Origin of the sequence: Hafnia sp. CBA7124 (assembly GCF_002355555.1) — a bacterium.
GTDB lineage: Bacteria > Pseudomonadota > Gammaproteobacteria > Enterobacterales > Enterobacteriaceae > Hafnia > Hafnia alvei.
Genome location: NZ_AP017469.1, coordinates 461,372 through 689,097 on the forward strand (window position 1 = coordinate 461,372; position 227,726 = coordinate 689,097).

Sequence of the window (227,726 nt, forward strand, 5' to 3'; positions counted from 1 at the left end):
GCATGACCGTGTAATCGTCAAGCGTAAAGAAGTCGAGTCCAAATCAGCTGGCGGCATCGTTCTGACCGGCTCCGCTGCAGGTAAATCTACCCGTGGCGAAATCGTCGCTGTCGGTAAAGGTCGCATTTTGGAAAATGGCGAAGTGAAGCCGCTGGACGTTAAAGTTGGCGACATCGTTATTTTCAACGATGGTTACGGCGTGAAAGCAGAGAAGATCGACAATGAAGAAGTGTTGATCATGTCCGAAAGCGACATCCTGGCTGTAGTCGAAGCGTAATAATCGCTTCTTTTGACAACGCATAATCTTCTTAACTGAATAAGTTTAAAGGAAAGAACAATGGCAGCTAAAGACGTAAAATTTGGTAGCGACGCGCGTGTGAAAATGCTTCGCGGCGTGAACGTACTGGCAGACGCAGTGAAAGTGACCCTGGGCCCTAAAGGCCGTAACGTCGTTCTGGATAAATCTTTCGGTGCGCCGACCATCACTAAAGATGGCGTGTCTGTTGCTCGTGAAATCGAACTGGAAGACAAGTTCGAAAACATGGGTGCACAGATGGTTAAAGAAGTTGCCTCTAAAGCGAACGACGCTGCAGGTGACGGTACTACCACCGCAACCGTACTGGCTCAGGCTATCGTTAACGAAGGTCTGAAAGCCGTTGCTGCTGGCATGAACCCAATGGATCTGAAACGCGGTATCGACAAAGCTGTCGTTGCTGCGGTTGAAGAACTGAAAAAACTGTCTGTGCCTTGCTCTGATTCCACTGCAATCGCTCAGGTAGGTACTATCTCTGCTAACTCCGACGAAACCGTGGGTAAACTGATCGCTGAAGCGATGGAAAAAGTTGGCAAAGAAGGCGTTATCACCGTTGAAGAAGGCACCGGTCTGCAAGACGAGCTGGACGTGGTTGAAGGTATGCAGTTCGATCGTGGCTACCTGTCTCCATACTTCATCAACAAGCCAGAAACGGGTTCTATCGAACTGGAAAGCCCGTTCATCCTGCTGGCTGACAAAAAAATCTCCAACATCCGCGAAATGCTGCCAGTGCTGGAAGCCGTTGCTAAAGCAGGTAAACCACTGCTGATCATCGCTGAAGACGTTGAAGGCGAAGCGTTGGCAACGTTGGTGGTTAACACCATGCGTGGCATCGTGAAAGTGGCTGCGGTTAAAGCTCCAGGCTTCGGCGACCGTCGTAAAGCTATGCTGCAAGACATCGCAACGCTGACTGGCGGTACCGTGATTTCTGAAGAAATCGGTATGGAGCTGGAAAAAGCAACGCTGGAAGATCTGGGTCAGGCTAAACGTATCGTTATCAACAAAGACACCACTATCATCATCGATGGTATCGGTGACGAAGCTGCGATTCAGGGCCGTGTTGGTCAGATCCGTAAGCAGATCGAAGATGCAACTTCTGACTACGACCGTGAAAAACTGCAAGAGCGCGTAGCTAAACTGGCTGGCGGCGTTGCAGTTATCAAAGTTGGTGCTGCTACCGAAGTTGAAATGAAAGAGAAGAAAGCACGCGTAGAAGACGCCCTGCACGCAACTCGCGCAGCGGTAGAAGAAGGCGTGGTTGCTGGTGGTGGTGTTGCCCTGATCCGTGTTGCTGGCAAAATCGCTGGCCTGAAAGGCGCTAACGAAGACCAGAACGTGGGTATCAAAGTTGCGCTGCGCGCAATGGAAGCACCTCTGCGTCAGATCGTTATCAACGCCGGTGAAGAAGCCTCTGTTATCGCCAACAACGTGAAAGCGGGCGAAGGCAGCTACGGTTATAACGCTTACTCTGAAGAGTACGGCGATATGATCGAAATGGGTATCTTGGATCCAACCAAAGTAACTCGTTCTGCTCTGCAGTACGCAGCGTCTATCGCTGGCCTGATGATTACTACCGAATGCATGGTTACCGATCTGCGTGATGATAAAGCAGATATGGGTGCCGCTGGTGGTATGGGCGGAATGGGCGGCATGGGCGGCATGATGTAATTTCCTTTGTCGCTGAGGCCGTTGTGTTTTTGAATCGGCAACCAGTGACACGGGTTATGGCATAGCCATCCTAACGTTCTAAATAAAACCCTCGCTTCGGCGGGGGTTTTGTTTTTTTATAAGCGTAATTTCCTGATTCTGGTAATATTCGGACGTGACTTTCTACACATCAATGGGGAAGAAGATGCGGATTAAAGGTTTATTGGGCCTGACAGCAGTGATGCTGTTGGCTGGCTGTAGCTCGACGACGCAGCTGGACACCGCAGGTCAGCAAATTAAATTCACCGATACCAAGCCAGGCACTGAATGCCAGTTGTTGGGCGAAGTAACGGGTTCTCAAAGCAACTGGATGTCTGGTCAGGGCGGAGAGTCTAGCTCTATGCGCGGCGCAGCAAATGATTTACGTAATAAAGCCGCAGCCATGGGGGGCAACGTTATCTACGGCGCAGTGAGCCCAAGCGAGAACTTCTGGTCTAGCTTTGCACCGCTAGACAGCAAGATGAGCGGCCAAGTGTATAAATGCCCTAATTGATCGATGGGTGTTGAAACACAAAAAACCGAAGATAAATACTTCGGTTTTTTTATTGGCTTGAATTTGTGTAGGTGGTTAAGCTGTCGTATTGGACATTCCTATCTTGAAACAATGATACGAGTAACGTGAGTATTGACGGTTTATTGGTAATACTCGCCTTATGATTCTACTTAGATATTGTTTGCAGAAGCTTGATATATCGCGGTAATGGGTAAGGCATTTAATCTATCCATATGGCTATTTATCACAGGTTTCTCGCTGTCTGCTGGCTAATAATTAACTTATTATGGTGAGAGAAAAATAGAGGTAACTTTACTTTCAAGGATGGGACGACATGCTTTCAGCTATTCAACTTTCACCCATGCAGGCGTTCGATTTTCTTCTCAATGTAGCTACCACCCGACCCGTATTTTTATGGGGGGCTCCGGGAATCGGTAAAAGCGCCTTAGTTCAACGATTTGCCCATGAAGTTGGCATGGAATGTGTTTCTCTACTGGGCAGCCAGTTAGCGCCGGAAGATCTGATGGGGATCCCACAAATTGACGGGCAGTGCTCTCGTTTCTTCCCCCCTGCTAATATTGTACGCAGTGAACCGTTTGTTCTATTTCTTGATGAACTCAACGCCTCTTCACATGAAATTCAGAAAGCCTTTTACTCACTGATCCTTGAGCAACGCGTAGGGGAATATTGTTTGCCGGTGGGTACCATTGTTATTGGGGCGGGCAATCGAGCTAAAGATGCTGCGATTGTAAAACCGATGCCTTCCGCTTTAATTAACCGAATGGTGCATATCCATCTGCGTGCCGATCACAGAGAGTGGTTAAATTGGGCGATTAACGAATCTGGTATTCATCCTTGGGTGGTCGAATATATTCAACTACGCCCCGATCAGTTGTGGAATGAACCGCCAAAGCATGAAGAGCCATTCTCTACGCCACGCAGTTGGCACATGCTGTCTGATGCATTGCACTCCTTTGGCGAGAATATTAGTGATGAAATGCTAGAGGCGTTGATTTATGGCCTTCTCTCTCCAACACACGCTGGAGGCTTTAAAGGTTTTATCAAACAAATTCGCCAGAAGTTTACCGTAATATCCATTATTAAAGGTGATGCTCTCTGGCCTGAAGAGCCAAGCGATCGCGATATTCTCTATTTTCTGGCCCACTCTTTCCGCACCCATTTGTATAAAGAGCTGCCAACTGATGAAAATAACCTAAAAGCGGAACACAAGCAGCTTGCGATGCAAGCCAAAGATCGGCTGAAATCTCTGGCACGTATCAGCGTTGAAATTGCTCAGTCTGTGATGGGGGAAGATGACCAAGGCCGTAAGCTTCCTGCGTGGTTTTTGCTTGAAGTGGCTCGTGACCTCCCACGACTGGCTGTTCGCTGATGAGTAAAGCTAAATCACACCACAATCCCGCGTTGGAAGCTTGTCAGGAAGGTATCAGCCAGATAAGTCGCCACCGCTTATTTAGCCCAATGTGGGAAAAAATAGACTGTAATTTTGATTATGACGGGCGATATGTTTCTTCAAAGGCATGGCTGGTGATTTCACCAAATGGCGATCTCTGGCTGAACCCGAAGCGCCATGCCACTGCAACGCAATGGGCCAGAATGATTGCTCAAGCATTGGTAATGTTGGGGTTTGGTTTAATACGTCAACGTTCACCACAAATGGTTTGGGAGCTCGCTGCGCTGAGCGTGGTGAATAAATTCTGTAATGAGTTAAAAATTGGCCCTTTACCGGAGGAATTGCAAAGTTGGCCCTTCCCTGAGCAGCTAAGCAATGATGCAGAGGTAGTATTTCGTGAATGGATAACTGAAGGCTATCCCGAATCGCTTAATCAATGGCACCGTATTTGGTGTGGTGGTCTTGATTCGTGGTTTTGCCAGTTTGACGCTAAGCCGCGTACTTGGGGCTGGAACCAGCCGGCAGACTGGAAAGGCGTTTTTGTTCAAGGGATCACTCAAAGCGTCCAGCAGGCATTGGAAATTGCAGGCGGTCATATCTCTACAGACGCGCGTCCGAAGGCTCTGAGCGTGGCGCAAAAAGCTCGCCGTCAGTTGATGGATTATTATCCGTTATTAGGTGCGTTGGCTGCGAGTTTTGATATTGAGGAAGATATCTCTTTATGCGGTCAATATGATATCCGCATAGCGGCGATAGATGTGGGTGCACACAAAATTTGGATGAACCCTGCCGCTGGGCTTAATCAATCAGAGTGCCTGTTTGTTTTCGCTCATGAAGTACTTCATGCTGGCTTGAATCACGCCTCACGTCGGCGGGGACGCGACCCGCTGCTGTGGAATGTTGCCTGTGATTTTTCCATCAACGGTTGGCTTATTGAAATGCAGGTTGGAACTCCACCTCCGGTTGGCCTGTTGCATGATGCCCAGTTTACGAACTCCTCTAGTGAAGAAATTTATGACAGCCTCGCGCAGGATATGCGGCGTACCCGCAAGCTGATTACCTTACGGGGGAACATTGGGGAAGGCGATATACTTGGGGAAGATGATGGCATGATTTTTACGAATGCTGAGGCATGGTGTCGAAGAGCCCTAAATCAGGGATTAGAGCGGTGTTTATATGGCTCATCGCGTGGAACGTTGCCCGTTGGGTTAATTGAAGAAATCCGCAGTCTTTCTCAGCCGCCAATTCCATGGGATGTTCGTCTTGCTGAATGGTTTGATGAACATTTTCCACCACCGGAGCGTCATCGCAGCTATGCGCATCCTTCTCGACGCCAATCTGCAACGCCTAAAATCCCCCGACCTTCATTGGCTAAGCCGTCGGAGGAACAGCGAGTTTCGCGGGTCTTTGGCGTAGTACTTGATACTTCAGGGTCGATGGATCCACAGCTACTAGGAAAAGCGCTAGGGGCTATTGCCAGTTATTCGCTAGCGCATGATGTTTCAATGGTACGCTTAATTTGTTGCGACGCTCAGGCCTATGATCGTGGTTGGGTTGAACCGGAGCAATTGCTTTACCGTTTTACCCTCCAAGGAAGAGGTGGCACTATCTTACAGCCCGGCATCGACATGCTTACTAGGCTCTCAAAGCACGGTGAGTTTCCTATTATCGGACCGGTATTGATCATCACCGATGGCTTTTGTGAAGATCGAATAAATATCTCGATGGAGCATGCATGGTTGTTACCCGAAGGGCGGCGTTTACCCTTTGCTCCACGAGGAGAACAGTTCAGATTGAGCAGTAAATAGTACGGTAATTCATTGTTAAACGTACTAGCAGGATAGGTCCCAAAATAGGAAATGAGTCAGCTTGAATTTCTCTTGCTTTAACTCCCCCCATTTTGGGCGAGGTAAATACTAACAACCTAAAATCACTTCCCCGCGTGCTGCATTCAAGGTTATTTTTTGTCCTTCCTGCGCTTGTTTCAAGCTATCGCCCACGCCAACAATCATTGGAATACCCATAGCATTCGCTAAAATAGCGGCATGGGACAGGGCGTTGCCTTGGGTGAGTACGATGCCCAGAACCAAGCGGCGGTCGAGCATAATGGCATCTGAAGGCATCAGTTCACGCGCTAATATAATGGACGGTACGCTCGGGTTCTGTATTTCCTGGGTTTCGCCCGCCAGATGGAGCAACGTGCGCTGTAAAATATCCCGAATGTCCAATTCACGCGCTTGCAGGTATTCGTCGTCTAATTCTCGGTATGCATCCGCCATCTCGGTTAGCTCAGTCTGCCAAGCTGTTTCGGCGCTGCATAGCTGACTCGCAATGCGATCAAAGGCGGAGTGTTGCAAGTCGGGATCGTCGATGAGCATGCTGTGCGCGCCGAAGATCCCCGCGTGCTGTTTGCCGAGCAGCTGATTAGTGCGATCCGCAAGGCGATTAAGATCCTGCAACGTTTTAGCAATGGCTTGACGTAGCCGCTGCTGCTCGATCTCCACGCGATCCGACAAAATTGGATGATTGGGTACATCGATATCCTGTGTGGGCAGGACAAATGCGGGGGCGCTAACCTGCGTATCCATCACTGATTTGCCTTGTAGTGTTAGACCGCCGCTGATATCGGATGTAATAATTTCGCCAAAGTTTGTCTGCGCCAACTGTTGAAACGCTGCTAATGCTTCTTTTGCCTGCGTACCTTTGGCGACTAGGCGGATTTCATCGCCTTTCCGCACCTGTAATAACGCCAGTTGGTTAAGGCTGCGCGGATCGGCATGGCGATTTCCTTTTACGTCATCGATCTTATACAGCACCAGTTCGGCATCAAAAGAGGCTAAGGCGTTAGCGAGCTTAGCGGCGGGACGAACATGTAATCCATTTGGATTTAACACGTTCCAATTGACGCCCTGGTCGTCGCAAGATAGCGAAGCAGCCTGATTAGGCGCTGGGGCATGAGTGGGTTCTTGCTCACCGAGCTGGGCTTTTTTGGCTTGGAGCGCCGATTGAGCTTCGCGTTCGACAGCTTCTAGTGAAGCTCCCGTCGACGCCGCAACGACTGCGGCTAACGTACCTTCGACGAGGGGGGCGGAACAAGCTTTAACGTGCGCGCTCATTTCAGGATCAAGCAGTTCCAGCGCCGTTTCAGCGCTGAGTAATGCACTGCCGAGATCCATCATAATCAACACGCCAGAGGGATCGAATACCTCTTCGATCGCCTGCATGACTTTAATCGCGTCAGTGCCTATCGGATGATCGGGATCGTCCACCCCAGCGGCAACAGCTAAGCGGCAGCCGTTCTGAATCATTTGGGCGGCGAGTTCTGCTACGCCATCAGCCAGTTTTGCGCTGTGAGATACTACAACGATGTTGACCATAATTTATTCCTAGTGCATTGAACGAAACGGCAGCTAGTGGGTGACGGCTGCTAAGGTTTGCATCATCAACCACGCAGAGGTTGCGCCCGGATCTTGATGGCCAATACTGCGCTCGCCCAAATAGCTGGCACGACCTTTACGGGCCTGCATGGTGATGGTGCTTTCCAATCCTTGGCGAGCAGCTTCAACGGCCAAATCTAGCGCCTGTGGCACCGGCAGATCTTTTTGGCTCGAGGCTTCAAGTGATGCCACGACAGGCCACCAAACGTCACACATAGTTTTGTCATTCGGTTCTGCTTTGCCGCGGCTAACCACGCCTTCCACGCCTTCTTTCAGCATTTGAGTGAGTTCGATAAGCGACAGGCTTTGTTTGGCGGCGGTGCTTTGCGATGCACGAATAAAGAAGGTGCCGAATAGCGGGCCGCTGGCTCCTCCTACGCTGGAAAGTAGCGTCATGCCTGTGTTTTTCAGGATGAAACCAATGTCTTTATCGGCGAATGAAGGCAGCTTTTCGACGACTTTATTAAAACCTCGGTTCATGTTTAGACCGTGGTCGGCGTCGCCGATTTCGGTATCGAGCTGGGTGAGAAAATCTTTCTGTTCGGCAAATACATCGCCGCAGCGCATGAGCCAGTTAACGATCTGTTGTTTAGTCAGTGACATATTACATTCCCCAACGTAAAGCCGGTGTATTGACGGGTGCATCCCAAAGAGACAGCGTTTCTTGGTCAACTTTTAGCAGCGTGATTGAAATACCCTGCATATCGAGTGAGGTGCAGTAAGAGCCGATTAATTTACGCTCGATAGTGAGGCCTAATTCTGCGCAGCAATGCTGAAGGCGATGATAAACGCCATACAGTTCGGAAAGCGGCGTTGCGCCTAGATTATTGACCAAAGCGATGACGCGATCGCCTTTTTGCAGCGGCTGTTTGGATTGCGTTTGTTCTTTCCATTCACCTGCGTTGCGATCCCAAGAACGCAGCGTGCGCTGATATTTACCATGGGCGAGCAGAGTGGCAAACATCTCATCGACGGTTTGATTGAGCGTGGTAAATTCACGGCGTTCAATGCCGGGTTCGCCGTGGATACCCACACCAAATTCCATCACGTTATCGGGCAGGGTAAAGGACGGTTTTCCTGCCGCAGGAACGGTACAGGCCTGAAGCGCGATGCCAATCGAATGGCCTTCGTTGTTGAGTTTATGCCCCAATTCAACGAGCTGATCGAGTGAATCACCGCGAGCAGCGGCTGCGCCAAGTAGCTTTTCAATCAGTACCGTGTTGGCAACACCGCGGCGACCGGCGGTATATAAACTGTCTTTTACTGCCACATCGTCATCGACCAAAATTGTGCCGACCTGAGTGCCGCTGTCATGCAGCAGTTCTGCCGCGGTTTCAAAATTTAAAACGTCGCCGGTGTAGTTTTTGATGATCATCAGCACGCCTTTGCCACCGTCGATGGCTTGGCCGCATTCATACATCTGATCCGGCGTTGGCGATGTGAAAATCTCGCCCGGACACGCGCCGTCGAGCATACCTTCGCCGATAAAACCGCAGTGCATAGGTTCATGGCCGCTACCACCGCCGGAAAGGATACCGACTTTGCCAGCCACGGGGGCGTCGGCGCGGGTGACAAATACGGGTTCTTGGTGAAGCGTTAATTCGGGGTGGGCTTCAACTAATCCGAGAATTTGTTCGTGTAATACGGTTTCGACTTGGTTGATTAGCTTTTTCATTAAAAAGGCTCCGGTGAGATCCATGTTTGATGTGCCTTATCCCAACCTCCCTCGTTTTTAAGAAACAGGAGGTTGGGGGCGACTAAAAGTATCTACGGTTTATTTCAACCACGCCTGACCCAAACGGTCGGCGGCCAAGATGGCAGCGAACACTTGTTCTGGAGTGACTTTGAACGGCATGTTGTGAATAGTTTCACCTTCGGCGCAGCTGGCTTTGGCTACCGCCATGATTTTTTCTTCTAACTTATCGTCGGCCTTAACGCCCATTTCTTTGAGCGTGACAGGCAGGCCGACCTGTAAACAGAAATCGAGCACGGTTTCGATCTGCTCACTGCTGCTGTTTTGCAGTACGAGCTGAGTCAAAGTACCGAAAGCGACTTTTTCACCGTGATATAGGTGGTGGCACTCTTCCAAAACGGTGAAGCCGTTATGGATTGCATGCGCCGCTGCTAAACCGGAGCTTTCAAAGCCGATGCCGCTCAGGTAAGTGTTGGCTTCAACGATGCGTTCTACTGCGGTGGTCGCCACTCCAGCTTCAACGGCCAGCTTCGCTTTGTAGCCTTCTTCAAGCAGGGTTTCGTAGCACAGGCGAGCCAATGTCACGGCCGCGAGCGTTGATTCACCGCCAGCCATGCTGACAGCGTGTGCGTCGTAACAGGCTTGAGCTTCGAAATAGGTAGAGAGTGCGTCGCCCATACCCGCAACCAGTAAGCGCACCGGCGCTTTGGCAATGATGGCGGTGTCCATCACAACCATATCTGGGTTGGTTGGATACATCAGATACTCTTCAAACTCGCCTTCTTCACTATAGATGACGGAAAGGGCACTGGTTGGCGCATCGGTAGAGGCGATGGTTGGCACAACCAGAACAGGAAGTTTTTGATAAAACGCGATGGCTTTGGCGGTATCTAGCGTTTTCCCACCGCCGATACCAATCACGCCTTGGCAGCCGTGTTTTTTCAGTTCTTCAATCAGGCGATTGATTTCTTTATGGCTACATTCGCCGCCAAACAGGGCGAAGTGGCCCTCAACATCGTGCTGTTTTAAGCTGCTGCCAACGGTATCGCCTGCAAGTTTCATCACAAAATCATCAGCGATAACAAAGTAGTTATTGGCTAACATTTTTGCGTACTGACCGATTGATTGCAGTGCGTTGGCACCTTGAATGTATTTGGATGGAGACTGAATGACTTTCAACATAATAAAGCTCCTCAATAAATCACTAAGCAATTGGATTAAAACCTAAGCGCATAACTTCCAAATTTCGGAAGCGGGACATTTATTGGTGCTGTTATTTCTCTGTAGATGACTATACGGCGAAAAAAAAGACAAAAAACAAAGCGGGTTTACGTTCCATTTTGAAACGATATGGCAGTCTGTTTGTTTCAAAGCGAAACGCAAAAAGAGCGTGAAGAGGTGAAAGAGAGACCTGTCGCACATTCCTCTTTCTGGCTGTGTAAATCACCGTATGAATAGGCTGTTACGCTTTAAATTTAAGCAGCTTTAACCTATGCTAACGGGTAACTGGGACACATAGGCACAATTTTTGTATACCCTTCTTATTTGAAGCTGCTTCTGCGTTGGTTGCTTTCGCTCATCCGAATGACTTACTGGTGTAAGTTCGTCGGGATTTGCCGCTTTGACGCCGCTCCAACTAATTGGGATATAACCTAAGCAAGCCTGTGAAATAAGAGGAAATTCACCAATGAAACGGACCAAGAATATTAACCGCGATGCTTTCCGCAAAAGCTGGCGTTTTGCGCCAGTGGCTATTGCCGTAAGCGCCGTGTTCATGCTGGCAGGCTGTGAGAAAACGGATGAAACCGTATCTCTGTATCAAAACGCAGACGACTGTAGCAACGCGAATCCTTCAATGAGCGCTCAGTGCAAAGAGTCATATCAAAATGCGCTGAAAGAAGCGGAAAAAACCGCGCCGAAATATGCGTCGCGTGAAGACTGTATTGCCGAGTTTGGCGAAGGCCAATGTACTCAGGCCCCAGCTCAGGCCGGTATGGCTCCGGGCACTAATGGCGAAGCGCAGGCTCAGCCTCAGCAGAGCGGCAGCTTCTGGATGCCTTTGATGGCAGGTTACATGATGGGCCGAATGATGGGCGGTGGTGCATACAACCAACAGCCACTGTTTAGCTCTAAATCAGCCGCAAGCCCTGCTAATGGTAAATTTGTGGATGCGACCGGCAAAAGCTACGGCCCTGCAACCGCCGGTGGCCGTACCATGAATGTACCGAAAACGGCAATGGCTCCAAAACCAGCAACGACCTCAACCGTAACCCGCGGTGGCTTCGGTGAGAGCGTGGCTAAACAGAGCACTATGCAGCGTAGCAATGCCGCGACCGGAAGCAAATCCGGCACCCGCAGCATGGGTGGCTAAGCATGAAACGTGTACCTATTAGTGAGCGCCCGGACTGGCGCGAAAAGGCCACCGAATACGGTTTCCAATTTCATACCATGTATGGCGAACCTTACTGGTGTGAAGATGCTTTTTATCAGTTCAGCATGGCACAGGTTGAAGAGCTAGAAGAGACCACGGCTGAACTGCATCAGATGTGTTTGAAGGTGGTTGAGAAGGTTATCGCCAGCGATGAGCTGATGACGAAATTCCAAATCCCTAAACACGTTTGGGAGTTTGTTCGTAGCTCTTGGCGCACCCAGCAGCCTTCTCTGTATTCTCGTCTGGATTTGGCCTATGACGGCGTGAATCCAGCTAAGCTGTTGGAAAATAATGCAGATACGCCGACGTCGCTGTATGAGTCTGCGTTCTTCCAATGGATTTGGCTTGAAGATCAAATCGCATCTGGAAAACTTCCGCAGGATGCAGACCAGTTTAATAGCCTGCAAGAGAAGCTTATCGAACGCTTTACCGAGCTGAGAGAAGCGCATGGTTTTGGTTTGTTGCACATGGCGTGCTGTCAGGATACCGAAGAAGATCGTGGTACCGTTCAGTATCTGCAAGATTGCGCTCATGAAGCCGGTTTAGCCACCGAGTTTGTGTTTATTGAAGACATTGGCTTGGGCGAACGTGGCCAGTTCACGGATACGCAGGATCAGGTGATTAGCAACCTGTTCAAACTGTATCCGTGGGAGTTCATGCTGCGTGAGATTTTCTCTACCAAGTTGGAAGATGCCGGTGTGCGTTGGTTAGAACCCGCATGGAAAAGCATCATTTCTAACAAAGCGTTGCTGCCGATGCTATGGGAGATGTTCCCTAATCATCCAAACTTGCTGCCAGCCTATTTTGCCGATGGTAACCAGCCAGAGCTCGATCACTACGTGGTTAAACCGTTGTTTTCTCGCGAAGGCGCGAATATCCGCATCGTAGAAAACGGTAAAGAAGTGGCAAGCGTGGATGGCCCTTACGGTGAAGAAGGGATGATCATTCAGCAGTTCCACCCGCTACCAAAGTTTGGCGACAGCTATGTGCTGATCGGCAGTTGGCTGGTGAACGATCAGCCTGCGGGGATGGGCATTCGTGAAGATCGTAGCCTGATCACGCAAGATCTGTCGCGTTACTATCCGCATGTGATTGTGGACTGAGTTTGACTACCTGCCGTGGGATATCTGCGAAGCGTTTTGCAGTTATTCGCGTAACTCTGATGTAACGGCAATATACGCGCGATAGCTAAGCATTGTTTGGATAGAATCACGGCGGGTGCTTGAGGCTTTTTGCCTGAAGCATGAAATGTGTGGTGAGGTAGAAAGTAAAAGCCCCAGGTCAATTTTCATTAACCTGAGGCAATCCTAACCACATCCAAGCAATGTGAGGATAGCCTCTTCAATGCAGCAATGCAATTGGAGGCTTTGATGTCGCGTAAGCTGTTGCTTTACGGATTAATAGTGATGTGTTTTACGCTATTGATCTTTACCTGGATGGTACGTGGTTCGCTGTGTGAGCTACGAATTAAGCAGGGAAAAACAGAGGTTGCCGCGTTCTTAAACTACGAAGATAAGCACGCGTTGTAACGGTAATATGTAACGGCAAAATCAGACTGGGATGGCGCCTAACCTTCCCAGTCTTCTCAAATTGTTTTCATGCATGGTTGGCTCTCAGGCACCCGCTTTATCCCCATCATGACAAGAACCCATCATTCAGGAGATAAGCGTTACCTGTAACTTCTCGCCGTTATGACTTCTTCGCCGCTGATGGTTTTTTACCCGGCGCTTTCTTCACCGTATCACTCGGTTTATCACCCGGTTCATCTGCGCCTTGTTTCAGCACCACGACCATGTATTTACCCGTTGCACCATCACGATGAACGCCGTGAATATCCGTTTCAAAGCCCGGATAGTGTGCGCCAATTTCACAAAGCATCTGCAAGAAGCTCAGAACTGGGCGGCTCTCCTTGGTGAGCATTTCTCCCGGCATAACCACCGGAACACCCGGAGGATACGGTAGGATCATGTTGGCGCTGACTTTCCCTAACATATCATCCAAGGCACATGGCTCAATATTGCCACGCACTTCTTCTTGGAACGCATCATGCGGCGTCATTACCAGCTTTGGTAATACCTCGAATGCACGATACATCAGGTCTGGTAGATTGTGGTGTTTCACCAGAGCATGAATACCCTGAGCTAACTCCTGAATTCGCATCTCTTTATAGAAATCAGGCGCTTCGTTGTAGAGCGATGGCAACACGTTTTTCACGCGTAGGTTGAGGTCATACACGCGTTTGAAATCGGTTAATGCCCGCAACAAGCTCAACGCCTTGGTTTTATCGATCCCGATACTAAACAGGAAGAGCAGGTTATATGGCCCGGTTTTTTCCACGATGATGCCGTGCTCATCCAGATATTTCGACACGATCGACGCCGGTATCCCTTCCTCTTCCAGAGTACCATTTGGACTTAAACCTGGGGTCAGCAGAGTGACTTTGATCGGATCCAGATACATATGATCGTTGTCGATGTTCGGGAATCCATGCCATTCATTACGTGGATTGAGTGGCCAGCAAGCAACCTCGTCAATGTTATCCGGCTGCCATACGTCAAAGAACCAGCCATCAGATTCTGTGCGTAAGCGGCGGATCTCTTTACGGAAACGGATCGCTCGTTCAATTGAACCGTTAATTAAACGCTTTCCGGCGTTGCCCTTCATCATGGCCGCTGCGGTTTCCGTCGACGCAACGATCCCGTAATGCGGTGATGTTGAGGTATGCATCATATAGGCTTCATTGAAGGTTTCTTCGTTGATCTCACCTTTCACGTGGATCATCGATGCCTGCGAGAATGCCGCCAGCAGTTTGTGGGTGGACTGAGTCTCGTAGATGATTTTCCCCGGCACACGTTCACCGCTCATCCCTGCTTTGCCTTGGTAAATCGGATGGAAATTGGTGTAAGGCACCCACGCCGAATCGAAGTGAATCGACTTAACATCGAGCGTGTTTTTGATGTATTCGGTGTTGTAGAACAGACCGTCATAGGTGGAGTTAGTGACTACCGCATGCACGGGCCATGTGGCATTGGGCGTATTTTTCACTTTCTCTTCGATGCTAGCGCGGGTGAATTCGCTTTGCGGTATCCCGCCTAAAATACCGTAGGCGTTACGGGTTGGACGCAGATAGACGGGGACAACGTTGCTCATCATCATCAAATGGGTCAATGATTTATGGCAGTTTCGGTCGATCAGAATAGTGGCACCGGCAGGAGATGAATACATGCCGACAATTTTATTCGCCGTAGATGTTCCGTTGGTTACGATATAGCTGCGATCGGCGTTAAACGTGCGCGCAATATACTCTTCAGCGTCACGGTGTGGGCCGCTATGATCGAGCAGCGATCCGAGTTCAGATACGGAAATCGAGATATCCGAACGCATGGTGTTTTCACCGAAGAAATCATAGAACAGGCTACCGACAGGGCTTTTATCGAACGCCGTTCCGCCCATATGCCCCGGCGTACAGAACGTGTATTTCTCTTCTTTGACGTATTTGAACAGCGCCTTGGTCAGCGGTGGCAGAATGGTATCAATATACTGATCGGTGCTTTGGCGGATCTTGGTGGCAATGTCTTGCGCGCTGCCTAGTGCATATTCAAAGAAGCGAACGTTAAGACGCAGATCGCTCATGTTAACGTCAAGCGTCGAATAGGTGTTGGCGAAGGCATAAATGGGCAGCAGTTTGTTGAGCTCGCTGATTTCAGCGCTGAGTTCGAGGTTATATTTATCCCAGTCGAAAATGACGCCACACAGACGGGAGTTGTTTTCAATCAGCTTCAGCAGATCGTTGCGGTCTTTGGGATAAGCAATGCGGAAGCCTTCCTTCTCTAACTCTTGATGCAGCTCGCGCAGGGGTTCTTCCTTAAAATAAGCGCTTAAATCGTTCATGATGGCAATGATATTCATGCAAAACTCTCCAGACTTCTGTGGGCTGGGTTATTAGCACAGAGGCGAAAATTTATCCTCTGTGCTGTGTGCTGTTACCAACTTGCGTGTTAATAGTTGAGTGGATTAAGACTGACTATCCGTCGGTGTGGTTAATTTCTCTTGGTTTCTACCCATCTTACGAGAGTAGAACATCAGGATGATCAGGCTGATAATGAAGGTTCCCGCCAATTCGAAGGAGTTGGCCCCCATCAGGGCGATAAAGCAGAATACACAGCCCAGTACGGAAGCGATCAAGCTGAGAATGTTTTTCAGGTTTGCACCGTCAAAACGGATCAGGTCGATACAAGAGTAGAAGTACGGCAGCATAGTTAACAACACGGCAATCCCCGTTAACTCACCGAACAGATCCGATGCTTTACCGCCGCTGGCGTTCATCACCGTAATCAGCACCATCAATACCGTCATCTTAATCGCGGCTAAGAACAGGCCTTTTCTTGGAATGCCGTCTTTATCCATTTCACCGTAGACTTTCGGGAAGTTGCCGTCATGCGCGGCGCGAGCACCTGCCTGACCGACCAACATCATCCATGAGCCTAAAGACGTTAAACAGGCGAACGCGGTAAATGCAGAGACTACCGGCCCTGCCCAGCTACCCACCATGGTGGAAGCACTGATCGCAAACGGAGCGCCTGATGCCGCCATCTGCGAGGCTGGGTACATACCGGCAATAACCTGAGTCGCGGCGATATAAACGATACCGGCAAGGAACGTCCCTAGCATAGTCGCGATAGGCACGTTACGTTTTGGATTTTCCACCATACCGGTACTTACCGCGGCAGATTCAACGCCGATAAAGGCCCACAGACATAACAGAATACTTTTAATGACGGCATGATAATCGGTGCCTCCCGAAGTATTCCAGTTCGCCTGATAGGTTCCCATATCAAACCAATACCAACCTGCAACACCGGTACCGATAACGGGAATAAGCACTAACACTAAGCCAATAGTGGTTAAGCGGCTGACCCAAGCGCCGCCGAGCATATTGACGAAGGTAAAGATCCAAACAATAGCGATACAGGCGATCCCCGCCGGAATCGGGTTGTTAAACATTGGGAAAAAGGTAGAAAGGTAAGAAACGGCGGTAATGCCGATAGCGAGGTTACCAATCCAGTTAGCATGGTAATAGAGCACCCCGGTTTGGAAACCGAAGGCAGGCCCGATTTCACCCGCGTAGGCGATAGGACCACCTTCTTGCGGGTTTTTGGTTGCGAGTCGGGCATAAACGTAAGCCAATGAAATTGCACCGATCAGCGCAACAACCCAACCTATAATTGCGATAGAACCTAAGCTTGCAAGGTTAGCGGGAAGCAATGCGATCCCGCTTCCCATCATATTACCGGCAACAACACCGGTGCAGGCAATGAGGCCAATTTTCTTTGCAGATGCCATAAACTGCCACTCCCATAATAATTATTAAGCTCGACCAATAGACGTAATCTTATTGCGTCAATTGCTTAGCAATACTCACCACGAAAATAAGTATAGGTAATAATTCATATTTTGCAGTAATGGCTACTTTTTTTGATGTTAATTTTTTATTTATAAAAATCATTATGATATATGCCACTAACATATGTGTGGAATAATGGCAGAATAAATATGGGGTTTGTGGAATTATTTTTTATCATTATGATAAATATAGCAATTATTAAATGTGCGGAACTTGTTTATGAGCGTTAAAATAACATTTTAGTTAATTATTAAATTCAATCGGAATGATAAAGTATTTTTATTAATTAAAATTGACTAATGTATATAACTTCAAATAGCGTAGCAGTAGGTGTTTGTAGAGCGTGCTCCTAGCTTTCTCTGTCTCTCCTTTGGGATGAATAAAGGATACTTCAATTTAGTGAATGGAATGGTATTGACTTATATAAAATTATTTTCCTTCACCAGAGAGCATAATAGTGCTGTCAATTTTTTTTATTTAAGGTGTAGAATTATAATGCGATTGTTAGGTTTAAATATAGCTTAATTGAATTTTAGTTGAGGTTTAATTTTAATAGTCAGAATGACATGGATGTATAGGTGATTGTATGTCAAAAGTATTAAGGAATTTTCTGGTAGGTATTCTTTCATTATCATTTGTTGGATGTGCAAATTTTACCAGTGAGGATTTTAAAACCTTAGGGGCTCTGGTTCTTATTGTGGGGGTTGTGGCCGCGATAGCAGTGAGTGATTCTGATGATAGCAGTAACGGCTATAGTGATGATTATTATCACGACGACCATCATGACGACCATCACGACAATAGACATTATAGGCATGGACATAACTAATATGATGCCATGCCTACTATACGTTGATCTGCATGCGCTTTAACATTAAAAAAAATTGGCTGATGTTACTGATATGATCTTAATTTTATTAAGATATCTAGGAGGGAAAATGAAGAAGGATTTTGTCATGTTTTTGCTGTTGGCTAGCATTTCTTTGAATGCTAGCGCTGTTCTTCCTGTAGATTTTTATCAGACCGAAGCGGGGAAAATATTCTCTGCATTATTGAGCCGTGATAAAAAACAATTTGATAATGGAGGAAAAGCTATCTTTAAGTGGTCTAAAGGCATGGACGAGAACATGTTAATGAGCAAAGCTCTATCGGGAAAGAGATCTGTAGAAATATATTCCATCTATAGCGTAATAAATAATCATCCAGAAACTTTTTCATTTGATAACTTTAGTCAGCATAAGAACAATAGTTCGGAGGTGCTAAAAAAGTTTTCAAATGATTTAGCTGGCGATGTCTCTACTATTTGCGAGCGATATGCTAAAGATAGTCAATCATTTTCAATGCCAAGTATTTCAACGGATGAATGTAATTTACGCGTTTCTCATTTTTACCAAAAAAATGCACAGGCATCGAAAATAAATAATGCTCAATAGCTATAACATGGGCATAAGAAAGTTAATACAATTTCATTGTGATGAATTCTCTAAGGTTATATTAATAGCTAATTTGGAGATTTATATTGAACGTGGATTCATAGGAAATGAGTGCTGAACTACTCTCTAGTGTTTAACTCCGTTGATGAGTTAGCGCTATAAGCGGCTAGCGTTGCTTTTTTCTTAAGCCATTCCACTTAATGAATCAAAGTTGCGAGTGTGTCTCTCTCTGATTATCCTATCGGCATGACACAACGTTCTCCTATCTCTCGACGAATCCCGATTGCTCAGCAACAGGCCGTTATGCAGTGTTTGCGCAATGCTTTAGCGCAGGCTAACGCACAGCTTAAAACTCAATATCCTGAGCCCAAAATCAGCTATCAACAGCGCGGCACCACGGCGGGAACTGCGTGGTTGCAAGATTGGGAAATCCGCCTAAATCCTGTGTTGCTCCTTGAGAACGGGCAGGAATTCATTGATGAAGTTGTGCCCCATGAACTGGCACATCTCTTGGTCTATAAGCAGTTTGGTAAGGTTGCCCCTCATGGCCGTGAATGGCAGTGGATGATGGGGCATGTTCTCGGTATTGAACCGCGTCGGACACATAAGTTTGGCGTAGAGACGGTGAGTGGGAAAACGTATCCCTATCGCTGTGGTTGCCAACTCCACCAACTGACCGTGCGCCGCCATAATAAAGTGATGCGTAAAGAATCTGAATACCGCTGTCGCCAGTGTGGACAGTTACTAAGTTTCAGCCCCGGCGCAATTTCGGAACATTAAAAATTTCTCAAAGTGTTTAATAAGCACTCAAATCCTCATTTATTAACAATTTAATTCCATCAATGTTTGCGTGGCCAAGGCGGATTGTCTACCCTGCGGCCTTTTCCGTATCTATGTTGTTTTTGGAATATGCTTCGCAAAATTTCATACGCGCTGACGTTTTCAGTACTTCTGGCTTGTCCATTTTTAGGACAGGCGCAAAAAATCAATAATTTCACTCAGGCCAAAGCGGCTGCGGTTAAAGTAAATCAGGATGCTCCGGGCTCCTTCTACTGCGGCTGCCAAATTGAGTGGCAAGGAAAGAAGGGTATCCCCAATCTGGAAAGTTGCGGATATCAGGCGCGTAAAAATCAGAATCGCGCCTCACGTATTGAGTGGGAGCACGTGATGCCCGCGTGGCAGTTTGGCCACCAAATGCAGTGCTGGCAGGACGGCGGGCGTAAAAACTGCGCCAAAATACCGCAATATGTGAAGATTGAAACCGATCTGCATAACTTGCAGCCCGCAGTGGGGGAAGTGAACGGCGATCGTAATAACTTCATGTATAGCCAATGGCGCGGTGGCGAAGGACAGTACGGGCAATGCCCGATGAAAGTTGATTTCAAAAACAAACAGGCAGAGCCACCTGCTCGTGCCCGTGGGGCCATTGCTAGAACCTATTTCTATATGCGCGATCGATACAGCATTCGTTTGTCTAAACAGCAAACCCAGCTGTTTGACGTCTGGAACCGCCAATATCCTGTCACCGAGTGGGAGTGCACGCGCGATCGGCGGATTGCCAACATGCAGGGCAACCATAATCCTTATGTTCAGCAGGCCTGCGAGGCTTTCAAAGGCTGAGTGTTTGCCGCTTGTCGTGAAGATTGGCATTGTTCCCACTCCAACCTTTATAATCCCACCTATATTTTTTACAGCGCCGCGCTGCGGCGCTTATCTCATCATTCATAAGGATGATCTACTTCATGCGTATTCCTCGTATTTATCACCCTGAACGCCTTGATGCGCCTTGCGAAATTGATCTTAGCGAAGATGCTGCGAATCACGTTGGGCGAGTTCTGCGCATGAGCGAAGGGCATGAGATCCAGCTATTTGATGGTAGTAACCAGATTTTTACCGCGCATATTATTTCGGCCAGCAAGAAAAACGTTCGGGTGAGCGTACAGGCTGGTGTAATCGACGATCGTGAGTCGCCGCTGTATTTGCATTTGGGGCAGGTGATTTCACGTGGTGAAAAGATGGAATTTACTATTCAAAAATCCATTGAGCTCGGTGCGAGTATTATTACTCCGCTGATTTCTGAACGCTGTGGCGTTAAGTTAGATGCTGAACGCATGGCTAAGAAATTGGGGCAGTGGCAAAAAATTGCGATTGCTGCCTGCGAGCAGTGTGGGCGGAATGTGATCCCTGAAGTTCGCCCAACGATGCTGTTAGAACAGTGGTGCGCCGAACAGGATGATTCTCTGAAGCTGAATTTGCATCCGCGTGCCAATGCGAGTATCAACACATTACCGCTGCCCGTTGAACGCGTACGTTTGCTGATTGGCCCAGAAGGGGGATTATCCGCCGATGAAATTGCCATGACCGCAGGCTACCAATTTACTGATATTCTGTTAGGACCTCGTGTATTACGCACAGAGACCACCGCGCTGACAGCCATAACCGCACTTCAGGTTCGCTTTGGCGATTTAGGCTAGGAGAAAAGAATGATTAAGCTTGGCATTGTGATGGACCCGATTTCTTCCATCAATATCAAAAAAGACACCAGCTTTGCGATGCTGCTCGAAGCGCAGCGCCGTGGCTACGAACTGCACTACATGGAAATGAACGATCTTTACATGTATGTGGGTGAAGGGCGTGCGCGCACTCAATTACTGAGCGTGAAAGAAGATAAAGCAGGCTGGTATGAGTTCCACGGCGAACAGGATATTGCGCTGTCCGATCTCGACGTCATTTTGATGCGTAAAGATCCTCCGTTTGATACCGAGTTTATTTATGCCACTTACATCCTTGAGCGCGCAGAAGATAAAGGCACCCTGATCGTCAACAAGCCACAGAGCCTGCGTGACTGTAACGAAAAGCTATTCACCGCATGGTTTGCCGATTTAACGCCGGATACCTTGGTCACGCGCAAAGCGGAGCACATTCGTGAATTTTACGCTAAGCACGGTGACATTATTCTGAAACCGCTCGATGGCATGGGCGGCGCATCGATTTTCCGCGTAAAAGCAGAAGATCCGAATCTGTCTGTGATTATTGAAACGCTGACCGAACACAGCAGCCGTTTCTGCATGGCACAGAATTTCCTTCCCGCGATCAAAGACGGTGACAAGCGTGTGCTGGTGGTGGACGGCGAGCCGGTTCCTTACTGCTTGGCGCGTATTCCAAAAAGCGGTGAAACCCGTGGCAACTTGGCCGCCGGAGGACGCGGTGAAGCGCGTCCATTGACCGAAAGCGATTGGGCGATTGCGCGTAAAGTGGCGCCAGTGCTGAAAGAGAAAGGCCTCATCTTTGTTGGTTTAGACATTATCGGCGATCGCCTGACTGAAATTAACGTCACGAGTCCGACCTGTGCGCGTGAGATTGAAGCCGCATTCCCTGATGTGTCCGTGACCGGCATGTTGATGGATGCGATTGAAAAGCGTATTGGTAAGAAGTAATTTTTTACCCCCGACCTGCTTGAGCGATATATGTTTGATCGTGCTTGCAGGTAGGGGTTATCTCCCGTGACATCCAGCCCAAAAATTCGCATACTGAAATTTCAGGATGAAATCACTATACCCCTGCACCTCAAAGGGCGGCGGGTATATTCACTGAATACACTTTAGTGAACACATAAACAAATACAGCGAGTTGAAGCCACGACGATGAATTTAGCGCATCATTTTCTTATAGCTATGCCTTCTATGCAGGACAGCCGATTCAAACGTTCCGTTATTTATGTGTGTGAGCACAATAAAGACGGCGCGATGGGTTTAGTCATCAATAAACCACTGGAACAGCTCACTCTGGGATCCCTATTGGAAAAGCTAAAAATCACACCCGAGCCAAGAGACGAGAAAATTCGGTTGGATAAACCGGTTATGTACGGTGGCCCATTGGCAGAAGATCGTGGTTTTGTGCTGCATACCCCACAGACAAATTTCGGCTCCAGCGTCGCGATTTCCGCTGAATGCATGATGACAACGTCTCGCGACGTGCTTGAAACGTTGGGAACTCAAGCACAGCCAAAAGATATTTTGGTTTCCTTGGGATATTGCAGCTGGGAAGCAGGGCAGTTGGAACAAGAGCTGCTGGATAATGCGTGGCTCACCGTTGAAGCCGATGCTCACATCCTATTCCATACGCCAATTTCAGAACGCTGGGTTAGCGCGGCTAAAAAACTGGGCGTTGATATTCGCAATATGGCCACTTCAGCAGGACACGCGTAATGGGTAACAGAACAATTATCGCTTTCGATTTTGGCACTAAAAGTATCGGTGCTGCGATTGGACAAGAGATTACAGGTACGGCGCGGCCACTGGCTTCATTTAAGGCGAATGAAGGCTCACCTGACTGGACAAAAATTGAAAAAATTTTAAAGGAGTGGCAGCCCGATCTCGTGGTGGTTGGGCTACCTCTCAATATGGACGGCACGGAACAACCGGTTACCGCTCAGGCGCGAAAATTTGCTAATCGCATTCACGGTCGTTTCGGTGTGCAAATTGCTTTGCACGATGAACGCTTGAGTACCGTCGAAGCGCGCTCGCATCTTTTTGCCGGTGGCGGCTATCGTGCATTGGATAAAGGTAGCGTCGACGCTGCCTCTGCGGTGATTATCTTGGAAAGTTGGTTTGATCAGCAGGCAGGGTGAGCTGACTAATAATGATAGCGGCAAGACAGGATGATCATCCTGTCTTGTTCTACCCGATAAATGAGCCGGTGTTCTTCATTAATTCTGCGTGACCAATAACCCGATAGATGATGTTTTAAAGGCTCTGGTTTGCCAATTCCTGTGAATGGGGCCCTTTCAATTTCTTTAATCAATTCATTGATACGTTTAATAAAACGTTTGTCATTTTCCTGCCAGAAAACATAATCGGCCCAAGACTCATCCGTGAAGAATTTATTCATCCAGCACCTTCTTTTCTAGAGCCTTGGCGCTAGCTTGTGCCAATGATTTAAGCAGGTGTTCAGCATTCGAGGGCGAGCGCATTAAATAAGCGGTTTCCATGAGGCTGGAATACTCTTTGCTAGACATTAAAACGCAGTCTTCACCATTTTGACGGGTGATAAGTATGGGCGTGCAGTCCTGAATCGTTTGATCCATGACTGAGGCTAAAGTGGCTCGAGCCGCTGAGTAGGTGATATTGCGCATAAAAATCTCCTGACCGGAAAGTGACAATGTACAGCTATATTGTACATTGACCTTAGTGAGCAGGTTAGTGGTTATGGTCATTTTTTATCCTCCCAAGTATTCCTTGTGCGTTTAGTCGAGCAATATCCTGCTCAAAACTTAGCATTCCTTGCCGTTGTCCCGTTTGTAGGACGGTGGCGATCTGGTGCGCTTTTTCTTCACGGATTAAGTTACTGACGGCCGGAGTATTGAGCAGAAACTCAAACGCGGCAACTCTTCCTCCGCCCTGTTTGGGCAAAAGCTGCTGTGCCAGCACCGCTTGCAGGCTGCCTGCGATTTGCGTGCGTACAAAATTTTTCTCTTCGGCAGGAAAGACATCAATCAGCCGTTCTACCGCTTGCGCGGCACCTCGCGTGTGTAGCGTCGCTAATACGAGATGGCCCGTTTCTGCTGCCGTGAGGGCTAAACGAATGGATTCCGCATCGCGTAATTCACCCAGTAAAATGACATCGGGATCCTCTCGCAACGCGGCGCGTAGCGCTTGGTTAAAGCTGGGAACATGAGCGCCAATTTCACGCTGCTGGATAAGCGATTGCTGCGGGATATGAATAAACTCCAAAGGATCTTCAAGCGTAATAACGTGCCATGGCTGATGGTGGTTTATATGGTTCAGCATGGCGGCAAGCGTTGTGGATTTGCCGCTGCCGGTTGCACCACAAACCAAGATGAGTCCTGAGCCAACCTCAAGGAGATGGGGGAGTGCCGCTGGCGCAGATAAATCATGCAGCGTCGGGATCGTGTTTGGAATAATGCGCAGGGCCAGAGAGGGGCCATGTAATTGCTGGAAAGCATTGACTCTGAGCCGGATGCCCCCATGTAGGTTTAAGGCGAAATCGACCTGATGATGCTGTCGCCATAGGGTATCGGCCTCGGTGGGCAGATGCATCGCAAGCCAAGAGTCAATCTGGCGCGATGTTATCGGCTCAGCTTCTATTGTTTGCAGTGAGCCGTCGATACGAAGAATGGGCGGATATCCAGTGCAAAGATGCAGATCTGATGCGTTTTGCTTTACACTACGAGCCAATAAATCACAAAAATCCATTTAACCTCCTGAGCCAAAAATTATGAATAGCACTATCCAACAAAATTTAGAGGCCGTCAGGAGCCGTATTAGCGCTGCGGCTCAGGATTGCGGCAGGTCTCCAGAAGAAGTTACGTTACTTGCAGTCAGTAAAACTAAGCCTGTGAGCGCCATCGAAGAAGCGATTGCCGCAGGGCAACGGGCCTTCGGTGAAAACTACGTGCAGGAAGGGGTGAGCAAGATCCAGCATTTTGCACAGACGCCTCACGGAGCAGAGCTGGAGTGGCACTTTATTGGCCCACTGCAATCTAATAAAAGCCGCTTAGTTGCAGAGCATTTTGATTGGATCCATACCATCGATCGTGTGAAAATTGCTCAGCGCCTGAATGAACAGCGCCCAGCCGAATGCGCGCCGTTAAACGTGCTGATCCAAATAAATATTAGTGACGAAAGCAGCAAATCAGGTATTGAGCTGAGCGAACTTGATGCGTTAGCGGCGCAGGTCGCTGAAATGCCAAATCTTCGCCTGCGTGGTTTGATGGCCATTCCAGCGCCAGAAGAAGACCCTGCGAAGCAAAAAACGGTGTTTGACCAAATGGAACAGGCGTTTTTGGCTCTTAAAACGCAGTATCCGCATATTGATACGCTATCGATGGGGATGACCCATGATATGGCGGCTGCGATTACCGCAGGCAGTACGCTGGTTCGCATCGGTACCGCGATTTTTGGTGCCCGTGATTACGGTACAACTTCATAATAATTATCAGTTTATAGACTGATTATTTTAATTTTCTTACTTACCTTACCATTTAACGGATAAAGGGTTTTTCATGCTAACACTGACTTTCTTGGTCAAAACTGTCATTGACCTTTACGTCATGATTTTATTGCTGCGGATCTGGATGCAATGGGCACGCACTGATTTTTATAATCCACTGTCGCAGTTTATTGTGAAAGTGACTCAGCCAATTGTAGGGCCGCTGCGTCGCGTAATCCCTTCACTGGGGCCGATTGATTCGTCTTCGCTGCTGGTGGCATTTTTGCTGATGACGATTAAATATCCGTTGTTGCTGTTGATCCAAAGCGGAGAGATCTCGCTTAGCCCGTACAACCTGCTATTTGGTCTGATTTCCGTTATTAAATCTGCGGGTTATTTGGTGTTCTGGGTAATTATCATCCGTTCTATCATGAGCTGGATCAGCCAAGGCCGCAGCCCAATGGATTATGTTTTGATGCAGCTGACTGAGCCGTTGATGTCGCCGATACGTCGTTTTCTTCCTGCGATGGGCGGCTTAGATTTTTCAGCCATGGTCGTGATCTTGGTGCTGTACATGCTGAATTATCTCGGCATGGATCTTCTGGGGCAGCTCTGGTTCTTGCTGTGAGTGGAATGAGTACAGATGCAATAAAGTTTGAGAATGATGCGCTGGTTTTACGCCTTTATATTCAGCCTAAAGCCAGCCGTGACCAGATTGTTGGGCTACATGGTGAAGAGCTAAAAGTCGCCATTACCGCACCGCCGGTAGATGGTCAGGCTAATGCTCATCTGCAAAAATTTATCGCCAAACAGTTTCGGGTCGCTAAAAGTCAGGTGATGATTGAGAAAGGGGAGTTGGGCCGGCATAAGCAGGTTCGCATTAACCAGCCTCAACAAATCCCTGATGTGATCTCTGCATTGTGCTCCCCTGAATAATTATTTTTCTACCGGCAGGCGTTAGCCTGCCGGTGCTATATATAGGATTTATCATGCAAAAAGTGGTATTGGCGACGGGAAATGCAGGCAAAGTTCGTGAGTTGGCAAGCTTGCTGGCCGACTTTGGCTTAGACGTTGTGGCGCAAACTGAATTGGGCGTGGACTCTGCGGAAGAAACGGGTCTGACATTTATTGAGAACGCGATTCTAAAAGCTCGCCACGCTGCGCAGATCACGGGGTTACCTGCGATAGCCGACGATTCCGGTTTAGCCGTGGATGTTTTGGGCGGAGCTCCAGGGATCTATTCCGCGCGTTATGCGGGCGAAGATGCCAGCGACCGTCAGAATCTCGAGAAACTGCTGGTGGCGCTGAAAGATGTTCCCGAAGGCCAACGTCAGGCGCAATTCCACTGCGTATTAGTTTATTTGCGCCATGCCGAAGATCCTACGCCGCTGGTATGTCACGGCAGCTGGGCGGGTGAAATCAGTTTTGCTCCATCAGGCGACGGTGGTTTCGGCTACGACCCTATTTTCAACGTTCCTGAGTTAGGCTGTTCCGCGGCGCAGCTCAGTAAAGAGCAGAAAATTGCGGTTTCGCATCGTGGTAAAGCTTTGAAGCTGCTGTTGGAAGCGATGCGTAATGCTTAAGTTGCCCCCGCTTAGCCTCTACATCCATATCCCGTGGTGTGTGCAGAAATGCCCATACTGCGATTTTAATTCTCACGCTCAAAAAGGCGATATTCCTTCAACGGAATATGTCGACCATTTGCTGGCTGATTTAGATGCTGATGTGGCGCTTACCTCAGGGCGTGAAATTGGCACCATTTTTATCGGTGGTGGAACGCCAAGCCTGCTAAGCGCCGAAGGTATGCAGCGTCTAATGGATGGCGTGCGCGCGCGTTTACCGGTTGCGGCAGATGCGGAAGTGACCATGGAGGCGAATCCCGGCACCGTTGAAGCCGATCGCTTTAGCGCCTATCAGCGAGCCGGTATCAATCGTATTTCGATTGGTGTGCAAAGCTTTAGCGCGGAGAAGTTAACGCGATTAGGACGGATCCACGGGCCAGAAGAGGCCAAGCGCGCGGCACATCTGGCGCAAGGTCTAGGGTTACGCAGTTTTAATCTCGATTTGATGCATGGTTTGCCAGATCAGTCATTGGAAGAGGCGCTTGATGATTTGCGTCAGGCGATTGAACTGAACCCGCCGCATTTGTCGTGGTATCAACTCACCATTGAGCCGAATACGCTGTTTGGTTCGCGTCCGCCAAAATTACCGGATGACGACGCACTATGGGACATTTTCCAGCGCGGTGATGAACTGCTACGCGCAGCGGGGTATCAGCAATATGAAACCTCGGCCTATGCCAAGCCTGGTTATCAGTGCCAGCATAATTTGAACTACTGGCGCTTTGGTGACTATCTTGGGATTGGCTGCGGAGCACACGGTAAGGTAACGTTTGAAGATGGACGTATTTTGCGCACGGCCAAAACACGTCATCCGCGCGGTTATATGCAAGGGCGCTACCTCGATAAACAGCATGAAGTGGAGAATGACGATCGTCCGTTCGAGTTCTTTATGAACCGCTTTAGATTGCTTGAGCCTACGCCGCGTGCAGAATTCCAATTGTACACAGGGCTTGGCGAAGAGGTTATTCGTGCTCAGCTTGATGAAGCACTGGCACAGAATTATATCGTAGAAACCGATGAGTATTGGCAGATTACCGAGCACGGAAAACTGTTTTTGAATTCGTTGCTAGAGCTGTTTTTGTAACGGTTTTATCTCATTGTCTTCTGCTAGCCCTCCTCTTTACAGGGGAGGGCAGACTTCAGATCAGCGCTGGCGCAAGCCTAAATCAATGGTTGTTTTGCTTGGCTCACCGCCGATTTCACGGGTGAGTTTCGGCACCATATAGCCTGACACTTTCGTCATCAGTTCACGCATGATCAACCGTGCTTCATCATCTGGCACCATAAAATGCGCCGCACCCTGCACTCGATCGAGGACATGCAGGTAATAAGGCATAATTCCCGCATCAAACAGCGCATTGCTGAGATTAGCCAACGTATCGGCATTATCATTTACGCCGCGCAGCAAAACGCCTTGATTGAGAAGTGTGACGTTGGCGCGTTTGAGGCGCGTCATGGCATCACAAAACTCTGAGTCAATTTCATTGGCATGATTAACGTGAGTCACCAGCAGAATCTGTAAGCGTGACTGAGAGAAACGTTGGGTCAGCGCTTCGGTGATGCGAGCTGGGATCACCACCGGCAAGCGGCTATGGATGCGCAGCCGTTTAATATGTGGGATGGTTTCGATCTCGTCGAGTAACCAAGCCAGCTCGTGATCTTTCGCCATCAACGGATCGCCGCCGGAGAAAATGATTTCATCCAGTTCTGGCTGTTGGCGAATATAATCTAGGGCGTGACGCCAGTTGGCTTTATTTCCCTGATTATCCTGATAGGGAAAGTGACGGCGGAAGCAATAACGACAGTTAACCGCACAGCCGCCTTTGACCAACAGCAGCGCTCGGTTAATATATTTATGCAGCAGCCCTGGCACGGCGATGGCGTCGTCTTGTTCTTCCAACGGATCGGTTGAGTAGCCCGGTGTGGCGATAAATTCGTTGGCGGACGTCATGACCTGAAGGAGGAGCGGATCGTTCGGGTCGCCTTTTTTCATGCGCCGAGCGAAGGCATAAGGAACCCGCAGGGCGAAAAGACGCCGCGCATCGTGGCCTTTTTGCCATTCAGGGCTGTCAGAAAGTGCTAAATATTCAAGCAATTCTGCCGGTTCAGTAATAACATCGGCAAGTTGTTGCAGCCAATCTTCTCTAGACTGCGTATTTTGAGTTACAATATGTGCCATTTTTTTGGCTAAGCTACCAGTTATAAATAATTCAGAGGGCCTTTATGGCGACTTATTCTAGCAACGATTTCCGTCCCGGTCTTAAAATCATGTTCGAGGGCGAGCCTTATGCAGTAGAAAGCAGCGAGTTCGTTAAACCAGGTAAAGGCCAAGCCTTTGCTCGCGTTAAAATGCGTCGCCTGCTGACCGGCACCCGTGTTGAAAAAACCTTTAAATCTACTGACTCCGCAGAAGGCGCGGACGTTGTCGACTTGAACCTGACTTACCTGTACAACGACGGTGAGTTCTATCATTTCATGAACAACGAAACCTTCGAGCAGCTGGCTGCTGATGAGAAAGCTATCGGCGATAACGCTAAATGGATGCTGGATCAGGCAGAGTGTATCGTAACTCTGTGGAACGGCCGTCCAATTCAGGTGACTCCTCCAAACTTCGTAGAGCTGGAAATCGTTGATACCGATCCAGGTCTGAAAGGTGATACCGCAGGTACCGGCGGTAAACCTGCAACCCTGAGCACTGGCGCAGTGGTTAAAGTTCCATTGTTCGTACAGATCGGCGAAGTGATCAAAGTTGACACCCGTTCTGGCGAATATGTTTCTCGCGTTAAGTAATTGCGAAGAAAGCTAATTTGTTTTAAAAAAGCCGCGTATAACGCGGTTTTTTTTTACCCAAAAGGCTCGCATGAGGAACCCAGATAAATATGATAAAGAAAATCGTTGTGTTGGCATTGATGGTGAGTGCGTTAGCGACTTTGAGCGGTTGTAACACCGCCCGCGGATTCGGCGAGGATGTTCAGCATCTCGGTGGCGCGATTTCACGGGTTGCGAGCTAATTAATTAAGAGCGGTGATGTTTTTTCGCTTACTGCTGATTTCTTGTCTACGCTTAAAAGGCATTACTTTTAAAACTGCAGATAAGGAAGATAGCAATGATTAAGAAAAGCATCGCATTAGTATGTTCTCTGTTAGTTCTTGCCGCTTTGGCTGGCTGTAATACGACTCGCGGTGCGGGTGAAGACGTAGAAGCCGGTGGTCAGGCGATTCAGCGCGCCGCACAGTAGCTTTTATTTGCCATACGCTAGGGCGTTGTCTTGTTGCCTACGCCCTGATATTTCCTCTTCTTAACTTTTTCTCAAAACCATCGTATCCTAACGTCGCTTTATCATTCAAAAAACTGCGCAGGACGACCTGTGTACGTATCCTAATTCGGGGACGACCCCATCGTTGTGGATAAATCGCATGTCTTGGATCATTCTGATGGTCGCTGGTCTCTTGGAAGTTGTTTGGGCAATTGGCCTAAAATACACCCATGGTTTTTCTCGTTTAACGCCGAGCATTATTACTATCGCAGCCATGGTGGTGAGTATGGTGCTGCTGGCGCATGCGATGAAAACCTTACCGGCAGGCACCGCTTATGCCGTGTGGACGGGAATTGGTGCCGTAGGGGCGGCCATTATGGGGATTGTACTGCTAGGGGAATCTGCGAGCCTGCCAAGAATTATCAGCCTGTGTCTGATCGTTATCGGAATACTGGGTTTGAAATTCAGTAGCCAATAATCTTAGCCTCGCTCGCGTTATAGCTCGCCTCTAATGAGGCGGGCTCATATCGATACGCGATTGGTTCACCCAAATTAAATCCTGAGTTTTAAATCCATAGCGTTGGGCGGTTGCCAGCAACTTTTGCTTCACGTTGTCATCCAATGTCGGTGTACGCGCCAGTATCCATAGGTAGTCCTTATTGGGTCCGCAAATCAGCGCGTAGCGATACTCGCTATCCAACTCAATCACGTTGTAACCACCATAGAATGGGCCGAAGAAAGACACTTTGAGCGAAGCAATATTCGGCGACTGAACGAAATAAGCTTTGCCGATGCTCTCCTTCCATTGGTGTTTTTCAGTGTTGAATCCACGATTAACGACCTTTACACCACCGTCTTCCCGCATGCTGTAGTGGGCTGTGACGTGATCTAACCCCTGTTCAAAGGGATGATTGAGGCGGGCAATTTCATACCAGTTGCCAAGATAGCGGGGCAGTTGAAAGTCGCTGACGACGGTGACGTCAGGTGGCGGCTTAGTGCTACAGCCAACGGAGAGCAGCGCTGTAATCACAGCGGCAATGCGAGACCAAACAGGCATAACGGCTCCTTTTCAAACGGATACCGTTAAAGTGTAGACCTGATAGCGGGAATCTAACTAATAAAAAAGCCTCCCGGAGGAGGCTTTTATACAGCGAAGTGACTCATTACAGCGTGAATACGCCGATCAGCGCAACTACGCTCAGAATCGCTGCTAAACCGTAGAACACCCACTTACCGGCAGGTACGTGGATTTTCAGGTCATGCATCATGTGATGCAAACGGTGCAAACCACACCACAGCGGCAGAATGATCATCAGTAGCCAGAAAATACGGCCAATGAAGCTCTGGCTGAAGCTCAGCGCACGTTCGAAAGTCAGGGCATCTGGGAACCAGCCCAGAGGCAGCATGATGCCAACGATCAGAATTACGACGGGCGCAATGATTGCACCCCACATGCCGCCTGCACCAAATAGCCCCCAGAAAACCGGCTCGTCAGAACGTTTGTATACTTTATTATCCACAATGTTCTCCTTTACGGTTATAGCAGGGTAACGGCCAAAATGACCACAGTCGCAATGATGGTCACCACCCAAAGGGCTTTGATCACCGGACCAGGGCCCATTTTCGTGTCACCAACCACGATATTGGCCGCTTTTGGAGCAAGTTCAAACCAGGTTTTGGTATGAAGTGCAGCCAGAAGCAATGAGATGATGTTCAGGATCAGCACCAGTGGGTTCTGCAAGAAAGCGACAAAGCTTTCCCAGCCAGCAGCGCCATCTTTCATGGAGAAAATTCCATAAATCAGCACGATGCTGAACCATACGTTGCCCAGAGCAGAGCTCTCACGCAGCATATAGAACTTGTAGAAACCGAGCTTCTGCCACCAGTTAGCCTGCATACCGCGCACATAAGGTTTGCGTTTAGTTGAAGTCGTCATTGATTCATCCTCCCTTATTGCGGTTTCAGCATCGCGATCATGAAGTCTTTCGCACTTTCAACTTTGCCTTGCTGGATAGCAGCGGCTGGGTCGACGTGTTTTGGACAAACTTCTGAGCAATAACCGACGAAGGTACAAGTCCAAACGCCGTTATCGGAGTTCAGAACAGGCATACGCTCTTTCTTCCCGTGGTCACGGGTATCCAGATTGTAACGGTGTGCCAGAGTGATAGCGGCTGGGCCGATGAACTCAGGGTTCAGACCAAACTGTGGGCAGGCTGCGTAGCACAGACCACAGTTAATGCAGCCGGAGAACTGATGGTATTTTTCCATCTGAGCTGGGGTCTGCAGGTTGGTGCCGTCTTCTGGTTTACGGTTGTTACCGATGATGTATGGCTTAATGGCTTCCAGACTTTCGATAAAGTGAGTCATATCGACCACCAGATCGCGTTCTACTGGGAAGTTGCCTAACGCTTCAACGCGCATACCGGTTGGGTAGTCACGCAGGAAGGTTTTACACGCCAGCTTAGGCACGCGGTCAACCATCATGCCGCAAGAACCACAGATTGCCATACGGCAAGACCAGCGGTAAGACAGGTCGGCAGCCAGATTATCTTTGATGTAGCCTAACGCATCCAGCAGGGAAGTCGTTTCGTCATACGGGACGTCATACGTCACGAAATGCGGCTCGGCATCCTGTTCTGGGTTATAGCGCATGACTTCCATTTTCAAGATTTTCATCTCAGCCATTCGCTTGCTCCTTATTCTTTGCATCCTGAGCTTCTGCTTCAGCACCGTATACACGTTTTGCTGGTTGCAGTTTGGTAATTTTCACGTCGCTGTATTCAATGCGTGGCGCGAGGCCGTCGGCATTTTTGAATGTCAGAGTGTGCTTCAGGAAGTTAACGTCATCACGCTCGGTGCAACCTTCATCCAGACGCTGATGTGCGCCACGGGATTCTTTACGATTGATTGCCGCATGAGCCATACATTCAGCCACGTTCAGGCCGTGACCCAATTCGATGGTGTACAGCAGGTCGGTATTGAAGACGCTAGAGTTATCAGTGATTTTGACGCGTTTGAAACGTTCTTTCAGCTCGGCCAATTTATCAACGGTTTTCTGCATCAGGTCAGTCGTACGGTAGATACCACAGCCTTCTTCCATTGACATGCCCATCTCGTCACGGATTTTCGCCCAGCTTTCAGTACCTTCCTGATTAGCCAGTGCGTGCAGACGTGCTTCAACGTCTTTTGCCTGTGCATCTAGCGCGCTGCCGTTAGCCGGGGTGGCTTCCTGTGAGCGCTGAACCGCGTGTTCGCCCGCAACGCGGCCAAATACCACCAGCTCTGCCAGAGAGTTAGAACCCAGACGGTTTGCACCGTGCAGACCAACAGAAGAACATTCACCCACGGCGAAGAGACCCTGAATACGGGTTTCGCAGTTCTGGTTGGTTTCAATACCACCCATGGTGTAGTGTGCGGTTGGACGAACGGGGATCGGCTCTTTAACTGGATCGACGCCCACGTAAGCTTTAGATAGCTCACAGATGAACGGCAGACGCTCCAGCAGTTTTTTCTCGCCCAGATGACGCAGGTCCAGATAGACCACATCGCCGCGCGGAGTAGAGATGGTGCGGCCAGCGCGCCATTCGTGCCAGAATGCCTGAGAAACTTTGTCGCGTGGACCCAGTTCCATGTATTTGTTTTTTGGTTCGCCGAGCGGGGTTTCAGGGCCCATTCCGTAGTCTTGCAGATAGCGATAGCCATCTTTGTTGACCAGAATACCACCTTCACCACGACAGCCTTCAGTCATCAGGATCCCTGAGCCCGGCAGGCCGGTTGGGTGATACTGAACAAATTCCATATCACGTAAAGGAATACCGTGATCTAACGCCATGCCCATACCGTCGCCGGTAACGATGCCGCCATTGGTGTTGTAGCGATACACACGGCCTGCGCCGCCTGTTGCCATAACCACGGCGTTTGCACGGATCTGAACCAGAGTACCTTCCATCATATTCATGGCAACAAGGCCGCGTGCTTTGCCTTCGTCGACCAAAATGTCGAGAACGAAGTGCTCATCAAAGCGCTGAATCTGTGGATATTTTAAAGAAGTTTGGAAAAGAGTGTGCAGCATATGGAAGCCGGTTTTATCCGCGGCGAACCATGTACGCTCAATCTTCATCCCGCCAAAACGGCGAACGTTAACGGAACCGTCAGGTTTACGGCTCCAAGGGCAACCCCATTGCTCAAGCTGAGCCATTTCGCGAGGACAGTTATGGACGAAATGATCGACCACATCCTGTTCACAAAGCCAGTCACCACCAGCAACGGTATCGTTGAAATGGTAGTCGTATGAGTCGTGAGCCTGAGTAACGGCTGCTGATCCGCCTTCTGCGGCCACAGTGTGGCTACGCATTGGATATACTTTAGAGATAAGCGCGATCTTCAGTTGAGGGTTGGCTTCCGCTGCTGCAATTGCTGCACGTAAACCAGCACCCCCTGCCCCGACGATGGCAAGGTCTGCGTTAAAGGTTTGCACTGCATTCCTCCGGGTGATCAATTGTCAATATCAATTAAAATGAATAACCATTCCAAATGTCGCACTAAGAGAAGTAGTAGCAGATATTCAAACAGTTGCTCTCTTTAGTGCGCATCGGGAATGGCTAAGATTTATAAGTTCAAGTGATAAAATTATACCTAAAACGAAGTAGTAGAAACTTGATGTGATCGATTGTTTTGCTGTTTTCCCTACTAACCGTAGTACAAAAATGTGATATCAGCGCTATTTCTGTCTGTTCTCGTGGTTTTTATGTATTTTATGTTCTTTTTAAAGAATATAGAGCAGCCAATAGTTTTGCTGTGTGGTTATTAGCTCACTCAGTGAGCGCCAATGGTTTGTCTGCCTGCGATGATGCGGGTAGACTGCACATCCTGTTTTATAGCGGAGTAATTATCATGAGCGAAACGGCAAGCTGGCAGCCAAGTGCCCCTATCGCCAATTTGTTGAAGCGCGCGACAATCGTGTCCACCATTCGTCGATTCTTCTCGGACCGTGGTGTTCTTGAAGTTGACACGCCGGCAATGAGCCAGGCAACGGTAACGGACATTCATCTTGTGCCATTCCAAACCCATTTTGTGGGCCCCGGTGCGGCGCAGGGCATGACGCTATACATGATGACCAGCCCGGAATATCACATGAAGCGCCTGTTAGCGGCGGGCAGTGGGCCGATTTATCAGCTCGGTAAAAGCTTCCGCAATGAAGAGTCAGGCCGACATCATAATCCTGAATTCAGCATGCTGGAGTGGTATCGCCCACACTACGACATGTACCGTTTAATGAATGAGGTCGACGATCTTCTGCAACAGGTATTGGAATGCGACAGCGCCGAAACGCTTTCCTACCAGCAGGCGTTTATTCGTCATTTAGATATGGACCCGCTTTCTGCCGACAAAGTACAGCTGCGCGAAGTGGCGGCGAAGCTCGATCTGAGCAACGTAGCCGACCAAGAAGAAGATCGCGATACGCTGCTACAGCTGCTGTTTACCTTTGGCGTTGAGCCAAATATTGGCCGTGATAAGCCAACGTTTGTGTACCACTTCCCAGCCTCTCAGGCTTCATTAGCGCAAATCAGCACCGAAGATCACCGTGTGGCAGAGCGCTTTGAGGTCTATTACAAAGGCATCGAACTGGCGAATGGTTTCCATGAGTTAACGGATGCTCGCGAGCAGCGTATGCGTTTTGAGCAAGATAACCGTAAACGCGCCGCAATGGGTCTGCCAGAGCATCCACTGGATGAGAATCTGCTGGCGGCACTAGAGCACGGTTTGCCGGATTGCTCGGGTGTCGCACTTGGCGTTGATCGATTGATCATGCTGGCGCTAAAAGCAGAACGGTTAAGTGAAGTGATTGCGTTTCCGGTGGATAGGGCGTAGGTCATTTTTGGCTGAGGCAGAATGTCATATTTTCTTTGTTAGAACGGTGAAAGGTTTCGTCCGCCCGTGAGCAGTTGTGTTTCCATGAAACCGCAGACGTAGGCGTCCGAGAAGAGGTTGCCAGCGCGCAACCTCTTCACTCTCGCGCTTTCACCGAGTCGTTTGGCCGACCGGTCTCGGAGCGCACGTCCTGTGCGCCCTCAACCTGCCACCAGCATCCCTGCTGGCGGCTCTAAATCGCATTCTTTAAACATAAAAAAGACAAAGATTTTATTATCTCTTCTTTCTTATCTTTTAATCGTTTAAGTCTTGGTAGTGAGAGCCACCGGTACAGGGATGTACCGGTGGAGTTTGGGGCGCCCGGGATGGGCGATACCAAACCGTAGCGAAGATGGCGTCTCGGATAAAAGCGCGAGGATTGAAGGGGCGCGCGCTGGCGCCCCTCATCGGTCGCCTGCTACGCAGTTTGTATGTGAATACCGTAGCGGATAGGCGAACGAAACCTTACACCGCCATGGCATAAACGACAGATGGAGTTTTTCACTGCGCGAGCCATAAAAACTATAATCCCCCAGTCGTAAACGTTCTTCTCATACTTCCCCGCGCCTGTCGCAATGTATCAGTGCTCACTTGGAACGGTGGGAACGGCAGCTTCAGATCGTGCTGCTGGAAGCCAGCCAAGATCAACTGATGGATCTCATGACGCAGTGGCATACGGTGCGCCATTTCAGCGGCATAAATACGCAGCTCGAAAATCTGGATCCCTTGCTGTATATCCACCAGATAAGCCTCTGGCGCAGGTGTATCGAGCACTAGCGAGCATTTTGATGCTGCTTCAAGCAGAACGTCTGTAACCTCTTGGCTACTGGCTGTTGCCTCGGCAGGCACAGTTAGCACTACGCGGGTGACGGCATCGCTTAGCGACCAGTTGATAAACTGCTCGGTGATGAAAGCCTTGTTGGGCACAATGATCTCTTTGCGGTCCCAATCTGAAATCGTGGTGGCGCGCGTATTGATTTTGGTCACGGATCCTGTGAGATCGCGGATGGTCACGGTATCACCGATGCGGATCGGTTTTTCAAACAGGATGATCAAGCCGGAGGCAAAGTTAGCAACGATCTCCTGTAAACCGAAGCCCAAACCCAAGGTCAGCGCGGCGACCAACCATTGTAATTTTGCCCACTCAATGCCCAGCATTGAGAAACCAATCAGGCCGCCAATCAACAACAACAGGTATTTGGTGATGGTGGTAATGGCGTATCCGGTACCTGGCGTTAGATCAAGATGTTGCAGCAACCCAAGCTCCAGCAGCGCGGGCAGATTCTTGACGAGCTGCACCGTGACGATCATGACTAATATCGCGATCAGCACTGCCCCGAGCGTAATAGGCTGCAGGCTTTCAACCCCCTGCGATGAGCTGGTTACATCCCACAGACGAATGTTTTCCAAAAACGCGAAGGCTGAATGCAGTTCAGACCACAGCCAGATCAGCGAGACCAGCGCAATCATGGTAAGAATCGAACGAACCAAACGAAGCGATTGAGCGCTGATAGCGTCGAGATCGACCACTGGCTCTTCAATGTCCTGACTTCCTTCAACACTGTGCGGAGTCGAGTCCTCTTCACCCTTGGTACGCTTTTCTAAACGCTCTGCGCGGCGCTGTTTGGCTCGCTCAAAGGCAATACGGCGGCGCTGAATCAACATCCAACGGCGAATGATGTAATACACCACCAGCAAGATGAACCAGATGGCCACTGAGCTCTCTAAACGCGCTAATAAAATTTGCGCCGTGTTGAAGTAGCCCAGCAGGGAAGCGAAAGCGGCTACCAGCGGTGCACACAGCAAAATCCACCATAGCGCGTGGTTGATCAGGTTTTCGCCGTCGCCCTGTTTGTTGAGGTAAAGCGGAATTCCTGCCCGCTTCAGGCTGGTGGTTAGTAGGCTGAGCGCCACACACAGCATGATGAAACAGGCGCGCCCCAGCGAGCCTGCAAAGGCGCGATCGTCGAGATTATCGAAGGTGACAAGCGCCATCAGCAGCGGCACGATTAACCAAATTGACATGAGGTAGTAGCGCATTGCGCGCTTAACCTGTTGTTCTTCCCAACGGAAATGCGCAATGAACAACCCGTTTGGATGAGCAAATGCGGCGCTGATCATAAATGCCCACAGCACTGGCAGCGCGGCCGTTACGCCATCACCAATAGCAACGGCCATCGGGTAGGGCCATGCATTTTGTAATCCATAACCTAACGCCGCCCACAGCACCGGCAGCGGCAACGCCACGAGAATTGACCAGAACACCGTGCGCAGCGTGAGCGAAATATGGTCTTGGGTCACCTTACCGACCTTGCTGCTGGCGCGCTCCATAAAGGCCTGATAATGGCGGCGAGAATAAAAACTGAAGCCAACCAGTAGCAGGGCACCAAACAGCGGCAACAGCGTTTCTTTGGTGGTGATCATCATGAGAAACGCTTGGCTAAGCTGAGAAAGCGTATCCAGCGACAGCAGGCGGTTGAGGCTCTGAATCACGTCGAGCGGTGCACTCACGCTGAGAGGATCAACGTCCGCCGCCCAGAAAAGATAGCGGTGGGTGGCGTCTTTAATTTCGGTCAGCGCATCAATAAGCTGGGTGTTGGCGACTTTAAGCTTGGTTAATTCTAGGATTTGCGAATCACAGCCGGAAAGCAGTGAGTTCAGTAACTCGCGCTGTGTTTTAAGCTGGGGCTGTAACAACCGCTGCTGCGAAGCCGTTAAAGGCTTACCATCGTTTTGCTTATAGTCGGCGGCTGGTTCAATTTTGTTGAGCAGGTTTTCAAAGGATAAACGCTGCACACGTAGTTTGGCCATATCGCCATCGAGCTGCTGCGGTTTAGGCATATCAGGCAAGCGTGCAACCTGTGCACGTAGCGTTTCCCCCAACGCGGTGGAAACTCCTAGCCATTGGGCCTGTTCACGAATGGTGCTTAGAGCCTGACGTACCTGAATGGTTTGCGCTGCGGCGGTTCGCTGTTGGTTGGCAATATCATCCATGCGCGCCGCTTGCTCATTTAATGCGCGAGACAGTTCCTGGTTGATTTTCAGCTGTTCGGAAATTGATTTGGGCAAATCCCCGCTTTGTTCAACTAATTGCTGAGTTCGTTCTAAGGCTTGTTCGGCTTCACGTTGCCGTTGAGTATTCAGCGAGTTACGTAAATCCTGTAACTGAAGATCGAGGCGCTCATGGCGCTTGCGGAGTACATCTGCCTGTAAACGTGCCAATTCCTGACGGTTATTGGCAGAAAGCTGTTCCAACTCTAATTCGTCGACCAACGCTTTACGCGCTGCGACCTCGGCCTGTAGCTGGTTTGATTGCGCTTGCGCCAAAGGGGTACTGGTGACGACCAGATTTTGCAGACGGCGTTCGGCCTCGGTTAAGTCCTTGCGGGCAGTGGCCTGCTTGAGAGGAACCTGACTTAACGAATCACTGATGGCACGCGAACGGTCAAGTTCTTGCTGTAGCTGGCGTGAAACTTCGAGTAATTGGCTGCTAATTTGCAGAATTTGTTGTTCTGCGTCGCTAGCCGGTATGGATGCCGCGGGCAGCGGAGGAGTGCTTTCATCGCTGAGCTGCTGGCGGAGTTCGCGCGTGAGTTTGGGGAAATCGCTGATGGATTTCTGATATTGCTGAGTACGTTGAGCAGACTCTTTACTCTCATTGATCCAGTTAAGTGCGCTCTGAAGCGCCTCAACCAGTTCAGCCTGATTGGGGGTATTTTTATTGGATTCGGCTTGTTTGAGTTCTTGGGCGAGCTGTTGCTCATTCAGTGCGGCGTTCGCACTAAGTGGAAGGGATAACATCAGTAACCCGGTTATCAACAATTTGGTAATCAGGCGCATAACTCTTCCTTTCTTTTTACGAACGTTTCTCGGATTAATTCTTTATACCCGTCATACTTCAAGTGGCATCTTTGTTGGCTTTCCTCGCTCACCCCAGCCATTTACTTATGTAAACTCCTAGGGATTCACTGCGTCGCCGCCTCAATGCGACTTGAATTATTTTGGGTATATAAACTAAAGAATAAAGGCGGGAAAGATGGCAAGCCCACATCAATTGTGGCTTGCCACTACGCGTTTTACTCTGCGGCAGGTGTTTCGGTCTGCTCTCTGGTGTCTTCGACGATCACGGTTTCTACTGGTGCAACGGCATTAACGCTGTGAGCAAATTCAGCCCCCATGAGCGTTTTGGCTCCGCTGGCTAGGGTGGCGGTAAATTCGATACGGTTGGCGGCAAACAGGTTGATAACCGTAGAGCCAAGTTTGAAGCGACCCATTTCTTCGCCTTTTTTCAGCACTACTGCGCCTTCATTACCCGCTGTTGGATAAGTCCAACGCTGAATAATGCCTTCGCGAGTCACGTTAACCGTACCAGACCAAACGGTCTCGATGCTGCCGACAATGGTTGCGCCAACTAAAATCTGCGCCATTGGGCCGAAATCTGTGTCAAAAATGCAAATTAGACGCTCGTTGCGTGCGAACAGATTAGGAACGTTAGCGGCGGTAAGCGGATTTACTGAGAACAGATCGCCAGGAACGTAGATCATTTCACGCAAAACGCCGTTACAAGGCATATGCACACGGTGGTAATCACGTGGCGACAGGTAGGTCGTGGCAAAATGACCATCTTTGAACTCTTCGGCTAACAAATAGTTGCCCGCTAACAGGGCTTCTAAAGAGTAGTCATGGCCTTTGGCCTGCAAGATTTTACCCTGTTCGATTTTGCCTAATTGGCTGATTGCGCCATCGGCAGGTAAAACCAGCCCGTCTGCGTGGTCGGCGACCGGACGCACACCGCTGCGCAGTGGGCGAACAAAGAATTCATTAAATGTTTTGTAGTGCTCAGGGTTCGGATAGAGCGCTTCTTTCATATTTACTTTGTAATAGGCAACGAAAGCTTTGATAACCGCTTGAGTCAGCCATCCAGCCTTTTTGTTCGCGCCCCAACCAGCAAGACGAGTCAGGCCTTGTTTAGGCAGTAAATATTGAAGTTTAATTTTAATGCTATCGAGCACGTTAGCCTCTTCCAATGGGTCAGTTTCCGAGGGACGCTGAAATAAAAATCTGCGCCGTCGGAATAAATTCTCAATAAATTGGTCTGCTTTTTAACACTTCGCATGCTGATTTTCCACCTTCCAAAGCGTGGTGGATAACATGCCACTAAAGCAAAACCGTGATGCTTTTGCGGTGACTTAGGTCACATTGAGGCCGCACCAGATAGGCACGCCCGTATATATTATCAATATTTGAGGCCGCATCGCGAGAGATGTACTAACGTGATACGACCACAATTATTTGATAAATCATTCAATAATCAGAAAATTCTAATCTTCATTAAAGAAATTTTTACGCGTTTTTACCTGCGACATACTTTCTAAAATGCGGTGATAGTTATCATAGCGCTCTTCGGCAATTTCGCCGTTTTCTGCGGCTTCACGCAGCGCACAGCCCGGATCGTTGTCGTGCTTGCAGTCGCGGAATTTGCAGCCACCGAGGTATTTACGGAATTCAATGAAGCCCAACGTAACCTGCTCTGGATCGAGATGCCATAGGCCAAACTCGCGGATCCCTGGGGAGTCGATAATATCACCACCCTGTGGGAAGTGATAAAGACGTGCCGCCGTGGTGGTGTGCTGACCTAAGCCTGAGTTATCAGAAACTGCACCGACCAAGATAGGGTTGAGTTCTGGCAGTAGGGCATTGAGCAGGCTCGATTTTCCCACGCCGGACTGGCCGGCAAAAATACTGATGCGATCGGTGAGCGCATTCTGTAGTTCAGCGATACCTTCCTGCGAGTGGCTCGATACCATCAGTACGCGATAGCCAATATGGCGATAGATATCCATCGCTTCTTCGACAAATTTACGGCCTTCTTCATCCAGCAAATCGATTTTGTTGAGCACAATCAATGGCTCAATTTCCAACGTTTCACAGGCGACCAGATAACGGTCGATAATATTCAGCGACAGCTCGGGCAAAATGGCCGACACAATAACGATTTGGTCGATGTTGGCGGCAATCGGTTTTAGGCCGTCATAGAAATCAGGACGAGTTAGCATTGAGGTGCGTTCATGCACGGCTTCCACAATGCCTTTTACGCCCGGCTGTGCGCCAGAACGCCACACCACGCGATCGCCGGTAACCAGTGAACGAATGGTTCGACGGATATTACAGCGATGCTGAGTGCCATCGGCGGCTTCAACGTCGGCATGTTTGCCGAACCGGCTGACAACAATCCCTTCTTGTGGCTCGCCAAACAGGGAGTCATCCAGTTCTGGTCTATTATCAGTTTTGGTCAGGCGACGCTGATGGTTTGCCTGAACACGGCGTTGTTGGCCTTTCGATAGTTTGTTCTTACTCACTGCGCCTCACTCATTTGTTTGAACGAACTCGACGTTAGTTTGATGCAGCGCCAGGCTCGGCGGGCATACAAACCCATATCAAAAACGAATCTGAAGTTGACGACCATCGCTCGTTGTCGCCAAAAAGACTATGATACACGCTATTGATGAAGAAGAAGAGCCGAGGCCGCAATGAGTGGAAGTGAAACAAATTTAATCTGGATCGATTTAGAAATGACGGGGCTCGATCCCGAAGTCGATCGCATCATTGAGATTGCGACGTTGGTGACCGATGCCAATTTGAATATTCTGGCGGAAGGGCCGGTGATTGCGGTACACCAATCGGATGAGCAGCTGGCGCTGATGGATGAGTGGAACGTGCGCACCCATACCGGCAGCGGCTTAGTTGATCGTGTCAAAGCCAGCACTATCGATGACGCAACCGCGGCGCAGAAAACCATTGAGTTCCTACAGCAGTGGGTGCCTGAGGGCGTTTCTCCAATCTGCGGTAATAGCGTTGGGCAGGATCGTCGCTTCCTGTTCCGATATATGCCTGAGTTGGAAAAGTATTTCCACTACCGCTATCTGGACGTGAGTACGCTAAAAGAATTGGCGCGTCGCTGGAAACCAGAGATTTTACCTGGTTTTAAAAAGCAGGGCACGCATCAAGCCTTGGATGACATCCGCGAATCCGTAGCCGAGTTGGCTTATTACCGTGAAAACTTTATCAAGCTTTAAGCGTTAGCATTTTGAAGCGTTAATACGCTGCGATGAGGATTTCTAGCGGATCTTCATCGCGGTATTTACGCTGCGAACCACCGATATTTAACGCAATAGTTGTTTTTTATCCGGATGTTGTCGATAATTCGCCCTTGTTGCCGTTTTTATCGGCAAACGAACGAAATTTAAAAAATTTTCTTGTTAGGGGCTTGCAGGGGAAAGAAATTCTCGTATAATGCGCTCCCCGTACCGACACGGAATTACGAGTTCTTCGGATATCGTTTTAATCAGTGTTTGATACGAAAATGCACGACAATGCGGGAATAGCTCAGTTGGTAGAGCACGACCTTGCCAAGGTCGGGGTCGCGAGTTCGAGTCTCGTTTCCCGCTCCAAATTTAGAAGGTCGCTTAGGCGGCTGAAAGTAAAAAAGCAGTACCTATACCAAGTTGCGGGAATAGCTCAGTTGGTAGAGCACGACCTTGCCAAGGTCGGGGTCGCGAGTTCGAGTCTCGTTTCCCGCTCCAATTTCTAACGCCGTTATTACTGACCCAGTAGTAAGGTGTCGATGCTAAAGCGTCAAATGCGGGAATAGCTCAGTTGGTAGAGCACGACCTTGCCAAGGTCGGGGTCGCGAGTTCGAGTCTCGTTTCCCGCTCCAATTTTCTTCTTAAATAATTCTAAATTCAGCGATGCCTCATGTGGGCAGTTTCTCTATTTGTCATAATCAGTATGATTTTCATGAACAGAGTTATCCACAGGCTAGCCAGCATATCTTTCTCATACCTTCCTAGAACCAGCACAAGACCATTAAATTAACTTTTTGATTTAACTGAATTAATTTAATGTTAAAAATGACATATGGATCACTTGCACTTTGTCTTGCTGTTGAATCACAAACTAAATTTATTTTTATGCACAGGCGAAGGGCAACAAAATTTAACGCTGATAAACATGATATTCCCAGTCGGTCATGCGTCTCTCGGTAGGCCTTTCTCAATGGCTCTAATAAGCCGTTTCTGTTGGCTGGTCTGAATTTCTATTACGTTTTCACTACGTTTTTCTTGCTGCTGTTTAACCGCCCATTCGATATGTTCATCTAAAACTTCAGACAATCCCCTTCTTGATTGCAGCAGAGGAATAATCTGTGCGTCGTAGGGAGCATTACCCAAAGCGACGCTAATATTACGCAGCCAGCGTAGATGCCCAATGCGACGAATGGCTGAACCCTCGGTGATTTTTAGGAAAGTCTTTTCATCCCACTGAAACAGCGCGATCAATTCAGGCGTGTGCAGATTTTGGCGCGGGCTAAAATCACCTTCTTCTGTTAGCTGAGAAAAACGATTCCACGGGCAGATCATCTGGCAGTCATCACATCCATAGATTCTGTTGCCCATCAGCGGCCGGAACTCTTCCGGTATGGCGCTTTCTAGCTCGATGGTGAGATAGGAAATACAGCGGCGGGCATCCACGACATAAGGCTCAACAATTGCGCCGGTTGGACACGTGGTGATACAGGCCACGCAGCGGCCGCATTGCTCGTCTTGGGGCTTATCAATAGGGAGTGGGAGATCGAGTAATAGTTCACCTAAAAAGAACCAGGAACCGGCCTCTTTGTTTAAAATAAGTGAGTGTTTACCAACCCAGCCAATTCCGGCTTTAGCGGCTAGTGGGCGTTCTAAAATGGGGGCGGAGTCCACAAATGGGCGAGAGTTAACGTCTATACCAACGCAATACTCTTGGATCATATCGCCTAAACGCTTAAGTCGATTACGTAGCAGTTTGTGATAATCCCGCCCAAGGGCGTAGCGGCTCACATAGCCTAGCTGTGGATTTTTGAGTGTTTTAGCAAAAGACGCGTTTGCTGGAAGATAGTTCATGCGCACGCTGATAACCCGCAGGGTGCCGGGATGTAATTCGTGCGGTCTGGCTCGCATCATGCCGTGGCGCGCCATCCACTCCATCTCACCGTGATACTGCTTATCCAGCCATGCCTGCAGGCGCGGCTCTTCAACCGAAAGGTCGGTATCACATATTCCAACCTGCTGGAATCCTAGCGATTGCCCCCATTGCTTGATATGTTGGGCTAACTGATTGAGATCGAGGGGGTGTGTCATGACGGGCCATTTTCAGAAACATTTCAACTCCAGTTTACCATATTCTGTTTATCCTGCGGATAACGTCCGTGAGCTTGAGCAGCGAGCGGTATCTGAGCTGGGATTGTCTTTGTATCAGCTAATGGAACGTGCGGGACAGGCGACTTTCCATCGTGCGCGGCAATTTTATCCCACCACTCGCCGCTGGTTAGTGTTGTGCGGTCATGGCAATAATGGTGGTGATGGCTATGTCGTAGCGCGTCTAGCGCGGCAATTAGGCATTCAGGTCACGTTGGTTGCGGTTGAGCATAATGGGCCGTTACCGCCGGAGGCGCAGCAGGCACGGGATGCATGGATACGCACCGGTGGCGAGATTCAGGGCGTTAACACGGAATTTGCTGGTGATATTGAACTGATTATTGATGGCTTGCTCGGCATTGGTTTACGTGCGGCACCGCGTGAGCCGTATGCGTCATTGATTCAAGCGGCAAATCAGCATCCTGCCCCGATACTCTCTCTTGATATTCCCTCTGGTCTGAACGCCGATACCGGCCATGCCGATGGCGCTGTTATTCAGGCGCAGCACACTCAAACGTTTATTGCCTGCAAACCTGGGCAGCTCACCGGATATGCCCGCGATGTGGTCGGCACATTACATTGTGACGAGCTGGGGCTATCTCACTGGCTCAAAAAGCAGAATGCGCCGATTGCGCGACTTGATGCCAGCCTGCTGAATACGTGGCTGCATCCTCGACGCCCTTGTTCGCATAAAGGCGATAATGGTCGTCTCGTGCTGATCGGTGGCGATTACGGTATGGCTGGCGCTATCCGAATGGCGGGTGAGGCCGCGCTGCGTAGCGGTGCTGGGTTAGTGCGAGTACTTACTCACATTGAGCATATTGCGCCATTGCTGACGTCGTGCCCTGAGATGATGGTGCAGGCGTTAACCAAAGCCTCGCTTGAGGCCGCGCTTGATTGGGCTGACGTGATTGTGATTGGCCCCGGCTTAGGTCAAACGGCGTGGGCGCGCCAAGCTGTGCAGCAAGTTCAGCGTTTCGACAAACCGATGCTGTGGGATGCTGATGCGCTGAATTTATTGGCAGAGTCACCGAGCGTGAATCCGCAGCGCATTTTGACACCGCATCCTGGCGAGGCGGCAAGGCTACTAAATTGCAGTGTGGCTGAGATTGAACTAGATAGAATAAAGGCGGTAAAAAAACTTCAGCAAAAATATGGCGGAGTGGTGGTGCTAAAAGGTGCCGGAACGCTGATTGCCAGCGAAAAAAAGGTATCCGTCGCGGACGTGGGGAATCCTGGAATGGGAACCGGCGGGATGGGAGACGTTTTGTCTGGTATTATCGGTGGTTTGCTGGCACAAAAGCTTCCGCTGTATGATGCTGCCTGTTCAGGATGTGTGGTACACGGTGCGGCGGCTGATGAAATTGCGGAAGAGTTTGGTGAGCGAGGCATGTTAGCGACAGATCTTTTTGCCGTTATTCGTCATTATGTGAACCCTAAGATGGCTTAAGAGTCTGACGTATTGCCCTAGCAAACTGTTATCGAACACGCTGATCCTAAAGAAAAACCTTAATAAAGAACCAGTAAGAAATAACTATTATGAAAAACATCGTACTTTCTTTGCCGGATGAAACGGCAACCATCGCATTGGGTACTTCACTGGCGAACGCCTGTGATAGTGCGACCGTTATTTACTTATATGGTGATTTAGGTGCGGGCAAAACCACCTTTAGCCGTGGTTTTTTACAGGCGTTGGGCCATAAGGGCAATGTTAAGAGCCCAACCTACACTTTGGTTGAACCCTATGCGTTAACGCCGATGAACGTCTATCACTTCGATTTATACCGCTTGGCCGATCCTGAAGAACTCGAGTTTATGGGGATCCGCGACTATTTTGATGAGAATGCCATCTGTTTGGTGGAATGGCCGCAGCAGGGTGAAGGCTTTTTACCAAATCCAGATCTGAGCCTGCATATGGCTTATCAGGGCGAGGGCCGAGAAGCGTCGATTGACGCTCATACGCCACATGGCCAGTCGATTTTGGCACGATTGAACGGGCAACAAGGGTAGTCGATGATGCGCATGTGGAAGCGAATCTGTACGGTAACGTGGCTAGGATTGTTAGGGTTGCTGTTCTCTGGCGTGCTCAGTGCGGCGCAGCTGACCAATATTCAGGTTTCAAACGGCAAAAACGAAGCGCGCGTAACGCTGAGCTTTAACGGAACGCCCTCCTATACTTTTTCTTCCCAGCCCAGTTCAAATCGGGTGCTGGTTAATATTTCTGAAACTAAAAAAATCACCAGCGGCCTGCCTATGACGTTCAGCGGTGAGAATATGCTGAGCCAAATTCGGGCGGGGAGTATTGCGGGTGATAATAACGTTCAACTGATTTTTGATGTGACGCGTAAAGCCAAGGTGAGTGCCTCTAATCAAGGGCAGATGGTTGTTTTTACGCTGAAATATGATGCCCCTGTCGCGGCGCCCAAACCGGTGTTTAATCAACCGCGTACGACCTCTCATAGTTCGACGAGAAGCGTAGCGCCGGCCCCTGCGCCATCAAACGGTGGAAACCCGTTTAATCCAACTAAGCCAACGGTGGTCACCACCACTGAAACGCCAGCCGTTCCTGTTTCGCGCCGTAGTTCGCGATCTGATGGTTCGCAGGTGGTGGTGGCGATCGATGCCGGACACGGTGGGCAAGATCCCGGCGCGATTGGCGGTAATGGTCTGCGCGAGAAGAACGTAACGTTAGCTATTGCTAAGCGTTTACAGAATTTAATGGATGACGACCCGATGTTTAAGCCGGTATTAACCCGCACCGGCGATTATTTTATTTCTGTCATGGGGCGTTCCGATGTGGCGCGTAAGCAACAGGCCAATCTGTTGATTTCAATTCATGCGGATGCGGCACCAAATCGCAGTGCGACAGGTTCATCTGTATGGGTGTTGTCAAACCGTCGTGCTAACAGTGAAATGGCGGGATGGCTGGAGCAACACGAGAAACAGTCAGAGTTGCTGGGTGGTGCGGGTGATGTGTTAGCTAATAGCGGCGACGATAAATACCTTAGCCAAGCGGTTCTCGATCTGCAATTCGGCCATTCCCAGCGCGTTGGTTATGACGTCGCGGTGCAGGTGATTCGTCAGATGCAGTCCATTGGTAATCTGCATAAACGTCGCCCTGAACACGCAAGTCTAGGCGTTCTACGCTCGCCGGATATTCCGTCTCTGCTGGTAGAAACGGGCTTTATTAGTAATGCTGGCGAAGAACGCTTGCTGGGCAGCGCTGCCTATCAAGAGAAAATCGCGCAGGCTATTTATAAGGGGGTGCGGAGCTATTTCCTTTCGCATCCGTTGCAAAATGGCCCAAAGGTCGAAAACCGGCCGCAGAGCTTCGTGTCGGCCGGTAGCTCTAGCAAAACACCAATAGCAAGCCGTGGCGCGAGTGAGAGCAGTTTCTCAGCGAGCAGCGTGAGTTCTGGCGCGACGCAGATCCACGTGGTGAAGCGTGGGGAAACCTTGCTGGGCATAGCTAATCGCTACGGAACGACCATGACCAAGCTGATGCAGCAAAATAGCCTGAAGAAAGAAGGCGTTTGGGTTGGGCAAAAGCTGAAAGTCCCCGCGGGGAATCGCGTAGCCGCTACAGCAGTATCCCCGTCGTCGAACAAAACAGCGGTGAGCAAAACGGCAAGCGCCAAAGCCAAGCGTGTGACTCATACGGTAAAACGTGGCGATACGTTGACAAAAATCGCCGCTAGCTATGGTGTGAGCATGAGCAAAATCCAGCAGGCTAATAAGATGAAATCAGGTGAAGTCCAGATTGGACAAACGCTGGTGATCCCACAGGCGTAAGCTTTGATTCCACTCTTTGTTATTTAAGGTTCTCTAACCAAGGAAAACGTATGCCGATTCAGGTTTTACCTCCGCAGCTTGCCAACCAAATCGCCGCGGGCGAAGTGGTGGAGCGCCCTGCATCGGTGGTTAAAGAGCTGGTGGAGAACAGTTTAGATGCGGGAGCCACGCGGATCGATATTGAGATCGAACGCGGCGGCGCCAAGCTGATCCGCATCCGAGATAACGGCTGTGGGATTAACAAAGACGAATTGGCCTTGGCGTTAGCGCGCCATGCCACGAGTAAAATTACCTCACTTGACGATCTTGAGGCCATCATGAGCCTCGGATTTCGTGGTGAAGCGCTGGCGAGCGTCAGTTCGGTCTCGCGCTTAACCATGACGTCGCGTACCGCCGAGCAAAGCGAAGCATGGCAGGCCTACGCCGAAGGGCGTGATATGGCGGTAACGGTGAAACCTGCCGCTCATCCGATAGGCACAACCGTTGAAGTCTTGGATTTGTTCTACAACACGCCAGCACGGCGCAAATTTATGCGTACCGAGAAGACGGAGTTTGGCCATATTGACGAAGTGGTGCGCCGCATTGCTTTGGCTCGATTTGACGTAACGATTCAACTGCATCACAACGGTAAAATGATGCGCCAATACCGTGCGGTCAAAGAGGATGGGCAAAAAGAGCGCCGTCTAGGATCGATCTGCGGTACTGCATTTATTCAGCATGCGCTGGAAATAAAATGGGAGCACGGTGATTTAGCCATTCATGGCTGGGTTGCCGATCCGGTGGGTTCGCGTCAGCTAACCGAGATGCAGTACAGCTATGTTAATGGCCGTATGATGCGCGATAAATTGATTACCCATGCTATCCGCCAAGCCTATCAAGATCAGCTGAAAGATGACCAGCAACCAGCCTATGTTCTCTATTTGACCGTTGACCCGCATCAGGTTGACGTCAACGTGCATCCAGCCAAGCATGAAGTGCGTTTTCATCAGGCGCGTTTAGTGCATGATTTTATCTATCAGGCGGTGATTTCGGTATTGCAACAGGCCGAACAGCCCTCTTTGCCCGAGGTGGTGGCTGAAGCGGAAGAAACGCCGCGTTGGGAGCCGGAAAACCGCGTCGCGGCAGGCGTTAACCAGTTTAGTAAAACCCCGATGCGTGAACCCTCACCGGCATACGGAAAATCAACCTCGCACGGTTCTGCTTCTGAGAAGCGAGCACCGAGTGAAAATCGTCACTTTTCTGCGGGTGACGGCTATCAAAAACAGGAAGGGCAGCTATACCAGCGTTTGATGCAGGTGCCGGAAAAACGGATGCCTCAGCCGCAGGTGGTGCAACAGCAAGACGTTCTCTCTGCGGAAAATAGCCGTAAGAAAGAGATGTTCCCGCAGCCTGCTTGCGCGACGTTGCAACACGGTGAGAATAGTTTTGGACGCGTTCTGACGATCTGTGAGCGCCATTATGCGCTGCTAGAACGCCAGCACGGCGTGGCCTTATTAAATTTAAACGTCGCTGAAATCGAGCTGCGTCAGGTGCAGCTATTACCAAGTGCAGAAGGTTTACGCCCACAGCCGCTGTTGATTCCGGTTAAGCTCACGCTCAGTACCGAAGAAATCAAAGGCGCGCAAAGCGGCGCGGAAACGTTAAAGAATCTGGGCATTGATCTTATCTTGGAGCGTCAGCGAGCCACGTTACGGGCCGTACCGCTGCCGTTACGTCACCAGAATCTACCGCAGCTTATCCCTGCATTTCTTGCCTTCTTAGCGGCCACGCCAGAGGCGGAATCAGCGGTGATAAGTAAATGGCTAGCCGGTCAATTAGTGACAGAGCGTGAACAATGGAGCGTTTCCCAAGCCATCCAATTGTTAGCCGAGGTTGAACGGCTTTGCCCTGTGCTGGTAAAGTCGCCGCCTTCTGCGCTATTGCAGCCCGTAGATTTAACGCCAGCGCTGGTTTCGTTACAGTCCCATTGATTAAGAGCTGAATAAAATATTTTATGATTAACGCCAATAATTCTCTTCCTCCCGCCATTTTTATTATGGGGCCGACGGCGTCTGGGAAAACGGCCCTTGCCATGTCGTTGCGCCAGCGCTTTCCAGTTGAACTTATTAGCGTTGATTCTGCTCTAATCTACCGTGGAATGGATATTGGTACAGCGAAACCAACGGCTGAAGAACTCGCTCAGGCTCCGCACCGGCTGATCGATATCCGTGATCCGGCGGAAAGTTACTCTGCGGCAGATTTTCGCGCCGATGCACTGCGTGAAATGGCGGCTATTACCGCTGAAGGGAAAATCCCCCTCCTAGTCGGTGGAACCATGCTTTACTTTAAAGCATTGCTGGAAGGGCTTTCGCCTTTACCTGCTGCGGATCCAGAGGTTAGAGCCCAGATAGAAAAACAGGCACAAGAGCTGGGTTGGGAGGCGTTACATCGTCAGTTACAGCAGGTTGATCCTGTTTCTGCGGCTAGGATTCATCCAAATGATCCACAGAGACTGAGTCGCGCACTGGAAGTTTTTCTTATTTCGGGTAAAACTTTAACTGAACTGACTAAAATTTCAGGCGAAACGCTACCCTACAATGTGCAACAGTTTGCGATTGCACCTGCAACGCGTGAGCAGTTACACCAGCGAATTGCCCTGCGTTTTGAGCAGATGATGGCCGCGGGTTTTGAAGCTGAAGCCAGAGCCTTGTTCGAACGTGGTGATTTGCACACAGACTTACCTTCTGTGCGCTGCGTGGGCTACCGCCAGATGTGGTCATATCTGGAGGGCGAAATAGACTACGATGAAATGGTTTACCGTGGAATTTGTGCAACACGCCAGTTGGCAAAACGTCAGATGACTTGGTTGCGCGGTTGGGAGTCTGTGCATTGGTTAGATAGTGATGAACCGTTGCAGGCTCTGGAAAGTGTGGCACATGTTGTTCGTGCATCGCTTGATTGATTGTGTACAATTGAGGTGATTGGGCCGTAATTAGGCCGATGGGTACTTGAATCAGGGAGATTCATGCACCATATACTCATTATGTTTCACGTTGCAGACGCATGGTCTGTGTTTGTTCGCCGTAATTACATAGTTACCTGTGAATAACAGGGCTATCTATGCTTCTGGGGGCTCACGAACATACGGTCTGTTGCTGGGATTATTTTGAGTAAAGTACTCAGTGCGCAAATTTTTACGCAGTTTATTTTGATTGGAGTCGTTGGACTCTTAGTAACATACAACAAACAACTAGCAAATAAGGAAAAGATAGAATGGCTAAGGGGCAATCTTTACAAGACCCGTTCCTGAACGCACTGCGTCGCGAACGAGTCCCAGTTTCGATCTATTTGGTGAATGGTATTAAGCTGCAAGGCCAGATTGAGTCTTTCGATCAGTTTGTCATTCTGTTGAAAAACACAGTTAGCCAGATGGTTTATAAGCACGCAATTTCTACCGTTGTTCCGTCTCGTCCGGTTTCTCATCATAGCAATAATCCGGGAACTGGCGGCAGCAGCAACTACCACGGTAGCAATCAGGCGTCTTCACCGTCGTCTCAGGACAGCGATGACGCTGAATAAGCCGCATCGTTCGTTATCTCAGTCGGAGGGTGTTAATGATCGTTTGTCATTGATGCTCTCCGTTCTCATCGGTCCTATCCGCTTGAGAGGTTTTACGTTTGTTTGACCGTTACGAAGCCGGCGAGCAGGCCGTATTGGTTCACGTCTATTTCTCCCAAGAAAGAGATATTGAAGATCTCAGAGAGTTTGAGTCCTTAGTCTCCTCCGCGGGCGTAGAAGCATTACGCGTTGTTACCGGCAGCCGCAAGGCCCCGCATCCAAAGTATTTTGTTGGCGAAGGCAAAGCCGAAGAAATCGCCCAGGCGGTTCAAGAAACCGGTGCCTCCGTCGTTCTTTTTGATCACGCATTATCCGCAGCCCAAGAACGCAATCTGGAAAAATTATGCCAGTGCCGCGTGATTGATCGCACGGGTCTGATCCTCGACATTTTTGCTCAGCGTGCACGTACCCATGAAGGTAAGTTGCAGGTTGAACTCGCTCAGCTACGCCATTTAGCTACGCGCTTAGTGCGTGGCTGGACTCACCTTGAACGTCAAAAAGGTGGGATCGGCTTACGTGGTCCGGGCGAAACCCAGCTTGAAACAGACCGTCGTTTGCTGCGCGATCGCATTAGCCTGATTTTGTCTCGTCTTGAACGCGTTGAAAAACAGCGCGACCAAGGTCGCCGTGCGCGTAGCCGTGCGGATGTTCCAACGGTGTCACTGGTGGGTTACACCAACGCCGGAAAATCAACGCTGTTTAACCACATAACCAAAGCAGATGTGTATGCTGCTGACCAACTGTTTGCTACGCTTGATCCGACGCTACGTCGTATTGACGTGGTTGATGTTGGCACCACCGTTCTCGCCGATACAGTTGGGTTTATTCGCCATCTGCCCCACGATTTGGTGGCTGCGTTTAAGGCAACGCTGCAAGAAACCCGTCAGGCATCACTTTTATTGCACATAATTGATGCATCTGATGCTCGTGTTGATGAGAATATTGATGCAGTGAATACTGTATTAGCAGAAATTGAAGCAGATGAAATTCCTGTACTGCTTGTGATGAACAAAATTGATATGCTGGATGAGTTCGAACCGCGTATCGATCGGAACGATGAGAATTTACCTATTCGGGTTTGGGTTTCTGCGCAAACCGGGGTGGGAATTGATTTATTGTTCCAAGCGTTAACAGAGCGCTTGAGCGGAGAAATTGCAAGCTACGAGCTGCGATTGCCGCCTGAGGCAGGACGTTTACGTAGCCGTTTTTACCAGCTTCAGGCAATAGAGAAAGAGTGGATTGAGGAAGATGGCAGTATTGGATTACATATCCGGCTCCCAATTGTGGAGTGGCATCGACTTTGTAAACGTGAACAAGAATTACTAAAGTATATTATTTAGTAACACTTGGTTAATATCACCTACTCAAATGAGTCTGAAGAACACCAATCATTGAAGAATGGAGCGAAACATGGCGTGGAATCAGCCCGGTAATAACGGACAGGACCGCGACCCGTGGGGAGGCGGCAGTAATAATGGCGGCAACTCCGGCGGAAACAACAATAATAAAGGTGGCCGCGATCAGGGGCCTCCGGATCTGGATGATATCTTCCGTAAACTGAGCAAAAAGCTGGGTGGACTGGGCGGTAAAGGCACGGGCTCTAGCAATTCAGGCAATCCACGCGCACCTATGGGTGGCAAAGTGGTTGGCCTTGCTATTGCCGCTGTGGTTGTCATCTGGGCAGCAAGTGGTTTCTATACCATTAAAGAAGCCGAACGTGGCGTCGTGACACGTTTTGGTAAATTCAGTCATCTGGTACAGCCAGGTTTGAACTGGAAACCGACTTTTGTTGATGAAGTGACTCCGGTTAACGTGGAATCTGTGCGTGAACTGGCAGCGTCCGGCGTGATGCTGACTTCGGATGAGAACGTGGTACGCGTTGAGATGAACGTGCAGTACCGTGTAACCAATCCAGAAGAGTACTTGTTCAACGTAACCAATGCGGATGACAGCCTGCGTCAGGCAACTGACAGCGCGCTGCGTGCGGTTATTGGTAAATACTCAATGGATAAAATCCTCACCGAAGGCCGTACTATTATTCGTACGGATACCCAGAAAGTGCTGGAAGAAACCATCAAGCCTTACAAAATGGGGATCACCCTGCTGGACGTAAACTTCCAGACAGCGCGTCCGCCAGAAGAAGTTAAAGCTGCATTTGATGATGCGATTGCCGCGCGTGAAAACGAACAGCAATACATTCGTGAAGCTGAAGCTTATGCCAACGAAGTTCAGCCTCGTGCGAACGGTCAGGCACAACGTATCCTTGAAGATGCGCGTGCTTACAAAGATCGTACCGTTCTGGAAGCGCAGGGTGAAGTCGGTCGTTTCGCTCGCCTGTTGCCTGAATACAAAGCGTCTCCGCAAATTACGCGTGAACGTATGTATCTGGAAACCATGGAGCGCGTATTGGGTAGCACCCGTAAAGTATTGGTTGATGATAAGAGCAATAACCTGATGGTTCTGCCTTTGGATCAGCTGATGCGCGGTGGCAAAACTGACGCAGCGGCGAAATCTGGCAGTCAGGATACTAGCCTGATTCGTTTAGACCCAACGCCTGCGGCAACCAAGTCGTCCAGTAATGCAGATTCAAGTAGCAGCAGCGTGATGGACCAGCGCCGGGCGAATGCTCAGCGTAACGATACCAATCGTCAGGGAGAGAATAACTAATGCGTAAGTCTCTATTACTCGTTCTCATTGTTATCCTGGTGGTATTGTACGCATCACTGTTTGTGGTGACTGAAGGCCAGCGCGGCATCGTACTGCGTTTTGGCAAGGTTCTGCGTGATGATGAGAACAAGCCCTTGGTGTACGCACCTGGCCTGCATCTCAAAATACCGTTCATTGAATCTGTCAAAATGCTGGATGCGCGTATCCAGACTATGGATAACCAAGCTGACCGTTTCGTGACCAAAGAGAAAAAAGACCTGATTGTTGACTCTTATATCAAGTGGCGCATCAGCGATTTCAGTCGTTACTACCTGGCAACCGGCGGTGGCGATGTTTCTCAGGCCGAAGTGCTGTTGAAGCGTAAATTCAGTGACCGTCTGCGTTCTGAAATCGGTCGTCTGGATATTAAAGATATCGTAACGGATTCCCGCGGTAAGCTGATGGAAGACGTACGTGATGCACTGAACACCGGTACGGTAGATGATGCCACCGCAAGCGATGCAGATGATGCTATTGCGAGCGCAGCAGCACGTGTTGAGCGTGAAACTAGCGGTAAACAACCAGCGGTAAACCCGAACAGCATGGCTGCTCTGGGTATCGAAGTGGTTGACGTTCGTATCAAGCAAATCAACCTGCCAGCCGAAGTTTCTGACGCGATCTACAAGCGTATGCGTGCAGAGCGTGAAGCCGTAGCACGTCGTCACCGTTCACAAGGTCAGGAAGAAGCCGAGAAGCTGCGTGCGACTGCTGACTATGAAGTAACGCGTACACTGGCTGAAGCTGAGCGTCAGGGACGTATTACTCGCGGTGAAGGTGATGCGGTAACTGCCAAGCTGTTTGCCGATGCATTTAGCCAAGATCCAGACTTCTTCGCCTTCATTCGTAGCCTAAAAGCTTACGAAAATAGCTTCAAAGATGGCCAAGATGTGATGGTTCTGCGTCCAGACAGTGATTTCTTCAAATACATGAAATCACCAAACGGTAATGCAACTGCTAAATAATCTTTGCTAGAGAAAACGTTCTGAATAAAGCGCGTTTTTGACACTCGATTAGAAAGGCCCGTTTAGTCGCGGGCCTTTTTTTTGTTTGTTTTTTGATTTTGTCGACAGCCTGAGGGAAATATGAACTCTACAATTTGGATGGCATTAGGGTTGGTTTTGATCGTCGAAGGACTCGGACCAATGCTTTTTCCACGAGTTTGGCGGCGCATGATTGCAACGATGGCTCAATTACCTGACGGAGTTTTACGTCGTTATGGCGGCGGTCTAGTGGTTGCAGGGTTAGTTATCTACTACATGTTGCGTAGCCGTATGGGGGGCTAAACATCTTCGGATTTTTTGCGCAATCGTGTGCTGAAAAGTGCTGAAAGCTCCGAAATGTGATGGTAGAATCCATTTTTAACAACGTGGTGATAGTGAAATGGGTAAGAATGTCGTCGTACTAGGCACCCAATGGGGTGACGAAGGTAAGGGCAAGGTCGTAGACCTATTAACCGAAAGGGCCAAGTATGTTGTGCGCTACCAGGGCGGTCACAATGCAGGTCATACACTAGTCATTAACGGTGAAAAAACCGTTCTTCATTTGATTCCGTCAGGAATTCTGCGCGAAAACGTAACCAGCATTATTGCAAACGGTGTGGTATTAGCACCTGACGCTCTGATGCGTGAAATGACCGAACTGGAAGCCCGTGGCATCCCTGTTCGCGAACGTCTGTTACTCTCCGAAGCTTGTCCTCTGATCCTGCCATATCACGTGGCATTGGATAACGCGCGCGAAAAAGCACGCGGTGCGAAGGCTATCGGTACAACAGGTCGTGGTATCGGTCCTGCGTATGAAGATAAAGTCGCTCGTCGCGGTCTGCGCGTTGGCGATCTGTTCAACAAAGAAACCTTTGCAGTTAAGCTGAAAGAAATTATGGAATACCATAATTTCCAACTGGTTAATTACTACAAAGTTGAAGCAGTTGACTACCAAACCGTGCTGGATGAAGTTATGGCTGTTGCCGACATCATCACTGCAATGGTGGTTGACGTTGCCGATCTGCTGAACAAAGCTCACAAGAAAGGTGAGTTTGTGATGTTCGAAGGCGCACAGGGTACGTTGCTGGATATTGACCACGGCACCTATCCGTATGTGACTTCTTCTAACACCACCGCAGGCGGTGTTGCTACCGGTTCTGGCGTGGGTCCACGCTGTGTAGACTACGTACTGGGTATTGTGAAAGCTTACTCTACTCGCGTAGGTGCAGGTCCATTCCCAACTGAGCTGTTTGATGAAGTGGGTGAGTTCCTGTGTACTAAAGGCAATGAATTCGGTGCAACTACCGGTCGTCGTCGTCGTACTGGCTGGTTGGACGCTGTTGCTGTTCGCCGTGCCGTAGAGCTGAACTCTCTGTCTGGCTTCTGCATGACCAAACTGGACGTGCTGGATGGCTTAGACGAAGTGAAGATCTGTGTAGGTTATCGTATGCCGGATGGTCGTGAAATTGACACCACTCCGCTGGCCGCAGAAGGCTGGGAAGGCATCGAGCCAATCTACGAAGTTATGCCAGGTTGGAAAGAAACCACCTTTGGCGTTAAAGATCACAGCAAATTGCCACAGGCTGCACTGAACTACATCAAGCGTGTAGAAGAAGTGACAGGTGTTCCAGTTGATATCATTTCTACTGGCCCTGACCGTGAAGAGACTATGATCCTGCGCGACCCGTTCGACGCGTAATAGTTTGCATTGTGTTGTCTCTTGATGAACCGGGCTTTGCCCGGTTTATTACTTTAGGGCGTTACCTCCACGCTTGAAATCCGCAAGTCGAAACACCAAATATCCCCGATAAACGTACTCTTCTTGCTAAATCGCTAGTGGCTTTTGCCGTGGCTGGTTTATTATCCAAATAGATAGATCTATTTTTGGGATGAATTCCCAGTATTGATATCTCGTTTTATATTCTATTTTTATACTCAGTTATCGCGAGATAACGCCAAGCTAGACTTAGAGGTAGCCGTGCAGTTAACAAGTTTTACTGATTTTGGGTTACGGGCGCTGATTTACATGGCATCCCTGCCTGCCGATCAGATGACCAATATCACGCAGGTAACTGATGTCTATGGCGTCTCTCGTAACCACATGGTTAAAATTATTAATCAGTTGAGCCGTGCTGGCTTTGTGACTGCCGTTCGAGGTAAGAACGGTGGCATTCGCTTGGGACGACCAGCGAAAGATATTCGTATTGGTGACGTGGTAAGAGAGCTTGAGCCCTTAACGCTAGTTAACTGCTCTCACGAGTTTTGCCATATCACGACAGCCTGCCGCTTGAAGCAAGTTTTGCAAAGAGCCACGCAGGCTTTTCTGGCCGAGTTGGATCAATGTACTTTGGCCGATTTAATTGAAGAAAACTCACCGCTTTATAAGTTGTTGCTGGTTGAATAATCAATCCAGCGGCAATTGCTGATGACTACGGAGGAACCGCAATGTCACAAGATCCTTTCCAGGAACGCGAAGCAGAGAAATACGCCTCACCGATCCCAAGCCGCGAGTTTATCCTGACGCATCTGTCGCAGCACACCACGCCCGTTAGCCGTGAGGAGATCGCGCGTGAACTAAATCTGACTAGTGAAGAAGATTTAGAAGCGCTGCGACGCCGTCTGAGAGCGATGGAACGCGACGGACAGCTCATCTTCACCCGACGCCAGTGCTATGCGCTGCCAGAGCGTCTCGATTTGAAGAAGGGAACCGTAATTGGCCATCGTGATGGCTACGGTTTCATTCGCATTGAAGGAAGTAAAGACCGCGACGATCTTTACCTCTCTTCAGAACAGATGAAGCTGTGTATTCACGGCGACGTCGTGCTGGCGCAAGTCGTTGGCACCGATCGTAAAGGGCGTCGTGAAGCGCGCATCGTACGTGTTCTTGAACCGAAACAGAGCCAAATCGTGGGTCGCTACTTTACCGACGCAGGCGTTGGTTTTGTGGTGCCAGACGACAGCCGTTTAAGCTTTGATATTTTGATCCCACCAGAATCTATTGCCGGTGCCCGTATGGGATACGTGGTTGTGGTTGAGCTCACTCAACGTCCAACGCGTCGCACTAAGGCCGTGGGGAAAATTGTCGAAGTATTGGGTGATAACATGGGTACCAGCATGGCGGTGGATATCGCTCTGCGTACGCATGAAATTCCGCACACTTGGCCCGAGCAGGTTGAAAAGCAGGTTGCTGATTTAAGCGAGCAAGTTCCTGAAGCGGCTAAGAAAGGCCGAGTTGATCTGCGTGATTTGCCGCTGGTTACCATTGATGGCGAAGACGCGCGTGACTTTGATGATGCCGTCTATTGTGAGAAAAAACGTGGTGGTGGCTGGCGCTTGTGGGTGGCGATTGCCGACGTAAGTTACTACGTTCGCCCAAATACCGCGCTGGATCACGAAGCGCGTAGCCGTGGTAACTCAGTGTACTTCCCATCACAGGTCGTTCCTATGCTGCCGGAAGTGCTCTCTAACGGGCTGTGTTCGCTCAACCCACAGGTCGATCGCCTGTGCATGGTGTGCGAAATGACCGTTTCTGCAACGGGTCGCCTGACATCCTTCAAATTCTACGAAGCGGTGATGAGTTCCCACGCACGTTTAACCTACACCAAAGTAGCTCATATTTTGGCCGGTGACGAAGAGCTGCGTGAGCACTATCGTCCATTGGTTAAGCCTTTGGAAGAGCTGCATAGCCTCTACAAAGTGCTGGATCACGCGCGTGAAGTGCGTGGCGGTATTGCATTTGAGACCGAAGAAGCCAAATTTATCTTCAACGCTGAGCGCCGTATCGAACGCATTGAGCCAACGGTACGTAACGATGCGCACAAGCTGATCGAAGAATGTATGATTCTGGCCAACATCGCGGCAGCGCGTTTTGTTGAGAAGAACGAAGAGCCTGCGCTGTACCGAATCCATGACCGTCCAAGCGATGACCACTTGACCTCCCTGCGCAGCGTGCTGGGTGAATTAGGTTTAACGCTGGGCGGCGGTATGAAGCCTGAGCCGAAAGATTACGCCGATCTCATGGATGAAATCGCGGATCGTCCTGACCATGAAATGCTGCAAACGATGCTGCTGCGCTCCATGAAACAGGCGGTCTACGATCCAGAAAACCGCGGTCACTTCGGTTTGGCGTTATCAGCCTATGCGCACTTTACGTCTCCGATTCGCCGTTACCCTGACCTGAGCCTGCATCGTGCGATCAAGTACCTGCTGGCGAAAGAGCACGGCGGCGACCATGCGGGTTGGACGAAAACCGGCGGTTGGCACTATAACGAAGAGCAGATGTTGCAGCTGGGCGAGCATTGCTCGATGACCGAGCGCCGCGCAGATGAAGCCACGCGTAACGTTGCAGACTGGCTGAAATGCGACTTTATGCAGGATCACGTGGGTGAAACCTTTACCGGGATTATCTCTAGCGTGACCGGTTTTGGTTTCTTCGTGCGCTTAGACGATCTGTTTATTGACGGCTTGGTGCATGTTTCTGCGTTGGACAACGATTATTATCGCTTCGATAACGTGGGTCAGCGTCTGATTGGCGAATCTTCCGGTCAAACTTATCGCTTAGGCGACAAAGTTGAAATCCGCGTAGACGCGGTACATATGGACGAGCGTAAGATTGATTTTGTTCTTCTTTCTAGCACTCGTACCCCGCGTGGCGCAGGCAAAACCGAGAAAGAACGCACGAAGCGTACCCTCAGAGAAGATAAAGCACCTTCTCGTGGACAGCGTCGCGGTGGTAAGATGCCGGCCAATTTCGAACCGGATAGTGCATTCCGTAAAGATAAAAATGGCAAGCCAGTGCGAGCAGGCAAAGCCGGTGCAGGTAAAAAAGAAAAATCAGTGAAAATTGATAAATCTGGCAAACCTGCAAAACCAGCTAAAAATGCCAAAGATCACGATCAGACAACCGTTAAGCCAAAAGCTAAAAAAGTTTCGGCGAAGACCAAGAAAATCGCTGCGGCCACCAAGGCCAAACGTGCCGGTAAAAAAGCCGCCGAGTGATGGTCAAGTGTTGATTGTTTAGATGCCCGAGATACCCGGGGCTAGTACACCGTGGGGCGCTCCGGCGGCTTGCGCCGCTACGACCCCATCGGTGTCCTTCCCCTAATATCAGGCTTAGGGGAATGGCATTACCAACCGATAGTCTGATTTAAATAACAGGCAGCGCGAGCATCAGCTGCCTTTGATTTCATTCCCGCCTGGGTCTGTGCGAAAGCGAAGACTCAGGCGGCTGACGTTATAGCGTTATAAAATTATGAGCGAAATGATTTACGGTATTCACGCGGTTCAGGCATTGCTTGAGCGCGATCCACAGCGTTTTCTTGAAGTCTTTGTGATGAAAGGTCGCGAAGACCGTCGTCTGATGCCGCTGATTGCTGAACTTGAGCAGATGGGCATTGTGATTCAAGTTGCAAACCGTCAGTGGCTGGATGAGAAGGTTGAAGGTGCGGTGCATCAGGGGATTATTGCCCGCGTGCGCGAAGGACGTCAGTATCAGGAAAATGATTTGCCCGCGCTGCTGGAAAATCTGGAACAGCCTCCTTTCCTATTGATTCTCGACGGCGTAACCGATCCGCACAACCTGGGTGCTTGCTTACGTAGCGCCGATGCAGCGGGTGTTCATGCTGTGATCGTTCCGCGCGATCGTTCTGCTCAGTTGAATGCCACAGCGAAAAAAGTGGCCTGTGGCGCAGCGGAAACTGTGCCGTTGATCCGCGTTACAAACCTTGCGCGTACCATGCGTTTCCTGCAAGAGCAAAATGTATGGATCGTCGGTACTGCGGGTGAGGCTGACCACAATCTTTATCAAAGCAAAATGACTGGCCCAATGGCGCTGGTGATGGGCGCAGAGGGCGACGGTATGCGCCGCTTGACCCGCGAACATTGCGATGAGCTGATCAGCATCCCGATGGCGGGCAGCGTTTCTTCTCTGAATGTTTCTGTCGCGACCGGTATTTGCCTGTTTGAGGCCGTGCGCCAACGTTCATAAGCCTGCGTGATATCGCCTAACTGAACATGCATGCGTTACAAAGGGTGGCTTAGGCCGCCCTTTCTCTTTTGTGAACTGCCCTCCAGCAAAATCAGCCTAAACGATCATACTTAGTGACTTAACCCGGTTAACGGGGGCCGCAAGGGACACTGGATATGACGTGGCAAACACATACGGTTTTTAATCAACCGCACCCTCTGAGTAACAGTAATCTCTATCTTTCTGATATTCCGCTCCAAGAGGCCGTTGAACGAGAGCTAGCGGGCTGGGATTCTGCGCTGCTAAGTGCGGTCGGCTTACAGCTAGGTTCGGCAGAGTCGCTTGAACTTGGCCGGATGGCAAACACCAATCCTCCTGAGCTGTTGCGCTACGATGCGGCTGGGCGGCGTATCGATGACGTACGGTTTCATCCCGCTTGGCATATGTTGATGCAGGGCTTAACTGAAAATCGGGTGCATAATTTGCCTTGGCAAACAGATGCACCGGCAGGGGCATTCGCGGCCCGCGCCGCTCGTTTTCTGCTACATAGCCAAGTTGAGGCCGGTACGCTTTGTCCAATCACTATGACCTTTGGCGCGATTCCGCTGCTGCAAAAAACGCTGCCTACCGCAATGAGTGGATGGTTAACGGGGTTGCTGTCTGACCGTTATGATCCGCACTCGTTGCCCATAGAACAGAAAAAAGGGCTGCTCATCGGCATGGGAATGACGGAAAAACAGGGCGGCTCGGATGTGCTTACTAATACGACACAGGCAACACCGTTAGAAGGTCGTGGGAATGGTCAGCCTTATCGGCTGGTGGGGCACAAATGGTTTTTCTCGGTTCCGCAAAGCGATGCGCACCTAATTTTGGCGCAGGCCAGCGGTGGGCTATCTTGTTTTTTTGTTCCTCGTATCCTGCCTGATAGCACACGCAACGCGATCCGTATCGAAAGGCTGAAAGAGAAACTGGGTAATCGTTCAAATGCGAGCGCAGAAGTTGAGTTTCAGGATGCGACGGGCTGGCTGCTAGGCGATGAAGGCGAGGGGGTGCGCCTGATATTACAGATGGGAAGCTCAACGCGCTTTGATTGCGCACTGGGCAGCCATGGATTGATGAGAAGGGCGTTTACCGTGGCGTTTTTCCATGCGTTGCAGCGTCAAGCATTTGGTAAACCGCTCGCTGAGCAGCCGCTGATGCGGCAGGTGTTAGCCAAAATGGCGCTGCGACTTGAAGGACAAATATCGCTGCTGTTTCGTCTTTGTCGAAGTTGGGAAATGCCGCATGTGCAGGGTGAGAAATTGTTTGCTCGCTTAATGACGCCAGCCGTTAAGTATTCAATCTGTAAGCAGGGCGCTCCTTTTGTCGCAGAGGCCATGGAAGCGTTAGGGGGAATTGGCTATTGCGAAGAGAGCGAGCTGCCGCGTTTATACCGTGAGGCTCCGGTAAACAGTATCTGGGAAGGCTCTGGCAATATCATGTGTTTAGACGTATTACGTGTATGGCGTAAAAACCCACATATGGAAGAGATGCTTAACTTAGAGTTGGCTGACGTGAAAGGGCAAAGTGCGTTATTTGATAAGGCGTGGCGGACTTTAGCGAAACGTTTACAGAAACCCAATGAGACTGAAGCGAGGATCCTTTGCGATGAGTTGTTTAATCTGAATGCGGCGGCTCAGCTTTTACGTTTTGCTCCGGCTGATATTGCTCAAGCGTGGTGCCAACACTATTTCGCCTATGATGGGGGTAGCATCATCAATAACAAAACCCAAGAGACACTTTTACAACGGGCAATGGGGTTAGCGAGCTAGCTCAGCTATACAACGCCGCGGTAACGTGCCATGTGTGCTGCGGCGTATTTTCATCCATCGTCAGAATTCGATAGTAGCTTGCGCCTTGTTCATCGGCCTTTAGCGCAATAATCCGCTCTACGTCGTGGGGTTCTCCCACAATATCGCGCATTGAAATAATACCGACCTGATTAAGCCCGGTAGTGAGATCGGCATTAACGTTTTCAGCGGATTGAGCGGATGCGCTAATTAAACCAATGGATAGTAATAACGTGGTGAGCACTGGGGACCTGTTCATCGGCGAACTCCTTACGCATATTTCATCGTCCAGATAAAATTGTTCAGTTGTATTAACGTATTTATAACAGCGTGATAATAAAAAAAAGTCCACGAGCTTTGCCTGATAATGAGACAGAGCGCGTAGACTTTTACTGAGGCGTATAGGATTTGTTAAATAAAGCCCACAAACTTACTTGTATAAAATGGCCTGGGCATACCACTGGCCTGGTACGCCAGTTTCATCGACCATAATAACGTAGTAATAGGTTGCACCAGCTTCATCAGCTTGTTTTTGAATAACTTCCTGAGCATTCATTGGGCTACCATAAACCTGTGCGCTGATGGTTCTCATGCGATCTAATCCGCTTGTTTGGTCACGGCGAACTTCTTGTGCATGTGCTCCCGGTGTAGGTGGTGGCACTGGCTTGCTGTTCATGACGCCGCAGGCGGTCAAAAACAGCGTCATTACGAGTACAAAAGAAAGCTTTATATTTTTCATGGGATGGCCTGTTAAAGGTAGGCAAGTTATTCAATTGTATCCTGCATGGTGCGGAATTGACCAGCAGGCGAAACGTAATTCCTGACAGCGCCATAAGATAGAACCAGAAGTGATTGTTTCTCGTTGAGCGACAGCTCATTATTTGCCATTAATGCGTTGCTTGCGGAGTGATAAGAAAATGGTTGAGATGTTTGATGAAGTGATCGAAGGGATTCCGGTGTTACATGCGGCTCCGGCTGGAAAGCAGGGGCAACCGTTACCCACCATCTTTTTCTATCATGGATTTACCTCATCGAAAGAGGTGTATTCCTACTTTGGCTATGTGTTTGCTAAAGCGGGTTTTCGTACCATCTTGCCTGAAGCTAATTTGCACGGCGCTCGTTTTAACGGCGACAGCGCGTTCCGTTTAGCCCATTTCTGGGATATTTTAAAATCCAATATCGATGAACTGCCGGCCATTTATCAGCATTATCAACGAGAAGGTCTTATTTTAGACAATCGCGTTGGCGTATGTGGTGCATCATTGGGTGGAATGACCACGCTGGGAGCGAAGGTGCGCTATCCGTGGATCCAAGCCGCCGCATCGTTTATGGGATCGGGCTATTATCTTTCGCTGGCACCCACGCTTTTCCCGCCTTTTGAGGCTCAAACCCCCGAGTCTCGTCAGCAACTGACCACAGATTTGGCGTTCTTGGCAGATTATCAAGTCGTTGATCGGTTGGAGAAACTGGCCGATAAGCCTTTGCTGGTTTGGCATGGGTTGGCTGATGACCTCGTTCCTGCCGAAGAGAGTCGGCGTTTGATTCGTGATTTGGGCGAGCAGAATTTGCTGGCGCAGGTTCGCTTCGAAACTGAGCCGGCGATTGGTCATAAAATCACGGTGTCGGCATTAGATGTGGGTGTTCAGTTCTTTTCTCGCCATCTTTAAGCGAAAAAAGCCCCGTATGATGGGTGTCATACAGGGCAACGTAGCGATATATCTCGTTGTTATTGTTTGGTCTTTGGCAGGATTGTCTCAACCTTTTATTGAACTATTTTAGGTTGTTGCGTTGCTCTCTGGTGTTGCATTGGTTTTAGCGGAACAGGGCTGCACTCACGTGCATTTGTCCGTTGCTTTCAGGTTCATGCATCACAATCACCTGATAGTATTTTGCACCTTGCGCCGTGGCTTCTTGTTGCAGCTGAGGCAAGGCTTCCTGCACGTTCTGGACATCATGGTTTACGCTAATCACTGCATATTCATTGGCGATCAGGTTATTGGCCTGACGACCGGTGATTTCAGTGGCAGCGAGTGCGTTGGTGGCGGCAAACAGGGTTAATGTCGTCACGAGGGCGATGATAGATTTCATCGGATTCTCCTCAATGTTGTTGATTTAGGTTGAATAACTTCTAGATTGGCGATTTATTGGGTAAACAGCATTATCCGTTGCCGATATGAATAGTTTAGTCTTCATTCATTCAATTGATAGCTACATTTTTTGCTGTTTAGACTCAAAAAAACTGAATATCTTTGACGATAAATGCTTACGCCTTGCTGGCGGCCTTCGAGAGGCAAATATCGGCACTATTCTTTTTCTGATCTTCCCCCCGATAATAATTTCGCCAATTACCTTGAGTTTCCTACCCTGCGCAAGTATGATTACGCGTCATTTTTCAGCCGCACACAAACACGTTCCTTGCCTCCATGGGCCGCGGCTGACCCTATCAGGAGGCTGAATAATCCGTAAGGAGCAATTCGATGCGTCATTACGAAATCGTTTTTATGGTCCATCCTGACCAGAGCGAACAGGTTCCGGGCATGATCGAGCGTTACAGTGCAACCATCACTAACGCTGCTGGTCAGATTCACCGTCTGGAAGACTGGGGCCGCCGTCAGCTGGCTTACCCGATCAACAAACTGCATAAAGCCCACTACGTTCTGCTGAACGTTGAAGCTCCGCAGGAAGCGATCGATGAGCTGGAAACTAACTTCCGCTTCAACGACGCCGTTATCCGTAGCATGGTTATGCGTACTAAAAACGCGGTAACTGAAGCTTCACCAATGGTTAAAGCGAAAGACGAACGTCGTGGCGATCGCCGCGAAGACTTCGCTAACGAAACCGCTGATGATGCTGATGCTGGGGATTCTGAAGAGTAATTGCTGCAATGACCTCAAATCGTCTGGTTCTGACTGGCACAGTGTGCAAAGTTCCCATTCGAAAGGTCAGTCCTTCTGGAATCCCGCACTGTCAGTTTGTGCTTGAGCACAGATCGATACAGCAGGAAGCCGGACTTAGCAGACAAGCATGGTGCAGAATGCCCGTGATTGTCAGCGGACAAGCATTTCAAGCAACTACCCACAGATTAACGGTCGGCAGTATGCTAACGGTTCAAGGTTTCATTAGTAGCCATCAAGGCCGCAATGGTTTGACCAAGTTAGTGTTACATGCCGAGCAGATTGAATTGATAGATTCTGGAGACTAGCCATATGGCACGTTATTTCCGTCGTCGCAAGTTCTGCCGTTTCACCGCGGAAGGCGTTCAAGAGATTGACTATAAAGACATCGCTACGCTGAAAAACTACATCACCGAAAGCGGTAAGATTGTACCTAGCCGTATCACCGGTACCCGTGCGAAGTACCAGCGTCAGCTGGCTCGTGCTATCAAGCGCGCACGTTACCTTTCTCTGCTGCCATATACTGATCGTCATCAGTAATCGGCTGCTGTCCATTAACGACTTTAAGAGGATAAGGTAATGCAAGTTATTCTGCTTGATAAAGTAGCAAACCTGGGTAGCCTGGGTGATCAGGTTAACGTTAAAGCAGGTTACGCACGTAACTTCTTGGTTCCACAGGGCAAAGCTGTTCCTGCAACTAAGAAAAACATCGAGTTCTTCGAAGCACGCCGTGCTGAACTGGAAGCCAAACTGGCTGACGTTCTGGCAGCTGCTGAAGCTCGTGCTGCTAAGATCAACGAACTGGGTGCTGTAACCCTCGCTTCTAAAGCGGGCGACGAAGGCAAACTGTTTGGTTCAATCGGTACTCGCGACATCGCTGATGCAGTTACTGCAGCCGGTGTTCAGGTAGCGAAAAGCGAAGTTCGCCTGCCGAATGGCGTTCTGCGTACTCTGGGTGATCACGAAGTTCACTTCCAGGTACACAGCGACGTATTCGCACAGCTGAATGTCGTTGTAGTTGCTGAGTAATAGCTGAAAAGCTGTTAACGATGTAACTCGTCAAAGCGCCGGCCTTGTGCCGGCGTTTTGCATTCTATTCTCGCCAGAATCTCGGGTTATCGCGAAAAACGGCGTAAACTAGCATAAGTTCTGTCGAGGAGACTCTTATGCCTGCCACCATCAACATCGCCCGCGTCTACGACGTCCATGCCCCGTATCCTGCTAATACCTTCCTCACCGACCGTTTATGGCCGCGTGGTCTCTCCAAAGTCCGCCTAGAAGGCGTGCAGTGGCTTAAGGCCGTTGCGCCCAGCAATGAGCTACGTCATGCTTTTCATGAGCAGCGCGTGTCTTGGCAAGAGTTTGGTGAGCGATATCGAGCAGAATTGAAGGATAATCAAGCCTGTGAAGAATTAGTTGAGCTGTTAAAGCGCGATGAATCACTGACGCTGCTCTATGGCAGCCGAGATGAGCAGCACAATCAGGCGATTGTACTGCGTGAATATCTGTTACAGCAGATTAGTGCTTAGCGAACTCGGCGAAAACTGCCGTCAGATTCGCGGCGGAACTCGATTTGTTCGTTAGTAATGGTTTCAATTTTGAGTGCAATGACCTGACCTTGCGCGTTGTGCTGGATTTCAACTTCTTGCCCAGCTTTCAGGTTACTGAGGGGTTTATCGTTACCCTCAACCTGCGCCATGGCAAAGACATCGTTCACATCCAGTTGGTTATCGCGGAATAGCTGCGCTAGGGTTTGACCCGCTTGAATATGATATTCCTGCCAGCCATTTGCGGCGGTTTGATTCGTTGGCGCTACGCGCGGCGGCGGTGGGGCATCGTTATTTTGCATCCCAGCCTGTAAAGGCACTTCGTTTTCCTGCGGTTGTTCAGGCGAATAGCGAGCATCTTGTGGATCAGAATAAGGCCAGAGAAGAGACAGCAAAAGTACCACTGTGGCGACAATCACCCAGCGGCGGTGGAAAGCCGGTAGCGGCTCCATCCAATCGAAACGATCGGGCATATGCCACACATTGTAGAGGTGCTGTTTAACTACCTTCAGCTTATCCAGCAGCTTGGCAGACGTACTAGCAGACATAGGATGCTCCGTTTCCTGATCCTGCGGTTCCGGTGAGATCCGCTGACGTAGGTTGAGCCATGTACGCAAAACGGGCTGATATACCCGCCTGCTTCTTCTCCTGGGCGTGATTCTGCCCATGATGACCTCTCTTGATGGTGCCTTAGTCGTAAGCGTAGAGAAAATCGACGCTAGATGACAGGTTAATACTCTGAAAAATGGTATCTATCACCTAGGAGCAATAACCTGTCTTTATCTTACCAAGTAAATGAAGTGTTATTGTTTCTTTTTCCTAGATAAAAGTCATCCTTCTGGACGCAAGATTTTACCCTAGGCTCCTGCACTGCTATGCTTCGTCTTCTACATTTTAAAGATTAAAGGAAACACCATGCCGACCCCTTCTTTTGACAGTATAGAAGCGCAAGCAAGTTATGGTATTGGTCTGCAAGTTGGCCAGCAACTGAATGAGTCTGGTTTGGAAGGTTTGCAGCCTGAAGCGCTGTTGGCAGGCCTGCGCGACGCGATGGAAGGGAATGCTCCGGCGGTTCCTGTAGAAGCCGTTCATCGTGCGCTGCGTGAAATCCACGAACGTGCTGATGCCGTGCGTCGCGAACAGCAAAAAGGCTTGGCTGAAGCGGGTCAGAAATTCTTGGAAGAAAACGCTAAGAATGATGATGTTACCGTAACTGAATCTGGCCTGCAGTTCAAAGTGTTGGAAAAAGGTGAAGGGACTATTCCAGCTCGTCAGGATCAGGTTCGCGTCCACTATACCGGTCGTCTGGTTGATGGCACCGTATTTGATAGCTCCGTTGAACGTGGCCAGCCAGCTGAATTCCCAGTGAATGGCGTGATCCCAGGTTGGATCGAAGCATTGACCATGATGCCAGTCGGTTCAAAATGGCAGCTGTATATTCCTCATAACTTAGCTTATGGCGAACGTGGCGCGGGTGCTTCTATCCCTCCGTACAGCGCTTTGGTATTTGACGTTGAACTGCTAGAAATCCTGTAATTCGGGTTAGCGTTAACGTTAATCAATGCGAAAGCCGGCGTATGCCGGCTTTTTTACGTTCTAGAGCGATAGGTTTCTTATTCGCCGCGCAGCGCGCGTGGGAAGAGTAAGTTATTTTCTAAACTGATGTGCTCCATCAAATCATTGATGAATTCGTTGATTCCAGCATACAAAGCTTGCCAAGTATTACAGGCACCTTCAGGTGGAACGACATTGTTGGTCAAGAACTTGATGACTTCAAGCTGTTCACCGGCGTCGTCATGTTCGCTTTCCATTACTGAAATCGGACCGCCAGCCTGTGCGCCCATCCCTTGTTCAATCAGCGGGAAGAGAATACGTTCTTCTTTCATCATGTGCTGGCTGAGGTCTTGATAGATTAAGTTCAGCTGTTTACCCAAACCTTTTGGGCAGGTTGGTTTGTCGGCATGTACACGTTCTACTTTTTCCGCCATGAGGATCAGCTCCGGCAGTTGTTCACGATGGCGATCGTGATAGCGCTTAACAATAAACGGTGTGATCTCAGCCAACGGCGTTGTACGCCAGTCGTGCGCGGTGGCGTTGTTTGGCTCGCTCTTAAGGGCTTCCAGTTGCGCTTCTAGTTCATCCACATTCAGATTCTTTTTGGTGGCTACGCGCAATAACGTTTGTTTGCCCCCACAGCAGAAGTCCATATCATGCTGACGGAAAAGACGCGTTGCACGTGGAATGGTGATTGCCAGCTCGCCTAATGATAGATCGCGTAGTGCCATAGTTATGTTCCTCAGGATGCCTATATTTTATAAGGTGCATTTTAAATGCAATTTATAATTTAAGCCATAACTCTTTGGGGGTTGTTGAGTCATTTGCGATAATCAAAGAAATAAAAAGTGAGGAAAGACGATGTTTTCCCATTGGTTAACTCGGTGGAATTTACAGGCTGATGGTGCGCCGATACAGACTCGTAGCAGCCAGCTATTGCCAGTTTTATGCGATGGCATTCCATTAATGCTGAAACTTGCTCTGGTTGAAGAGGAGCGCCGTGGTGCCGATTTAATGCAATGGTGGAATGGCAATGGTGCTGCGAAGGTTGTTGCTCATCATAACGAAGCCTTGCTGATGGAGCGTGCGTGCGGAGCCAAAAATCTGCTGCATATGGCTAAACATAGCCAAGATGATGAAGCGAGCCAGGTTATTTGCCGTGTCGTCACTCAACTACATACTTGCCGTGAAGAAATGACACCTTCGCTGGAGGCACTGCATCAGCGTTTTAACGCATTACGGCAGGCTGTGTCTCATGGTTCACTAATGTCATTGTGTTGTTCGGTTGCCGAAACGTTGTTGTCTAGCCCACAAGACGAAGTGGTATTGCACGGCGATATACACCATGGAAATATTTTAGATTTTGGTGAGCGTGGATGGTTGGCAATTGACCCCAAAGGCTTATTCGGTGAGCGTGGTTATGATTATGCCAACTTATTTTGTAATCCTGAGCTTTCAACGTGTACACGGCGCGAGCGTTTTTTGCGCCAGTTCGCCGTGGTGACGCAGGCAGCAAACTTAGATAGGCAAAGATTGCTGATGTGGATTATGGCCTACGCGGGCTTATCGGCGGCTTGGTTTCTAGAAGATAATGAGTTGGATTATGTTGCTAGCCGCATGAGCATCGCGAGATTTGCCGCTGATGAATTGGGTATCTGATTGGTTTATAAAGAATCCCCCCACTGCTAATCAGCGGGGGGATTAGTATTATTTCTGTAGATCAATCTGATACAGCGCAAAACCTAGATTATCTTGGCCTTTGCTGATGAGCGGATACTGGGCATGTTCAGAAATGAATTTGCTCGCTTTTTCACTCGGTGAAGTTTCAAAGCGAATATCCAGCGGCGTTTTGCTGTGAATTGGCGCGAGTCGCCAGTTGTTATCCACCTGTGGAGTGACTGCGCCATGCTTTTTGGTTTCGGTACGAATATAGTCGGCAAGTACGGCGCGGTTTTCATCAGGTGAAGCAAACGCAATATGCTTATCACCGGTTCCTGCGAACTTGCCACCGTAGGCGCGGTAGTTGTTGGTCGCAATCAAGAATTGGGCTTTAGGATCAATCGGTTTGCCGTTGAATGTGAGCCCCTTAATACGCTCAGATTTAGGATTTATCAGCGCACATTCGCCGTCATAGCGCGCAGGCTGGCTAACATCAACCTGATAATTGACGCCGTCAATGATGTCGAAATTGTAGGTACGGAAGCCGTCCCAGTTAATCAACTCCTGAGGCTTGCTGCTGTTTACATCAATCTGGTTGTACTGCCCAACAGAGCACTCCAGCCACTCTTTCACATCCGCGCCGCTGGCTTTGACGACCACCAACGTATTTGGATACAGGTAAAGATCGGCGGCATTGCGGAAGGTGAGCTGGCCTTTTTCAACTTCCACATAGCTGGCCGGATCGTTTTTACGCCCGCCAACCTTAAACGGTGCAGCGGCAGATAGCACGGGAATATCGGCCAGATCCGGATCGCCTTGGATATAGTGTTCAACGTAGGCACGCTGTGCGTTATTTACGATCTGTACCGTAGGATCGTCTTGGATCAGCGCCAGATAGCTGTACATGTTACCGTTGGATTTGCCGATAGGCTGGCTGACGAAATCGCGGGTACCTTTGTGATCGTCTTTCAGCACCTTAACTAAGGTCGCGTCTTCAGCCGCCAATGATTTTTTATTAGCGAGATCGTAAATTGGACGCGCCTGCGCGGTAGCCTCTTCGACTTTCCAACTGCCTTGATCGTTATTAATGACTAGATCGACCAGACCCAAATGATCTCCCCATTGCCCTGGCATTACGGCAGGGATACCGTTCAAGGTGCCTTTATCAATATCAACGCCTTTGATATCGGAAAAATCCTTGCTCGGGAAAACCGCGTGTGAATGACCGAACATAATGGCGTTGATATCCGGCACTTGGCTCAGATAGTAAACCGAGTTTTCAGCCATCACCTGATAAGGCAGGCTGGATAGGCCAGAGTGTGGGATGGCAACAATCAGATCGGCGCCTTCTTTCTTCATCTGCGGTACATATCGACGGGCCGTTTCAGTGATGTCATTTACCTTCACTTTGCCCGCTAGATTGGACTTATCCCACGTCATGATTTGTGGAGGCACAAAACCAATGTAACCGATGCGAAGCGTATGCATTTTTCCATCGCGATCTTTGACCTGCTTTTCGGCGATCAGGTAAGGCTTCCAAATCGGTTTACCGGTTTTGGCATCGACCACGTTGGCATTGATATAGGGAAATTTCGCGCCAGCCTGCGCTTTCTTCAGATAATCCAAGCCATAGTTAAACTCATGGTTACCGATGTTGCCTACCGTGTAATCCAGCGTGTTCATCGCTTTATAAACGGGATGTATTTCGCCGTCTTTCAATCCCTTGGCAGCCATGTAATCACCCAATGGACTGCCTTGGATCAGATCGCCGTTATCGACTAAAACGCTGTTGGTGGCTTCATGGCGAGCATCGTTGATGAGGCTTGCGGTGCGCACTAGGCCAAACTTTTCAGTGGGCTTATCTTTGTAATAGTCGAAATCCATCATATTGCTGTGCAGGTCGCTGGTTTCGAGTATGCGTAAATCAACGGTTGCAGCCTGCGCAGAACTGGCAATAAGCAGGGCCAACAGAGAATAAGAAAGGGGGCGAGCGGACATGGTGATCTCCATGAGTGTATTTATGACAAGCATCGCAATTAAACATGTAACTACGATGAAGGTATTTCCAGAAGTGTGAACTCTGCCAGATAAAGGAGAAGGCGTCCGTGGGGGAGTTCACAGATGGGGGAGTGGTGGCTCAACCAGCGGCTTACATCTAGAATATTTTATGTGAGAGTGATGAAAAATTTCGTCCGCCCGTGAGCAACTGCGTTTCTATGAAACCGCTGGCGTAGGCGTCCGAGTGAGGTTGCCAGCGCGCAACCTCTCGACTCTCGCGCTTTTTACTGAGCCGTTTGGCCGACCGGTTTCGGAGCGTACATCCTGTACGCCCTCAACCTGCCACCAGCATCCCTGCTGGCGGCTCTAAAATGCATTTCATCTAACTAAAAAAACCAAATTAAAAATACCTATCTTTAATTTTTTAAAACTTAGATTTTCGTAGAACGAGCCACCGGTACAGGGATGTACCGGTGGAGTTTGGGGCGCCCGGGATGGGCGATACCAAACCGGAGCGGAGATGGCGTCTCGGATAAAAGCGCGCGGGTGTTGGGTGCGCGCGCTGGCGCACCCGACTCGGACGCCTTCACTTAGTTTGTATGTGAATGCTGTTACTGAAAGGCGGTCGAAACCTTACATCGCGATTACATAAATATCAGATAGGTTAATCATCACTCTGTTTTTCTAGAAGTGCGAAACACTCCGCTATACCCACCAAAAGATGGCTATTCAACACAAAAAAAACTAGTCTTCTAAACGATATCATTGTTTAAAGAGGTAGGTATGTTAGAACAAATTTCCCGACTGGCGCGCGAGGCCGGAGAGGCAATAATGGTCGTCTATCAAGACGATAAACCTCTTAACGTAGAGCATAAATCTGACGACTCTCCAGTCACTGCGGCAGATCTGGCGGCGCATCAAGTGATCCGCGACGGCTTAGCGAAACTGACGCCAGAGATCCCTTTGCTGTCTGAAGAAGATCCGCCATCGTGGGCGATCCGCCAGCATTGGCAGCGCTATTGGCTGGTGGATCCGTTAGATGGTACCAAGGAGTTTATTAGCCGCAACGGTGAGTTCACGGTAAATATTGCCCTGATCGAAAACGGCGTCCCTGTGATGGGGGTGGTTTATGCGCCGGTTAACGATGTTTTGTATTGTGCGGAGCGCGGTAAAGCTTGGAAAGAAGAGCAAGGCGTGCGCGAGCAAATCCACGTCAGCAATGCTAATCCACCACTGGTAGTAGTTAGCCGTTCCCATGCCGACGAAGAGTTAAGAGACTATTTGGCTCAGTTGGGTGAGCATCAAACGGTTGCCGTAGGCTCTTCGCTGAAATTCTGCTTAGTGGCAGAGGGGAAAGCTCAACTCTATCCACGCTTCGGGCCGACTAACGTTTGGGATACGGCGGCGGGGCATGCGGTTGCGCTTGCCGCGGGTGCGCAGATCCACGATTGGCAGGGGAAAACGCTGGATTATACCCCGGCAGAATCCTTCCTGAATCCGGGGTTCCGTGTTTCTCTCTTTTAGGCTTTTAAGAACCTAACAGCTGATGCAGCAGGCCCATAACCTGCTGTACTTCCTGCGGCGTTAGCGCGCCATCTTTCGCAAATTTTACGTTGCCTTGCTTGTCCAGAACGACGATCGCCGATCCTTTTGGCTGTAAGTCCCATGCTTTTTTCGCCGCGCCTGTATCGTCAACGATAAATTGCGACCAAGGGAACTCCTTCTTGCTGCCTTCAATGCTGCTGCGTACGAATGGCCCTGTACCAATAATGGCGTCATCGGTATTCACGATGGTGGTGGTTTGATATTTATCGTGTGGTAAACCGGCTTTCTTGATGGCTTCAATTAATGGATCGTTCATGTCCTTGGCAGAAGTACGTCCAGCGATATGCTGAATGACTCGTACTTTTCCTCCCAACTGGGCACTGTTCCAGTTTTTGTAACTAAACTCATTATTCTGATAGTTCAGCTCTCCACGGTCGCTGATACCCACGGGCGCGACGCGCTGATCTTGCTGAAAATTATGTGCCGAAACTGACATCGATAGCAGCAGCAACGGAAGTAGGTAGTGTTTTTGTAGTTTCATGCAGGCTCCCTAAATAAACAGTCAGAACGATCGTGTCAAAAGCATAGATTGTGATCGGAGGTCTGTCCTGTTTTGAAGTGTGATCGAAAGTTTTATTCTGTAAGGCTAAAACCCCATTTTTTGCGCGATTATTTCATACTGGGTATGACTTTTTGCATACCATTCTGTCAGCTGAGGTAAATATAGTGAAAAATGCCGCTTTATGGGAACCCAAAGTTGTGAAAGCAGTCTATATTTATACTCCATTACGCGGATAGGGGCCGTGCAGCCGTTTTGGCTGATTGAATTTTTATACCCTGCCGCATGTCATTACCGGGAGGTAAACACAACAATGAAAATCTTCCAACGCTACAATCCGCTTCTTGTCGCCAAGTATGTAAAAACCCTGTTTCGTGGACGGTTATATATCAAGGATGTCGGCGCTTTCGAGTTCGACATGGGGAAGGTTCTTCCCCCGAAAGTGCGAGACAAACGCCACCTCAGCGCCATGTCTGAGATTAATCGTCAAGTCACACGACTGCAGGCTGAAATGGCATAGGCAGATTGGGAAGAGCTCCCTGCTGTGTTGTTAATAAGCTAGAGCAGATAGACTAGAAAGTAGGAAAATGGTAACGGCCCTTGCGGGCCGTTTGTGTTTCTATCATGCAGTTTGAAGCGCTGAGCTTAGGTATTGGCTTCTTTCGCTTTTTCTAAATCACCAGCCGCATCGGGAATGATCGGCGCTGGGCGTTCAGCCAAGCGAGTCACCAGCAGCTGATCGATTTTGTAGCTGTCGATATCAACAACTTCAAACTTATAGCCCGCGTATTTGACGTAGTCGGTGCGTTTTGGAATTTTGCGCAGCATATACATCATGAAGCCGCCAATGGTTTCATAGTTGCTGTTCTGCGGAAACTCTTCAATATCCAGCACGCGCATCACATCATCAATTGGCGTAACGCCTTCAACCAGCCACGAGTTTTCATCGCGAGCGATAATCTGTTCTTCTTGGCCTTGGCCAACCAGATCGCCCATCAGCGTGGTCATTACGTCGTTAAGCGTGATGATACCCACCACCAACGCATATTCGTTCAGAATAATAGCGAAGTCTTCACCGGCGGTTTTAAAACTCTCTAACCCTTCCGATAACGTCAGCGTATCTGGAATGATTAACACGTTGCGAATTTGCACGCCGCTGCTTAGCACGAGGCTTTGATTGCCCAATACGCGGTTCAGCAAATCTTTGGAGTCAACGTAGCCCACCACGTGATCGATTGCCCCATCACACACTAAAAACTTAGAGTGCGGATGAGTAGAGACTTTTTCTTTGATGCTTTCTTCGCTTTCGCTCAAATCGAAGTAGATGATGCTTTCACGCGGCGTCATAGAAGAAGGAACCGTACGAGATTCCAGTTCAAAGACGTTCTCGATGATTTCGTGTTCTTGTTTACGCAGTACGCCCGCTAATGCACCGGCTTCAACGACGGCGTAGATATCATCAGAAGTAATATCGTCTTTACGTACCATTGGCAGCTTAAATAAGCGGAAGATCATGTTGGCAAGGCCGTTGAAGAACCATACCAAAGGTCTGAATACCAACAGGCAGAAGCGCATCGGGTTGACGATCCGGACGGCGACCGTTTCAGGGGCGATCATACCGATGCGTTTCGGTGTGAGGTCGGCAAACAAAATAAAGCAGCTGGTGACCAACACGAATGAACAGATAAAGCTGACCTGTTCGGAGATTTCTGGTGACATAAAGCGGTCAAACAGAATCCGGAAGGTTGGGGAGAATGCGGCGTCACCGACGATACCACCGAGGATAGCGACGGCATTTAGCCCAATTTGTACCACGGTAAAGAAGTAACCAGGCTGTTCTTGGAGCGCAATGACACGAGAAGCGTTGATATCGCCTTCATCAGCCATTGTTTTCAATTTCATTTTGCGAGAGGCGGCCAGTGAAATTTCCGAGATGGAAAAAAAGGCGCTTATCGCGATCAATATCAGGATCAGTAAAATACTGTTTAACATAATTTATCCGCTTCGACCGGAGTGCTCCGGGGAATAGTGAAGGGCAGTGATTAATGGGAGTTTAACAAAAAACGGCTAGTTTTTGCGCACTATGCCGCGTACTAACTACTATTAACGAGGCCACATTTCTGTGACCCGCGTCTAGTATAGCAGCAGCCATGAGAAACCAGCTAGAGATTAAAAGGTGCTCACTTCTTCATAAGCCATTGCTATTAGCCAATTTTAATCGTGAAGCGGGCTCTCGACAATATTAAAGCTGTGGCGGCAGACATACCCCAATGCCACCCAGACCACAGTAGCCATGCGGGTTTTTATACAGATATTGTTGGTGCTCATCTTCTGCATAGTAGAACGGTTTGGCCGCGCTAATTTCGGTGGTGATTTCGCGCGAGTCGTTGGCTTCCTTCATCGCTTTCTGAAAGCGAGCTTCGCTGGTCAGCGCTTCAGCCTGCTGCTGTGGTGTAAGCACGTAGATTGCAGAACGATATTGGCTGCCAATGTCATTTCCCTGACGATCGCCCTGAGCGGGATCGTGATTTTCCCAAAACAGCTCAAGTAATTTTTCGTAGCTGATGATTTTTGGATCAAACACAATGCGCACGGCTTCCGCATGGCCCGTTTGGCCAGAACACACTTCGCGATAGGTTGGATTGGGGGTGAAGCCACCGCTATATCCTGCCGCCGTACTGTAGATGCCAGGCTGTTGCCAGAACAGACGCTCTACACCCCAGAAGCATCCCATTGCGAAAATGGCGGTTTCCATTCCTTCAGGAACCTCGGTCATAGAATTTCCGTTCACCGCGTGTGTTTTAGCAATAGGCATTGGGGTATTGCGGCCAGGGAGAGCATGCTCTGCCGTAAGTGGTTGAATATTATGATTTGCGTTAGCCACAGGAGGCTCCTGTCTTAGATTTATGTATCACTCAGCTACTATATACATAACTTTAGTGATTACTTTATTTAGATCAATTCGGTCATTAGTTGTATCTCATACTTACTTTGCGCACAATATGCCTAATTATTGCAACCATGTTACTAATGGCATTGCAAACTGGTGCACATGCACATTTTTGAATTCCGTCGGATAGCAGTTCCCCCTGACAGACGGAATGTTTTACGGGTAGGGTAAACTTCAGGAGTTCGCGTGCCACGATTTCGTCTCTTTGGCTTTATATGCCTTTTTTTGGCATCCCCCTTGGCCAATGCAGCGCAAGTTCGCTTAAAAGTTGAAGGTTTAAGCGGGTCGCTCGAACAGAACGTACGAGCCAGTCTTTCCACCATCGAAAATGATGAAGTCAGCAACGATGGCCGTTTTCGCGCCCGAGTTGATGAGTCTATTCGGCGGGGGCTGAAAGCGCTTGGCTATTATCAGCCAACCATTGAATTTGATTATCAAGATAAAAAACCACCTGAAAGACCCTTGCTGATTGCGAAAGTGAAGGCCGGTGAACCCGTATTGATTGCGGGCGTTGACGTGAAAATTTTAGGGCAGGCTAAAGATGACTCTGCTTATAAAGATCTGCTGAAAACCGGTGAGCCTAAAATTGGCACCGTGCTTAATCACGGCACTTACGATAGTTTCAAGAATTCCCTGACCTCTATTGCGGTGCGCAGAGGCTACTTCGACGCCACGATGCCGGTGCATCAGCTTGGTGTTATCGAGGATGAGCGCAAAGCATTTTGGGATATCGATTTTGATAGCGGCAAACGCTACCGCTTTGGCGATGTGACGTTTGAAGGCTCGCAGATTCGAGAAGAGTATTTGCAGCACTTGGTGCCTTTCAAACAGGGTGAATATTACACTTCTGAGCAGTTGGCTGAGTTTAGCCGTCGTTTATCCGCCACCAACTGGTTCAACTCGGTGGTGGTATCGCCTGATTTTAAACAGGCAACCGCCGATAAAGAGCTGCCGCTAGACGCGGTGGTTTCTCCTAAAGTGCGGAATACCGTTGAGCTCGGCGGTGGTTATGCTACCGACGTGGGGCCGCGCGTACAGGCGACGTGGAAACGTCCTTGGGTTAACTCGTATGGGCACAGTTTCGAAACCTCGCTTAACCTTTCTGCACCAGAACAAACCGCAGATTTCAGCTACAAAATTCCGCTGCTAAAGAACCCGATTGAGCAATATTACCTATTGCAGGGCGGTTTCAAGCGTACCGATCTCAATGATACCGAAGAAGATACCACCACGCTGAACGTGGCGAGATATTGGGATCTGTCGAGTGGCTGGCAGCGTTCGGTTAACCTGCGTTGGAGCCTTAACCACTTTACGCAGGGTGAGGTGTCGAACGACACCATGCTGTTGTATCCGGGCATTATGCTCAATCGCACCCGCTCTCGCGGTGGACTCATGCCGGTATGGGGCGATAGCCAGCGCTATTCATTTGATGTATCCGATACCACGTGGGGCTCTGACGTTGACTTCGCCGTAGTGCAGGCTCAGCAGGTGTGGATCCGCACGTTAGCAGAAAAACATCGCTTTGTGGTACGCGGTAACGTGGGATGGATTGAAACCAATAACTTCGAAAAAGTGCCGCCAAACCTGCGCTTCTTCGCCGGTGGCGACCGCAGTATTCGCGGATATAAATACAAATCTATTTCACCGGAAGATAGCTCAGGCAAGTTAACCGGTGCTTCCAAACTCGCTACGGGTTCATTGGAATATCAATATAACGTCACTGGGAAATGGTGGGGTGCCACCTTTGTTGACTCTGGTGAAGCGGTGAACGATATCAAACGCAGTAATTTTTATACCGGCGCGGGTGTTGGCGTGCGCTGGGAATCACCGGTTGGGCCAATCAAGCTCGATTTTGCGGTACCGGTTGGTGATAAAGATAACCATGATTTGCAGTTTTACATCGGATTGGGGCCTGAACTATGAGACGCGTAATCAAATTCAGCCTGATCTTTTTGTTGGTGCTCGTATTGCTGGTGGTTGGCCTGATTGGCACCGTGATCAGCACGCCGGGGCTTCATTTTGTTATCAACAGCGCGGCGCGTTGGGTGCCGGGGCTTGATATCGCGGGCGTAACCGGCGGGTGGCGTAATCTAACGTTAACCGGCGTTTCCTACCAAATGCCCGGTGTGAAAGTGAAAGCCGGTGAGCTTCATCTAGCGGTGGATATCGGCTGCTTGAAAAAAAGCGAACTGTGCCTGAATGCCCTAACGGCCAATCAGATTGACGTTGCTATTAACACGCAAGAGTTGGCGCCTTCTGAGCCTACGCCAGAAACCACCAGTGAACCGCTGACCGAACTGAAAGCGCCTTATCCCGTGGCGATCCGTTTGCTGCGTATCAATAACGTTCACGTCACGGTCGATGACACTGCTATTTCTTTGGAAGAGTTTCGCACCGGTGCTGAATGGCGAGATCGTGGCTTAACGTTGTTGCCAACCAACATCAAGTCTCTGCTGGTGGCATTGCCGAAAACGCCTGCAACGCCGGTTCAGGATCAGGTGGTTGCGGTGGCTGTTAAAGATAAGCCGGTAACTCAGGCCGCCATGGATGCCGCCGCCGATAGCGCCAAGCAGGCCGCTTCTGATGCTGCAGAGCAGGTGGTGAAGCAGGTTGCCAAGCCTGAGCAGGCAAAAGCTGAAGCTCAGAAAGATGCACAGGCTGAGGCGGAAAAAGCCGCTATTGAGAAGCCATTAGGCGAGATGCTTGCAGAGCTGTTTGCTAAACCATTGCTGCCTGATTTACCAGAACTGCGTTTGCCGTTGGATCTGACCGTGAAGCGGATTTCTGGTGAGCAATTACGTATCACCGGCGATAGCGATATTGTGGTGAATTCGTTGCTGGTGAGGGCTGTTACCAAAGATAGCGCGCTGCGTTTGCATACGCTGGAGGTTCGTTCACCGCAGGGCAATGTATCCATGCATGGTCAGGCGACGCTGAGCGATCGATGGCCGATGGATTTCCGCTTAAACGCAGATTTGAACGTTGATCCGGTTAAAGGCGAAAAACTGAAGCTCGGTATCAAAGGCGATCTGCGAGATGTATTAACGCTGGATGCTAATTTATCTGGCCCGTTAAAAGCGACGTTAGCGGCAGAAACGCAGTTAGCCACGGCGGGCTTACCGTTAGCCTTGACGCTGGAAAGCCCCGGCGTGCAGTGGCCTTTGGTGGGGACGCCAGAGTATCAGGCGAAAAATATTCGTCTGCGCTTAAACGGCAGCGGCAAAGCCTATGCGCTGTCATTACGAACCGATGTTAGTGGTAATGAAATTCCAGCGGCTAAAATTACCCTTGATGGTAAAGGGACGGATCAGCAATTTAATTTAACTCGTCTGCGTGTCGCTGCTTTGCAGGGGAACACCGATCTTTCAGCCTTAGTAGACTGGAGCAAAGCGATTAGCTGGAAGAGTAAGCTTACGCTTGATGGTATCAATACGGCGAAACAGTGGCCTGAATGGCCGGCTAAACTGAACGGCAATATTGAAACGCAGGGCAGTTTATACGGTGGAAACTGGCAGCTACGCGTTCCGGTGCTTCAGCTCGATGGTAACGTGAAGCAAAATCAGGTCGATGTTCGTGGGAATCTGACCGGAAATCAGGCAGGTCAGTGGAAAATTCCGCAGATGCACATTGGCCTAGGCCGCAACAAGATTGATATCACCGGCGAGTTGTCTGATAAGTGGGCGCTGGATGCCGTTATTGATGCGCCTCGCCTTGATGGTAATTTACCGGGGTTAGCGGGTACGGCGAAAGGCACGTTGAAACTGCGTGGCGATCTTAAAGCGCCGCAGGTATTGGCCGATCTCACGGCGTCTGGTTTGCAGTGGCAGACGCTAACCATCAAGCGAGTGAAGCTGGACGGCGATATTCGTTCTGGCGAGCAGATTGAAGGCAATCTGAATGCGCGCGTTGAGCAACTGAAACAGGATGATTTCCTGATAAGTCTGTTAACGCTGGATGCCAAAGGCAGCGAGAAACAGCACCAGCTGCAGTTGAAAATTAACGGCGATCCGCTTTCCGGTCAGTTGGCGCTGAAAGGCAGTTTCGATCGCACTACTGAGCGCTGGCAGGGGACCTTAAACGATACGCGCTTTGATACTCCGGTTGGCGAATGGCGCTTAACCCGACCTATTGCGCTCGATTATCTTAATCAGCAGCAAAAAGTCAGCGTTGGCCCGCATTGCTGGTTAAACCCGAACGCTGAGGTCTGTGTTCCTAAAACGATTGAAGCAGGCGCGAGCGGTAATGCTAGCGTGGTATTAAACCGTTTCGATTTAGCCATGATTAAACCGTTCTTAGGGCCAGATACCGCATTGAATGGGGTATTTACCGGGCGCGCGGACGTGAGCTGGAAGGAAGGTCAGGCGTTGCCAGAGGCGAAAGTTTCGCTTATTGGTAAAGGGGTTAAGGTGGAACAGGCCGTTCAGGGGAACCAACTGCCTATTGCTTTTGACACGTTGAACCTGAATGCGGCGCTTAATCATGGTCGTGCTCAGCTTGATTGGCTGATAAAAATTGCTGGCAATGGCCAGCTTGATGGAAACGTTCAGATTGCCGATCCTCAGGGGCGTAGGAATCTGTCGGGTAACGTGAATATCAAAAGCATCTCGCTGGCGATGTTGAACCCCGCGCTGATGTCTGGAGAAAAAGCACAAGGGATGCTGAACGCCGCATTACGCTTAGGCGGAAACGCCCAGCAGCCGCAGATCTTCGGACGTATGGCACTGGATAAAGTCGATATCGATGGGCAGTTTATGCCGTTTGATATCACGGAAGGTAATCTGGCGGTTAACTTTGCGGGGATGAGCTCGGCGCTGCAAGGGGTGATCAAAACCTCGCGTGGGCAGCTTAACCTGACGGGTAATGCGGATTGGCGTGTGATTGATGCATGGCGTGCGCAGATTGCAGTGAAAGGAGATCGCGTTCGCGTAACTGTTCCGCCGATGGTGCGTTTGGATGTGTCACCGGATATTGTGTTTGAAGCGACGCCGAAGATGTTTGCTTTAAACGGCTCGGTGGGTATTCCTTGGGCGCGAATCACGGTACAAGAGCTGCCTGAAAGCGCGGTGTCGGTATCGTCTGATGAGGTGATGCTGAACAACCAACGCCAGCCGATAACGCCAGCGTCGGCATCGATTCCGATTAACAGCAATTTGAATATTCACATTGGCCCTAACGTTCGCTTGGATGCTTTTGGTCTGAAAGCGAAATTGCAGGGCGATCTGAAGATGGTTCAAGACGAACATGGTCTTGGCTTAAATGGTCAGGTTAATATTCCTGAAGGTCGTTTTGCCGCGTATGGGCAAGATTTGCTTATCCGCAAAGGTGAATTGATCTTCTCTGGGCCACCAGAGCAGCCATTGCTGAATATTGAGGCAATTCGTAACCCTGATGCCACGGAAGATGACGTGACAGCAGGGGTACGTGTAACAGGACTTGCTGATCAGCCGAAACTAGAAGTATTCTCAGATCCTGCCATGTCACAGCAGATGGCGCTGTCTTATTTGCTGCGTGGGCAAGGATTAGAAAGTTCGGGAACGGACAGTAATGCCATGACATCAATGCTGATCGGCATGGGTGTGGCGCAAAGTGGTAAGCTGGTGGGTAAAATCGGCGAAACCTTTGGCGTGAGTAATTTATCTCTGGACGCTCAGGGCGTTGGAGACAGCTCACAGGTTGTTGTGAGTGGTTATGTACTACCAGGATTACAGGTAAAATATGGTGTTGGGATATTTGATTCGTTGGCGACGCTAACGTTACGCTATCGCCTAATGCCAAAATTATATCTGGAAGCGGTGTCTGGACTCGATCAGGCACTCGATTTGCTCTATCAGTTTGAGTTTGAGTGATGCGAATTATTGTATATGGAAGTCTACGTCGTAAGCAGGGCAATAGTCATTGGATGACTAACGCCATGTTGCTGGGTGAATGTGAGCTCGAAGGGTATGAGATGTACGATCTCGGCCATTTTCCGGCGGTAGTTCCGGGCGATGGAAAGGTATTTTGCGAAGTCTATCGCATTAACTCTTCCATTTTAGCCGAGCTGGATGAGCTGAAAAGCAACAGCAAGGATTACCGTAGAGAGCTGATTCAAACGCCATTTGGCAGTGCGTGGATATATATCTATCTGTACTCGGTAGACAGTTTGCCACGAATCAAATGCGGCGACTGGTTGAAACGCGATCAGGAATGTGGCGAATAACACGCTGCTTGTCTGACAGTAAAACATAAAAAAACACCGCCAATGGCGGTGTTTTTTTTCGTGCACGTGAAAACAATTATTTGTTTTTAGCGCGCTCGAAAGAGGCAACGATTTCAGCTTTAGCGGCTTCAGCGTTATCCCAACCTTCAACTTTAACCCACTTGCCTTTTTCCAGATCTTTGTAATGTTCAAAGAAGTGGGAGATTTGGGCACGCAGCAGTTCAGGCAGATCGTTCACATCTTTGACGTGATCGTATTCTTTGGTCATTTTGCTGTGTGGAACAGCAACCAGCTTCGCATCTTCACCGGCTTCGTCAGTCATTTTCAGCACGCCAACTGGGCGGCAACGAATGACTGAACCTGGCTGCAGTGGGTACGGAGTTGGGACCAGAACGTCAACCGGATCACCGTCCAGAGACAGAGTGTGGTTGATGTAACCGTAGTTGCATGGGTAGAACATCGCGGTAGACATAAAACGGTCTACGAACAGGCAGCCTGTTTCTTTGTCTACTTCATATTTGATTGGATCAGCGTTAGCTGGAATTTCGATAACTACGTAGATGTCTTCTGGCATGTCTTTGCCAGCAGGGACGTTAATCAAGCTCATGTCGGTTTCCTTTAATCAAACCAGAAATGGAGTGACGGCTATTATAGCGGTCACTCCACAAATGAACAGTCTGCCCGACATCTTTCAAGCGTTCGGCTTGTCGCCTCACGCTTGAAATTTACCGGGAGGCAGGATTAGGCGTCTGGGAAATCGCTCATGAAGCGTTCAGCGTCTTCTACCATAGAACTGGTGCCAACGAAGAAAGGTGCACGCTGATGCAGTTTTTCCGGTGCAATATCCAGAATACGACGGAAACCGTCGGTCGCTTTACCGCCCGCTTGTTCGGCTAAGAATGCCATAGGGTTGCATTCATACAGCAAACGCAGTTTGCCAGAAGGATGGCTTGCGGTGCTTGGGTAAATATAGATACCGCCCTTGAGCAGGTTACGATGGAAATCGGCAACCAAAGAACCAATATAGCGTGAGGTATAAGGGCGATGAGTCGCTTCGTCTTGTTCTTGGCAATACTTAATGTATTTCTTCACGCCGAGAGGGAATTTGATGTAGTTCCCTTCGTTGATGGAGTACATATTGCCTTTTTCAGGGAAACGCACGCGTTCATGTGACAGGCAGAATACGCCCAGCGATGGGTCATAGGTAAAGGCGTGAACTCCGTTGCCGGTGGTGTATACCAGCATCGTTGAAGAGCCATAAACCACATAACCAGCGGCAACCTGACAATTTCCCGGCTGCAGGAAATCTTCTTCGGTAACCGGCTGCCCAATTGGCGTAATGCGGCGATAGATAGAGAAAATCGTACCGACCGACACGTTAACGTCGATGTTGGAAGAACCGTCTAACGGATCCATTAAAACGACATATTTACCGTTGTTGGCGCGATCGCCCTCAAAAATAACAATATCGTCTTCTTCTTCCGATGCGATACCCGCCACCTCTCCACGCGCTTTTAAAGCGGCTTTGAGTTTTTCATTGGCATAGAGATCCAGTTTCATCTGAACCTCACCCTGCACGTTTTCCGCACCACTTGCACCGAGAATATCCACTAAACCCGCTTTGTTGATATCGCGGTGGATAATTTTGGCACCCAGTTTAATTGCGGAGAGGAGAGCGGTTAGTTCGCCAGTAGCGTGTGGAAAATCTTGCTGCTTTTCGACGATAAACTCGCCTAAAGTTTTCATGACACATTCCCTGATTCTGCGAAGGAGTAGCGATTTATTTACAAACCGCCAACGTTTTCGCAGCTATTCTAGCCAATGTATAAAGTGATTCCTAGGTAATTCCATTTCGCCTAAGCCGTTCACAGCGTTAGAATGTGAACTGACTCGATGTAATCAACTGGAAACGATATGCGCATTCATATTCTTGGAATCTGCGGCACATTTATGGGCGGCCTTGCTTTGCTGGCTCGGACGTTAGGACATGAAGTGACGGGTTCTGATGCCAATGTTTATCCTCCGATGAGCACGCTGCTTGAAAAAGAAGGGATCACATTGATGGAAGGTTATGATCCTTCCCATTTAGATCCTGCACCTGATTTGGTGATCATTGGTAACGCAATGACGCGTGGCAACCCTTGCGTGGAAGTTATTCTGGAGCAGGGGATCCCATACGTTTCTGGTCCACAGTGGCTGCATGATGAAGTTCTACGCCATCGTTGGGTGATTGCGGTTGCAGGTACCCACGGCAAAACCACAACGGCAGGGATGGTCACTTGGATCTTGGAAGAGTGCGGCTATGAGCCAGGCTTTGTGATTGGTGGCGTTCCTGGAAACTTTGACGTTTCCGCTCGTATGGGCAACAGCCCATTCTTTGTGATCGAGGCCGATGAGTACGATTGTGCCTTCTTTGATAAACGATCCAAGTTTGTGCACTACTGCCCGCGTACGTTGATCCTCAATAATCTTGAGTTTGATCATGCGGATATTTTCGACGATCTTAAAGCGATCCAGAAACAGTTCCATCATCTAGTTCGTTTGGTACCGGGCAAAGGCCGTATTATTTTGCCGAGCAACGATGCCAATCTGAAACAGGTTATGGGGATGGGTTGCTGGAGTGAGCAAGAGCTTAGTGGTGAAGAGGGAACGTGGAACGCGCGTAAACTCAATCCAGATGCTAGCCATTACGAAGTTTTGCTGGATGGTGAAGTCGTGGGAGAGGTTAGCTGGGGCTTAGTGGGTGAGCACAATATGCATAACGGCTTGATGGCGATTGCCGCTGCCCGTCATGTTGGCGTGTTGCCTGTCGATGCTTGCCGTGCCTTGGGAAGCTTTATCAATGCCCGTCGTCGTTTAGAGCTTCGTGGCGAAGCCTTTGGCGTGAAGGTTTACGATGATTTTGCACACCATCCTACGGCTATTTTGGCAACGCTGGCGGCTTTACGCAGCAAAGTCGGTGGAACCGCACGCATTCTTGCTGTGTTGGAACCGCGCTCTAATACTATGAAAATGGGCGTATCTAAGAATGACCTAGCCCCGGCGCTTGGCCGTGCGGATGAGGTCTTCTTATTCCAGCCACATCACATTCCGTGGCTGGTCACTGAAGTGGCAGAGGCTTGTGTTCAGCCGGCTCACTGGAGCGCCGACGTTGATGTTCTGGTAGATATGATCGCTAAAACAGCGCAGCCTGGCGATTATATTTTGGTGATGAGCAACGGTGGCTTTGAAGGGATCCATAGCAAATTGTTGAAAGCACTTGAGCACAAGCAAGAGATTGCTGAGCAACAGTAAGTTGCCGCTCTAATGAATCAGCCGTGGCTTAGTCCACGGCTTTTTTGTGCCTGATATTTTGATAAAAAAAAGCCTCCGCAAGCGGAGGCAATGGGGTTCGTCGGGTTAGACGAGAGTGTTAGCTGGCTGAATCGGGTTAGACACAGGAAGCGCCAGCCTTATGATGAAACATCTTAATAATTAACGGTAAATCTCAGCGGTGGCGTGGTAGTTGCCATCCAAATGAGCTTCAACGATATGGAATGCGGTAGCGCCTTTGGCGTCAGCTTTATCGGACAGCTGTGCTTTGATATCTGAAGGCGAACCATCGATACCACTGATGGTTATAGTGCCAATGGATTGCATAGAGGAAGCCTGCTGTGCGCTGATGGATTGCGCAGCAAAAGCACCAAAAGAAACCATAGAAAGAAGACTTAAAGCAGCAACGGTAGTTTTGATTTTCATGATTATTTTCCTATTTTTCATTCTGCCGCAGTACTTCGATCTTAGATTCAATGACGATATTCTTTTGGTCACTGCGGTTTAACTTTAGCGATTCATTTACGGAGTTTGTGCTCCGCAAAGCAGGTGAATCCGTATTTTATTTGTAGATTTCAGCAGTTGCGTGGAATGAGCCTTCGTTGCGGGCTTCAACTACGCGGTAAGCTGTTGCGCCTTGCGCATCAGCTTTAGCTGACAGAGCCGCTCTGATATCAGAAGGAGCTGCGCTTACGCCGCTTACGCTGATGGTGCCAACAGGCTGCATTTTTGATGCCTGTGCGTTATCAACCAACTGAGCAGCGAATGCGCCGAAAGAAAGAGAAGAAAGAACGGCTAGAGTTGCAACAGTAGTTTTAATTTTCATGATGTATCCCTCAGATATTGTTTTATTTAGTTTTGAACTGTGATTCAAATCACGAAAACAAGTGTACACCTAGTAACTCGAAAAATTAATAGCGAGCTAATGGTTTGTTAGGTTTATTTGTTTGGTATTGTTTTGATGAATAGATCTAAATGGAATAAAAACAGCGCAAAAAACACACTTTTAAGACTAAAGTCTAATTAAATCAATAAAGTAACATCATGTTGCAAAATGTGCGGTCCGTAGCGTTTGTGACCGGCAGGAATATGGATATAGGACTGATTGACCATTAATGCTATTTGAAGTAGCGAATCATGCTGTATGAGTTGTGTAATTAAGCGGAAAAGAGTACGGCAACTTTAAGGAGGGCGGACGGGGACAATCATAGGCCTGACAGATATCAGGCCTGAGAACAGGATTACAGTTCTTGATCAAACAGCGACAAAATAGCGTCGTGCAGCTGCTCAACGGAGAACCCTTTTGCAGGCGTGGTGAAAATTGTGTCGTCACCTGCGATAGTTCCCAAAATCCCTTCTGATTTGCCTAATGAATCCAATAGGCGTGCAATTAATTGCGCTGCGCCTGGGCTGGTATGGATAACGACAACGGATTCGTTGTAATCCACGTCGAGAACCAGATTCTTCAACGGGCTGCTCGTAGTCGGAACGCCAAGTTCTGCTGGCAGGCAGTACACCATCTCCATTTTGGCATTTCGTGTACGGACGGCACCAAATTTGGTCAGCATACGAGATACTTTGGATTGGTTGATATTCTCAAAGCCTTCATCTTGCAGAGCCTGCACGATCTCACCCTGAGAACTGAATTTCTCTTCTTTGAGCAGCGCCTTGAATGCCTTGATCAAGTCTTCTTGTTTTGTTGGAGTTCGCATTCTTCACCGTAGGAATAGAAATAGAGAACATTATTATGCGTAATAATGAATTTTTATGCAATTTAAGTGCGGAAAACGTTAAGTCGGTCACTATAGAGTTCAAACCGGCAAGGGGATGATTTTACCACCTTGCCCATAAAATGAATATGTTAGCGGGAACTTTGGTTATGTCATCGGCATTCGTAAATAGATTGTTATTAAAATGATGTTGTTGTGATGTAAAAGAAGGGTGTAATGTAATGGCTGGGTAATGAGCTGTGATAAGTGCGCAACGAATTCCTACTCTGTGGCCCTATATCTTTCATGCATAAGCTATTTTTTATTATAAACCTTGCAGTAGGACATGGAATTAGTGCGTCATATCCCAATCTTTGTGTTAACAGATTGTTTTTTAAGACATGATGGACTAAGGTGCGCGGTAATGCATTCACGGCACTCTTAAATTAAAGATAAATCAAGGAGTATAGAATGAAAGTTGCAGTTCTCGGCGCAGCCGGCGGTATTGGTCAGGCTTTAGCCCTTCTTCTCAAAACTCAGCTTCCTTCAGGTTCAGAACTCTCCCTTTATGATATTGCGCCAGTCACCCCAGGTGTCGCCGTCGATCTCAGCCACATCCCAACAGCCGTTAAAATCAAAGGTTTCAGCGGTGAAGATGCGCGCCCTGCTTTGGAAGGCGCGGATATCGTATTGATTTCTGCGGGTGTTGCTCGTAAACCGGGTATGGATCGCTCCGACCTGTTTAATGTGAACGCCGGTATCGTACGTAATCTGATTGAGCAGGTTGCTAGCACGTGTCCTAAAGCTTGTGTAGGCATCATCACTAACCCAGTGAACACCACGGTAGCTATCGCAGCAGAAGTGCTGAAGAAAGCCGGTGTTTATAACAAAGATAAACTGTTCGGTATTTCCACTCTGGACGTTATCCGTTCAAATACTTTTGTTGGTGAACTGAAAGGCAAAAATCCGGCAGAAGTTGAAGTGCCTGTTATTGGCGGCCACTCTGGCGTGACTATTTTGCCACTGCTGTCTCAGATCCCTGGTGTGAGCTTCACTGAGCAGGAAGTTGCCGATCTGACCAAACGTATTCAAAACGCGGGGACCGAGGTTGTTGAAGCTAAAGCCGGTGGCGGGTCAGCAACGCTGTCTATGGGCCAAGCTGCGGCACGTTTCGGTTTGTCTCTGGTCCGCGCTATGCAGGGCGAAAGCAACGTTGTGGAATGTGCTTACGTTGAAGGTGATGGCAAATATGCTCGTTTCTTCGCACAGCCATTGCTGCTGGGTAAAGAAGGCATTGTTGAACGCAAATCTATTGGTACTTTGAGCGCCTTTGAACAAAAAGCGCTGGAAGGTATGTTAGATGTTCTGCATAAAGATATCGAACTGGGCGAAACCTTCGTTAACAAATAATTGTTGATGGAATACGGGTGGTCAATACACCCGTTTACCTGTTCCATCTGAATTTAACCGCCGGCTTTGATTGCTGGCGGTTTTATTTTTTTTGGTTTGCGTTGGCGCATGAGCCGCTGTCTATCAATCAGTTGATGCGTACTGATATCAAAATAGCGACTTGGCCATATTTCAGAAGGGTGTATCCCTAAGGCGTGAGCAATAATTAACTCACCTTTTGGCCAAGGGCGAGTCAAGGCATTCGATAGCGTGGTACTTGAGAGCCCTGAGGCTCTTGATAACCCACTGAGCGTAATATTTCTTTTATGTAATGCAGCAATAATATCTGCATGATGCCAATCTTCTAGGCATTGACTCTCTGCCATAATTCATTCCTTTGCAATGACACATAAACAGGGGAGAGAAATAGGGTTTGCGTGTATTGCTACTATCTAAAAACACTCTTTAAATTTCAATTAATTTCCAATTATTTCAATAATAAGAAACTCGTTATATTTATTCTATTATTATGTTTAATAAAGATTTTACATAAAAAAAGAGCCTTTCGGCTCTTCCTTTTGTTTCTAAAAAAAGAAAATTAGAATTTTCTATCTACCGCCATATTAGCGAGCCCAATCAGTGCCTCTTTGTAGCTTGATTCTGGCAATGCTTGTAGCGCTAAAATCGCTTTATCGGCTTCTTCTTCTGCACGTTGGCGGGTATACGTGAGTGAACCCACTTCGTGCATTGTTTCCAGCACAGGCTCAAGCAAATGGCGTCCATTGCCTTCTTCGATGGCTTTACGGATCATCGCAGAACGCTCCGGTGTGCCATGCTTCATCGCATGTAGCAGAGGCAATGTCGGCTTTCCTTCATTCAGGTCATCACCGGTATTTTTACCCAGTGTTTTCCCGTCTGCATCGTAATCCAAGAGATCGTCGATCAATTGGAATGCGGTGCCAAGATAGCGCCCATAGTCTTGCAAGGCGATTTCCTGTTCGTGCGTGGCTCCAGCAAGGATCGCCGAAGATTGCGCTGCCGCCTCAAACAAACGAGCCGTTTTGCTGTAGATAACGCGCATGTAGTTTTCTTCAGTGATGTTCGGATCGTTAACGTTCATCAACTGTAAAACTTCACCTTCAGCAATAACGTTAGTTGCCTCGGACATCAGCTCCAAAACGCGCAAAGACTGTAGGCTTGTCATCATCTGGAACGAACGGGTATAGATAAAATCACCAACTAAAACGCTGGCAGCATTACCGAAAGCCGCATTTGCCGTAGCTTTGCCACGTCGCATATCGGATTCATCGACCACATCGTCGTGCAGCAGCGTTGCGGTATGAATAAATTCAATTAACGCCGCGACGGTGATGTGTTTATCCCCTTCGTAATTTAATGCTCTAGCCGACAATACTGCGATCATCGGGCGAATCCGTTTACCTCCACCGCTGATAATGTAGTAGCCTAACTGGTTGATTAGACTAACTTCAGAGTTTAGTTGCTGAAGAATTGTTGCGTTTACATCCGCCATGTCCTGCGCGGTTAACTCAGTAATTTGTTCTAGGTTCATTGTATTAATTCAACTGTGTTTCCATTTTCCGCCAGGCGAAAGCCCGCATGCAGGCTGTCACAAGCCACCAACTATAGTATGATTGTACTTGAAAAACGTATTAGATAAACGGCGCGAAGAGAACTGTGTTTTTTTTCTTCTTTTCTCCTGATTCTACCCTTGTCTTCTGAATGATTTTTGCGTAGAATTCGCGCCCTATTGTGAATATTTATAGCGCGTATTGGGCAACGAACCATGCGTGCGGAAATGCGGAGTTTATATGTACGCGGTTTTCCAAAGTGGTGGTAAACAACACCGAGTAAGCGAAGGTCAGACTATTCGCCTGGAAAAGCTGGACATCGCAACTGGTGAAACTGTTGAGTTTGACCAGATCCTGATGGTCGCCAATGGCGAAGACATCAAGATTGGCGTTCCATTTGTTTCTGGTGGCAAAGTTAAGGCTGAAATCGTTGCTCACGGTCGTGGCGAGAAAGTAACTATCGTTAAGTTCCGTCGTCGTAAGCATCATCGTAAGCAGCAGGGTCACCGTCAGTGGTTCACTGATGTTAAGATCACTGGTATCAGCGCTTAATTCTAGGAGAGCAGATTAATGGCACATAAAAAGGCTGGCGGCTCGACTCGTAACGGTCGCGATTCAGAAGCTAAACGTCTGGGCGTAAAACGCTTTGGCGGCGAAGCAGTATTGGCAGGTAGCATCATCGTTCGTCAACGTGGTACTAAATTCCACGCTGGCAACAACGTAGGTTGCGGCCGTGACCACACTCTGTTTGCTTTGGCTGACGGTAAAGTCAAGTTCGAAGTTAAAGGCCCGAAAAACCGTAAGTTCATCAGCATCGTTGCTGAATAAGTTTTTCGCGTCTAAATAGATGTAAGGCCCCGCAATAATCTTGCGGGGCTTTTTTACGTTTAGGGCCAAATCAGGCCAAGGATGCTGAGTATGGAAAGCAATCAGAACGTCAAAGTGGGTATATGTCTTGCTCTCACTACGGCGGTTTTCTGGGGCGCGTTGCCAATCGCCATGAAGCAGGTTTTACAGGTAATGGAACCTTACACCATTGTCTGGTATCGCTTCTTGATCGCTTCAGTTGGATTGTTTTTCATTCTTTACTCACGTAAGCAACTGCCGCCGATGCGTGTTTTTAAGCATCGACGTTGGCTGGTTCTGCTCATTATTGCGACCTGCGGCTTACTGGGTAACTTCGTTCTGTTCAGCAGTTCGTTGCAGTATTTAAGTCCTACTGCATCACAGGTCATAGGCCAGCTATCTCCCGTTGGGATGATGTTCGCCAGTGTTCTGATTTTGAAAGAGAAGATGCGCATCACTCAGGTGATTGGTGCATGTATGTTGATTAGCGGGCTGCTGTTGTTTTTTAACGTCAGTCTGAAAGAAATATTTACCCAACTTACGGCTTATACGCTGGGCGTTATTCTCGGCGTGGGTGCTGCGACCGTTTGGGTAAGCTATGGTGTCGCTCAGAAAGTGCTGTTACGGCGATTAGCTTCACAACAGATCCTTTGGCTGTTGTACACTTTATGTGCGATATGTTTATTTCCGTTGGCGAAGCCGGCGGTTATTTTTCAGCTGGATGGCTGGCAGTTAGCCTGCCTCATATTTTGTGGTGCCAACACGTTGATTGGTTATGGCGCGCTAGCAGAAGCTATGGCGCGCTGGCAGGCAGCTCAGGTCAGTGCGGTGGTGACGTTAACCCCGCTGTTTACCCTGATGTTCTCTGACTTGTTAGCTTTGGTATGGCCAGATATGTTCCTTCCTCCTTCGTTAAATGCGGTGGGGTACATCGGAGCACTTGTGGTGGTAGCCGGAGCAATGTTTTCCGCGGTGGGTCACCGTTGGTGGCCGCGTCGGGCCGAACAAAACTAGCTAACAGCTTACACAGCTAGGTTGCTCAGCTTAAGCAGCCCGGTAAATGATTTACGGAGACAGTAAATGAAATTTGTAGATGAAGCAGCGATTCACATCGAAGCCGGTGATGGCGGCAATGGCTGCGTCAGCTTCCGTCGTGAAAAATATATTCCGCGTGGCGGCCCAGACGGCGGCGATGGCGGTGACGGCGGCGATGTTTATCTGCTGGCCGATGAAAACCTGAATACCCTGATTGACTATCGTTTTGAAAAATCTTTCCGTGCAGAACGTGGTCAGAACGGCCAAAGCCGTGACTGTACTGGTAAGCGCGGTAATGATATTACGGTCAAAGTTCCAGTCGGGACGCGCGTTGTCGATTTAGATACCGGTGAAGTCCTTGGCGATATGACTCGTCACGGTCAGAAGCTGATGGTCGGTAAAGGCGGTTGGCATGGATTGGGTAACACCCGTTTCAAATCATCCGTAAACCGTGCTCCACGTCAAAAGACGATGGGGACCAAAGGTGACAAGCGCGATCTGAAATTAGAACTGTTGCTGCTGGCCGATGTGGGCATGCTGGGCTTACCGAATGCGGGTAAATCCACGTTCATTCGCGCCGTTTCTGCGGCAAAACCGAAAGTCGCCGACTATCCATTTACCACGCTGGTTCCAAGCCTTGGCGTTGTGCGCATGGACCACGAAAAAAGCTTTGTGGTTGCGGATATCCCCGGTCTGATTGAAGGGGCTTCTGAAGGCGCTGGTTTGGGGATTCGATTCCTCAAGCATTTGGAACGTTGCCGCGTGTTGTTGCACCTGATTGACTTAGCACCTATCGATGAAAGCGATCCTATCGAGAACGCGAAAGTGATCATCAACGAGCTGGGCCAATACAGCGAAAAACTGTCCCAAAAGCCACGCTGGTTAGTTTTCAACAAGATCGACATCCTTGATCCTGAAGAAGCTAAACAACGCGCACAGGCGATTGCAGACGCTCTGGGCTGGGAAGACAAGCACTATCTGATTTCTGCGGCTAACCGTGAAGGCGTTAACGCGCTGTGCTGGGATGTTATGCACTTCCTGGATACACAGCCACGCGATGCTGAAGTGGAAGAAGAGAAAGAAAAAGCCAAGAAAGCCGAGTTCATGTGGGATGACTATCATCGCGAACAGTTGGAACAGGCTGAAGCCGAAGCCGACGAAGACTGGGATGATGATTGGGATGAAGATGACGACGAAGGCGTCGAAATCATTTATCAGAAGTAATCCTGCTTAGTCTGCTTGTTAAGCAAAAGGCTGCCAATGGCAGCCTTTTTCATGCACGAAATCTAATACTAGCGAGCTAGAATGTCATGGGGTAACCAGCAGTTCGCGATGAGCCCTGTGCCGGTTTCAACGTTTTTGAGCGTCAGTTTTCCTTGATGCAACTGAACGATTCTAATCACAATATTTAAGCCTAGCCCACTGCCGCCGTAGCGCTGATCCATACGACGAAATGCCTGTGTTAGCTCGCCAGCCTTAGATTCATCAATTCCACACCCCTGATCGATAACTTTGAGTTCAACGCCTTTTTCATTGCTGACTGTTTTGATTCGAATGGTCGAATGTTCAGGGCTGTAACGATGGGCGTTCTCAACAAGATTACGTAGCATCAAGCGTATCAGCACGGCGTCACCAAGAACCTGTGCAGGCTCTGGCGTGTCGATCTCTAAGGTTTGATGCCGTAATGCCAACATTTCGGTGAGTTCGCTCTTGAGCGGCGGAATGACATCTTGCGCCAGATCGATGGTTTGATAATGACCGCTGGCAAAATTTTGCCCCGCGCGTGACAGCATCAGTAACTGCTCAACGGTGTGCATGAGCTGGTCGATGCGAGTCACTAAAGCGCGAGCTTCAGGCACACCGCCTTGCTCTATCAACTCTAGATGCAAACGAATACCGGCTAACGGTGTGCGTAACTCATGCGCCGCGTCAGCGGTAAATAAGCGTTCTTGCTGAATGGTATGGCTAAGGCGGGCAAATAGCTGATTCAACGTTCCGGTAACCGCCGCAATCTCTTGCATATTGCTATCAATAATGATCGGCGTGAGATTGTCTGCAGAGCGTTTATCGAGTCTCCGCTGCAGCTTATTAAGCGGGCGGATTATCCAACTAATAGCAATAGCAGATAGAATTAACGTGAAAGACATCATAACCAGCGAGGGAACCAGCAGTGAAGCAATCGCCTCACGGATCTCTTTTTCCACATGTGAGTCACGTGCTTTGGCGCTGAGCGTTTCGTTGACCAGAAAACCGATTTGCTCGCGGCTTTCATGCCAAAGCCAAAGTGCGCTTGCAAGTTGAGTGACCAGCAAAATCAGCGCCAGCATGATTAATAGACTGCGCCGCATGCTGATCATAATTGGCTTTCCAACCGATAGCCCACGCTGCGAACTGTTTTAATGCGTTCTTTACCCAGCTTGCGGCGAAGATTGTGGATATGGACTTCTAGCGTGTTTGAACTTAAATCATCCTGCCAAGAATAAAGATCCTGCTGTAAGATCTCGCGATTGACCGTTTGGCCAGCGCGCATCATGAGGCGAGATAATAGAGCAAACTCTTTAGGGGTGAGCTCAATTTGCTGACCTTCGAAAGTCACCTGCTGGGTTGAAAGGTTGAGAATAATGTTCTCAACCTGCAACAGATTATCGCTATGGCCCTGAAAACGACGAATTAATGCGCGAACACGGGCCTGTAGCTCAACCAGAGCGAATGGTTTTACCAAATAATCATCAGCGCCGGCGTCTAAACCACCAACGCGATCTTCAATAGCATCGCGCGCGGTGAGTATGAGAACCGGTACATCTACGCCGCTGCGTCGCCATTGGCGGAGCAGTGACGCACCGTCTTGATCGGGCAATCCAAGATCAAGAATGATTAAGCTATATTGTCCAACTTGTACCAAACTTTTAGCTTGCGCCGCTGTAGCGGCACAATCACAGGCGTAACTTTCGTTAGCGAGGGCTTTTGCAAGCCCCTGCTGGATAAGTTCGTCATCTTCAACAATCAGTATTTTCATAGCACTTAGCTTCAAATAGCCTGTTATTTAGATATCACTAATTGTTTTGGTATATATCCCTATAGAGTCGACTTTCAAAGCGAACCAGCGGTGCACGGCGGATTTTTTGATCCTGTGGTGGAACAGCATAACCCGAAAGATATTGGACGAATGCCATTCGCTGACCGCTTGCCGTCGTAATAAAGCCAGCTAAATTATATACCCCTTGCAGAGAGCCGGTTTTCGCTGAGACTTTCCCATCGACCCCTGCTTCATGAAGACCGCCGCGGTACTGTAAGGTTCCGTCGTGGCCTGCCAAAGGCAGCATTGAGATAATGTTTAGCTGCTGATCGTTTTGCGCAATATATTGCAGAACTTGCATCATGGTCGCGGGTGAAATCAGATTGTGGCGAGATAATCCAGAGCCATCGACCAAAATAGTATTGCCCAAATTGATCCCCGCTTTCTGACGCAGGATCTGCCGAACAGAGTCGGCGCCCGCACGCCATGTGCCCGGAACGCCTAAGCGTTCATGGCCGATAGTGCGGAAGACGGTATCGGCAATCATGTTGTCAGATTTTTTCAGCATCGTATGCAGCAAGCTGCTCAGCGGGGCTGATTGGGTCTGAGCCAAAATAGTCGCAGCAGCGTTAGGCGTAGTTTGGCGGCGCAGGTTGCCATCAATTTGGATTTCAGACTGACGAAGCTCATCTTTCACAATAGCACCGGCGTAGCTTGCGCCATCTTGAACCGCAAACGCCAGCGGTAGTGGCTCAGAACGCTGAGTCAGGCAACCCGTAACGGTAAAGCGGTTTAGCTCTCCCGGCACTACGTCCAGCTCGCAGTATTGCGCGTCAGGGGAGCCTTTGGCCAAGGTGCGCACTTCGCTAAACATATGTACGGGATAATACGACGCGACGCGGATAAACGCGGTATCACCGGCTTTCGGCGCGCTATAAAGTGAAATCGAGAAACAGTTGCGATCGACAATAGCTGCCGCAGGTGGTGCACTAAAGCACTGGGTCATGTCATTCCATGGCCATCCGGGCGCTTTGTCATGGCTGGCAAACACGGAGGTATCGATCAAAATATCCCCCGTAATTTCATTGATGCCCTGTTTTTTCAGCGCCGTCACCATATTGCGGATATGCTGGCGCCGCAGCGTTGGATCACCGCCAAAGCGAACGATTAAGTCGCCTTTTAGCTTTCCGTCGCTAATAGAACCACGGGTTTCCATGTTGGTTGAAAAGCGATAGTCAGGCCCGAGCTGAAGCAGTGCCGCTAGTGCAGTGATGACTTTTTGCGTACTAGCAGGCAACGCCATTTGCTGCCCATGAAAATCAATGGCAGGGGTCGGGGAGCCTATTTTTTGCACCAAAAGGGCTAAGTTAGCGCCATCTGGCAAATATTGGGTGTAATCTTGGACGGGCGCAGCTTGAGTACTAAAAGCTAAGGCACAAGCCAATCCACTGATAATTCGTGAAAATTGCATAATCCCGGGATAACTACAGAGTAACGTGCCTGTCATACTACGGTGCATCTAGGGTTAAAGTAAACGATGATACTTGCTGAACTCTACGTTAAAATAGCCGTCAAAATGCAAAATCGATTTTAACTTGGGTTTTTTGACCCCGAGTTAATATTTTTTTATTCAACGCCAAGGTCTGAGGGCGCATTTTCGAACCTTCAGCCGATCGCTTCCGGCCATCCATCGATGGCGTCAGGATGAGGGCGACTTAAGCAGAATAGATTTAAGGTGACTAAATTATGAACCAGATTCCTATGACGTTGCGTGGCGCAGAAAAACTGCGTGAAGAGTTAGAGTATTTGAAAGGTACTCGCCGTCCGCAAATCATTGCCGACATCGCCGATGCGCGCGAGCATGGTGACTTGAAAGAGAACGCCGAATACCACGCAGCTCGTGAACAGCAAGGTTTCTGTGAAGGCCGCATTCAGGAAATCGAAGCGAAGCTTTCAAACGCTAACGTGATTGATGTTACTAAAATTCCAAATACTGGCCGTGTGATTTTTGGTTGTACGGTAAGCGTTGAGAACCTCGACACTGAAGATAAGCTGACTTATTCGATTGTTGGCGATGATGAGGCTGATTTTAAACATAACCGCATCTCGGTAAACTCACCGATTGCACGTGGTCTTATCGGCAAAGAACAGGGGGATATTGTGGTGATCAAAACTCCTGGTGGCGAAGTTGAATTCGAAATTTTGAAGGTCGAATACATCTGATTTTTCTTGATGTTGCTGAGAGTTTGTACAATCGGCAATAAGTTTTGTAAAGATAAGAAAAAGGCCGCAATGCGGCCTTTCTATTAGGGTGAGAAAGCATCTCAGTTTGTGCTATATCTTTTCTTTATACGAAAAGGTATTAACGCGGTAAACTGATCTTGCGTTCTTGGCTTGGGCGGTAAATGACTAATACGTTACCGATCAGCTGCACTTGACACGCACCAGTTTCTCGGACGATGGCGTCAGCAATCAAGGTTTTGGTTTCGCGCTCTTCAGCGGCAATTTTCACCTTGATGAGTTCATGATGCGTTAGCGCCTGTTCAATTTCAGCGAGAACACCTTCAGTCAAACCATTGTTGCCTAATTGCACAACAGGTTTGAGCGGATGGGCCAAGCTTTTTAGGTGCTGTTTTTGCTTGTTATTCAGATTCATCGTCTTTTTTGCTTAGGTTGGGATTGAAAACGGTACATTCTACCGCCATCTCCAGTGTATCACCAAATCGGTCTTACATTGTCATGGACACTCCGAAGCAACTGAGTGGATGAAACTGTTGTTTAGAGAGTTAATATCAGATGGGTAAAAAACGTTCCGCCAGCTCAAACCGCTGGATGCACGAACACTTTAGTGACAAATATGTCATTCAGGCGCAGAAAAAGGGACTTCGTTCTCGTGCTTGGTTTAAACTTGATGAAATACAAAGCACTGACAAACTGTTTAAACCAGGGATGACCGTTGTCGACTTGGGTGCTGCGCCGGGAGGGTGGTCACAGTATGTGGTCACACAAATCGGAAACAGCGGGCGAGTGATTGCCTGCGATATTCTGCCTATGGATCCTATCGTTGGTGTCGATTTCCTTCAGGGCGATTTTCGTGATGAATTAGTTCTCAAAGCGCTGACCGAACGCGTGGGCGAGGATAAAGTACAGGTTGTGATGTCGGATATGGCTCCCAACATGAGTGGTACGCCGTCGGTAGATATTCCGCGCTCAATGTATCTGGTTGAATTAGCGCTGGAAATGGCCAAGGATGTTTTAGCTCCTGGCGGTAGTTTTTTGGTGAAAGTGTTCCAGGGAGAGGGCTTTGATGAGTACCTTACGCAGATCCGCTCCCTGTTTACGAAGGTTAAGATTCGTAAGCCTGATGCATCCCGAGCACGTTCGCGGGAAGTATACATCGTAGCGACAGGGCGGAAACTATAGTACCCTGATGCTTATTGTTAACACAGTTGTAATATGAGGTTAATCCCTTGAGTGACATGGCGAAAAACCTAATCCTCTGGCTGGTCATCGCAGTAGTGCTGATGTCTGTGTTCCAGAGCTTTGGGCCCAGCGAATCGAACAGCCGTAGGGTGGATTACTCTACGTTCCTAACTGAGGTTAATCAGGATCAGGTACGTGAGGTCCGTATTAATGGACGTGAAATTAACGTAATCAAGAAAGACAGCGGCAAATACACCACCTACATTCCAGTTAACGATCCTAAGCTGTTGGATTCTCTGTTAACGAAGAATGTAAAAGTGGTTGGTGAACCGCCGGAAGAGCCAAGCTTGCTGGCTTCAATCTTCATTTCTTGGTTCCCAATGCTATTGCTTATTGGGGTCTGGATCTTCTTTATGCGTCAGATGCAGGGCGGCGGTGGCAAAGGTGCCATGTCGTTCGGTAAGAGCAAAGCTCGCATGCTGACCGAAGATCAGATCAAAACCACTTTTGCAGACGTCGCCGGTTGTGACGAAGCAAAAGAAGAAGTTGCCGAATTAGTGGAATACCTGCGTGACCCAAGCCGTTTCCAGAAACTGGGCGGTAAGATCCCGAAAGGCATCTTGATGGTTGGTCCTCCAGGTACAGGTAAAACCTTGCTGGCTAAAGCCATCGCGGGTGAAGCTAAAGTTCCGTTCTTTACTATTTCCGGTTCTGACTTTGTTGAAATGTTCGTCGGTGTGGGTGCATCCCGTGTCCGTGACATGTTTGAACAGGCGAAGAAAGCAGCCCCATGTATCATCTTCATCGATGAAATTGACGCCGTAGGCCGTCAACGTGGTGCGGGTTTAGGCGGTGGTCACGATGAACGTGAACAAACCCTGAACCAGATGCTGGTTGAGATGGATGGTTTTGAAGGTAACGAAGGTATCATCGTTATTGCCGCAACTAACCGCCCAGACGTACTGGACCCTGCGCTGCTGCGTCCAGGCCGTTTCGACCGTCAGGTTGTGGTTGGTTTGCCAGACGTACGTGGTCGTGAGCAGATCCTGAAAGTTCATATGCGTCGCGTGCCATTGGCAACAGACATTGATGCATCTGTTATTGCACGTGGTACGCCAGGCTTCTCCGGTGCTGATTTGGCTAACTTAGTTAACGAAGCTGCCTTGTTTGCTGCCCGTACTAACAAACGCGTTGTATCGATGGTTGAGTTTGAAAAAGCCAAAGATAAGATCATGATGGGCGCAGAGCGTCGTTCTATGGTCATGACCGAAGAGCAGAAAGAATCTACCGCGTATCATGAAGCAGGCCATGCGATCATCGGTCGTCTGGTTCCTGAACATGACCCGGTACACAAAGTCACTATTATTCCGCGCGGTCGTGCGTTAGGTGTGACCTTCTTCCTGCCACAGGGCGACGCTATCAGCTACAGCCGTCAGAAGCTGGAAAGTATGATTTCCGTTGCCTACGGTGGTCGTTTGGCTGAAGAACTGATTTACGGCGTTGAAAATGTTTCTACTGGCGCATCACAGGACATCAAACAGGCGACCACAATCGCTCGTAACATGGTGACCCAATGGGGCTTCTCAGAAAAACTGGGTCCATTGCTGTATGCGGAAGAAGAAGGTGAAGTGTTCTTAGGTCGTTCGGTTTCTAAGACAAAACACATGTCTGACGAAACTGCACGCATCATTGACCAAGAAGTGAAAGCATTGATTGAGCGTAACTATGCGCGCACGCGCCAGTTGCTGGAAGACAATATGGATATCATGCATGCGATGAAAGATGCATTGATGAAATATGAAACTATCGATGCTCCACAGGTTGATGATCTAATGGCTCGCCGCGAAGTTCGCCCACCGGCTGGCTGGGAAGAAGAGCAAAATAACCGTTCAGACAACGGTGGCGCTCCTCAAGCTCCAGTGAATAAGCCAGCGGAAGAACAGCTGAATACGCCATCTTCTGATGACAACATCACAACTGGCAACACCGGCGAGAAGTAATCGCGCTGGCTGATGTAGCCAATATCGCGTGCTGACAGACAAACCCCGACTTGCTCGGGGTTTTTTTTTGCGTTCAAATACCCACCTCAAAAATAAAAATGATATATGGAGACTGCATGCAGCTGAAAGCGCAAGGGTTAACTCTGGACCTTACTTACCCTCAAGTGATGGGGATTCTGAATGTCACGCCGGATTCATTTTCCGACGGCGGCAAACATAATGGATTGGATGCCGCTTTGCGCCATGCGGAAGCGATGATCAGCGCAGGTGCAACCATTATTGACGTGGGCGGTGAATCGACTCGCCCTGGTGCCGCAGAGGTGAGCACCGAAGAAGAACTTGAACGTGTGGTGCCCATCGTTGAGCTGATTGCTCGCTATTTCGACGTTTGGATTTCGGTAGATACGTCAAAAGCCGACGTGATTACCGCCAGCGCACAGGCGGGCGCGACGTTGATCAATGATATTCGCTCTTTGAGTGAGCCCGGCGCGTTAGAAGCGGCAGCACAATCGGGTTTACCGGTATGCTTGATGCATATGCAGGGCGAGCCCAAAACCATGCAGCATAAACCTGTCTATACCGACGTGGTTGCCGAAGTAGATAGCTATCTGACATCACAAATTGAACGATGCACCTCGGCAGGCATTGATAAAAGCCGCCTATTGATTGATCCCGGTTTTGGTTTTGGCAAGAATCTGGAGCATAATTACCAACTTCTGGCTCACCTAGCGCATTTCCATCATTTTGGTTTACCGCTTCTGGTCGGTATGTCTCGTAAATCAATGATTGGCCAGCTTCTTAAAGTTGGTCCAACACAACGCGTGACGGGAAGTGTGGCATGTGCAGTGATTGCCGCAATGCAAGGAGCCCATATTATTCGGGTTCATGATGTTAAAGAGACGGTTGAGGCGATGCGTGTCGTCGAAGCTACACTTTCAGCGAAGGGATAAAGATTTATGAGCGAGCGCAAATATTTTGGTACGGACGGGATTCGCGGAAAAGTGGGTGACTGCCCGATTACTCCTGATTTTGTGTTAAAGCTCGGCTGGGCTGCGGGTAAGGTTTTAGCGCGTCACGGTTCGCGTAAAATTATCATCGGTAAAGATACCCGTATTTCTGGTTATATGCTGGAGTCTGCTTTAGAAGCGGGTCTGGCTGCGGCGGGCTTATCGGCGTCCTTCACCGGGCCAATGCCAACGCCTGCTGTCGCTTATCTCACGCGTACTTTCCGTGCTGAAGCCGGTATTGTTATCTCTGCGTCGCACAACCCTTATTACGATAATGGGATTAAATTCTTCTCAATCGACGGCACTAAGTTGCCAGATGAAGTCGAAGAAGCGATTGAAGCCGAAATGGAAAAGCCATTGACCTGCGTGGAATCGGCTGAGCTGGGTAAAGCAAACCGTATCGTCGATGCCGCTGGTCGTTATATCGAATTCTGTAAGAGTACTTTCCCAACGGAATTAAGCCTGAGCGGCCTTAAAATTGTTGTCGATTGTGCCAACGGTGCGACTTATCACATCGCGCCTAGCGTGCTGCGTGAGCTTGGTGCAACGGTGATTGCCATCGGCTGTGAGCCTGATGGTATGAACATCAACAAAGAGTGTGGCGCAACTGACGTACGCCAGCTTCAGGCGCGTGTTCTCGCCGAGAAAGCCGATGTCGGTTTGGCATTTGATGGCGATGGTGACCGTGTCATGATGGTTGACCATTTAGGCCATAAAGTTGACGGGGACCAGATCCTTTATCTTACCGCGCGTGAAAACCTGCGTCAGGGTAATCTGCGTGGCGGGGCGGTAGGCACCCTGATGAGCAATATGGGCTTAGAACTGGCACTGAAACAGCTAGGGATACCATTTGCACGCGCGAAAGTTGGTGACCGTTACGTACTGGAAATGATGGCCGCGAAAGGCTGGCGCTTAGGCGCTGAAAACTCAGGTCATGTGATTATTCTCGACAAAACAACCACCGGTGACGGCATTGTGGCCGGTCTGCAAGTGTTGGCTGCTATCGTGCGTAACCATATGACCTTGCACGATCTGTGCAGCGGCATGAAGTTATTACCACAGGTTCTGGTCAACGTGCGTTTTGCGGGGAATCACGATCCACTGCAAACGGACAGCGTAAAAGCGGTGACGGCAGAGGTCGAAGCGCAGCTTAATGGCCGTGGACGCGTGCTGTTACGTAAATCAGGTACCGAACCGTTGATTCGTGTGATGGTGGAAGGCGAAGATGATGCGCAAGTGACAGAAATGGCTAACCGCATCGCTGACGCCGTGAAAGCCGCAGGTTAACTAACTGCCGAGCAATTTTGTCAGCATGTTTGTCAGTGTAGTTATGTGATGAAAAACCAGCGAATCTTGATGTTTTGCTGGTTTTTTCTGCAATCGCGCTACACATCATAAATTGCTCTTGCACGGCTTGGCGGCATTGGGTAGTATTCACACCCGCTTCAGTAGACTTATTTTTGTCTGCTTTAATGGTTGAAGCTTTTGGCTGCGGAAATCCCGCAAGGAAACAGGTACGACTATGTATGAAGCTCTTTTAGTAATTTTCCTGCTGGTATCAATTGGCTTAGTTGCCATGGTTATGCTGCAGCAAGGTAAAGGTGCTGATATGGGCGCTTCATTCGGCGCTGGCGCATCTGCAACTTTGTTCGGTTCCAACGGCTCTGGTAACTTCATGACCCGTACAACAGCTGTCCTCGCGACGTTGTTCTTCGTACTGAGTCTGGTTCTGGGTAACCTGAGCGGTCAGCAAGGCAAGAAAGGTAGTGAGTGGGAAAATCTGGGTGCGCCAGTGAAAACTGAGCAACCTGCTGCACCAGCAGCTCCGGTAACCCCAAGTAGCGATATTCCTCACTAATCGCACTAGCTTGAAGCCAGCAGTAACCAAGAAGTACAGAATTTAGCAGTAAAGTTTTTAAAAGCTATCTTTTAGAGACTGAAGTAAAAGGTGATAAGTTTTGAATACGGCTTATCACTTTCGTAATGCCGAGGTGGTGGAATTGGTAGACACGCTACCTTGAGGTGGTAGTGCCCAATAGGGCTTACGGGTTCAAGTCCCGTCCTCGGTACCAATCCTTGATAACTTGTTTTTTCAACGTTATTAGAGTAGTATTCGCCACGATTCGGACGCGGGGTGGAGCAGCCTGGTAGCTCGTCGGGCTCATAACCCGAAGGTCGTCGGTTCAAATCCGGCCCCCGCAACCACTTTCCTAAAGTATCTTTTTTCAAATATACTGTTTACGTTCAGCCAACGACTCAAACGGGTGTTTTGAAAAAAATATTGTCAGAAAGCGGCACTGAATTCGTTCGGCAGTATATAGGGTCCAGTTGCATAAAGCCCCGATTTTTCGGGGTTTTTTGTTATCTGACAACAGAATCACTGGGCTATTTAGCCCTTTTTTTATGTCTTGGGGGTGGGCTTGTCCACATTAGAGCAAAAATTGACAGAGATGATTTCGGCGCCGGTTGAGGCATTAGGCTTCGAATTGGTTGGTATTGAGTTCATCCGCAGTCACCATTCAACGCTACGCATCTATATTGATAGTGACGAAGGGATCAATGTTGATGATTGTGCTGATGTCAGCCACCAGGTCAGTGCCGTTCTTGACGTCGAAGATCCAATTACGGTTGCATATAACCTGGAAGTTTCATCTCCTGGCCTTGATCGTCCGATGTTTACCGCTGAACACTACGTCCGTTTTATGGGCGAAGAAGTTTCTTTGGTATTGCGTATGGCGGTGCAGAATCGTCGCAAATGGCAGGGTATTATTAAAGCTGTCGAAGGCGAGATGATCACGGTTACTGTAGATGGAAAAGACGAAGTGTTCGCGCTGAGCAACATCCAGAAAGCGAACCTGGTACCCCACTTTTAAAGTTTGGATGAGGCCACTAGGATGAACAAAGAAATTCTGGCTGTTGTTGAGGCAGTTTCCAACGAAAAATCGCTTCCTCGCGAAAAAATTTTTGAAGCACTGGAAACTGCACTGGCGACTGCCACCAAGAAAAAATACGAACAAGAAATCGACGTTCGTGTTTGCATCGATCGCAAAACTGGCGATTTCGATACTTTCCGTCGCTGGGTTATCGTTGATGAAGTTACTCAACCAACCCGCGAAATTACTCTTGATGCGGCTCAGTTTGAAGATCCAGCGTTACAGCTGGGTGAGTATGTCGAAGACCAGATCGAATCTGTCACCTTCGACCGTATTACGACTCAAACCGCAAAACAGGTTATCGTACAAAAAGTACGTGAAGCTGAACGCGCGATGGTGGTTGATGCATTCCGTCAGCACCAAGGTGAGATCGTCACCGGCGTGGTTAAAAAAGTAAATCGCGACAACATCTCATTAGATCTGGGCAGCAATGCCGAAGCCGTTATTGGCCGTGAAGACATGCTTCCGCGTGAAAACTTCCGTCCGGGTGACCGTATCCGCGGTGTGCTGTATGACGTGCGTCCAGAAGCACGTGGCGCTCAGCTGTTTGTGAGCCGTTCACGTCCAGAAATGCTGATCGAGCTGTTCCGCATTGAAGTGCCGGAAATCGGCGAAGAAGTCATCGAGATTAAAGCCGCAGCCCGCGATCCGGGTTCCCGTGCGAAAATCGCGGTGAAAACCAACGATAAACGTATTGACCCGGTAGGGGCGTGTGTGGGTATGCGCGGTGCGCGTGTTCAGGCCGTTTCTAGCGAACTGGGTGGCGAACGTATCGACATCGTATTGTGGGATGATAATCCAGCACAGTTCGTTATCAATGCTATGGCGCCAGCCGACGTGGCTTCTATTGTTGTGGATGAAGATAAACACACAATGGACATCGCGGTTGAAGCAAGCAATCTGGCTCAGGCAATTGGGCGTAATGGCCAAAACGTTCGTCTGGCAGCTCAACTGAGCGGCTGGGAACTGAACGTAATGACCGTTGATGATCTTCAGGCTAAACATCAGGCCGAAGCTCACGCAGCTATCGATACATTCACCAAATATCTCGATATTGACGAAGACTTCGCAACCCTATTGGTTGAAGAAGGCTTCTCTACTCTGGAAGAACTGGCTTACGTTCCTGAACAGGAGCTGTTGGCCATTGACGGTCTGGATGAAGATACGGTAGACGCTTTGCGCGAGCGCGCAAAAAATGCGTTAACCACTCTGGCTTTGGCTCAGGAAGAAAGCCTGGGTGACCAAAAGCCAGCCGACGACCTGTTGGGTCTGGAAGGTTTAGACCGTGGTATCGCCTTTAAAATGGCCGCTCGTGGGGTTTGTACGCTGGAAGATCTTGCCGAGCAGGGCATCGACGATCTGGCAGATATTGAAGGCCTGAATAGTGAAAAGGCCGGCGAGCTGATTATGGCTGCGCGTAATATTTGCTGGTTTGGCGATAGTGAATAATGAACTGTAGCGGGAAGGAACAGCATGACAGAAGTAACCGTAAAATCACTGGCAGCAGAGATACAGACTTCCGTTGATCGCCTGGTACAGCAGTTAGCTGATGCAGGGATTAAGAAGTCAGAAAATGATTCTGTGAGCCCACAGGAAAGAGAAACATTATTAGCTCATTTAAATCGTGAGCATGGCAGCGCATCAGGTAAACTGACGCTGCAGCGTAAAACACGCAGCACATTGAATGTTCCAAGCACCGGCGGAAAAAGCAAAGCCGTGCAAATTGAGGTCCGCAAAAAGCGCACTTATGTAAAAGGCGATGCGGCAGCTGAACAGGCTGAAGCAGAAGCACAGGCACAGCGTGAAGCGGAAGAGCAGGCTCGTCGTGAGACTGAAGAGAAAGCAAAACGTGAAGCAGAAGAAAAAGCGAAGCGTATTGCTGAAGATCAGGCGAAACGTAACCTGGAAGAGCAAGCCAAACGTGAGGCCGCTGATAAAGCTAAGCGTGGCGCAGCGGAAAGTGAAAAAGTGACGAATCAAAATACCGACGAAAAAACCAAAGCTGCGCATGCTGAGAAAGCGCGCCGTGAAGCCGAAGCTGCTGCACTGAAACGCAAAGCTGAAGAAGAAGCACTGCGTAAGCTTGAAGAAGACGCTAAGCGTGTTTCTGAAGAAGCTCGCAAAATGGCTGAAGCTAACGAAGGCAAAGCGCCAGAAGCAGAGACCGCAGAAGATACTTCTGACTACCACGTAACCACTTCTCATCATGCTCGTGAAGCAGAAGATGAAAACGACCGTCAGGTTGAAGCTGGCCGCGCTCGTGCACGTACCGCAACCAAAGCGACTAAGCAGAAGAAAGGCAATAAACTGTCTGAATCTAAAGCCGATCGTGAAGAAGCGCGTGCTCAGACTCGTGGTGGTAAAGGCAAACGTAAACCAAGCACTCTGCAGCAAGGCTTCAACAAGCCTGCTCAAGCGGTTAACCGTGACGTCATCATTGGCGAAACCATTACCGTTGCAGAACTGGCTAACAAAATGGCTGTTAAAGGCTCCCAGGTCATCAAAGCAATGATGAAGATGGGCGCTATGGCTACCATCAATCAGGTCATCGATCAGGAAACTGCTCAGATGGTTGCTGAAGAAATGGGCCATAAAGTTATCCTGCGTCGTGAAAACGAGCTGGAAGAAGCCGTAATGAGCGACCGTGATACCGGTGCAGCCGCTGAGCCGCGTGCTCCAGTTGTAACCATCATGGGCCACGTTGACCACGGTAAAACTTCCCTGCTGGACTACATCCGCTCCACGAAAGTGGCATCGGGCGAAGCAGGTGGTATTACTCAGCACATCGGTGCTTACCACGTAGAAACCGACAACGGTATGATCACCTTCCTGGATACCCCAGGTCACGCCGCATTTACTTCTATGCGTGCTCGTGGTGCTCAGGCTACAGACATCGTTGTTCTGGTTGTTGCTGCCGACGATGGCGTAATGCCACAGACTATCGAAGCAATCCAGCATGCTAAAGCGGCAAAAGTGCCGGTTGTTGTTGCTGTGAACAAAATCGATAAGCCTGAAGCGGATATGGATCGCGTTAAAAACGAACTGTCCCAGTACGGCGTAATGCCAGAAGAGTGGGGCGGCGAGTCTCAGTTCATCCCAGTATCTGCTAAAGCGGGTACCGGTATTGATGATCTGCTAGACGCAATCCTGTTGCAGGCAGAAGTTCTGGAATTGAAAGCAGTTCGCAGCGGTATGGCGAGCGGCGTTGTTATCGAATCCTTCCTGGATAAAGGTCGTGGTCCGGTTGCAACTGTTCTGGTTCAAGAAGGTACGCTGAATAAAGGCGATATCGTTCTGTGCGGCTTCGAGTATGGCCGTGTGCGTGCGATGCGCGACGAAATGGGCCGCGAAGTGACCTCAGCCGGTCCTTCTATCCCTGTAGAAATTCTGGGTCTGTCCAGCGTTCCTGCTGCCGGTGACGAAGCGACCGTTGTTCGTGACGAGAAAAAAGCCCGTGAAGTTGCTCTGTATCGTCAGGGTAAATTCCGCGAAGTTAAACTGGCTCGTCAGCAGAAATCTAAACTGGAAAACATGTTTGCGAACATGAGCGAAGGTGAAGTTTCTGAACTGAACATCGTACTGAAATCTGACGTACAGGGTTCTTGCGAAGCGATTTCCGATGCATTGTTAGGCCTGTCTACCGATGAAGTGAAAGTGAAAATTGTTGGCTCCGGCGTGGGCGGCATCACTGAAACTGATGCGACGCTGGCCGCTGCATCTAACGCTATCATCCTTGGCTTCAACGTCCGTGCCGATGCTTCTGCGCGTCGCGTGATTGAAACTGAAAGCTTGGATCTGCGTTACTACTCCGTCATCTATAACCTGATTGACGAAGTTAAGCAGGCGATGAGCGGTATGTTGGCGCCTGAATATCGTCAAGAAATCATCGGCTTGGCCGAAGTTCGTGACGTGTTCAAATCACCTAAGTTCGGTGCTATCGCAGGCTGTATGGTTACTGAAGGTGTCGTTAAACGTCACAACCCAATCCGCGTTCTGCGTGACAACGTGGTTATCTATGAAGGCGAGCTGGAATCTCTGCGCCGCTTCAAAGATGACGTTAACGAAGTCCGTAACGGCATGGAATGTGGTATCGGTGTTAAGAACTACAACGACGTTCGCACTGGCGATATGATTGAAGTATTCGAAATCATCGAAGTTAAGCGTACCATTGAGTAATTAGGTAAGCGCTCAGCTTATAATATCTTTGGGGGGCTTAATGCCCCCCAATTCGTCTGGGAGGAATCCAAAATGGCAAAAGAATTCAGCCGTACTCAGCGTGTATCTCAAGAGATGCAGAAAGAGATTGCGATCATTTTGCAACGTGAAGTTAAAGATCCACGCATCGGTATGGTGACGGTATCTGGCGTTGAAGTATCCCGCGATCTGGCTTATGCCAAAGTGTTTGTCACTTTCTTGAATGATAACGATCCAAACGCGGTTCGAGTCGGTCTTAAAGCGTTGCATGAAGCTTCTGGCTTTATCCGCATGTTGATTGGTAAAGCAATGCGTTTGCGTGTTGTGCCTGAACTGACTTTTGCATACGACAACTCTTTGGTTGAAGGTATGCGTATGTCTAACTTGGTGACCAGCGTTGTGAAAAATGACGAAGAGCGTCGCTCAGCGTCAGGTGATACTTCAGGTAACTCTGAGGAGGAATAATGTCACGACCTCGCCGTCGCGGCCGTGATATTAACGGCGTTCTGTTATTAGACAAACACCAAGGTCTATCCTCAAATGACGTTTTGCAGAAAGTAAAACGCATCTATAACGCCAACAAAGCAGGCCATACCGGTGCGCTAGATCCTTTAGCAACCGGTATGCTGCCTATTTGCTTAGGTGAGTCGACCAAATTTTCTCAGTTCTTGCTGGATGCCGATAAACGCTACCGCGTGATTGCGCGTTTAGGGCAAAGAACAAATACCTCGGATGCCGATGGTGAAGTGGTTCAGGAACGTCCTGTGGAATTTACTCAGGAACAACTGGATGCGGCGCTGGAGCAGTTTCGTGGTGATAGCCAACAAATCCCATCGATGTACTCTGCGCTTAAACACCAAGGTAAGCCTCTGTATGAGTATGCGCGTCAGGGCATTGATGTCCCACGCGAAGCTCGCGACATTACGGTGTATGAACTGCAGTTTATTCGCTGGGAAGGCGATGAGTTAGAGTTAGAAATCCACTGCTCGAAAGGTACTTACATCCGAACCATCATTGATGACTTGGGTGAGGTTTTAGGCTGTGGCGCACACGTCATCTATTTGCGTCGTGTGCAGGTTTCTAATTATCCGTCGGAGCGCATGGTTTCTCTGGAGCAATTGCAGCAAATGGTTGCCGCTGCTGAAGAGGCTGGCGTTGAACCGAGAACGGTTCTCGATCCGCTGCTGCTGCCGATGGATACCGCTGCATCTCATTTGCCGGAAATCAATCTAACCGATGTGGTTGCCGCCTATGTTCTTCAAGGACAACCGGTGCAGGTGCAAGGTTTGCCTGCTGAAGGTATGGTGCGCATCAATGTGGGTGAGAAACGTCGATTTATCGGCGTTGGCGAAGTGGATGACCAAGGACGCTTGGCCCCACGTCGCCTAGTAGTAGAAGAGCGCGTTCCTGAAGAGTAAGGTGCACTGAGCTCGATAAGGTGCTTTGTTGCGATCTTATTGCGCTCAGAGTAGAATAGCGCGGCTTATGTATTGGGCAGCTGAATTAGAGATCGGCGCCCGCCTTTTTAATCGTTTTATGAATTTGGAGTTCTATAATGTCTCTAAGTGTTGAAGCTAAAGCTCAAATCGTTGCTGACTTCGGTCGTGACGCTAACGACAGCGGTTCCACCGAAGTTCAGGTTGCTCTGTTAACTGCACAGATCAACCACCTGCAAGGTCACTTCGCTGAACACAAAAAAGATCACCACAGCCGTCGTGGTCTGCTGCGTATGGTTTCTCAGCGTCGTAAGCTGCTGGATTACCTGAAGCGTAAAGATGTAGCTCGCTACACCAGCCTGATCGAACGTCTGGGTCTGCGTCGCTAGTCCAAACGATTTTCAGAAGTAAAGGGGCCTAGATTGGCCCCTTTCTTCTAGGAAGCAATCGCAAATCAGGTTAATGTATTGTAGTTAACTCAAATTCGGTTGTTAAAATCGTTGTTGTTAAAGAAGTAAGCGTTAAAACTAGAGTCGGTTAGACTGTTGCTGATAACGCATGCCGAGTGACGATCCTTTTTGCAGATGTTCGCGCGGCTAATGCAAGTCTCTGGATGACCAGTGATTTCCATTAGTCGCGAGAATGCAACGAAGTGATCGAAGGCAAAAGCGTGATGGTGTTTTGATGACGCCATTAAACTTATAAAGATAAGGAAAATACTTTGCTGAATCCTATCGTTCGCAAATTCCAATACGGTCAGAATACCGTAACGCTGGAAACTGGCATGATGGCTCGTCAAGCCACTGCTGCTGTAATGGTTACCATGGATGATACCGCGGTATTCGTTACCGTTGTTGGTGCTAAAAAAGCTAAAGAAGGCCAGAGCTTCTTCCCTCTGACCGTTAACTATCAGGAGCGTACTTACGCTGCTGGTCGTTTCCCAGGTGGTTTCTTCCGTCGTGAAGGCCGTCCTGGTGAAGGCGAAACTCTGATTGCGCGTCTGATTGACCGCCCAGTTCGCCCACTGTTCCCAGAAGGCTTCCTGAATGAAGTTCAGGTAGTTGCTACCGTTGTTTCTGTAAACCCGCAGGTTAGCCCAGACATCGTTGCGATGATCGGTGCTTCTGCTGCCCTGAGCCTGTCTGGTATTCCATTCAATGGCCCAATCGGTGCAGCCCGCGTTGGTTACATCAACGACCAGTATGTGCTGAACCCAACAACAGATGAGCTGCAAGAAAGCAAGCTGGATCTGGTTGTTGCAGGTACCGAAGGCGCAGTACTGATGGTTGAATCTGAAGCTCAACTGCTGAGCGAAGACCAGATGCTGGGTGCCGTTGTATTCGGTCACGATCAGCAGCAGGTTGTTATTGAAAACATCAAGGCGCTGGTTGCTGAAGCTGGTAAACCACGTTGGGAATGGACTGCTCCCGCTGTTAACGAAGCGCTGCACGCGCGCGTTGCTGCTCTGGCTGAAACCCGTATCGGCGATGCATACCACATCACTGAAAAACAGGCTCGTTACGCTCAGGTTGATCAAATCAAAGCTGACGTTATCGCTGCTCTGCAGGCTGAAGACGAATCTCTGAGCGCTGGCGAAATCGCTGATGTTCTGGGTTCACTGGAAAAAAATGTCGTACGTAGCCGTGTGCTGCGTGGCGAGCCACGTATCGATGGCCGTGAAAAAGACATGATCCGTGGTCTGGACGTTCGCACTGGCGTACTGCCTCGCACCCATGGTTCTGCACTGTTCACTCGTGGTGAAACTCAGGCTCTGGTTACCGCAACTCTGGGTACAGAACGTGATGCTCAGAACATTGATGGCCTGACCGGCGAGCAGACTGACCGCTTCCTGCTACACTATAACTTCCCTCCGTACTCCGTAGGGGAAACTGGCATGATGGGCTCACCTAAGCGTCGTGAAATTGGTCACGGTCGTTTGGCGAAGCGCGGCGTGCTGGCAGTAATGCCTAAGCAAGACGAATTCCCGTACACCGTTCGTGTGGTTTCAGAAATCACCGAATCTAACGGTTCTTCTTCTATGGCCTCTGTTTGCGGTGCTTCACTGGCACTGATGGACGCAGGTGTACCGATCAAAGCTGCCGTTGCTGGTATCGCTATGGGTCTGGTTAAAGAAGATGAAAACTTCGTCGTTCTGTCTGATATTCTGGGTGACGAAGATCATCTGGGCGACATGGACTTCAAAGTTGCAGGTAGCCGCGAAGGTATCACTGCACTGCAGATGGATATTAAAATCGAAGGCATCACCCGCGAAATCATGCAGGTGGCTCTGAATCAGGCTAAAGGTGCACGTCTGCACATTCTGGGTGTAATGGAACAGGCGATTAACGCGCCGCGTGGCGATATATCTGAATTCGCTCCACGTATCCATACCATCAAGATCAATCCTGAGAAGATCAAAGATGTCATCGGTAAAGGTGGTTCTGTTATTCGTGCACTGACTGACGAAACTGGCACGACTATCGAAATCGAAGACGATGGCACGATTAAAATTGCAGCAACCGACAACGAAAAAGCGAAACATGCTATTCGTCGCATCGAAGAAATTACTGCTGAAATCGAAGTTGGCCGTATCTATCAGGGTAAAGTAACCCGTATCGTTGATTTCGGTGCATTCGTTGCTATCGGTGGCGGTAAAGAAGGTCTGGTACATATTTCTCAGATCGCTGACAAGCGTGTTGAGAAAGTAACCGACTATCTGCAGATGGGTCAGGATGTTCCTGTTAAGGTACTGGAAGTTGACCGTCAGGGTCGCGTCCGCCTGAGCATCAAAGAAGCAAGCGCGCCAGAACAGGCCGCTGCTCCAGCTGCTGAATAACAAACCGTTCAGTATTACGGCTTCCTGCATAGGTGGGAAGCCGTTTGTTACGCAAATACAGGATGTATTTGCTTATATGGATGATAGGAAATCAATCCGATGTTGGTCTTCGGGAGTTGGGAAATGAAGCCTATCTTGCGCTGGTGTTACGTTGCGACAGCAATTCTGCTGGCAGGATGCAGCAACCTTGATTGGCGTAAAGACGAAGTACTAGCAATTCCGTTACAGCCTTCGCTGCAACAGGAAGTCATGCTGGCGCGCATGGAACAAATCCTTGCCAGCCGTGCATTGACAGATGATGAACGCGCACAGCTTTTATATGAGCGCGGAGTACTGTATGATAGTCTAGGACTGAGAGCTTTAGCGCGTAACGATTTTTCGCAAGCGCTGGCTATTCGTCCTGATATGCCAGAAGTTTTTAACTATCTGGGGATTTACTTAACGCAGGCTGGCAATTTTGATGCCGCCTATGAAGCGTTTGATTCTGTACTAGAGCTTGATCCAACTTACAACTACGCGCGTTTAAACCGAGGCATCGCACTGTATTATGGTGGTCGATACCCGTTAGCGCAGGATGATCTGCAGGCGTTTTATCAAGACGATCCCAATGATCCATTCCGTTCGTTATGGCTTTACCTTGTGGAACGTGAAATCGATCCAAAGAAAGCCACTGCCTCGCTGGAACAGCGATATAACAAGGCGAACAGGAATCAATGGGGATGGAATATTGTCGAATTCTACCTGGGCACCATCAATCAGAAAACATTGATGACACGCTTACAGGAAGATGCAACGGATAACACTTCGCTCGCTGAGCATCTCAGTGAAACTGACTTCTATTTAGGTAAATATTACCTGAGTCTGGGGGACAAGAGCAGTGCCTCTGCGCTGTTCAAACTGACGGTTGCCAACAACGTACATAACTTTGTTGAGCACCGCTATGCACTGTTGGAATTGGCGCTTTTGGGCCAAGAGCAAGACGACCTATCAGAATCGGACCAGCAATAGCTGACGAACAACTACGCCTATACTTTTTTAATTGCTTTATCACCTCCTTGAGGTGAGGGCTTTTTGTTCGTTATTTAATCTAATTTGAGCCGGTTCACACTTTTCAATGAAAATCATTGTCCATTTTCTAGACGAGTTATGTAGACTGGCCGCCATCAATGAGGCACGTGTACATGGCTGAGTTCGAAACTTCTTTTGCTGACCTAGGGTTAGCTGCACCAATTATCCAAGCCCTGACCGATCTGGGCTACGAAAAACCGTCTCCTATCCAGGCGGAATGTATTCCTCACCTTTTAAATGGCCGTGACGTTCTGGGTATGGCTCAGACCGGTTCCGGTAAAACAGCGGCGTTCTCTTTACCGCTGCTGCACAATATTGATCCAAGCCTGAAAGCACCACAGGTGCTGGTTCTGGCTCCAACTCGTGAGCTGGCAGTTCAGGTTTCTGAAGCGATGGCTGACTTCGCTAAACACATGAACGGCGTAAACGTTGTTGCTCTGTACGGTGGCCAACGCTACGACGTACAGCTGCGCGCTCTGCGTCAGGGGCCACAAATTGTTGTGGGTACTCCTGGTCGTCTGCTTGACCACCTGAAACGTGGCACCCTGAACCTGTCTAACCTGAGCGGTTTGGTTCTGGACGAAGCGGATGAAATGCTGCGTATGGGCTTCATCGAAGACGTTGAAACCATCATGGCGCAGATCCCAGCACAGCACCAAACGGCGCTGTTCTCTGCAACTATGCCAGAAGCTATTCGTCGTATTACCCGTCGCTTCATGAAAGAGCCACAGGAAGTACGCATTCAGTCAAGCATCACTACACGTCCAGACATCAGCCAGAGCTACTGGACTGTGTTCGGTATGCGTAAAAACGAAGCGCTGGTTCGTTTCCTTGAAGCTGAAGATTTTGATGCTGCAATCATCTTCGTACGTACCAAAAATGCCACTCTGGAAGTTGCAGAAGCGTTGGAACGTAGCGGTTACAGCAGTGCTGCATTGAACGGCGATATGAATCAGGCTCTGCGTGAGCAGACTTTGGAGCGTCTGAAAGACGGTCGTTTGGATATCCTGATTGCAACTGACGTTGCTGCACGTGGTCTGGACGTTGACCGTATCAGTCTGGTTGTTAACTATGACATCCCGATGGACTCTGAGTCTTACGTTCACCGTATCGGCCGTACCGGTCGTGCTGGCCGTGCTGGTCGCGCATTGCTGTTCGTTGAGAACCGCGAACGTCGTCTGCTGCGCAACATTGAACGCATCATGAAGCTGACTATTCCAGAAGTTGAAATCCCGAATGCAGAATTGCTGGGTCAACGTCGTCTGGCTAAGTTTGCCGCTAAAGTTCAGCAGCAACTGGAAAGCAGCGATCTGGACAAATACCGCGATCTGCTGACTAAACTGCAGCCGGAAGATGAGCTGGATATGGAAACTCTGGCCGCAGCATTGCTGAAAATGGCACAGGGCGAACGTCCTCTGATCCTGCCACCAGATCCAGTTATGGAACGTCGTCCACGTCGCGAATTCCGTGACCGTGACGATCGTAACGAACGCGGAGGTGACCGTTTCGCTCGTCGTGGCGATCGTGAGCCACGTGAAGCACGCGAAGGCGCTGCTCCACGTCGTGAACGTCGTGAAGCCGGCGATATGGAACTGTATCGTATTGAAGTTGGCCGTGATGATGGTGTTGAAGTTCGTCATATCGTTGGCGCTATCGCTAACGAAGGTGATATCAGCAGCCGTTACATTGGTAACATCAAGCTGTTTGCTTCCCACTCAACCATCGAGTTGCCTAAAGGTATGCCAGGTGATCTGCTGTCTCATTTCACCCGTACCCGTATCCTCAACAAGCCGCTGAACATGCAGCTGATGGGTGATGCTCCGGCACGCGAACCACGTCGTGAACGCCCAGCAGGCGATCGCGGTGGCCGTAACTTCGGTGGTGGCCGTGAAGGTGGTGAGCGTCGTAACTTCGGTGGACGTGATGGCGCACCTCGCCGTGATGACCGTCGTGGTAACAGCGATCGTAGCGCAGCACCACGCGGCCCACGTCGTGATGATGCAGCACAGCCGCCACGTCGTCGTACTCCGACTAGCAACGACGCATAATCGCGCTGTTCTAAACTAGAGCATATTAAGCCAACCTTCGGGTTGGCTTTTTTTTTTGCTTTTTACTTATCTGATTTTCTCTATCTGGCCGCTTTCTGTGTGGTTATTTCCATAAGTTTGTTTCTTGCCTTTGAAATACGTTTTATCGGCGTATCATGCTTGGCGATTGAGGGTGACAACCTCAAGACAGTTCCCCGGTCGGGGGCTGCAATAACAAGGGGATACTTCATGTCTTGGTTAAACTTCAAACAGCAATACCTCATAAAATTCTGGGCACCGCTCCCTGCGGTTATTGCCGCGGGTGTTTTATCGACTTACTACTTTGGCATCACCGGCACGTTCTGGGCTGTGACAGGGGAATTTACCCGCTGGGGCGGGCATGTATTACAGCTATTCGGCGCTCATCCTGAGCAATGGGGTTATTTTAAAGTGATTGGGCTTGAGGGCTCACCGCTGGATCGCATTGATGGCATGATGGTTATCGGCATGTTCGGTGGCTGTTTCGCTGCCGCGCTGTGGGCTAATAACGTCAAACTGCGTATGCCACAGCATCGTATCCGTATCTTTCAGGCTGTGTTGGGTGGCATGATCGCTGGTTTTGGCGCACGTTTAGCGATGGGCTGTAACCTTGCGGCGTTCTTTACCGGAATTCCTCAGTTCTCTCTTCATGCATGGTTCTTTGCATTAGCAACGGCGGTGGGTTCCTATTTCGGTGCTCGTTTCACGTTGCTACCAATGTTCCGCATTCCGGTTAAATTACAGAAAGTCAGCGCGGCGTCTCCGCTAACGCAGAAACCGGCTCAGGCTAAACGTCGTTTTCGTTTAGGCATGATCATTTTCTTGGCGGTGATCCTTTGGGGTGGTTTAACCGCGATGAATGCGCCTAAGCTAGGCTTAGCCATGCTATTTGGTGTAGGTTTTGGTTTGCTGATCGAACGTGCTCAAATTTGCTTTACCTCAGCATTCCGCGATTTATGGATCACTGGCCGCACTCATATGGCCAAGGCTATCATCATTGGTATGGCGGTGAGCGCTATCGGTATTTTCAGCTATGTGCAAATGGGGCTGCCACCAAAAATTATGTGGGCAGGACCAAATGCGGTACTGGGTGGTCTACTGTTTGGCTTCGGTATTGTACTGGCTGGCGGCTGTGAAACTGGCTGGATGTATCGTGCGGTTGAAGGGCAGGTACATTTCTGGTGGGTTGGTTTTGGTAATATTTTGGGCGCAACCATTTTGGCTTATTACTGGGACGATTTGGCGCCATCTTTAGCAACGTCATACGACAAAGTGAATCTGCTGCAAACCTTTGGCCCGCTGGGTGGATTGCTGGTGACTTACCTTATGCTGCTGGCGGCATTTTTGTTGGTTGTAGCATGGGAAAAACGTTTCTTTCGCACTAAAACTCAGGTGAACAACGCTGTTAAGGAGATCGCATGAAACACGCAGAGATTATTCCAGACTATCGTTTAGATATGGTTGGTGAGCCGTGTCCGTACCCTGCGGTCGCCACATTAGAAGCGATGCCCAATCTGAAGCCAGGTGAGATTTTAGAAGTGGTGAGCGATTGCCCTCAGTCTATTAATAACATCCCGCTGGATGCCAAGAATCACGGTTACACTGTGCTCGACATCCAACAAGATGGCCCAACCATCCGCTATCTCATTCAGCGATAAACCTGCGCTGGCTAAGGCGCATTAGGTGCCTTAGCCAATCAGTTCAGGAATGCTCAGATGGGGTTTGATGTCGGCAACAATCTCAAAAGATCTCAGACGCGCCTGATGGTCAAAAATCTGCCCGTTAACCATAATTTCATCCGCCTGAGTCTCTCGTAGTAACGCTTCCAATCCGCTCTTCACCTGAGTGGGATCGCCCACCACAGACATTCTAAGCGCCTGTTCAACGCCGTACTGCTCACCGCCGCTCCAATAGCCGGAGATATCTTGTACTGGAGCAGGTAAAGGCCCCGGTTTGCCACGACGAAGATTAATAAACTGCTGCTGCATTGAGGTAAACAGGAAGCGTGCGTCACGTTCGCTATCGGCGGCGACCACGTTGATGCAGACAATCGCGTATGGCTTAGCTAACGTCGCCGATGGTTGGAACTGACTACGGTAAAGCGCTAATGCCTGATGCAGCATATCGGGGGCGAAGTGTGAGGCGAAGGCAAAGGGTAATCCGAGCTTCGCGGCCAGCTGCGCGCTGTAAAGGCTTGAGCCCAACAACCAGATAGGAATGTGCAAACCTTGCCCAGGAACGGCTTGTACATGCTGACCCTCGATCACTTCATCAAAGTAGCGCTGTAGTTCGAGCACGTCTTGAGGGAAATCATCAATTTCTCCGTGAAGGCTGCGACGTAGAGCCATCATGGTTCTCTGGTCGGAACCTGGGGCACGGCCTAACCCCAAATCAATACGCCCCGGATAGAGAGACTCGAGCGTGCCAAACTGTTCGGCAATCACCAGCGGGGCATGGTTGGGGAGCATCACGCCGCCTGAACCAACGCGAATGGTTTTGGTTCCGCCAGCGATATAACCAATCAGCACTGACGTAGCGGCGCTCGCGATGCCGGTCATGTTGTGATGCTCAGCTAGCCAGTAGCGATGAAAACCCCAGTTCTCAGCATGCTGGGCCAGACTCAGCGAACGATGAAATGCATCACGAGCTGTTGCCCCTGTAGGGATTGGAGACAGGTCGAGAACTGAAAAGGGTACGGAACGAGAAGTCATAACATTATTCCTATTAATAGACCAATCGGTCTGGTTTTAGGTTGATGTTAATCATATGTGATAATTAATCAATAGCTGGTTGTGGATTAGCGTGCTATTTCAATGGGGGAGTTTGAGTCAAAATCAAAGCCTGAATCGCTTATTCAGAAAATCTAGTTTAATATTCCAACTGTTTTCATTTATTCAACAAACTACAGAGCAAACGACTGATGCGAGAGTTCTTATCGTTTATTGTGTGATAACCATCATATTAGTAGGGCTTTGTTCTTTGTTTTTCCACTCCCGCCAACTTGCTGTATATCACAAAAATTTCCTATGCCGTTAAGGCGTTACATCTTTGGTTATGACGCATAAAATGAAATTTCCATATTATTCATATAATTAGGATTTTTCATATTTGCATTCAGGTCAGTGCTTTTATAAAACCGTATTTTTAGAGTTAAATTTTTAGTTTTATTCTCTTTTGGGAGAATATTTTTCTCACAAACTGCCATTATGGGGGACGTAGTTGAAAAAATATTCTCCCTTGGCCGGCGTATCATTTCTGCATAATAAAAAGCCTGCATATTACGTCTGTACATTAAAAAGAAAATAAAACCTACACATAAAAATACCCAAAATATTGAGAACTGCGTCGAGACGGTAGTGAACTATCGCACTTAGCAATAATGCAGTTTGAAGTATGACGGGATATGGCGAGCGAGAATTATTATGGAAACAGCATCAGAGAATAGCAGTATCGTTGTGAACGATCTTTCTGCCAATAGTCGTGGAGGCATGTCCGAAAGCGAATGGCGTGAGGCCATCAAGTTTGATAGCACGGACGCCGGTTGGATCATTATGAGTATCGGCATGGCAATTGGCGCCGGTATTGTCTTTTTACCGGTTCAGGTGGGGCTAATGGGATTATGGGTTTTCTTACTCTCTTCCATTATTGGTTACCCTGCGATGTATTTATTCCAGCGTTTATTCATTAATACCTTAGCTGAATCTCCAGAGTGTAAAGACTATCCGAGTGTAATCAGCGGATACTTGGGCAAAAACTGGGGTATTTTATTAGGCGCATTATATTTCGTCATGTTGGTTATTTGGATGTTCGTTTATTCAACGGCGATTACTAATGATAGTGCATCCTATTTACATACTTTTGGTGTGACGGACGGGCTTCTTTCTGAAAACCCATTTTATGGACTGGTGCTGATTTGTATTTTGGTTGCCATTTCATCTCGTGGTGAAAAGCTATTATTTAAGCTCTCCAGTTTTATGGTTCTGACAAAGCTTTTAGTAGTGGCCGCGTTAGGTGTCTCGATGGTGGGTATGTGGCATCTGTACAATGCAGGAGCGTTACCGCCGATGGGGTTGCTGATCAAAAATGCCATCATCACGTTGCCGTTTACTCTAACGTCTATTCTGTTTATTCAAACTCTTAGCCCGATGGTGATTTCTTACCGCTCTAAAGAAAAATCACGCGAGGTTGCTCGCCATAAAGCGCTGCGAGCAATGAACATTGCCTTTGGTGTTCTATTCGTCACGGTATTCTTTTATGCAGTCTCTTTCACCTTGGCGATGGGCCACGACGAAGCGGTTAAAGCCTACGAGCAAAACATATCGGCTCTCGCCATTGCCGCGCAATTCTTTCCTGGGAGTTGGGCAACGGTAGTCAGCGTTATTCTGAATATCTTTGCCGTAATGACCGCTTTCTTTGGCGTCTACTTAGGCTTCCGTGAGGCAACGCAGGGTATTGTGATGAACATTCTGCGTCGTCGTATGCCTGCCGAAAAGATCAATGAAAAATGGGTTCAGAATGGAATTATGTTGTTCGCCATTCTATTGGCTTGGAGTGCCATCATTCTTAACGCGCCAGTATTAAGTTTTACTTCCATCTGTAGTCCGATATTTGGGATGGTGGGCTGCTTAATTCCTGCTTATTTGGTCTACAAAGTACCTGCTTTGCATAAATATAAAGGCACTTCGCTGACCATTATTATCATTACTGGGCTGCTGTTATGTGTTTCTCCATTCCTAGCCTTCTCCTAATAAATTAAAACTGAATATTTTTGTAGTCTTGTTATTAAGGTCTGAATTATGAGCAAGTATGAAAGCGAAAATCTGTTGTGTACCGAATCACGCGATGAATTATGGAATGAGTTTATTCGCGCGGTACAGCAAGAAGTTAAGCCCGCGGTAGGCTGTACAGAGCCAGTCTCTTTAGCACTGGCTGCCGCCGTTGCCGCTTCATATCTTCCTGAATCCGTTGAACGTATCGAAGCACGCGTTTCGCCTAATCTGATGAAAAATGGTATGGGCGTTACCGTGCCAGGTACGGGGATGGTTGGGCTGCCGATTGCCGCGGCTGTAGGGGCAATCGGTGGTGATGCCAACGCAGGGTTGGAAGTGCTCAAACATGCAACGCCAGAGTCTATAGCGGCAGGGAAGTCGCTTCTGGCGAGCGGTGCCGTTACCGTGGGTATCCAACAACCGTGCGAGCACATTCTATTCTCTCAGGTCACGGTGTTTGGCCCAACGGAGTCAGTCTGTGTCACGATTGCCGATGGCCATACCAATGTGATCAAAATTGCCAAAAACGGTGAGGTGCTGTTTGATGCTTGCCATAGCGCAGAGAACAGCGACGAAGCGCTTTGCCAAGAAGGTTATTGCCTGAAAAAAGCATCGCTAAAGCAGGTATTTGATTTTGCGATTAACGTGCCGTTGGAGCGCATCCATTTTATTCTGGAAGCCGCCACGCTGAATAAGGCGCTGTCGCTAGAGGGCCTCAGCAACCAATATGGCTTGCATATCGGCGCGACGCTACAGCGCCAGCGTGAACGCGGCTTATTAGCGCGTGATTTACTCACCGATATCATGATCCGTACTTCTTCGGCTTCTGATGCGCGCATGGGCGGCGCGGTAATGCCGGCCATGAGTAATTCAGGATCGGGTAATCAGGGCATTGCGGCCACTATGCCAGTGGTGGTGGTGGCTGAGTACCTCGGTGCTAGCGAAGAGCAGCTAACGCGTGCGTTAATGCTGTCACATCTCACGGCAATCTATATCCATAGCCAACTGCCAACGCTGTCAGCGCTTTGTGCCGCAACCACGGCATCAATGGGGGCGGCGGCGGGGATCGCATGGTTGATTGAAGGGCGCTATGAAACGGTAGCCATGGCAATTAGCAGCATGATTGGTGACGTGAGCGGCATGATTTGTGATGGCGCATCGAATAGTTGTGCGATGAAAGTATCAACCAGCGTGTCAGCTGCCTATAAAGCCGTGCTGATGGCGCTGGACAACAGCTGTGTAACGGGCAATGAAGGCATCGTGACCGATGATGTAGACCGCTCGATTGCGAATCTCTGCGCATTAGCCTGCCACTCGATGCAGCAAACAGATACGCAGATTATCGAGATCATGGCTAAAAAAGCTTCATAACAGTGAGTGAGCATGGCTAGTATAAAAATGGGAGCCTTGGCTCCCATTTTTGCTGATAAACAGAGGGTTACTGAACCAGTTCGAGCCCAGCAACGCGCTGCCAATAGCCGTTACAGTCGGCACGATTTTCCAACGTTAATGGTTGAGTGCCTCGTTCATTAGCGCGGAACTGGCTCAGCACGCTGAGCGTATCCATACTCTCTGGCGATAGACGCACGATGTCGACCAATCCCTGCATTTCTAGCTGGTTATTACCGAGGTTATAACAATATCCGCTTTGGGTCTGAATGCCGTTAAGCACGAAAACCTGCTGATTTTCTTGCGATAACACGCGGCGACCTTGAGGGTATTTGATGCAGCAAGTTTCACACTGATCTTTAGGCAAATCTTCCGAACGCGCGGTAAAGCAACGGGCAGAATAGGCTAGAGGTAGATGGCCATAGCTCAGCACCTCCACTTCAAACTTATTGCGGATGCCCAGATCTTCGCACTGTGCCATCACGTTTTTAAGCCAGTCGTGAGAAAGCTCAACCGGCATACACCAACGCATCATGCCCTGTTTGTGTAATAAGCGCAGCGTGACGGCGTTGTAGCAGTTCAGCGCATGTCCCGCCACAAACGGTAATTTGCGTTCGGCGGCCATGTTTACCGTGCCCAGATCGTTGGCTTCAATCAGGAAATCACCGTTTTCAACATAGCGTTTCAGCTCATTAAGCTCGGAAGGTGCCTGCAATAACGCAAGCGTTGAGATAACAACCTGTTTGCCCGACTGTGCCACCTGTTTGGCGACGTCCAGCCAATCAGCCACTTTCATTTCACGACGCTTCGAACACACGGTTTCACCGAGATAGATAATATCGGCTTCGCTTTGCGTCGCGGCTTGGTAAAAACGTTCAATTTCGGCTTTTGGCCAGTAATAGAGCACGGCTCCTAGAGAATATTTCATGCTTTCAGCTCCTTACTGCCATTTCCGGTGATAGGCACCCAATGTGGTTTGAGTTCCTTCGGCCATTGCGCCAAGGCTATCCATCCAGCTTTGCTCGGCTTTATAGCCTTCTGGGTCTTTCTGGCAGCGATCGATGGCCTGACGCCATACTTTCGCCACTTGGCTTACATAGGCAGGGCTACGCTGACGGCCTTCAATTTTCACCGAGGCAATATTTGCACCCAGTAAATCAGGCAGAAGCTCAAGGGTATTCAGACTAGTAGGCTCTTCAAGCGCATGATATTTCTCGCCATCAACCATATAACGGCCCTTACACAGCGTTGGATAACCGGCGTTCTCGCCATCTTCATAGCGATCGATAAGCACGTCATTCAGGCGTGATTCCATACCTTGAGGGGTTTGCTGCCAGCGCACATAGCGAGCTGGAGAGCAGGCTCCAACGGTGTTAGGTGACTCGCCGGTGAGATAGGACGACAGGTAACAGCGCCCTTCGGCCATAATGCACAGGCTGCCAAAAGCAAAGACTTCCAGCGGAACTTCGCTGGTGCGTGCCAGCTGTTTCACCTGATGGATCGACAGCACGCGCGGTAGTACCACACGCGACACGTCAAAGTGCTGTTTATAGAAACGGATGGCTTCATCATTGGTTGCCGAAGCCTGAACGGACACGTGACGTTCCACGTGCGGATAGCGCTCGGCGGCATATTCGAGCATAGCGAGATCGGCTAAAATCAGCGCATCGGCTCCCAGCTGTGCGGCCATATCTACGGCACGTTCCCAGCGGGCATAGCCGTTAGGGTGGGCAAAGGTGTTAATCGCGATGTGCAATTTGCGGTTGTGGCGGTGCACATAGCTAACGGCTTCCTGAAGTTTTTTCTCGGTGAAGTTCAAGCCAGCGAAATGCCGTGCATTGGTATCATCTTTTAAACCGATATAAACGGCGTCTGCGCCGTTATCGATCGCTGCCTTCAGGGCAGGTAAATTTCCGGCGGGGCAAAGCAACTCCATATATCATTCCTGAACAAGCCACGTTAGCGATGAGTGGCAATTAATGACAACAGGTGATCGGTTGAACCCTGAGTGATAATTTTAATGGCGATCATTCTAGATAACCCATTCATCAGCCGTTTTGATTTGAGGCAGTTTCTCGCGTGTTGACAGCAGCAACATGGCGGTTATTCTTTACCCAAATTATTTTCGCGCTCTATGCGTGCCAAACTAATAAGGGTTCGTTTTGTTGATATAGCGCGCTGTCTTGCGCTGTTAATGTGGCAAAATACCCGCACCCGTATCAAAAGGAGTTATTCCAGTGTTGGAAAAATTACGAGCACGTTTAGTGCGTCAAGGCCCGGCGTTTTTAAGCGTCCCGTTAAAATTCACGCCGTTTGCTTTACAACGACAGGTGCTGGAACAACTGCTGGGCTGGCAATTTCGTCAGGCGCTTGAGGATGATGAGCTTGAATTTCTGGAAGATCGTTGGCTGAAGGTCGAAGTACGCGATCTTGGCTTAAAGTGGTTTGTCACCGTTAACCAAGGCAAACTACAGGTCAGCCAGCATCAAGAGGCTGATGTCAGCTTCAGCGCAGATGCCAACGATTTGATTCTGATTGCGGCACGTAAAGAAGATCCTGATACGCTATTTTTCCAACGCCGCTTACGTATTGAAGGGGATACTGAGCTTGGCTTATATGTCAAAAACTTGATGGATGCGATAGATTTAGATGCCATGCCTAAGCCGCTGCGTTTTGGTCTGTTACAGTTGGCTGAATTTGTTGATGCAGGTATGAAAGAAGCATCACCGCCCGCTACCCAAGAGGTTTCACCATGCTAATTCGCGTTGAAATTCCTGTTGATGCTGCTGGTATCGATCAGCTGCTACGCAACGCGTTCCCAACCAGTGAAGAAGCGGAGCTTGTACATCGTCTGCGTGAGGATGGGCTGCTAACGCTAGGCGTTGTTGCTACCGATGAAGAGGGCGGCGTGGTTGGATACGCGGCTTTCAGCCCGGTTTATGTTGATGGTGAAGACCGCCAATGCGTAGGCCTTGCTCCGGTGGTGGTGGATGAAGCTCACCGTCGTCAGGGGCTGGCAGAAAAAATCATTTATGAAGGGTTAGACTCCCTGAATGAATTTGGTTATTCCGCCGTTGTCGTGCTCGGTGAACCGGCCTATTTCAGCCGTTTTGGTTTTCAGAATGCCGCAGAACATGGCTTGCGTAGCAGACTTCCGGGCACTGAAGCGTCGTTTCAGGTTTACCCATTAGCCGATGGTGAAATGGAAAACTGCAAAGGGGTGGTTGAGTATTCAGCCCCGTTTGGACGCGGCTGAGTTTGAAACCTCTGGATGCTCCCCATTTTCAGGGAGTATCCAGAGTTTATAAGGCAAAACTAGGCGGCTTCTGTCTCAACGGTTTTTTGATTGCGATTGACCGCAACTTTAAACAGCCAATATATCAAGCTGGCGGCAAGCAACGAATTGATCGTTGGAATACCCCACTCGGTAACCAACCCCACAACACTCCCGACAATACTGGCGATAATAGCCGCCCAACCAATAACCGGTGTTTGGCTGTCATCCGGCAGTTTTCCTTCAGCTCGAGTCTTATCCAAAATATGGCGATGAGAACGCAGGATAAAATAGTCCACCAGCATAATGCCGATAATCGGTGGGAAAACTACGCCCAGCACGGTCAGGAAATCAACAAAGCGATCCAGAATACCCAGCACGGAAAGCGTGGTGCCTAATACACCAATGACCAATGTGGTAGAGATGTATTTCAGCTTCTTGCCGGTCAGTCCTTCGACCGCATTCACGATGCCGAGTGAAGACGAGTAGAGGTTGAGATCGTTAACTCTTAACGTTGAGAACACGACGACCAGTAGACCCGCACCGCCCGCGGCTTGTGCCATGATCGTCACTACGTCCGCGGTGCCTAAGGTTTTGGCAATCAGAATCGCCAACCCATTGATGATAAACTCACCAGCAACGATGGTGGCGATAGTGACGCCCAACACATGCTTTTTGTTTTTAGAGTAACGCGTTAAATCGGGCGTCATCAGGCTGGCGACAATCGCGCCACCCACGACGATAGTAATACCGGCGCTGATAGATAGCGGTTCACCGTGCGGTGCCAGTTGCATGATTTCAGGCAAATTATGCCCAGATAAAACATGAAAGGATATATAGGCGACCAGCAGAATAAACATCGGCACGGCGATTCTGGCTGCAATGCGCAAAGCTTTGAAACCAAATGCGACCAATATGGTGAGGAAGCTGCCGGATAGGGCGGCGGCCCAGCCAAAGCCCAGCTTGTGGCCGAGAGCAAAGTCCAAGGATTTGGCAAAAATGGCATTTTGGATCCCAAACCAGCCGAGCAAACTGACGGCGACTACCACGCCGATCAGCACTGAGCCCAAACGACCAAAACCACACCAGCGCGCCAACAGGCTGCCGGATATCCCTTCGCGCATTCCCGCTAAACCCAAGCCATAGGTGACAACGCCAAATATGACGCTGCCGATCAAGATGGCCGTAAATGCATCCGTTAGCGACATGGAATTACCCAATACCGCGCCCAGCATGAACTGATCTAGTGCGGTCAACATACCCATATGAACGATAGCGACGCTTAAAAATGAAACCCTTTTATCCTGTGGCACTCTGCTCAATGGATAATCTTCAATTTTGATCACGATAAGGTATACCCTTGTTGTTTAGATAAACTGAATCCCTTTTGCCACTAACCGGTCGGGAATATAATTATCCAAGTGCGCAACTTTGCAAAACTCCTCAAATTGTTGCTGCGTATGGACATCAGATTTTTGGTAAATGGTGTATATTCTGTTTTCTATTGTTTTGGTGCTGATGTTATATATTTTTGCGATTTCTTTAACCGAGCGTCGTTGCAACATTAAAAATATAACGTCTAATTCTGAACGAGTGAACGTTGTATTATTAATTTCAGTGGTGAGGATGCTGGGTTTCTGTTGGTTTATATATTTGAACGGAGATAGGCTATTAAGCGGTTTGGCGTTCCACATCACACCGATTAATTCTTTTTTCTCATTAAAAATAGGCAATTTTTCACTGATATAAGGCATGAGAAATTCTTTCCCGTACCAGTAATGTGTTTCTATTACTGTGACGCGATCCTGAGATTCTTCAGTTCTTTTATCGTGCTCTATAAATTCAGGAGAGAGCTCAGCCCAATGGGCGGGGAATTCATCGTCCCTTTTACCTTCGATATCGAAATTAAGGGGGATATTGGTATAGAGATAAGCTGCCTGATTCATATAGACATGGCGAGAGTGCAGATCTTTGATGCCCCACGGTTCACTCAAGTGTTCCATCATGGCAATCAGGCCCTTGAAATAAATGTCATTATTTTTGTCGGGCAAATCCATGACAACCTCTCCGCTCAAGAATGTATTAGAGTTCTTTTGCTAGATAGTGCCGAGTAAATCTGTGGGCATACCCGCCTAAATCACCATATACACGATAGCCTAATTTTTCATAAAAACCTCTGGCTTGGAAATCGAAAGTATCGACATAAGCCATGTGGCAACCGCGCTTTAGCGCCTCTTTTTCAGCATTTTCCATCAGTTGGCGACCATATCCACTTTTACGGTATTCGTCGCTGACCCACAGATATTGAACTTCAAGTCCGCCCCACCAAGTTCTTGCCACCAAACCCGCAACGATTTTCCCTGCATCGTCGGTGATGGTTAAAAATAGCGGATGAATATCGACGGCTTCGGTTTTGCTATTGTGCGCCCAGAGACTGTCAATGACATACTCTTCATCCTGCGGGTTTGGCGCATCCGTAATATTGATGTTCATGGTGAAAGATACCTTTGCGTGTAAATAATTAGGGTTGTAATTAAAAGAATTGAGCTAAACCAATTTTAGTATCACTTTTATTAAAGTGTTTCAAGGGTGGTTTTCACCCGTTCACGGATTGATGCTCAGTGTTTATATTGAATGTGACAGAGTTAAATAAATAACGACGTGCCTCGTAACCTTCGCTGTTTGTGGCGCTCTGTCTGAAGATGCTGATTTCGCCTCACCAGGGCGCTATAAAGAAAAACCAGCCGTTTTTTACGGCTCCACCGCTAGAGCAACAGTCAATTGCCAAAGGGGAGCCGCATATTTTTTCCTGCATTAATAAACTTTCTTGTTTATTTACGCTATCCCAAACCATTCCTCGAGTAATTCTGGTCTTTCCGTCACCAATTTCTCTTTCTGTGCTTTATTCAGTTGTTTAATTCGATATTCCAACCGCAGAGCTTGCCCCCTCTCACCCACTAAGCATGAAAATGCTAACTGTAATGGCCCCTTGCCACGTAACGCCTTCGCGCCTGTACCATTCTGATGTTGCTGATAGCGGCGTTCCACGTCGGTGGTAATACCGGTATAAAGCGCGCCTGATGCGGTGCGTATGAGATAGAGATACCAGCGGGTTTCATGCGGTTCGGTAGTCATTAGGATTTAATCGGTTAGCCGTTTCATGACATTATACCCTTATCCATCACGGCCTGTGAGACCCACCCATGACGACTGATAAAGAGCATATTTGCCGCTTCCTGCATGCCCAGCATGTGTTAACGCTTGGAACCTGTTGGGAGGGGGAAATGTGGTGTGCCAACTGTTTCTACGTCTTTGATGAAGAGCGTATGGCGCTCTATTTCATGACGGAAACGCGCACCCGTCACGGTGGAATATTGCTTAAAAATCCTCGGGTCGCGGGAACCATCGCGCATCAAACCAAAACCATTGCGCTGATCCGTGGCCTGCAATTTTCTGGCGAGGCGGTGATATTAGAAGATGAAAATGAGCGTTTGGCGCGTAGCCGCTATTTTCAACACTTCCCCGCCGCTCGTTTAATGTCAGCGCCTATTTGGCAGCTTTCGCTCAACCAGATAAAAATGACGGACAACAAACTAGGCTTTGCGAAGAAAATTCGCTGGGAGCGAACCCCTGCGCAGGAATAACGGCGACATAATCATTATGACGACGGAAAAGTTAGATATATATCACTGAAACTAATTGCTTGAAGTCCTTACCTGTCGCTTTTCTCGCGTTATACTCAAGACAGGGAGGAAAACGGATGAAAATTTTATTGTTAGGCGCAACGGGTTTAGTCGGAAGTGAATTACTTAAACTTCTAGAACAGGATCCGGGCATCAGCAAGATCTATGCCCCAACGCGTAAGCCCTTACCGCCGTCAGAAAAACTGGTGAATCCGGTTGCAGACGATCTGTGCGCGACGATGGCAACATGGACGACCCCTATTGATATTGCATTTTGTTGCTTGGGTACTACGCGCAAAGATGCTGGCAGCGATGCCGCATTTCGCTATGTAGATTATACGCTGGTGGTTGAGTGTGGGTCGGTTGCGCTAAAAAATGGCTGCCAGCATTATTCAGTGGTGAGTGCGCTTGGCGCGAATCCACAGTCTTCGTTCCTCTATAGCCGCACGAAAGGGGAAATGGAGAAGGCGTTAGAGCTGCAAGCGTGGCAGCATCTCACGATAGTGCGTCCGTCAATGTTACAAGGCGACAGGCCAAAACCACGATTGTTAGAGCAAATTTCAGAACCCATCTTTAAGTTGTTGCCAGAGAAATGGAAAGCCGTGGAAGCTTCAGCCGTAGCGATGGCGATGCTGAAATCTGCACGTAACCCAGCGCCTTATCGCTTGCAGATCATCGAGTCAGAACAGATTCAAAAATATTCTCAATAGTTGCCACTCTCATCTGCGGTCAGCGCTAATCCATCTCTGGCCGCTTCAATACCTTCGGGAAGCGAATTTTCCAGCATCCACGCATCAAACTGATGGCTAATGTGGGTCAACCAAATTTTCTCGCAGCCTATCTGCTGTTTTAACGCTATTACCGTATTGAGATCGCTGTGGTTTTTCGGCGTGCTTGGGCGTGGCTCATGGCTACAGTCGATAATCATGATTTCAGGTGGTTGCTGGCATAAAAACTCTGCGCTAGCTTCGGGCAAGCCTGCGGTATCTGTCAGGTAGGCTATTCGATGATGAGGCGTTGCGAATAGATAACCAAAAGTGAGTTTTGAATGGTTGAGCGGAAGCGGGGTGATACTTAATCCTTGCAGTTGGATGGTTTCAAACGCCGTGAGCGTATGGTTGAAATCAAGTATGCCGGGATGCTTAAACAGATCGTCGCAGCCCATTTCATCCGGCGGCCCATAGACGGGAATGCTATCACCCACACCCCAGCGCAGCGGAAATAATCCCTGAACATGGTCCATATGGTAATGCGTTAGCAAAAACTGGCTAATTTGCTCAGGTGTAAACTGTTCGGTGAGATCGTGCAAACCTGCGTCAATCAGCGTTCGGCTGCCGTTATATTCCAGCATGGCGCTACAGGATTTTCGCCGATATTGCGGCTGCTCTCGGGCGCGCTGACAGACAATGCAATGACAGCCAAAAGCGGGTACCTGCTGTGCTCCGCCGGTGCCTAAAAATGTGAGAGTAAGCTTGGACATCGTTACTGATCCGACAGCGGTTTGACGAAGCGAAAGTGAGTGTGAAGATAGCCTTCACGCTGATAAAAACGATGCGCGTCATAACGCGTTGCGCGGGTAGACAGCTCGGTCTGCTCCGCCCCTAATTCACGTGCCGTATCTTCCGCCCAACGCAACAGCCGTTTACCCACGCCAGCGCCACGCGCCTGCGGCGTAATGATCAGCTCCTGAATTTCGGCAATCCAGTTGACGTGATGCAGATGATATTGCAGATGAAGGCTAATAAATCCCAGTACCTCGCCGTCCTGTGTGGCTAGCGCATAATGCATATTTGGATTGGCCAAATTGAGCGCATAGCCTTTGGCAAATGCGAGGCGGTCAAACTCACATTGCTCAAGTTCACACATCAGGTGATACACCGTGTTTTCATCCAGCGCGGTGGCGGGGCGTAAAATGATATGGGGAGAAGTCGTCTCTGGCATACAGAACCTCTACGTGATGGTGAAACAAAAAATTAAACGGAAACAGCAATAGTGCGCTCTACGAGGCGCAAAAACTCCCGCAACGTATGCTGCAAATCATCATTATTATTCAGATAGTCGCAGCGTGCGCTTTCCGGTAATTGATAATCCTGTGCACGTTGCAAACGCTGCTCTATTTGCAGCGGTGTTTCGCGCCCACGCGTTAATAATCGCTGGCGCAAGGTGGCTTGAGAAACTTGCAAACATACGGCCTGCATTCGATCACCGTAGCGTTCACGGGCGATAGGCAGATGGGCGCGAGAACCGTTGACCACCACGTTAATCCCTTGAGCCAGCCACTGATCTATTTCTATACCCAAGCCATAATAATGCTGATTAGCCTGCCAGTGCAGCGCAAAAAGTCCTTGGCTGCGCCGCTGTATAAACTCGTTCTCACTGAGCTCAATGTGGTTTTCCGAGCCTGCATGGCAGGCTCGGGTAATGTAGCGATGGGCGACGAGCAGCGGAGCAGTTTGCTGCTCGCGTAACGCCTGAAGCAAACTGTCTTTACCTGAGCCCGATGCGCCAACCAGATAAATTAATTTTGCCATTAGAACACCCGTATCCCTTCACGCCAGACGTGATTCACATGAATATGCTCGCCGTGGCGTTGAGCTAATACCAAATCCGCTCTTTTGCCTTCCGCAAGCACGCCGCGATCGGATAATCCCAGCGCTTTCGCCGGATTGCGCGTCACTAATGACATCGCCTGAGGCAGCGTAAACGTATTGTGCTCGCTGGCGGCGACGCAAAACGCGGCATCCAACAGGCTAGCGGGATAATAGTCGGAGGACAGAATGTCCAAGACGCCGAGCGAAGCCAATTCATGAGCCGCAACGTTGCCGGAATGCGAGCCGCCACGCACAATATTGGGGGCACCCATCATCACCTGCAAGCCGCGCTGATGTGATGCATGTGCCGCCTCTACCGTGGTGGGGAATTCGGCAATCACGCTGCCTAACTGATGTGATTCATCGGCATGTGCTTCGGTGGCATCATCATGGCTGGCGAGCGCAATACCGCGCGTGCGGCAGAGTTCAGCGATGGCGTGCCGATTAGGCTGTGACCAGCGCTCAGCATTTTCCAACTGTTCACGTTCATAGGCATCCATCTGCTCATCGCTGAGATGGTATTTGCCCTGAAAGTATTCGCGATATTTCTGCGGGTTGACGAATTGGCGCTGTCCGGGAGAGTGATCCATCAATGAAACCAGAGACACGCCGCGTTTCTCCACCAGTTGTTGAAACAGAGGAAGCGTGCTGTGATGGGGTAACTCGCAGCGCAAGTGTAGGCGATGTTCAGCGCGATTGACGCCGCGCTGCTGGCTGTCGATCACCGCGTTGATCATTTTTTCCAGATTATCTAAGCGATCGCCGCCGTCGCGCACGTCACCTAAGGCTACGGCATCAAGCACCGTGGTGATCCCGCTGGCAATCATCAGCGCATCGTGGCTGCTCATGGCAGAATGCGCAGGCCAGCTGACTTTGGGACGCGGAGTGAAAAACTTGTCCAAATTATCGGTATGTAGCTCAATTAAACCGGGCAGCAGCCAGCCGCCGTGGCCGTCTATGGCTTCGGGCAAACGGCTATCGCTATCGGCAAAGGCGCGGATCACGCCGTCTTGAACCTCAAGCGAACCTGCCACCACTTCATTTTCCAGCACCAGTTTTACATTGTTCACGATCATGGTTTTGCTCCGCTATTCAGTCATCACATGCAGACGATCTGCAACATGGTCGCGCACGGCTTCATCATGGAAGATCCCGACGATAGCGGCACCACGTGCTTTGGCTTGATCGATCAAACTCACCACCGCGGCGCTATTGGTGGTATCGAGCGACGCTGTAGGTTCATCGAGCAACAAAATGGGATAATCAACCACGAACCCACGGGCGATATTCACGCGCTGCTGCTCGCCGCCGGAAAAAGTGGAAGGTGCCAAATGCCAGAGGCGTTGGGGAACGTTGAGATGGGTTAACAACGCCGCCGCTTTTTGTTCGCAGGCCTGACGTTCGTAGCCCAGTTCAAGCATCGGCTGCATCACCACGTCTAATGCGCTAATGCGTGGGATCACGCGTAGAAACTGGCTGACCCAGCCGATCGTTTGGCGACGTACGGCGAGGATCTGCCTTGCTGGGGCTTGCACCATATCCAGCCATTCACCCTGATGTTGTACCCAGATGCTGCCTTCATCGGGCAGATAGTTAGCATAAAGCGATCGCAACAGCGTTGATTTGCCGCTGCCTGAATGACCGTGCAACACCACGCATTCACCGGCGTTCACTTCCAATGACGCGTCTGAAAGTACCGGCAGACGAATACTGTTTTGGTGATGCAGCACAAAGGTTTTACTCAGATTTTCTACGCGCAAGCGTGTTGTTATGGTCATGATTTTCGCTCAGTTTTGTAAAACGGAAGAAACCAACAACTGGGTATACGGATGATGAGGATCGTCTAATACGCGATCCGTCAGCCCGCTCTCAACCACTTTGCCTTGCTTCATCACCAGCAAACGATGCGCCAGCAGGCGAGCAACGCCGAGATCATGGGTCACGATCACTACGGCTAACTGAAGCTCGACCACCAAAGTGCGCAGCAGATCGAGCAGGCGTGCCTGGACTGAAACATCAAGCCCGCCGGTGGGTTCATCCATAAACACAACGCGCGGATGAGTCACCAAATTGCGCGCTATTTGCAGGCGTTGCTGCATACCGCCTGAAAACGTGGTGGGTAGATCGTCAATACGCGTGGCTGGGATCTCCACGTCTTCCAGCCAACGCATGGCTTCGGCACGAATATTGCCGTAATGACGTTGCCCTACGGCCATTAAGCGTTCGCCGATATTGCCACCGGCTGAAACGTGCGGGCGTAGCCCGTCGAGCGGATGCTGATGCACCACGCCCCATTCGGTGCGCAGCAGGCGACGGCGGTCGCTTTCGCTCATAGCGTATAAATCCTGAACGCCTTGGGCGCTCAAATAGCGAATCTCTCCCTGCTGCGGGGTGAGACGCGCAGAGATGGATTTCAGCAGCGTTGTTTTACCGGATCCCGACTCTCCGACGATCCCCAACACTTCGCCCGGATAGAGATCGAAAGAGACATCGCTAAAGCCTTTGCCCGGCGCATACAGGTGGGTCAGATTGTTCACGGAAAGCAGCGGCAGATCGTCGGCTGGCGCTGAGAAGATCGAGTCTGTGGCGTTCATTGCGCGTTGGCCTCGCTGTGCTGGCGGCAAAAATCGGTGTCGGAGCAGACGAACATTCTGGAGCCTTGATCGTCGAGCACCACTTCATCCAAATAGCTGTGCTGCGATCCGCAAATCGCGCAGGGCTGATCCCATTGCTGCACGCTGAACGGATGATCGTCGAAGTCGAGGCTTTCCACTTTGGTGAACGGGGGTACGGCGTAGATCCGTTTTTCGCGTCCGGCACCAAATAGCTGAAGCGCGGGCATCATGTTCATCTTGGGATTATCAAATTTTGGGATGGGGGAGGGAGCCATCACATAGCGATGATTCACCTTCACGGGGTAATCATAGGTAGTTGCAATGTGGCCGAAGCGTGCGATGTCCTCATACAGTTTCACCTGCATAACGCCATATTCCTCCAGCGCATGCATTTTTCGCGTTTCGGTTTCACGTGGCTCAATGAAACGCAGCGGCTCAGGCATGGGAACTTGATAGATAATAATTTGATCTTGGCGTAGCGGCGTTTCAGGTATGCGGTGGCGAGTTTGAATAAGCGTAGCGTCGGCGGTCACTTCGGTGGTGTTAACGCCGGTAACGCGCTGGAAGAAACGGCGAATTGATACCGCATTGGTGGTGTCGTCTGCGCCCTGATCGATCACTTTTAAGGTATCGGCTTCACCAATCACGCTGGCGGTGAGCTGAATTCCGCCGGTTCCCCAGCCATAGGGCATCGGCATTTCTCGTCCGCCAAAAGGCACCTGATAGCCGGGGATCGCCACGGCTTTGAGGATCGCGCGGCGGATCATGCGTTTGGTCTGCTCATCGAGATAGCCGTAGTTATAGCCCGCTAAGCAGTAACCGGTTAGCACGTTAGTCATGTGCATTCTCCTGACGGTCATTGAATTCCTGTTGTAAACGGTGGAGTAATTCCAGCTCGGCTTGAAAATCAACGTAGTGCGGTAATTTAAGGTGGGAGACAAAACCGGCGGCTTCTACGCTATCGGCATGCGCCAGCACGAACTCTTCGTCTTGAGCGGGGCCGTTGATCTGCTCTTGGTAATCGGGTGCCTGAAGGGCGCGATCGACCAGCGCCATCGCCATCGCTTTGCGCTCGCTCATGCCAAACACCAAGCCGTAGCCGCGCGTGAAATGCGGGGCATCATCGGGTTGGGCAACAAAGCCGTTGACCATTTCGCATTCGGTCAGCAACAGCTCGCCAATATCAACGGAAAAACCCAGCTCTTCAGGCGTAATACTCAGGCTGACATAGCCGCTGCGAATTTCTCCCGCAAACGGATGGTTACGCCCATAGCCGCGTTGAGTGGAGTAGCCCAGCGCCAGCAGATAGCCCTCGTCGCCACGCACCAACTGCTGTAAACGCGAAGAGCGAGAGCAGGGATAAACCGGCGGTGTGCGGGTGATGTCGTCGGGTTCAGCGCCGTTGTCGTGTTCCGCGCGTGCCAGCCCTTGCTGTGCCAACATGTTGAAGACGTGCGGGCTATGCGATTCGTTCATCGCTTCATCGCGGTTGATTTCCGGCGTTTCGCCGTTGGCTAACAGCGTGAAATCTAACAGCCGATGGGTGTAGTCATAGGTGGGGCCGAGCACTTGGCCACCGGGCAGGTCTTTATACACTGCCGAAATGCGGCGCTCTAAACGCATATCCTGCGTGTCCAAGGCATCGCTGACCGCCAGACGCGGTAGGGTAGTGCGATAGGCACGCAGTAAAAAGATGGCTTCGACCAGATCGCCGCTGGCCTGTTTGATCGCCAGCGCGGCAAGTTGTCTATCGTAGATCCCGCCTTCGGTCATCACGCGATCGACGGCTAACGTAAGTTGCTGATCGATTTGATCAACGCTGAGTTCATTGAGCTGAGACGATCCGCGGCGCTTCTGTTCTTGCAAACGGTGGGCGGCGGCGATGGCTTTTTCGCCCCCTTTAACGGCTACGTACATCGAACACCTCCACGAGCGTGGTGCGCGGAATGGCAAGCAGACGTTCGCCGCAGGTAAAGACGAAATCGCAGCCCAGCGGGAAGCTGTGCGAACGTTCGGTTAAGGCGTTGAGCACGACGTCTGAAATCTGGGGCGCAATCATGCGCTCTTCTAAAATGCCGGGGCCGGTGAGGCGCAACATGTGGCCACCGCTGAGGCTTTTTACCTGCACAATCACCGTGGCGCTGGTTTCCGGTGATACATCTTCACCTTGTGCGAAATCAGTCAGTTGTTCAGCGGTAACCTGTTCATTCACGACCGTAAAGGCGGCCAGTGAAGGTTCAATGGCCAGCGGAGCGCCGGTATGAAAGCGCAGATTTTGCTGCGCGGTTTCCGAGCTTAGCTCGGGAGGGAACCATACTGGCGTATCTTGGTCACTCAGGGTTAACAGTACGCTGGTGGTGGCGCTGTTGAGCGGTAGCCAGCCTTCTGGCGTGTTATTTAAATTCACGATCACGCCGGGTTCGCTCATGGCTTTCAGCAGGCGGCGAAAATGGTTTTGTGCATCATGCACGGGCAATGTAAAAGCGGTCATTAACGTCATTAGTTATCTCCGCGAACCAGAGTGAAGAAGTCTACTCGGCTAGCTGCAATTTCTTGGGCGCGCTGCTGGTGTCGTTCTTGTTGCAGTGCGGCGAGTGGGTTAATCAGGTTTTCCAGCAAAGTTATGTTGTGCTCGCGCTCTTGCAGCAGGGCGTCGATTAACGCGCAGCGCTCGGCGTGAGATTTGTCGCGGCCAAGCTGATAGCTGTAGCCATAGGTGCCGCTGCTGAGCTGAATGACTGCGCGAGTGAGCGTGGCGTCGCCGAGGAAAAAGCGCTGGCCGCTTCCGCCGGTACGCGCCTGTATTTGGGTGAGGCCCGTTTCTGCGGGGCGAATATTTTTCCACTCAAGTGCATTGAGATGCAGGGCATCCCACAGCGGTTTAAGGTCGTCGGGCTGGCTGTGTGCCAGCGTTGCCATCCAGCGTTGGCGCTCAGCGATTGAAAAATGAGAGTGAGACGGTGTGGCGTCCATTTAGTGCTCCATGGTCAGTTCGATCATGTCGGCACGCGTCAGGCTAACGGAATACTCCGCAGGCTGTGACTGGCCTTCACAGTGATTTAAGGTACGAACACACATCAGCGGTGCGTGGGTGGCGATTTCTAACAGTCGGCTCTCTTTGGCCTGTGCGCGGCGTGCGCTAATGCGGGTTTGAGTGCGGCTGAGTTCACGTCCAAGATGCTGTTGGATATAACCGTGCAGCGAACCGCTGGTGAAGTTTTGCAACGTGCTCCACCAACTGAGATCCGGTAGGAAATGGTCAATAACGCATACCGGCACGCCGTTTACACGGCGCAGGGTGCGCAAATGAATAACCTGTTGGCCTTCTTCCATCCCTAACGCATCGGCAATATGGCTAACCGTAGGGCGGAGCACCGAGATCAACCGCTCGCTGGTGGGATGGCTACCCTGTTCCAATAGGTTTTGACTAAAGCGAGCCTGTGAGTGCAGCGGATAATCAAACGGGCGCATCAACACTAAAACGCCTACGCCTTGACGACGTTGCACCCAGCCTCGAACGACTAATTCATCAATGGCGCGGCGCAGAGTGTGGCGATTCACCTCATAACGTTCAGCGAGCTGATGCTCTGCGGGAAGATAGTCTCCGCACTGGTAATGTTGGCGTAGGTCTTGTTCCAATAACGCCGCAATCTCTTGATAGCGGGTGGGGAAGCTGGTCGGATGTCTAGATAAGTGCATAACAAACAAAGCCTCTTTAATCAGATGAAGTGCTTGCGTAGACGCTGAGACATGAAATCCAGCAGGCTGACCGTGACGATGATGAACACCATCAGCGCGCAGGTTTGCTGGAACTGAAATCCGCGGATGGCTTCCCACAGGGTGACGCCGATACCACCGGCACCCACCATGCCCACCACGGTGGCGGAGCGAACGTTGGATTCAAAACGGTAGAGTGAATAAGAGATCCACAGCGGCATAACCTGAGGAAGAACGCCGTAGATGATCTCTTCCAGCTTGTTGGCACCGGTGGCTTTGACGCCCTCAATGGGGCCCGGCTCGATGGCCTCGACCGCTTCTGAAAACAGCTTCGCCAAAACGCCGGTGGTATGAATAAATAGCGCCAGCACGCCAGCAAATGGGCCAAGACCAACGGCCACCACAAACAGCATGGCGAATACCATTTCGTTAATGGCGCGGCAGGCGTCCATCAGTCGGCGGGTCGGTTGGTAGATCCACCACGGCACGAGGTTTTCGGCGCTCATCAGCCCTAGTGGAATAGATAGCACTATGGAAAGCGCGGTTCCCCAAACGGCGATTTGGAGCGTTACCAGCATTTCGCCAAGATATTGCTGCCATTGGCTAAAATCGGGCGGGAAGAAATCAGCGGCAAAGGTCGCCATATTGCCAGCATCACGAAACAGCGTGAGCGGAGCCATTTCCGCGCCATGCCAAGACCAAGCGAGAACCGCAAGTAGAATGGCACCGGTGAAAAGGCTAAACCAGCTACGCTTTTGCTCGGGCACTAGGGCTGCGGTGGATTGAGTGGTTTGCATCTGTATCTCCAATTTGGTATCGCTTTTCTCCTAGCTCAGCTTTGCTGCATGCAGAGCTAGGAGGCGAAGGCCAAATTACTGAGTGGCTGTTTTCAAACTGTTCATGGCGTTTAGCGCCGAACTCAGACGATCGAGATCGTCCATTTGAGCCTGTAGCGCCGCGGTTTTTGTGGCTTTGTCGGTTGGGCTTAAACCTTCGTTGGCTTTGATCGTCTGAGTTTGCTTAAACAGTGAGAGCTGGCGGATGGGAACCAGTTGAAGATCGCTGGATGGGCGGAACGGTGCCCAGCTCAAGCCTTTTAGAACCTGTTGTTCTTCCGGCGTTTTGCCGTAATTCATAAAGAAGCCGTAGATCTTTTGTTTGGCATCTTCTGGCAAGTTTTTACGCCATACGATCGGGTCGCCGGGGATCAACGGTGATTTCCAGATCACTTTCAGATCTTTGAATTTCTCCGGAGCCGTGATCTTCAGACGATCGAGGTTTTCGGTATTGTTGGTCGCTACGTCAACCTGTTTGTTCGCCACGGCGAGCGCGTTGGTTTCATGGTTAGCGTTCACGGTGCGTTTAAAGTCGCTAGCGGCGGTATTGTTCTTAGCGAAAACGTAATAGCCAGGGACTAAATAACCGGAGGTAGAGTTAGGATCGCCGTTGCCGAAGGTAAGATCCTTCTTCTTAGCCAGCATTTCTTGAACGTTGTTGATCGGGCTGTCTTTATTCACGATCAGCACGCTCCAGTAACCAGGTGAACCATCTGCAGCCACGGTTTGCGCAAAGACTTGTCCGTTGGCGCGATCCACGGCTTCCATCGCCGAGAGGTTGCCATACCACGCGATATCGACTTTATTAAAGCGCATGCCTTGGATGATGCCTGCATAGTCTGGGGCGAAGAAGGCATTGACCTTCATACCCAGCTTTTTCTCCATATCCTTGAGGAACGGGTCCCACTGCGGTTTTAGGTTTTGTTGTGATTCCGTCGAAATAATGCCGAAGTTGAGCGCCGGAGCCTGTTCTTCAGCGTGTGCAGTGCCAAGCAGGGTACAGACGCTGAACATGCTGGTGAAAGCCAGCGCGGCTACCGTTTTGTAAGTCATGTGATGACTCCCTATGAGCATGTTGAAGGTTCGAATTAAGCCGCAACGGCTTCGGTTTCAGTGGTTGATACGTTGACGCGGTTTACGCCGCGATAGAGATGTTCAATTTGCTCGCGTGCTAAATGCGCGCTCTCACCGTCGTAGAAAACATGTCCCTGACGCAGCGCTATGACGCGTTGGCAATAGCGCAGGGCGTAATCCACCTGATGCAGAGTGACCACCACGGTGATGCCGTCTTTTTGATTAATATCGAGCAGGGTTTCCATCACGATGCGGGCGGACTCAGGATCCAGTGACGCGATGGGTTCATCGGCGAGAATAACTTTGGCTTTTTGCATCAGCGCACGCGCAATGGCAACACGCTGCTGCTGGCCACCGGAAAGCGTGGATACACGCTGGTGGGCGAAGGAGGCCATGCTCACGCGAGTGAGAGCCTGCATGGCCTGCTGTTTTTGTTCTTGAGTGAACCAACCGCAACAGGTGCGCCAAAATGGCGTTGCGCCTAGCGCACCAATGAGCACATTTTCGAGAACCGTCAGGCGATTCACTAAATTGAATTGCTGAAAGATATAGCCAATATCGCTGCGGCTACGGCGAATATCTGCCGCGAGACGTCCCTGCTTTTGAATGGTGCGGCCTAATAATTCGATATGGGAGTCATCATGGCGGTCGCCGGTGATAAGTCCGCTTAGATGGCGAAGCAGCGTGGATTTTCCTGAGCCAGAAGGGCCGAGCAAGGCCACCATCTGTCCTTGTTGAACTTCCATGCCAACGCTGTGCAGCGCCTGCTGACCGGCGAATGTTTTACTGAGGTTGGTAACTCGAATAATCGACATGGCGTAACCCTCTTTAGTGAGGTGGTCAAATTAAGTTGCGCTCATGGTGCCGATTGAAAATGACAAAATGGTTATTTATATGTTGCAGAAATATGAATAGTTGAAGGCGTTAGGATGACAGCCATATAGAGAAGGGATACAAAGCAGATTGAAAAAATAGTGTCGTTGAGCCGCGCTGAGCGGTGCATTCTGTACCGCGTATTGCCTGCTCGTTGGCTTTAAGGGGAAATGGATAACATCGAAGGTATCCGTAGGATCACGGGTGCCTTCGGTGATTGTGCCGCATGCTTTTGATGAGCGGCTGAATGATGCGCTCAGCGCAGCTTGTGAATAACCTGATTCGCACTGCCGCGCCAGATGAGCATCGGATCCTTGAGATCTTGCACAAATTTTCCGTCGATGAGTACGTTGATTAAATCTACCACTTCACGCTGTGCATCGCTCAGTTCGTCAAGCTTATAGCCTGTCCAAACCCAGATATCCTTGCCTTCACATTCCGCACGCACGCGTTGTACGAGCTTCAGAATAAACGGCACATTTTGCGGATGCAGCGGATCGCCACCGGAAAGAGATAAACCCTGACGTGGGATGCGCGAGTCATTCAGATCGGCAATGATCTGATCTTCCATTTCTTGCGTAAACGGCATGCCGGAATTCAGGCGCCATGTGCTTTTGTTATAGCAACCGGGGCATTCATGCACACAACCGGCAACGAATAACGTGCAGCGCGTACCCGGCCCGTTGACGACGTCTACGGGGTAATATTGATGGAAATTCATATCTGCTTATCTATAAGAAATGCGGAGGTAAGCCCCCTCCCAGCCTCCCCCTTGGCAGGGGGAGGAGCGGATCGCGTTTTTATCCATCCGCTCCGAACGGTTCCCACCCCTGCTAAGGGGAGGGCTAGGGTGGGGTCATTCGTTGTATTTAACCAATCTGCCCGTTGTTCAAATGCTTAACGCGGCGTTTAACTTCTTCTTGCTTACCGGCGTTGAACGGACGAGCATCAGGGCTACCCAGATAGCCACAGACGCGGCGGATCACGGAGACCTTAGCCGAATCGTGATTACCACATTTCGGGCAGGTAAAGCCTTTGCTGGTACACTCAAACTCACCGGTGAAACCGCACTCGTAGCACTCATCAATTGGCGTATTTGTGCCGTAGTAAGGGACACGGCTATAGCTATAATCCCAGACGTCTTCCAGCGCTTTCAGGTTGTGCTGTAAGTTTGGATATTCGCCGTAGCAAATGAAGCCGCCGCTCGCCAATGGCGGGTATGGCGCTTCGAAATCCAGCTTGTCGTATGGGTTAACTTTTTTCTCAACGTCCAAGTGGAAGCTGTTGGTGTAATAACCTTTATCGGTCACGCCCGGTACAACGCCAAATTCAGCGGTATCCAAGCGGCAGAAGCGGTCACACAGGTTTTCGCTTGGCGTGCTGTATAAGCTGAAGCCGTAGCCGGTTTCTTCTTTCCAGCTGTCGGTTGCCTGCTGTAAACGTGCAACAATCGCTACGGCTTTCGCACGCAGGGTTTCATCGTCGAAGACGTGAGTTTGGTTGCCAAACAGCGCATTCATCGTTTCATGAATACCGATATAGCCCAGTGAAATTGACGCACGGCCATTTTTGAAAATATCAGCAATATTGTCGTCGGCTTTCAGGCGAACACCACATGCACCTTCCATATAGAGGATAGGTGCAACGCGTGCTTTGATACCTTCCAGACGAGCAATACGCGTCATTAATGCTTTCTTAGAAAGCTCTAAACGTTCGTCCAGTAATTTCCAAAATGCAGCTTCGTCACCTTTAGCTTCTAAAGCGATACGCGGCAGGTTTAGGCTAATGACGCCGAGGTTGTTACGCCCTTCGTGGATCATCTCACCATTTTCTTCATACACACCCAAGAAGCTACGGCAGCCCATTGGTGTTTTGAACGAGCCGGTAACTTTAACCACTTGATCATAGTTAAGAATATCTGGGTACATACGCTTGCTAGCACACTCTAGCGCCAACTGTTTGATATCGTAGTTAGCGTCGCCAAACTTGTGGTTCAGGCCATCGCGAATGGCGAAGACCAGTTTAGGGAATACGGCAGTTTTACGGTTTTTACCTAAGCCTGCGATACGGTTTTTCAGGATAGATTGCTGGATAAGACGAGACTCCCAGCTGGTTCCCAAGCCAAAGCCGAAGGTGACAAACGGGGTTTGACCGTTAGCGGTATGCAGCGTGTTGACTTCGTATTCCAAAGATTGGAAGGCGTCGTAGCACTCTTTTTCGGTGCGCGTTTTTGCATATCCTTCTGCGTCTGGAATATTCCATTCTTCAGCGGTCTTACGGTGTTTTTCGAAGCTTGCAGTCACAAACGGTGCCAGAACTTCGTCAATACGATTTATCGTGGTGCCGCCATAAATATGGCTGGCGACCTGAGCGATAATCTGCGCGGTCACAGCGGTTGCGGTTGAGATAGATTTAGGACGCTCAATTTCTGCGTTACCCATCTTAAAGCCGTTAGTCAGCATGCCTTTAAGGTCAATCAGCATGCAGTTAAACATTGGGAAGAACGGAGAGTAATCCAGATCGTGGTAGTGAATTTCACCGCGCTCATGCGCAAGCACCACGTCGCGCGGCAGAATGTGCTGCGTCGCGTAGTGTTTTGCCACGATACCCGCCAACAGATCGCGCTGGGTTGGGATGACTTTACTGTCTTTGTTAGCGTTTTCGTTCAGCAAAGCGGCATTGCTTTGCTCAACCAGGCCACGGATTTCCTGATTAAGACGGCCACGTTGTTCACGAGATACGTCACGGTCGTGACGATACTCAATGTATGCACGCGCAAGCTGCTTATAGTTGCCTGCCATCAGCTGGTTTTCTACTGCGTTTTGAATCACATGGATATCAACACGCTCGAGATCGGCCATCTGCATAGCGACTACGCGGGCGACGGTTGCACAATAATCAGTATCATCAACGCCTGCCGCTCGGGCAGCACGCACCACAGCTTCCTTGATTCGCTGTTCGTCAAATGGTACCTGACAACCGTCCCGTTTAATCACTATTGGTTTCACCGCGTCGCTCCTTTTTCCCTTTTTGTGTGTTATCCACAGCCACAATCCGCGTGCCATAAGGCTTGACGCAGTCTTGTGGATGTTTTGTGGATAACTACTACATATGGGTATGTTCTAAAGTGAGACACACTATATATGGTATTTGATTTGAGTTAAAGCGCAGTAGTTTGACATAGCGCAAAGATTTTTATTTTCGGTAGAAACGTTATACAAACCGAGAGCGAGGTCGTTTTTCTAAATGCAACAAGAGTTGTTTGCAGGCGGTGAGGGGATGGTTAATGGAGTGTAGTCAGGGAGAGAATACGTGAATAACCTATTCATAAATGATGCGAGTAGTGAGGAATCTGTAGCGGTTATTTGAAAATAAATTGGTAATCAACAATATAACTGCCTACGCGATTCACTCGTGCAGTAACCCACACCGCATCCATTCCTTGCTGCCGTTTATTACCGATTTTCAGCTCTTCTTTTGAAGAACAAAGCTCGATCCAGCGTGAAGTAGAAATGTCTTTCAGCCATACGCCAGCCTCGCAGCGATATCTTCCCCTGTAAGGGCCTGGAATCGAAACATCATAATCGCTGGTATAGGAAATTGTTTTATCAGGAAATAGATAAACGTAAGCATCAAACGCATTCAGCGATAAGGTTAACCCTACTAACCCGCCAGCGATAAACATACTTGAGATAAAAATACAGTCATTTCTGGTACGAGGTGCAGACGCTAGTCTCGCGGCGCTGATAGCCGCTGCTGTAGCCATAATGCCTATGATAATAAAAGATAGTTTAGTTTCAGAATTTGGTTTTATAAGGATGGTGTTGTTTGAAATTCTGGATACCCATGAGATATAAAAAATAAATAATATGAAGAAGATGATAGAAATAATAAGTTTATAGTCTTTCTTGATGCATCTGTTTTTATTATTCATATCATTATCCTTATGATGATTCTCCACTGCTAAGAATCAGATATTAGCGGTAAGTTTGGCATATTATTCAGATAACAATCGGAATAACCAGAGACTGTAATGACATGAATTATTAAGTTTATCTTAATTTCTCATTATGTTGATTTGTACTTAATACATCAGCGACGATGAAATACTCATTGATGGAACAGCAGAATTGAGATGCGTTTTTTTAGACTGCTAGAACAATTTGATGCAACCCTAGCGCGGAGTTATGAAGTTTGGGGGCATTGGTTTTGGCGTGTCCTGTGGATTTTAGTTGTCCCTCTTCCAGTCGTTTATGTGCTGTGGGTAATCTTATGGATCGGTTTTACCGAGATCACAGTCGATATTCAAAACAACACTGATGTGGATCGACCATTAGTTAAAGTGAATGTCATTGATTCATCGGGTAAGGATATGCAATCAATGGGCGCTTGTTGTTATTGGGATAAACAAAGGCTCGTCGAGGTTAATTGGGTTTTTGGTGTGTATCAAGATCAGCGGGTTCAGGGAATTAAAGAAGAAATTCGACATAAAACAGTATTATTGCCAGAACGTAAACTGGGAGCAGTGTATTTGCATGTTCTTTTGCTGCCAAACGATGAAGTGAAAATTTGGTGGGGGCCAGAAAATAATTTTTCCCAATTATCTTGGAATAGTTCTAGTCGCTCCAGTAAAAAGCACTGGTGGTCATCGCGACATTACTGGGGAGGGAGTATCTGGAAACACACGCGGTGGCGACGAAATTCCCTCTTTTAACCAAGAGGGAATTCAAAATCACACCGGCAAATCAATCACCAGCGCGCGCAGCGGTGTGACGGCGGTGAGGGTTAGGCTTTCTTCATCATTGATAAAGGCACCGTCGCCGCAGGCCAACAGCTCGGCGCTATCCTGGGTTTTGTAGCTTCCGTGGATCGACTGCACGTAGGCGCGCGATCCATGTAAATGTAACGTGTGCTGCTCACCCGGTTTAAGATCCAAATGATGGATCCACACCTGCTGGCGTAGTTGTAGGCTGCCGTCGTCGCCTTCGGGCGAAGCGAGCAAGCGATAAGGCTCTTCCACCAGCGTGAGGCGCTGGATCTCGTCGTTTTCCCTTTCTGGGCAGACGTTTAGCCATAGCTGCATGCGGGTAAGCGGTTTATCACTATTGAGATTATGTTCGCTGTAGCTGATGTTTCCCTGCGTGGCGAGTAACACCACATCACCGGTGTGGGCTTGTGTATGGCTGCCTTCGCTGTCGCGGTACTCCACGTCACCATCAAGAATAATGTTCAATACGTCGACGCGCGGGAAGGTGCGTGGCTGTAATGACGCACCGGGTGCCAGTACGTCCTGATTGAGAACGCGCAGTGACGCATATCCCATCAGCTTAGGGTCAAAATAGTGGCCGAAGGAGAATGTATAGCGGGACTTGAGCCAACCATAGTCAGCGTGTCCGCAGTTTTGGGCTTTTCGTTGTGTAATCATGGCGCTCAAGGCTCTTAATAATCGATATAACCATGGTAAGCGTCTGGACGTGAGATTGTTAGCCAGTTAATCTGGTCGCCATATTCAAATTTCCTGAATAGAAGGATGCTATGAGTAAAGATCGCGCGCTGACATTGGAAGCATTGCGGGTCATGGATGCCATCGATCGTCGTGGAAGTTTTGCAGCGGCGGCAGACGAATTAGGCCGAGTGCCTTCAGCTTTAAGCTACACCATGCAAAAGCTGGAAGAAGAGCTGGATGTGGTGTTGTTTGACCGTTCTGGTCATCGTACGAAATTTACCAATGTGGGGCGTATGTTGCTCGAACGTGGGCGCATTCTTCTTGAAGCGGCCGATAAGCTGACGACAGATGCCGAAGCGCTGTCGCGCGGTTGGGAAACGCACATTACGGTGGTATGCGAAGCCTTGGTACCTGCCACGCAGCTTTTCCCGCTGGTGGATAAGCTTTCGAAAAAAGCCAATACGCAATTGTCTCTCATGACTGAAGTTTTAGCGGGGGCATGGGAACGTCTTGAGCAAGGGCGTGCGGATATCGTGATTGCACCCGATATGCATTTTCGTTCTTCGTCTGAGATCAACGTGCGTAAGCTCTATAAGGTGATGAGCGTTTATGTTGCCGCTCCTGATCATCCTATTCATTTAGAGCCAGAGCCTTTATCCGACGCCGTTCGGGTGAAATATCGTGGCATCGCCGTGGCGGATACCGCACGTGAGCGGCCCGTGTTGACGGTTCAACTGCTTGATAAGCAACAGCGTTTGACCGTGAGTACCATTGCGGATAAACGTCAGGCGCTTATCGATGGGTTGGGCGTTGCGACTATGCCTTATCCGTTGGTCGAACAGGATGTTGCCGAAGGTCGCCTGCGGGTGGTGAGCGCCGAATACAGTCATGAAACCGATATTATTATGGCGTGGCGTCGCGACAGCATGGGCGAGGCAAAATCTTGGCTCCTGCGCGAGATCCCTAAGCTGTTTATGAACCGCTGATCCTTCAGCGATTTTTTGAGGAGTGAGCATGGATCGTCGCCGTGCGCTATGGCTGATGCACGGGGCTACCGTGCTATTTGGCATTTCAGGTATCTTTGGCAAACTCATTGCCAGCAGTGCCGCCGTCTTGGTTTTTGGCCGTGCGATTTTCGCGCTAGCGGCCATGTCGCTGTTATTGATAAAACTAAAACGCCTACCGTGGCGTGAGCTTGATGCTCGCGGCGTGGGGCGTTTGTGCGCCTGTGGTGCGCTGCTGTGCGCGCACTGGGTGACGTTTTTCATCGCGGTGAAAGTGGGCGGGGTTGCGGTCGGTACGCTAGGTTTTGCCTGTTTCCCCGCCTTTGTGGCGATTCTGGAAGGGCTGCTGTATCGAGAGAAGCTGTCGTCGGCGGAATATGTGTTAATTCTGCTGGTGACTATAGGACTGGTATTGGTGACGCCGAGCTTCAACTTCGAGAACAGCGCAACGGAAGGGCTGCTGTGGGGCATTTTATCCGGCCTAATATATGCAATTCTGGCGTTGGCGAATCGGCATTCGGCGTCCAGCGTGAACGGCACTCAGGTCTGCTGGTGGCAAAACCTTGCCGTTATCGTGCTGTTGTTTCCGTTTACCTATCATGAACTGCCGCTGGTCAGTGCGATGGACTGGATGTGGATTGCCTGCTTGGGGCTGATTTGCACGGGATTAGCATACAGTTTGTTTATCAGTAGTTTACAAGCGCTGAAAGCGCGTATGGCCGCGATGATTATTGCGCTAGAACCGGTGTACGCCATTCTGATTGCATGGGCGTTGTTCCATGAAGTACCAAGCCTGAGAATGGTTTCAGGTGGCTTGCTGATTATCTTTGCGGTGGCTTGGTCTGCAAGGCGCAGAAGTTAACGGCTCTAAGCAAAAAAATGCCCCGGAAAATCCGGGGCATTCCGTTTAACGGTTATTCACTTTGTGATTTCAAACGGTCGTTGCGGCGGTTAACAAAGACGTTAATCACCAGCGTCAGCACTAAAATTCCAGCCACTACGCTTAACGATACTGCGATTGGGATGTGGTATAGATCCATAATCAGCATCTTGAAGCCGATAAACACCAGAATCACCGACAGACCATATTTCAGCATTGAGAAACGTTCTGCCACGCCCGCCAGCAAGAAGTACATCGCACGCAGACCCAAAATCGCAAACAGGTTAGACGTTAATACCAAGAACGGATCGGTGGTGACCGCGAAGATCGCGGGGATGCTATCTACGGCAAAGATAACATCGCTAAGCTCAACCAGAATCAGCACCAACAGCAGCGGCGTGGCGAACAACACGCCGTTTCTGCGAGTAAAGAAGTGCTCATTTTCAATCTTGTCGGTCATGCGCAAATGGCTACGGATCCAGCGCACCAGCGGTTTGTCGCCAATATCGCCGTCGTCATCCTTCGCCAAGGCCATTTTCACACCGGTAAACAGCAAGAAAGCACCGAATACGTACAGGATCCACTGGAACTGGGTGACTAACCAGCTACCGGCGAAAATCATAATGGTACGTAGCACAATCGCGCCTAACACACCGTAAACCAGTACGCGGCGTTGCAGGTTCGGCGGTACTGAGAAGTAGCTGAAGAGCATCAGCCAAACGAACACGTTGTCGACGGCCAGCGCTTTCTCAATGAGATAACCGGTTAAGAACGCCAGCGCCTGTTTGTCGGCAACGACGCGCCCCATGGTTTCGCTGAGATACCACCACAGACCTGCGTTGAACAAGAGGGATAAGCTGACCCATACGAGCGACCAGATGGCGGCTTGGCGCAGCGTCATGGTGGTGGCACCGCGACGCCCCTGCAACAGCAGATCGACGGCGAGCATAATGACGACGATGACGGCAAAACTACCCCAGAGCAGGGGAGAGCCAATGGAATTGATCATGGGAGTATCCTTCGTAACACTCATTAAATACAAAAATCACGATGACGGAGGACGACAGCGACGACTCTTGTCTGAGTTTTAAGCGCACCTCGCCTTCCGGCAAGGTCTCACTTACAACTCGATACCAGCGCATCATGCAACCGCGGTATTCACCGCGCTCAATGACTCTGGTATACATCTAAGCAGGGCGCTTAGATACATTTTAGCCTAAAGCCAAAATGCGTTGCCTGGCAACCGGGTACGCAGCACGCACCGTAATGACGATTAACCAGCAATGAAGTTACTCCCCTTTGCATGTAAGAAAATAATGCAAAATATTTCAAAGGTCAATGTTTGGCGTGGATTAGCAAAGGGAAAACTTGAGCCATGATTTTACATGCTGTAAACCATGGCTCGTTTAAATTTATAAACCGTGAACAAATTCGCGCAGCAATGATTGGCTGACCGGAGTATTGCTAGTACGGCGTTGAATATCGAGGTATTTAGCCTGATGCTGGGGTTCTAGCTCAGCGATCCAACTCATGTAGCAATGCATCACCGGCCCGTTAAATTCAGGATGGAACTGCGTGCTGATCACGTTATCGCGATAGCGGATGATTTGATGCGGATCTTGCTGTGAGCGGGCTAAAGCAACCGCGCCTTCGGGCAAACGAAGCACAGATTGTGAATGTATAAGATTGGCATAGAAGCGCGGCGGATAGTTTTGCAGTGCCGGATCTTGTTGAGCTTCTGGCAACAGCTCGATTTCCAATGTACCAATTTCCAGCCCTTCAGGATGATAACCCACCTCGCCGCCGAGCGCGTGAGCTAATAGCTGATGACCATAGCAGGCTCCGAAAATAGGTAGCCCCATACCGATGGCGTCGCGTAGCCACATCGCAGCGTATTCACTCCACGGCAATAGTTCGGTCACCATCGCTGCTGAACCGGTAATCACCGCACCGCGATAATGTTCAGGGCTAAGCAGTTGTTCGCCTGCAGGAAGATTCACAATCACTACGCTGGACGGATTAATATCGCCCTGCTGCAAAAACATATCGGTAAAACCGCCGTGCTGATGGCGAATAACATCCGGTGCATCACCGGTTTGTAAAATGACTAAGGGTTTTGCCTTAAACTCCGCCATAGAATCTCCTGAATACCGCCGCCGTTGGATATTTTCAAATTAATTGAAGCTTTCAAATTAGACGCTTTTCACACATTTTTCTAATGCCGTTGTGAAATATAGATCGCGTGAAATAAACCGGTACGACTGGGCTGATATTAATTAATACTCAACTTCTATTCTTTTGTCGTCGTCCTCGGGGTCGTCGATGTAAACACGCGCTGTTTTTTTATTAATGTAAAGTCTCCCAACAACAGGTGCAGTTTCCGGATCGCCGGCCCCTATACAGCCCTCGCTTTGGTGATCTTCGCGAATAGGAAAATCAAAAGTGTCGTCTTTATCGCTATCTTCGGTGCTTTCGTAAAAATGGCACTGACCTTGAAGGTTCATAAAAAGGGATAAAATTCTAGCTGCTTTAGCCGCTGAATCTGTATCAACGTTATCGCGAAATTGATCGCCCGAGTTTTTAGCTACAAGCTGGTCGGTTTTGAGCCATCCTTGGATAATTTGGCGATTTTGAGCATAGTAAGTCGCGTATGAAAACCCACTTTTTGTTATCTGACGTTGAACTGAAACTCGGTCTCCTGGAATAACAAATATTTTCTTGTTGATACACTCAGGCGAAGGGGCAGAGTAAAACCACGCATGCCTTGCTCCAGAAACCTGATAATGATTTTTTTCATGCGAGACATGCAGGGCTTCTTGTCCTTGAAATGCGATATCAGATTGTTTTTGGCAACCGGTGGGGGCGTTGAGTGGAGAAGTAACATCTAATAATTGGCTAGCTTGTACCCAGCCTGTAACGAATAAGCCCTGTGCATCACGGAAACTGATGTAGTTGTACTGCTGGGGGACTGAGTGGCGAGTAGAATGGGGATCTCGGTATTCTGTAGCCTCACGGAATACCTGAACGGGATCGCCATTAACCAAGAACGTATTTAGACGACACTGCACATTCGGGGCTGAATAAAGATAAACGCGGTCAGAGGCGGTTACCTGTTGAATTTTATGTACATAACTCGCGTTTGCTGCCGCATCTATCACATCATTATGGCAACTTGCATAAAGTGGAGAAGTAAATAAGAAAAGGATAAAACATAGTCGTAGGGACATTGGGGCGCTCTCTGGCACACAAATAGGCAGCCGAATAAATGAACGTGTATTTTATCTTCAATGAGATTCAAATTGTGTGCATTATCATTAAACTCTCTCTTAACTTTCAAATATGAAGAGAAGTAGTATTTCCTATAAATTCATCGTATTACATAGTATTTCCTCTTATCCCACACTGATTTTTAGGGTATAGCCATCTTGTGGTATTAAAAAGGCTATTGCGTTTTTGTTTTGGAGATCCAAGTATGAAGCCAATAAATGACGTGATAATAAGCACGATTGATAATAATTAGGACATCAAAATGGCCGTAGCAGGAAAAGCCGATCCGTTGGCGTTTGGGGGATTGGTGTTGTTAACGCTGATCTGGAGTTATAGCTGGATCGCGATGAAGCAGGTCACGCTGTATATCGGCGCCTTTGATTTTACCGCGCTGCGTTGTGTGTTCGGAGCCTTATTACTGTTGGTGGTGTTAAAACTGCGTGGTCGCGGGATGAAGCCAACGCCTTTTGCTTACACGCTGGCTATCGCTGTGCTGCAAACTTGTGGCATGGTTGGACTGGCTCAGTGGGCGTTGATCAGCGGCGGGGCCGGTAAGGTCGCCATACTAACTTACACTATGCCGTTTTGGGTGGTGATCATGGCGGCACTGTTCTTGGGTGAGAGAATGCGTCGCGTACAGTATCTGGCCATTGTGGTGGCGGCGATTGGGCTTTGTTTAGTCTTACAGCCGTGGAAGCTGACGGGTGAGTCATTGAAAAGCGCAGTGCTGGCCATTCTTTCCGGCATAAGCTGGGGGGCGAGCGCTATTGTCGCTAAACGCCTGTACCAACGTCATCCTAAGGTAGATTTGCTGTCGCTGACCACATGGCAAATGGTGTACGGCGCGATCATTATGAGCGTGATTGCGTGGCTGGTTCCCGAGCGCCCAATTGTGTGGGATCCGTATGTCTATTTCGCATTGTCGTACAGTGCCATTTTGGCCACAGCGCTGGCGTGGACGCTATGGCTATTCGTGTTGAAGAACTTACCGGCGGGCATTGCAGGCCTGAGCACCTTAGCGGTACCAGTGTGTGGCGTGTTGTTCTCTTGGTGGCTGCTGGGTGAAAATCCGGGGGTGATTGAAGGGGGTGGTGTTGTGTTAATCGTGCTGGCGTTAGCGGTATTAAGTTTCGGCGGTAAACGCGTGGCGAAAGCTCAAATTCAGCAGGTTAAACCTATTCGTTAGTCAAAAGGCCTCTAATACTAGAGGCCTTTTTTCATTACCCGCGAGTATTCGGCACAACCACGGTTTCAGGTGGAATCGCGGCATCGGCCGGGAATTCAACCCCGGTCAGCGCGCGCACCTGCGTTAGGATCTTCGCCGTGCTGCGCGATACGTTGATCCCCGCATGATCAATGCTTTGATATTGCACCAGTTTGGCAAACACTTCCGCCTCGTAATACATGGTGTTTTCTTGCTGGGTTTGGCTGATAACTTCAGGCTGACCACCGCGCGGTGTAAATGTCACTTTCTGGCATTCAGATATTTTTTCGATAACTAACGTGCCATCTTCACCCTGAATCTCGCTTGGGATATCTGAATTGCTGACCTTGGAGTGGAAAAGAACCACGTCGAATCCCTCGCCAGCGCCGTGACCTGCGTAGTTCATGCTGACGTGCCCATGGGCATCCACACCGGAATCTAACAGCGTGGCGCTGGCGTTAAGGCTGTCCGGTTCGCCAAACAGAGAGACTGCGCTGGCCAAGCAATAGTAGCCAATGTCCATAATCGAACCGTTTGAAAACGCAGGATTAAAGGTATTTGGGTTTTCGCCGTCTAAATAACGCTGGTAGCGAGAGGAATATTGGCAGTAGTTCAGGAACACCTTGCGCAGTTTCCCCAAGCGCGGCAGCGCCTGTTGGATCGCTGAGAAGTTAGGCAGGTAGGCGGTTTTAAACGCTTCAAACAGCACGACCTGATTCTCATGTGCGCAGGCGATCATACTTTCGACTTCATGCACGTTGGACGCTAACGGCTTCTCACAGATGACATGCTTTTTATGCTGCAACATCGCCAACGTATGTGGATAGTGGAAAGAGTTTGGGCTGGCAATATAAACCGCGTCAACCTGAGCACAATTGCCGAGATCGTCGAGCGAATCGAAAAAATACTGGGCTTTATTTGGCTCGCCAAAAGCGTATGCCTGCGCTAAATGACGTGAATACACAGCGGTCAGCTGCATTTTCCCCGTGGCATGCGCGGCGTCGATAAAGCTCTGGGTAATCCAGTTGGTTCCAATAACGGCAAAGCGAATCATGGGCGTCTCCGATTGGGAAAATAAGATTTTTCACAGAGTAGCATTTCTTGGATTAATTCGGCGACGCTGGGCAAATTAATACAGCGCGCCAACCAGTTCTAAATGCGTGAGATACATGCGGGTATCGAACTCAAGCTGGTGGTAAGCGGGTTCCATATGGCAGCACAGGTTGTAAAATGCTTTGTTGTGTTCTTTCTCGCGCAGGTGCGCCAGCTCGTGAACGACGATCATACGCAGAAAAGCCTCGGGCGCATTTTTGAAGACGGTCGCAACACGGATTTCAGCTTTTGCTTTTAACTTGCTACCCTGCACGCGCGAAATGGCGGTATGTAGCCCTAATGCATGTTTGAGAACCTGAATTTTGCTGTCGTAGCCCACTTTATTAATTTGCGGCGCATTACGCAGATACTGATTTTTGAGATCGGTAGTGTATTGATAGAGTGCGCGATCGGTGGTGAGCTGGTGTGGCTGCGGGTAACGCTGCAATAAAACAGTCCCCAGACGTTGCTGGTCGAGCAGTTGGCGAACCTGCGTTTGCAGATGTTCAGGATAGCCGGCCAGATAAGTCAAAGACGTCATATTCAATTCCTTCAGGTACAATAGCGGACTATTGTACGTCATGCGCGTGACATAACAATTCTTGAGCACGGTGCTCGGGCGGTTAAGACCGTCACATCTGCACGATAATTTATTTTATTCTGCCGCTTAATCAAGCGGATAGATTTTGGAGGGGCGATGAGCCAACTCGAACCGATCTCCGGTTTTTTTGAAGAAAATGGCCTTGAGCTAGAACGCTACCCACAGCAGTCTGATGATCCAACGCTTCAGGCGTGGGAAGCCGCCGATGAATATCTGTTGCAGAGTTTCGATCTGTCGCAGGCAGAAGGTCGTCCGGTGATTGTGTTCAACGATGCCTTTGGCGCGTTGGCTTGTGCACTGCATGGTCAGCAGTTATACAGCGTGAGTGACTCTTATGTTAGCCAGTTGGCAACGCGTCATAATCTTGGCCTGAACGGCATGGATGACGACACGGTCACCTTGCTTGATAGCCTTGCGCCCCTGCCACAGGCACCTGCTTTGGTGCTAATCAAAGTGCCAAAAGCGTTGGCATTGTTGGAACACCAGTTGCGTGCGCTGCGTGACGTGGTTGCGCCAGATACCGTAATTGTTGCGGCGGCAAAAGCGCGTGATATTCACACCTCAACGCTGCAGCTGTTCGAAACTATTCTGGGTGATACCCATACTTCGCTGGCATGGAAAAAAGCCCGTTTGATCCACTGCCAAGTGGCCGAACGTAGCCCCGCGCCTGCGCAGCCAACAACCGTTTGGCCTCTGGATCTCTGCGGCACTGACGAACCTTACCAGATGCATAACCATGCATCGGTCTTCTCCCGTAGCAACTTAGATATCGGCGCTCGTTTCTTCCTTGAGCATTTGCCGAAAGATATCGAAGGTTCGATTGCGGATCTGGGCTGTGGTAACGGCGTTATTGGCCTGAAGGCGCTCGAGCTGAATCCAAACGCAGATATGCTGTTTTGTGATGAGTCATACATGGCCGTTGCCTCAGCGCAGATGAACGTTGAAGTTAACCGTCCGCAGGATATGGATCGCTGTGCGTTCCGCGTCGGCAACGGTTTCTCTGGCGTAGACGGCGGCAGCCTAAACGCGGTGCTGTGTAATCCTCCGTTCCATCAGCAGCATTCCATTACCGATCAGGTCGCGTGGGATATGTTCGTTGGGGCGAAACGTTGCCTGAAAATTCACGGTACGCTGTATATTGTGGGCAACCGTCATCTGGATTACTTCCACAAACTGAAGCGTTTGTTTGGCAACTGCACCACCATTGAAACCAACAAAAAATTTGTGGTTTTAAAAGCGACTAAACTCCCTCCGCGTCGTTAGTTAAATTCGCTATATTTGAATTTATAGTCATAAAAAGTGCATAACATATTGTGTTGTGCACTTTTTCTCGGTTATGCTCAGTCCTACAGCCGTTTCGCGGCTGGTCAAAATAACGCTTCTTAAAATAATTAATGTTGCTGACAGGGACTTTGCCATGGATCGTCGTACTCTTCTTAAATCTTCAGGTGCTATTCTCGGTGGGTTAACGCTCAGCGGTTTGATTAATCGCGCGCAGGCGGCCACTCCGGCAAACGCTGCCGTTATTTCGTTTCCGACTGAAAAAAATCCGCTGCTATTAAATTTCAATGAAAACTCATTGGGGATGTCTGCGCATGCCAAACAAGCGATTGTTGATTGTTTGCCGACCGCATTTCGTTACCCTGATGCGGCACGCGCCGAGCTGATTGAACAGATAGCAGCACACTTCGGCCTGAAGAGTGAAAATATTACTTTGGGCAATGGCTCATCGGAGACGATCCAAGCCGCGGTTCAGGCGATTGTCTTGCAGGCTCAACAGCAGCAGAAAAAAGTGCAGGTGATCGTTCCCGATCCGACCTTTAACTATGCGGAGCTTTACGCTAAACCGCTGGGTGCTGAAATTGTCAAAGTCCCGCTGAACGCGAAACTTGAGTTTGATCTGGCGACTATGCAGGCAAAAGCAGCCGGTTTTGCGGGTAAATCCATTGTCTACCTGTGCAACCCAAATAACCCAACCGCTACGATTACGCCAGCCGCTACCATGGATAGCTGGATAAAAAGCGCGCCAGCTGACACATTTTTTATTGTCGATGAGGCCTATGCCGAGTTTGTTAACGACTCGGCATTTAAAAGCGCCATCGGTTTGGTACAAAGCGGGCAAAAAAACCTAATCGTGACCCGCACCTTTTCCAAAATCTTCGCTTTGGCGGGGTTACGTATTGGTTACGGTATCGCGGCACCTGAAGTCATTGCTCAGGTGGAAAACTTTGTTTCATTGGATAACACCAACACCGCCGGAGCGGTAGCGGCGTTGGCTTCATTGAAAGACAAAACTTTTGTTGCCATGAGTCGCAAATCAATCGATCTGTCGCGCCAGATCGTGACATCAATGCTTGATGAGTTGAATTTGGAATATGTACCGTCGCAGGCAAACTTTATCTTCCATAAAGTGAACGGCGATGTGAAAACCTATCAGGATCGTATGAAGCAGCAAAATATCTACGTTGGCCGTGAATTTCCACCGGCGGTGGGCTGGAATCGCTTAACTTTAGGCACCCCGCAGGAAATGCAGGTGTTTGTCAGCGTGCTGAAATCGTTTAGAGCGAAAGGGTGGGTGTAAGCATCGCTTAATGGACCCCTTTGGAGCTCTGCCCCCACCCCGGCCCTCCCCCTCACAGGGGAGGGGGCTGAACGGTGTTGCCAGATAAATTGCCATCAACTTTTGCTTTGGTAGATGCAGTGTGGCGATAACGTGGAATGCCGTATGCTCCTCCCCTTATGAAGGAGGAGGCTGGGAGGGGGTCTTACATCGATCTTGTTACCATCTGACTTCCACTCTAAATCCCCCATTTTCTCCATCGCTAAAATGCGTGGTCATGCCATGCAGCGTGGCGATGCGTTGCACGATAGAAAGGCCTAAACCGCTGCCGGTTTTTTCTTGTCCCGGTGGACGGAAGAAGCGCTCGCCAATGCGTTTTAAATATTCAGGGCTAACGCCAGGGCCGTTGTCTTCCACACTAAAACTGTGGGCATCTAAGGTAATGGTGACGGTGCTGCCGCGTGGGCTGTATCGAATCGCGTTATCCAACAGATTACGCACCAACAAGGCGAGTAAAAGCGGCTGTGCTCGTCGAGGCGGTGGCGTTTGGCGAATATCCAGCATCAGCTCTACGCCGCTGGTTCTCGCTTTGTGGTAATGGTCCATCACGCCGGTTTGTAGAACGTCTTGCAGAGCAATGTCATGCACATCGTCCAAGCCAGATAGCGAATCCAGCCGCGAAAGCGTCAGCAACTGATCCACAAGGCGAGTGGCGCGGTCTATGCCTTCCGTGAGGTTGGTTAATGCGTGCTCGCGCATTTCGGCGTCGTCTTGCGCGAGCTGTGCGACTTCGGTTTGTACCTTGAGCGCCGCGAGTGGGCTGCGCAGCTCATGCGCTGCATCGGAGGTAAAACGACGTTCGCGCACCAGCATATCTCCGGTACGGGTGAAGAGGCTGTTAAGCGCTTCAACCAGCGGTTTCACTTCGCTAGGAATCGCGTCCAGCGGGAGCGGCGTTTCGTCATCGGGGCGGCGCTGATACAGGCGTTTGGCTAACCTTTTCATTGGGGCTAATTCACGAGTGACGAGCCAAATCAGCAGTAACACCATGATCGGTAATGCGATTAACCACGGCAAAAGCTGAGCCTTCACAATGTCGATGGCCATCTCTTGGCGATAATCCCACTCTTGACCAACTACCACGCGGTACTTCCCATCAGGCGTGGTTAGCCATACTAAACGCCAGAGATCTTTATCACCTTGTAATGTTCCTTCGGTAAAGCCGTCGCGTCGATAGTGATACTGTAAATCGGGGCCGTTATCGCCATCGTTCAGCACCATTTTTCCTTCTACGGTAAAAATAGCGAAGGCCAGCGCGTCGTCATCTAAGTCGCCGTGGCTGTGGCGCACCATTTTTTTACTACGCGGTAGTTGAGGGCTTTTAACCGTCAGATCGCCAATATTAAGCGCTGTTAGACGCTTGGCGAACAGCATTTGCTGGGTATCAAAGAGTTCATCAACGGTATCGCGGGTTTGATTCCACGCTAATGCGCTGGCGCAGGCCCACGTGATGACGATAAGCACAATGAAACCTAAAATGAGCCGCAGTCTCAGGCTAAGCGTTAGCGCCTTCATGACGCTTCCCCTAGCGTATAGCCGATGCCATGGACGGTGCGGATAAAGCTACTGCCGAATTTTTTTCGCAAATGATGGATATGCACCTCGATGGCATTGCTGGATACATCATCGTCCCAGTTATAGATTTTCTCTTCGATCAGCGGGCGAGGCAGCACGCGACCTTCATTGCGCAATAACAGTTCCAGCAACGCAAACTCTTTTGGTTTCAGGTATATCGGTTCGTCGTTATAGGTCACGGTAAGATTGATGGGATCGAGTGAAACCGAGCCGTGATCCAACGTTGTTTGCACCTGCCCATGACGGCGGCGGATGAGCGCCTGCAAACGTGCGGCGACTTCAATGAGCGCAAACGGCTTACACAGATAGTCATCCGCCCCTTGCTGCAAACCGGCCACGCGCTGTTCTAGCGCATCGCGAGCGGTAAGGATTAGCACTGGTTCATCATGGCCGTTTTGACGCCACGTGCGCAGAATATCGAGCCCATCCATACCGGGTAGGCTCAGGTCGAGCACGACGGCGTCGTAGGGAGCAGAGTCCAACGCGCTGAGCCCCTGTTTCCCTTCGGTGAACCAGTCAACGCTGAACCCCATTTTAATCAAACCGGCTTTAATGCCGTCGCCGATCAGTTTGTCATCTTCAATGAGTAATACCCGCATAACTGCGTCCTTTATGCTGTGCTGTATGGTTTTATCTAACTATTTGGCAAGGGCTTTGTACAGCGTAATACCGTGCGGATCCAGCGTCGTAGGCAGTTTTAAAAAATAAAGTTGGTTAAACTACGAGCTTAAGATCTTGTTAAGAACTCTTTGGTGTAATGCATTCCGAAGAGCAAAAACAGCTCACTGTTGATGCTGACATTAATCCCATTAAGAGAGAGAAAAATAATGAAAAAATTAGCCGCTCTAGTCGCCATTCTTGCCGTTTGCAGTGCTCCTGTGTTGGCCCAAAACGGTGGTTTTTCTGACCCTAATGCTCCCGCAGCTCAAACGACGCAGACGCAAGCTGCCGGTGGATTCAATGGTCCCAATGCAGGCGCGATGACGGTCGAGAAAGCCAAAACCATGAGCGATGATACTTGGGTTACCCTGCGCGGGAACATCGAGCAGCGTATTGGTGGCGAGCACTACACGTTCCGTGATGCAACCGGCACCATGAACGTAGATATCGACCATAAGCGTTGGAACGGGCAGACCATCACCCCGAAAGATACCGTGGAATTGCAGGGGAAAATTGATAAAGACTGGAACTCGGTTGAGTTGGACGTCAAACAGATCACTAAAGTGAAATAAGATTCAAATTCCAAGGTGCTTGGCATGCGTCATCCTCGCGGAAGTGAGGATGACGCATGAATGCGTTTAGATGGCCAGCGCGAGTCGGGTTCCTTGGTCTATCGCGCGTCGAGCATCCAGCTCGCGTGCGATATCAGCGCCGCCAATCAAATGTACGGTTTTGCCCATCTTCTGCAATGGCGCCAGCAATGCCTGCTGAGATTCTTGCCCTGCACAAATAACGATGTTGTCTACCGGCAGACATTCAATTTGCCCATCGCGCATCAGATGCAAGCCTTGCTCATCAATATGATGATAATGGGCTCCGTTTATCATCGTCACGCCGCGTTTTTGCAAACTCGCACGATGTATCCATCCGGTTGTTTTTCCCAGTCCTTCACCCACTTTGCTGGTTTTACGCTGCAGTAAATAGATTTTGCGTGGGCTATGCGGGAAATGCATTCCGGCTGCGGCTAGTCCTCCACGTTGTTTTAACTGTAGATCGATGCCCCATTCTTCGGCAAAGGCGACGCTGTTTAGGCTGGTGGACTGACCGTATTGGCTGAGGTATTCGGCGGTATCAAAACCAATGCCGCCAGCGCCAATAATGGCCACGCGTTTACTAACCGGAAGTTTGTCGCGCAAAACCTGCGCATAGCTCAGCACGTGAGGCATATCGCTACCGGGTAAATCTAAATAGCGCGGAATAATCCCCGTCGCCAAAATAACTTCATCGAACTCGGTGAGGTCTTGAGCCTCAACGCGCTGACCTAGCCGCTGTTGGATATTATGGATAATCAACAAGCGCTTAAAATAGCGTAGCGTTTCATGAAACTCTTCTTTGCCGGGGATCTGCTTGGCGATATTAAACTGACCACCAATCTGATTATCCGCCTCAAACAGCGTGACGTGGTGGCCTCGCTGTGCCGCGGTGGTCGCGAATGCTAAACCGGCAGGGCCAGCGCCCACCACGGCGAGGCGTTTAGGTTTTTCTGCGGCGGTCATCACGAGCTCGGTTTCATGGCAGGCGCGTGGGTTGACCAGACATGATGTGAGTTTGTGCTCGAAGATTTGATCAAGACAGGCCTGATTACAGCCGATACAAACATTGATTTCATCGACGCGGCCGCTGGCCGTTTTTTGCACAAATGCCGGATCGGCCAAAAATGGGCGCGCCATAGACACCATATCGGCGCATCCGTCCGCCAGCACGGCCTCGGCAACGTCGGGGTGATTAATTCTATTGGTGGTGATGAGAGGAATTGAAACCTTGCCCATCAAACGACGTGTAACCCAGCTAAATCCGGCGCGTGGCACCATGGTGGCGATAGTAGGAATGCGCGCTTCATGCCAGCCAATACCGGTATTGATAAGCGTGGCTCCGGCGTGTTCCACCTGAATCGCCAATTGTTCAATTTCTTTCCAATCAGAGCCTTCCTCGACGAGATCCAGCATCGATAGGCGATAAATGATAATGAATTCTTGCCCAACGGCGGCACGCACGCGGCGCACACACTCCACGGCAAAACGCATGCGGCGCATGAAATCGCCGCCCCAATCGTCGTCGCGCTGGTTAGTTCTGGCGGCAAGAAACTGGTTAATCAAATAGCCCTCAGAGCCCATGATTTCAACGCCGTCGTACCCTGCGTGCTGCGCCAAGCGAGCGCACTGAGCGAAATCAGACAGCGTTTGCTGAATCATGTCTTCGGTCATTTCTATCGGCGGATAAGGGTTGATCGGGGCCTGTATAGCCGAAGGCGCGTGAGGCTGCGGTTGATAGCTGTAGCGCCCCGTATGCAGAATTTGCAGCGCTATTTTTCCACCGGCCTGATGTACCGCGCGGGTAATGATTTTATGATGCGGGATCTGGTTTTCGTGATCCAATACGGAAGCGCCAGCATGCACCACGCCATGCTGATTTGGCGCGATGCCTCCCGTCACAATTAAGCCAACTCCGGCCCGCGCGCGTTCCGCGTAAAATTCAGCTAAACGCCTGCTGCCGTCAGGATGTTCTTCGAGTCCTGTGTGCATCGAACCCATCAGGACGCGATTTTTTAAGGTAGTAAACCCGAGATCTAGTGGTGCGAGCAGATGAGAGTATTGATTCATTCGGGCTTTCCTTGTTAGCACAGGCTGAAGCAGCAGTTTTCTGGTCGGATGAGTTTTTTAAATCTAGTCTCTCTGTGGGGCTTTGAAAGTAATATGTTAATGAACTGTGATTTACCGCAACATTGTGCTGGTGGAAAGCTGAGAAGCGTGACTTAGTTTGGATAATGAGGGGCGCTGTGTTTGCTTCTCTTTGCATTTATATGGCTTAAAAATGAGCATTAAAACGCAATAAACCTATTTTTAATATGGGTATACCAGTTTGGTAAATCTATATAATTAATAGGAAGCTAACTAATGTCGAATTTAGATCCGCTGTTTGAGTCCATTACTATCAAAAATGTCGAAATGAAAAATCGCTATGTGATGGCCCCTATGGGAAATGTGGGCCATGCTGATGCACAAGGTGCTTTTAGCCAAAGCGCGGTAGAGTATTTTGTGGAAAGGGCTAAAGGTGGGGTAGGTTTAATTATTACTGGACTGTGTGATGTTGCCCCCCACATTGAAGGGATTACGCCAGGCCACATGCCGTTACCGACGTTGAACCCCAATGCTTTTTCATACAGTGCTATTGAGATGACAGAGCGGGTGCACGCATGGGGCAGCAAGATTTTCCTCCAATTAACGGCAGGATTTGGCTATTCAGGCAAATCATCGGTGGCTACCAACCCTGTCGCACCATCTCCTATGTCGAATCGCTGGCAGCCAGAAATTCAGCACCGTGCGTTGGCAAGAAGTGAGATTTATCAGTTTATTGAAGGCTTTGTGCAAAGCGCCAAAATCGCGCAACAAAGCGGCTTTGATGGTGTAGAGATCCATGCCGTGCATGAAGGTTACCTATTAGATCAGTTTACTATCGCCTTCTATAACCAGCGACAGGATGAATTTGGCGGCAGCCTCGCCGCACGGCTAAAATTCCCAATAGAAATTGTTAAAGCAATCAAAGCTGCCTGCGGTGAAAATTTTCCCGTAGCGCTGCGTTTTAGCCTGAAAAGTTTCATTAAAGATCATCGGCAAGGTGCAGTACCTAGTGAGACATTTGAGGAAAAGGGCCGCGATATCGAAGAGGGGTTACAGGCTGCTAAATTATTAGTCGATGCTGGTTATGACGCGTTGGATGTGGATGTTGGAACCTATGACTCGTGGTATTGGAACCATCCGCCCATGTACTTCGGCAAGAAGGGTATCTATCTTGAGTTTTCGCGCTTGCTCAAACAGGCAATCAAAGTACCGGTCATCGTCGCTGGTCGAATGGATGACGATGCGCTGGCGCGTGAGGCTTTGCTCAACGGTGATTGCGATATGGTGGGGTTGGGGCGTCCGCTGCTAGCCGATCCTGAGTTACCAAATAAAGTTCGTCTTAATCGCACTGAGGATATTCGTCCGTGTCTTTCCTGCCATGAAGGGTGCATGGGACGATTTGCCCGAGGTGGTCGTCTTAGCTGTGCGGTTAATCCAGCCTGTGGTCGTGAGGCGATTTATAGCATTACTCCGGCTCTTAAACGCAAGCATATTATCGTTGCTGGCGGCGGTATTGCGGGGATGGAGGCCGCTCGTGTGGCTGCTTTACGTGGCCATCGCGTTGATCTGTATGAGCAAAATAGCGCTCTGGGGGGCGTTGTTATTCCTGGAGGAATGCCTCCTTTTAAATCTGATGATCATGATTTATTGCGTTGGTATCAGCAAACGCTGCTAAATGCTGGTGTAGAAATTCACTTTAATCATAAAGTAACACGCAGTGAACTCCTTTCTATTCAGGCTGATGCCATCATCATCGCTACTGGGGCAAATCCGATCGTTCCCTCAATCAAAGGATGTGAAAATATCCCAACCTATGCCGCTAGTGATGTATTAATGAACACTGAATTAGCCGGGGCGCGTGTGGCAATAATTGGTGCCGGATTGGTGGGGGCCGAATTGGGACTATGGCTCAAACGGTTGGGGCGACAGGTGGTATTGATTGAAGCTAGCGCTAATATTTTAGGTGGTAATGCGCTACCCGTAATGAATGCTGATATGTTGACCGATTTGCTGCGTCACGAGCAAGTTGAGATCCATTGCCAAACTCAGGTCTCCGAGATTGTGCCTACAGGCATAATTACTGAGAAGTTAGGTGTAAAGCAGCATTTTGAGGTTGATACCGTTGTTTATGCTGTGGGGTATCATAGCGAGAATCGTCTGTGGAATGAAATAAAGGATGACGGATTAGACTGTTATCTTCTAGGCGATGCTAAGCGTGTGAGCAATATTATGTATGCCATTTGGGATGCCTATGAGGTTGCGCGTAATCTGTAATGTTTAATCTATTTTTACTGCCGATAATTGTCATCGGCAGTAAGCTAATTTTTCCTTCTGGGCTTTAAGCCGCGTTATGCGGCAAACTCTCTATTCCTCTAGCCTTTGCTAACTTAGGAATCTTTATGCTGCGTGTTTTATTAGTTATTGATATGCAAAATGGTGTTTTTGTAAATCCACGCTTTGATAGATCAGGCCGAGTGGAGAGGATAAACCAACTATCACAAGCGGCAGACCGTGTGATTTTCATACGCCATCAAGAAAACGAGATGCCGGAAAACAGCCCGGAATGGACGTTATTGCCCGAGCTAAACCAGCCCGAAAATAGCCTTTATGTCGAAAAGACGGCCTGTGACGCTTTCTATCAAACCTCGCTGGCTGATGAGCTCGCCAAAATCAAAGCAGTGCAGATCACAATTTGCGGCTGTGCGACCGACTACTGCGTGGATACGACGATAAAAATTGCGGCGAGCAACGGATATAAAGTGACTGTTGCCGCCGATGCTCACACCACAGCCAATCGTGGCCCGTTAAAAGCAGAGCAGCTGATTCAGCATTATAACGAAGTATGGGAAAACCTTATTATTCCTGGAAATGATGTCAGAGTGAAAAGTACTCAGGAAATTTTGCAAGAATGGCGCGAAGGAAATAGCTGAAGAGACACTTTTGCGACACTTTATCCAGATACAAAAAAGCCACTTCGCAGGAAGTGGCCTAAATGACTGAATCTAAAGCTAAAATTTGGTGGCCCCTGCTGGACTTGAACCAGCGACCAAGCGATTATGAGTCGCCTGCTCTAACCACTGAGCTAAGGGGCCGAGTGGCGGGGATTATAGAGTAAAAGCGGGCATGAGATCCAGTAGCTTTGTGGTGGTTGCGGCTTTTTTGAGCATGGCTAGATCGTTGTAATTTCTGTAAGATCTTAGTCATTCGTTAATTGAATAGGATGTGAGACAGATGCTTCAGGACATTATAGCTCCCGACCTTCGTGTCATTTTTTGTGGGATCAACCCGGGATTAAGTTCGGCGCATCAGGGTTTTCATTTTGCTAATCCGACAAATCGCTTCTGGAAAGTTATTCATCTGGCTGGATTCACCCAGCGGCAGCTGGCTCCGCAGGATGAGCAGCATCTGTTGGATACCGGCTGTGGTATCACTGCACTGGTTTCTCGTCCAACCGTCACGGCCGCGGAAGTGACGCGCGCAGAGCTACGTGCAGGCGGTGACGCGCTTGAGGAGAAGATCCTGCGCTATCAGCCGCAATCTATCGCTATCCTCGGCAAGCAGGCGTACACGCAGGCATTTGGCGTTCGAAAGGTGGAGTGGGGGCGGCAAGAGAAGGTGATTGGGAAAACTCAAATTTGGGTGCTGCCAAACCCGAGTGGGCTGAGCCGTATCACCGTTGATGAACTGGTGGCGAGCTATCGGGTTCTCAATGATGCACTTGGTCGATAAGTGATGATGTTGATGCAATAAAAAACCCGCACGAGGCGGGTTTTTGTGTTTCACGCGATGTGGAAGAAATTAATCGTCCAAGAAGCTGCGTAATACTTCAGAACGGCTTGGGTGGCGCAGTTTGCGCAGTGCCTTCGCTTCGATCTGACGAATACGTTCACGAGTAACGTCAAACTGTTTACCCACTTCTTCCAGAGTATGGTCAGTATTCATATCGATACCGAAACGCATACGCAGGACTTTCGCTTCACGCGCGGTCAGGCCAGACAGAACGTCACGCGTTGCAGAACGTAGGCTCTCGGAGGTTGCAGAGTCCAGCGGCAATTCAAGCGTGGTATCTTCAATGAAGTCGCCCAGATGTGAATCTTCATCATCACCGATTGGGGTTTCCATTGAGATCGGCTCTTTTGCAATTTTCAGCACTTTGCGGATCTTGTCTTCTGGCATCATCATGCGTTCAGCCAGTTCTTCCGGCGTCGGCTCACGGCCCATCTCTTGCAGCATCTGACGGGAAATACGGTTGAGTTTGTTAATCGTCTCAATCATATGTACCGGGATACGGATGGTACGTGCCTGGTCCGCGATAGAACGGGTAATCGCCTGACGGATCCACCATGTTGCGTAGGTGGAGAACTTATAACCACGGCGATATTCAAACTTATCAACCGCTTTCATCAGACCGATGTTACCTTCCTGGATCAGGTCCAGGAACTGGAGGCCACGGTTGGTGTATTTCTTCGCGATAGAAATAACCAGACGTAAGTTCGCCTCAACCATCTCTTTCTTCGCACGGCGTGCTTTAGCTTCGCCGATAGACATACGACGGTTGATGTCTTTAACCTGCTCGATGGTCAGACCGGTTTCTTCTTCGATCTGATGCAGTTTTTGCAGGCTACGTTCAACGTCTTCACGTACGTCTTTTAGCTTCTCGCCCCATGGCTTAGCCATAGCCAGCGCTGCTTCAAACCAAGTGGTGTTGGTTTCGTTGCCGGTGAACAGGGTGATGAAGTTTTTCTTCGGCATTTTGCTCTGTTCAACACACAGCTTCATGATCAGACGTTCTTGCGTACGAACGCGATCCATCATCTGGCGCATGTTGTTGACCAGATAGTCAAACTGCTTCGGCACTAAACGGAACTGTTTGAAAACTTCAGAAAGATTCAGGATCTCTTCTGCTGCTTTCGCGTGGCTGCGGCCATGAGTTTTGATCGCTACACGTGTTTTTTCATACTGCTCACGCAGTTCAGAGAATTTCTGACGCGCCAGTTCAGGGTCGATGCTGTTGTCATCTTCGCTGTCGTCGTCTTCGTCTTCTTCTTCATCGTCGTCATTCAGATCTTCTGAAGAGAGTTCAGAACCGACGTTGGTCGCGGTTGGCGCCAGATCTTCTTCTGCGTTAGGGTCGACAAAACCGGTAATGATATCGGACAGACGTGCTTCTTCTGCCTCTACACGGTCATACTGTTCAAGCAGATAAGTAATTGCTTCTGGGTACTCGGCAACAGAGCACTGAACCTGATTGATACCGTCTTCGATACGTTTAGCGATGTCGATTTCGCCTTCACGGGTCAGAAGTTCAACGGTACCCATTTCACGCATATACATGCGGACGGGGTCAGTCGTGCGGCCGATCTCGGATTCTACGCTTGATAATACCTGCACAGCGGCTTCGGCAGCATCTTCGTCAGCAATGTTTTCTGCCAGCATCAAATCATCGGCGTCAGGTGCTTCTTCCATCACCTGAATACCCATGTCATTAATCATCTGGATGATGTCTTCGATCTGGTCGGAGTCGACGATATCTTCCGGCAGATGGTCATTGACCTCAGCATAGGTCAGGTAGCCTTGCTCCTTGCCCTTGGTAACAAGAAGTTTTAGCTGTGACTGCGGGTTTTGCTCCATAAGACGGTATCCACACTTCAGAGTTTAAATCGGTGTTGGGCAGCAGAACCGCCAACAATAACTGACACGGGTTTTTTTCATTGCGCGCCGCTCCCCGGTATTGCGGCATTATACGGGGGCTTGTCCCCGCTTTTCATCGGCACTCAAGCCGTAATTCAGTTTTTAATCGTTAACCTAATGTGTTGTCGGTTTGGGAAGTGTTTGCCATTCCGCGTTCATACTGGGTGGTACGATTAAAATAAATAGGTAATTTTGGTGATTAACTCTTTTTTGCCAATGCTTGGTTGAGTGCCCATAGTTCTCGTCGTTGATCGGCGTTTAAGCCTTGGGTTCGATCCAACGCGATAAGTTCTTCCTGACGTTGCTCGAGCATGGAGTCATACAGACTGCCCAATGTATCGACGAACGTTTGGTGAACCATGTCCTCAATAACCATGTGGTTCCAGGTTGCTAAAGTTTCAAGCTGTTGGGCATATTTATTATCACGATATAGCTCAATCAACTGACCCGTTGTTAACCCAGGCTGCGCTAGGCAGGTTTCAACCAATTCTATAAATAATGGCAATCCAGGCAGTTGATGTTCCCTTAAACCTTCAAGCGTAGGGACTTCAGCCGCCAATGATGGATTTTGTACCAGTAATCCTATAAGTATACGCATAGTCGTGCGTTTTAGCTGAGGCTGCTGGTAACTATTTGCTGACTCGGCCTGTCGTGGTAGCAGCTTATCAAGCTGACTATCATCGAGAATGCCTAACTTCTGACCTAAAAACTGCCGTAGGTACAACCTTAGGGTTTCACCTGGGATCTGTCCAATCAGCGGTAAGGCTAAAGCACTCAGCTTAGTACGCCCATCGGGAGTACTCAAATCGACCTGTGGCATCAGCGTATCAAATAGGAATGCTGACAGCGGCTGGGCCTGTTCAATGCGCTGCTCAAACGCTGCGGTGCCTTCTTTGCGCACCAGCGTATCCGGGTCTTCACCATCGGGCAGGAACATAAACTTCAACTGCCGACCATCGGATAAAAACGGCAGCGCGGTTTCCAGCGCTCGCCATGCGGCTTCACGTCCGGCGTTATCGCCGTCGTAGCAGCACACCACGGTATCCGTGGTGCGGAACATCAGTTGAATGTGCTCGGATGTGGTTGAGGTTCCCAGCGAAGCGACGGCATAATCAATGCCAAACTGCGCGAGTGCCACCACATCCATATAACCTTCAACGACCAGCAATTTAGCCAATTCTGGATGGCGTTGCTGTGCTTCATACAGGCCGAAAAGCTGGCGGCCTTTATGGAAAATATCTGTTTCGGGGGAGTTTAAGTATTTTGGCGTACCATCGCCCAATATACGGCCACCGAAAGCAATAACGCGTCCACGCCTATCGCGGATAGGGAACATCACGCGATCGCGGAAGCGGTCGTACGTGCGACCATTGTCATTATTAACCAGCATACCGGCATCATTAAGCGCTGTGCGGCTTGCGAGATCGCGTCCAAAGCGTTTGAGCGCGTTATCCCAGCCCGGCGGTGCATAGCCGATAGCAAAATGGTCGATGATTTCTTGGCTCAGTCCGCGCTGCATTAAATATTGCTGCGCTGATTGGCTGCTGGGTTGACGTAAAGCCTGCTGATAAAAAGTACTCAGGCTATCCATCAGCTGATACAGATTTTGACGCTGGTGACGCTCAATCTGGCTTGGACCGGTTCCTGCTTCGTAAGGAATTTCCAAACCTGCCATAGTCGCCAACTCTTCAACGCTCTCAACAAACTCAAGTCTGTCGTAGTTCATCAAGAAGTCGATGGCGTTACCATGGGCCCCACAGCCAAAGCAGTGGTAAAACTGTTTGTCCGCGTTCACGGTGAATGAAGGGGTTTTCTCGTTATGGAATGGACAGCAGGCATGATAGTTCTTGCCCTGCTTTTTTAACTTCACACGCGCATCGACCAGATCGACAATATCGGTCCGAGCTAGCAAGTCATTTATGAATACACGTGGGATTCGTCCTGCCATAAGCCCTTACATTTAGTCTGTTTGCGCGACTGCAAAAACCGCCAGCAGCGTTGACAATTTTTCAGCCTATAAACGAGAACAAGCCGCGCATTCCTTTCGGAAGGCACGGCCTTCGTATGTTACTGCACATCAAAATAGAGCTACTTAAAACACTACTCCGACAGACAACAACATGGTCTGTGGACCATTTGTTGGGGCTTTCACCCCGAACAAACTAGTACAGACGGGTGCGACGTGCGTTTTCGCGAGCCAGTTTCTTGGCGTGACGTTTTACTGCAGACGCTTTTGCGCGTTTACGTTCGGTAGTCGGTTTTTCATAGAATTCACGACGACGAACTTCAGCTAAAACGCCCGCTTTTTCGCATGAACGTTTGAAGCGACGCAGAGCTACGTCGAACGGCTCGTTTTCACGTACTTTAATTACCGGCATGTGCCTCTCACCTCGATATAAATCGGTCTTTTCGCTGACCTAGTGTCAGCTGTTCAAAAATGGTGCGGAATTTTAATCCGAACAGCACCGCTTTGTAAAGCAATGATGCGCTAATGTCCACAGGATTCTGACTATCAAGTTGTTACACCAAGGATAGCAGGTGGTTTTTAGTCGGTTAATTTGCCACAGCACGAAAGCGGAACAGTATAGCTGAATTGTGCTATTATGCGCCACCTTAGTTGTTGGAGAAAAGTTGTTGGAGCCGCCATGCGCATTCTGGGCATCGAAACATCCTGTGATGAAACCGGTATCGCCATTTATGACGATGAACAAGGTATTTTGGCTAACCAGTTGTATAGCCAGATAAAACTACATGCTGATTACGGTGGCGTTGTCCCTGAACTGGCATCTCGCGACCATGTGCGCAAAACAATTCCCCTGATTCAGGCCGCATTAAAAGAAGCTAATTTAACGGCAAAAGATCTCGATGGCGTAGCCTATACCGCAGGTCCTGGTCTCGTTGGGGCTTTATTGGTGGGTGCAACCGTTGGGCGTGCGTTGGCTTTTGCGTGGGATTTACCTGCGGTTCCTGTTCATCATATGGAAGGCCATTTGCTGGCGCCGATGCTGGAAGATAATCCGCCCGAGTTTCCTTTCGTTGCGCTGTTAGTTTCAGGTGGCCATACCCAGCTGATTAGCGTTACCGGGATGGGCCAGTATGAATTGCTGGGCGAATCCATTGACGACGCAGCTGGCGAAGCATTTGATAAAACAGCCAAACTTCTAGGGTTAGACTATCCTGGCGGCCCGATGTTGTCGAAAATGGCCCAGCAGGGCGAAGCAGGACGCTTTGTTTTCCCGCGTCCCATGACCGATCGCCCTGGACTTGATTTCAGCTTCTCTGGCCTGAAAACATTTGCGGCAAATACGACTCGTAACAACGAATCTGATGATCAAACCCGTGCCGATATTGCCCGTGCATTTGAAGACGCCGTGGTGGATACGTTGGCAATTAAGTGTAAACGCGCCTTAGAGCAAACCGGTTTCAAGCGTTTGGTTATGGCGGGGGGCGTGAGCGCTAACCGTACTTTGCGTGCTCGCTTGGCTGAGATGATGAAAAAACGCGGTGGCGAAGTCTTTTATGCGCGCCCTGAGTTTTGCACCGACAACGGGGCGATGATCGCTTACGCGGGTTTGGTACGTTTGAAAAGCGGCGTGAACGCGGATTTAAGTGTCTCGGTTCGCCCGCGCTGGCCTTTGGCTGAATTACCTGCGGTGTAATGCCAAAAAATAAACATAAAATGGCGACCTTCGGGTCGCCATTTTGCTATTTGTTGCTCGGTTTTTCTTCCTGAATTTCTTCTGCCGCTGTGTTAGCGGCTTTCTTGCGGTGCTTAAGTTTTTTCCAGATCTTAGTTTCTTGCCCGCGCCACAGGCGCTGAATATTGTCGTGGTGACGCATCAAAATTAAGCAGGAAAGCATTGCTACTGGGAACGTAAACTGCGGTTTGAACCACCATACGTAAAACGGAGCAACCAGTGCGCTGACGATGGCGCCTAATGAGGAGTATCCGCTCAGCACAACGGTCAGTAGCCATGTCACCGTCATTAGGCCGGTGAGATCCCAGCCAATTGGCGCGATGGCACCGAACGCCGTCGCCACGCCTTTTCCGCCACGAAAATGGAAGAACACCGGATAGATGTGGCCCAAGCAGGCCGCAATAGCGGTTAGCCCGAGATAGAGCGGGGCAACATCGAACTTATAGGCGAGCCAGACTGGCAACATGCCTTTAAGCACATCAAAAATCAGTACCGCGGCGGCAGCGGCTTTACCGCCAATGCGTAACACATTGGTGGCTCCCGGATTTCCAGAGCCGTTCTCACGAGGATCGGGCAAGCCTGCGATACGGCAGACCACAATGGCGCTGGAAATGGAGCCGCACAAATACGCGAGAATAATCATGCCTAACGCAGTCGCACTCATAACTCAGCTCCGTCTTCTGTTGTTTTGTCCCTATCACCCTTCAAGTTACCGTTGCGATGTCTATACTCTTCGCTTGCCGTTTTCTGAACTCGAATGATTTAGGGTATATATCAAAAGATATAAAAGGGTATAAAGGGCAAAGGTCGTTTTAACAACCATATCTGTGGATAATACGCACATTCAAACAGAAGTGGTATCCAACCAAAGGCAAAAACAGAGAATCACGTGATGGACATCGTATTTATTGAAGAATTAACCGTCATCACCACAATCGGTGTTTATGACTGGGAACAAACCATTCGTCAGAAGCTAGTATTCGACGTAGAGCTGGCGTGGGATAACCGTAAAGCGGCGTTGAGCGATGATGTGGCAGACTGTCTTAGCTATGCCGACGTGAGCGACGCGATCATCAAGCATGTTGAGCCTAACCAGTTTGCGCTGGTTGAACGCGTGGCTGAAGAAGTGGCGATGATGTTGATGGATAAATTTAACAGCCCTTGGGTTCGCATCAGAGTCAGTAAACCTGGTGCGGTGGCGCATGCGAAAAGTGTCGGCGTGCAGATTGAACGTGGAAAGCGTGTTTAATCCATTAGCTCAATGAGATTTTAATGTCATATTGGCGAAACTTTATTGAATTAGCCTAGTCACAGTCATACTTCATAAGTGACGCTCTTGCGTCACTTTTTTGCGTGCGTAACGCTTTTGAAAAGGGTAGTACTTTTATGGATCTGCATTTGCTGATCAATGCGTTTATTCTTGGGGTTGTTGAAGGTGTTACAGAGTTTCTGCCGGTATCGTCGACGGGGCATATGATTATCATCGGACACTGGCTTGGATTTGAAGGTGATAAGGCGAAGACCTTTGAAGTTATTATCCAACTAGGCTCGATTTTAGCGGTTGTCGTGATGTTCTGGCGTCGCCTGTTTGGTTTGATTGGCATTCATTTTGGTCAGCCTCCGGTGCATGAGGGAAAAACCCAAGGGCACCTGACATTAGGCCATATCCTGCTTGCGATGATCCCTGCGGTAGTCTTGGGGCTGGTGTTCCACGATGCGATAAAAAACCTGTTTGCGCCGCGAACCGTTGTGTATGCGCTGGTCGTCGGTGGTTTCCTACTGCTGGCAGCTGAATGGCTTAAACCAAAGCAGCCTCGCGCGGTTGGGTTAGATGATATTACCTATCGTCAGGCATTTATGATCGGCTGTTTTCAGTGTTTGGCTCTTTGGCCGGGATTCTCTCGCTCTGGTGCGACCATTTCAGGCGGGATGTTGATGGGCGTGAGCCGCTTTGCCGCGTCTGAGTTCTCATTCATTTTGGCGGTGCCAATGATGATGGGTGCCACCGCGTTAGAGCTGTATAAGAGCCTGCCGTTCCTGTCTATGGCTGACTTACCGATGTTTGCGGTTGGTTTTGTTACGGCGTTTATTGTGGCATTAATTGCGATTAAAACGTTCTTGAGCGTGATTAAACGGATCTCTTTTGTTCCCTTCGCGATTTACCGCTTTATTGTTGCCGCAGTGGTTTACATGGTATTCCTGTAAAAAGTGCGCTGAGCAACGAAGAAAGGCCTACGGTTTTTACCGAGGCCTTTTTTGTGGGCGTTAATCGCGGTTTTCTTCCTGTGGAGAGACGTCCTGCTTCCACTCTTTGAGCGCATTTAAGCGGCGCTGTTGCAGCTCCTCACGGATTTGAGGCCCTTTGAAACCAGCATCGACAACCTCACGAACAGATACGCTTTCTGCCACTTTACAGGCCGCTCGTAGATAATCGCCTTGAGGATAGGGATTATTTTCAAATCCAGTACGCCCACGGGCATCGGCTTCGCTCGACATAATCATTTGTTCCAAACGCTGTGGCTTGCGCCAAACGTCAATAGAATCAAATAATTTAAGCAGCGTGACGGGCCGCAATTTCTCCACGGTATGGATCAGATCGTGATATTCAGCGACGATTTTTGCCAGTTCACGAATGGCGTTGGGTACGCGTAAACGTTGGCAAAGTGCTTCAACCAATTTCACACCCGCAGGGCCATGACCATGGTGATGCGGCCAATATTCTGGCGGCGTTAACCCCTTGCCTAAATCATGCGTTAGCGTGGCAAACCGCACGTCAATCTCGTCGGTAAGTTTGGCGGCGATAGCTAATGCCATCAGCGTGTGAATCCCCGTATCAATTTCTGGGTGCCATTTTTCGGGGGCCGGTACGCCAAACAGATTGTCGATTTCAGGGAACAATACGGCTAACGCACCGCAGTCACGCAGCACTTGGAAATAAACCTGTGGGCTCTGTGTGATCAACGCTTTTTCTGTTTCGCGCCAAACTCGCTCAGGCGTCAGGTTTTGTAGCTCATTATCTGCCGTCATCTGCGCCATCAAAGCCATTGTTTCTGGTGCGACGTGAAAGCCCAAATGAGCAAAGCGAGCCGCAAAGCGTGCAACGCGCAAGACGCGCAGCGGATCTTCGTGAAATGCGTCTGATACGTGGCGTAGAACCTTGTTATTAAGATCGTTTAGGCCACCGTAAGGATCGATGAGTGTTCCATCAGCGCTTTCAGCCATTGCATTGATGGTAAGATCGCGGCGCAACAAATCTTGCTCTAGGGTTACGTCGGGTGCGAAATAGGTAACGAAACCGGTATAGCCGTGGCCTGATTTACGCTCGGTGCGTGCGAGTGCGTATTCTTCGCGGGATTTTGGGTGCAGAAAAACAGGGAAATCTTTGCCAACCTGCTGAAAACCTTGTGCCGTTAATTCTTCAGGTGTTGCACCTTCGATGACCCAATCACGGTCATAAACGGGTAAATTCAGTCGCTTATCGCGTACGGCTCCGCCGACCAAAAAAATCTTCAAACTCACTTCCTCACAGACGCCTTCCACATTCTTCGTGATCGGATAATCCGAGGAGGGAAGGCATGACACAGTTATTCGGATAAGATGATTTGTTAACTATAGGTTATGACAAACAGGTTACGACAAACGCGCCGTGCACTGAAATAAAAAAACGCCGCAAGCGGCGTTTTCTAAGATTAGTTCATCCAACGATCTTTTTTGCGTCGTGGAATTAAACGAGGCAACAGCAAGCCTAGCAGCAAGCCGCCACCGGCAACGCCGCCGCCGTATAAGAACCACTGCATAATGATGCCGCGCTTTTTATCATCTAACTGAGTGTTGATGGCGCTAACGCTTTTCTGTGCGCTGGAGAGCTGTTCTTTCAGCTTTTGATTTTCTGATTTTAGACTGTCGATGGTGCTGTCGCTGTTGGCCACTTTTTGCTGCATTTCAGCGGTGCGCTGGTTCCAGCTGTTATCGATATTAGTCAGTTTGTCAGTCAGCGTTTTTACCTGCTGCTCTAATTCTGGTACGCGGCTACGTAAGCTTGGCTCGGTGCTCAACTGCTCCATTGGCAACCACACGGTACGGCCTTTGGCATCGCGCACCTGACCATATTTGTTGTCCGCGTTAACGCTCAGTAGTTCAACTTCTTCACCCGCATTTAATGTTCCAACGATACGATACTGATTACCTGGGCCGCTATGGACGTAAGTATTCAGCTCATCGGAAATGTAACGCTTCTCTTCAGCGTGAGCATTTAGCGTGAAGCAGGTGGCGAGTAGTGTTAAACAAACTAAGCGAAATTTATGCATCTGATTTTCATTTTTAAGTGGGTGAAGAGACAAAATAGTACGGGGAACAGTGTGGCGACGCAATGAAAAATCCGAAATGGGAACTATCTGACTTCTAACGCGGGTCGTTACACCTTTTGGAATGCATGGCTAAAAATTAATAGGCCTGATAATTGCTTATCAGGCCAGAAGTTTCATCTATTTATTTGGCTTTCATCGACGGTTTGACGAAAAGCACGAATTAGCCAAACAGTGCCTGCAAAATATAAAACAGCACGATAGATAGCCCAGCCCCTGCTGGCAGGGTAACAATCCACGAAGCGACAATGTTGCGTACCACGTTAAGATTTAATGCCGCAATACCACGGGCGAACCCCACGCCTAACACTGCACCCACCAGCGTTTGCGTGGTGGAGATAGGTAATCCTGTTCCTGAGGCAATCACAACGGTAGACGCAGTCGCAAACTGAGCGGCAAAGCCTCGGCTTGGGGTAAGATCGGTGATGCCGCTGCCCACGGTTTCCATTACGCGTCGCCCCATTAATGCCAGCCCAACCACGATGCCCACTCCGCCTAGAGGTAATATCCACCAGACGATAGGTGACGTGGAGGCGAGCGCTAAGGGGTCGTGCACAATGGCTACGATGGCCGACAATGGGCCAATCGCGTTGGCGACATCGTTAGAACCATGGGCAAACGCCATCGCACAGGCGGTAATCACCATCAGTAAGCTGAAGACTTTCTCTACGCCACGGAAATGGTCTTCTTCATCGGCGTTATCGGTGAATGATTTACGCGATAGGTAAAAATAACCGCCGATCATCACTAACAGGGATAGCGCAATCGAGATAATCCATGTTTCGCCGTTGGTCAGGTATAGCCCAACGTGTTTAAGCCCTTTTTTGATAGTGACCAGTAAAATAACCAATGAGGTCAAAAACATATAAATCGGGCCATAGCGGCGTGCATTGGCGAAAGGATTATCGGTATTAAAAATTAAGCGCTGGGCGCTGAGGAAAATACCGTAAGCCACCACGCCGGAAATCAGCGGGGTAATAATCCAACTGCCCACGATACCTTTGACGCCGCTCCATTCCACGGCATCTGGCCCAACGGAGACACAGGCGAAGCCAATAATAGCGCCAATGATGGAGTGTGTGGTTGACACTGGCCAGCCCATCATCGAGGCGACAATAAGCCAAATCCCAGCCGCCAGCAGAGATGCCATCATGCCGAAAATCAGCACGTCTGGCTGCGCGCTGAACGCGCTGGTATCAATGATGCCGTTGCGGATAGTCTGCGTAACTTCTCCTCCGGCCAGATAGGCACCGGCAAACTCAAAGATCATGGCGATAATGATCGCCTGACGGACGGTGATTGCGCGAGCGCCAACGGAGGTGCCCATTGCGTTGGCAACGTCATTAGCCCCAATACCAATCGCCATCAACAGGCCGAAAAATGCCGCAATGAAGATCAGCAAAGTGCCGTGGTCAGCAATAATTGCCATTTGTGCTAGTCCAAAATATCAAAAGATTAAAATTAACAATGAGAGACCCATGACTACGTGCGAGCTAACATAAGCTCAAGGCGAGACCCCACGCGCAGTGATTCATCGGCAAGGCTGCCGATCCATTCCATGACCTGATACAGGCACATCACATCGATAGGGTTATACTGTGGCTCGAGTGCCAACAACGCCTGACGCAGCAAGATTTGTTGATGGTCGGTATCATCTTCAATGTGATCTAACTCCATCACCATTTGTTCAACCAGCGACGCTTCGCGCCCGCGGAAGCCGGTTTCTAACAGTTCGTCCAGTTCGTGGATCACTTTGTTGGCCTGCGTGGTAGCATCTAGGCAGCGTTGCAAATAAACCATGAAGTCGGTTTGCATTGATTCCGGTACCATGAGATGGCGGCCGATGACGCGTCCAGCAATATCTTTAGCGCGATTAGCCAAACGATCTTGCTGAGTCACGAGATCGAGCATATCGGTTCTATCAACCGGTAAAAACAGCCCGCGTGGTAGCTTGAGGCGAATTTCTCGTTTCAGCGCATCAGCCTGTTTTTCCAGCATGGAAATCTGTTCACGAAGATGTTGTGCGTTTTCCCACTGTTGTTGAGCCGTGGCTTGAAAGAAAGGGACGAGCAGCGAGCAACATTGGTGCACGCTGCTGGCATGTTCCTGAAGTGGTTTCAGGGGAGACTTGGCAAACAATCCTAATATAGTATTTACTGGCATCACTCATGCACCTTTTGATGGTTTTCTGCGCAAAAGTTGTCAGAAGGGTGCGCATGTTAACTGATGTGTTTTATGTTGCACACTATTTTTGTATTTCAGCCTGAACTTATTGATATAGTTCGGTAAAACCTTAATGTGAACCAATTATGACCGAAGCTATGAACGTCGAAATCGAACTAAAATTCATCGCTACTCCAGAAGTAGCGGAACAACTTTCTCAGCGTTTGGCTCCGTGGCCAAATGTTCATACTGCGGCGCAAAAACTCACCAATATTTATTATGAAACCGCCGATAACACCTTGCGTAGTTATGACATGGGCTTGCGCATTCGCGGATACGGCGATCGTTACGAAATGACGCTTAAAACCGCGGGGAAAACCGTGGGAGGGCTGCATCAACGCCCTGAATTTAACGTTGACCTCAAGGCCGCTGAATTAGACATTCATTTGCTTCCTGCGGAAGTATGGCCAGAAGGCTGTGATCTTCAGGCGCTTCAAGCCGCACTTTCACCGGTGTTTAGCACGCATTTCGCACGAGAAAAGTGGGTGGTTACTTACCGTTCAAGTGAGATTGAGGTGGCGCTGGATCAGGGCGAAGTAAAAGCCGGTGAACTCAGCGAGCCTTTATATGAAATTGAACTGGAGCTGAAATCGGGCAGCCGAGAGGATTTGCTCTCTTTTGCTCAAGAACTCACGGCTGAAGGCGGTCTTCGCTTAGGCAGCTTGAGCAAAGCCGCACGTGGTTATCACTTGGCAAAAGGCAATCCGGATCGCGAGATCGTTCCGTTGGGCATACTCAAAGTTGCGCCAAAGGCTAACGTTGAACAGGGCATGACCGATGCCTTTACCTTTGCGCTGCGTCACTGGCAGGCGAATGAAGAAGTTTGGCTGCACGGTGACCGTAAAGCCCAGAAAACCGTGCTTGAGGCCATTGAGCTGCTGCGCCAGATTTTTGTGTTATTTGGCGGTTTGGTACCGCGTAAGGCGAGCACCGCGCTGCGAGCGGGTCTCACCGAGCTAGAAGAACAGTTGGCAACGCCGCGTCTCGATGCTAAAAAAGTCTGCTTTAGCCCGCTGTATCTGAATACCCAGTTAGCGCTTACTCGCTGGATAGCCAGCGCAGAATGGCGTTCTTTCGTGACAGATAAAACGCTAACTAAGCTGAATGGATCGTTCAAGCGCTTCGCCGATATCATGCTGGGGCGTACCGGTGCGGAATTGAAAGAAGCCTTCGAACATGTGCAGCACGGCGGCGAATATCAGGATAAATATGTCCGTTTGGTTCGTCAGCTGCTGCTGTTCCATGTACTTTCAGGGGCCTATCCTGAAGAAGCTGTAGCAGAGTATTTATCTGGCTGGCACACGCTGCAGCAGGCGATTATTCAGAAGCAAGATGCCTACATTGAATCCACACGTAAGCATGCAATGGATCAGCCTACATTCTGGTTAAATGGTACTCAAAAACCTTCCGTCAACGACTAGCTGAATAGGTTAGTTGGCTCTCCTCCCTGAGGCTAGGGAGGAGATAGAAGAACTCATTACATCATCGGTTTCGTCTGCAAATAGACGTTTATTCAGGGAGTGTTTATGTCTGAGTCTGCTTCTCGCGTGCTTCCCCCTTTGCTTGACGCTCAGGCCGCGCAAATCTCGGAGCGTTTGGTGATTTCCTCTTTTGAAGATCGCAGCGCGCTGGCGCTAAGCGATTTCATGAGTGAAAACTTTATCGCGCACCCCGAATGGTGGCAGCAACTGCATGACACTCCCCCCCAGCCTGATGAGTGGAAAAATTATGCTCATTGGTTGGATGAACAATTAATCGACGCTGATGATGAAGTGAGTTTGATGCGTGTGCTGCGGCTGTTTCGGCGTCATATGCTGTCGCGAATTTCATGGATGCAATCACTCAAACGCTGTGAAACCGGTGATACGCTGCGCCAACTAAGCGAACTGGCTGAAACGCTGATTATTACCGCGCGCGATCGTTTATATCAAACCTGCTGTGCAGAATGGGGTACGCCGTGCAACGCGCAAGGTGAGCCGCAGCCCTTGTTGATTTTAGGTATGGGGAAATTGGGCGGCGGTGAACTGAACTTTTCGTCGGATATCGATCTGATTTTTGCCTATCCAGAAAGTGGAGTGACGCAAGGTGGAAGGCGTGAGTTAGACAATGCCCAGTTTTTCACCCGCTTAGGCCAGCGCTTGATCAAAGCACTCGATCAGCCCACGGTGGACGGGTTTGTTTATCGTGTTGATATGCGCCTGCGTCCGTTTGGAGACAGTGGCCCGTTAGTGCTGAGCTTTGCCGCACTTGAGGATTACTACCAAGAACAAGGACGAGATTGGGAGCGTTATGCGATGGTCAAAGCGCGTCTGATGGGCGGCAATGAAGACGCCTATAGTCAAGAGCTACGCCGTACGCTGCGCCCGTTCGTATTCCGCCGTTATATTGATTTCAGCGTTATTCAGTCGCTGCGCAATATGAAAGGCATGATTGCCCGTGAAGTTCGCCGCAGAGGTCTGAAAGATAATATTAAGCTGGGTGCTGGTGGTATCCGCGAAATTGAGTTTATCACGCAGGTTTTCCAACTGATTCGCGGTGGGCGTGAGCCGTCTTTACAGCAGCGTGCGCTCCAGCCTTCACTGTTGGCGATTGGTCAGCTTGGTTTACTCAAGACCGAGCAGGTTGTAGATCTCACTGAAAGTTATCTGTTTTTACGCCGGTTGGAAAATCTCCTTCAGGCTATCAATGACGAACAAACCCAAACGCTGCCCAACGACGAACTGAATCAGGCTCGCTTAGCTTGGGGAATGGGCGCTGCGGATTGGGCACAGCTGATGGCGCAGCTAGAGCAAAAGATGTTGGCTGTGAGGGCTATTTTTAACGAATTAATTGGCGATGATGAGAGCGAAGAAGAAAGTGCGGAAGCACCGCGCGAGCAATTTGCCGCTCTGTGGCAAGATTTGCTGGATGAGCGCGATCTAGACCCCTTCACGCCACAGTTAGAGAGCGAGTCACGTCAGCTATTGCTGCGTTGTATCAACGATTTCCGCAGCGATGTGGATAAACGCACCATCGGGCCGCGTGGCCGTGAAGTACTCGGCCAACTGATGCCAGCGCTACTTGGTGAAGTGTGTGCTAGAGAAGACGCTGTACGCGTGCTCCAACGTCTAACTCCGCTATTGCTCAACATCGTCACGCGCACCACGTATCTGGAGCTGCTGGTGGAGTATCGTGCGGCGCTGAGCCAACTGATTCGCCTATGCGCGGCTTCGCCGATGGTGGCGACGCAGCTGGCACGTTACCCGCTGCTGCTGGATGAACTACTCGATCCAAACACCTTGTATCAGCCCGTTCCTCAAGATGCCTATCGTGATGAGCTGCGCCAATATTTGATGCGGGTTCCCGCCGATGATGAAGAGCAGAATCTTGAGGCGCTGAGACAGTTTAAACATGCTCATCAGTTGCGAATTGCTGCCAGCGATATTTCAGGGGCGTTGCCGGTGATGAAAGTCAGCGATCATCTCACCTATCTTGCCGAGGCGATGATTGATGCGGTGGTGCAGCAGGCGTGGACACATATGGTTGGGCGTTATGGTCAGCCGACGCATCTGCAAGGGCGTGAAGGGCGAGGGTTTGCGGTACTCGGCTACGGAAAATTGGGCGGTTGGGAGTTAGGTTATAGCTCCGATCTCGATCTTGTTTTCTTGCTCGATTGCCCGTCTGATGTGATGACCAGCGGCGAGCGTAGCATTGATGGTCGCCAGTTCTATCTGCGCTTGGCGCAGCGCATTATGCATCTGTTTAGCACGCGTACGTCATCAGGAATTTTGTATGAGGTAGATGCTCGTCTTCGCCCTTCAGGGGCTTCAGGCATGCTGGTGAGTACCGTCGATTCCTTTGGCGAGTACCAGCGAAACGAAGCGTGGACGTGGGAACATCAGGCCTTGGTACGTGCCCGCCCTGTTTATGGTGACGTGCAGATTCATCAGCAGTTTGATGCGATTCGCCATGAGATTTTGTGTCGTTCCAGAGAAACGAACACCTTAAAGACTGAAGTCCGTGAAATGCGGGAAAAAATGCGCCAGCATCTGGGCGGCAAGCATCGCGACCAGTTTGATATTAAAGCCGATGAGGGCGGCATTACGGATATTGAATTTATCGCTCAATATCTGGTGCTTAACTATGCCTCACAGGAACCACGCCTCACGCGTTGGTCAGACAACGTACGTATATTTGAGCTGATGGCGAACTACAACATCATGCCGGAGGCAGAAGCGGCGGCGCTGACGCAGGCCTATGTGACGATGCGTGATGCGATCCACCATTTAGCTTTGCAAGAGCAGTCGGGTGCCGTCGGGCTGGATGCATTCGTTGCTGAGCGTGAACAGGTGCGCCGTAGTTGGGCGACGTGGTTGGGGTAGAGAATAAAATCTTTGCGAAGCTGTGCGCAAATTTCAACCGTTTCTCTTTTTGTTGTTCTATAATGCGCATAAATTATGCGCATGGAGTTTCATGATGAAACGTAGAACACTTTTAACGGGAAGTAAAAAGGCGGTGAATGTGAGCATCGATCAGGGACTGATTCAGCAGGCTAAAGCACTTAACATCAATTTATCTGCCGTGATGGAAGAGGCTTTGCAGCAGGTTGTTATCGCAGAGGGGCAGCGACAGTGGCTTGATAGCCATCAACAAAGCATTGCTACCTATAATCAAGATGTTGAAGAGAACGGTGTATTCAGTGATGGCCTGAGGTCTTTTTGATGAGCCAGTTTGCCGTCTACAAAAACCGAGATCGGGCTTCTGCAAAACGTTTTCCGTATCTTCTGGATGTTCAGCACGATTTCTTGTCATCGCTGGCGACCCGAATGGTTATTCCATTAGGGCTAAAAACCACATCATCGTTGGCTGAACAAGAGCGACTGATCCTGAGCTTTAAGATTGAAGAACATGAGGTGTTACTGATGACGCCACAGATGGCTGGAGTTACGTTGTCGCAGCTAGGGGAACAGGTCGACGACTTGGGGTATTGCCGAGACGATATCGTGGGAGCGATGGATTTTCTGATATTTGGCTATTAGTGGTTTCGTCCCTGAAACCCTGTCCTTGAAATCCATTTAGAGCAATAAACGTGATTGCTCTGCGCTAGTAGCGAGATGGCATGCCTTTGGGGCGCGTCTTAAAGCGGCGATGCATCCACATGTATTGTGTTGGCGCGCGTAAGATTTCTTGTTCGACGACTTTATTCATAGCGATAGCCGCGACGGTTTCGTTTTCCAATGGGAAATCTTCTAACCGTGGCTGAATCACCATGGTATAGCCGCTCCCATCTTCCGCTCGAACCGCGTTAAACGGAATAATGGCCGGTTTTCCCATGCGAGCCAGAATGTAAGTGCCCGTTGTGGTGGCCGCTTGCTCAACGGCAAACAAAGGCACAAAAACGCTGCTACGTGGGCCGTAATCGTGATCGGGCGCGTACCAGACGATCTCACCTTCCTTGAGCGCGCGGATCATGCCTTTAACGTCTTTGCGGTCGAGCATATATTTATTGGAACGCAGACGTCCCCAGGTTTGCATCCAGTCCACAACTTTGTTGTCGTTAGGACGGTAAACACCGACGCCAGGATTATGAACGCCAAAAATACGTGCGCCCAGCTCTAGCGTTAGGAAGTGCAAACCAATTAGCAATACGCCTTTGCCTTCCTGCTGAGCTTTAGCGATGTTTTCTAAGCCTTCAGCTTTGCACCAGCGATTAATGCGCCAAGTTGGCCAAAACCAAGCCATACCGGTTTCAATGAGCCCCATACCAACGGACTCAAAATTTTTGGCAACTTTTGCTCTACGCTCAGCTTCACTCATTTCGGGGAAGCAAAGCTCTAAATTGCGTAAAGAAATTTTTACCCGGCGTTTCATAAATTTCATCGCAGTTCTACCTAACCACGTTCCAAATTTATACAGCCATGGATAGGGCAGAAGCACTAAAATGTAGAGTACTCCCAGCCCCAACCAAGTTAACCAGTAACGTGGGTGCAGTAATTCGCGCTCGAATTTCGGGTAAACATGATTGTCAGCCATAACGGGGAAATCAGAACCTCGCTGAATGAATTAAGGTTCTATTGTATACATAAATTACGTGGAGTTGCAGTCAGCGAGCAGCTACAACCCGTAAGAAGGGTGTAATAGAAATAGCGCTGGGTGTGATAATATCGCGCACAATCTTAGTCTTTTTTGGAGTCCGGGGATGAAAGTAACCCTACCTGATTTCCGTCATGCCAACGTTCTGGTTGTGGGTGACGTCATGTTAGATCGCTACTGGTATGGACCTACTAGCCGTATTTCACCTGAAGCACCGGTACCGGTGGTTAAAGTGGATACCGTTGAGGAGCGTCCTGGCGGGGCGGCCAACGTGGCAATGAACATTGCGTCGCTTGGCGCGAATGCTCGTTTGGTAGGTTTAACCGGTATCGATGACGCAGCAAGAGCGCTAAGTGCCAAGTTGGGCGAAGTTAACGTTAAATGCGATTTCGTGTCCGTGCCGACGCATCCAACGATCACTAAACTGCGTGTTTTATCGCGTAATCAGCAGCTGATTCGTCTCGACTTTGAAGAGGGCTTCAGCAGCATTGATCCTCAGCCAATTTTTGAAAGAATTCAGCACGCATTGCCAAAACTGGGCGCGTTAATTTTATCCGATTATGCCAAAGGGGCATTAAATTCGGTCCAACAGATGATTCAATTAGCACGTGCGGCGAACGTTCCTGTGCTGATCGATCCTAAAGGTACCGATTTTGAACGCTACCGAGGTGCAACGCTGCTAACGCCAAATCTGTCTGAGTTCGAAGCCGTGGTAGGCCGTTGTAAAACCGATGAAGAATTGGTTGAGCGTGGTTTGCAATTGATGCGTGAATTTGATCTCACAGCGCTGCTAGTTACGCGTTCTGAGCAGGGCATGACCTTGTTGCAGCACGACCAGCCACCGTTGCATATGCCGACGCAGGCGCAAGAAGTGTATGACGTGACCGGTGCTGGCGATACGGTGATTGGTGTTCTGGCAACGGCAATCGCCGCGGGAACGTCATTGGAAGAGGCTTGCTTCTTAGCCAATGCGGGCGCGGGCGTGGTGGTGGGCAAACTGGGAACGTCTACCGTTTCACCTATCGAGCTGGAAAACGCCATTCGTGGGCGCAGCGAAACGGGCTTTGGCGTGATGAGCCAAGAAGAGTTAAAAGCCGCCGTTGCGAATGCTCGTCAGCGTGGCGAAAAAGTCGTGATGACTAACGGCGTTTTTGACATTCTGCATGCGGGACATGTTTCTTATTTGGCTAACGCACGCAAATTAGGCGATCGACTAATCGTTGCGGTAAACAGCGATGCATCAACCAAACGCTTGAAGGGTGAAGAGCGTCCGGTCAATGCGTTAGCACAGCGTATGATCGTACTGGCTGCGCTAGAAGCCGTGGATTGGGTTATCTCATTTGAAGAAGATACGCCGCAGCGCATTATTTCTGAGGTATTGCCTGATCTGTTGGTTAAAGGCGGTGACTACAAGCCTGAAGATATTGCAGGTGGGAAAGAAGTGATCGCTGCTGGTGGTGAAGTGCGTGTGCTGAATTTTGAAGATGGTTGTTCAACCACCAACATCATTAAAACAATTCGTCAGGGCCACGAATAATCCCCCGATGAACGCTAAGCGGAACATATTGTGAGCGGATTAAAGCAAGAGCTAGGGCTGGCTCAGGGAATAGGATTGTTATCTACATCGCTGTTAGGCACGGGCGTCTTTGCTGTGCCTGCATTAGCGGCGCTGGTGGCCGGCAATGATAGCCTGTGGGCATGGCCGATTCTTATTATCCTCGTGTTTCCGATCGCGATTGGTTTCGCTGCGCTAGGGCGTCACTTCCCAAGTGCGGGCGGTGCCGCTCATTTTGTCGGTATGGCATTTGGGCCGCATATGGCGCGAGTGACCGGTTGGCTGTTTCTTTCCGTTATCCCCGTTGGTTTACCTGCGGCGCTGCAAATTGCGGCGGGTTTTTGGCAGGCTATGTTTGGCTGGCATGGCTGGGAGTTGCTGCTGGTGGAAATCGGCACGCTGATGGTGGTGTGGTTTTTGGGCACCCGCGGAGCAGGTTCCAGCGCGAACTTACAGACGTTGATCGCCGGACTGGTGGTGGCTTTGGTTGCGGCCATTTGGTGGCGCGGCGGAATATCACCGGCGGAAATTCCATTCCCGACTCCAGCAGATGTCAGCCCTCAGAACCTCTTTTCTGCATTGGCCGTGATGTTTTGGTGCTTTGTCGGATTAGAAGCTTTTGCCCATCTGGCCTCTGAGTTTAAAGATCCCGAACGTGATTTTCCTCGTGCATTGATGATCGGCTTGCTGCTGGCAGGCGTGGTGTACTGGGGTTGTACGGTCGCGGTTTTGCATTTCAATGCCTTCGGTGCGGAAAAAGCCGCAGCGGCATCACTGCCGGGGATCGTCGTACAGCTATTTGGTCAAAAAGCGCTATGGATCGCCTGTATTATTGGCTATCTGGCCTGTTTTGCTAGCCTTAATATTTACACCCAAAGCTTTGCTCGGCTGGTTTGGTCACAGGCGCAGCTGAAACCACAAAGCCGTTTGGCGCAGCTTTCACTGCGTCAGGCACCGGTCAACGCGCTGAATGTTGTACTTGGCTGCTGTTTACTGTGCGCGGTGGGCATTTATGCACTAGGTGTGGCGTTGGATGAACTGATTATTTACGCCAACGGCATTTTTATCATGATCTATCTGCTGTGTATGCTGGCGGGTTGCCGTCTACTGAAAGGACGTTCACGTCTGATGGCGGCCATAGGCAGCGTATTGTGTTTGTTATTGCTCTATATGGTTGGCTGGAAAAGTATTTATGCGATCGTAATGCTAGCCGCACTATGGGCACTGTTACCTCGGCGTGCGATGGAAAACGGAGTAAACTCCCATTAGCTATCGAGCTAAGCAGCAATAAAAACGGAAGCCGATGGCTTCCGTTTTTGCGTTTATGCTCGACTCGCTTATTCAGCGTCTTTTGTCGCGGTTGCTTCGCTTGCTGCCAGTTTTTCTTCTAACGCAGCTAAGCGCTGTTCCATCATCGCCAGCTTTTCACGCGTGCGCAGCAAAACCTGCGTTTGTACGTCAAACTCTTCGCGATTCACTAAATCCATGCGATTAAATTGTGCCTGCAGGATTTGGCGGATTTTTTTCTCGACATCATCCCCGAACTCGCGCAGTCCTTTTGGCATGGATTCATGCACCTGACGGGCAATCTGTTCAATTTTCTTCGGGTCAATCATGGCGTGTTCCTTGGTCGTTATGGTCATGCGTTAGGGCTTAAGAACCACTATCAGAACGAATGACGATGATATTGAGCTGATGCACAATAGCAGAGCTATAGCTGCATAGTGTAATGCGAGTTGGCGAATGGATAAACCTCTGTGATCGCTCTTGGATAATCTGGAATGACGATTGCCCAAACTAATCATTAGCGTTATAGTTGACCTGCTTATTCTCAGGGCGGGGTGGAAGTCCCCACCGGCGGTAAATTTATGCATAACGCATGTCTTTCACGGCAAGCGCAGCATAAAAAGCCCGCGAGCGCTTATGCCGCAAGGTGTAAGGACAGCAGATCCGGTGTAATTCCGGAGCCGACGGTTAGAGTCCGGATGGGAGAGAGTAACGATACCTGTTGGGTTTGTCCCACTCGCGTTATTAGGCGCGTTAGCCGTAGGCTTACGTTTGCCACTCCTCAAAGCTGCCCTGATTCTGGTAATCCATATAATTAATGAGGTTTTTTTACCATGAATCAGACTTTACTTTCCGATTTCGGTACTCCGATGGAACGTGTTGAACGTGCGCTGGCTGCATTGCGTGAAGGCCGCGGCGTTATGGTGCTTGACGATGAAAATCGTGAAAACGAAGGCGACATGATTTTCCCTGCTGAAACCATGACTGAAGAACAGATGGCGCTGACCATCCGTCACGGTAGCGGCATTGTTTGCCTGTGCATCACCGAAGAGCGTCGTTTGCAGTTAGATCTGCCGATGATGGTCAGCAACAACACCAGCCATTACGGCACCGCATTCACCGTGACTATCGAAGCCGCTGAAGGCGTGACGACCGGCGTTTCTGCCAAAGACCGTTTGACTACCGTGCGTGCCGCAAGCGCTGAAGGCGCTAAGCCTTCTGACCTGCATCGCCCTGGTCACGTGTTCCCGCTGCGCGCTCAAAACGGCGGCGTTCTGACTCGTCGTGGTCATACTGAAGCAACTATCGATCTGGTGACTTTAGCGGGATTCCGTTCTGCGGGCGTACTGTGTGAACTGACCAATGACGACGGTACTATGGCACGTGCGCCAGAAGTGATTGTGTTTGCTAACAAACATAACATGCCAGTCGTGACCATCGATGATTTGGTGGCTTACCGCCAGTCTCAAGAAAAAATCGCGAGCTGATTTTTAGCTCTGCACGAAAAAGGACAGCCTAGGCTGTCCTTTTTGCTATTTGGAGATGGGAGAGTCTTAACCGAGCGGGCTGCTTTGTAACAGCGTCAGGCTAAATCCCATCACCGTCATACCGCACAGCACGCCATAGCTTGGGTTATTCTGCGGATCAATCTCTTTGGCCAACGGCATCAGTTCGTCTACCGATAGCGCCACCATGATACCCGCTACCATTGCCATGATTGAGGCCATTAACACCGGAGATATGGCCGGCCCCAGCAAAAAGAATGCCAGTAACCCACCTAAAATTTCGGCGAAGCCCGAAATGCTGGCCCACCATAGCGCCTTAGTTTTTGAGCCCGTGGCGGCATAGACCGGCCCAGCAACCGCTAAGCCTTCAGGAATATTGTGAATGGCAACCGCGAGCGCAATACCCATGCCTAATTCAAGGTCGGAGCTGGCGGTGACAAAGGTGGCAATGCCTTCTGGAAAGTTATGCAGGCTAATGCCGAGCGTTAGCAGCATGGCTGTACGGCGCAGGTTGCGTGTTTTCCCTGCCTTAGGCGCATCCATCAGGTCGTGTGCATGCTGGTGCGGCAACATTCTGTCCAACATGAAATAGCCCACCAGACCAATGATAAACATGCCATAGCCAAGCATCGGTGACATGCCTTGGGTATCCAGCGCGGCGGGTAACATTTCCATCAAAGAAATCAGCAGCATAATCCCTGCGGCAAAGCCAAGCGCAAACGCTAAAACCCGGTTGGAGGGTTTCTGTCCGATAATGGCTAATAACGCGCCGACAAATGTGGCACCGCCAGCTAGCAAAGTCAGAATAAGTGGAACTGACATAGCGCCTCCTTGTTGATAATGATTCCTATTATTGTTTTAACCTATCTTTAAGTAAATAGCGAATACAAAGTTATTACCGATGACTCTAATAACTCAACCCCTCTGGGTCTGATATTCAAATTTACTGACAATCATCATCATGGTTATCCGGCAGACGATCGAGATAAATCTGAGTAATGTATAACCATTCGGAGGCGATGCTCTCCGCCAGACTCAGAAAAGGATAATGTTATGACTACCTCTCGTATGCCTGCGCTATTTCTCGGTCACGGTAGCCCGATGAACGTGCTGGAAGAAAATGACTACACCACGGCTTGGCGCGAGTTAGGTAAAACGTTGCCGCGTCCGAAAGCGATTGTTGCTGTTTCTGCGCATTGGTACACCCGTGGTACGTTTGTCACGGCGATGGAACAGCCGCGGACGATCCATGATTTTGGTGGATTCCCACAGGCCCTGTTCGATACGCAATATCCAGCGCCGGGTTCGCCTGAACTCGCTCGTCGAGTACAGGAATTACTGGCGCCAGAAATGGTGCATTTGGATACCAGCGAATGGGGTTTGGATCACGGTACTTGGGGCGTTTTGATCAAAATGTATCCAGATGCCGATATTCCGGTGATCCAACTGAGTATTGATGGTACTCAACCCGCGGCTTATCACTATGAACTAGGCAAGAAACTCGCCGCCTTGCGCGATGAAGGCGTGATGATTGTCGCGAGCGGAAACGTGGTACATAACCTGCGAATGGTTAAGTGGCAGGGCGAAGCGGAACCTTATCCGTGGGCATTCAGTTTTGATAATTTTGTGCGTGAGAATCTGGCACATAAAGGCGAAAACCATCCACTGGTTAACTTTATGCAGCATGAAGGCGCTGAATTATCTAACCCATCGCCGGAGCACTTCCTGCCGCTGTTATATGTGCTTGGCGCATGGAACGGTGAAGAGCCGATTTCTGTGCCGGTGGACGGCATTGTGATGGCGTCGCTGAGTATGCTATCAGTCGTCGTGGGATAGTACCCGCAAACGAAATTCCTCCCCTGCGAAGGGGAGGATTACGATAGGGTCAGTATGCGGAAGTTAGCGACTGGCCTTCTTCTTCAAAAACACCCACATCAGAGCCAACCAAAGCAGCCCGCTGATTAATCCATACAAATTAAAGATCCCACTTCCCTGCCAGAGATAAATACGTTTTGCGATTTCGATGCCCAAGGCATAAATGCCAATGGTGGTCATACCGAGAGCGGCGGCAACGGTGCCTTTGCGCATATCGCTGGCAAACAGCGTGAGGCGATATAATCCTGCGTTAATTAGCCCTGTGCCGAAGGCGTAAAGGCTTAAACCGGCAATGGTCCAAAGGTAAGCATGCGGGGTAAACAGTGTGCCAAAGGTGGCCAGTGCCAGACCGGTAATGATCGGCGGTGCGCCGAGCCACAGCGGTTTTTCAATCGACATCTTTCCTGCGATGCGTGCCAGCACTAAATTGCCCATGATAAGGGCAACAAAAATAGGCACCTGCAACCAGCCATATGCCACTGGCGTCAGCCCTTCACCATCGATCAGTATCACCGGAGAAATCGCGACCCACGCCAACAGCGGCAGGGCCGAAAAACCGATTGATGCCGCACCACAGACAAAACGCAGATTGCCAAATACCTGTCGATAATCTGCCAGCAGGGAGGTTAAGCGTAATTTTTCGCCCTGCGACTGCGCGGTTTCCGGCATCGCTTTCCATAGACCGAGCCATGCAATAAATGCCACTAAGGCAAATACGGCAAACATGCTTTTCCACGGTGCGAATTGAATAAATGCCGCACCGGCCAGCGGGCCAATCAATGGCGCTATCAAGGCCACGTTGGCCATTAATGCCATCAGCTTGATACTGAGCGTTTGATCGAAGGCTTCTTGCACGGCGGCATATCCCACGGCGCCGATAAAACAGAGGCTGATACCTTGGATAAAGCGCATCAGAATAAATTGTTCAATGCTGTTGGTGAATAGCGTAGCGATACAGGCGGCAACAAACAGCATCACGCCGGTCAGCATCACCGGGCGGCGGCCAACGCGGTCAGAGAGTGGCCCAAGCAGCCATTGCAGCATCATGCCACCGAATAAATACGCGGTTAATGAGGTTGGAACCCAGCTCACATCGGCATTGAAATCACGCACCACATGAATCATGCCCGGTTGGATCATGTCGTGGGCGATGTAGGTTGCGAACTCGAATAACACCAGTGCGAGCGGAAACAGCACGGCACGGCGAGTTAGCTTAGAAGCAGCAATATAGGATGACATGTCGGGTGATTACTCGGTTTATGTAAAGAGTTTGCCCCTGCGTTCCCAGTGAAAAAGAAACGGCAGGGGCTATAGTCGTTCAATTCTGATTTTCGGGGGAGCGTAGGATGCGTTATATAACCGCACCCTGCGATAAACCCGTCTATCTTTTTGTGTCAGCGCCAGTCACGTCGAGCGCTATTTAAAAGTCACCAATGGGTTATCCAACTGGCCCGCAAATTTCAGATTTTGTGATGGATCGCTGAGGTTGATCATCTGGCGATTGTTAGCCAATTGGAGGCGATTCAAACAAGAGTGCGTGAAGGCAGGGCTGAACATATCGTAGCGCTCGAAACGTTCGGCCAGCTCAGGATGCGCTCGCTGATAATCCGTCACGCATTCGGTCACGCGCTGCCAGAATTTCTCCTGTGGGTAATTTCCCTGCTCATGCAGAATCGCAGCCATAAAGCGGAAGAAACCGTCGAACACATCGGTAAAGATCGACAGGATTTTAAGCTCGTCGGGTACGAATACCGCAACGCGTTTGGCTTTTTCTGGCAAATCGGCATCGGGATCCATCACCACGATCTCTTCGGCGATATCTTTCATAAAGACATGCACCGGGGTATGGTTTTCCAGCACGAGGATCAGGTTTTCACCGTGTGGCATGAAGGCCAGATCGTAGGTGTATAAGCAGTGCAGCAGCGGGCTGAGATAGCTTTGCAGATAGCGTTTCAACCATTCGCCGGTCTCTAAGCCAGAAGCCTGAATCATGGCTGGTAGCAACGCATTGCCATCGCGATCCTGATGCAATAGCGCCGCCATCGTCATAACACGCTGGTTCGACTGAATCAGCGCCAGCGGGCTTTCGCGCCACAGCGCAGCCATCATTTTTTTGTATGGCGTATCGCCGCTCACCGCGCTTTCGTAATAGTGATTACGATAGCCGATGGTCGCCACTTCGCGCAGCATACGGAAACCATAATCACGCAGGCAGCTGTCGTTTTCGATAAGCTCGGCCAGCCATTCGTTGATGCCCGGCGTTGTCGCCATATAGTACGGAGACAGGCCGCGCATAAAGCCCATATTGAGGATCGATAGCGCAGTTTTTACATAGCGTTTGCGCGGATGACTGGTATTGAAGAAGGTGCGGATGGACTGTTGAGCCTGATAGTTATCATCGCCAATGCCCAGATAAACCAGTTCACGCTTGGCAATGTCGGGGGCGAAGATCCCTGTCAGCTTATTTTGCCATTGCCACGGATGCACAGGCATAAAGATATAATTATTCGGATCAAGATCCTGAGCGATCAATTGCTGAGTGAAACCGTCAACGATGCTTGGCGTGAGCTCTTCTTCCAGTAGCTGTTGGTAACTTAGTTCATCGATGCTGGCAAAATGTGCTTTGCTTTTGTGTGCCGCAAGCCAAACAAAGTTGATTGGCGCTGCGGCTTCTGGCGCATAGGCCTGATAATCAAACGCATCAAAACCAATACGACCATTGTTTGCCACAAACGCAGGGTGGCCTTCCATCATGGCGCCTTCTAGCGTTTGGAAATCAGCCTCGAGCAGATGCTCAATCAAAACTCCTTCGCGCAGATGTTTAAAGGCGCTGCTGTATAAGGTGCTGGTGATTTCTTCCATATAGGTGGGCAGCATTTCCTGTGGAATGCCCAGCACGTCTTTGAATTCAATGATAAAGCGAAGCGAGTCCAGCTCTTGCTCAACGCCATTTTGTGTTTTTTGAATAGAGTCAGCATCAATGGCCCAGTGTTCCAAGGCTAGGCGACGTGCGCGGAAGTGATAGATCACTTCGTCCTGTGGTGCAGCCAGTTGGTAATCTGCCATTTCATCGGCTGACGTTGGCTGGCTAACGCATTCAGGCGTAAATAGACGCTCATGTGCAAATTCGGCAATCGCCTTGCGCACGTGTAGACGGTTGGCTTTACTCCACAGTTCGGGGGTCAGGTGAGCGATAACGTGACGGTTTTGTTCTGCCACAGGCAAATGAGAAAACTGAGTATGAGTGGTCATGCGTGGGTCTCCTGACGGGAAACAGAATGGAATTGTGCATCATGGCGCAGTGCAGCAGCGTGCTGCTCGCGATCGCAGAACGCTAGCCATGCGGTTTTGTTCGCGAGTTCGATTTGATGTTGATAGACGAAGCCAGCGCGTTTGTTCAGACGATGGATTTTCTCATTACGCACATCGGGTTCGACCACAATGCGAGCAACGCGCTCATCGCTAAACATGAATGCCACAATGGTTTGGAATACGGCCCAGGTAAAACCGTTGACCGGTTTGTCTGCTGGCGCGACCAAAATGTGCATACCATAGTCACTGTTTTGTGCCGGATAGCATTGGCCAACCGGATCGTGAATCGCCTGATAGCGTTCCAATAGAAACGTCGGTTTGCCTTGATACACACCGATGAATGCACCATCGGGATGATGCTTAAGCAGATCGAGATAGAAATCCCGTACCTGTTCAACGCTTTGCTCCATCATTCCCCAATAGCGTGCGTAAGGTTGGCTAACCCAGCTATGCAGCAGCTCGGCATCTTGAACCGCATCCAGCGGACGTAGGGCAAAATCACCCACGTTTTCCACCTGATGCTTAAATATATAACTCATAGCAAATCTCCGGTTTGCGGGGCGGCAAACTGTTGGAACGCAATTTGTTCTTCAATTGGGTAGTGTTCGGTTCCGGTGATCTCACGCAGGATCCATGAGTTGCGGTAGCAGGCCATACCAAGATCGGGAGTGACGAAACCGTGAGTATGCAGCTCGGCGTTTTGCACGAAGATCTCTTGGTGCTGTGTATCGATTGAGTAGTTGCGGGCAACGTCGTAACGGCCTTTTTCATCCCACGCGATCCGATCATGGATCGGTTGTAAAAATGCAGGCGGCTGGTGGCGATATCCGGTGCACAGGATCACTGCCTCGCTGTCGATGGCGAAGTGTTGATCCTGTTCATGCTGATGCAGCGCCAGATTCAAGGTTTTATGGTTAGCGGTATTTTGTACGCCGGTCAGGGCGGTATTGGTGAATAAGCGGGTATTCACATGACCGTCCAAGCGTTTGATGTATAGCAGATCAAAAATGTCGTTAATCAGGCTGCTGTTGATGCCTTTGTAAAGCTGCTGGCTTTGCATATTAAGCTGGTCACGCTTTTCTGCGGGCAACTGGTGGAAGTAGTCCACATACTCCGGCGATGTCATTTCCAGCGTTAGCTTGGTGTACTCCAGCGGGAAGAAGCGCGGCGCGCGAGTGACCCAGTTTAGCTGATAGCCATACTTATCAATCTCGGAGAGGAGGTCGTAGTAAATTTCTGCCGCGCTTTGCCCGCTGCCTACCACCGTTATAGAACGGCGGGTTTGAAGCTCTTCCTTGTGATGCAAATACTGGCCGGAATGCACCATACGTTCGGCAAAGGGCTGGCAGCACTCAGGGATAACCGGCGAAGGGCCAGTGCCAAGCACCAGATGGCGCGTTTCAAACTTTAACTTCTTACCGTTGCGGGTATCGCTGCAATGCACCTGATAACAGCGGCTATCCTGATCGAACTCCACGCGCTCAACTTTGGTATTGAATCGCAGGTTGCTCAGGCGCTCTGTCGCCCAACGGCAATACTGGTTGTACTCTTTGCGCATCAAAAAGAAGCTTTCGCGAATATAAAACGAGTACAGACGTCCCTGTTGTTTTATGTAGTTCAGGAAACTCAGTGGGTGCGTTGGATCTGCCAGCGTCACCAGATCGGCCATAAACGGCGTTTGCAGATGAGCGCTTTCCAGCATCATGCCAGGGTGCCAGTCAAAGCCTGAATTTTGGTCAAGAAACAGCGCGTTTACCTGCGACAGCGGCTGCGTGAGGCATGCTAACCCAAGATTAAATGGCCCAATACCAATGGCGATAAAATCATAAGGTTGTGTCGCAGCCTGCTGCTGAGAGGATAAGGAGAACTGGGTCATAGATCTTACCTTAGATTATTACGAGGAGTACAAATTCGATGCTCAGCATTTATCCAGATTTCTAGATGGCGGATACGGGTTGTGAATCTGGCGCTAAATCGCCAATAAATTAATTTAAAAGGTGTTTTTATTCAGGGATGCCGAAATGCCCGGCATCCCTATTTTTTAGAGGTACTTAGAAGGAATATTTCACGCCAACCACCACGGAGCGCTCTGCACCGAACCAGCAGTTATTGCTGTCGTAGCAGCTTGCGACGTAGCGCTTGTCAGTGATGTTATTCACCGCCATTTTCAGCGTGGCGTTATCCAGCGCAGGCGTTAGGTTACCTAACTCATATGACGCAGCCATGTCATACAGCGTAACGGCTGGCAACTGCTCAGTATTACTCTGGTTAGCTTCCATACGACCGATGTAACGGATACCGGCACCGACGGTGAGCCCGCGCAGGAAGGTATCGTCAATGGTGTAGTTAGCCCATGCGCTAGCGTTGTCTTTAGCCGTTTGTACCGGACGGTTGCCGATCAACGCTTTGTTAGCATCTTCGGTAATCTTCACGTCGGTATAAGCGTAGTTCGCCGTCAACAGCAGGTTTTCCAGCGGGGAAGTGCGCAGTTCAAACTCGTAGCCTTTCGACTCGATTTCGCCACTTTGATACTTCTCGTAGGGATCAACGCCGTTCGGGTTAGAGGTCAGCGCATTCTCTTTTTTGATATCAAACACAGCGGCCGTGAAGATGGTGTTCTGGCTTGGTGTGGCAAATTTCACCCCACCTTCCCACATCTTGCTGGTTTCTGGTTTGTAAGAGCCACCGCTTTTGTTACGCCCAGCTAAAGGCTCAAAGCCTTCTGAGTAAGCAACGTACGGGGAGATGCCGTTTTCAAAGTGGTACATCGCGCCATAGCGCTGGGTGTACTTGCTTTGAGAGAAAGTTTCATCTGTATTGGCACCGTATTGCAGGCCGTAGGTGCGCTTCTCGTATTGGTCATAACGACCACCGGCCAAGATGGTCAGCTTGTCGAGATCGATAGAGTCCTGCCAGTAGTAGCCGTTCTGGTGCATTGAATAGCGCACGTTGGTGGCCAGTGACGGATCCCAGGCAATATTGCCGCGGTTAATTTCGTGGTTATTGCGATCGAAGATATCGATGCTTGGCGCAGCGGCATCCTGATACTCGGTTTTGTTGTTCTGCCACTGGTAATCGAAGCCCAGCAACACATTGTGGCGCAGGAACGCGGTATCAAATTTACCGGCAATCTGGTTATCAATGTTGAAGGAATCCATGCTCTCATCGGTCATGTACATACGACGACCGAGAGTGCGGCCATCATCAGCAAGACCGGTGCTGTAGGTGTTTTCCTGATAGGCCGTGATATGCATAAAGCGAGCTTTCTGCGTGAAAGACCACTCATCGCTGAAGCGGTGATCGAACTGGTAGCCGACAGATTCTTGTTTACGCTTATAGGCTTCCCAATTGTGATCGCCCAGATAAACGTCAGTCGGCAGTTTGCCATAAGGAGAATACTTGAAGGTGCCTTCGCCTGGCAGAGAGGTATAAACGCCGGCATTAGGATCGTTCTGGAAGAAGGCTTGTAGCAACAGGCTATTGTTATCGTCGATATCCCAACGCAGAGAAGGCGCTAACAGATAGCGCTCATCTTTGGAGCCTTCGGCCTGCCCATCAACGGCACCGGCTAAGCCCACAAAGCGGTAGCTGACGTCGCTATCGCCAATTTGTCCGGTTGAATCGATTTTCCCTTCGCGACGATTATCGCTGCCGGTATCAAATTCTACGTCGGTATTTTGGTTTTTCTGTGGTTTTTTACTGATCATGTTGACGATACCGCCTGGTGAGGCGTTACCGTATAAAACTGATGCGGGGCCTTTCATGACTTCGATACGATCGAGCATGTAGGTATCAACTTGGCCTTGAATGTTCCATTCGTTGTAAGGCAGTTGTAGGCCGTCGAGATAGTTTTCGCTGTTTTTGAATCCACGAATGGTGAATTCATCAAAACGTGTGATGGCGCCACCACGGTTTTCAGTGGTTACACCCGATACGTAGCGCAGCGCTTCGTTTAGTGAGCTGATGCCGCGCTCGTCGAGTTCTTGGCCTTCAACGGTGTTGATAGTTTGCGGAGTATCTTGCGCGGTCAGATCGGATTTTGTGCCGGTATTTTCGTAGCTTCCCAGCGGTGGGAGGCTGGATTTGGCGCTGACAACGATTTTGTCTGCATCGTCTGCTGCTGCGGTATTTGTTGCTGTATCTGCGAAGACGCTCAAAGGGAATACCAAACAACCGATTGGCAACGCCGCTTTCAACGAAGAGTTAATAAACGCTTTGTATTTCATCTAATTATCCCTGCTTGAAAAAGCACGAAGATCTAATAATTAATTGTGAGCAATCTGGTCATCGCCGGATGTTAACCAGTCAATGACATCGCTATATCAAATGCGATACAGAATGATAATTATTCTCGTTAGCTTTGGTAGCTTTTATTCAAGCAGAGGAGGGGAAACTATTTTTCTTTGTGATCTACGTCACGAATTCATGAGAGTAATTTAAGAATAACCATAAATAACTCAATGAAATTAATCGAGTAATGGTTATTAACAGGTAAGGTATTAATTCTATTTATATATAAGGCAGTCTAACCCACCGATGGGTGGGTTAGCGGCGAGGAGATCTTATTGAATGATGCCAGCAGGTTGCTCAGCTTTTGGGTCTGCGCCATAACGGTTGGCGCCCGTGGTCCCTGCTTTGCAAGACCAGACTAGCAAAATGATCGGGCCGACAACGGGAATAAAGCTAATGAAATAAAACCATCCTGAGCGCTCGATGTCATGCAATCTTCTTACGACGACAGCCAAACTAGGAACAAGAGTCGCAAGTACAAATACAATGAAGATACCAGCAATCAGTGAGCTATCAGATGTGAGCATCAGAACATACAGTATGGCCCAAACGGTGCCCTGGATAAGTGCAAACATCCAATACTCTTTGCGCCGAGCCCGGCCACTGAAGGTGGCGTAATTTTTTAATACTTTGATATACCAGTTCATTGAAAACATATCCTTTGTTTTTAAGTCGCATAAGGATACGTAATGAAGGGGGAATTCTTCTGACGCCGATCAAGAAAGCTATTACTTGATTTAGTAGTAATAGATAAGAATGTTTTAAGTTGACTCCGCTTTTTAACCCAGCGTGAGCGGACAATCACCGCACTCTTTCATCTTAGGCAGCTTATAGCGTTGGCAGCAGGTTCGGCGCTGAATAGTACCGTTACGCATCAGTACGGTGCGATAGAGTGGGTTGTCTTGGCCGTCGGGGAAAGAGGCGGAGAAAAAGAGAGCCTGTTCGAGCTGCGAGAAAAGCACATCACCAATCAGGGGACGTAATTCTCCTAAATACCAATGCATCACATAGCCAATATTGCTCCACATCAGCTTAGCGTTTAAAACGCCTTGGCGCGCAATGGCGTTTACTGCTGGAATCAGATGACGCTCAACTAAGGACACCATACGCTGTAGAGGAGTGCTGTTACGGGCGTCACCGGCTATTAACTGCGGATAATAGATAAATGCCTCAGGGCGTCCACTTTCATGGAAGCGAACTTTGAACTGCCGAATATGTGGATCGAGAGGGGCTGATTGCTGAAGTAGCAACAGCATCATTGGCGGCACCAATAACCCAAAATACCACTGCGCCCACAGGGATTCTAACGGTTTGGCTTCCGGCGTTTTATCAGGGTATTCAGCGTAGTGTTCTTGCTGATAGTTTGCCATGAGCTTGGCGTAGGTTTCTGCCGTTGACCATTGCATAGCAGATAAATCGTGGCTAGCTGCTGATTCATCGATCAAGAACGTGGTGAGAAAATGAGGGTAGTGCTGGCTAAAAAGCGCAGTGAGCTCTTCCGCTTCTGGCGGAAAAGCAGGAAAGACGGCTGGAAAGTAGGCATCAAATTCAGTCAGCGCAGTTATCTTCACCACAACACCCTAGAGATCAAGTATCAAAACGCAATAGTACTGATAACTATTATCAATCGCAAGATGGTGGTTGAACGAAATGTGTCATAGCGCTCATTTAGGTGAAAATTGAAAACTGGTGGTGATGGCTAAGCTAAATGACCAGCATAAACATCGTTGACGCCACAATGTCGGCAAGTAAAGGACGGTGAGTTACGTTACGGGACTATATTTTTTTTAATAATTTATCTTTTAATCAACATATCTACGAATAGGTTGTGCTTAGCTAGATAGAAATTATTTTCCTATCTAGCAGATTATAAAAAGAAATTAGGTTTCTTTTTGCAATAAAACTCTATTACGACCTTTCTGTTTTGATATGTACAGCGCTTGATCGGCACGCGTTATGGCATTTTCTAAATTATTGCCATGCATCTCTGAAAGCCCCGCTGAAATTGTTACCACGTTGCTTCCATTTGGCTGGTATTCATTGATTAACGCCAACTGTTCTACATGCAAACGAATATGCTCACATATTTGTATCGCGAGACTTTCAGACGCATCGCGTAAAATAAGTAAAAACTCTTCACCGCCATAACGAATGGCTAAATCTCTAGTACGAACGGCTTCTTTGATAATTTGAGCAATACTTTTTAATGCTATATCACCGTATTGATGCCCGTAGTGATCGTTATAGAGTTTAAAGAAATCAATATCTAACATGACAACAAAGTGTTTATGCTCAGTGTCACAATCGCTGCCCATATGATGGAATTGAAACTCGAGGCCACGGCGGTTAAGCAGCGTGGTAAGGGGATCAATCATGCTGAGATCGCTGAATCGCGCTCTGTCTTGCTCCAACTGAGTGACTAGTCTGCGTGTAAATGCCTCACGCCGCCGCGTCATTGCGTGATGCAATGACAACGCAATGATCGGTAATGTGAGAACGAATAAAATACGCGTCATATTGTGGAAATCTTCCAACACAATAACGGTTATTGCGACGGGAACGGCATTAAGGCAAAACGCTAATAAGTTGTCAGAAAGCGCGACGGCTGCAATAAAAAATATGCTGAACAGATTGATCAATAAAAACTCATGGCTGTTGGCGTCAACATGCTGATATTTAGCTGCTATATGAAACGACCATAGCAATCCTAGCAATAGAGAAGCAACGTTGAGCTTCAGCAGATATTTGTCGCGATGCCATATCAATGATATGGACGAGAATAGGCAAAAGACAAAAACGCCAATGCCTGCAAACGTATACGGCGGATCTGTCTGTAATGGATTGAGCAGCGCATAAAACGATGTAGCACCATTTAACAGGATAAATAGCAAGAATGTCATATGGCTTTTGCTATTTAATAGGTCGTCGTAGTTTTTTGCGTTCATTAAATAAGGCTCGTGACTGTCAATATCGCTCAAAATAAAAATAGAAAATGGCAGTAATATGTTAGCTGTTAGACAAGAATTTTCTTAGGGATGTCTGATGTGGCGATAAAACTAACAGCTTTGATCTAAGATGTCATGCGCTTGTAATCAATGTGGGTTATATCGCCTTTTTTTGAGTGAATATCGTACAGTGCCTTTGCGTGTCCTGCCGATTTAATGCCTTTACACATACATAATTCATGGGTGAAACGGTTTATGACTCAGTATATGATATTGGGAATTATTATCATTTATGGTGCGGATTATGCTGATTGCTGCGATGGCGTTTCTGGTGGTGTGGGGGATAAGTTTATGGGTCTGCAAATCTCTTAGCGGGATTTGGGGGATAAGCTTGCCGACGTTAGTGCTGCCCATGCTGATTGTTTCCAATCTGAATCTATCTTTTTTAAAAGGCATGATGGTGCTGGCCATGTTGGTCACGTTGGCGATGCTGTTTAATCCACGTCTGCGCAACTATGTGCTGCTTCCATCAGGGCTGGCTCTGGCGGGAGGGTTAGCGACAATTTCATTAAATTACAATTACTTTGGGATTTAATATGCGGGTATACGAGCGAGAAATTATTTAAATTGAAAGCGAATAGTAAAATAGAGGGATTTTAAGAAGACTCGCTGAGGAAGAAGAAACAATCTGTTGGTGCGAAGAGAGGGACTTGAACCCTCACGTCCGTAAGAACACTAACACCTGAAGCTAGCGCGTCTACCAATTCCGCCACCTTCGCACATCAGATTACTTTTCTGTACTGCAGTTTGACTATGCTCACCAGCTTGGTGCGAAGAGAGGGACTTGAACCCTCACGTCCGTAAGAACACTAACACCTGAAGCTAGCGCGTCTACCAATTCCGCCACCTTCGCAAGATGCTGTGAAGCATAAATCATCGTGGTTATTTGGTGCGAAGAGAGGGACTTGAACCCTCACGTCCGTAAGGACACTAACACCTGAAGCTAGCGCGTCTACCAATTCCGCCACCTTCGCATACCGTTTACGTCGCCTTGCAGCAACATAACCACGGAGGCGAATTCTAGAGATTTTCGCGGTTACGTCAACACTTATTTCCCCATCAATGCTTGTTTGATGCGCGTTTGCTGAAAATGTGGGCATTTATTTTGTAAATCACGATAGGACAATGAATTATCGTGATCAATAGCACGGCATGCAGAAAAGTCAGTGGGGCGCTGGTAAACCGAGGTTTACCAGCTAAAAGCAGAAATTAACGTTTTTTCTTGGCCATCGCAGCACGGCCTAAGCGTGCTGAATACACTTTGAAACGACCGGTCTGCGCCAGCACTTCGTGAGCGCCAAAAACATCGTCCAACAGCTGCGGATAAGGCAGGAAGGCGTTAGCCACGATACGCAGTTCACCACCAATTTGCAGCTGTTTAGCTGCGCCGCGGATCAGCGTTTCTGCAGCGGTTAAGCTGGTTTGCATGCCGTCATGGAACGGTGGGTTCGAAATGATCATGTCAAAGCGTCCGGTAATGTCGGAATAGACATTGCTGGCAATCACTTCGCCCTGAATATCGTTGGCGGCAAGCGTTGCACGGCTAGATTCAAGCGCAGCAGCGCTGACATCGCTTAGCGTCAGCTTAATTTTCGGTGACATTTTTGCCATTGCGGCAGACAGCACGCCTGCACCACAGCCGACGTCTAGAACTTTGCCTTTCATGTGTGGTTCAAGCGAAGACAGCAGCAGATGGCTGCCGACATCCAGCCCGTCGCGGCTAAATACACCCGGTAAGGTGGCGATAGTCAGGCTGCCTGTCTGATAGTTTTCCCACCAGTCTTCGAGCTTGAAATCACTCTGCTTTTCTAAACGACCGTGATACAAACCACAGCGGCGCGCGCTGTCGATTTTATTCAGCGGGCCAAACGCTTCGATAACACCTTCGGCGCTACGCACGCCCGCGCGGTTTTCGCCGACGATAAACAATTCAGTGCCAACCGGCAGCAAAGAGAACAGGTTTTGCAACTGGAACTGTGCTTCTTGCTTGCTCTTGGGCCAGTAGTAAATCAGGGTGTCGCAATCGGCAACCAGTTCTGCATCAGCCGTCAACCCAAACTGGCAGCGCTCTGCCATCGTGCGGCTCAACTGCTGCCAATGATGATACTGATTGGTGTGAACACGAACCTCTGCCGCTTCAAACTGTGCTGGCAGGGTATCTTGTAAATCGCCTGCAAAGAGGACTCGGCGTGATTCGAATTCCTCGCTGTGGCGCAGAATGACTTCGCTGGCAGGGGTAAATAATGACATTAAACGTGTTTCCTTAGGTTAACTAGCCGCGCAGTATATACCCAAACTACGTGGAGTTGCAGCCAACACCGCGCCGCTTCGTGCAACAAGGAGATTGAGCTTTAATGACGCGGGTTCGCTAGCTTTGCTAGAATACGCGGCAATATCGTTTCTTTAACGTCTCTTTGACACTTTAGCAGGACAGTATGGCCACCCGACGCGACCTTCTTTTACAGCAGCTTGGTATTACTCAGTGGGTGCTGCGGCGTCCAACGGCGCTGCATGGCGAGATTGCGGTGAGTGTACCTAGCTCGACCCGCTTGTTAATTGTTTCTGCGGAGCCGATTTCTCCCGACGACGTTTTGTTGTGCGACGTTCTCAAGGCATTGATGCTTACGCCGGATCAGGCGGTTATTCTCACGCCAGAACAGTACGCCATGCTTAATGATGGTGCAGAATATTATGTTTGGTGGCTAGGCGATCCTCCGGCTACCGAACGCGCAAGCGCCACGCTGCATTCTCCGGCGCTCAGTGCGCTTTACCATAACTCAGGCGCCAAACGCGCGCTATGGCAGCAAATTTGTCATGATGAACAACATTTCTTCCCTAAAGGGTGAGATCTCACCTCTCACCGAGGCTGATTTTAAAGCGGCTTTTGACATCGAATGTGCCAGCCACGCGTTTCCGTGGACGGAAAAAACGTTCCTCAGCAATCATGGGGAGCGTTATTACAATCTAAAATTAGAGTGCGACGGAAAACTCGCCGCTTTTGCGATTACGCAGGTGGTGCTTGATGAAGCCACACTGTTCAACATCGCCGTTGCTCCAGAGTTCCAACGCAAGGGGCTTGGGCGTGAATTACTGGACGCGTTAATTGTAGGGCTTGAGGAAAAAGGCATCGTGACATTGTGGTTAGAGGTCCGAGACTCTAACCGCGCCGCGATAGCGCTTTATGAGTCGCTTGGCTTTAACGAAGTTTCAATACGCCGCAATTATTACCCAACCGCCGATGGCCGCGAAGACGCCCGTATTATGGCGTTACCGCTGGGCTGATCTGCAAAACAACGATTTTGTTGTTATTTGCTGTAATTACAACTGTTAAGTTGTATTCGGCGTGAAAAACAATTCATTAGTTGTTAATGGCATGATTAACAACTAATCTGTTGTTATTGTCTTACGCTGAGTTTATCGCCATGAAACACCTCTCTGAGCTACCCAGCCAGCTTAAACTGCGCCGGCAACAGCTCGATCTCAATCAAAAAGATATGCTGATGAAAATTGGCATGTCACAGCAGCAATACCAGCGTATTGAAGCGGGGGGCGATCCACGCTTGTCGACTCTACTTAGGGTGCTGGAAGGGATGGATTTGGAGCTGATGCTGGTACCGCGGGATAAAGTTATTGCGGTGGACGAGTTGCTCGCTGTCAGCTTGAAACCAACGGCTTCGGAGGCGCAAACTCAGCCTCAGAATGAGGATTTGCAAGATATTCTGCGTAAATTAGAGGACTAGCGGTGATGAGGCAAACGGAGTCCGTTCAGGCATTAGCGTTGTATCTCAACCAACAACGGGTTGGGGTTCTGACACATTATGCGAGCAGTCATAATATTCTGACCTTTGATCCTGAATATGCCGCGTTGCCACCCTCGGTTCGTCCTATTCTTACGTTACAACAAGTCATCAATCCTCACTATTTACAGTTACCGCTCAGGGCGAGCATGAGATTGCCGCCGGTGCTGTCTAACCTCCTTTCTGAAGGGGCGTTACGAGACTTAATGACGCGAACGTTAAAGTTGCACCATGACGCCGAGTTTCCGCTACTTGCTTATACCGGTGGTAATTTGCCCGGTGCGCTTATCGCTAAACCTCTCACGTTGGGTGATATTCCTGCATGGGCGTTGTCTGCTCGTGGTGAACGCTTAGAAGCGGTTCAGATTGAGCTTCGCCATCAGGCGGATAAGTTTTCTTTGGCCGGTGTGCAGATGAAATTTTCCGCTCAAAGCCGAGACAACCGCTTTAATGTCAGTGCAGACACCGATGGCGATAGCTGGATTATCAAAACGCCTTCAACGATTCATGCCCACGTACCGGAGAATGAATTTACGGCGATGACGCTGGCAAAGGCGATTGGCGTTGAGATCCCAGAAATTAAATTAGTCGAACTGTCTCAGCTAGATAATTTACCCAAGATCAATCTACCGGATGAACGCTATGCATATGCCATTCGCCGGTTTGATCGCGGTGAAACGGGCAGAATACACACCGAGGATTTTGCACAGATATTGGGTGTCTATCCACATGAAAAGTATGGTCGCTATAACTATGAAATGGTGGCTGCCTTGATGTACCGGTTTGGTGCAGGTGGTTTGGCTGATGTACAGCAAATGGCCCGTCGTCTGCTGGCGAATATTTTGCTGGCCAACGGCGATGCTCATTTAAAAAACTGGACGATGATCTACCGCGATACTTTAAATGGTCGGCTATCTCCGGCCTATGATATTGTGACGACGTTACCTTACGTTGCAGGTGAGGACAGCGTTGCCTTAAATATGGCAAAAGAAAAACGCTGGCAACACATTGAACTATCGACCTTTGAACGCTGGACTGAGCGCGTTCAAATTGCTTGGCCCGCCATTGCGGTTCATTTGCAAGATGCTATTTCAACAGCACGGCAAATTTGGCCTTCTATGCTCGAAGAATTGCCAATGAAGGAGGAACATAAAATCGTATTAAAAAACCATTGGGCGAGCCTCTCTTCCGACTTCCGCATCGCTGTGCCTTAGCGCTTAAAAAACGATTGATTGTCTAACCTGACTAAATCAGGGAAAATAGCCCGCTATACCCGTCATACTTCGAGCCGCATGTGCGTTGGCTACGTTTGTTCACCCTAGTCACATAGTTATCTATGCTCCTAGGGATTCACAAACTTGCCGCCTTCCTGCAACTCGAATTATTTAGGTTATAACCCTTTTTATTCCCGCTTTGCGTAACAATAAATCGCCTGAATTACGGGCGTTGGCGCAGGGTGGCTAACGATAGAACGTAAAAACATGTCTCCTAGTGAATACGCTCGCGAAGTGGCTAAACGCCGCACTTTCGCAATTATTTCTCACCCCGATGCCGGTAAAACCACGATCACTGAAAAAGTTCTGTTATTCGGACAGGCTATTCAGACCGCGGGTACGGTAAAAGGGCGCGGCTCTAACCAGCATGCTAAATCTGACTGGATGGAGATGGAAAAACAACGTGGTATTTCGATTACCACCTCGGTGATGCAGTTCCCTTACCACGATTGTTTGGTAAACCTGCTCGATACCCCAGGGCACGAAGACTTCTCTGAAGATACCTATCGTACCCTGACCGCCGTTGACTGCTGCTTGATGGTTATCGATGCGGCAAAAGGCGTCGAAGATCGTACCCGTAAGCTCATGGAAGTTACGCGCCTGCGTGATACGCCGATCTTGACCTTCATGAACAAAGTTGACCGCGAAATTCGCGATCCGATGGAGTTGCTGGACGAAGTCGAAAACGAGCTGCGTATTGTGTGCGCGCCAATCACGTGGCCAATCGGCTGTGGTAAATCGTTTAAGGGTGTTTATCACCTGTATAAAGACGAAACATATCTGTATCAAACAGGTAAAGGCCACACCATTCAGGAAGTCCGCATCGTTAAAGGTTTGGACAACCCAGATCTGGATGCTGCCGTTGGCGAAGATCTAGCAGATCAGCTGCGTGGTGAACTGGAGTTGGTAAAAGGCGCTGCCGCGGAGTTTGATAAGGACGATTTCCTTAATGGTGAATTGACCCCTGTCTTCTTCGGTACGGCTCTGGGTAACTTCGGTGTTGACCACATGCTTGATGGCTTGGTGGATTGGGCTCCTGCGCCAATGCCACGCAAAACCGATACCCGCGTGGTCAGTGCTGATGAAGAGAAGTTCACCGGTTTCGTGTTTAAAATTCAGGCCAATATGGACCCAAAACACCGTGACCGCGTAGCCTTTATGCGCGTGGTGTCTGGCCGTTATGAAAAAAGCATGAAACTGCGTCAGGTCCGCACGGGCAAAGACGTGGTGATCTCTGACGCACTGACCTTTATGGCTGGTGACCGCTCACACCTTGAAGAAGCCTATGCGGGCGACATCATCGGTTTGCATAACCACGGCACGATTCAGATTGGTGATACCTTCACTCAGGGTGAAGATATGAAGTTCACCGGTATTCCGAACTTTGCGCCAGAGCTGTTCCGTCGCATTCGTCTGCGCGATCCGCTGAAACAGAAACAGCTGCTGAAAGGCTTGGTTCAGCTGTCTGAAGAGGGCGCGGTGCAGGTGTTCCGTCCAATTCACAACAACGATCTGATTGTGGGTGCGGTCGGTGTGCTGCAGTTTGAAGTGGTGGTAGCACGTCTGAAAAGCGAATATAACGTTGAAGCTATCTACGAATCCGTTAACGTATCAACCGCTCGTTGGGTTGAGTGCGATGACGTGAAGAAATTCGAAGAGTTTAAACGTAAGAACGAGCTGAACTTAGCGTTAGATGGCGGTGATAATTTAGCCTATATTGCGCCAACGATGGTCAACCTTAATCTGGCTAGCGAACGCTACCCTGAAGTGAAATTCCGCAAAACTCGCGAGCATTAATCGTTTTGTTCGTGTAATTTTTCTGCTGAATTTGCTGATAAACCGCACTCCTGTGCGGTTTTTTTATACCCAAAATTCGCAGAATCGTCTTAATAAGCCGCTTTTTTGCACAAAAAAACGCCGGTTATTGTGATCTAAACTGCATTTTTTTGTTACTGGGCTATAGTTAATCCAGTAGCGCATGACACCGAGAATTAATCGATTTGATTAGATTAGTTTTACAGTCGAGTGCTTCACCAAGGTAAAGCGAGAAGCATAACGTATTGATTTTAAATCAGCAGACTAACGATTGATAGTTTGAAAAATGGATGATGGTGTGGTCTACAAGACGTATTTTCATACTGTGATTTGTTAATCGTTTGTTTGTTAATTGCTGGTTTTAACTGCTTCTTGCTGAGCCGATGGTGAACGATAGGCTACGTTTTTAAGCATTAGCACAGCGAGTCTCCGATGAGACGATGTGATTAAGGGCTGAAAGAAATACGGCCCACGGCGTTAAGCCGTTACTGAAATCAAAAGGAAGAAATCGATGAAAAATACCAAGTTTGCACGTTCAATGATGGCAATTGTTTTAGGTTCTGTACTGGTTAGCGGTAGTGCTATGGCAGAAGAAACCTTAATGCAGAAAGCACAAAGCGCGGCTGACTCTACCGGTGCGAAAATCGATAGCTCCATGAAGAAAGTTGATGGTTACATGGACGATAGCGGGATTACCGCTAAAGTTAAAAGTGCATTGGTTGATGCCAAAGATATCAAAAGCAACGATATCTCTGTAAATACCAACAAAGGTGTCGTTACCCTGAACGGTTTTGTCTCTTCACAAGATCAGGCAGAACGCGCAGTGACTCTGGCGAAAGGTGTTGAAGGCGTTAAATCCGTGAGCGATAAACTGCACGTGAAAGACAGCACCAAGGCCAGCGTTAGCGGATACGCCAGCGACACGGCGATCACTAGCGAAGTAAAAGCGAAATTACTGGCTGATGACATCGTCCCATCACGTAATGTGAAAGTGGAAACCGAAAATGGCTTGGTACAGCTTTCCGGTACGGTGAAAACCAAAGCTGAATCCGATCGTGCTGAAAGTGTTGCTAGCGCGGTGGAAGGTGTAAAAAGCGTTAAAAATGATCTGACGGTAAAACAGTAATCTGCTTTCCCCGGACGAACCACGGCGTGGGGCGTTCGGTGTGATTACCTATGAGAAACAAAGACCTTTTAGAAACAAAGAGAAGAGCGTCGTTGGTCGACACTTCATTTTTATTTTAGGCAAGGTAAGGAGAGCATATGTTTCGTTGGGGAATTATCTTTTTAATCATTGCATTAATCGCTGCAGCATTAGGTTTTGGTGGTCTGGCCGGTACAGCGGCATGGGCAGCTAAAGTGGTGTTCGTAGTGGGTATTATTCTGTTCTTGGTCAGCCTATTTACAGGGCGTCGTCGTCCTTAGGTAAGGATACCTTTAGCGCTCATTGTTAGGACATTAGACATGAGCGATGGGGGTATCAACACCAAATCCGCCATCCATTTTGAATGGAAAGCACAAAAGGTTTGTAAATATGAACGGTGACATTGTTGTCGGTAAGTGGAAACAGATTCGCGGTCAAGTCAGGTCTACTCTGGCTGAATGGCTTGGCAGTGACGGCGAATGGCTTGCTGGCAACAATGATTGCCTCCTTGGATTGCTGCAAGAGGATTACGGAATTGCGCAAGACAGGGTATCCTCGGAGGATGTGAAGACTCATTGAGGATGGATGGTTGGGATACAGAATACCGATTACGCTGGGCAATATAGAGCCGCTAGCGTACAAACCCTACCAGCCGGGTAAAATTGCGCTGGTATGTGAAGGCGGCGGTCAGCGCGGTATTTTTACCGCTGGCGTGCTGGATGAATTTTTGCGCGCGCGCTTCAACCCCTTCGATCTCTATCTCGGCACTTCTGCTGGGGCACAAAACCTTTCCGCTTTTGTCTGTGGCCAACCGGGCTACGCACGACGCGTCATCACGCGCTACACCACTTCAATTGATTTTTTTAATCCGCTACGTTTTGTCCGTGGTGGGCACTTAATCGATCTTGATTGGTTAATTGAAGCTACCGCGAACGACCTGCCGTTAGCGATGGATTATGCGGAACAACATTTAGTCGATGGCCGCCAGTTATTGATGTGTGCCAGCCGCACTGAAGATTTCGCTCCTACCTATTTTCCTGCGCAGCGTAAAAATTGGCTCGATGTGATCAAAGCCAGCAGCGCCATCCCAGGATTCTATCGCTGGGGCGTGGAGCTCGACGGTGTGAGTTACCAAGACGGTGGGATCAGCGATGCAATCCCGGTGCGCGAAGCCCATCGACGCGGAGCCGATACCATTGTGGTGATACGTACCGTGCCATCGCAAATGTTCTACACGCCCAAATGGATGCGTCGAATGGAAGCTCTGCTGGGTGAAAGTAGCCTGCAGCAGATGGTCAAAATGATGAAGTACCATGAGAAAAGCTACCGTCGCATTCAGCGCTTCATTGAGAAACCGCCGGGTAAGGTTAGGGTGTTTGAAATCTATCCACCCAAACCGCTGGCGAGCCATGCGCTAGGGAGCAAAATTGCTGCCTTAAATGCGGATTATCATCTCGGACGCCGCTGCGGTCGCTATTTCTTAGCTACGGTTGGGCATTGGCTATTGCCACGAGAAGATCAGCCTAATGTAGACAAACGAGCGTTCTCTCGTCGCCTACTACAGCCATCAGATACTATTTCTCCTGAAATGCCGATTGTGGCGGCAACGCATTCGGCGGCTAAAAATGGCATTGTTCTGCCGGAACCGCAAACCAATATGGTGGCGGAGAAGTCCCTGATATTACCTGACAGCGTGCAACTGGATAAAAGTGCTCGGCAAACCACCATTGATCCGAGTACTGCAAAAAAAGCAGATAAACCGTCTTCGCAGGACAGTTCGACGTGACAGAACCTATGACTGATGCGCAGTTCGTTGATACTCACTGTCACTTTGATTTCCCGCCCTTTAGCGGTAATGAGTCCGAAAGCCTTGAGCTAGCCTACGCACAGGGAGTGCGTAGCATCATCGTTCCAACCATCAGCGCACAGCGCTTTCAGCAAGTTCTTGAACTAGCTAACCGTTACCCGATGTTGTACGCCGCGTTAGGTCTTCATCCGCTGTATATTGCCCAGCATCATGAGCATGATATTGATGTTCTGGTGCAAGCATTGGCGCAGAAACCCAATAAGCTGGTGGCCATCGGTGAGATTGGCCTTGATTTGTTTATGGACGATCCACAGCTTGAGCGACAAATCACGTTGCTAAAAGCCCAGCTAAAACTGGCGAAGCAATATGATTTACCGGTGATCCTGCATTCGCGTCGCTCCCACGATCAGTTGGCTCGTGAGTTGAGAAACGCAGCGGTGCCGCGATGTGGCGTTGTGCACGGTTTTTCTGGCAGCCTTTCTCAGGCACAGGCTTTCATCAAGTTAGGCTATTTTATTGGCGTTGGTGGCACGATAACCTACGAACGAGCGCAGAAAACGCGGCAGGTGATTGCCCAATTGCCATTAAGTGCATTACTGCTGGAAACCGATGCGCCCGACATGCCATTGGCGGGTTATCAAGGCCAGCCCAACCGCCCTGAACGTGTGCGTCAGGTCTTCGAAACGCTATGCCAGCTCAGGCCCGAATCTCCCGCAGTGATTGCTGAGGCCATATTGGTAAATACTGATAGATTATTCGGTATTTCCGCGTAGTTTTAGATTCATTGCTAACTATTCTAAATGCAGCTGAATTATTCATTTTTATTGATGTGATGGATGTCTCATTTTAATGATTTTGGATGCTTCAGGTTGTATAAAACTGTGACAGCGCTGACCAATAATTCTTCTCTCCTCGGTATAATCGCCGCCATCGGCAATGTGAATCTTTCGTCGATACTCAATCAAAAAATCTAACGCGTTACAGGGACTATTCCATGCAACTTATTATGAGCGTGGTAGGGATGGCGGTACTCATTCTGATTGCCGTGCTACTTTCGAGCAATCGTCGTGCTATCAACCTACGCACCGTGATTGGCGCATTTCTTATTCAGGTCGTTATCGGCGCGTTCGTGCTTTATGTCCCCACTGGGCGGGATGTGTTGGGTGCCATGTCTTCCGGCGTCGCCAACGTGATTGCCTACGGAAATGAAGGGATTTCATTTATTTTTGGCGGGTTGGTGTCTGACAAAATGTTTGAAGTCTTCGGCGGTGGCGGGTTTGTATTCGCACTGCGTGTTTTGCCCGTTATTGTTTTCTTCTCTTCATTAATTGCCGTGCTGTATTACCTCGGCATCATGCAAATCGTTATCCGTTTACTCGGCGGCGGCTTGCAGAAACTGTTGGGCACTTCTCGCACAGAATCACTGTCTGCAACTGCAAATATCTTTGTGGGTCAGACTGAAGCACCGCTGGTGGTTCGCCCATATATTTCCACCATGACGCAGTCTGAGCTGTTTGCCGTGATGTGTGGCGGTTTAGCTTCGGTGGCGGGTTCGGTATTGGCAGGTTATGCGCAAATGGGCGTGCCGTTGGAGTATCTGATTGCAGCGTCATTTATGGCGGCTCCGGGCGGCTTACTCTTTGCCAAGCTGATTGTGCCTGAAACAGAAAAAACCCACGACAAAACTGACGCAGCGGCGCTGATTGCTGAAGAAGATCGTCCGGCCAACGTGATTGATGCGGCGGCGGCGGGGGCGGCGTCTGGTATGCAGTTGGCGTTGAACGTGGGCGCGATGCTGTTGGCGTTTATCGCGTTGATTGCGCTTGTTAACGGTATGCTGGGCGGTATCGGTGGCTGGTTCGACTATCCGCAGCTTTCGCTGGAATTGATCTTAGGTTGGGTGTTCTCGCCGATTGCTTATCTGATTGGTGTGCCGTGGAGCGAATCCCAGATTGCGGGTTCTTTCATTGGTCAGAAGATTATCGTGAATGAATTTGTGGCATTCATGAACTTTGGTGAATATCTCAAAGCGGATGCGGAAGTTGCCGCTGCGGGCTTACAGGTTCTCTCCGACCATACCAAAGCGATTATCTCCTTTGCACTATGCGGGTTTGCGAACCTCTCCTCGGTGGCTATTCTGCTCGGAGGTTTGGGAAGCATGGCACCTACGCGTCGTCATGATATCGCCCGCTTCGGTCTGAAAGCGGTGGCCGCAGGAACGTTATCAAACCTGATGAGCGCCACAATCGCCGGGTTCTTCCTCGCGCTGTAATGGTTTTACTCAATCTCCAGCCCGCTTGTCGGGCTGGAGGTTTTAATTCCCCCAGTAACTAAGCCTTACCTTCGACTTTAAACGGATCGATACCGCGCAGCTGCATGCGGCGAAAACGGATAATATTGAAGCCGTTCATCAGCAAAAAACTCCCTTCAATCAGTGAACCGCCAATCGAGCCCAGCCAAATATTATGTGTGACCCAGCAAGCCGTGGAACACCACATGACGCAGCGCGTGGTTAATCCTTTGGTTCGAAAGAGCGCCCAAGTACTGGCAACGGTGCCGATAATTGGCAGCAGCTCCATTGCGTGCTGTAGGCTATAGCCGCCAAATCCCAGCGTGAGGGCAATAAAAATAAACATCACCCAATTGCTGCGTGTACGAGTAGATATCACGGTACGAATGGCATTAAGTTCGGCGGCAGCGGCGGCTGAATGCGCACCCATCAGGAAAAAATGCAGACCAATAATGGCTGAATAAATAGAGAGTTGGTATTTGAAGCGCAGCTCATTGCGATTGAAAAAAGTGGTGATACCCACCAGAAAAGCAAAAACCCCTACGCCCTGCGCAAACCACTCGTAGCTGTGCATATCTAACTCCCTTTAATTCCTTCTTCATGCCGCTTCAGATAGAAAAACGGCGCTCATACGAACGCCGTTTTTGCGAGCGACGTGACTACGGCTTTACAGCGTTACACCGCTCTTAAAAATGGCCAGCTCACGGAATTCATTAATTTCGTTACGCGTCTGATGACCATTGGCAATATTGACGATCATATCGATGAATGAAGCCAATAGCTGATCCATGGTTTTACCGTGCAACAACTGACCCGCATCGAAGTCGATCCAGTGCGGTTTTTTGGTGGCGATTTCGGTATTGGTCGCCAGCTTCACGGTTGGAACGAAGCCGCCGTATGGCGTACCGCGACCGGTGCTAAACAGCACCATATGGCATCCGGCTCCGGCCAGCGCGCTAGTGGCAACCGCATCGTTGCCCGGTGCACTTAGCAGATTCAGCCCCGGCGTTTTTAACCTTTCGCCATAGCGCAGCACGTCGATAACCTGACTCTGTCCTGCTTTTTGTGTACAGCCTAAGGATTTCTCTTCCAGCGTGGTGATACCGCCTGCTTTGTTGCCCGGAGACGGGTTTTCATAAATAGGCTGGTTGTGTTCGATGAAGTATTGTTTGAAGTTATTAACCATGTCGACGGTCTTTTCGAACGTTGATTCATCGCGGCAACGGCTCATCAGAATACGCTCAGCGCCAAACATTTCAGGTACTTCAGTGAGAACGCTGGTGCCGCCGTTGGCGATCACATAATCGGAGAAACGGCCCAGCAGCGGATTAGCGGTAATGCCGGATAAGCCATCAGATCCCCCGCACTCTAAGCCAAATTTCAACTCGCTGAGTTTGCCCGCTTCACGGCGATCGTTGCGCATCACTTGATAAAGCTGATGCAGATGTTCGATGCCGGCTTCAACTTCGTCATCCTGTTGCTGACATACCATGAAATGCACGCGGCTGGCATCGTATTCACCCAGCGTGTCACGGAAAGCCGCAATTTGGTTATTCTCACAGCCCAACCCAACCACCAGGACAGCTCCGGCGTTAGGGTGGCGCACCATGTTTTGTAGCATGGTGCGGGTATTGATGTGGTCGTCGCCCAACTGTGAGCAACCAAATGGATGAGTAAACAAATAAGCGCCGTCGATGCCTTCTGCATCGCCGGTTTCTTTCAAAAAGCGGGTTAGCATCTGTCGAGCCATCCCGTTAACGCAGCCAACGGTAGGCAAGATCCAAAGTTCATTGCGGATCCCTACATCGCCGTTTTGACGGCGGTAGATCTGTACGTCACGATCGGCCATCTGCGCGGGAAGATCGGCAAAATCTGGCTGGTATTGGTACTGATCCAGATCGTTGAGGTTGGTTTTCGCATTTTGCGAATGAATATGTTCACCCGCGGCAATCGCCGTTAAGGCATGGCCGATGGGCAAGCCATATTTCACAATCATCTCACCCGATGCTAACGGCGTGAGGGCAAATTTGTGCCCACGAACAATGTCGCTCAGCAGATGAATGGGCTGTGATTCCACGCTAAGGGTTTCACCCGCGTTGAGATCGCGTAGGGCAACGGCGACATTATCCAGTGGATGAATTTTAATAACGCTTGGCATATTTTGCATAATTCAATTCAGCTCAGGCAGTAACGGATAATGATGAAACGGCAGAACGCATACCGTGCTGTTCAATTTGCTGCAAGTATCCGGTGATGGTTTGGGTCATTTCAGGGATCTGGTTAAGATCTTGTCCCCAGTGATCGGCGTCGCTCAGGATTTTTTGCACGAAGCTTTCCAGACTTTCACCGCCTGCTTTTACTGCGCTCCAGCCAGAGTGATAACGCTCGAGCCAATGCGCATCATCTTGCAATGGATAGGTTTCGCCATCGCGCTCGCCACGGTAGAACGCGATCAACGCGGCAAGTGCAAAGCATAAACGCTGTGGCAGTTTGCCCGTTTGCTGCTGGTAAGCCAGCACCTGAGGCAGAATGCGGGTGCGGTATTTCGTCATACCGTTTAACGCAATGGATAACAACTGATGCTGAATGAACGGGTTACGGAAACGGCTTAGCACTGCGTCAGCAAATGATTTCAGTTCATTGGCAGGCAGATCGAGCACCGGTACGATTTCTTGGCTAATCGCTTTCTCGACGAACTCGGTTATCTGAGCGTCGTTCATGCTTTCGCCCACGGTGTTAAGTCCGGCTAAGAATGCCACTGGAACCAATGCGGTGTGAGCGCCGTTCAGGATTGCTACTTTGCGCTCTTTATAGGGCTTGATGTCATCCACGATGCGAATGTTTAGCGGTTTATGATCCTTGGCAAAGGCATCTAAACGAAGTTCCTGTGCCAGTGACTGTGGGCCTTGGATGACAAACAGGTAAAAGTGTTCTGCGGTATCTAAAAATGCGTCTTGATAGCCCAGCTCGTTCGTCAATGCTTCGACTTCGTCGCGCGGATATCCGGTCACGATGCGGTCTACCAACGTTGAGCAGAACGTGTTGCTTTGCTCTAACCACTGAATGAATGCTGACGGTAAATCCCACTGCTGAGCGTAGCGCAACACCAGTTCGCGCAGCGCTTCACCGTTGTAGTCGATTAACTCGCATGGCAGCAATACCCAACCTTTATCGGCTGCGCCGTCGAAATGGCAAAAACGCTCGTACAGTAAGCGTGTCAGCTTGGCTGGGAAGCTGGCTGGTGGGGTATCGGTCAGCTTATCTTCGGCGACATAGCTGATGCCTGCTTCGGTGGTGTTCGAAAACACAAAGCGGATGTTGGCATCATGCGCCAGTGCCAAATAAGCATCAAAGTCCTGATACATATTGATTTCGCGGTTCACGCTGCGAATAATGCGAGACTCACGAACGGCTTCGCCTTGTTCGTTTAAACCACGAATAATGGTGGTAAACAAACCATCTTGCGTACTGAGTGACGGCGGGAAATCGCTGTTTAGTGGGCGTACAACCACCACGCCCGCATTCAAATCGGTATGCTCATTCAGCAGATCCAACTGCCAGTCTACAAACGCACGTAGGAAATTGCCTTCACCAAACTGAATCACTTTGTCTGGGTGCTGGCGGCCGGGAAAATCACGACGATTAAGAGTTTGCATTCTGGATCTACCTCAGAGGGGCCGCGATTTGGCGGCCTTCAACATATAAAAGGAACAAGCGTTGGGTGTTATACCCTTCATACTTCAAGTTGCATTTGCGTTGGCTTTCCTCGCTCACCCTAGTCACTTACTCAAGTAAGCTCCTAGGGATTCACTGCGTTGCCGCCTTCCTGCAACTCGATTTATTGTGGGTATAGAAAAAAAAGGGGCGGCTAAACCGCCCTAGGATAATTACAACTCAATCGCAAAATAGTTTTTGGCATTATCGAAGCAGATGTTTTTCACCATATTACCCAGCAATTCGATATCTGCCGGTGCTTCACCATCGGCCACCCAACGTCCAATCATTTGGCACAGAATGCGACGGAAATATTCATGACGGGTGTAAGACAGGAAGCTGCGGCTATCGGTGAGCATGCCAACAAAGCGGCTCAGCAAACCCAACTGGGCGAGTTGAGTCATCTGGCGTTGCATACCGTCTTTCTGATCGTTGAACCACCAGCCAGAACCGAACTGCATTTTCCCCGCCATGCCTTCGCCTTGGAAGTTACCAACCATGGTGCCGATGACTTCGTTATCGCGTGGATTCAGGCAATAGATAATGGTTTTGGCTAGGCCACTAGAGCGGCTTTGCGCATCGAGCAAGCGAGAAAGAGCAAAGGCCACCGGCGCGTCATGGATAGAGTCAAAACCGATATCAGGGCCAACGGTTTCAAACATGCGAGAGTTGTTATTACGCAGTGCGCCAATGTGGTATTGCTGCACCCAACCGCGCTTATGGTATTCGGCACCCAAGAACAGCAGTACGGCCGTTTTAAACTGGGCAACTTCTTGCTCAGTTGGCATTTTGCCTTCTAGGCGGCGGGTCAGAATGCCGTTCAATGTGGTTTCGTCGGCTTCGCCGTACATAACCACATCAAGTGCGTGGTCAGACACCTTGCAGCCATGTGCGGCAAAGTGGTCCATCCGGATTTTAAGCGCATCGCAGACATCGCTGAACTTACGGATATCAACGTCAGCCGCGGCGCTCAGTTTTTGCATATATTCTGGGAAGATCGCGGCATCAATGTTAAATGCTTTATCTGGACGCCAGCTCGGTAGCACTTTGACGTCAAAGCTGCTGTCTTCCGCGATGATTTTATGGTGGCTCAGATCGTCAATAGGATCGTCCGTCGTCCCAACCATTTTGACATTCATTTGCTTCATGATGCCGCGAGCGCTGAATTCTTCGCGCTCTAGCAGCGCATTACAGCGATTCCAAATGTCGTCTGCCGTTGCGCCAGAGAGCAGGGTGCCGGTAATGCCAAATGGGCGACGCAATTCTAGGTGTGTCCAGTGATAAAGCGGGTTACCAATGGTATGAGGAACGGTTTCAGCCCATGCTTGGAACTTCTCACGATCGCTTGCGTCACCGGTGCACAGGCGTTCGGCAACGCCGTTGGTGCGCATCGCACGCCATTTGTAGTGGTCGCCTTTCAACCAGATGTCATACAGGTTTTTAAACCGATAATCCTGTGCAATTTGCTCAGGAGGGAGATGACAGTGATAGTCAAAAATTGGCTGTTCAGCCGCGTACCCGTGGTACAGACGGCGCGCAAACTCGGTATCAAGCAAGAAATCTTCGGTTAAAAACTGCGACATAATCGGGTTCCTCAGGAGCGTAACGCTTCGGTGAGCTATTCTTTTGCGGCTAAAGTTATCACACCAATTATGGCGCTCGTCCAGAACTTTTTCCGCGATTAGCCTAATGAAAGCGACAAAACAGAATAATTACTCAGCACTTTCGCTTATGAAGCCACTTTTCTGCGTGGCTAAAGTGTGTGTTTATTATTCCTTAATCCAAAAATGGTTTTTGTGATGGCTCTCAACTTTTAAATCTGTATGACAAGTTATCTTAGCCACCGCTGCGAAATGAGTATTGCCCTAACCAATCATGAGCAGTGGTTTGACCAATATCTATTTACCAAGCACCAGAAAACCAATTCAAAGTCGGAACAGGAACGTCCGAACTTTCCATCTAGAGCCGTAGTTTTAGAACCACAGCGCAGATGAATAAGGTAGATGCGTACCTCACACGTAACGCTATCACCGTTTCAATATGGAGAGTTATTACGCGGCGCAGTCACAAGCGCGGTTCATTGCAGCCTTGCACACATCGCCAAAGGCGTTCCACAAGGCAGAGTTCTAAGCCCAAACAATTTCAAGGTGTCGGAAGTCGGCCAATGCTGATGTCGCTTGAAGGTTACGGGATATACTGGGAGAGAGTTTAAATGCGTAAAATTAAAGGCTTACGCTGGTACATGATAGCCTTGGTTACCGTGGGGACTGTATTAGGTTACTTAACTCGTAACGCCATTGCCGTTGCTGCGCCGACCTTACAAGACACCATGCATATCACCACCCAGCAATACTCTTATATTATTGCTGCGTATTCTGCGTGTTATACCATCATGCAGCCTGTTGCGGGCTACGTGCTTGATGTGCTGGGAACGAAGGTGGGTTATGCACTGTTTGCCATCCTGTGGGCGGTATTCTGTATGGGGACCGCATTAGCCAGTAGCTGGGGTGGTTTGGCTATCGCACGTGGTGCGGTGGGTATGGCTGAAGCCGCGATGATCCCTGCTGGGCTGAAAGCCTCTTCCGAATGGTTCCCGGCGAAAGAGCGTTCTATTGCCGTTGGCTACTTTAACGTAGGTTCATCGATTGGTGGGATGATCGCGCCTCCATTAGTGGTATGGGCTATCGTGGCACACAGCTGGGAAATGGCCTTCATTATTACCGGTGCACTCAGCCTGATTTGGGCAATCTGCTGGTTAATCTTCTACAAACACCCGAAAGACCAGAAAAAACTGTCTGATGAAGAGCGTGATTACATCCTGAATGGTCAGGAAGCACATCACCAAACCAACAACGCTAAGCGTATGTCTGCATGGGAAATTCTGCGTAACCGCCAGTTCTGGGGTATTGCCCTGCCACGTTTTCTGGCTGAGCCTGCGTGGGGGACTTTCAACGCCTGGATCCCGCTATTCATGTTTAAAGCTTACGGCTTCAACCTGAAAGAAATTGCGATGTTTGCTTGGATGCCAATGCTGTTTGCTGACGTTGGTTGCGTGCTGGGCGGCTATTTGCCTCCGCTGTTCCAGAAATATTTCAAAGTAAACCTGATTGTTTCGCGTAAGTTAGTTGTCACCATGGGGGCGGTTCTGATGATTGGCCCTGGCATGATTGGCTTGTTCACCAGCCCTTATGCGGCAATCGCTCTGCTGTGTGTCGGTGGTTTTGCTCACCAGTCTCTGTCTGGCGCTTTGATCACGCTATCTTCCGACGTCTTTGGGCGTAATGAAGTGGCGACGGCCAACGGCTTGACCGGGATGGCCGCATGGACCGCGAGTACCATGTTTGCTCTAGTCGTCGGGGCATTGGCAGATACCATTGGCTTTAGCCCGCTGTTCGCAGCATTAGCGGTCTTCGACCTGCTGGGCGCACTAGTCATCTGGACGGTGCTGCAAAACCGTACGGCGGAAGAAGTTGAGGCTGCATCGGGTCATCAGAAAGCAACGGTGTAATTTATTTGATGTACTAACGGTTTAGCTTATCGACCGTATCCTTAAAATCCGCCGTTTATCGGCGGATTTTTTTATCTGCATTTTTCCCTATCACCAGAGCGTTGGGCTCTCTGGTGCCCATATTGGAAAAGTGGTATAACAGATTTAAATCTGCATGTATCACAGCCTTTGCCCACTCTTAACCTTAATAGAGCACCATAAATGGAATTCACAGAACCCAGAAGACTGTACCAACAGTTAGCCGCAGAGCTGAAACAGCGCGTCGAATCAGGCGTTTACCCTGTGGGTGAGAAACTGCCAGCCGAGCGTTATATCGCCGAAGAGATGAACGTGAGCCGCACCGTGGTTCGCGAGGCTATCATCATGCTGGAGGTTGAGGGCTATGTTGAGGTGCGTAAAGGTTCGGGCATCCATGTCATCAGCAATCAGCCAAAAACGCTGGTTCAGCCTAATCGCAATATTCAGTTTGCGAGCGCAGGGCCGTTTGAACTGCTGCAAGCACGCCAGCTGATTGAAAGTAATATTGCCGAGTTTGCGGCCACTCAGGTCACCAAGCAGGATATTGTGGCGCTGATGGAAATTCAGGAACATGCGCGTCAGGAAGATCGTTTCCGTGATTCTGAATGGGATTTGAAATTTCACGTACAGGTCGCTTTAGCGACGCAGAACTCGGCCATGGCAACTATCGTCGAGCAAATGTGGAGCCAGCGTATCCATAATCCGTATTGGTTAAAGCTTCATGAACATATCGACGATGTGTCGATCGAAAGCTGGTGTGAAGACCACGACAAGATCCTCAAAGCGTTGATGCGTAAAGATCCCTACGGCGCGAAAGTGGCGATGTGGCAACATTTGGAAAATACGAAGCAAATGCTTTTCCAAGCGACCACCGATGACTTCGAGTTTAACGTCGATCGCTATCTGTTTGCCGAAAACCCCGTGGTGCATTTGGACGGCGTAACCAACGCCAAATGATTTCACCTAAGTGATTGTGCGTTGTAAAGAATCGTTGGCTTAATCTATAATTCAATCGGTGATGGTGCTCCACCGTTGGTTGCTCAATTCTCGGCAACTAAAAACCGCCAAAAGAGTTCTCTCTTTTCGCTGATGACGCCTGGCAGAAGTTTGAGTTTTATTTCTCTGTTTATTCAGAGCGATAGCGCTTGGCTGCCGGGCTGAAATCCTCTCCCTGTGGTTAATCAAATCGCCTCTGCTGACAGTCTTCATCTATAACATGCTTGTTATTATCAAGGAGCACGCCATGAGCTATGGCCTAACACTACTGATTGTTGCCTTTGGTGGCGCCGTGGGAGCTATTACCCGTTTTCAAATCACCAACTGGTTCAACGGTTGGTTTGGGAATTCATTTCCTTACGCCACGCTGACGGTGAACGTTGTGGGGTGCTTTATCATGGGGTTATTGGTTGCGGCGCTAAATACTGGCACGCTAATTTCTCCTCATTGGCGTCCACTGATTGCGGTTGGTTTTCTGGGGGCGTTAACCACTTTTTCTACGTTCTCGTTTGATACCTTGGCGCTGTTTACTCAAGGATTCTGGCTGCGGGCAGCCATGAACGTTATTTTGAATCTGGTGCTGTGCATGATTGCGGTTGCTGCAGGCTATGCGCTGCTGAGCCGTGGCTCTATGCCCGGTTAATCAGTATCAGTCTGTCTAGCCGTGTTTATTGAGAACGTAGATTTATTGAGAACAAATAGGTAAACACGGCATAGTTCATTGATCATACTAATACCTACTTTTTTCCCTTCTGGTTTTCTTTTCTTGAACCTCGCGGAAACCAGAGGCAAATAAGCACCTATATCGCTCAATTCGTCGCGATAAATGCGTATTTTCTGCTGTTTCCTAGACGGTGATTTTGCTACAGTTAGCCGACTTTTTTCTGCATATGTCTGGAAGCAACAAAATATTGAAGCGTCTTTCGTCTGCCACCGTTATGTTACTGTTGTTATGCTGGGTCAGTGTGGCCTCTGGCAAGCAAACGGCTTGGCATTCGCACAATGCGAATCACTATGCTATTCCAGCCTACGTTGTTAAAGCAGATAGCGATTTAGGCGAAATATTCACAGATAGTTTGTCCATGTCGGTCATGCAACCGTCAGATGAACCAGCGCAATATCTTTCTCGTAAATCGAATGCGCGGAAGCTGGCGGCGCTACTGCGCCTCCATATGCAAACAGGTTCAGAACAAGGGCGAATGCTGCCTAAGTTACCGGATGCTCCTCTACCGCTGCGCGCGGAAATTCCCTATTTTGAAGCTTCTCGACAATATAGCGGCGAGAGCGTTTCTCTTGCTCTATTACGAACATTACAGCTTCCCCCGCATCAAAATCGGCTGGGTGGCTGGAAAGAGAGTAATATTCTATACAGAGGCAAGCTGACGTATGACCAACCGGATGCCAAGCGCACGTTGGTTAACTTTAGCTAGCTCCCTGACTCCATCGTCCTTTGTGACGTCCATGAGATGAGCTGGCGGATGGACCTTCCGAATTTTCAGTTAGGAATACTCGATGGATATGATTAACGAATTGATACATGCCCTGTGGCAACAGGACTATGAAACACTGGCGAACCCATCGCTGGTGTGGACGATTTACGGCATTTTGTTTGTGATTTTATTTCTGGAAAATGGTTTGCTGCCGGCGGCCTTTTTACCGGGCGATAGTTTGCTGATCCTCGTCGGCGTGCTGATTGCTAAAGGCACCATGGGCTTTGGCATGACCATCTGTGTTTTGACCACTGCGGCCAGCCTCGGCTGCTGGGTGGGATATATCCAAGGACGATGGTTGGGGAATACCAGACTGGTGCAAAAGTGGCTTTCTCATCTTCCTGCGCATTATCATCAGCGCTCGCATCATCTGTTCCATAAGCACGGCCTTTCGGCGCTGCTGGTTGGGCGTTTTCTTGCTTTCGTGCGTACGCTGTTGCCGCTGATCGCGGGTCTTTCTGGTTTAAGCAGCACTCGCTTCCAGTTCTTTAACTGGATGAGCGGTTTCCTGTGGGTCATTATTTTGACAACGCTAGGCTATGTGCTGGGCAAAACCCCGCTGTTCCTGCGTTACGAAGACCAGCTGATGTTCCTACTGATGATGCTTCCGCTGGTACTTCTGGTGGTGGGATTGGTGGGCTCATTGGTCGTGTTATGGCGTAAAAAACATACAACGACACAGCCTGAGCAAAGGAAATAACGTGACTCTGCTACTTATTCAGCGGCTTGGATGGAAGCGTGCTTTACTGCTTTTGGTATTGATCGTCGCTGCATTTGCATGGTGGGTTGTGCCACATTTGGTGCACAAAGAAACCACGCTGCAAATCAGCGCGACGCAGTCTGGTTTAGCGACGCCCGATGGTTTTTTTGTCTATCAGAAACTCGATGAGCACGGCATCAGCATTAAAAGCATCACGCCAGATGGAAACGGCTTGCTGGTTCATTTAGCTAAGCCTGAACAGCAGGATGAGGCAATGCACGTGTTGCAGACGGTGCTGCCGCGTGGCTATAGCATTGCGTCTAAAACGCATCGGCGCACGCTATTCCAGTCAGCCGAAAGTGACGTCAAGGATCCTCCCAGGCAACCGAGACTTAGCAGCTAAACATTAAAAACAGAGCCTTATGGCTCTGTTTTTGTTTTTAAGGATTGTCTGATTTTTCGATTATCGGCTCCCATTTTTGACTGCAAAGCACCTATTATTTAATGATAGTGATAAGTAATCGTTAATAATTGCAGGTTATAGTTATAACGGTCGGGCGCACTCCAGTGACGAGGTTATGCGTATCGAACCCAAGGCTTGTTTCAATGATACAAAGACATATGTCCCCGGAGTGGGGCACTTTTAAACTCAATAAGGACTTTTCATGACATTCAAAAAAACCGTACTTTTAGCTGTGACCGTTGCTTCTTTGGGCATGATGAGCGCGGCCGCTAATGCGGCGGCGGTGACCTGCGCGAGCAAGCAGCAAAGCATTGAAGAGCAGATCCAATACGCCCAACAGCACAACAACACACATCGCGTTGCCGGTTTGCAGAAGGCGCTTAGTGAAGTGAAAAGCAACTGCACTGAAGCTGGGCTACGTGCCGATCTGCAAAAGGACGTAAAAGAAAAACAGCAGAAAGTTGCTGAACGTCAGCAAGAACTCAGCGAAGCTCAGCAAACCGGAAAAACTGACAAAATCAGTAAAAAAGAGAAAAAACTGGTCGAAGCTCAAGACGAGTTGAAAGAGGCGCAGCAGGCGTTAGGGCAGTAATTAACGTCAGTAAAATGCCGAGTTTTTTCATACCAAAAACGGCAGATACAGAAGGATATGTGGCAATTACCTTTGCGCTCATGGAAAAAGCTCGCTATGTTAAAAGACCATATCAGTAAAGTTAAGGAGTCTAGGAATGGCTAACGATTCAACTTCCGAGCAATTACGTGCCGAACTGAAGTCCCTCGCCGATACCTTAGAAGAGGTTCTGAATTCTTCTACCGACAAGCCGAAGGCCGAGCTGGAAAAAATCCGCGCGAAAGCTGAAAGCGCGTTGCAAGGTAGCCGTGCGCGCTTGAACGCGGCCGGTGAGAAAGTGGCTGCACAAACCAAAGAGATCGCAGATCGTGCAGATAGCTATGTTCATGACAATCCTTGGACTGGCGTTGGCATCGGCGCAGCGGTCGGTGTGGTGCTAGGCGTTCTATTGGCTCGCCGCTAATGCCTGCTGATAACACCACTTCTCAGG

The 227,726-nt window shown here is 49.5% G+C and carries 222 protein-coding genes, 9 tRNA genes and 1 riboswitch (2 of these 232 running past the window's edge); of the genes, 131 read left to right on the top strand and 100 right to left on the bottom strand.

Features of this window, described 5'->3' with window-relative positions; genetic code table 11:
- The 5 genes from CPY98_RS02110 to CPY98_RS02130 all read left to right on the top strand — a co-directional run.
- Window positions 1-277: the 3' portion of a co-chaperone GroES gene (locus tag CPY98_RS02110; RefSeq protein WP_008814807.1), read on the top strand. The gene continues 17 nt to the left of window position 1, outside the view; only the last 277 of its 294 coding nucleotides appear in the window; its start codon lies off the left edge, out of view; its stop codon occupies window positions 275-277.
- A 60-nt stretch (window positions 278-337) separates the two neighbouring features.
- On the top strand, window positions 338-1,981 hold the full coding sequence (groL, locus tag CPY98_RS02115; protein WP_043490612.1) for a chaperonin GroEL: 1,644 nt from the start codon (window positions 338-340) through the stop codon (window positions 1,979-1,981).
- Window positions 1,982-2,165: 184 nt separating this feature from the next.
- The gene (locus CPY98_RS02120; RefSeq protein WP_025798672.1) at window positions 2,166-2,513 is read left to right on the top strand and encodes a DUF4156 domain-containing protein; all 348 of its coding nucleotides are present in this window, start codon (window positions 2,166-2,168) and stop codon (window positions 2,511-2,513) included.
- Window positions 2,514-2,847: 334 nt separating this feature from the next.
- Entirely contained in the window at window positions 2,848-3,903 is a 1,056-nt protein-coding gene (locus CPY98_RS02125; RefSeq protein ID WP_096386182.1) for an AAA family ATPase, read from the top strand.
- Entirely contained in the window at window positions 3,903-5,732 is a 1,830-nt protein-coding gene (locus CPY98_RS02130) for a VWA-like domain-containing protein (protein ID WP_096386184.1), read from the top strand. Before CPY98_RS02125 ends, CPY98_RS02130 begins: the two co-directional genes overlap by 1 nt.
- 108 nt (window positions 5,733-5,840) lie before the next feature.
- On the opposite strand, the gene dhaM is transcribed toward CPY98_RS02130, so the two are convergent.
- From dhaM to CPY98_RS02150, 4 genes are all read right to left on the bottom strand, one after another.
- Entirely contained in the window at window positions 5,841-7,301 is a 1,461-nt protein-coding gene (gene dhaM, locus CPY98_RS02135; protein ID WP_096386187.1) for a dihydroxyacetone kinase phosphoryl donor subunit DhaM, read from the bottom strand.
- 33 nt (window positions 7,302-7,334) lie between these two features.
- The gene (dhaL, locus tag CPY98_RS02140) at window positions 7,335-7,964 is read right to left on the bottom strand and encodes a dihydroxyacetone kinase subunit DhaL (RefSeq protein ID WP_025798676.1); all 630 of its coding nucleotides are present in this window, start codon (window positions 7,962-7,964) and stop codon (window positions 7,335-7,337) included.
- Between the two features lies 1 nt (window position 7,965).
- Window positions 7,966-9,036: a dihydroxyacetone kinase subunit DhaK gene (gene dhaK, locus CPY98_RS02145; RefSeq protein ID WP_043490618.1), complete on the bottom strand. Its 1,071-nt coding sequence runs from the start codon at window positions 9,034-9,036 to the stop codon at window positions 7,966-7,968.
- Window positions 9,037-9,135: 99 nt separating this feature from the next.
- Entirely contained in the window at window positions 9,136-10,236 is a 1,101-nt protein-coding gene (locus tag CPY98_RS02150) for a glycerol dehydrogenase (RefSeq protein ID WP_043490621.1), read from the bottom strand.
- Between the two features lie 505 nt (window positions 10,237-10,741).
- Here CPY98_RS02150 and CPY98_RS02155 point away from each other — a divergent pair.
- The 3 genes from CPY98_RS02155 (at window position 10,742) to CPY98_RS02165 (ending at window position 13,014) form a co-directional block, all read left to right on the top strand.
- Window positions 10,742-11,425 (top strand): DUF1190 family protein, encoded by a 684-nt coding sequence (locus tag CPY98_RS02155; protein WP_043490623.1) that lies wholly within the window; start codon window positions 10,742-10,744, stop codon window positions 11,423-11,425.
- 2 nt (window positions 11,426-11,427) lie between these two features.
- On the top strand, window positions 11,428-12,588 hold the full coding sequence (locus CPY98_RS02160; protein WP_043490625.1) for a glutathionylspermidine synthase family protein: 1,161 nt from the start codon (window positions 11,428-11,430) through the stop codon (window positions 12,586-12,588).
- A gap of 267 nt (window positions 12,589-12,855) precedes the next feature.
- Window positions 12,856-13,014, top strand: a complete 159-nt coding sequence (locus CPY98_RS02165; RefSeq protein WP_025798685.1) for a Hok/Gef family protein — start codon at window positions 12,856-12,858, stop codon at window positions 13,012-13,014.
- Window positions 13,015-13,174: 160 nt separating this feature from the next.
- On the opposite strand, the gene cadA is transcribed toward CPY98_RS02165, so the two are convergent.
- Complete coding sequence (cadA, locus tag CPY98_RS02170) at window positions 13,175-15,394, bottom strand: lysine decarboxylase (protein WP_025798687.1); 2,220 nt, start codon at window positions 15,392-15,394, stop codon at window positions 13,175-13,177.
- 105 nt (window positions 15,395-15,499) lie between these two features.
- Complete coding sequence (gene cadB / locus CPY98_RS02175; protein WP_025798689.1) at window positions 15,500-16,828, bottom strand: cadaverine/lysine antiporter; 1,329 nt, start codon at window positions 16,826-16,828, stop codon at window positions 15,500-15,502.
- A gap of 647 nt (window positions 16,829-17,475) precedes the next feature.
- Between cadB and CPY98_RS02180 the strand changes: the two genes are divergently transcribed.
- From CPY98_RS02180 to ruvX, 8 genes are all read left to right on the top strand, one after another.
- Complete coding sequence (locus CPY98_RS02180) at window positions 17,476-17,718, top strand: hypothetical protein (RefSeq protein ID WP_096386189.1); 243 nt, start codon at window positions 17,476-17,478, stop codon at window positions 17,716-17,718.
- Between the two features lie 109 nt (window positions 17,719-17,827).
- Window positions 17,828-18,322, top strand: a complete 495-nt coding sequence (locus tag CPY98_RS02185) for a hypothetical protein (protein ID WP_096386192.1) — start codon at window positions 17,828-17,830, stop codon at window positions 18,320-18,322.
- 246 nt (window positions 18,323-18,568) lie between these two features.
- Complete coding sequence (locus CPY98_RS02190) at window positions 18,569-19,102, top strand: SprT family zinc-dependent metalloprotease (protein WP_096388704.1); 534 nt, start codon at window positions 18,569-18,571, stop codon at window positions 19,100-19,102.
- Between the two features lie 129 nt (window positions 19,103-19,231).
- Window positions 19,232-19,942 carry a deoxyribonuclease I gene (gene endA / locus CPY98_RS02195; protein WP_043490630.1) on the top strand — a complete coding sequence of 237 codons (711 nt, stop codon included), beginning with the start codon at window positions 19,232-19,234 and terminating at the stop codon, window positions 19,940-19,942.
- 122 nt (window positions 19,943-20,064) lie between these two features.
- Window positions 20,065-20,796: a 16S rRNA (uracil(1498)-N(3))-methyltransferase gene (gene rsmE, locus CPY98_RS02200; RefSeq protein ID WP_096386194.1), complete on the top strand. Its 732-nt coding sequence runs from the start codon at window positions 20,065-20,067 to the stop codon at window positions 20,794-20,796.
- Window positions 20,797-20,805: 9 nt separating this feature from the next.
- Window positions 20,806-21,759, top strand: a complete 954-nt coding sequence (gene gshB / locus CPY98_RS02205; protein ID WP_040046342.1) for a glutathione synthase — start codon at window positions 20,806-20,808, stop codon at window positions 21,757-21,759.
- Between the two features lie 207 nt (window positions 21,760-21,966).
- Window positions 21,967-22,530 (top strand): YqgE/AlgH family protein, encoded by a 564-nt coding sequence (locus CPY98_RS02210; RefSeq protein WP_043490633.1) that lies wholly within the window; start codon window positions 21,967-21,969, stop codon window positions 22,528-22,530.
- Complete coding sequence (gene ruvX, locus CPY98_RS02215; RefSeq protein WP_046458214.1) at window positions 22,530-22,952, top strand: Holliday junction resolvase RuvX; 423 nt, start codon at window positions 22,530-22,532, stop codon at window positions 22,950-22,952. Before CPY98_RS02210 ends, ruvX begins: the two co-directional genes overlap by 1 nt.
- 5 nt (window positions 22,953-22,957) lie before the next feature.
- On the opposite strand, the gene CPY98_RS02220 is transcribed toward ruvX, so the two are convergent.
- From CPY98_RS02220 to CPY98_RS02230, 3 genes are all read right to left on the bottom strand, one after another.
- Window positions 22,958-23,212: a Txe/YoeB family addiction module toxin gene (locus CPY98_RS02220; RefSeq protein WP_025798702.1), complete on the bottom strand. Its 255-nt coding sequence runs from the start codon at window positions 23,210-23,212 to the stop codon at window positions 22,958-22,960.
- Window positions 23,205-23,456, bottom strand: a complete 252-nt coding sequence (locus tag CPY98_RS02225) for a type II toxin-antitoxin system Phd/YefM family antitoxin (protein WP_025798704.1) — start codon at window positions 23,454-23,456, stop codon at window positions 23,205-23,207. The genes CPY98_RS02220 and CPY98_RS02225 overlap by 8 nt, the downstream gene beginning before the upstream one ends.
- Before the next feature lie 64 nt (window positions 23,457-23,520).
- Window positions 23,521-24,537: a type IV pilus twitching motility protein PilT gene (locus CPY98_RS02230; RefSeq protein WP_096386197.1), complete on the bottom strand. Its 1,017-nt coding sequence runs from the start codon at window positions 24,535-24,537 to the stop codon at window positions 23,521-23,523.
- Window positions 24,538-24,559: 22 nt separating this feature from the next.
- Here CPY98_RS02230 and CPY98_RS02235 point away from each other — a divergent pair, with 22 nt between their 5' ends.
- The 5 genes from CPY98_RS02235 (at window position 24,560) to hemW (ending at window position 27,979) form a co-directional block, all read left to right on the top strand.
- Entirely contained in the window at window positions 24,560-25,273 is a 714-nt protein-coding gene (locus CPY98_RS02235; RefSeq protein ID WP_096386199.1) for a YggS family pyridoxal phosphate-dependent enzyme, read from the top strand.
- Window positions 25,274-25,346: 73 nt separating this feature from the next.
- Window positions 25,347-25,901, top strand: coding sequence for a YggT family protein (locus CPY98_RS02240; RefSeq protein ID WP_025798710.1), 555 nt, complete (start codon window positions 25,347-25,349; stop codon window positions 25,899-25,901).
- Window positions 25,902-25,906: 5 nt separating this feature from the next.
- Window positions 25,907-26,209, top strand: coding sequence for a DUF167 family protein YggU (gene yggU / locus CPY98_RS02245; protein WP_025798712.1), 303 nt, complete (start codon window positions 25,907-25,909; stop codon window positions 26,207-26,209).
- Between the two features lie 53 nt (window positions 26,210-26,262).
- Window positions 26,263-26,856, top strand: coding sequence for an RdgB/HAM1 family non-canonical purine NTP pyrophosphatase (gene rdgB / locus CPY98_RS02250; protein WP_043490641.1), 594 nt, complete (start codon window positions 26,263-26,265; stop codon window positions 26,854-26,856).
- Window positions 26,849-27,979, top strand: coding sequence for a radical SAM family heme chaperone HemW (gene hemW / locus CPY98_RS02255; RefSeq protein WP_046359444.1), 1,131 nt, complete (start codon window positions 26,849-26,851; stop codon window positions 27,977-27,979). The genes rdgB and hemW overlap by 8 nt, the downstream gene beginning before the upstream one ends.
- Window positions 27,980-28,039: 60 nt before the next feature.
- Here hemW and epmB read toward each other — a convergent pair whose 3' ends face one another.
- Complete coding sequence (gene epmB, locus CPY98_RS02260) at window positions 28,040-29,074, bottom strand: EF-P beta-lysylation protein EpmB (RefSeq protein ID WP_043490645.1); 1,035 nt, start codon at window positions 29,072-29,074, stop codon at window positions 28,040-28,042.
- A 44-nt stretch (window positions 29,075-29,118) separates the two neighbouring features.
- Here epmB and efp point away from each other — a divergent pair, with 44 nt between their 5' ends.
- The 4 genes from efp (at window position 29,119) to sugE (ending at window position 30,629) form a co-directional block, all read left to right on the top strand.
- Window positions 29,119-29,685 carry an elongation factor P gene (gene efp, locus CPY98_RS02265; protein WP_025798719.1) on the top strand — a complete coding sequence of 189 codons (567 nt, stop codon included), beginning with the start codon at window positions 29,119-29,121 and terminating at the stop codon, window positions 29,683-29,685.
- A gap of 119 nt (window positions 29,686-29,804) precedes the next feature.
- A complete protein-coding gene (locus CPY98_RS02270; RefSeq protein ID WP_369828310.1) occupies window positions 29,805-29,906 on the top strand; it encodes an entericidin A/B family lipoprotein in 102 nt (33 codons plus the stop codon).
- Window positions 29,907-30,001: 95 nt separating this feature from the next.
- Window positions 30,002-30,133: an entericidin A/B family lipoprotein gene (locus tag CPY98_RS02275; protein ID WP_008814834.1), complete on the top strand. Its 132-nt coding sequence runs from the start codon at window positions 30,002-30,004 to the stop codon at window positions 30,131-30,133.
- 178 nt (window positions 30,134-30,311) lie between these two features.
- Window positions 30,312-30,629: a quaternary ammonium compound efflux SMR transporter SugE gene (gene sugE, locus CPY98_RS02280; RefSeq protein WP_025798724.1), complete on the top strand. Its 318-nt coding sequence runs from the start codon at window positions 30,312-30,314 to the stop codon at window positions 30,627-30,629.
- A gap of 30 nt (window positions 30,630-30,659) precedes the next feature.
- On the opposite strand, the gene blc is transcribed toward sugE, so the two are convergent.
- From blc to frdA, 5 genes are all read right to left on the bottom strand, one after another.
- Window positions 30,660-31,208: an outer membrane lipoprotein Blc gene (gene blc, locus CPY98_RS02285; protein ID WP_096386202.1), complete on the bottom strand. Its 549-nt coding sequence runs from the start codon at window positions 31,206-31,208 to the stop codon at window positions 30,660-30,662.
- 106 nt (window positions 31,209-31,314) lie between these two features.
- Window positions 31,315-31,671: a fumarate reductase subunit FrdD gene (gene frdD / locus CPY98_RS02290; protein ID WP_025798728.1), complete on the bottom strand. Its 357-nt coding sequence runs from the start codon at window positions 31,669-31,671 to the stop codon at window positions 31,315-31,317.
- Window positions 31,672-31,688: 17 nt separating this feature from the next.
- Complete coding sequence (gene frdC / locus CPY98_RS02295; RefSeq protein ID WP_040046331.1) at window positions 31,689-32,087, bottom strand: fumarate reductase subunit FrdC; 399 nt, start codon at window positions 32,085-32,087, stop codon at window positions 31,689-31,691.
- Window positions 32,088-32,101: 14 nt separating this feature from the next.
- Window positions 32,102-32,836, bottom strand: a complete 735-nt coding sequence (locus tag CPY98_RS02300; RefSeq protein WP_025798733.1) for a succinate dehydrogenase/fumarate reductase iron-sulfur subunit — start codon at window positions 32,834-32,836, stop codon at window positions 32,102-32,104.
- Window positions 32,829-34,628 (bottom strand): fumarate reductase (quinol) flavoprotein subunit, encoded by a 1,800-nt coding sequence (frdA, locus tag CPY98_RS02305; RefSeq protein ID WP_043490654.1) that lies wholly within the window; start codon window positions 34,626-34,628, stop codon window positions 32,829-32,831. Before frdA ends, CPY98_RS02300 begins: the two co-directional genes overlap by 8 nt.
- A 416-nt stretch (window positions 34,629-35,044) precedes the next feature.
- Between frdA and epmA the strand changes: the two genes are divergently transcribed.
- On the top strand, window positions 35,045-36,022 hold the full coding sequence (epmA, locus tag CPY98_RS02310) for an elongation factor P--(R)-beta-lysine ligase (RefSeq protein ID WP_025798737.1): 978 nt from the start codon (window positions 35,045-35,047) through the stop codon (window positions 36,020-36,022).
- A 561-nt stretch (window positions 36,023-36,583) separates the two neighbouring features.
- Here the strand turns inward: epmA and mscM are convergent.
- The 3 genes from mscM to rsgA form a co-directional block, all read right to left on the bottom strand.
- Window positions 36,584-39,901 (bottom strand): miniconductance mechanosensitive channel MscM, encoded by a 3,318-nt coding sequence (mscM, locus tag CPY98_RS02315; RefSeq protein ID WP_043490661.1) that lies wholly within the window; start codon window positions 39,899-39,901, stop codon window positions 36,584-36,586.
- A 236-nt stretch (window positions 39,902-40,137) separates the two neighbouring features.
- On the bottom strand, window positions 40,138-41,073 hold the full coding sequence (gene asd / locus CPY98_RS02320) for an archaetidylserine decarboxylase (RefSeq protein ID WP_096388705.1): 936 nt from the start codon (window positions 41,071-41,073) through the stop codon (window positions 40,138-40,140).
- Window positions 41,074-41,382: 309 nt separating this feature from the next.
- Window positions 41,383-42,420 (bottom strand): small ribosomal subunit biogenesis GTPase RsgA, encoded by a 1,038-nt coding sequence (gene rsgA, locus CPY98_RS02325; RefSeq protein ID WP_025798742.1) that lies wholly within the window; start codon window positions 42,418-42,420, stop codon window positions 41,383-41,385.
- 171 nt (window positions 42,421-42,591) lie between these two features.
- Here rsgA and orn point away from each other — a divergent pair, with 171 nt between their 5' ends.
- The 4 genes from orn to CPY98_RS02345 all read left to right on the top strand — a co-directional run bounded on the left by orn (window position 42,592) and on the right by CPY98_RS02345 (window position 43,778).
- The gene (gene orn / locus CPY98_RS02330; protein ID WP_096386204.1) at window positions 42,592-43,137 is read left to right on the top strand and encodes an oligoribonuclease; all 546 of its coding nucleotides are present in this window, start codon (window positions 42,592-42,594) and stop codon (window positions 43,135-43,137) included.
- 299 nt (window positions 43,138-43,436) lie between these two features.
- Window positions 43,437-43,512: transfer RNA gene (locus CPY98_RS02335), tRNA-Gly, on the top strand.
- A 56-nt stretch (window positions 43,513-43,568) separates the two neighbouring features.
- A tRNA-Gly gene (locus CPY98_RS02340) sits at window positions 43,569-43,644 on the top strand.
- Between the two features lie 58 nt (window positions 43,645-43,702).
- A tRNA-Gly gene (locus CPY98_RS02345) sits at window positions 43,703-43,778 on the top strand.
- Between the two features lie 310 nt (window positions 43,779-44,088).
- On the opposite strand, the gene queG is transcribed toward CPY98_RS02345, so the two are convergent.
- Window positions 44,089-45,234, bottom strand: coding sequence for a tRNA epoxyqueuosine(34) reductase QueG (queG, locus tag CPY98_RS02350; protein WP_025798746.1), 1,146 nt, complete (start codon window positions 45,232-45,234; stop codon window positions 44,089-44,091).
- Between queG and nnr the strand changes: the two genes are divergently transcribed.
- From nnr to CPY98_RS02425, 15 genes are all read left to right on the top strand, one after another.
- Window positions 45,233-46,741, top strand: a complete 1,509-nt coding sequence (gene nnr, locus CPY98_RS02355) for a bifunctional ADP-dependent NAD(P)H-hydrate dehydratase/NAD(P)H-hydrate epimerase (protein ID WP_096386207.1) — start codon at window positions 45,233-45,235, stop codon at window positions 46,739-46,741. The two genes, queG and nnr, sit on opposite strands and share 2 nt — an antisense overlap.
- Window positions 46,742-46,830: 89 nt before the next feature.
- Window positions 46,831-47,301 carry a tRNA (adenosine(37)-N6)-threonylcarbamoyltransferase complex ATPase subunit type 1 TsaE gene (tsaE, locus tag CPY98_RS02360; RefSeq protein WP_025798750.1) on the top strand — a complete coding sequence of 157 codons (471 nt, stop codon included), beginning with the start codon at window positions 46,831-46,833 and terminating at the stop codon, window positions 47,299-47,301.
- 3 nt (window positions 47,302-47,304) lie between these two features.
- Window positions 47,305-49,083 (top strand): N-acetylmuramoyl-L-alanine amidase AmiB, encoded by a 1,779-nt coding sequence (gene amiB / locus CPY98_RS02365; protein ID WP_096386209.1) that lies wholly within the window; start codon window positions 47,305-47,307, stop codon window positions 49,081-49,083.
- A 50-nt stretch (window positions 49,084-49,133) separates the two neighbouring features.
- The gene (gene mutL, locus CPY98_RS02370; protein ID WP_096386212.1) at window positions 49,134-51,053 is read left to right on the top strand and encodes a DNA mismatch repair endonuclease MutL; all 1,920 of its coding nucleotides are present in this window, start codon (window positions 49,134-49,136) and stop codon (window positions 51,051-51,053) included.
- Window positions 51,054-51,076: 23 nt separating this feature from the next.
- Window positions 51,077-52,024, top strand: a complete 948-nt coding sequence (gene miaA, locus CPY98_RS02375) for a tRNA (adenosine(37)-N6)-dimethylallyltransferase MiaA (protein WP_046449779.1) — start codon at window positions 51,077-51,079, stop codon at window positions 52,022-52,024.
- Between the two features lie 311 nt (window positions 52,025-52,335).
- Complete coding sequence (gene hfq / locus CPY98_RS02380; protein WP_025798759.1) at window positions 52,336-52,641, top strand: RNA chaperone Hfq; 306 nt, start codon at window positions 52,336-52,338, stop codon at window positions 52,639-52,641.
- A 98-nt stretch (window positions 52,642-52,739) separates the two neighbouring features.
- Window positions 52,740-54,020 carry a ribosome rescue GTPase HflX gene (gene hflX / locus CPY98_RS02385; protein WP_025798761.1) on the top strand — a complete coding sequence of 427 codons (1,281 nt, stop codon included), beginning with the start codon at window positions 52,740-52,742 and terminating at the stop codon, window positions 54,018-54,020.
- A gap of 70 nt (window positions 54,021-54,090) precedes the next feature.
- Complete coding sequence (gene hflK / locus CPY98_RS02390) at window positions 54,091-55,347, top strand: FtsH protease activity modulator HflK (RefSeq protein ID WP_040046321.1); 1,257 nt, start codon at window positions 54,091-54,093, stop codon at window positions 55,345-55,347.
- The gene (gene hflC, locus CPY98_RS02395) at window positions 55,347-56,348 is read left to right on the top strand and encodes a protease modulator HflC (protein WP_096386214.1); all 1,002 of its coding nucleotides are present in this window, start codon (window positions 55,347-55,349) and stop codon (window positions 56,346-56,348) included. Before hflK ends, hflC begins: the two co-directional genes overlap by 1 nt.
- Before the next feature lie 120 nt (window positions 56,349-56,468).
- Entirely contained in the window at window positions 56,469-56,669 is a 201-nt protein-coding gene (locus CPY98_RS02400) for a DUF2065 domain-containing protein (protein WP_025798767.1), read from the top strand.
- Window positions 56,670-56,766: 97 nt separating this feature from the next.
- Entirely contained in the window at window positions 56,767-58,065 is a 1,299-nt protein-coding gene (locus CPY98_RS02405) for an adenylosuccinate synthase (RefSeq protein ID WP_040046318.1), read from the top strand.
- A 279-nt stretch (window positions 58,066-58,344) separates the two neighbouring features.
- The gene (nsrR, locus tag CPY98_RS02410) at window positions 58,345-58,770 is read left to right on the top strand and encodes a nitric oxide-sensing transcriptional repressor NsrR (protein ID WP_025798770.1); all 426 of its coding nucleotides are present in this window, start codon (window positions 58,345-58,347) and stop codon (window positions 58,768-58,770) included.
- A gap of 41 nt (window positions 58,771-58,811) precedes the next feature.
- Window positions 58,812-61,364, top strand: coding sequence for a ribonuclease R (rnr, locus tag CPY98_RS02415; protein WP_043490675.1), 2,553 nt, complete (start codon window positions 58,812-58,814; stop codon window positions 61,362-61,364).
- 253 nt (window positions 61,365-61,617) lie between these two features.
- Window positions 61,618-62,352, top strand: a complete 735-nt coding sequence (gene rlmB / locus CPY98_RS02420) for a 23S rRNA (guanosine(2251)-2'-O)-methyltransferase RlmB (RefSeq protein WP_040046316.1) — start codon at window positions 61,618-61,620, stop codon at window positions 62,350-62,352.
- A 155-nt stretch (window positions 62,353-62,507) separates the two neighbouring features.
- Window positions 62,508-64,142 carry an isovaleryl-CoA dehydrogenase gene (locus CPY98_RS02425; RefSeq protein ID WP_096386217.1) on the top strand — a complete coding sequence of 545 codons (1,635 nt, stop codon included), beginning with the start codon at window positions 62,508-62,510 and terminating at the stop codon, window positions 64,140-64,142.
- Window position 64,143: 1 nt separating this feature from the next.
- Here the strand turns inward: CPY98_RS02425 and CPY98_RS02430 are convergent, their stop codons facing one another.
- Both CPY98_RS02430 and bsmA read right to left on the bottom strand, forming a co-directional pair.
- Window positions 64,144-64,419, bottom strand: coding sequence for a DUF1471 domain-containing protein (locus CPY98_RS02430; RefSeq protein WP_025798776.1), 276 nt, complete (start codon window positions 64,417-64,419; stop codon window positions 64,144-64,146).
- A gap of 171 nt (window positions 64,420-64,590) precedes the next feature.
- Entirely contained in the window at window positions 64,591-64,899 is a 309-nt protein-coding gene (gene bsmA / locus CPY98_RS02435; RefSeq protein WP_025798779.1) for a biofilm peroxide resistance protein BsmA, read from the bottom strand.
- 178 nt (window positions 64,900-65,077) lie between these two features.
- On the opposite strand from bsmA, the gene yjfP reads away from it, so the two are divergent.
- Complete coding sequence (gene yjfP / locus CPY98_RS02440) at window positions 65,078-65,827, top strand: esterase (protein WP_096386219.1); 750 nt, start codon at window positions 65,078-65,080, stop codon at window positions 65,825-65,827.
- 145 nt (window positions 65,828-65,972) lie between these two features.
- Here yjfP and CPY98_RS02445 read toward each other — a convergent pair whose 3' ends face one another.
- Window positions 65,973-66,248, bottom strand: coding sequence for a DUF1471 domain-containing protein (locus CPY98_RS02445; protein ID WP_025798783.1), 276 nt, complete (start codon window positions 66,246-66,248; stop codon window positions 65,973-65,975).
- Between the two features lie 389 nt (window positions 66,249-66,637).
- On the opposite strand from CPY98_RS02445, the gene rpsF reads away from it, so the two are divergent.
- The 5 genes from rpsF (at window position 66,638) to CPY98_RS02475 (ending at window position 68,583) form a co-directional block, all read left to right on the top strand.
- Window positions 66,638-67,036 (top strand): 30S ribosomal protein S6, encoded by a 399-nt coding sequence (rpsF, locus tag CPY98_RS02455; protein ID WP_025798785.1) that lies wholly within the window; start codon window positions 66,638-66,640, stop codon window positions 67,034-67,036.
- 8 nt (window positions 67,037-67,044) lie between these two features.
- Window positions 67,045-67,362: a primosomal replication protein N gene (gene priB, locus CPY98_RS02460; RefSeq protein ID WP_038501926.1), complete on the top strand. Its 318-nt coding sequence runs from the start codon at window positions 67,045-67,047 to the stop codon at window positions 67,360-67,362.
- Between the two features lie 4 nt (window positions 67,363-67,366).
- On the top strand, window positions 67,367-67,594 hold the full coding sequence (rpsR, locus tag CPY98_RS02465; protein ID WP_000135199.1) for a 30S ribosomal protein S18: 228 nt from the start codon (window positions 67,367-67,369) through the stop codon (window positions 67,592-67,594).
- Between the two features lie 39 nt (window positions 67,595-67,633).
- Window positions 67,634-68,083: a 50S ribosomal protein L9 gene (gene rplI, locus CPY98_RS02470; RefSeq protein WP_025798787.1), complete on the top strand. Its 450-nt coding sequence runs from the start codon at window positions 67,634-67,636 to the stop codon at window positions 68,081-68,083.
- A 137-nt stretch (window positions 68,084-68,220) separates the two neighbouring features.
- Window positions 68,221-68,583, top strand: a complete 363-nt coding sequence (locus tag CPY98_RS02475) for a DUF488 domain-containing protein (protein ID WP_025798789.1) — start codon at window positions 68,221-68,223, stop codon at window positions 68,581-68,583.
- On the opposite strand, the gene CPY98_RS02480 is transcribed toward CPY98_RS02475, so the two are convergent.
- On the bottom strand, window positions 68,580-69,269 hold the full coding sequence (locus CPY98_RS02480) for an OapA family protein (RefSeq protein ID WP_025798791.1): 690 nt from the start codon (window positions 69,267-69,269) through the stop codon (window positions 68,580-68,582). The genes CPY98_RS02475 and CPY98_RS02480 overlap by 4 nt on opposite strands.
- Before the next feature lie 247 nt (window positions 69,270-69,516).
- Here CPY98_RS02480 and CPY98_RS02485 point away from each other — a divergent pair, with 247 nt between their 5' ends.
- Window positions 69,517-70,137 carry a peptidylprolyl isomerase gene (locus CPY98_RS02485; protein WP_096386222.1) on the top strand — a complete coding sequence of 207 codons (621 nt, stop codon included), beginning with the start codon at window positions 69,517-69,519 and terminating at the stop codon, window positions 70,135-70,137.
- 77 nt (window positions 70,138-70,214) lie between these two features.
- Here CPY98_RS02485 and ytfE read toward each other — a convergent pair whose 3' ends face one another.
- Window positions 70,215-70,886, bottom strand: coding sequence for an iron-sulfur cluster repair protein YtfE (ytfE, locus tag CPY98_RS02490; protein WP_046457077.1), 672 nt, complete (start codon window positions 70,884-70,886; stop codon window positions 70,215-70,217).
- A gap of 130 nt (window positions 70,887-71,016) precedes the next feature.
- Between ytfE and CPY98_RS02495 the strand changes: the two genes are divergently transcribed.
- Complete coding sequence (locus tag CPY98_RS02495) at window positions 71,017-71,814, top strand: aminoglycoside phosphotransferase family protein (protein WP_096386224.1); 798 nt, start codon at window positions 71,017-71,019, stop codon at window positions 71,812-71,814.
- A 48-nt stretch (window positions 71,815-71,862) separates the two neighbouring features.
- Here the strand turns inward: CPY98_RS02495 and CPY98_RS02500 are convergent, their stop codons facing one another.
- Window positions 71,863-73,812 (bottom strand): bifunctional 2',3'-cyclic-nucleotide 2'-phosphodiesterase/3'-nucleotidase, encoded by a 1,950-nt coding sequence (locus CPY98_RS02500; protein WP_096386227.1) that lies wholly within the window; start codon window positions 73,810-73,812, stop codon window positions 71,863-71,865.
- Between the two features lie 783 nt (window positions 73,813-74,595).
- Here CPY98_RS02500 and cysQ point away from each other — a divergent pair.
- On the top strand, window positions 74,596-75,336 hold the full coding sequence (cysQ, locus tag CPY98_RS02505) for a 3'(2'),5'-bisphosphate nucleotidase CysQ (protein ID WP_043490698.1): 741 nt from the start codon (window positions 74,596-74,598) through the stop codon (window positions 75,334-75,336).
- Window positions 75,337-75,340: 4 nt separating this feature from the next.
- Here the strand turns inward: cysQ and CPY98_RS02510 are convergent, their stop codons facing one another.
- Entirely contained in the window at window positions 75,341-75,898 is a 558-nt protein-coding gene (locus CPY98_RS02510; RefSeq protein WP_043490701.1) for a YtfJ family protein, read from the bottom strand.
- 331 nt (window positions 75,899-76,229) lie between these two features.
- On the opposite strand from CPY98_RS02510, the gene CPY98_RS02515 reads away from it, so the two are divergent.
- Window positions 76,230-76,436, top strand: coding sequence for a DUF1107 domain-containing protein (locus CPY98_RS02515; RefSeq protein WP_004093669.1), 207 nt, complete (start codon window positions 76,230-76,232; stop codon window positions 76,434-76,436).
- 125 nt (window positions 76,437-76,561) lie between these two features.
- Here CPY98_RS02515 and CPY98_RS02520 read toward each other — a convergent pair whose 3' ends face one another.
- Complete coding sequence (locus tag CPY98_RS02520; RefSeq protein WP_043490703.1) at window positions 76,562-77,908, bottom strand: hemolysin family protein; 1,347 nt, start codon at window positions 77,906-77,908, stop codon at window positions 76,562-76,564.
- Between the two features lie 250 nt (window positions 77,909-78,158).
- Complete coding sequence (gene msrA, locus CPY98_RS02525) at window positions 78,159-78,779, bottom strand: peptide-methionine (S)-S-oxide reductase MsrA (RefSeq protein ID WP_096388706.1); 621 nt, start codon at window positions 78,777-78,779, stop codon at window positions 78,159-78,161.
- A 273-nt stretch (window positions 78,780-79,052) separates the two neighbouring features.
- On the opposite strand from msrA, the gene CPY98_RS02530 reads away from it, so the two are divergent.
- From CPY98_RS02530 to CPY98_RS02540, 3 genes are read left to right on the top strand one after another with little or no spacing between them, the layout of a single operon-like run.
- Entirely contained in the window at window positions 79,053-80,789 is a 1,737-nt protein-coding gene (locus CPY98_RS02530; protein ID WP_025798806.1) for an autotransporter assembly complex family protein, read from the top strand.
- Complete coding sequence (locus CPY98_RS02535; RefSeq protein ID WP_096386229.1) at window positions 80,786-84,712, top strand: translocation/assembly module TamB domain-containing protein; 3,927 nt, start codon at window positions 80,786-80,788, stop codon at window positions 84,710-84,712. Before CPY98_RS02530 ends, CPY98_RS02535 begins: the two co-directional genes overlap by 4 nt.
- Window positions 84,712-85,065 (top strand): gamma-glutamylcyclotransferase, encoded by a 354-nt coding sequence (locus CPY98_RS02540; RefSeq protein WP_046359426.1) that lies wholly within the window; start codon window positions 84,712-84,714, stop codon window positions 85,063-85,065. The genes CPY98_RS02535 and CPY98_RS02540 overlap by 1 nt, the downstream gene beginning before the upstream one ends.
- Before the next feature lie 76 nt (window positions 85,066-85,141).
- Here the strand turns inward: CPY98_RS02540 and ppa are convergent, their stop codons facing one another.
- Together ppa and fbp are read right to left on the bottom strand one after the other, a co-directional pair.
- A complete protein-coding gene (gene ppa / locus CPY98_RS02545) occupies window positions 85,142-85,672 on the bottom strand; it encodes an inorganic diphosphatase (protein WP_025798812.1) in 531 nt (176 codons plus the stop codon).
- Between the two features lie 134 nt (window positions 85,673-85,806).
- The gene (gene fbp, locus CPY98_RS02550) at window positions 85,807-86,811 is read right to left on the bottom strand and encodes a class 1 fructose-bisphosphatase (RefSeq protein ID WP_025798814.1); all 1,005 of its coding nucleotides are present in this window, start codon (window positions 86,809-86,811) and stop codon (window positions 85,807-85,809) included.
- 168 nt (window positions 86,812-86,979) lie between these two features.
- Between fbp and mpl the strand changes: the two genes are divergently transcribed.
- Window positions 86,980-88,359, top strand: a complete 1,380-nt coding sequence (mpl, locus tag CPY98_RS02555; RefSeq protein WP_096386232.1) for a UDP-N-acetylmuramate:L-alanyl-gamma-D-glutamyl-meso-diaminopimelate ligase — start codon at window positions 86,980-86,982, stop codon at window positions 88,357-88,359.
- 180 nt (window positions 88,360-88,539) lie between these two features.
- Here the strand turns inward: mpl and yhcN (CPY98_RS02560) are convergent, their stop codons facing one another.
- The 3 genes from yhcN (CPY98_RS02560) to argR form a co-directional block, all read right to left on the bottom strand.
- The gene (gene yhcN, locus CPY98_RS02560; protein ID WP_025798818.1) at window positions 88,540-88,803 is read right to left on the bottom strand and encodes a peroxide/acid stress response protein YhcN; all 264 of its coding nucleotides are present in this window, start codon (window positions 88,801-88,803) and stop codon (window positions 88,540-88,542) included.
- A 136-nt stretch (window positions 88,804-88,939) separates the two neighbouring features.
- Window positions 88,940-89,203 carry a peroxide/acid stress response protein YhcN gene (yhcN, locus tag CPY98_RS02565; RefSeq protein WP_046449770.1) on the bottom strand — a complete coding sequence of 88 codons (264 nt, stop codon included), beginning with the start codon at window positions 89,201-89,203 and terminating at the stop codon, window positions 88,940-88,942.
- Window positions 89,204-89,618: 415 nt separating this feature from the next.
- The gene (gene argR / locus CPY98_RS02570; protein ID WP_004093684.1) at window positions 89,619-90,089 is read right to left on the bottom strand and encodes a transcriptional regulator ArgR; all 471 of its coding nucleotides are present in this window, start codon (window positions 90,087-90,089) and stop codon (window positions 89,619-89,621) included.
- A gap of 468 nt (window positions 90,090-90,557) precedes the next feature.
- Here argR and mdh point away from each other — a divergent pair, with 468 nt between their 5' ends.
- Complete coding sequence (gene mdh / locus CPY98_RS02575) at window positions 90,558-91,496, top strand: malate dehydrogenase (protein ID WP_025798823.1); 939 nt, start codon at window positions 90,558-90,560, stop codon at window positions 91,494-91,496.
- Window positions 91,497-91,549: 53 nt separating this feature from the next.
- Here the strand turns inward: mdh and CPY98_RS02580 are convergent, their stop codons facing one another.
- Both CPY98_RS02580 and ispB read right to left on the bottom strand, forming a co-directional pair.
- Window positions 91,550-91,861, bottom strand: coding sequence for a helix-turn-helix transcriptional regulator (locus CPY98_RS02580; protein WP_043490711.1), 312 nt, complete (start codon window positions 91,859-91,861; stop codon window positions 91,550-91,552).
- Between the two features lie 212 nt (window positions 91,862-92,073).
- Window positions 92,074-93,045 carry an octaprenyl diphosphate synthase gene (ispB, locus tag CPY98_RS02585; RefSeq protein WP_043490714.1) on the bottom strand — a complete coding sequence of 324 codons (972 nt, stop codon included), beginning with the start codon at window positions 93,043-93,045 and terminating at the stop codon, window positions 92,074-92,076.
- Between the two features lie 259 nt (window positions 93,046-93,304).
- On the opposite strand from ispB, the gene rplU reads away from it, so the two are divergent.
- From rplU to cgtA, 4 genes are all read left to right on the top strand, one after another.
- Complete coding sequence (gene rplU / locus CPY98_RS02590) at window positions 93,305-93,616, top strand: 50S ribosomal protein L21 (protein ID WP_004093692.1); 312 nt, start codon at window positions 93,305-93,307, stop codon at window positions 93,614-93,616.
- 18 nt (window positions 93,617-93,634) lie between these two features.
- Window positions 93,635-93,892 carry a 50S ribosomal protein L27 gene (gene rpmA, locus CPY98_RS02595; RefSeq protein ID WP_004093693.1) on the top strand — a complete coding sequence of 86 codons (258 nt, stop codon included), beginning with the start codon at window positions 93,635-93,637 and terminating at the stop codon, window positions 93,890-93,892.
- Between the two features lie 90 nt (window positions 93,893-93,982).
- Entirely contained in the window at window positions 93,983-94,924 is a 942-nt protein-coding gene (locus CPY98_RS02600; protein WP_025798831.1) for a DMT family transporter, read from the top strand.
- Between the two features lie 66 nt (window positions 94,925-94,990).
- Entirely contained in the window at window positions 94,991-96,169 is a 1,179-nt protein-coding gene (gene cgtA / locus CPY98_RS02605) for an Obg family GTPase CgtA (protein ID WP_025798833.1), read from the top strand.
- Window positions 96,170-96,237: 68 nt separating this feature from the next.
- Here cgtA and pmrB read toward each other — a convergent pair whose 3' ends face one another.
- Genes pmrB through dacB form a run of 3 tightly spaced genes read right to left on the bottom strand, consistent with a single transcriptional unit; the run spans window position 96,238 to window position 99,432 of the window.
- Window positions 96,238-97,302, bottom strand: coding sequence for a two-component system sensor histidine kinase PmrB (gene pmrB, locus CPY98_RS02610; RefSeq protein ID WP_096386236.1), 1,065 nt, complete (start codon window positions 97,300-97,302; stop codon window positions 96,238-96,240).
- A complete protein-coding gene (gene pmrA, locus CPY98_RS02615) occupies window positions 97,299-97,961 on the bottom strand; it encodes a two-component system response regulator PmrA (protein WP_025798835.1) in 663 nt (220 codons plus the stop codon). Before pmrA ends, pmrB begins: the two co-directional genes overlap by 4 nt.
- Window positions 97,962-97,998: 37 nt before the next feature.
- Window positions 97,999-99,432: a serine-type D-Ala-D-Ala carboxypeptidase gene (gene dacB, locus CPY98_RS02620; RefSeq protein WP_096386239.1), complete on the bottom strand. Its 1,434-nt coding sequence runs from the start codon at window positions 99,430-99,432 to the stop codon at window positions 97,999-98,001.
- Between the two features lie 275 nt (window positions 99,433-99,707).
- Between dacB and greA the strand changes: the two genes are divergently transcribed.
- On the top strand, window positions 99,708-100,184 hold the full coding sequence (gene greA, locus CPY98_RS02625; RefSeq protein WP_025798838.1) for a transcription elongation factor GreA: 477 nt from the start codon (window positions 99,708-99,710) through the stop codon (window positions 100,182-100,184).
- A 139-nt stretch (window positions 100,185-100,323) separates the two neighbouring features.
- Here the strand turns inward: greA and yhbY are convergent, their stop codons facing one another.
- Window positions 100,324-100,617 (bottom strand): ribosome assembly RNA-binding protein YhbY, encoded by a 294-nt coding sequence (yhbY, locus tag CPY98_RS02630; protein WP_025798840.1) that lies wholly within the window; start codon window positions 100,615-100,617, stop codon window positions 100,324-100,326.
- Between the two features lie 140 nt (window positions 100,618-100,757).
- Between yhbY and rlmE the strand changes: the two genes are divergently transcribed.
- The 19 genes from rlmE to yedF all read left to right on the top strand — a co-directional run bounded on the left by rlmE (window position 100,758) and on the right by yedF (window position 120,582).
- Window positions 100,758-101,384, top strand: a complete 627-nt coding sequence (gene rlmE / locus CPY98_RS02635; protein WP_025798842.1) for a 23S rRNA (uridine(2552)-2'-O)-methyltransferase RlmE — start codon at window positions 100,758-100,760, stop codon at window positions 101,382-101,384.
- A 56-nt stretch (window positions 101,385-101,440) separates the two neighbouring features.
- The gene (gene ftsH, locus CPY98_RS02640) at window positions 101,441-103,384 is read left to right on the top strand and encodes an ATP-dependent zinc metalloprotease FtsH (protein ID WP_025798844.1); all 1,944 of its coding nucleotides are present in this window, start codon (window positions 101,441-101,443) and stop codon (window positions 103,382-103,384) included.
- Window positions 103,385-103,500: 116 nt separating this feature from the next.
- Window positions 103,501-104,334: a dihydropteroate synthase gene (gene folP / locus CPY98_RS02645; RefSeq protein WP_096386242.1), complete on the top strand. Its 834-nt coding sequence runs from the start codon at window positions 103,501-103,503 to the stop codon at window positions 104,332-104,334.
- Between the two features lie 6 nt (window positions 104,335-104,340).
- Window positions 104,341-105,678: a phosphoglucosamine mutase gene (glmM, locus tag CPY98_RS02650; RefSeq protein WP_043490725.1), complete on the top strand. Its 1,338-nt coding sequence runs from the start codon at window positions 104,341-104,343 to the stop codon at window positions 105,676-105,678.
- A 235-nt stretch (window positions 105,679-105,913) separates the two neighbouring features.
- Window positions 105,914-106,249 carry a preprotein translocase subunit SecG gene (gene secG, locus CPY98_RS02655; protein ID WP_025798849.1) on the top strand — a complete coding sequence of 112 codons (336 nt, stop codon included), beginning with the start codon at window positions 105,914-105,916 and terminating at the stop codon, window positions 106,247-106,249.
- Between the two features lie 127 nt (window positions 106,250-106,376).
- Window positions 106,377-106,463, top strand: a tRNA-Leu gene (locus CPY98_RS02660).
- A 56-nt stretch (window positions 106,464-106,519) separates the two neighbouring features.
- Window positions 106,520-106,596 (top strand) — tRNA-Met (locus tag CPY98_RS02665).
- Window positions 106,597-106,811: 215 nt separating this feature from the next.
- Complete coding sequence (gene rimP / locus CPY98_RS02670; protein ID WP_025798851.1) at window positions 106,812-107,264, top strand: ribosome maturation factor RimP; 453 nt, start codon at window positions 106,812-106,814, stop codon at window positions 107,262-107,264.
- Window positions 107,265-107,285: 21 nt separating this feature from the next.
- Window positions 107,286-108,773 carry a transcription termination factor NusA gene (nusA, locus tag CPY98_RS02675; RefSeq protein ID WP_025798853.1) on the top strand — a complete coding sequence of 496 codons (1,488 nt, stop codon included), beginning with the start codon at window positions 107,286-107,288 and terminating at the stop codon, window positions 108,771-108,773.
- A gap of 24 nt (window positions 108,774-108,797) precedes the next feature.
- Window positions 108,798-111,500 carry a translation initiation factor IF-2 gene (gene infB, locus CPY98_RS02680; RefSeq protein ID WP_025798855.1) on the top strand — a complete coding sequence of 901 codons (2,703 nt, stop codon included), beginning with the start codon at window positions 108,798-108,800 and terminating at the stop codon, window positions 111,498-111,500.
- A 72-nt stretch (window positions 111,501-111,572) separates the two neighbouring features.
- Window positions 111,573-111,983 (top strand): 30S ribosome-binding factor RbfA, encoded by a 411-nt coding sequence (rbfA, locus tag CPY98_RS02685; protein WP_096386243.1) that lies wholly within the window; start codon window positions 111,573-111,575, stop codon window positions 111,981-111,983.
- Window positions 111,983-112,936, top strand: a complete 954-nt coding sequence (truB, locus tag CPY98_RS02690; RefSeq protein WP_043490727.1) for a tRNA pseudouridine(55) synthase TruB — start codon at window positions 111,983-111,985, stop codon at window positions 112,934-112,936. Before rbfA ends, truB begins: the two co-directional genes overlap by 1 nt.
- Window positions 112,937-113,073: 137 nt before the next feature.
- A complete protein-coding gene (rpsO, locus tag CPY98_RS02695; protein WP_004093717.1) occupies window positions 113,074-113,343 on the top strand; it encodes a 30S ribosomal protein S15 in 270 nt (89 codons plus the stop codon).
- A gap of 332 nt (window positions 113,344-113,675) precedes the next feature.
- Window positions 113,676-115,790, top strand: a complete 2,115-nt coding sequence (gene pnp / locus CPY98_RS02700) for a polyribonucleotide nucleotidyltransferase (protein ID WP_043490729.1) — start codon at window positions 113,676-113,678, stop codon at window positions 115,788-115,790.
- Window positions 115,791-115,913: 123 nt separating this feature from the next.
- Window positions 115,914-116,798, top strand: coding sequence for a lipoprotein NlpI (gene nlpI, locus CPY98_RS02705; RefSeq protein ID WP_025798864.1), 885 nt, complete (start codon window positions 115,914-115,916; stop codon window positions 116,796-116,798).
- Between the two features lie 106 nt (window positions 116,799-116,904).
- Complete coding sequence (gene yrbN / locus CPY98_RS21080) at window positions 116,905-116,979, top strand: protein YrbN (protein ID WP_102961607.1); 75 nt, start codon at window positions 116,905-116,907, stop codon at window positions 116,977-116,979.
- Window positions 116,972-118,906: a DEAD/DEAH family ATP-dependent RNA helicase gene (locus tag CPY98_RS02710; RefSeq protein ID WP_025798866.1), complete on the top strand. Its 1,935-nt coding sequence runs from the start codon at window positions 116,972-116,974 to the stop codon at window positions 118,904-118,906. Before yrbN ends, CPY98_RS02710 begins: the two co-directional genes overlap by 8 nt.
- 228 nt (window positions 118,907-119,134) lie before the next feature.
- The gene (yedE, locus tag CPY98_RS02715) at window positions 119,135-120,346 is read left to right on the top strand and encodes a selenium metabolism membrane protein YedE/FdhT (protein ID WP_040046291.1); all 1,212 of its coding nucleotides are present in this window, start codon (window positions 119,135-119,137) and stop codon (window positions 120,344-120,346) included.
- Window positions 120,343-120,582 carry a sulfurtransferase-like selenium metabolism protein YedF gene (gene yedF / locus CPY98_RS02720; RefSeq protein WP_025798870.1) on the top strand — a complete coding sequence of 80 codons (240 nt, stop codon included), beginning with the start codon at window positions 120,343-120,345 and terminating at the stop codon, window positions 120,580-120,582. The genes yedE and yedF overlap by 4 nt, the downstream gene beginning before the upstream one ends.
- Window positions 120,583-120,612: 30 nt before the next feature.
- Here the strand turns inward: yedF and CPY98_RS02725 are convergent, their stop codons facing one another.
- Entirely contained in the window at window positions 120,613-121,635 is a 1,023-nt protein-coding gene (locus CPY98_RS02725) for a luciferase-like monooxygenase (RefSeq protein WP_096386246.1), read from the bottom strand.
- A gap of 711 nt (window positions 121,636-122,346) precedes the next feature.
- On the opposite strand from CPY98_RS02725, the gene CPY98_RS02735 reads away from it, so the two are divergent.
- Window positions 122,347-123,672, top strand: coding sequence for an amino acid permease (locus CPY98_RS02735; RefSeq protein WP_046449766.1), 1,326 nt, complete (start codon window positions 122,347-122,349; stop codon window positions 123,670-123,672).
- Between the two features lie 75 nt (window positions 123,673-123,747).
- Window positions 123,748-125,064 (top strand): L-serine ammonia-lyase, iron-sulfur-dependent, subunit alpha, encoded by a 1,317-nt coding sequence (locus tag CPY98_RS02740; RefSeq protein ID WP_172625167.1) that lies wholly within the window; start codon window positions 123,748-123,750, stop codon window positions 125,062-125,064.
- A gap of 67 nt (window positions 125,065-125,131) precedes the next feature.
- Here CPY98_RS02740 and CPY98_RS02745 read toward each other — a convergent pair whose 3' ends face one another.
- Together CPY98_RS02745 and CPY98_RS02750 are read right to left on the bottom strand one after the other, a co-directional pair.
- Window positions 125,132-126,010: a U32 family peptidase gene (locus tag CPY98_RS02745; RefSeq protein WP_025798879.1), complete on the bottom strand. Its 879-nt coding sequence runs from the start codon at window positions 126,008-126,010 to the stop codon at window positions 125,132-125,134.
- A gap of 12 nt (window positions 126,011-126,022) precedes the next feature.
- Window positions 126,023-127,018 (bottom strand): peptidase U32 family protein, encoded by a 996-nt coding sequence (locus CPY98_RS02750; RefSeq protein WP_096386253.1) that lies wholly within the window; start codon window positions 127,016-127,018, stop codon window positions 126,023-126,025.
- Window positions 127,019-127,319: 301 nt separating this feature from the next.
- Between CPY98_RS02750 and CPY98_RS02755 the strand changes: the two genes are divergently transcribed.
- Window positions 127,320-127,841, top strand: a complete 522-nt coding sequence (locus CPY98_RS02755) for an SCP2 domain-containing protein (protein WP_025798883.1) — start codon at window positions 127,320-127,322, stop codon at window positions 127,839-127,841.
- Window positions 127,835-128,338: a GNAT family N-acetyltransferase gene (locus tag CPY98_RS02760; RefSeq protein ID WP_043490735.1), complete on the top strand. Its 504-nt coding sequence runs from the start codon at window positions 127,835-127,837 to the stop codon at window positions 128,336-128,338. The genes CPY98_RS02755 and CPY98_RS02760 overlap by 7 nt, the downstream gene beginning before the upstream one ends.
- 59 nt (window positions 128,339-128,397) lie before the next feature.
- On the opposite strand, the gene CPY98_RS02765 is transcribed toward CPY98_RS02760, so the two are convergent.
- The 4 genes from CPY98_RS02765 to CPY98_RS02780 all read right to left on the bottom strand — a co-directional run bounded on the left by CPY98_RS02765 (window position 128,398) and on the right by CPY98_RS02780 (window position 131,491).
- On the bottom strand, window positions 128,398-129,702 hold the full coding sequence (locus CPY98_RS02765; RefSeq protein ID WP_096386256.1) for a cytosine permease: 1,305 nt from the start codon (window positions 129,700-129,702) through the stop codon (window positions 128,398-128,400).
- A 21-nt stretch (window positions 129,703-129,723) separates the two neighbouring features.
- Entirely contained in the window at window positions 129,724-130,413 is a 690-nt protein-coding gene (locus tag CPY98_RS02770) for a PAS and helix-turn-helix domain-containing protein (RefSeq protein WP_043490740.1), read from the bottom strand.
- A 25-nt stretch (window positions 130,414-130,438) separates the two neighbouring features.
- Entirely contained in the window at window positions 130,439-130,849 is a 411-nt protein-coding gene (locus tag CPY98_RS02775; protein WP_096386258.1) for a GNAT family N-acetyltransferase, read from the bottom strand.
- Between the two features lie 342 nt (window positions 130,850-131,191).
- On the bottom strand, window positions 131,192-131,491 hold the full coding sequence (locus CPY98_RS02780; protein ID WP_046449763.1) for a GIY-YIG nuclease family protein: 300 nt from the start codon (window positions 131,489-131,491) through the stop codon (window positions 131,192-131,194).
- A gap of 68 nt (window positions 131,492-131,559) precedes the next feature.
- Here CPY98_RS02780 and CPY98_RS02785 point away from each other — a divergent pair, with 68 nt between their 5' ends.
- Window positions 131,560-132,000, top strand: a complete 441-nt coding sequence (locus CPY98_RS02785) for a YhbP family protein (protein WP_096386261.1) — start codon at window positions 131,560-131,562, stop codon at window positions 131,998-132,000.
- A 116-nt stretch (window positions 132,001-132,116) separates the two neighbouring features.
- The gene (locus CPY98_RS02790) at window positions 132,117-132,749 is read left to right on the top strand and encodes an NAD(P)H-binding protein (RefSeq protein WP_025798901.1); all 633 of its coding nucleotides are present in this window, start codon (window positions 132,117-132,119) and stop codon (window positions 132,747-132,749) included.
- On the opposite strand, the gene phnP is transcribed toward CPY98_RS02790, so the two are convergent.
- The 17 genes from phnP to CPY98_RS02875 form a co-directional block, all read right to left on the bottom strand.
- Complete coding sequence (phnP, locus tag CPY98_RS02795; protein WP_096386263.1) at window positions 132,743-133,519, bottom strand: phosphonate metabolism protein PhnP; 777 nt, start codon at window positions 133,517-133,519, stop codon at window positions 132,743-132,745. The genes CPY98_RS02790 and phnP overlap by 7 nt on opposite strands.
- Before the next feature lie 2 nt (window positions 133,520-133,521).
- Window positions 133,522-133,980: an aminoalkylphosphonate N-acetyltransferase gene (phnO, locus tag CPY98_RS02800; protein ID WP_038501940.1), complete on the bottom strand. Its 459-nt coding sequence runs from the start codon at window positions 133,978-133,980 to the stop codon at window positions 133,522-133,524.
- Between the two features lie 32 nt (window positions 133,981-134,012).
- A complete protein-coding gene (gene phnN, locus CPY98_RS02805; protein ID WP_096386266.1) occupies window positions 134,013-134,570 on the bottom strand; it encodes a ribose 1,5-bisphosphokinase in 558 nt (185 codons plus the stop codon).
- Entirely contained in the window at window positions 134,570-135,706 is a 1,137-nt protein-coding gene (phnM, locus tag CPY98_RS02810; protein ID WP_096386268.1) for an alpha-D-ribose 1-methylphosphonate 5-triphosphate diphosphatase, read from the bottom strand. Before phnM ends, phnN begins: the two co-directional genes overlap by 1 nt.
- 12 nt (window positions 135,707-135,718) lie before the next feature.
- Window positions 135,719-136,408, bottom strand: a complete 690-nt coding sequence (phnL, locus tag CPY98_RS02815) for a phosphonate C-P lyase system protein PhnL (protein ID WP_046359411.1) — start codon at window positions 136,406-136,408, stop codon at window positions 135,719-135,721.
- A gap of 9 nt (window positions 136,409-136,417) precedes the next feature.
- The gene (phnK, locus tag CPY98_RS02820; protein WP_046359410.1) at window positions 136,418-137,224 is read right to left on the bottom strand and encodes a phosphonate C-P lyase system protein PhnK; all 807 of its coding nucleotides are present in this window, start codon (window positions 137,222-137,224) and stop codon (window positions 136,418-136,420) included.
- Window positions 137,221-138,084 (bottom strand): alpha-D-ribose 1-methylphosphonate 5-phosphate C-P-lyase PhnJ, encoded by an 864-nt coding sequence (locus CPY98_RS02825; RefSeq protein WP_046449758.1) that lies wholly within the window; start codon window positions 138,082-138,084, stop codon window positions 137,221-137,223. The genes phnK and CPY98_RS02825 overlap by 4 nt, the downstream gene beginning before the upstream one ends.
- Window positions 138,077-139,162, bottom strand: a complete 1,086-nt coding sequence (locus CPY98_RS02830; protein ID WP_096386271.1) for a carbon-phosphorus lyase complex subunit PhnI — start codon at window positions 139,160-139,162, stop codon at window positions 138,077-138,079. Before CPY98_RS02830 ends, CPY98_RS02825 begins: the two co-directional genes overlap by 8 nt.
- A complete protein-coding gene (gene phnH, locus CPY98_RS02835) occupies window positions 139,146-139,745 on the bottom strand; it encodes a phosphonate C-P lyase system protein PhnH (RefSeq protein WP_096386273.1) in 600 nt (199 codons plus the stop codon). Before phnH ends, CPY98_RS02830 begins: the two co-directional genes overlap by 17 nt.
- The gene (gene phnG / locus CPY98_RS02840) at window positions 139,745-140,218 is read right to left on the bottom strand and encodes a phosphonate C-P lyase system protein PhnG (protein ID WP_096386276.1); all 474 of its coding nucleotides are present in this window, start codon (window positions 140,216-140,218) and stop codon (window positions 139,745-139,747) included. The genes phnH and phnG overlap by 1 nt, the downstream gene beginning before the upstream one ends.
- Window positions 140,219-140,944, bottom strand: coding sequence for a phosphonate metabolism transcriptional regulator PhnF (gene phnF / locus CPY98_RS02845; RefSeq protein WP_046449754.1), 726 nt, complete (start codon window positions 140,942-140,944; stop codon window positions 140,219-140,221). It lies immediately after the preceding gene.
- A 20-nt stretch (window positions 140,945-140,964) separates the two neighbouring features.
- Window positions 140,965-141,759 (bottom strand): phosphonate ABC transporter, permease protein PhnE, encoded by a 795-nt coding sequence (phnE, locus tag CPY98_RS02850; protein WP_025798923.1) that lies wholly within the window; start codon window positions 141,757-141,759, stop codon window positions 140,965-140,967.
- 75 nt (window positions 141,760-141,834) lie between these two features.
- Window positions 141,835-142,851, bottom strand: a complete 1,017-nt coding sequence (gene phnD, locus CPY98_RS02855; protein WP_025798924.1) for a phosphonate ABC transporter substrate-binding protein — start codon at window positions 142,849-142,851, stop codon at window positions 141,835-141,837.
- Between the two features lie 35 nt (window positions 142,852-142,886).
- On the bottom strand, window positions 142,887-143,687 hold the full coding sequence (phnC, locus tag CPY98_RS02860; protein WP_025798927.1) for a phosphonate ABC transporter ATP-binding protein: 801 nt from the start codon (window positions 143,685-143,687) through the stop codon (window positions 142,887-142,889).
- Window positions 143,688-144,001: 314 nt separating this feature from the next.
- Window positions 144,002-144,466: an anaerobic ribonucleoside-triphosphate reductase-activating protein gene (gene nrdG, locus CPY98_RS02865; RefSeq protein ID WP_096386278.1), complete on the bottom strand. Its 465-nt coding sequence runs from the start codon at window positions 144,464-144,466 to the stop codon at window positions 144,002-144,004.
- 148 nt (window positions 144,467-144,614) lie between these two features.
- Window positions 144,615-146,753: an anaerobic ribonucleoside-triphosphate reductase gene (gene nrdD, locus CPY98_RS02870; RefSeq protein WP_025798930.1), complete on the bottom strand. Its 2,139-nt coding sequence runs from the start codon at window positions 146,751-146,753 to the stop codon at window positions 144,615-144,617.
- 353 nt (window positions 146,754-147,106) lie between these two features.
- A complete protein-coding gene (locus CPY98_RS02875) occupies window positions 147,107-147,679 on the bottom strand; it encodes a hypothetical protein (RefSeq protein WP_096386281.1) in 573 nt (190 codons plus the stop codon).
- Window positions 147,680-147,880: 201 nt separating this feature from the next.
- On the opposite strand from CPY98_RS02875, the gene CPY98_RS02880 reads away from it, so the two are divergent.
- Window positions 147,881-148,459: a hypothetical protein gene (locus tag CPY98_RS02880; protein WP_043490779.1), complete on the top strand. Its 579-nt coding sequence runs from the start codon at window positions 147,881-147,883 to the stop codon at window positions 148,457-148,459.
- Between the two features lie 18 nt (window positions 148,460-148,477).
- Here CPY98_RS02880 and CPY98_RS02885 read toward each other — a convergent pair whose 3' ends face one another.
- Window positions 148,478-149,170, bottom strand: a complete 693-nt coding sequence (locus CPY98_RS02885) for a pirin family protein (RefSeq protein WP_096386283.1) — start codon at window positions 149,168-149,170, stop codon at window positions 148,478-148,480.
- Window positions 149,171-149,280: 110 nt separating this feature from the next.
- Between CPY98_RS02885 and CPY98_RS02890 the strand changes: the two genes are divergently transcribed.
- Together CPY98_RS02890 and CPY98_RS02895 are read left to right on the top strand one after the other, a co-directional pair.
- The gene (locus tag CPY98_RS02890; protein ID WP_096386286.1) at window positions 149,281-150,177 is read left to right on the top strand and encodes a LysR family transcriptional regulator; all 897 of its coding nucleotides are present in this window, start codon (window positions 149,281-149,283) and stop codon (window positions 150,175-150,177) included.
- Between the two features lie 28 nt (window positions 150,178-150,205).
- The gene (locus CPY98_RS02895) at window positions 150,206-151,057 is read left to right on the top strand and encodes a DMT family transporter (RefSeq protein WP_025798937.1); all 852 of its coding nucleotides are present in this window, start codon (window positions 150,206-150,208) and stop codon (window positions 151,055-151,057) included.
- Window positions 151,058-151,109: 52 nt separating this feature from the next.
- Here the strand turns inward: CPY98_RS02895 and CPY98_RS02900 are convergent, their stop codons facing one another.
- The 3 genes from CPY98_RS02900 to CPY98_RS02910 form a co-directional block, all read right to left on the bottom strand.
- Window positions 151,110-152,081 (bottom strand): TerC family protein, encoded by a 972-nt coding sequence (locus CPY98_RS02900; RefSeq protein WP_025798939.1) that lies wholly within the window; start codon window positions 152,079-152,081, stop codon window positions 151,110-151,112.
- Window positions 152,082-152,487: 406 nt separating this feature from the next.
- Window positions 152,488-153,210 carry a glutamine amidotransferase gene (locus CPY98_RS02905; protein ID WP_096386288.1) on the bottom strand — a complete coding sequence of 241 codons (723 nt, stop codon included), beginning with the start codon at window positions 153,208-153,210 and terminating at the stop codon, window positions 152,488-152,490.
- Between the two features lie 141 nt (window positions 153,211-153,351).
- A complete protein-coding gene (locus tag CPY98_RS02910) occupies window positions 153,352-154,302 on the bottom strand; it encodes a hypothetical protein (RefSeq protein WP_096386291.1) in 951 nt (316 codons plus the stop codon).
- Window positions 154,303-154,604: 302 nt separating this feature from the next.
- Here CPY98_RS02910 and CPY98_RS02915 point away from each other — a divergent pair, with 302 nt between their 5' ends.
- The gene (locus CPY98_RS02915) at window positions 154,605-155,528 is read left to right on the top strand and encodes a DMT family transporter (protein ID WP_096386293.1); all 924 of its coding nucleotides are present in this window, start codon (window positions 154,605-154,607) and stop codon (window positions 155,526-155,528) included.
- A 34-nt stretch (window positions 155,529-155,562) separates the two neighbouring features.
- Here the strand turns inward: CPY98_RS02915 and CPY98_RS02920 are convergent, their stop codons facing one another.
- Both CPY98_RS02920 and CPY98_RS02925 read right to left on the bottom strand, forming a co-directional pair.
- Entirely contained in the window at window positions 155,563-156,600 is a 1,038-nt protein-coding gene (locus CPY98_RS02920) for a Gfo/Idh/MocA family protein (protein ID WP_043490788.1), read from the bottom strand.
- Window positions 156,601-156,675: 75 nt separating this feature from the next.
- Window positions 156,676-157,179, bottom strand: coding sequence for a M48 family metallopeptidase (locus CPY98_RS02925; protein ID WP_025798947.1), 504 nt, complete (start codon window positions 157,177-157,179; stop codon window positions 156,676-156,678).
- Between the two features lie 156 nt (window positions 157,180-157,335).
- Here CPY98_RS02925 and rlmG point away from each other — a divergent pair, with 156 nt between their 5' ends.
- Both rlmG and CPY98_RS02935 read left to right on the top strand, forming a co-directional pair.
- Window positions 157,336-158,502 carry a 23S rRNA (guanine(1835)-N(2))-methyltransferase RlmG gene (gene rlmG / locus CPY98_RS02930; protein WP_025798948.1) on the top strand — a complete coding sequence of 389 codons (1,167 nt, stop codon included), beginning with the start codon at window positions 157,336-157,338 and terminating at the stop codon, window positions 158,500-158,502.
- A gap of 154 nt (window positions 158,503-158,656) precedes the next feature.
- Window positions 158,657-159,820, top strand: coding sequence for a histidinol-phosphate transaminase (locus tag CPY98_RS02935; RefSeq protein WP_096386296.1), 1,164 nt, complete (start codon window positions 158,657-158,659; stop codon window positions 159,818-159,820).
- 198 nt (window positions 159,821-160,018) lie between these two features.
- Here CPY98_RS02935 and qseC read toward each other — a convergent pair whose 3' ends face one another.
- A complete protein-coding gene (qseC, locus tag CPY98_RS02940; protein WP_046449748.1) occupies window positions 160,019-161,374 on the bottom strand; it encodes a quorum sensing histidine kinase QseC in 1,356 nt (451 codons plus the stop codon).
- The gene (gene qseB / locus CPY98_RS02945; RefSeq protein ID WP_043490798.1) at window positions 161,371-162,033 is read right to left on the bottom strand and encodes a quorum sensing response regulator transcription factor QseB; all 663 of its coding nucleotides are present in this window, start codon (window positions 162,031-162,033) and stop codon (window positions 161,371-161,373) included. Before qseB ends, qseC begins: the two co-directional genes overlap by 4 nt.
- A 228-nt stretch (window positions 162,034-162,261) precedes the next feature.
- Here qseB and CPY98_RS02950 point away from each other — a divergent pair, with 228 nt between their 5' ends.
- Entirely contained in the window at window positions 162,262-162,666 is a 405-nt protein-coding gene (locus CPY98_RS02950; protein ID WP_025798956.1) for a YgiW/YdeI family stress tolerance OB fold protein, read from the top strand.
- Between the two features lie 66 nt (window positions 162,667-162,732).
- Here the strand turns inward: CPY98_RS02950 and CPY98_RS02955 are convergent, their stop codons facing one another.
- On the bottom strand, window positions 162,733-164,754 hold the full coding sequence (locus tag CPY98_RS02955) for an FAD-dependent oxidoreductase (RefSeq protein ID WP_096386298.1): 2,022 nt from the start codon (window positions 164,752-164,754) through the stop codon (window positions 162,733-162,735).
- Between the two features lie 294 nt (window positions 164,755-165,048).
- On the opposite strand from CPY98_RS02955, the gene CPY98_RS02960 reads away from it, so the two are divergent.
- Window positions 165,049-167,046: an FAD-dependent oxidoreductase gene (locus CPY98_RS02960; RefSeq protein ID WP_096386301.1), complete on the top strand. Its 1,998-nt coding sequence runs from the start codon at window positions 165,049-165,051 to the stop codon at window positions 167,044-167,046.
- Between the two features lie 125 nt (window positions 167,047-167,171).
- A complete protein-coding gene (locus CPY98_RS02965; RefSeq protein WP_096386304.1) occupies window positions 167,172-167,702 on the top strand; it encodes an isochorismatase family protein in 531 nt (176 codons plus the stop codon).
- 86 nt (window positions 167,703-167,788) lie between these two features.
- On the opposite strand, the gene CPY98_RS02970 is transcribed toward CPY98_RS02965, so the two are convergent.
- Window positions 167,789-167,864, bottom strand: a tRNA-Ile gene (locus tag CPY98_RS02970).
- Between the two features lie 139 nt (window positions 167,865-168,003).
- On the opposite strand from CPY98_RS02970, the gene mug reads away from it, so the two are divergent.
- Window positions 168,004-168,501 (top strand): G/U mismatch-specific DNA glycosylase, encoded by a 498-nt coding sequence (mug, locus tag CPY98_RS02975; RefSeq protein ID WP_046359362.1) that lies wholly within the window; start codon window positions 168,004-168,006, stop codon window positions 168,499-168,501.
- 69 nt (window positions 168,502-168,570) lie between these two features.
- On the opposite strand, the gene rpoD is transcribed toward mug, so the two are convergent.
- The 3 genes from rpoD to rpsU form a co-directional block, all read right to left on the bottom strand.
- Window positions 168,571-170,403 carry an RNA polymerase sigma factor RpoD gene (gene rpoD / locus CPY98_RS02980; RefSeq protein ID WP_025799013.1) on the bottom strand — a complete coding sequence of 611 codons (1,833 nt, stop codon included), beginning with the start codon at window positions 170,401-170,403 and terminating at the stop codon, window positions 168,571-168,573.
- 259 nt (window positions 170,404-170,662) lie between these two features.
- Entirely contained in the window at window positions 170,663-172,411 is a 1,749-nt protein-coding gene (gene dnaG, locus CPY98_RS02985) for a DNA primase (protein WP_025799015.1), read from the bottom strand.
- Window positions 172,412-172,625: 214 nt separating this feature from the next.
- Window positions 172,626-172,841 (bottom strand): 30S ribosomal protein S21, encoded by a 216-nt coding sequence (rpsU, locus tag CPY98_RS02990; protein WP_001144069.1) that lies wholly within the window; start codon window positions 172,839-172,841, stop codon window positions 172,626-172,628.
- 267 nt (window positions 172,842-173,108) lie between these two features.
- Between rpsU and tsaD the strand changes: the two genes are divergently transcribed.
- A complete protein-coding gene (gene tsaD / locus CPY98_RS02995; RefSeq protein WP_096386306.1) occupies window positions 173,109-174,122 on the top strand; it encodes a tRNA (adenosine(37)-N6)-threonylcarbamoyltransferase complex transferase subunit TsaD in 1,014 nt (337 codons plus the stop codon).
- A 46-nt stretch (window positions 174,123-174,168) separates the two neighbouring features.
- Here tsaD and plsY read toward each other — a convergent pair whose 3' ends face one another.
- Entirely contained in the window at window positions 174,169-174,825 is a 657-nt protein-coding gene (gene plsY, locus CPY98_RS03000; protein WP_096386309.1) for a glycerol-3-phosphate 1-O-acyltransferase PlsY, read from the bottom strand.
- 228 nt (window positions 174,826-175,053) lie between these two features.
- Here plsY and folB point away from each other — a divergent pair, with 228 nt between their 5' ends.
- Complete coding sequence (gene folB, locus CPY98_RS03005; RefSeq protein WP_043490812.1) at window positions 175,054-175,410, top strand: bifunctional dihydroneopterin aldolase/7,8-dihydroneopterin epimerase; 357 nt, start codon at window positions 175,054-175,056, stop codon at window positions 175,408-175,410.
- A gap of 137 nt (window positions 175,411-175,547) precedes the next feature.
- On the top strand, window positions 175,548-176,366 hold the full coding sequence (gene bacA, locus CPY98_RS03010; protein WP_096386312.1) for an undecaprenyl-diphosphate phosphatase: 819 nt from the start codon (window positions 175,548-175,550) through the stop codon (window positions 176,364-176,366).
- A 60-nt stretch (window positions 176,367-176,426) separates the two neighbouring features.
- On the opposite strand, the gene CPY98_RS03015 is transcribed toward bacA, so the two are convergent.
- From CPY98_RS03015 to CPY98_RS03030, 4 genes are all read right to left on the bottom strand, one after another.
- Window positions 176,427-177,674 (bottom strand): multifunctional CCA addition/repair protein, encoded by a 1,248-nt coding sequence (locus CPY98_RS03015; RefSeq protein WP_043490816.1) that lies wholly within the window; start codon window positions 177,672-177,674, stop codon window positions 176,427-176,429.
- Window positions 177,675-177,850: 176 nt separating this feature from the next.
- Complete coding sequence (locus CPY98_RS03020) at window positions 177,851-178,468, bottom strand: TIGR04211 family SH3 domain-containing protein (RefSeq protein WP_025799024.1); 618 nt, start codon at window positions 178,466-178,468, stop codon at window positions 177,851-177,853.
- Between the two features lie 220 nt (window positions 178,469-178,688).
- Window positions 178,689-179,954 (bottom strand): inorganic phosphate transporter, encoded by a 1,266-nt coding sequence (locus CPY98_RS03025; protein WP_046449744.1) that lies wholly within the window; start codon window positions 179,952-179,954, stop codon window positions 178,689-178,691.
- A 53-nt stretch (window positions 179,955-180,007) separates the two neighbouring features.
- A complete protein-coding gene (locus CPY98_RS03030; RefSeq protein WP_046359360.1) occupies window positions 180,008-180,688 on the bottom strand; it encodes a TIGR00153 family protein in 681 nt (226 codons plus the stop codon).
- Between the two features lie 158 nt (window positions 180,689-180,846).
- On the opposite strand from CPY98_RS03030, the gene CPY98_RS03035 reads away from it, so the two are divergent.
- From CPY98_RS03035 to CPY98_RS03050, 4 genes are all read left to right on the top strand, one after another.
- Complete coding sequence (locus tag CPY98_RS03035; RefSeq protein WP_172863856.1) at window positions 180,847-182,169, top strand: inorganic triphosphatase; 1,323 nt, start codon at window positions 180,847-180,849, stop codon at window positions 182,167-182,169.
- A gap of 126 nt (window positions 182,170-182,295) precedes the next feature.
- Complete coding sequence (gene glnE / locus CPY98_RS03040) at window positions 182,296-185,109, top strand: bifunctional [glutamate--ammonia ligase]-adenylyl-L-tyrosine phosphorylase/[glutamate--ammonia-ligase] adenylyltransferase (protein ID WP_369828311.1); 2,814 nt, start codon at window positions 182,296-182,298, stop codon at window positions 185,107-185,109.
- A 91-nt stretch (window positions 185,110-185,200) separates the two neighbouring features.
- Window positions 185,201-185,449 (top strand): type II toxin-antitoxin system CcdA family antitoxin, encoded by a 249-nt coding sequence (locus CPY98_RS03045; protein ID WP_231899430.1) that lies wholly within the window; start codon window positions 185,201-185,203, stop codon window positions 185,447-185,449.
- Window positions 185,449-185,766, top strand: a complete 318-nt coding sequence (locus tag CPY98_RS03050) for a CcdB family protein (protein ID WP_096386317.1) — start codon at window positions 185,449-185,451, stop codon at window positions 185,764-185,766. The genes CPY98_RS03045 and CPY98_RS03050 overlap by 1 nt, the downstream gene beginning before the upstream one ends.
- Before the next feature lie 64 nt (window positions 185,767-185,830).
- On the opposite strand, the gene CPY98_RS03055 is transcribed toward CPY98_RS03050, so the two are convergent.
- Complete coding sequence (locus CPY98_RS03055) at window positions 185,831-186,760, bottom strand: Kdo(2)-lipid IV(A) acyltransferase (RefSeq protein WP_025799036.1); 930 nt, start codon at window positions 186,758-186,760, stop codon at window positions 185,831-185,833.
- 166 nt (window positions 186,761-186,926) lie between these two features.
- On the opposite strand from CPY98_RS03055, the gene hldE reads away from it, so the two are divergent.
- Both hldE and yjeH read left to right on the top strand, forming a co-directional pair.
- Entirely contained in the window at window positions 186,927-188,357 is a 1,431-nt protein-coding gene (gene hldE / locus CPY98_RS03060) for a bifunctional D-glycero-beta-D-manno-heptose-7-phosphate kinase/D-glycero-beta-D-manno-heptose 1-phosphate adenylyltransferase HldE (protein WP_025799038.1), read from the top strand.
- Window positions 188,358-188,387: 30 nt separating this feature from the next.
- Window positions 188,388-189,644, top strand: a complete 1,257-nt coding sequence (gene yjeH, locus CPY98_RS03065) for an L-methionine/branched-chain amino acid transporter (RefSeq protein WP_046449742.1) — start codon at window positions 188,388-188,390, stop codon at window positions 189,642-189,644.
- A gap of 68 nt (window positions 189,645-189,712) precedes the next feature.
- Here the strand turns inward: yjeH and CPY98_RS03070 are convergent, their stop codons facing one another.
- The gene (locus CPY98_RS03070) at window positions 189,713-189,991 is read right to left on the bottom strand and encodes an accessory factor UbiK family protein (RefSeq protein WP_046359356.1); all 279 of its coding nucleotides are present in this window, start codon (window positions 189,989-189,991) and stop codon (window positions 189,713-189,715) included.
- A gap of 207 nt (window positions 189,992-190,198) precedes the next feature.
- Window positions 190,199-190,376, top strand: a riboswitch (FMN riboswitch).
- 119 nt (window positions 190,377-190,495) lie between these two features.
- On the opposite strand from CPY98_RS03070, the gene ribB reads away from it, so the two are divergent.
- The gene (ribB, locus tag CPY98_RS03075) at window positions 190,496-191,149 is read left to right on the top strand and encodes a 3,4-dihydroxy-2-butanone-4-phosphate synthase (RefSeq protein WP_025799042.1); all 654 of its coding nucleotides are present in this window, start codon (window positions 190,496-190,498) and stop codon (window positions 191,147-191,149) included.
- Window positions 191,150-191,215: 66 nt separating this feature from the next.
- On the opposite strand, the gene zupT is transcribed toward ribB, so the two are convergent.
- Window positions 191,216-191,989: a zinc transporter ZupT gene (zupT, locus tag CPY98_RS03080; RefSeq protein WP_096386319.1), complete on the bottom strand. Its 774-nt coding sequence runs from the start codon at window positions 191,987-191,989 to the stop codon at window positions 191,216-191,218.
- Window positions 191,990-192,220: 231 nt separating this feature from the next.
- Between zupT and ygiD the strand changes: the two genes are divergently transcribed.
- Entirely contained in the window at window positions 192,221-193,003 is a 783-nt protein-coding gene (gene ygiD / locus CPY98_RS03085; RefSeq protein WP_043490834.1) for a 4,5-DOPA dioxygenase extradiol, read from the top strand.
- A gap of 63 nt (window positions 193,004-193,066) precedes the next feature.
- On the opposite strand, the gene CPY98_RS03090 is transcribed toward ygiD, so the two are convergent.
- The 8 genes from CPY98_RS03090 to CPY98_RS03125 all read right to left on the bottom strand — a co-directional run bounded on the left by CPY98_RS03090 (window position 193,067) and on the right by CPY98_RS03125 (window position 203,589).
- Window positions 193,067-194,281 (bottom strand): MFS transporter, encoded by a 1,215-nt coding sequence (locus CPY98_RS03090; protein ID WP_096386322.1) that lies wholly within the window; start codon window positions 194,279-194,281, stop codon window positions 193,067-193,069.
- A gap of 177 nt (window positions 194,282-194,458) precedes the next feature.
- The gene (locus tag CPY98_RS03095) at window positions 194,459-196,294 is read right to left on the bottom strand and encodes an IucA/IucC family siderophore biosynthesis protein (protein ID WP_096386324.1); all 1,836 of its coding nucleotides are present in this window, start codon (window positions 196,292-196,294) and stop codon (window positions 194,459-194,461) included.
- Window positions 196,291-196,893 (bottom strand): GNAT family N-acetyltransferase, encoded by a 603-nt coding sequence (locus tag CPY98_RS03100; RefSeq protein ID WP_096386327.1) that lies wholly within the window; start codon window positions 196,891-196,893, stop codon window positions 196,291-196,293. The genes CPY98_RS03095 and CPY98_RS03100 overlap by 4 nt, the downstream gene beginning before the upstream one ends.
- Entirely contained in the window at window positions 196,890-198,230 is a 1,341-nt protein-coding gene (locus CPY98_RS03105; protein WP_043490843.1) for a lysine N(6)-hydroxylase/L-ornithine N(5)-oxygenase family protein, read from the bottom strand. The genes CPY98_RS03100 and CPY98_RS03105 overlap by 4 nt, the downstream gene beginning before the upstream one ends.
- 175 nt (window positions 198,231-198,405) lie before the next feature.
- Window positions 198,406-200,580, bottom strand: a complete 2,175-nt coding sequence (locus CPY98_RS03110) for a TonB-dependent siderophore receptor (protein ID WP_025799055.1) — start codon at window positions 200,578-200,580, stop codon at window positions 198,406-198,408.
- A gap of 336 nt (window positions 200,581-200,916) precedes the next feature.
- Complete coding sequence (locus tag CPY98_RS03115) at window positions 200,917-201,291, bottom strand: DUF805 domain-containing protein (RefSeq protein ID WP_046449736.1); 375 nt, start codon at window positions 201,289-201,291, stop codon at window positions 200,917-200,919.
- 132 nt (window positions 201,292-201,423) lie between these two features.
- Window positions 201,424-202,215, bottom strand: a complete 792-nt coding sequence (gene fhuF / locus CPY98_RS03120; RefSeq protein WP_043490848.1) for a siderophore-iron reductase FhuF — start codon at window positions 202,213-202,215, stop codon at window positions 201,424-201,426.
- A 309-nt stretch (window positions 202,216-202,524) separates the two neighbouring features.
- Entirely contained in the window at window positions 202,525-203,589 is a 1,065-nt protein-coding gene (locus tag CPY98_RS03125; protein ID WP_043490852.1) for a GGDEF domain-containing protein, read from the bottom strand.
- A gap of 304 nt (window positions 203,590-203,893) precedes the next feature.
- Between CPY98_RS03125 and CPY98_RS03130 the strand changes: the two genes are divergently transcribed.
- Window positions 203,894-204,184, top strand: coding sequence for a DUF1435 family protein (locus CPY98_RS03130; protein WP_043490854.1), 291 nt, complete (start codon window positions 203,894-203,896; stop codon window positions 204,182-204,184).
- A 97-nt stretch (window positions 204,185-204,281) separates the two neighbouring features.
- On the opposite strand, the gene CPY98_RS03135 is transcribed toward CPY98_RS03130, so the two are convergent.
- The 4 genes from CPY98_RS03135 to rsmC form a co-directional block, all read right to left on the bottom strand.
- Window positions 204,282-204,368: transfer RNA gene (locus CPY98_RS03135), tRNA-Leu, on the bottom strand.
- Window positions 204,369-204,415: 47 nt separating this feature from the next.
- Window positions 204,416-204,502 (bottom strand) — tRNA-Leu (locus CPY98_RS03140).
- A gap of 34 nt (window positions 204,503-204,536) precedes the next feature.
- Window positions 204,537-204,623 (bottom strand) — tRNA-Leu (locus CPY98_RS03145).
- Window positions 204,624-204,858: 235 nt separating this feature from the next.
- Window positions 204,859-205,899, bottom strand: a complete 1,041-nt coding sequence (gene rsmC / locus CPY98_RS03150) for a 16S rRNA (guanine(1207)-N(2))-methyltransferase RsmC (RefSeq protein ID WP_025799065.1) — start codon at window positions 205,897-205,899, stop codon at window positions 204,859-204,861.
- 185 nt (window positions 205,900-206,084) lie between these two features.
- Between rsmC and CPY98_RS03155 the strand changes: the two genes are divergently transcribed.
- From CPY98_RS03155 to CPY98_RS03205, 10 genes are all read left to right on the top strand, one after another.
- Window positions 206,085-206,495 carry a DNA polymerase III subunit psi gene (locus CPY98_RS03155; RefSeq protein WP_063585869.1) on the top strand — a complete coding sequence of 137 codons (411 nt, stop codon included), beginning with the start codon at window positions 206,085-206,087 and terminating at the stop codon, window positions 206,493-206,495.
- The gene (gene rimI, locus CPY98_RS03160; protein ID WP_080723901.1) at window positions 206,464-206,931 is read left to right on the top strand and encodes a ribosomal protein S18-alanine N-acetyltransferase; all 468 of its coding nucleotides are present in this window, start codon (window positions 206,464-206,466) and stop codon (window positions 206,929-206,931) included. Before CPY98_RS03155 ends, rimI begins: the two co-directional genes overlap by 32 nt.
- Window positions 206,932-207,071: 140 nt before the next feature.
- Window positions 207,072-207,389, top strand: a complete 318-nt coding sequence (locus CPY98_RS03165) for a helix-turn-helix domain-containing protein (RefSeq protein ID WP_043490861.1) — start codon at window positions 207,072-207,074, stop codon at window positions 207,387-207,389.
- Window positions 207,390-207,391: 2 nt separating this feature from the next.
- Window positions 207,392-208,660, top strand: coding sequence for a type II toxin-antitoxin system HipA family toxin (locus CPY98_RS03170; RefSeq protein WP_043490864.1), 1,269 nt, complete (start codon window positions 207,392-207,394; stop codon window positions 208,658-208,660).
- Between the two features lie 267 nt (window positions 208,661-208,927).
- The gene (prfC, locus tag CPY98_RS03175) at window positions 208,928-210,517 is read left to right on the top strand and encodes a peptide chain release factor 3 (protein ID WP_096386329.1); all 1,590 of its coding nucleotides are present in this window, start codon (window positions 208,928-208,930) and stop codon (window positions 210,515-210,517) included.
- A gap of 529 nt (window positions 210,518-211,046) precedes the next feature.
- On the top strand, window positions 211,047-211,661 hold the full coding sequence (gene osmY / locus CPY98_RS03180) for a molecular chaperone OsmY (RefSeq protein WP_025799072.1): 615 nt from the start codon (window positions 211,047-211,049) through the stop codon (window positions 211,659-211,661).
- Window positions 211,662-211,798: 137 nt separating this feature from the next.
- Window positions 211,799-211,960, top strand: coding sequence for a DUF1328 domain-containing protein (locus CPY98_RS03185; RefSeq protein ID WP_004846733.1), 162 nt, complete (start codon window positions 211,799-211,801; stop codon window positions 211,958-211,960).
- Between the two features lie 308 nt (window positions 211,961-212,268).
- Complete coding sequence (locus CPY98_RS03195) at window positions 212,269-213,465, top strand: patatin family protein (protein WP_096386332.1); 1,197 nt, start codon at window positions 212,269-212,271, stop codon at window positions 213,463-213,465.
- A gap of 8 nt (window positions 213,466-213,473) precedes the next feature.
- The gene (locus tag CPY98_RS03200) at window positions 213,474-214,259 is read left to right on the top strand and encodes a TatD family hydrolase (RefSeq protein ID WP_096388708.1); all 786 of its coding nucleotides are present in this window, start codon (window positions 213,474-213,476) and stop codon (window positions 214,257-214,259) included.
- 233 nt (window positions 214,260-214,492) lie between these two features.
- Complete coding sequence (locus CPY98_RS03205; protein WP_172863857.1) at window positions 214,493-215,758, top strand: NupC/NupG family nucleoside CNT transporter; 1,266 nt, start codon at window positions 214,493-214,495, stop codon at window positions 215,756-215,758.
- A 58-nt stretch (window positions 215,759-215,816) separates the two neighbouring features.
- Here the strand turns inward: CPY98_RS03205 and CPY98_RS03210 are convergent, their stop codons facing one another.
- The 4 genes from CPY98_RS03210 to uxaC all read right to left on the bottom strand — a co-directional run bounded on the left by CPY98_RS03210 (window position 215,817) and on the right by uxaC (window position 221,073).
- Window positions 215,817-216,350, bottom strand: a complete 534-nt coding sequence (locus CPY98_RS03210; RefSeq protein ID WP_025799079.1) for a YgjV family protein — start codon at window positions 216,348-216,350, stop codon at window positions 215,817-215,819.
- Window positions 216,351-216,443: 93 nt separating this feature from the next.
- Window positions 216,444-217,934, bottom strand: coding sequence for a UxaA family hydrolase (locus CPY98_RS03215; protein WP_096388709.1), 1,491 nt, complete (start codon window positions 217,932-217,934; stop codon window positions 216,444-216,446).
- Window positions 217,935-217,956: 22 nt separating this feature from the next.
- Entirely contained in the window at window positions 217,957-219,432 is a 1,476-nt protein-coding gene (locus CPY98_RS03220; RefSeq protein ID WP_096386334.1) for a tagaturonate reductase, read from the bottom strand.
- A 231-nt stretch (window positions 219,433-219,663) separates the two neighbouring features.
- A complete protein-coding gene (uxaC, locus tag CPY98_RS03225; RefSeq protein ID WP_043490882.1) occupies window positions 219,664-221,073 on the bottom strand; it encodes a glucuronate isomerase in 1,410 nt (469 codons plus the stop codon).
- Window positions 221,074-221,702: 629 nt separating this feature from the next.
- Between uxaC and CPY98_RS03230 the strand changes: the two genes are divergently transcribed.
- The 9 genes from CPY98_RS03230 to CPY98_RS03270 form a co-directional block, all read left to right on the top strand.
- Window positions 221,703-222,998 carry an MFS transporter gene (locus CPY98_RS03230; protein WP_043490884.1) on the top strand — a complete coding sequence of 432 codons (1,296 nt, stop codon included), beginning with the start codon at window positions 221,703-221,705 and terminating at the stop codon, window positions 222,996-222,998.
- Between the two features lie 201 nt (window positions 222,999-223,199).
- Entirely contained in the window at window positions 223,200-223,973 is a 774-nt protein-coding gene (exuR, locus tag CPY98_RS03235) for a transcriptional regulator ExuR (RefSeq protein ID WP_040046220.1), read from the top strand.
- Between the two features lie 286 nt (window positions 223,974-224,259).
- Window positions 224,260-224,655 carry a fluoride efflux transporter CrcB gene (gene crcB, locus CPY98_RS03240; protein WP_025799091.1) on the top strand — a complete coding sequence of 132 codons (396 nt, stop codon included), beginning with the start codon at window positions 224,260-224,262 and terminating at the stop codon, window positions 224,653-224,655.
- Between the two features lie 295 nt (window positions 224,656-224,950).
- On the top strand, window positions 224,951-225,442 hold the full coding sequence (locus tag CPY98_RS03245; RefSeq protein WP_231899431.1) for a hypothetical protein: 492 nt from the start codon (window positions 224,951-224,953) through the stop codon (window positions 225,440-225,442).
- Between the two features lie 82 nt (window positions 225,443-225,524).
- Window positions 225,525-226,202, top strand: a complete 678-nt coding sequence (locus CPY98_RS03250) for a DedA family protein (RefSeq protein WP_040046218.1) — start codon at window positions 225,525-225,527, stop codon at window positions 226,200-226,202.
- A 1-nt stretch (window position 226,203) separates the two neighbouring features.
- The gene (gene mzrA / locus CPY98_RS03255) at window positions 226,204-226,605 is read left to right on the top strand and encodes an EnvZ/OmpR regulon moderator MzrA (RefSeq protein WP_038501963.1); all 402 of its coding nucleotides are present in this window, start codon (window positions 226,204-226,206) and stop codon (window positions 226,603-226,605) included.
- A gap of 262 nt (window positions 226,606-226,867) precedes the next feature.
- Window positions 226,868-227,257, top strand: a complete 390-nt coding sequence (locus tag CPY98_RS03260; protein ID WP_025799099.1) for a DUF1090 domain-containing protein — start codon at window positions 226,868-226,870, stop codon at window positions 227,255-227,257.
- Window positions 227,258-227,393: 136 nt separating this feature from the next.
- Window positions 227,394-227,699: a YqjD family protein gene (locus tag CPY98_RS03265; RefSeq protein ID WP_004846778.1), complete on the top strand. Its 306-nt coding sequence runs from the start codon at window positions 227,394-227,396 to the stop codon at window positions 227,697-227,699.
- Window positions 227,699-227,726: the start of a phage holin family protein gene (locus CPY98_RS03270; RefSeq protein WP_043490890.1), read on the top strand. The gene runs 374 nt beyond the window's last position; the window shows 28 of its 402 coding nt (coding positions 1-28); the start codon lies at window positions 227,699-227,701; the stop codon falls past the right edge of the window. Before CPY98_RS03265 ends, CPY98_RS03270 begins: the two co-directional genes overlap by 1 nt.

Bases quoted from the DNA above. Each gene is read 5' to 3' on its own strand.
- nlpI (WP_025798864.1), top strand. From the start codon at position 115,914: ATGAAGCCTATCTTGCGCTGGTGTTACGTTGCGACAGCAATTCTGCTG.
- CPY98_RS03030 (WP_046359360.1), bottom strand. From the start codon at position 180,688: ATGCCAGTAAATACTATATTAGGATTGTTTGCCAAGTCTCCCCTGAAA.
- greA (WP_025798838.1), top strand. From the start codon at position 99,708: ATGAACCAGATTCCTATGACGTTGCGTGGCGCAGAAAAACTGCGTGAA.
- CPY98_RS02895 (WP_025798937.1), top strand. From the start codon at position 150,206: ATGGATCGTCGCCGTGCGCTATGGCTGATGCACGGGGCTACCGTGCTA.
- ribB (WP_025799042.1), top strand. From the start codon at position 190,496: ATGAATCAGACTTTACTTTCCGATTTCGGTACTCCGATGGAACGTGTT.
- CPY98_RS02965 (WP_096386304.1), top strand. From the start codon at position 167,172: ATGCTGCGTGTTTTATTAGTTATTGATATGCAAAATGGTGTTTTTGTA.
- phnC (WP_025798927.1), bottom strand. From the start codon at position 143,687: ATGTCGATTATTCGAGTTACCAACCTCAGTAAAACATTCGCCGGTCAG.
- phnH (WP_096386273.1), bottom strand. From the start codon at position 139,745: ATGACGTTAATGACCGCTTTTACATTGCCCGTGCATGATGCACAAAAC.
- priB (WP_038501926.1), top strand. From the start codon at position 67,045: ATGACCTCAAATCGTCTGGTTCTGACTGGCACAGTGTGCAAAGTTCCC.
- epmA (WP_025798737.1), top strand. From the start codon at position 35,045: ATGAGCGAAACGGCAAGCTGGCAGCCAAGTGCCCCTATCGCCAATTTG.
- osmY (WP_025799072.1), top strand. From the start codon at position 211,047: ATGAAAAATACCAAGTTTGCACGTTCAATGATGGCAATTGTTTTAGGT.
- CPY98_RS03200 (WP_096388708.1), top strand. From the start codon at position 213,474: ATGACTGATGCGCAGTTCGTTGATACTCACTGTCACTTTGATTTCCCG.
- CPY98_RS02580 (WP_043490711.1), bottom strand. From the start codon at position 91,861: ATGGCAGAGAGTCAATGCCTAGAAGATTGGCATCATGCAGATATTATT.
- CPY98_RS02515 (WP_004093669.1), top strand. From the start codon at position 76,230: ATGAAAATCTTCCAACGCTACAATCCGCTTCTTGTCGCCAAGTATGTA.
- CPY98_RS02890 (WP_096386286.1), top strand. From the start codon at position 149,281: ATGAGTAAAGATCGCGCGCTGACATTGGAAGCATTGCGGGTCATGGAT.
- CPY98_RS02780 (WP_046449763.1), bottom strand. From the start codon at position 131,491: ATGACTACCGAACCGCATGAAACCCGCTGGTATCTCTATCTCATACGC.
- CPY98_RS03090 (WP_096386322.1), bottom strand. From the start codon at position 194,281: ATGTCATCCTATATTGCTGCTTCTAAGCTAACTCGCCGTGCCGTGCTG.
- ygiD (WP_043490834.1), top strand. From the start codon at position 192,221: ATGACTACCTCTCGTATGCCTGCGCTATTTCTCGGTCACGGTAGCCCG.
- CPY98_RS02775 (WP_096386258.1), bottom strand. From the start codon at position 130,849: ATGAACATCAATATTACGGATGCGCCAAACCCGCAGGATGAAGAGTAT.
- mscM (WP_043490661.1), bottom strand. From the start codon at position 39,901: ATGCGCCTGATTACCAAATTGTTGATAACCGGGTTACTGATGTTATCC.
- zupT (WP_096386319.1), bottom strand. From the start codon at position 191,989: ATGTCAGTTCCACTTATTCTGACTTTGCTAGCTGGCGGTGCCACATTT.
- CPY98_RS02920 (WP_043490788.1), bottom strand. From the start codon at position 156,600: ATGATTCGCTTTGCCGTTATTGGAACCAACTGGATTACCCAGAGCTTT.
- bacA (WP_096386312.1), top strand. From the start codon at position 175,548: ATGGATCTGCATTTGCTGATCAATGCGTTTATTCTTGGGGTTGTTGAA.
- CPY98_RS02885 (WP_096386283.1), bottom strand. From the start codon at position 149,170: ATGATTACACAACGAAAAGCCCAAAACTGCGGACACGCTGACTATGGT.
- CPY98_RS02785 (WP_096386261.1), top strand. From the start codon at position 131,560: ATGACGACTGATAAAGAGCATATTTGCCGCTTCCTGCATGCCCAGCAT.
- efp (WP_025798719.1), top strand. From the start codon at position 29,119: ATGGCGACTTATTCTAGCAACGATTTCCGTCCCGGTCTTAAAATCATG.
- rplI (WP_025798787.1), top strand. From the start codon at position 67,634: ATGCAAGTTATTCTGCTTGATAAAGTAGCAAACCTGGGTAGCCTGGGT.
- CPY98_RS02950 (WP_025798956.1), top strand. From the start codon at position 162,262: ATGAAAAAATTAGCCGCTCTAGTCGCCATTCTTGCCGTTTGCAGTGCT.
- CPY98_RS02875 (WP_096386281.1), bottom strand. From the start codon at position 147,679: ATGAATAATAAAAACAGATGCATCAAGAAAGACTATAAACTTATTATT.
- ytfE (WP_046457077.1), bottom strand. From the start codon at position 70,886: ATGGCACTACGCGATCTATCATTAGGCGAGCTGGCAATCACCATTCCA.
- CPY98_RS02935 (WP_096386296.1), top strand. From the start codon at position 158,657: ATGGATCGTCGTACTCTTCTTAAATCTTCAGGTGCTATTCTCGGTGGG.
- frdC (WP_040046331.1), bottom strand. From the start codon at position 32,087: ATGACGACTTCAACTAAACGCAAACCTTATGTGCGCGGTATGCAGGCT.
- pmrA (WP_025798835.1), bottom strand. From the start codon at position 97,961: ATGAAAATACTGATTGTTGAAGATGACGAACTTATCCAGCAGGGGCTT.
- dhaL (WP_025798676.1), bottom strand. From the start codon at position 7,964: ATGTCACTGACTAAACAACAGATCGTTAACTGGCTCATGCGCTGCGGC.
- CPY98_RS02960 (WP_096386301.1), top strand. From the start codon at position 165,049: ATGTCGAATTTAGATCCGCTGTTTGAGTCCATTACTATCAAAAATGTC.
- hflK (WP_040046321.1), top strand. From the start codon at position 54,091: ATGGCGTGGAATCAGCCCGGTAATAACGGACAGGACCGCGACCCGTGG.
- dacB (WP_096386239.1), bottom strand. From the start codon at position 99,432: ATGCAATTTTCACGAATTATCAGTGGATTGGCTTGTGCCTTAGCTTTT.
- CPY98_RS02210 (WP_043490633.1), top strand. From the start codon at position 21,967: ATGAATTTAGCGCATCATTTTCTTATAGCTATGCCTTCTATGCAGGAC.
- CPY98_RS02430 (WP_025798776.1), bottom strand. From the start codon at position 64,419: ATGAACAGGTCCCCAGTGCTCACCACGTTATTACTATCCATTGGTTTA.
- CPY98_RS02400 (WP_025798767.1), top strand. From the start codon at position 56,469: ATGAACTCTACAATTTGGATGGCATTAGGGTTGGTTTTGATCGTCGAA.
- CPY98_RS03265 (WP_004846778.1), top strand. From the start codon at position 227,394: ATGGCTAACGATTCAACTTCCGAGCAATTACGTGCCGAACTGAAGTCC.
- qseC (WP_046449748.1), bottom strand. From the start codon at position 161,374: ATGAAGGCGCTAACGCTTAGCCTGAGACTGCGGCTCATTTTAGGTTTC.
- epmB (WP_043490645.1), bottom strand. From the start codon at position 29,074: ATGGCACATATTGTAACTCAAAATACGCAGTCTAGAGAAGATTGGCTG.
- CPY98_RS03110 (WP_025799055.1), bottom strand. From the start codon at position 200,580: ATGAAATACAAAGCGTTTATTAACTCTTCGTTGAAAGCGGCGTTGCCA.
- CPY98_RS03020 (WP_025799024.1), bottom strand. From the start codon at position 178,468: ATGCATAAATTTCGCTTAGTTTGTTTAACACTACTCGCCACCTGCTTC.
- gshB (WP_040046342.1), top strand. From the start codon at position 20,806: ATGATTAAGCTTGGCATTGTGATGGACCCGATTTCTTCCATCAATATC.
- phnN (WP_096386266.1), bottom strand. From the start codon at position 134,570: ATGGCAAAATTAATTTATCTGGTTGGCGCATCGGGCTCAGGTAAAGAC.
- CPY98_RS02760 (WP_043490735.1), top strand. From the start codon at position 127,835: ATGCTAATTCGCGTTGAAATTCCTGTTGATGCTGCTGGTATCGATCAG.
- blc (WP_096386202.1), bottom strand. From the start codon at position 31,208: ATGCCTGTTTGGTCTCGCATTGCCGCTGTGATTACAGCGCTGCTCTCC.
- CPY98_RS02275 (WP_008814834.1), top strand. From the start codon at position 30,002: ATGATTAAGAAAAGCATCGCATTAGTATGTTCTCTGTTAGTTCTTGCC.
- rpoD (WP_025799013.1), bottom strand. From the start codon at position 170,403: ATGGAGCAAAACCCGCAGTCACAGCTAAAACTTCTTGTTACCAAGGGC.
- secG (WP_025798849.1), top strand. From the start codon at position 105,914: ATGTATGAAGCTCTTTTAGTAATTTTCCTGCTGGTATCAATTGGCTTA.
- hldE (WP_025799038.1), top strand. From the start codon at position 186,927: ATGAAAGTAACCCTACCTGATTTCCGTCATGCCAACGTTCTGGTTGTG.
- folP (WP_096386242.1), top strand. From the start codon at position 103,501: ATGCAGCTGAAAGCGCAAGGGTTAACTCTGGACCTTACTTACCCTCAA.
- CPY98_RS02520 (WP_043490703.1), bottom strand. From the start codon at position 77,908: ATGTTAAACAGTATTTTACTGATCCTGATATTGATCGCGATAAGCGCC.
- CPY98_RS02165 (WP_025798685.1), top strand. From the start codon at position 12,856: ATGTCGCGTAAGCTGTTGCTTTACGGATTAATAGTGATGTGTTTTACG.
- rsmE (WP_096386194.1), top strand. From the start codon at position 20,065: ATGCGTATTCCTCGTATTTATCACCCTGAACGCCTTGATGCGCCTTGC.
- yhbY (WP_025798840.1), bottom strand. From the start codon at position 100,617: ATGAATCTGAATAACAAGCAAAAACAGCACCTAAAAAGCTTGGCCCAT.
- qseB (WP_043490798.1), bottom strand. From the start codon at position 162,033: ATGCGGGTATTACTCATTGAAGATGACAAACTGATCGGCGACGGCATT.
- CPY98_RS03230 (WP_043490884.1), top strand. From the start codon at position 221,703: ATGCGTAAAATTAAAGGCTTACGCTGGTACATGATAGCCTTGGTTACC.
- CPY98_RS03025 (WP_046449744.1), bottom strand. From the start codon at position 179,954: ATGGCAATTATTGCTGACCACGGCACTTTGCTGATCTTCATTGCGGCA.
- CPY98_RS03260 (WP_025799099.1), top strand. From the start codon at position 226,868: ATGACATTCAAAAAAACCGTACTTTTAGCTGTGACCGTTGCTTCTTTG.
- rsmC (WP_025799065.1), bottom strand. From the start codon at position 205,899: ATGTCATTATTTACCCCTGCCAGCGAAGTCATTCTGCGCCACAGCGAG.
- CPY98_RS03205 (WP_172863857.1), top strand. From the start codon at position 214,493: ATGAGCGTGGTAGGGATGGCGGTACTCATTCTGATTGCCGTGCTACTT.
- CPY98_RS03055 (WP_025799036.1), bottom strand. From the start codon at position 186,760: ATGGCTGACAATCATGTTTACCCGAAATTCGAGCGCGAATTACTGCAC.
- uxaC (WP_043490882.1), bottom strand. From the start codon at position 221,073: ATGTCGCAGTTTTTAACCGAAGATTTCTTGCTTGATACCGAGTTTGCG.
- CPY98_RS03215 (WP_096388709.1), bottom strand. From the start codon at position 217,934: ATGCCAAGCGTTATTAAAATTCATCCACTGGATAATGTCGCCGTTGCC.
- queG (WP_025798746.1), bottom strand. From the start codon at position 45,234: ATGACACACCCCCTCGATCTCAATCAGTTAGCCCAACATATCAAGCAA.
- miaA (WP_046449779.1), top strand. From the start codon at position 51,077: ATGATTAACGCCAATAATTCTCTTCCTCCCGCCATTTTTATTATGGGG.
- CPY98_RS02600 (WP_025798831.1), top strand. From the start codon at position 93,983: ATGGAAAGCAATCAGAACGTCAAAGTGGGTATATGTCTTGCTCTCACT.
- CPY98_RS02445 (WP_025798783.1), bottom strand. From the start codon at position 66,248: ATGAAATCTATCATCGCCCTCGTGACGACATTAACCCTGTTTGCCGCC.
- CPY98_RS02500 (WP_096386227.1), bottom strand. From the start codon at position 73,812: ATGTCCGCTCGCCCCCTTTCTTATTCTCTGTTGGCCCTGCTTATTGCC.
- mpl (WP_096386232.1), top strand. From the start codon at position 86,980: ATGCGCATTCATATTCTTGGAATCTGCGGCACATTTATGGGCGGCCTT.
- CPY98_RS02300 (WP_025798733.1), bottom strand. From the start codon at position 32,836: ATGGCTGAGATGAAAATCTTGAAAATGGAAGTCATGCGCTATAACCCA.
- CPY98_RS03165 (WP_043490861.1), top strand. From the start codon at position 207,072: ATGAAACACCTCTCTGAGCTACCCAGCCAGCTTAAACTGCGCCGGCAA.
- ispB (WP_043490714.1), bottom strand. From the start codon at position 93,045: ATGAACCTAGAACAAATTACTGAGTTAACCGCGCAGGACATGGCGGAT.
- CPY98_RS02905 (WP_096386288.1), bottom strand. From the start codon at position 153,210: ATGGCGGAGTTTAAGGCAAAACCCTTAGTCATTTTACAAACCGGTGAT.
- rpsO (WP_004093717.1), top strand. From the start codon at position 113,074: ATGTCTCTAAGTGTTGAAGCTAAAGCTCAAATCGTTGCTGACTTCGGT.
- hfq (WP_025798759.1), top strand. From the start codon at position 52,336: ATGGCTAAGGGGCAATCTTTACAAGACCCGTTCCTGAACGCACTGCGT.
- rplU (WP_004093692.1), top strand. From the start codon at position 93,305: ATGTACGCGGTTTTCCAAAGTGGTGGTAAACAACACCGAGTAAGCGAA.
- CPY98_RS02535 (WP_096386229.1), top strand. From the start codon at position 80,786: ATGAGACGCGTAATCAAATTCAGCCTGATCTTTTTGTTGGTGCTCGTA.
- tsaD (WP_096386306.1), top strand. From the start codon at position 173,109: ATGCGCATTCTGGGCATCGAAACATCCTGTGATGAAACCGGTATCGCC.
- rpsU (WP_001144069.1), bottom strand. From the start codon at position 172,841: ATGCCGGTAATTAAAGTACGTGAAAACGAGCCGTTCGACGTAGCTCTG.
- cgtA (WP_025798833.1), top strand. From the start codon at position 94,991: ATGAAATTTGTAGATGAAGCAGCGATTCACATCGAAGCCGGTGATGGC.
- sugE (WP_025798724.1), top strand. From the start codon at position 30,312: ATGTCTTGGATCATTCTGATGGTCGCTGGTCTCTTGGAAGTTGTTTGG.
- CPY98_RS03045 (WP_231899430.1), top strand. From the start codon at position 185,201: ATGATGAAACGTAGAACACTTTTAACGGGAAGTAAAAAGGCGGTGAAT.
- CPY98_RS02510 (WP_043490701.1), bottom strand. From the start codon at position 75,898: ATGAAACTACAAAAACACTACCTACTTCCGTTGCTGCTGCTATCGATG.
- CPY98_RS03105 (WP_043490843.1), bottom strand. From the start codon at position 198,230: ATGACCCAGTTCTCCTTATCCTCTCAGCAGCAGGCTGCGACACAACCT.
- CPY98_RS02225 (WP_025798704.1), bottom strand. From the start codon at position 23,456: ATGCGCAATATCACCTACTCAGCGGCTCGAGCCACTTTAGCCTCAGTC.
- CPY98_RS03095 (WP_096386324.1), bottom strand. From the start codon at position 196,294: ATGACCACTCATACTCAGTTTTCTCATTTGCCTGTGGCAGAACAAAAC.
- phnK (WP_046359410.1), bottom strand. From the start codon at position 137,224: ATGAACGCCACAGACTCGATCTTCTCAGCGCCAGCCGACGATCTGCCG.
- CPY98_RS02910 (WP_096386291.1), bottom strand. From the start codon at position 154,302: ATGTCCCTACGACTATGTTTTATCCTTTTCTTATTTACTTCTCCACTT.
- dhaM (WP_096386187.1), bottom strand. From the start codon at position 7,301: ATGGTCAACATCGTTGTAGTATCTCACAGCGCAAAACTGGCTGATGGC.
- fbp (WP_025798814.1), bottom strand. From the start codon at position 86,811: ATGAAAACTTTAGGCGAGTTTATCGTCGAAAAGCAGCAAGATTTTCCA.
- CPY98_RS02745 (WP_025798879.1), bottom strand. From the start codon at position 126,010: ATGAAATATTCTCTAGGAGCCGTGCTCTATTACTGGCCAAAAGCCGAA.
- endA (WP_043490630.1), top strand. From the start codon at position 19,232: ATGCTTCGCAAAATTTCATACGCGCTGACGTTTTCAGTACTTCTGGCT.
- CPY98_RS02270 (WP_369828310.1), top strand. From the start codon at position 29,805: ATGGTGAGTGCGTTAGCGACTTTGAGCGGTTGTAACACCGCCCGCGGA.
- nnr (WP_096386207.1), top strand. From the start codon at position 45,233: ATGACGGGCCATTTTCAGAAACATTTCAACTCCAGTTTACCATATTCT.
- CPY98_RS03210 (WP_025799079.1), bottom strand. From the start codon at position 216,350: ATGCACAGCTACGAGTGGTTTGCGCAGGGCGTAGGGGTTTTTGCTTTT.
- phnM (WP_096386268.1), bottom strand. From the start codon at position 135,706: ATGATCGTGAACAATGTAAAACTGGTGCTGGAAAATGAAGTGGTGGCA.
- groL (WP_043490612.1), top strand. From the start codon at position 338: ATGGCAGCTAAAGACGTAAAATTTGGTAGCGACGCGCGTGTGAAAATG.
- phnE (WP_025798923.1), bottom strand. From the start codon at position 141,759: ATGCAAACCACTCAATCCACCGCAGCCCTAGTGCCCGAGCAAAAGCGT.
- phnO (WP_038501940.1), bottom strand. From the start codon at position 133,980: ATGCCAGAGACGACTTCTCCCCATATCATTTTACGCCCCGCCACCGCG.
- CPY98_RS02770 (WP_043490740.1), bottom strand. From the start codon at position 130,413: ATGGATTTGCCCGACAAAAATAATGACATTTATTTCAAGGGCCTGATT.
- CPY98_RS03130 (WP_043490854.1), top strand. From the start codon at position 203,894: ATGCTGATTGCTGCGATGGCGTTTCTGGTGGTGTGGGGGATAAGTTTA.
- yhcN (WP_025798818.1), bottom strand. From the start codon at position 88,803: ATGAAAATCAAAACTACCGTTGCTGCTTTAAGTCTTCTTTCTATGGTT.
- cadA (WP_025798687.1), bottom strand. From the start codon at position 15,394: ATGAATATCATTGCCATCATGAACGATTTAAGCGCTTATTTTAAGGAA.
- CPY98_RS03220 (WP_096386334.1), bottom strand. From the start codon at position 219,432: ATGCAAACTCTTAATCGTCGTGATTTTCCCGGCCGCCAGCACCCAGAC.
- rpsF (WP_025798785.1), top strand. From the start codon at position 66,638: ATGCGTCATTACGAAATCGTTTTTATGGTCCATCCTGACCAGAGCGAA.
- tsaE (WP_025798750.1), top strand. From the start codon at position 46,831: ATGAAAAACATCGTACTTTCTTTGCCGGATGAAACGGCAACCATCGCA.
- CPY98_RS02735 (WP_046449766.1), top strand. From the start codon at position 122,347: ATGGAAACAGCATCAGAGAATAGCAGTATCGTTGTGAACGATCTTTCT.
- ppa (WP_025798812.1), bottom strand. From the start codon at position 85,672: ATGAGCTTGATTAACGTCCCTGCTGGCAAAGACATGCCAGAAGACATC.
- infB (WP_025798855.1), top strand. From the start codon at position 108,798: ATGACAGAAGTAACCGTAAAATCACTGGCAGCAGAGATACAGACTTCC.
- CPY98_RS03250 (WP_040046218.1), top strand. From the start codon at position 225,525: ATGGATATGATTAACGAATTGATACATGCCCTGTGGCAACAGGACTAT.
- rlmE (WP_025798842.1), top strand. From the start codon at position 100,758: ATGGGTAAAAAACGTTCCGCCAGCTCAAACCGCTGGATGCACGAACAC.
- cysQ (WP_043490698.1), top strand. From the start codon at position 74,596: ATGTTAGAACAAATTTCCCGACTGGCGCGCGAGGCCGGAGAGGCAATA.
- CPY98_RS02475 (WP_025798789.1), top strand. From the start codon at position 68,221: ATGCCTGCCACCATCAACATCGCCCGCGTCTACGACGTCCATGCCCCG.
- yedF (WP_025798870.1), top strand. From the start codon at position 120,343: ATGAAACACGCAGAGATTATTCCAGACTATCGTTTAGATATGGTTGGT.
- CPY98_RS02150 (WP_043490621.1), bottom strand. From the start codon at position 10,236: ATGTTGAAAGTCATTCAGTCTCCATCCAAATACATTCAAGGTGCCAAC.
- yggU (WP_025798712.1), top strand. From the start codon at position 25,907: ATGAGTACAGATGCAATAAAGTTTGAGAATGATGCGCTGGTTTTACGC.
- rbfA (WP_096386243.1), top strand. From the start codon at position 111,573: ATGGCAAAAGAATTCAGCCGTACTCAGCGTGTATCTCAAGAGATGCAG.
- bsmA (WP_025798779.1), bottom strand. From the start codon at position 64,899: ATGAAAAATATAAAGCTTTCTTTTGTACTCGTAATGACGCTGTTTTTG.
- phnD (WP_025798924.1), bottom strand. From the start codon at position 142,851: ATGACTTACAAAACGGTAGCCGCGCTGGCTTTCACCAGCATGTTCAGC.
- CPY98_RS03115 (WP_046449736.1), bottom strand. From the start codon at position 201,291: ATGAACTGGTATATCAAAGTATTAAAAAATTACGCCACCTTCAGTGGC.
- amiB (WP_096386209.1), top strand. From the start codon at position 47,305: ATGATGCGCATGTGGAAGCGAATCTGTACGGTAACGTGGCTAGGATTG.
- CPY98_RS02495 (WP_096386224.1), top strand. From the start codon at position 71,017: ATGTTTTCCCATTGGTTAACTCGGTGGAATTTACAGGCTGATGGTGCG.
- hflC (WP_096386214.1), top strand. From the start codon at position 55,347: ATGCGTAAGTCTCTATTACTCGTTCTCATTGTTATCCTGGTGGTATTG.
- CPY98_RS02710 (WP_025798866.1), top strand. From the start codon at position 116,972: ATGGCTGAGTTCGAAACTTCTTTTGCTGACCTAGGGTTAGCTGCACCA.
- CPY98_RS03245 (WP_231899431.1), top strand. From the start codon at position 224,951: ATGTTACTGTTGTTATGCTGGGTCAGTGTGGCCTCTGGCAAGCAAACG.
- CPY98_RS02220 (WP_025798702.1), bottom strand. From the start codon at position 23,212: ATGAATAAATTCTTCACGGATGAGTCTTGGGCCGATTATGTTTTCTGG.
- CPY98_RS03100 (WP_096386327.1), bottom strand. From the start codon at position 196,893: ATGAGTTATATATTTAAGCATCAGGTGGAAAACGTGGGTGATTTTGCC.
- CPY98_RS02155 (WP_043490623.1), top strand. From the start codon at position 10,742: ATGAAACGGACCAAGAATATTAACCGCGATGCTTTCCGCAAAAGCTGG.
- ruvX (WP_046458214.1), top strand. From the start codon at position 22,530: ATGGGTAACAGAACAATTATCGCTTTCGATTTTGGCACTAAAAGTATC.
- dhaK (WP_043490618.1), bottom strand. From the start codon at position 9,036: ATGAAAAAGCTAATCAACCAAGTCGAAACCGTATTACACGAACAAATT.
- pmrB (WP_096386236.1), bottom strand. From the start codon at position 97,302: ATGATCAGCATGCGGCGCAGTCTATTAATCATGCTGGCGCTGATTTTG.
- CPY98_RS02425 (WP_096386217.1), top strand. From the start codon at position 62,508: ATGACGTGGCAAACACATACGGTTTTTAATCAACCGCACCCTCTGAGT.
- yedE (WP_040046291.1), top strand. From the start codon at position 119,135: ATGTCTTGGTTAAACTTCAAACAGCAATACCTCATAAAATTCTGGGCA.
- CPY98_RS02830 (WP_096386271.1), bottom strand. From the start codon at position 139,162: ATGTACGTAGCCGTTAAAGGGGGCGAAAAAGCCATCGCCGCCGCCCAC.
- nrdG (WP_096386278.1), bottom strand. From the start codon at position 144,466: ATGAATTTCCATCAATATTACCCCGTAGACGTCGTCAACGGGCCGGGT.
- yjfP (WP_096386219.1), top strand. From the start codon at position 65,078: ATGGTTGAGATGTTTGATGAAGTGATCGAAGGGATTCCGGTGTTACAT.
- mdh (WP_025798823.1), top strand. From the start codon at position 90,558: ATGAAAGTTGCAGTTCTCGGCGCAGCCGGCGGTATTGGTCAGGCTTTA.
- rdgB (WP_043490641.1), top strand. From the start codon at position 26,263: ATGCAAAAAGTGGTATTGGCGACGGGAAATGCAGGCAAAGTTCGTGAG.
- mutL (WP_096386212.1), top strand. From the start codon at position 49,134: ATGCCGATTCAGGTTTTACCTCCGCAGCTTGCCAACCAAATCGCCGCG.
- CPY98_RS02120 (WP_025798672.1), top strand. From the start codon at position 2,166: ATGCGGATTAAAGGTTTATTGGGCCTGACAGCAGTGATGCTGTTGGCT.
- CPY98_RS02790 (WP_025798901.1), top strand. From the start codon at position 132,117: ATGAAAATTTTATTGTTAGGCGCAACGGGTTTAGTCGGAAGTGAATTA.
- CPY98_RS02160 (WP_043490625.1), top strand. From the start codon at position 11,428: ATGAAACGTGTACCTATTAGTGAGCGCCCGGACTGGCGCGAAAAGGCC.
- CPY98_RS03035 (WP_172863856.1), top strand. From the start codon at position 180,847: ATGAACGTCGAAATCGAACTAAAATTCATCGCTACTCCAGAAGTAGCG.
- truB (WP_043490727.1), top strand. From the start codon at position 111,983: ATGTCACGACCTCGCCGTCGCGGCCGTGATATTAACGGCGTTCTGTTA.
- CPY98_RS02480 (WP_025798791.1), bottom strand. From the start codon at position 69,269: ATGGGCAGAATCACGCCCAGGAGAAGAAGCAGGCGGGTATATCAGCCC.
- argR (WP_004093684.1), bottom strand. From the start codon at position 90,089: ATGCGAACTCCAACAAAACAAGAAGACTTGATCAAGGCATTCAAGGCG.
- crcB (WP_025799091.1), top strand. From the start codon at position 224,260: ATGAGCTATGGCCTAACACTACTGATTGTTGCCTTTGGTGGCGCCGTG.
- CPY98_RS02240 (WP_025798710.1), top strand. From the start codon at position 25,347: ATGCTAACACTGACTTTCTTGGTCAAAACTGTCATTGACCTTTACGTC.
- prfC (WP_096386329.1), top strand. From the start codon at position 208,928: ATGTCTCCTAGTGAATACGCTCGCGAAGTGGCTAAACGCCGCACTTTC.
- CPY98_RS03155 (WP_063585869.1), top strand. From the start codon at position 206,085: ATGGCCACCCGACGCGACCTTCTTTTACAGCAGCTTGGTATTACTCAG.
- CPY98_RS02190 (WP_096388704.1), top strand. From the start codon at position 18,569: ATGACACAACGTTCTCCTATCTCTCGACGAATCCCGATTGCTCAGCAA.
- CPY98_RS02130 (WP_096386184.1), top strand. From the start codon at position 3,903: ATGAGTAAAGCTAAATCACACCACAATCCCGCGTTGGAAGCTTGTCAG.
- rpmA (WP_004093693.1), top strand. From the start codon at position 93,635: ATGGCACATAAAAAGGCTGGCGGCTCGACTCGTAACGGTCGCGATTCA.
- mug (WP_046359362.1), top strand. From the start codon at position 168,004: ATGCTTCAGGACATTATAGCTCCCGACCTTCGTGTCATTTTTTGTGGG.
- CPY98_RS02230 (WP_096386197.1), bottom strand. From the start codon at position 24,537: ATGGATTTTTGTGATTTATTGGCTCGTAGTGTAAAGCAAAACGCATCA.
- glmM (WP_043490725.1), top strand. From the start codon at position 104,341: ATGAGCGAGCGCAAATATTTTGGTACGGACGGGATTCGCGGAAAAGTG.
- CPY98_RS02750 (WP_096386253.1), bottom strand. From the start codon at position 127,018: ATGGAGTTGCTTTGCCCCGCCGGAAATTTACCTGCCCTGAAGGCAGCG.
- CPY98_RS02955 (WP_096386298.1), bottom strand. From the start codon at position 164,754: ATGAATCAATACTCTCATCTGCTCGCACCACTAGATCTCGGGTTTACT.
- CPY98_RS02825 (WP_046449758.1), bottom strand. From the start codon at position 138,084: ATGACTAACGTGCTAACCGGTTACTGCTTAGCGGGCTATAACTACGGC.
- cadB (WP_025798689.1), bottom strand. From the start codon at position 16,828: ATGGCATCTGCAAAGAAAATTGGCCTCATTGCCTGCACCGGTGTTGTT.
- CPY98_RS02725 (WP_096386246.1), bottom strand. From the start codon at position 121,635: ATGACTTCTCGTTCCGTACCCTTTTCAGTTCTCGACCTGTCTCCAATC.
- rimI (WP_080723901.1), top strand. From the start codon at position 206,464: ATGATGAACAACATTTCTTCCCTAAAGGGTGAGATCTCACCTCTCACC.
- rlmG (WP_025798948.1), top strand. From the start codon at position 157,336: ATGAGCCAACTCGAACCGATCTCCGGTTTTTTTGAAGAAAATGGCCTT.
- phnP (WP_096386263.1), bottom strand. From the start codon at position 133,519: ATGTCCAAGCTTACTCTCACATTTTTAGGCACCGGCGGAGCACAGCAG.
- phnG (WP_096386276.1), bottom strand. From the start codon at position 140,218: ATGGACGCCACACCGTCTCACTCTCATTTTTCAATCGCTGAGCGCCAA.
- yhcN (WP_046449770.1), bottom strand. From the start codon at position 89,203: ATGAAAATTAAAACTACTGTTGCAACTCTAGCCGTTCTTTCTTCTCTT.
- rpsR (WP_000135199.1), top strand. From the start codon at position 67,367: ATGGCACGTTATTTCCGTCGTCGCAAGTTCTGCCGTTTCACCGCGGAA.
- CPY98_RS03050 (WP_096386317.1), top strand. From the start codon at position 185,449: ATGAGCCAGTTTGCCGTCTACAAAAACCGAGATCGGGCTTCTGCAAAA.
- CPY98_RS03125 (WP_043490852.1), bottom strand. From the start codon at position 203,589: ATGAACGCAAAAAACTACGACGACCTATTAAATAGCAAAAGCCATATG.
- phnL (WP_046359411.1), bottom strand. From the start codon at position 136,408: ATGACCATAACAACACGCTTGCGCGTAGAAAATCTGAGTAAAACCTTT.
- nusA (WP_025798853.1), top strand. From the start codon at position 107,286: ATGAACAAAGAAATTCTGGCTGTTGTTGAGGCAGTTTCCAACGAAAAA.
- CPY98_RS02125 (WP_096386182.1), top strand. From the start codon at position 2,848: ATGCTTTCAGCTATTCAACTTTCACCCATGCAGGCGTTCGATTTTCTT.
- exuR (WP_040046220.1), top strand. From the start codon at position 223,200: ATGGAATTCACAGAACCCAGAAGACTGTACCAACAGTTAGCCGCAGAG.
- hemW (WP_046359444.1), top strand. From the start codon at position 26,849: ATGCTTAAGTTGCCCCCGCTTAGCCTCTACATCCATATCCCGTGGTGT.
- rlmB (WP_040046316.1), top strand. From the start codon at position 61,618: ATGAGCGAAATGATTTACGGTATTCACGCGGTTCAGGCATTGCTTGAG.
- orn (WP_096386204.1), top strand. From the start codon at position 42,592: ATGAGTGGAAGTGAAACAAATTTAATCTGGATCGATTTAGAAATGACG.
- plsY (WP_096386309.1), bottom strand. From the start codon at position 174,825: ATGAGTGCGACTGCGTTAGGCATGATTATTCTCGCGTATTTGTGCGGC.
- CPY98_RS03185 (WP_004846733.1), top strand. From the start codon at position 211,799: ATGTTTCGTTGGGGAATTATCTTTTTAATCATTGCATTAATCGCTGCA.
- CPY98_RS03070 (WP_046359356.1), bottom strand. From the start codon at position 189,991: ATGATTGACCCGAAGAAAATTGAACAGATTGCCCGTCAGGTGCATGAA.
- CPY98_RS02540 (WP_046359426.1), top strand. From the start codon at position 84,712: ATGCGAATTATTGTATATGGAAGTCTACGTCGTAAGCAGGGCAATAGT.
- CPY98_RS02925 (WP_025798947.1), bottom strand. From the start codon at position 157,179: ATGACGTCTTTGACTTATCTGGCCGGCTATCCTGAACATCTGCAAACG.
- CPY98_RS02880 (WP_043490779.1), top strand. From the start codon at position 147,881: ATGCGTTTTTTTAGACTGCTAGAACAATTTGATGCAACCCTAGCGCGG.
- ftsH (WP_025798844.1), top strand. From the start codon at position 101,441: ATGGCGAAAAACCTAATCCTCTGGCTGGTCATCGCAGTAGTGCTGATG.
- dnaG (WP_025799015.1), bottom strand. From the start codon at position 172,411: ATGGCAGGACGAATCCCACGTGTATTCATAAATGACTTGCTAGCTCGG.
- CPY98_RS02485 (WP_096386222.1), top strand. From the start codon at position 69,517: ATGCCGACCCCTTCTTTTGACAGTATAGAAGCGCAAGCAAGTTATGGT.
- CPY98_RS02180 (WP_096386189.1), top strand. From the start codon at position 17,476: ATGTCAAAAGTATTAAGGAATTTTCTGGTAGGTATTCTTTCATTATCA.
- rnr (WP_043490675.1), top strand. From the start codon at position 58,812: ATGTCACAAGATCCTTTCCAGGAACGCGAAGCAGAGAAATACGCCTCA.
- phnF (WP_046449754.1), bottom strand. From the start codon at position 140,944: ATGCACTTATCTAGACATCCGACCAGCTTCCCCACCCGCTATCAAGAG.
- CPY98_RS02185 (WP_096386192.1), top strand. From the start codon at position 17,828: ATGAAGAAGGATTTTGTCATGTTTTTGCTGTTGGCTAGCATTTCTTTG.
- folB (WP_043490812.1), top strand. From the start codon at position 175,054: ATGGACATCGTATTTATTGAAGAATTAACCGTCATCACCACAATCGGT.
- CPY98_RS02405 (WP_040046318.1), top strand. From the start codon at position 56,767: ATGGGTAAGAATGTCGTCGTACTAGGCACCCAATGGGGTGACGAAGGT.
- CPY98_RS02915 (WP_096386293.1), top strand. From the start codon at position 154,605: ATGGCCGTAGCAGGAAAAGCCGATCCGTTGGCGTTTGGGGGATTGGTG.
- CPY98_RS02235 (WP_096386199.1), top strand. From the start codon at position 24,560: ATGAATAGCACTATCCAACAAAATTTAGAGGCCGTCAGGAGCCGTATT.